Origin of the sequence: Streptomyces sp. NPDC002896, assembly GCF_040295225.1 — a bacterium.
In the GTDB taxonomy this organism is placed as follows: Bacteria; Actinomycetota; Actinomycetes; order Streptomycetales; family Streptomycetaceae; genus Streptomyces.
In genome coordinates this window covers 56,329-287,014 of the sequence record NZ_JBEOVA010000008.1, presented here as the reverse complement: position 1 = coordinate 287,014, position 230,686 = coordinate 56,329, and the positions used below count along the sequence as shown (strand labels likewise).

Below are 230,686 nucleotides of genomic sequence, written 5' to 3'. Positions count from 1 at the left end.
TCCTTGCGCCGCAGCCCCAGCGCCAGGGCCTCATGCCGGGCGGCAAGGGCGGCGCGCTTGCGTTCGGCGGTGGTGGCCGCCTCCCGGGCCGCGGTGAGCGCGGCCTCCGCGTCGGCGAGCGCCCGCCGGGCGGCCTCGTGCTGTTCGGCGAGGGCCGCGTCGCCCTCGTCGAGCCCGTCGACCTCGGCCTTGAGCTGCTCGTACTCCTCCTGGGCTGCGACCGCGCGCTCCTGGGCCCCGTCGCGGGCCGCGGCCAGCCGGTCGATCTCGGCCTGGGCGGCTGCGGCGCGCGAACGGGCCGCGTTGACCTGGCCGTTCAGCCGGGCGAGCCCCTCACGACGGTCGGCGATGGACCGCGCCACGTCCTTGAGGCGGCGCTCCTCGACGGCCAACTCCCGCTCGAGCTCCGCCCGGTGGGCGACCGTGTCCTCGAGCGCCCGCTCGGCCGCCTCCAGCGCGGCCTCGAGCTCGGCCTCCTGCTCACGGATCCGGGCGGCCTCGCGCTCCATGTCCTCTGGGTCCCTGCCGCGGCGCTCCTCGGCGGGCACGGATGTGGCGCTCTTGACCCGGGCGTCGGCCAGCGAGATCGTGCCCCGCACCCGCTCGGCCAGCTGCGACAGCTCGTACCAGGTCTGCTGGGCCCGCTGCAGACGCGGCGTCAGGCGGCGTACCTCGTCCTCGAGCTGGGCCTCCCGGGCGAGCGCAGCCTTCAGCTCGGCCTCGGCGGCGTCCTTGCGTTCCTTGAGAGCCGCCTCGTCGGCGACCTCTGCCTGGAGCGCGGTGCGCAGGCGCCCGAGATCGTCGGCAAGCAGCCGCAGCCGGGCGTCGCGGAGATCGGCCTGGATGACGGCGGCCCGGCGGGCGACGGCGGCCTGGCGTCCGAGCGGCTTGAGCTGGCGGCGCAGTTCGTCGGTGAGGTCCTGGACGCGGGCGAGGTTGGCCTTCATCGCGTCCAGTTTCCGCAGCGCCTTCTCCTTGCGCTTGCGGTGCTTGAGGACGCCGGCCGCCTCCTCGATGAAGGCGCGGCGGCCCATCGGGTCGGCGTGCAGGACGGAGTCGAGCTGGCCCTGCCCGACGATGACGTGCATCTCCCGGCCGATGCCGGAGTCGGACAGCAGTTCCTGGATATCGAGCAGCCGGCAGGTGTCGCCGTTGATCTGGTACTCGCTGCCGCCGTTGCGGAACATGATCCGCGTGATGGTGACCTCGGCGTACTCGATGGGCAGTGCGCCGTCGGAGTTGTCGATGGTCAGGGACACCTCGGCACGGCCGAGCGGGGGCCGCCCTGTGGTGCCGGCGAAGATGACGTCCTCCATCTTGCCGCCGCGCAGCGACTTGGCGCCCTGCTCGCCCATGACCCAGCTGAGCGCGTCCACGACATTGGACTTGCCCGATCCGTTGGGGCCGACGACACAGGTGATGCCGGGCTCAAATCGCAGCGTGGTCGCTGAGGCGAAGGATTTGAACCCGCGGAGGGTCAGAGCCTTGAGGTGCACGCCGCTGGACTCTACCTCTCTCCTGTCTCCCGCCACCGCCCCTGCATCAGGACGCTTCGCCCGGCGCCCCGGTGCGGCAACGCCGGATGCGGGGAACTGCTCAGCAGATCACCCTCCGCGATCGCACCGTCTCACTCCATGAACTTGCATGAACTTGCGGTTTCATCGATGAAGGTGCAGGGCACATCAGACGTTAAGAAAGCCGTCGGGTGTGCGGGGGACATCTGTACGAACAGTACGAAGGGACGCCGAAGCGTCCCTTGAGGTTTTGCAAGCGGTTGACACGGACAGCCTGACCAGCTTGTTTCATCAGGTGTGGTCAGGTGAGCGCAGGCTCCGCCTGGGGTACGTCGATGCTGTCCAGGAGATCGTCGCCGTGGTGGTGAGAAGCGGCAGCCGCAAGCGCGTCATTCTCTGCCTGGATCCTTACGAGCTCGGACTCCAGGTCCTGGACGCGCTGCTGAAGCCGTCGCATCTCGGCGAGAAGTCGCGGGTCAGAGCCGCCGACGTAACCGAGAAGCGCCTTTGCCATGATGGATGGTCCTCCACACTGAGTGACCGACCGAAGCGGTGTGGGTCGATGGGTCGTGAGGGATTCGCACCCGCGGTGCTTGACACTTTTCAGTTCAGTGCTGCCGTTCTTACATGCCAAACAGCTGAGGTGCGCGGGGCTTCCAGCGTCTCACCAAAAAGTTTGACGGTCAACACGATCACGCCCGTATCGGCGGGCAGCCCGGGGGCATGCGGCCGTAGAACATGCGGCGCAGCCTCACTGCGGGGCCCTGAGGGCGTGCAGATCATCCTTGCCTGCGGAGCTTTCCATCGCAAGCGATTCTTGGCAACCACCAGGTCATTTCCCCGGGCGCGGGCGCCGGGAGCATGACACGCGACGCCGGTCCGGGGTTCCGCCTCAGCGCACGGCGAAGCTGTCGTAGCCGCCGCGCGGGGTGTCCCAGATCTCAGTGACCCCGTCGACCCTCCCGGGTGTGTCGCCGTTCCTCAGCCAATCGAGGAGTTGCTCGCAGTCGGCCCGGCAGCCCTCGGCGACGACCTGGACCCGTCCATCGCCCAGATTGAGAGCAAAACCACTCAGGCCGCCGATCTCCAGAGCCTTGGCCCGCGTGAACCAGCGGAAACCCACTCCCTGTACTCGTCCGCGTACCCATGCGGTGAGCCGGACATGTTCGTTCATGGGTGCACGCTAACCGGGCAATTGCTCAGGAGGCACTTCGCCCTCTCGCGTCATGGGGTAGCGTCCCGACCCGTTGGACCTCACCCGTTCGGGTGATCACGTTGACCGCGAGGACGAGGAAGGCCAAGGCATGGGACGCCACCGACGCTCCGCCGCCGGCCGTGCCGCCACGGGCCGCGCCGCAGCGGGCACGAGTCTTTACGCGGACGCATACGCCGACACCGCAGCCAACCCCGCGGTCAACCGCTCCGGCGGACGGTCGCACCGCCGCAGGAAGCGGGGCGCGACCCCTGTCCGTACAGGGCTGTTGGGCGTCTCCGCGGCCGTCGCCGTGGGCGCTGTCGCGGTGGCCTCCGGCGTACTGCCCGGCGGCGACAACTACCGGCTGGGCGGGGGCGGCTCCGACAAGGTGGAGGCCGCGGAATCCCCGTCGGAGCTGGAGCCGCAGGGCGGCGGGAGCGTGAGCGCCGACGACCGCGAGACGGGCAACACGGGCCGCGGCACCGAGCGTTCCGCGTCGCCGTCCGCGTCACCGTCGAGGTCGTCGGCCAAGCCCTCGGCGACACCGTCCGAGAAGCCGTCGGCCGAGAAGACCAGCTCGGGCGGCTCGGGCACGACGCCGACCGCGAGCCCGTCGCGTACCGCGAGCGCCGGGACCCAGCAGCCTTCCTCCGGTTCCGGCGAGCAGTCCGCCGAGAGCGCCGCCGAGGCCCAGGTGCTGACGCTGGTCAACAAGGAGCGGGCCGAGGCCGGCTGCAGTCCGGTGCGCGCGGACAGTGGACTGGCCGCGCTCGCTGAGGATTTCAGCGAAGACATGGCCCAGCGGGGATTCTTCTCGCACACGGATCCCGACGGCGACACCCCCTGGGACCGCGCCGAGGCGGTCGGCATCTCCGACCTGGGCGGCGAGAACATAGCCCGCGGCCAGGCCAACGCCCAGTCCGTGATGGACGCCTGGATGAACAGCCCCGGCCACCGGGCCAACATCCTCAACTGCGAGTACAAGACGATGGGTGTCGGCACCGTCTTCGGGTCGGACGGCCCGTGGTGGACCCAGGACTTCGGCTTCTGACTTCTTCGCTAACTTTTCGATAGCGCACCCCTCTGGCCAGCGCTGTGCGAGAGTATGGTGGCTTCATGGAACCCATCGCGCAGGCCGAGTGCGCCCTGGACGGCCGGGACCTGGCGTTCGACGTGTTCTCCAGGCAGTGCCCCTCGCGCGGCACGCTCGAACACGTCACCGGTCGCTGGGGAGCACTCACCCTCGGTGCCCTGCATGAGGGCAGCTTCCGCTTCAACGAGCTGCGCCGCCGTGTGGACGGCGTCAGCGAGAAGATGCTCTCGCAGACGCTGCACGCGCTGGAGCGGGACGGCCTGGTGCACCGAGAGGCGCAGCCCACCAACCCGCCACGCGTGGACTACGAGCTGACGCCCCTGGGCCGGGAGGTGGCCGAGCGCCTGATGGCTCTCATCCACTTCGTCGAGGGCCGGATGGACGAGGTGCTCGGGGCGCGCGCGTCGTACGACGCCAAGCACGGCACCGGCAACGGAGGCGCGTAGCAGCTACGGGAGACGCCGCCTGGTCACCGGAAGGCGCTGGCAGCGCGGGCAGAAGTAGCTGGAGCGGTTCATCCAGGGGCGCCGGCGCATGACGGTGCCGCAGCGTCGGCACGGCTCGCCCTCCCGTCCGTATGCGTCCAGGGACCGGTCGAAGTAGCCGGACTCGCCGTTCACATTGACGTAGAGGCTGTCGAAGCTCGTACCTCCGACGGCCAGTGCGGCGCTCATGACATCCCGGACATGGCCGAGGAGCTCGGCGGTACGGGGGCGGGTGAAGGTCGCGGTGGGGCGGTCGTAGTGGAGTCTGGCCCGCCACAGCGCCTCGTCCGCGTAGATGTTGCCGACGCCGCTGATCAGTGACTGGTCCAGGAGGGCGCGCTTGATCGTCGTACGGCGGCGGCGCAGCGCGATGTGGAACGCGGCCTCGTCGAAATCGGGGTCCAGCGGGTCGCGCGCGATGTGTGCGATGACGTCCGGGAGACCGGCGGGGGTGTTCTCGTGCAGCGAGAGCCCACCGAACGTGCGCTGATCGACGAACCTCAGTTCGGTGCCGAGGTCGTCCTCGAACCGGATCCGGATCCGCAGATGCTTCTCGTCCGGGGCCTCCGACGGCTGGACGAGCAGCTGTCCGCTCATGCCGAGATGGGCGAGTACGGAGGTGTTCGTGTCGCCGAGCGGCAGCCACAGGTACTTGCCGCGGCGGCTCGGGGTGCCCATGCGGTGGCCCTTGAGGCGATTCGTGAAGTCGTCCGGGCCGCCTATGTGACGTCGTACGGCTCGGGGGTGCAGGACCTCGGCGTCGGCGATGGTGCGGTGGGCCGTCCAGCGGGCGAGTCCCCGCCGTACGACCTCTACTTCGGGCAACTCTGGCACGGGTCTCCTCCGGAGGGGCTTGCCGACGACTGGGGTGCCGGCCCACGCCTCGGCAGCGTACCTCTGCGCCTGCGGCGCACGGGTCTGGGCGCCGCGCGGCGACAGGCCGCGCGGCGCTTACCGTCAAGTCAGGCCGACGTCCGGGCCGACGAAACGTCGGGAGCCCCGTCAGAGCCGGCGGCCGCCGCCTCCGTCTTCGCCCGCTCGTCCGCCGCCGCGCGAATCGCGCGCCACGCGGACTCCGCGGCCTGCTGCTCCGCTTCCTTCTTGCTGCGGCCGGTGCCGGTGCCGTACGAGACGCCTCCGACGCGGGCGGCAGCAGTGAAGGTCTTCTCGTGATCGGGGCCGGTCTCCGTGACCAGGTACTCGGGTACGCCGAGGCCTTCGGTCGCGGTGAGCTCCTGGAGACTGGTCTTCCAGTCCAGGCCGGCTCCGAGGTTCGAGGACTTCTCGATCAGCGGGTCGAAGAGGCGGTGCACCAGCTCCGCCGCCACGTCCAGGCCCTGATCGAGATAGACCGCGCCGATCACCGCTTCCAGCGTGTCGGCGAGGATCGAGGCCTTGTCCCGGCCGCCCGTGCCTTCCTCGCCCCGGCCGAGCCGGATGAAGGCACCGAGATCGAGCCCGCGGCCCACCTCCGCCAGCGCACGAGAGTTGACCACCGCGGCCCGCAACTTGGCCAGCTGGCCTTCGGGCAGGTCGGGGTGGGTGCGGTACAGCGTGTCCGTGACGACGAGGCCGAGCACTGAGTCCCCGAGGAACTCGAGCCGCTCGTTCGTCGGCAGACCGCCGTTCTCGTATGCGTAGGAACGGTGGGTCAGCGCGCGCACCAGAAGGGCGGACTCGAGCTTGTACCCGAGCCGCCCTTCCAGAAGCGTGTGGGACGAGGCCGTGTTGTCCGCCGGGCCACCCACGCCAGCGCGGGGACCGTTCTTCCTGGCGTCAGACATCGCGCCTCTCACCAGCCGCTCAGACCTCGAGGACCTGGCGCTTGTTGTAGGTGCCGCAAGCGGGGCACGCGATGTGCTGCTGCTTGGGCTCGTGGCAGCGCTCGCACGCAACCAGGGTGGGGACCGCAGCCTTCCACTGCGACCGGCGGTGGCGCGTGTTGCTGCGCGACATCTTCCGCTTCGGAACAGCCACGGCTACTTCTCCTGCTTCTCGTCGACGCCCGCTTCGGCGCCGCTCATCTCGTCCTTCTCGCCGTCCTGAATGGTCTCGGCGAGTCCCTGCAGTGCCGCCCAACGGATGTCGACGGCGTCGTGGTGGTGGTCCGGGTCGTCCGCCAGCCGCGCTCCGCACTGGGAGCACAGACCCGGGCAGTCTTCCTGGCACACCGGCTGCATCGGCAGTGCGAGCACCACCGCATCGCGCAGCACGGGCTCGAGGTCGAACAGGCCGTCCTCGAGAAAGAGCCTGTCCTCGTCGTCCTCGGCGTCGTCGCCCGGTTCCGCGATCACGCGGCCCCGGTCGTCGGCGTCAGGGTACGAGAACATCTCCTGGAAGTCCGCGTCGAGCTCCAGCCCGAGCGGCTCCAGACACCTTACGCACTCCCCCTCGGCGCGCGCACGGGCGGTCCCTGTGACGAGGACCCCTTCCATGACCGACTCCAGCCGGAGTTCGAGCTCCATCGGAGCGCCTTCCGGCACTCCGATGACGTCCTGGAGACCGAAGTCCTTGGGAGCGTCGACGGTGCGGGTCAGGCGCTGGAGCGCACCAGGACGCCGACCCAGCTCGTGCGTGTCGAACACGAGGGGGTTGCGGTGGTCGAGGCGGGCGTTCAGGGCCGTTCCTGCTTTCGATCGTCGAAGGTCGGGGGAGAGCCGCTCTGTCACGGCCTCACCGGGATGAGGACTGACCTATGAGCAGCCTGAATTGCGGGCGGTCTGCGAAGTCAGCGCAGCGGTTGCCCGGCCGAAGAGCCAGGATACTGGACCTTTCGCTTTCGGCCCAATCCGCGGCGGATGCGCTGGCCGCGCCGGGCTGCGCCGTACGACGTGCACCGCTGTGCAGGGTGCCTGCCCACAACGGAAACGGCGTGGGCTAGCGCCCCTGTTCGTACTGGCGCAGCTGCTCCGCGCTGATCATGCTCGTGTCGAAGAGGCTGGTCTCGTCGAGTGCGGCCGACCCGCCCTGCGGCCGACCGTAGCCGTACCCCTGCTCGTCGCCCTGTCCCGGGTCGTAGGCCTGCTGCGGCTGCTGCCCGCTCTGGTCGTAGCCCTGCTGGTAGCCGTACGGATCCTGCTGCCCGTAGGACTGCTGGTACGCGTACGGATCGGCCTGCTGGTACCCGGTCCCGTACGAGTCCTGCTGGTACGCGTACGCCTCCTGCTGCCCGTAGGGCTGCTGGGCCGGGATGTGGGTGTCGGCCGCCGGCCCGGTGGCCGCCGGGGCGGACCGGGGCTGCGACGGGAACGGGTCCGGCTCGGCCGGGTCTGCCAGCTGCGCGAGGTCCGCCAGGTACTCGGCGTCGCTGGTGTGCTGGTGCGCCATGCCGTCCGGGCCGAGCGCGCCCAGCTCGTCGGTGGCGATCCGGCCGTGGAGCGTCTGCCGGCCGCGGCCGACGGCCTCCAGGGTCTTGGCGAGCACCGCCTCGAAGGCGCCCAGCTTCACGTCGACGTACTGGTCGGCGGTGCGGCGCAGGGTCTCGGGGTCGTGGCTGCGCTCGGGGGCGTCCTCGTCCTCGTAGCCCTGCTCGTCGACGCCCGGTCCGGTGCCCAGCAGCTTCTCGCGGCCGCGGCCGACGGAGCCGAGGGTCTTGGTGAGGACGACCTCGAAGTTGGCGAGCTTGGAGTCGACGTAGTCGTCGGCCTCGGCGCGGATCTCCTCGGCCTCCTTGCGGGCCTCGTCGAGGATGCGCTCCGCCTCGCTCTGCGAGCGGCGGGCGATCTCCGTGTCGGAGACCAGCGAGCCCCGCTCGGCGTGCGCGGTCTCGATGATCCGCTCGGCCTCCTGGCGGGCCTGCTCGACCATCTGCTCGCGGTCGCCGATGAGCTCCTGCGCCTGGGCGAGGGAGCCGGGCAGCGCCTGGCGCACTTCCTCGAGCATCGAGAGCAGCTCGGCGCGGTTGATCACGCACGAGGCCGACATGGGCATGGAGCGGGCGCTGCCGACCGCCGCGACGATCTCATCGAGCTTCTTCTGCACGTCCACCGGGCTCGCCACTCTCTACAGCTGTGTTGAAGACGGACAAGGTGACTGTACGGGCAGTCCCCCGCGGCCCGACACCGGGTGACGGACTGTCAGGGGTTCAGTCCTGGCCGAGGCGCTTCTTGAGGGCCTCCAGGACGACCGGCGGCACCAGGTGGGACACGTCGCCGCCCCAGGTCGCGACCTCCTTGACGAGGGAGGAGGAGAGGAAGCTGTAGGTGGGGTTGGTCGGGACGAACAGCGTCTCGACGCCGGTGAGGCCGTTGTTCATCTGGGCCATCTGCAGCTCGTAGTCGAAGTCGCTGACGGCGCGCAGGCCCTTGACGATGGCCGGGATGTCGCGTTGCTTGCAGAAGTCGACGAGGAGGCCGTGGAAGGACTCGACCTCCACGTTGCCGTACTCGGCGGTGACCTCGCGGATCAGCTCGATCCGCTCCTCGATGGTGAACAGGCCCTGCTTGGACTGATTGATCATCACCGCGACGTGCACCACGTCGTAGAGCTTGGAGGCTCGGGCGATGATGTCGAGGTGTCCGTTGGTGATGGGGTCGAACGACCCCGGACAGACGGCGCGGCGCAACTGAAGTCCCTCGCTCTCCGGTCCGGTCATGGTGCGTCTTCGCACGTAGAGGCGGCGCGACCGTACCAAAAGGTCCCCTCGCCGTAACGACGGGCCCTGATCGCTTCGAAACCGTCCGGCCACCTGAATTCGCCGCCCCTGGTGCTTCGCTCCACGGTGACGACGGCGTCGTCGGCGAGCCAGCCCCCGGTGCGGAGTGTGAGCAGAATCTCGCGAAGATCGTCGTCCGAGACGGCGTACGGGGGGTCGAGAAAGACCAGGTCGTAGGGGTCGGCCGGGGCCGGGCCCGCAATGATCTGGGCGGCTTTTCCGATACGTACGTCTGCTCCCGGAAGTCCCAGAGTGCGCACGTTCTCGCGGACGGTGCGGGCGGCCCGGCCGTCGGCCTCGACGAGGAGGGCGTGAGCGGCACCGCGGGACAGCGCCTCGAGACCGACAGCGCCCGACCCGGCGTACAGATCGGCTATCCGGACGCCGTCGAGCGGGCCCAGGAGGGACTCCCAGGTGGAGAAGAGGCCCTCGCGCGCGCGGTCGGATGTGGGGCGGGTGCCGTTGCCCGGCGGTACGGCGAGGCGGCGTCCGCCGGCCCGGCCGCCGATCACGCGGGTCATCTCTGTCCTTGTCGGAGTACGTGCGCGTTGGTCACGCCTTCAGTTTCCCAGCCCCCGTCCCCCATTCTGTCAGCCCGTGCCCGCGTACGGTTCTCTCATCCCTTGTCCAGATACTGCTCGCGCTCCTCGTCGAGCAGCGCGTCCAGGGCCGTGCGCAGGCCGGGGAGGTGCTCGAGCTCCGGGTCCCGGGTGACGACGGCTGCCGCCTCCTCGCGGGCCTCGGCGATGATCTCCTCGTCGTCGATGACGGTGAGCATCCGCAGGGACGAGCGGACGCCCGACTGAGCCTGGCCGAGGACGTCGCCCTCGCGGCGCTGCTCCAGGTCGATACGGGAAAGCTCGAAGCCGTCCAGCGTGGCCGCGACGGCGCCCAGCCGGGCCCTGGCCGCGCTGGCCTCGGGCATCTCGGAGACCAGCAGGCACAGGCCCGGGGCCGAGCCGCGGCCGACGCGGCCGCGCAGCTGGTGGAGCTGGGAGACGCCGAAGCGGTCCGCGTCCATGATCACCATGACCGTGGCGTTCGGGACGTTCACGCCGACCTCGATGACCGTCGTCGCGACCAGGACGTCCGCCTCGCCGGCGGCGAAGCGGCGCATCACGGCGTCCTTGTCGTCGGGCTGCATGCGGCCGTGCAGGATCTCCACCTTGAGGCCCTTCAGGGGGCCTTGGGCGAGCTGCTCGGCGACGTCCAGGACGGCGAGCGGCGGGCGTTTCTCCGCCTCGTCCTCGGGCGACTTCTTCTTGCCCTTGGCCTCCGGCTCCTCGTCTCCGATGCGCGGACACACGACGTACGCCTGGTGGCCCTGGCCCACCTCCTCGCGCACGCGCTCCCAGGCGCGCGCCAGGAAGTGCGGTTTGTCCTGGGCCGGTACGACATGGCTGGCGATCGGTGAGCGTCCGGCGGGAAGCTGGTCGAGGACCGAGGTCTCCAGGTCGCCGAAGACCGTCATCGCGACCGTGCGCGGGATGGGTGTGGCGGTCATGACGAGGAGGTGCGGGGGCTGCTTGCCCCTGCCGCGCAGGGCGTCGCGCTGCTCCACGCCGAAGCGGTGCTGCTCGTCGACCACGACCAGGCCGAGGTCGTGGAACTGCACCTTGTCCTCGATCAGGGCATGCGTGCCGATGACGATCCCGGCATCGCCGGTGACCAGGTCGAGCAGCGCCTGGCGGCGGGCCGCGGCGCCCATGGAACCGGTGAGCAGGACGACCTTGGTGGCCTGCTCGGCGCCGCCCAGCATCCCGCCCTCGGCGAGCTCGCCCATCATCTCGGTGATCGACCGGTGGTGCTGCTGGGCCAGGACCTCCGTGGGCGCGAGCATCGCGGCCTGGCCGCCCGCGTCGACGACGGCGAGCATCGCGCGCAGCGCCACCATCGTCTTGCCGGAACCGACCTCGCCCTGCAGGAGACGGTGCATCGGGTGCTCGGTGGCCAGGTCGTCGAAGATCTCCTTGGAGACCTTCTGCTGGCCCTCGGTGAGCGTGAAGGGCAGCCGGGCGTCGAAGGCGGTGAGCAGGCCGTCCGGCTTGGGCTTGCGGGCCACGGCGGGGAGCTGGGTGTCCGCGTACCGCCGCCGGGCCAGGGCGACCTGGAGCACGAACGCCTCGTCCCACTTCAGGCGGGCGCGGGCGTCCTCGATGTCCGCCTTGGTGGACGGCCGGTGGATCTTCAGGAGGGCTTCGGGGAGCGGGACGAGACCGCGACCCTCACGCAGGGCGGGCGGCAGCGGATCGACGGCCTCCTGGGCGCTGGGCAGGACCGTGTCCACCGACTTGGCGATCTTCCAGGACTCCAGCTTCGCCGTGGCCGGGTAGATCGGGATGAGCGCTCCGGCCCACGAGTCCACGGTCTCGTCGTCCTCACCGCCGCGCAGCAGCTGGTACGCGGGGTGGGCCAGCTGCAGCCTGCGATTGAAGACGGAGACCTTGCCCGCGAACATCGCGCGCGTGCCGGGCAGCAGGTCCTTGTGGGGCTTGTGCACACCCTTGCCGAAGAAGACCAGCTGCAGCTGGCCGCTGCCGTCGGTGATGACCACCTCGAGCCGCTGGCCGCTGCCGCCTCTGAACGTCAGGATCCGGGCGCTCGCGACCTGCGCGACCACCGTGACGTGCTCGTCCAGCGGGAGGTCGGCGAGGCGCGTGAGCTCACCCCGCTCCGCGTACCGCCGGGGGTAGTGGTGCAGCAGGTCGCCGACCGTGTGCAGGCCGAGGTGCTCGGCCATCACCTTCGCTGTGGCGGGGCCGATCACTTTCTTCAGGGGTTCTTCGAGCACGGGCACGAGATCCATTGCACACCACGGCACTGACAATGCCGTAGACGTACCGGGGAATCGGACCTACTCGACGCTTACTCCACTCGGCGCCTACTCGACGCCGATCAGCATCAGCGCCGACTGCCGGCCGCCGCGGTACACGACCGTGTCGACGGCCAGATAGTTCTCGCGTACGTGCTGCTCGAGGCCGTCGGCCGTCGCGTCGGGCACGTCATCGCCGAGTACCAGCGTGACCATCTCGCCTCCCGCGGCCAGCATGCGGTCGAGGACCGTTTCCGCGACGGCCGCGGCCTCGGAGCCGATGACGGCGACATCGCCGTCGATCAGCCCGAGCATGTCGCCGGCCTGGCAGATGCCGGCCATCGTCCACGACTGCCGCTCGGCGACGGCTACCTCGGCGTACCGGGTCGCCCCGGCAGCCGACGTCATCGCGACGACGTCCTCGTCGAAGCGGCGGTCCGGCTCGTGCACGGCGAGCGCGGCGATGCCCTGGACAGCGGAGCGCGTGGGGATCAGCGCGACGCGCATGCCCTCCGAGCGGACCTGCTCCGCTGCCGCCGCAGCGGTGTGGCGCAGTTCGGCGTCGTTGGGCAGCAGCACCACCTCGCGCGCGTGGGCGTGCCGGATCGCGTCGACGAGCTCCCCGCTCGCGGGCAGCTCCCCCGTACGCACCGGCACCGTCACGGCCCCGCAGTCGGCGTACAGGACCCGCAGACCCTCTCCCGGCACGACCGCTACGACGGCGCGCTGCACCCGCTCCCGGGACGGCAGCGCGGCGGAGGCCGCGGACGCCGAATGCGCGTCCTCCGCCCCGAAGTGCGTGATGCGGATCCGGTACGGCCGCCCGGCCTCGACACCCGCCTCGACGGCGGCGCCCGCGTCGTCGACGTGCACGTGCACGTTCCACAGGCCGTCGCCGCCGACGACGACGAGCGAGTCCCCGAGGGCGTCGAGCCGGGTCCGCAGCGTGGCCACGGCCGTGTCGTCGGCCTCCAGCAGGTAGATCACCTCGAACGCCGGGCCGGCCCCGTCCACCAGGCCGTCCGGACATGCCTCCGCGGCGTCCACGCGCGTGCCGGGGTCGCTCCCGTGCCTGTCTGCGGCTGAGGACACTCCGCCCACGCGCGCGTGCAGCGCGTCCGACGGCGTCGGCGGCTCCCCCGTGAAGGTCTGGACGAGCGCGCCGAGGACCGCCACGAGGCCCTGCCCGCCCGCATCCACCACGCCCGCCTGCCCGAGCACGGCCAGCTGCCCGGGGGTAGCGTCGAGCGCCGCCCGCGCTCCCTTGTAGGCGGCTCGCGCCACCGTCGCGCAGTCTCCCTCGGCCCCGTCGGCCGCGTCCGCCGCCGCGGACGCCACCGTCAGCACGGTGCCCTCGACGGGGTGCGCCACGGCCTCGTACGCGGACTCCGCCGCCCGCCGCAGCGCGAGCCGCAGACCGGAGCCGTCGGCGTGAGAGTCGTCACTCGCCGCGTTCCCCGAGGCCTGGCCGTTCACGGCACCCGCGGCGAGCACCTGGGCCATTCCGCGCAGCAGCTGCGCCATGATCGTGCCGGAGTTCCCGCGGGCCCCGATCAGCGCACCGTGGGCCATCGCGCGCATCGCCTCGGGCATGGAGGGCTGCTGCGGTTCTAGGCCCCTGAACACCGCCTCGACGGCCTGGGCGGCCGACTCGACGGTCAGATACAGGTTGGTTCCGGTGTCACCGTCCGCGACCGGATAGACATTGATCGCGTCGATCTCCTCGCGAGCCCGTCCGAGGTCCTCCAGGGCCAGACCGCACCAGGCGCGCACAGCGACAGCGTCGAACCTCTGCGGCACCTGCGGCACCTGCGGCACCTGCGCCTCCTCGTCGAGCAGCTGGACTGGGACGCAGCGTAGACCCCGGACGGCCCCCCTCCGGAAGTGGGCCGGGGCGGTGGCCGCGGGCAGGGGCCGGGGCGGAGGCCGGGCCGACCATGGTAGTTTCGTTGTACCGAGGCAGCCGTTGTATGCTGCTCAGGTTGCCCGATACGTATCGGGCTATTCCCCTGGCAACGCCATTCAGATCACTGATCCCGGCATGCCGGGTTTCCACCGTAAGTGCATCTGAAGTCTTTGGAGTGACCCGTGGCTGCCAACTGCGACGTCTGCGGCAAGGGGCCGGGCTTCGGCAACAACATCTCCCACTCGCACCGCCGTACGTCTCGTCGCTGGAACCCCAACATCCAGCGCGTGCGTGCCGTGGTCGGTCGGACGCCGAAGCGGCTCAACGTCTGCACCTCGTGCATCAAGGCCGGCAAGGTCTCGCGCTGACGTTAGTGCTAGCGCGGCCACCTAGCTGGTTGCTGCGAAGCCGGTTCCACCTCCTGGTGGGACCGGCTCTTTGCATGCCCGCGCACAGCTGCGGCACACCCCTCGCGTGTGCCACGCGTCCTGCCGTGCAGACGCCCGGCAGGACCTGACTCGCGATCGAGTCGACGTACACGCCTGGCCATGCGCACGGGGACGTCGGCTACGTCGAGCCGACGCAGCCCGCGGCGGGTGGCTTCCCACGACGCGCCGCGGCCGCTGCGGCCTGCGGCCGTCAGGCGCGCCTTGACCGGTTTTCGCCGGACCGGTGACCGCCAGCCCCGGCGAATCCCTCCATCCGCTGGGCGTGTTCCGCCGGAGGGAGACACGCTTCGCGACCGGCCCGGGCAAGCCGCGTCTGCAGCCCGCACGTCTGCAGCCCGCGCTCGCTCCAGAAGCCGGGCGTCCTCGAACTCGCGGACATCGCGGACGTGTTGGCAAGCCTCGTCCGGGCACCAGAGAGCAGGCTGGGCGACCTCCTCGGCGGCTTCGAGGCCTGAACCCGACCACGAAGGCCCTGTACCGGCCACGAGGCCTGTGCCGACTACACGGCCCTGAACCGCCACCCGTGATCCACCGGCCCGATCCCGCGCCCCAGCGCGAACCCGGCGGCGATCGCCCCGGTGACGTACTCCTTGGCCGCCGCGACCGCCTCCGGTACCGGCTGCCCCTTCGCAAGTCCGGACGCGATCGCGCTGGCGAGGGTGCAGCCCGTGCCGTGCGTGTGCCGGTTGTCGAGCCGCGGGGCGCGCAGCCAGTGCTCCTCCGAGCCGTCCGTCAGCAGATCCACCGCGTCCACCGCCTCACCGGTGAGATGACCGCCCTTGATCAGCGCCCAGCGCGGCCCGTACGCGAGAACGGCGGCCGCCGCGCGCCGCATGTCGGCCTCCGATTCGACGCGCACGCCGGTGAGTTGGGCCACTTCGTCGAGGTTCGGGGTGGCGACGGTCGCGGTCGGCAGCAGCTTCGTACGGACCGAGTCGAGCGCGGATGCGGCCAGCAGGGAGTCGCCGTGCTTGGAGATGCCGACGGGATCGACGACCACCGGGGCGTCCGTGTCCGCGAGGAGTTCGGCGACGGTCTCCACGAGTTCGGCCGACGACAGCATGCCGGTCTTGACGGCCTGGACGCCGATGTCGTCGACCACGCTGCGGTACTGGGCGCGCACGGCCGCGGCCGGCAGCTCCCAAGCGCCTTGTACGCCGAGGGAGTTCTGCGCGGTCACGGCGGTGAGCACGCTCATGCCGTGGGCACCGAGGGCGAGCATCGTCTTCAGGTCGGCCTGGATGCCCGCGCCGCCGCCGGAGTCGGAACCGGCGACGGTGAGCACGCGGGGAAGCGCCCGGGGTGGTGTGTCCATGGGCCCGACGCTACCGGCCGCCCTCGATGTCCCCGAAGTGGTCCCAGCCGCCCTTGCTGGTCCAGGGCGCCCCGTCCACCGTCACCTGGGGCATCGCTGAGGGGTTCAGCACCTCGCCGATCACCTTCCAGCGGGCGGGCAGCTTCACGTCCGGCGGGAACGTCGCCACGATGGCGTGGTCCTCGCCGCCGGTGAGCACCCACTGCAGCGGGTCGACGCCGACGGCCTGCCCGATGTCGTTCATCTGCGACGGGATGTCGAGCGCGCCGGAGCGGACGTCGATGCGCACCTTGCTGGCCTCGGCGATGTGCCCGAGGTCGGCGATCAGGCCGTCGCTGACGTCGGTCATCGCGGTGGCGCCGAGCCCGGCCGCCGCGGGGCCCGCGTGGTACGGCGGCTCGGGACGCCGGTGGGCCTCGACGAAGGCGCGGGGCGAGCGGAAGCCGCGGGACAGCACGGCGTACCCGGCAGCGGACCAGCCGAGCCAGCCGGTCACGGCGACCACGTCGCCGGGCTGAGCACCGGCGCGGGTCACCGGCTCGTGGTTGCGCATGTCGCCGAGCGCGGTGATCGCGATGGTGATGGTGTCGCCGCGTACGACGTCGCCGCCGACCACGGCGGCGCCCGCGACCTGGCATTCGTCCCGCAGCCCGTCCATCAGCTCGACCGGCCAGGCGGCCGGGAGCTCGGCGGGGACGACCAGGCCGAGCAGCAATGCGGTCGGTACGGCGCCCATAGCGGCGATGTCCGCGAGGTTCTGTGCTGCCGCCTTGCGGCCGACGTCGTACGCCGTGGACCAGTCGCGGCGGAAGTGGCGTCCCTCCAGCAGGACGTCCGTACTCGCCACCACCCTGCGGTCCGGCGCCGCCACCACCGCGGCGTCGTCACCCGGCCCGAGCCGCACAGCGGGGGTGGAGGTGAGCCGCGCGGTGAGCTCCCTGATGAGCCCGAACTCCCCCAGCTCGCCCACGGTTCCCTTCACCGTGTCTCACCTTGCCCTTTCATCCCGAAAGCCCCGTTCACTCCGAATGCCCCGTCCCTGTGTGCGGTCGCGATCCGTCACCGGCCTGGGTACCGTCGACGTGTCCGCCCACCTGCGCTGTCCGTGCACCACCTGTGTGCACGCCACAGCCTCCGCGGGTCTCCCCGCAGCGAGCAGCGACGCGATACCGTGGCGTCCCTTCTCCCCACATGATCCTCGTGGCCGCCCTGGAGGTTCCGTGGTACAGGCGTACATCCTGATCCAGACGGAGGTCGGCAAGGCCTCGACCGTCGCCGATACGATCTCCAAGATTCCGGGGGTGATCCAGGCCGAGGACGTGACCGGACCGTACGACGTGATCGTGCGTGCCCAGGCCGACACAGTCGACGACCTCGGTCGCATGGTGGTCGCGAAAGTCCAGCAAGTGGACGGCATCACCCGCACCCTGACCTGCCCCGTCGTGCACCTCTAGCCCCCGTCTACCCTTGGCCGGTGAACATCTTCCGTCACCGGCTCATCGGCCTGCCCGCTCTCGCACTGCTGATCGCCACCGCGGGCTGCTCCTCAAGCGACGACGGCGCCCGTGCCGCGGTTCCCGGTCCGGGCGCGAAGGTCACCAAGCTGTGCCGGAACCTGGACAAGGTACTGCCGTCCAAGGTGGACGGAGAGAGCCGCAACGATCCCGAGCCCGCCTCCGCGCTGACCGCAGGCTGGGGAAGTCCGGCGATCATACTGCGCTGCGGTGTCTCCCAGCCTCCGAAGATGATCGATCCGAAGGTGGCCGACGGTGGCGACCCGGACGCGGTCGGCGGCGGCGTGAACGGCGTCGACTGGCTGATGGAGAAGCAGGACGACGGGGCGTACCGCTTCACCACCGCGAACCGCCTCGCGTACGTCGAGGTCACCGTGGACAAGGAGCGGGACAGCTCGACCGTCCTCGTCGACCTGGCTCCGGCCATCAAGAAGGCGATCCCCGAAGGGATCGCCGACTAGAGGCTCCGGGAGAGCGGGCGATTCAGCGCAGCCCGGTGGACCGCCGCAGCGCCGCCTCCACCAACCGGTCCACCAGCTCCGGGTAGCTGATGCCGCTGGCCTGCCACATCTGCGGGTACATCGAGATGGGCGTGAAGCCCGGCATCGTGTTGATCTCGTTGATGACGAACTCCCCGTCCTCGGTGAGGAAGAAGTCCGCGCGGACGAGCCCCTCGCAGGAGGCCGCGTCGAACGCCTCGACCGCGAGCCGCTGCACCGTGGCGGTCTGCTCGGGCGTCAGCGGGGCGGGCACGATGCCGGGCGTGGAGTCGATGTACTTCGCCTCGAAGTCGTAGTACGCGTGCGCGTCGGGCGGCGGGATCTCGGCGGGCACGGAGGCCCGCGGGCCGTCCTCGAACTCCAGCACCCCGCACTCGATCTCGCGACCCCGCACCGCGGCCTCCACAAGGACCTTCGGGTCGTGGCGCTGGGCCTCCGCGATCGCCTCGTCGAGGCCGGAGAGGTCGTCGACCTTGGTGATGCCGATCGACGAACCCGCGCGCGCGGGCTTCACGAACAGCGGCCAGCCGTGCTCGCCGGCGAAGTCGACGATCTTCTTGCGGGCACTGGACTCGTCGCGCTCCCACTCGCGCGGCCGGATCACCACGTACGGACCGACCTTGAGCCCGAACGAGGTGAACACCCGCTTCATGTACTCCTTGTCCTGGCCGACGGCCGAGGCGAGCACGCCCGAACCCACATACGGGACGCCGGAGAGCTCGAGAAGGCCCTGGAGAGTGCCGTCCTCGCCGTACGGGCCGTGCAGCACCGGGAAGACCACGTCGACCTCGCCGAGCGCCTTGGGCACCGAACCGGGCTCGCTGTAGACGACTTCGCGGTTCGCGGGGTCCATGGGGAGCACCACGCCGCCCTCGTGCGACTCGGCGAGCTGCTCGACGCTGGGCGTGCGGCGGTCGGTGATCGCCATGCGCTCCGGTTCGTCGGCGGTGAGCGCCCAGCGGCCGTCCTGAGTGATGCCGATGGGCAGGACGTCGTACTTCGCACGGTCGATGGCGCGCAGTACGGCACCCGCGGTGACGACCGAGATGCCGTGCTCGGAGCTGCGGCCGCCGAACACGACGGCCACGCGCGGCTTGCGGGACTCCCCTCCGGGCGTGGAGGGGACCGGGCTCTGGGTGGAGTACTCGCTGCTCATATCGCGATGAGCGTACCTGTTGGTAGTCGTCGAGTCAGCGTCCGCAGACCGCTGTCGCTCAGCGTCGCCACCGCCTGGCGCAGTGCGAGGTACGGCCACCGGCAGGGCTTCATGCTGCGCGCGGCAAAGGGGTCGCCGGAGCCGCGCGCAGCACCGTGTGTCAGCGCCGCTCGGGCTTGGCGCTGCGCGACATCAGCTCCTTGAGGGCCACCATGGGCGGCTTTCCCTCGTGGACGATGCCGACCACGGTCTCCGTGATGGGCATGTCGATGCCGTGCCGGCGTGCCAGATCCAGCACCGACTCGCAGGACTTGACGCCCTCGGCGGTCTGCCTGGTGACCGCGATGGTCTCCTCCAGGGTCATGCCCTTGCCGAGGTTGGTGCCGAAGGTGTGGTTGCGGGACAGCGGCGACGAGCAGGTCGCCACCAGGTCGCCCAGGCCCGCGAGTCCGGAGAAGGTCATGGGGTCGGCGCCCATCGCGAGGCCGAGCCGGGTCGTCTCGGCGAGCCCGCGGGTGATGAGCGAGCCCTTGGCGTTGTCGCCGAGGCCCATGCCGTCTGCGATGCCGACGGCGAGTCCGATCACGTTCTTGACGGCGCCGCCGAGTTCGCAGCCGATGACGTCGGTGTTGGTGTACGGCCGGAAGTACGGCGTGTGGCAGGCGGTCTGGAGGCGCTGGGCAACCGATTCGTCGCTGCAGGCGACCACCGCGGCGGCGGGCTGGCGGGCGGCTATCTCACGGGCGAGGTTGGGCCCGGTGACGACGGCGATCCGCTCGGCGCCCACCTTCGTGACGTCCTCGATGACCTCGCTCATCCGCATCGCGGAGCCCAGTTCCACGCCCTTCATCAGGGAGACGAGGACGGTGTCGGGGGCCAGCAGGGGCGCCCATTCGGCGAGGTTGCCGCGGAGGGTCTGCGAGGGCACGGCGAGCACCGTGAAGTCGGCGCCGGCCGCGGCCTCGGCCGGGTCGGTGGTGGCCCGCAGGTTCTCGGGGAGTTCGACGCCCGGCAGATAGTCGGGGTTGGTACGCGTGGAGTTGACCGCGTCCGCGAGTTCGGGGCGGCGCCCCCACAGGGTGACGTCGCACCCGGCGTCGGCGAGCACCATGCCGAAGGCCGTGCCCCAGGAGCCGGTCCCGAAGACGGCTGCCTTGAGGGGGTTCGTCACTTGCCGTCCTCCGCATCGCCGTTACCGCTCGCGCTCGCGGCCCTGCTGTCGCCCTCGCCGGCGGATTCGCCCGTGGCCTGGCTCGGGACCTCGCCCCGTGCGGCGGCCGCGGCCCTGCGCCGCTGCGCGATCCGTACGGTGCGCGGGTCGTAGGGCGTCGCGGGGGCCTTCTCGCCGCGCAGCTCCTCGAGCTGCGCGGTGATCGCGGCCATGATGACCTCGGTGGCCTCCTTGAGGACCTCGGGGGTCATCTCCTTGTCGTAGAAGCGCGAGAGGTCCACGGGCGGTCCGGCAAGCACCTGGTGGGTCTTGCGGGGCCTCAGGTTCGGCTTCTTGGCGTACGGCGGAAGCACCAGGTTGGCGCCCCACTGGGCCACGGGGATGACCGGGCACTTCGTCTTCAGAGCGACGCGGGCGGCGCCGGTCTTGCCGGTCATCGGCCACAGGTCGGGATCGCGGGTGAGGGTGCCCTCGGGGTAGAACGCGACACACTCACCCCGCTCGACGGCGTCGATGGCGGCCCGGAAGGCGCTGAGCGCGTCCGTACTCTCGCGGTAGACGGGGATCTGTCCGGTGCCGCGCATCATGGCGCCCACGAAGCCCTTTTTGAAAAGGCCGTGCTTGGCCAGGAATCGCGGAACACGACCCGTGTTGTACTGGAAATGGGCATACGCGAACGGGTCCACATGGGAATTGTGGTTCACCGCCGTGATAAATCCGCCATCGGCCGGAATATTCTCCATTCCGCGCCAGTCCCGCTTGATCAGAACCACTAGCGGCGGTTTGCAGATTACCGCTGCCAGGCGGTACCAGAAGCCGATTCTGCGGCGGGACACTCGGACACCTTCCTCTCCGGACCTGGTCGGCCGCACAAGTGTCGCTCCAGGCCGCCGGTCTGTCGAGAACACGGTACGCCCACCCTTCCCCGCGTCCGCCGGGGCATGGCTTACGTCATATCCGCGCCGCCGTCGTCTGCACGCCGATCCGGTCCGCTTCCCTCTCCCCCGGTGCCGATCCGCCGTCCCCCTCCTGCCGGACCGGTGCACCACCCTCGACCTCGGCGCGGCCACCGCTGCACTGCAGGCCACAATGGGCCCGGAACGAAGGGACGGAACGCTGGTGCAGTGGACCCTGGTGATACCGCTGAAACCCCTGGTGCTGGCCAAGAGCAGACTCTCGGGCGCGGCCGGCGAGGGCCTGCGGCCGTCCCTCGCCCTCGCCTTCGCCCAGGACACCGTGGCGGCCGCAGCCGCCTGTCCCGCGGTACTGGATGTGGTGGTCGTCACGGACGACGGCCTCGCCGGACGGGAGCTCGCGGAGCTCGGTGCCCGCATCGTGCCGGATGCTCCCGGTGCGGGCCTCAACGCCGCCCTGGCGCACGGAGCCGCGGCGGCGCGCGCGGCCCGCGCGTGCGCCCCCGTCGCCGCTCTCAACGCGGACCTCCCCGCGCTGCGCAGCACGGAATTGGCCCGGGTCCTGGCGGCCGCCGCGCTGTTTCCCCGGGCTTTTCTCCCGGATGCGGCAGGCATCGGCACCACATTGCTGTCGGCACTACCCGGCACGGAATTGCTCCCCGCATTCGGCGGCGAATCACGTGCCCGGCACGCGGCGTCCGGGGCGGCGGAACTCGGTCTCGCCGGCGTGGACTCGGTGCGCCGGGACGTGGACACCGGCGACGATCTGCGGGCCGCCCTGGCGCTCGGCGTCGGCCCGCGCACGGCCGCGGCCGCCGCCCGGCTGCTGATCGCGGACTGAGCCGGCCCGCGGTCCCCCGCCCCAAGTCGCCTACGCTTCCCTCATGCAGGCGACCTCGTACACGTACGACCCCGAAACGCGCAGCGGCAGTGTGCTGCTGGACGACGGCACACCGGTGCCCTTCGACGCACCGGCATTCGACGCGGGCGGCCTCCGGCTGCTGCGGCCGGGCCAGCGCGTGCGGATCGAGGTGGAGGGAGAGGGCGAGGCCCGCCGCATCACACTGATCACACTGGCCACACTCTGACCAGAACAGACCGCGGGCCGGGCTCCCAGGGGGAGCTCGGCCCGGTGCGTGGTGGGTGAATACCCAGTGCCCGTCAGCGAGCAGTGGCCTTCTTGGCGGTGGTCTTGCGCGCCGTGGACTTCTTGGCCGGCGCCTTCTTGGCAGGCGCGGTCTTCTTGGCCGCCGTCTTCTTGGCGGTGGTCTTCTTCGCCGTGGTCTTCTTCGCCGCAGCCTTGGCGGGCGCGGCCTTCTTCGCGGTGGTCTTCTTCGCCGCGGCCTTGGTGGGCGCGGCCTTCTTCGCAGGCGTGACCTTCTTCGCCGTGACCTTGCGCGCCGTCGTCTTCTTGGCGGCGGCCTTCTTGGTAGCGGCCTTCTTCGCGACCGCTCCGACCTGGAGGCTGCCCTTGGGGGCCTTCTTGACCGCCACCTCGCCACCGCGGGGCAGCTTCTTGGTGCCGCTCACCAGGTCCTTGAACCCCTGACCCGCACGGAAGCGCGGAACAGAGGTCTTCTTGACCCGCACACGCTCTCCGGTCTGCGGGTTGCGGGCGTACCGGGCCGGCCGGTCGACCTTCTCGAACGAGCCGAAGCCGGTGACAGAAATCCGCTCACCGCCGACGACAGCACGGACGATGGCATCGAGTACCGCGTCGACGGCGTCGGCGGCCTGCTGACGCCCGCCGACCTTGTCGGCAATCGCTTCTACGAGCTGCGCCTTGTTCACGTCTTCCCCTTCGGAGACATCGCCGGAACGAAAGTGTTCAAGCTTTTTCGCACGTTAGGCAGATATATACCGCAAATCAAACACGAAACGGGCTAATCACCCTTGTGCCGCAACGAACTCGGCGTCGTGGAGTTGGGGCTTGATGCTCAGACGTCTTCGGGGAATCGACCCGCGTCGAGGTCCGCCGTCAATCGCTCCAGACGCCTTGCCGCATCGGCGAGATCGTGCTTGGCCGCGGCCGTAATGACCAGCAGCTTCCGGGTCAGCGCCATCCGTACGCCCTCCGGGACTTGCAGTGCGCGCACCCTTGCGTGCGCTTCCTTCAGCTGGGCCGCGACCGCCTCGTAGAGCTCGAGTTGGCTGTCGCGATCCATGCACCGATTGTGCCATCTGGGGCGAGTTGTCGCCTCCGCAGGGGGCAACTACCCTGCCGAGCCCCTTTTCCGGCACCTCCTCACAAGCACCGCCTTTCCCGTGGAAGCCGTCTCTACTCCCCTTATTCGCAGGGGGAGTTGGCACCGTCCGCAGGGCCCCGGCAGGCTCCGGAGAGCCTCGGAAACGCGCATACAGATGTACCCCCAACCGTGAACGGTCGGGGGTACATCGAGGGTGCTGCGCGGGGGCCGGAAGCGGTCCCGGCCGGGGGTGAACCGGCCGGTACGGGCCTCAGGCCCGGGTGGGCCTCACACCTGGAGCGTCTGCGGCTTGTACGAGGGACGCTTCGCCTCGTACGCCGCGATGTCGTCCTCGTTCTGCAGCGTGATGCTGATGTCGTCGAGGCCGTTCAGCAGCCGCCAGCGGGAGTTCTCATCCAGCTCGAAGGCGGCGGTGATGCCCTCGGCGCGCACCTCGCGGGCCTCGAGGTCGACGGTGATCTCCGCCGTCGGGTCCTGCTCGGTCAGCTCCCACAGGGCATCCACGATCTTCTGCTCCAGAACCACCGTGAGCAGGCCGTTCTTGAGCGAATTGCCGCGGAAGATGTCGGCGAACCGCGAGGAGATGACGGTCTTGAAGCCGTAGTTCTGCAGTGCCCAGACGGCGTGCTCGCGCGAGGATCCCGTACCGAAGTCGGGGCCCGCGACCAGCACCGTGGCGCCCTCCCGCTCGGGGCGGTTCAGCACGAACTCGGAGTCCTTGCGCCAGGCCTCGAAGAGCCCGTCCTCGAACCCGTCGCGGGTGACCTTCTTCAGCCAGTGGGCGGGGATGATCTGGTCGGTGTCGACGTTGCTGCGGCGCAGCGGGACGGCCCGGCCGGTGTGCGTGGTGAAAGCTTCCATGACAGATCAGACTCCGGCGGTGACGGGGGCGTCGGACAGGTCGGCGGGCGAAGCCAGGTGGCCCAGGACCGCGGTGGCGGCGGCGACCTGGGGCGAGACCAGGTGCGTACGGCCGCCCTTGCCCTGCCGGCCCTCGAAGTTGCGGTTGGAGGTGGACGCGGAACGCTCACCGGGCGCGAGTTGGTCGGGGTTCATGCCCAGGCACATGGAGCAGCCCGCGTGCCGCCATTCGGCGCCGGCCTCCTTGAAGACCACGTCCAGGCCCTCCTCGACGGCCTGCAGACCGACCCGCGCAGAGCCGGGCACGACCAGCATCCGTACGCCGTCGGCGACTTTGCGGCCCTCGACGATCGCGGCGGCCGCACGCAGGTCCTCGATACGGCCGTTGGTGCAGGAGCCTACGAAGACGGTGTCGACCTTGATGTCGCGCAGCGGCTGTCCGGCGGTCAACCCCATGTACTCCAGGGCCTTTTCGGCGGCCAGGCGCTCCGAAGCGTCCTCGTACGAAGCCGGGTCGGGGACGTTCGCCGACAGGGGCGCGCCCTGGCCGGGGTTGGTACCCCAGGTGACGAACGGCGACAGAGAGTTGGCGTCGATGACGACCTCGGCGTCGAAGACCGCGTCGTCGTCCGTCTTCAGCGTCTTCCAGTACTGGACGGCGGCGTCCCAGTCCTCGCCCTCAGGGGCGTGGGCGCGGCCCTTGATGTACTCGAAGGTGGTCTCGTCGGGGGCGATCATGCCCGCGCGCGCACCGGCCTCGATGGACATGTTGCAGATGGTCATCCGGGCCTCCATCGAGAGCTTCTCGATGGCGGAGCCGCGGTACTCCAGGATGTAGCCCTGGCCGCCGCCCGTACCGATCTTGGCGATGATCGCCAGGATCAGGTCCTTGGCGGTGACGCCCTCGGGCAGCTCGCCCTCGACCGTGATGGCCATGGTCTTCGGGCGGGCCAGCGGCAGCGTCTGGGTGGCCAGCACGTGCTCGACCTGCGAGGTGCCGATACCGAACGCCAGCGCACCGAAAGCGCCGTGGGTGGAGGTGTGCGAGTCACCACAGACGACGGTCGTGCCGGGCTGGGTCAGGCCCAGCTGCGGGCCGACCACGTGGACGACGCCCTGCTCGATGTCGCCGAGCGGGTGCAGCCGCACGCCGAACTCGGCGCAGTTCTTGCGCAGGGTCTCCAGCTGGGCGCGGGAGACGGGGTCCGCGATCGGCTTGTCGATGTCGAGGGTCGGGGTGTTGTGATCCTCGGTGGCGATGGTCAGGTCGAGCCTGCGCACCTGGCGACCGCTCTTGCGAAGGCCGTCGAAGGCCTGGGGGCTGGTCACCTCGTGCAGCAGGTGCAGATCGATGAAGAGGAGGTCGGGCTCGCCCTCGGCGCGCCGGACGACATGGTCGTCCCAGACCTTCTCCGCGAGTGTCCTACCCATCGCTTTCCCTCCGGTCGGCGTTGCCGCAGACCCAACTAGAGATGTGAGCGCCTCCGCCCTTACCCCTGGGGGTGCCCCCGCTCGGCGAAGAGTGGGGAGGACGTCGGCCTAAGGCCCGTCGGTCGCCGGGCCGCTGCCACTCCAGAGTCGCAAGTTCCCCGGAAAATTGAACTTGCGTTTCACAGAGTGAGACGCGAATATCGTTGCATGGACAACTCTAGCGGCGTCGGCGTTCTCGACAAGGCTGCTCTTGTTTTGAGCGCCCTGGAGTCCGGTCCGGCCACCCTCGCCGGGCTGGTCGCGGCGACAGGGCTCGCACGACCCACGGCACACCGCCTCGCCGTGGCACTGGAACACCACCGGATGGTGGCGAGGGACATGCAGGGCCGGTTCATCCTCGGCCCGCGCCTGTCCGAGCTGGCGGCGGCGGCGGGCGAGGACCGCCTGCTGGCCACGGCCGGACCCGTACTGACACATCTGCGCGACGTGACGGGCGAGAGTGCGCAGCTCTACCGCCGCCAGGGCGACATGCGCATCTGCGTCGCCGCCGCGGAGCGCCTCTCCGGCCTCAGGGACACGGTCCCGGTCGGCTCGACCCTCACGATGAAGGCCGGCTCGTCGGCCCAGATCCTGATGGCCTGGGAGGAGCCGGAGCGCCTGCACCGCGGCCTCCAGGGCGCCCGCTTCACGGCCACGGCCCTCTCGGGCGTACGCCGCAGGGGCTGGGCCCAGTCGATCGGCGAGCGCGAGCCGGGCGTGGCCTCGGTGTCGGCGCCCGTCCGCGGGCCGTCCAACCGCGTGGTCGCCGCCGTCTCGGTATCCGGACCGATCGAGCGCCTGACCCGCCACCCGGGCCGTATGCACGCCCAGGCGGTCATCGACGCGGCCGCCCGCCTCTCCGAGGCCCTGCGCCGCTCCGGCTGACCCTGCACCATCACCAGTAACACCCGTCTCACCCGCACAGATCGGCGGGCCGCCTCAGCGCCGCGGCAGCCCGCGATCACTACGCCGACCCCCACCCGCCGCCGCCAAGTCGCCCGGCCGGTAAGGGATGCAGGACAGTACGGGATGCCGAACGCCGTGAACGCCGATGGGCCCTCCGCCGAAACGGAGGGCCCATCGCCCTGTGTACCCCCGACCGGATTCGAACCGGCGCTACCGCCTTGAGAGGGCGGCGTGCTAGGCCGCTACACAACGGGGGCGAGGATCTTGCGTTTCCGCAGATCCGAGCTGGTCTACCTGGACTCGAACCAAGACTAACTGAACCAGAATCAGTCGTGCTGCCAATTACACCATAGACCAATGTGGTTTAGACCAGTTTGTACCCCCGACCGGATTCGAACCGGCGCTACCGCCTTGAGAGGGCGGCGTGCTAGGCCGCTACACAACGGGGGCCTTGGCGATCCCACCCGACGTGTCGCCGGGTGTTGTCACCGCTGGATCAACGGGAGCTACCCGATTGATCATGCGGGATGGATCAGTACCCCCGACCGGATTCGAACCGGCGCTACTGCCTTGAGAGGGCAGCGTGCTAGGCCGCTACACAACGGGGGCTTTGCAGGCGTCTCTACGGAGACGGGCACTGCGAGCTGGGGTACCAGGACTCGAACCTAGACTAACTGAACCAGAATCAGTCGTGCTGCCAATTACACCATACCCCACCAAAATTCAACCCCCGACAGGGGGTTCATTCGGTGTGCGCTTCCCGTCCGGCCTCTCGGCCCGCTCGGGCGGCGCAGGAAGAACATTACCCGAAGGTGGACGGCGCTCCAAAACGGGTATCGGCCAGCAGTGCGGGAAGCTCCGCCAGGCTTGTGATCCGGTGCACGCCGGTCGGCGTCGGCAGGTCGACGCCGGTCCGGTCGAGCCAGATACCGAGCAGTCCGGCGTCGCGGGCGCCGCGGGCGTCGATCTCCGGCTGATCCCCGACGTAGGCGATCTCCGCGGGTTCCAGCGCGAGTGCCGCGCATCCTGCATGGAACGCCTCAGCGGCCGGTTTGGAGACGCCGAGCTCCACGGCGCAGAGCATGGCCTCGAAGCGGTCGCGTACGCCGAGGACGCGCAGTTTGCGTTCCTGGTGCATGGCGGCGGAGTTGGACAGTACGGCGTGTCGGTAGCGGCCGGCGAGCGCGTCCAGGGTGGGCAGGGTGTCCGGGAAGAGCGACCAGGCGGCCTCGTAGTGGCCCAGGTAGCGCTCGAACCAGGCGTCGGCCTCGGCATCGTCCAGGTCCGCCGCGAAGAAGTCCCGCACACGGTCGCGGCGCTGGGTGAGGAAGTCGACCTCGCCCGCGCCGAAGCGTGCCCAGTGGCGCTCGGTGATCTCCCTCCACAGGCCGAGGGCGCGCTCCGCCGTCTCATACCGGGCCAGCGCCCCCTCGGCGAGCAGATGCGCGTGCATACCGGCGGTGTCCGCGCCCGCGTAGTCGAAGATCGTGTCGTCGATGTCCCAGAGCACGGCTTTGATCGGCATGGGACGACGGTACCGGCAACCGCGCTTCCGGCTGGGGGTTCGGGGGTCAGCCCCCGAAAAACGCAGTGTCGATGTCCCAGAGCACGGCTTTGATCGGCGTGGGACGACCGTATTCGTCCGAGCCCGCCCCTCAAGCCCGGCCGTCATGCCCGGCCGTGGGCCTCCTGGGAGCGTCGGGACAGCGAGTCGATGACCACGGCGATGAGCAGGACGCCGCCCGTGATCATGAACTGGACCGCGGCCGGGACGCCCATGAGTGCCATGGCCGAGGCGATCGACTGGATGACCAGCATGCCGAGCAGGGCGGACCAGGTCGTGCCGCGTCCGCCGAACAGGCTGGTGCCGCCGATGACGGCCGCCGCGATGGCGTTCATGAGCAGGATGCCGGAGCCGGAGGTCTGGCTCGCCGAGGTGATCCGGGATGCCAGGAACAAGCCGCCGATCGCGGCCATCGTCCCCGACACCATGAACACCGAGATCCGTACGGCCACGACGCTGATGCCGGCGCGGCGGGCCGCCTCGACGCCGCCGCCCAGCGCGAACACCTGCCGCCCGTACCGCGTCCGGCGCAGGAGGTAGTCCAGGCCGATGACGACGAGGAGGAAGATCAGGAGAGCGAGCGGCAGGCCCTGGAACTGGTTGAGGACGTAGGCCGCGGCGAGGGTGATCACCGCGATGACGCCGGTGCGGAAGCCGAGGTGGCCGAGCGAGCGGGACTCCATTCCGCTGGCCTTGCGGCGCCGGCTGTCGCGGTAGGAGGCGAGGAAGAACCAGGCCGTGCCCAGCACCGCCAGACCGTACGCGACGGCCGGGTCGGCGAAGTAGTAGCTGGTCAGCTTGGCCACCAGGCCCTGGTCGTCGATGCTGATGGTGCCGCTCTCGCCCAGGACGTAGAGCATCAGCCCGTTCCAGCCCAGCAGGCCCGCGAGGGTGACGACGAACGAGGGCACGCCGACCTTGGCGAAGAAGAACCCGTGGACGACTCCGGCCATCGTGCCGGCGAGCACCGCGAGGATGACGGCGAGCCACTCGGGGACGCCGCGGTGGACGTTGAGTACGGCGAACAGGGCCGCCGCGAGACCGCTGACCGAGCCGACCGACAGGTCGATCTCCCCGATCAGCAGCACGAACACGATGCCGACCGCGATCAGGCCGGTGCCGACGATGTCCACGCTGAGGTTGGACAGGTTGCGGGGTGAGAGGAAGTTCTCGTTGAGGCTCTGGAAGATGATCCAGATCAGGACGAGTCCGAGCACGACGGGGAGCGAACCGAGTTCTCCGTCGCGGAGCCTGCGCCGGAAGTCGCCGACGACCCGCCCGACGTCCTGTCGGCGAACGAGCGGTCGCCGGCCCGCAGCGGCGGGCTTCGGGGCCTCGGTGCCGTCGGCCGTCCTGCCCGGCTCGGCGCTCCGGAAGGTTTCTCTCCGCATCACAGCCACGCCTCCCCCGTGCGCACCGTACGGGCCTTCCCGGCGTTGTCCGTGGCGCCGGTGATCGAGGAGATGACCTGTTCCTGGGACGTGGTGTTGACGTCGAAGAAGCCGTTGTTGCGGCCGAGGCGCAGCACCGCGACCCGGTCGGCGACGGCCTTGACGTCGCCCATGTTGTGGCTGATGAGCAGGACGCCGAGGCCGCGGTCGCGCAGCTGGTCGATGAGGTCGAGGACCTGCGATGTCTGCTCGATGCCCAGGGCCGCGGTGGGCTCGTCGAGCAGCAGGAGCTTGGGTACGCCGAGCAGTGAGCGGGAGATCGCGACGGCCTGACGCTGGCCTCCGGAGAGCGAGGCGACGGGCAGGCGCAGGTTCGGGATCCGGATCGACAGGGTGTGCAGCAGTTCGCTGGCGCGGCGCTCCATCTCCACCTCGTCGAGGACTCCGACGCGGTGGATCTCGCGGCCGAGGAAGAGGTTGCCGACCACGTCGAGGTTGTCGCAGAGCGCGAGGTCCTGGTACACGGTCGCGATGCCGAGTTCCTGGGCGTCGTGCGGGCGCCTGACCTGGACGATCCCGCCCTGCCACTCGATGACGCCCTTGTCGGCGGGGCTGACACCCGCGATGACCTTGACGAGGGTCGACTTGCCCGCGCCGTTGTCGCCCACCAGGGCGATGACCTCACCGCCATGGATCTCCAGCTCGACGTCGCTGAGCGCATGGATGGCGCCGAAGCGCTTGGAGACGCCGCGCAACGCCAGCAGGGGTGGAGCCGGCACGGAAACCATCTCCTTCTTCGGGGTCCGGCCCCGCGGCGGCCGGCCCTGTCAGGTCAGTCCGGCCTTGTCGCAGGCAGCCTTGAACTTCGGGGTGCAGATCTGGTCGATCGTGTAGACGCCGTCCTTGACCACGGTGTCCTTGATGTTGTCGACGGTCAGCGAGATCGGGGTGAGCAGGACGGCCGGGACCGCCTGCGCGGTGGGGCTGCTGACCGTGTGCTGGGCGATGCCGTCGAGGCTTTCGCCGCGGGACAGTGCGACGGCCATCTCGGCGCCGGCGGCGGCCTCGGGCCCGAACGGCTTGTAGACGCTCATGTACTGGTCTCCGCTGACGATGCGCTGTACGCCCCCGAGTTCCGCGTCCTGGCCGGTGACCGGCGGCAGCGGGGTGATCTTGTTGGCCTTGAGGGCGGATACGACGCCGGCGGCGAGACCGTCGTTGGCGGAGTAGACGCCGTCGATGTTGCCCGCACCGAGGCTGGAGATGGCCCCGGCCATGTTGGTGTGGGCGTGCTCCGACGTCCACCCGGGGGTGTCGTACATCTTGGCGATCTTCACCTTGTCCCGGAGCACGGACAGCGCGCCCCTCTTGAAGGCGGCCGCGTTGGGGTCGGTCGGGTCGCCGTTCATCATGACGATCTGGCCGCCGTTCGCCTTGTCGCCCATCGCGTCGAGGAGCCCCCGGCCCTGGAGTCGGCCGACCTCCTCGCCGTCGAAGGAGACGTATCCCGAGATCGGGCCCTCGGCGAGGCGGTCGTAGGCGACCACCCGGATGTTCGCGTCGTCCGCCTTCTGCACGGCGGGGTGCAGCGCCTTGGCGTCGACGGCGGCGAGGACGATCACGTCGACATCCTTGATGATCATGGAGTCGACCTGCTGCTGCTGGGCGGCCACGTCGCCCTTGGCGTTGGCGTGCTCCACCGTGCACTCGGCGCAGAGTTCCTTGATCTTCTTCTCGAGCAGCGGCCTGTCGTCCATCTCCCAGCGGGCGGTGGTGGCGTCCGGCAGCAGCAGCCCTATCTTCAGGCCGTCGTCCGCCCCGTCGGCGGAGTCGCCATTGCCCTCTCCGCAGGCGGCAAGGGCCACGGCCATCGACAGCGCGGCGACGGCGGCGGCGGCTTCCCGCACGTAGGTCTTCATCGAAAGAGACCTCCCAGTGTCCTTGGGAGACGGCCCGGTCAGGGTCCTCGGGACGGTCGCACGCCGAGGGGTTCCGCAGCCGGTCCGCCATCCGCGCACGGGTTCGCGCCCGTCGCCAGAACGATCTCGCTCCACACCTGCTTGCCGCCGCTGACCGGTACCGATCCCCAACATGCGGACATGGCCTCGACGAGGAGCAGCCCGCGGCCGCCGGTCGACTCCCAGTCCACGATCACCGGCTTGGCCGGCGCGCGCGGAGACGTGTCGCTCACGGCGACCCGAAGCCGGTCCCCGGCGAGCGTGAGGTCGAGGCGCACCGCGCCGTGGGTGTGCACCAGCGCGTTGGTGACCAGCTCGGAGACGACGAGCAGCACCACGTCGGCCTCCTCGGCGAGGTTCCAGGACCGCATGGTGCGGGCGGTGAACCGGCGCGCGTGCATGACGGCGTCGGGCAGCCGCCATACGGTCCAGCCGACCCGGATCGGGCGTACCTTCAGGCCGTCGTAGCGCATCAGCAGCAGCGCCACGTCGTCCTCCCGCCGGCTGCGGTCGCCGAGGAGCTCGTCGGCCACGCGCCCGGCATCGGACGGATCGGTGGTGGAGAGGACCTCGTGCAAGCGGAGCAGGCCCTCGTCCAGCGGCAGGCTCGAGGACTCGACCAGGCCGTCCGTCGCCATGACGAGGAGCGTGCCCGGGGTCAGTCCGGCCATGGTCATGGGGTACTCGGCGTCGGCGAGCACGCCCAGCGGCAGTCCGCCCTCGACGGTCATCTCCTCGGTGCTGCCGTCCGGGTTGCGCAGCAGCGGTGGCAGATGGCCCGCCCGGACGAACCAGGCGTTGCCCTCCTCGATGTCCAGGTCGACGTAGCAGCAGGTGGCGAAAAGATCGGTCTCCATGCCGACGAGCAGCCGGTTGGCGTGCGAGACGACGACGTCGGGCGGGTGGCCCTCCACGGCGTAGGCCCTGATCGCCGTACGGATCTGGCCCATGATCGTCGCGGCGGCGGCGCTGTGTCCCTGCACGTCCCCGATGACCAGCGCCACATGGCGGTCGGAGAGCGAGATGACGTCGTACCAGTCGCCGCCCACCTGCAGCCCTCGCCTGGCGGGCAGATAGCGGGCGACGGCGACCCCGCCGGGCAGGTCCGGGAGTCTGCGCGGCAGCAGGCTGCGCTGGAGCGTCGTGGCGAGCTCCTGCTCGGCGTCGTATGTCTGCGCGCGCATCAGGGCCTGTCCGACCAGCCCCGCGGTCGCGGTGAGCAGGGACCGTTCCTCGGGGACGAACTCGTGCGGCTCGTCCCAGCCGACGAGGCAGACGCCCGCCACCCGGCCCTCGGCCAGGAGCGGCAGTACGGCGAGCCCGCCGGGGCCGACGCCCGCGAGGCCCGGTTCGAGCTCGATGCCCGCGGGCCAGAGGCTGGTACGGCCGTCGCGCAGTGCGCTCTGCAGCGTGGGCAGGGCGTGCAGCGGTGCGTCGGGCCACTCGGAGCGCCATTCGGAGCGCCAGACGTCGGGCCAGGCGCTGGGCTCCGGCGGGTCGAGGACGGTGACCACCAGTCTGTCGGCCTCGAGCCCGGCGAGTGCGACCCGGTCCGCTCCCAGCGGCTCGCGCAGGGCGATGGCCACCACGCGGCTGACGTCCCGGACGGACATCGCGTCGGCGAGTGAGGCGGCCAGCCGCTGCACCCGGGAGACCTCGTCGGTGGCGGTGCGCAGCGAGGAGGCGTCGGCGACCACGCCGAGGACCTGCTCCGGCACCCGGCCCGGCCCCCGGTCGCTGCCGGCCGGGACCCGGCAGCTCAGGCGCAGCCAGCGCAGTTCGCCGCTGGGGCGGCGGATGCGGAAGTCCAGTTCCCGGCCGCCGGCGGCCTGCCGCGGTTCGACGACCGACATGAGCGCGGGCAGGTCCTCGGGGACGGTCTGCGCGAGCAGGGTCTCCACCCTGCCGTCGAAGTCGTCGGGGGCGACGCCGACCAGCTCCAGCACGCGTGCGTCCGCATCGATACGGCCCGAGGCCGGCGCCAGGGTGAACGAGCCGATGCCCAGACGGTCCAGGGCCGGGCCCAGCAGCGGTCGTGGTGTGACGGGGGTGCCGACCGGGGGGCCGCCGGCCGGGGTGCCGCCGGGGCCGGGGCCGCCGGGGCCGGGGCCACCGGCGCTGGGGCCGCCGCGGCTGGGGCCGCCGGTGTCCGTGGTGCTCGGGCCTGCGCTGTCTGGGCTCCCGCGGCCCGGGGGCCCGTTCTCCGGACCTTCGCCACCGCGGGCTCGGCCGCCCGGGCCCTGGCCGGATGTGCCCTGTCCGCCCGGGCCCTGGCCGATCGGGCCCCGCCCGCCGCCCGGGCCCTGGCCGCTCGGTTCGGCGGCCGCTTCGAGTCCGGCGGCGACCTCTTCGGCGTACAGCTCCAGGAAGTTGCGCTGCTCGGGAGCGAAGCCGTCCGCGGTGTCGCCGACGACAAGGAGACAGCCGAGGCGCCTGCCGTTCGTCGCGAGGGGCACCACACCCAGCGACGCGCCGGTCGGAGCGGCCGGCGTCTCCGAGGTCTCCGAGCCGTTCTCCGTCTCGCGGTACCTGTCGAGTTCGGCGGCGTCCCACCACATGGGGCGGCCCGCGCGGAACGCGTCGGCGGCGGGAGAGCGACCGGACAGGGGGTAACTCTCGGGCGGCCCGTACCGGGCCGGAGTGCTCGCGTTCCGCTCGCTCCTCTCGGCGAGGTCGAGCAGCCGCAGCCTGTCGTCCTTGCCGGCCAGTGCGTAGACAGCGCTCAGCAGGACCCCGGCGAAGACCAGGACCTGGTCCTTCATGCCCGGCTGCGGCTCCGAAGGGCGTGGACTGGCCTGGACCGCCCCGGCCAGGTCCGCCCTCGGCCTGGGGAGCCCGGCACCGGCACCGCCGTCATCGCGCATGTCGTCACCCGACCTCCCCTCCACACCCAGCGCACTGGCAGGCAGAGGCCCGGAAGAAAGCAGACGGCCGTGATGCAGGCTTCGGACGGAGCCATGCCTGAATCCCGCCGCCTCGAGGCAAGGCGCCCACACCATCAGAATGGCACCAGGCGGGGCGGGCTGCGAGGGCAGGCGGGGGTGGGCTGGGCTTGGCGCCCAGCCTGGCCCCGCCTGCCCTCGCAGCCGAAGTCGCAGCCCTTCCCCCGGGGAACCGCCAACTGGTCGGCACAGTCCTTGGTTCTACGCGGTGAGCTTCTCCAAAGCCCTGTCCACGCGGGCCAGGGTCTTCTCGCGGCCCAGTACCTCGAGGGACTCGAAGAGGGGGAGGCCGACCGTGCGGCCGGTGACGGCGACGCGGACCGGGGCCTGGGCCTTGCCGAGCTTGAGGCCGTGCTCTTCGCCTGCGGCGAGGACGGCGGCCTTGAGGGCCTCCGCGTTCCAGTCGGCGGCGGCGAGCTTCTCGCGGGCCGTCTTCAGAAGCGCGTCGGAGCCCTCCTTCATCGCCTTGGTCCAGGACGCCTCGTCCTCGACCGGCTCCGGCAGGAAGAGGAAGTCCACGTTCTGGGTGATGTCCGAGAGGACGGTCAGGCGCGTCTGGGCGTGCGGGGCGATGGCCTCCCACGCCGCCTGGTCGAAGTCCTCCGGCGCCCAGGGGGCGCCCGGGGCCTTCAGCCACGGGCCGCAGGCCTCGACGAAGGCCTTCGGGTCCAGCAGCCGGATGTGGTCGGCGTTGATCGACTCGGCCTTCTTCAGGTCGAAGCGGGCCGGGTTCGGGTTCACGTCCGCGATGTCGAAGGCCGCCACCATCTCGTCCAGCGAGAAGATGTCGCGGTCGGGGGCGAGCGACCAGCCCAGCAGGGAGAGGTAGTTGAGGAGCCCCTCGGGCAGGAAGCCGCGCTCGCGGTAGAGGTTCAGGGACGACTGCGGGTCGCGCTTGGAGAGCTTCTTGTTGCCCTCGCCCATCACGTACGGCAGGTGCCCGAAGGACGGGATCTCCTTGGCGATGCCCAGCTCGATCAGCGCCTTGTAGAGGGCGACCTGCCGCGGGGTCGAGGACAGCAGGTCCTCGCCGCGCAGGACGTGGGTGATCTCCATCAGGGCGTCGTCGACCGGGTTCACCAGCGTGTAGAGGGGCGCCCCGTTGGCGCGGACGATGCCGTAGTCCGGGACGTTCTCCGGGGTGAAGGTCAGCTCGCCGCGGACCAGGTCCGTGAAGGTGATCGGCTCGTCGGGCATCCGGAAGCGGACGATCGGCTCCCGGCCCTCGGCCCGGTACGTCTCGGCCTGCTCGGCGGTCAGCACACGGCAGTGACCGTCGTAGCCGGACGGCTTTCCGGCGGCGCGGGCCGCCTCACGGCGGGTGTCCAGCTCCTCCGTCGAGCAGTAGCAGTAGTACGCGTAGCCGCCGTCGATGAGCTTCTGCGCGACGTCCTTGTAGAGGTCCATGCGCTGCGACTGGCGGTACGGCGCGTGGGGGCCGCCCACCTCGGGGCCCTCGTCCCAGTCGAGGCCGAGCCAGCGCAGGGAGTCGAGCAGCTGGTTGTAGGACTCCTCGGAGTCGCGGGCCGCGTCGGTGTCCTCGATGCGGAAGACCATGGTGCCGCCGGTGTGCCGGGCGAACGCCCAGTTGAACAGGGCGGTGCGGACCAGGCCCACATGGGGGTTACCGGTCGGCGAGGGACAGAAACGTACGCGGACGTTCGCGTTAGCCACGCTTGATCACCTTGTTGGTGAGAGTGCCGATGCCTTCGATGGTGACGGCGACCTCGTCGCCGACACCGAGGGGGCCGACCCCTGCCGGGGTGCCCGTGAGGATCACGTCGCCGGGGAGCAGCGTCATGGCCTCGGAGATGTTGACGATCAGATCCTCGATGGGGTGGATCATCTCGCTCGTACGGCCCAGCTGGCGCTGTTGGCCGTTGACCGTGCACTGGATCGTGAGGTCGGACGGGTCGAGATCCGTCTCCACCCAGGGGCCCAGCGGGCACGAGGTGTCGAAGCCCTTGGCTCGCGCCCACTGCTTCTCGCGCTTCTGGACGTCGCGGGCGGTGACGTCGTTGGCGCAGGTGTAGCCGAGGATGACGTCCTTGACGCGCTCGCGCGGGACCTCGCGGCACATCCGGCCGATGACCACGGCCAGTTCGGCCTCGTGGTGCAGGTCCTGCGAGAAGGAGGGGTAGGCGATCTCGTCGCCGGGGCCGATCACCGAGGTGGACGGCTTGAAGAAGGCGAAGGGTGCCTCCGGCACCTCGTTGCCGAGCTCCTTGGCGTGCTCCGCGTAGTTGCGGCCGAAGGCCACGACCTTGTTCGGGAGCACGGGGGGCAGCAGGCGGACCTTGCTCAGCGGGACCTTCGTGCCGGAGAGCTCGAAGTCCGCGAACGGGATGCCCTTGATGATGTCGAGGACGAGCTCGTCGGGGCTACTGCCCTCGACCGCGCCGAAGGCGACATTGCCGTCGATGGAGAATCTGGCGATGCGCACGAGTGCCTTGCGCCCCTCTTCTTCCGCTGGCTGGATCTGACGCTCCAGGCTAACGCGGCGGGGGTGCGCTCCTCGCGCCAATAGGCGCGGCCCCCTCCTGGGTGCCGTCGCTGGCCGTCTCCGGCGCCGTCGCCTACGGGCGGTGAGTGGGGCGGCCGCTGCGGGCGGACACACCGGCACGTCCCCTCACGTCCGAGGACGCCTGCGGGCCGGTGGGGGTACGAGACCTGTACCCCGCGGGGCAGGGCCGCCCCCGGGGTACTCCCCGGGAGCCCGCTACGCGGCGGAGGACCGCTCCGGGACCTCCATCAGAACGGTGCGCCGAGGATTGGCGGTCTGCGTCGGCAGCTCGACGGGGTGCTCCGGCAGCTCCGCCACGGTCGTCAGCTCGTCGGCGTCCTCGAGGTGCGCCAGCGTCGTCCGCCGCGGATTGGCTATGTTGCGGAACATCATCGTCGTCTTCATCTGTCGATCGTGACCTTGTCCAGTACGGGCGCCGGCGGCGCCGGTTGACGGATTCGCCATCCCTGTAAAGCGCCAGGTTAAACGTGCAATTCCCAACCAACGCCGGGAACACCCCTTGATGTTCATGTGAGTTTGCTCACGAGCTAGTGCGCAAATGGGTCAATTCAGGCCGTCAACTCACCCCGGAGAAACGGACATTGCGCCACGGACGGCATCATTCCGCTCCCGATCATGTCGACTGGGACAGTCCATGACGGCCGGGATCTCGTGGGCAAACGCCCGTTATGTACGGGAACTCTTTCTACGCCTCGTAACCCATCACTCACTGGAGGTGACAGGGGCCATCCCGTGACACTCGGCCCTTGTTGGAGATCCGGCACTGTGCTGAAATTCGCGGGACCGCCGCAGATTCGAACCGGCGCGCAGGGGGCGCAACGCAGCGCCGAAGCGGCGGAGGAAAGGGGAAGCAGCGCCGGTCACTCACGACCACCATGGGGATTCAGTTCCCCACGACGCCGACACCGTCCCCCCGTCACCGGAGGGACGCCTGGTCCAGAGGTTGCGACGCTAGTGCAGGGACGTTTCAAGAGGGACAGCAGCGCTGCGGCTGAGCAGGAGCCGCACGGCGGGACCGACCGCGGCTCCTCGCCCCAGCACGCCCAGAGCCCCGGCCCAGGGCAGTCCGGCGACGGTGGTGAGCGCGGAGCCCGCACCGGCGCGCCGGGCGCCAGTCTGCCCGCGGCGCAGCCCCGGGCGAAGGCACCGACCGGCCCCGGCTCGCGCCTGGCCCTGCGCAACTGGCGTATCTCCACGCGCCTCGTCGCGCTCATGACCCTCCCGGTGGTCGCCGCGACCTCGCTCGGTGCACTGCGCATCAGCCAGTCCATGGACGACATCCAGCAGCTCGACAACATGAAGCTGCTGACGGACATGACGAAGCAGGCGACCGACCTGGCGGCCGCACTCCAGGATGAGCGCGACCAGTCGGCGGGCCCGCTCAGCCACGGCGCCGCCGTCTCGGACTACGCGATCAAGGGTCCGCGGGAGACTACGGACGATCAGATCGAGGCATTCCGCGAGGGCTCCCGCGATATCGAGGACGCCGACGGCGTGGGGGCTCTCGACGGCATACGCGACCACGTCGTGCAGATCAACCGCCAGCTGGCCACGCTCAAGAGCATCCGCAAGGACGCCTACACCGACCCGACGAACTCCTCGCAGACGGTCGACGCCTACAGTCGCCTCATCGAGCAGCTGCTGTCGCTCTCCACGGACATGGCGCAGGCGACCAGCAACCCGGAGATGATCCAGCGCACCCGCGCCCTGGCCGCCTTCTCCACCGCCAAGGAGTACGCGTCCGTGCAGCGCGCCGTCATCGCCGCGGCGCTGCCGGCGACCCCCAACCAGGCGGGCAAGCTCTCCGAGACCGACAGGCGTTACGCGGCCGCCGCGGCCGACAGCGAGGACTCCGAGCTCACCGCCTTCACCAACATCTACGACAGCTACGGCGGCAACGCCGCGGAGCTGACGAAGCCCATCGACAAGGGCAACGCCACCATCACGGCCGCCGACGACTACGCCGCGGGCGCGCTACGGGAGGGCGGTCTGCGGCTGCAGGAGAAGCGCTCCTACAAGGACTGGCTCGACGCGGACTCCACCAAGATCGAACAGATGCAGAAGATCGAGCTCACCCTGCTCGACGAGATGGAGCAGAAGGCCCGTGAGCTGCGGAGCGAGTCCGAGCGCGAGGCGTATATCAGCGGTGCGCTGATCCTGCTCGTCCTCGGCATCTCGCTGGTCGGCGCCTTCGTCGTGGCGCGGTCCATGATCCGCTCGCTGCGGCGGCTGCAGGACACCGCTACCAGGGTCGCCCAGGACCGCCTGCCCGAGCTGGTCAAGCAGCTCTCGGAGTCCGACCCGCAGGACGTCGACACCTCCGTCGAGTCGGTCGGTGTGCACTCACGGGACGAGATCGGCAAGGTGGCCTCGGCCTTCGACGACGTGCACCGCGAGGCGGTCCGCCTCGCCGCCGAGCAGGCGCTGCTGCGGGGCAACGTCAACGCGATGTTCACCAACCTCTCGCGCCGCTCGCAGGGTCTGATCCAGCGTCAGCTGTCCCTCATCTCCGAGCTGGAGTCGCGCGAGGCCGACCCGGACCAGCTGTCCTCGCTGTTCAAGCTCGACCACCTCGCGACCCGTATGCGCCGTAACGGTGAGAACCTGCTCGTTCTCGCCGGTGAGGAGCCCGGCCGCCGCTGGACGCGTCCCGTTCCGCTCGTCGACGTGCTGCGCGCCGCGGCCTCCGAGGTGGAGCAGTACGAGCGCATCGAACTGGCCGCGGTGCCGGCCACCGAGGTCGCCGGACGCGTCGTCAACGACCTCGTGCACCTGCTCGCCGAGCTGCTCGAGAACGCGACGTCGTTCTCCTCGCCGCAGACCAAGGTCAAGGTCACCGGTCACGCGCTGCCCGACGGCCGCGTACTGATCGAGATCCACGACACCGGCATCGGCCTCTCCCCCGAGGACCTCGCCGCGATCAACGAGCGGCTCGCCTCGCCGCCCACCGTGGACGTCTCGGTCTCCCGCCGCATGGGTCTGTTCGTGGTCGGCCGTCTGTCGCAGCGGCACGGCATCCGCATCCAGCTGCGCCCGTCCGACTCCGGTGGTACGACCGCACTGGTCATGCTGCCCGTCGACGTCGCCCAGGGCGGCAAGAAGGCTCCGGGCAAGCCGGGTCCCGGCGGCTCCGGCGGTCCGGCGGCGGCTCAGGCCGCCGCGGGTGTCGCCGCCGCGCGCCGCGGAGTCGGCGCCGGTGCGAACGCGGGCCGGCTGGGTGCCGGTCCGGCGCCGCGCGGGCAGGTCGGGGCCGGTGCGGGTCCGCGGGCGGCGCTGCCGTCGCGTGACCCCGAGCCGGGACGTCCGGGCCCGCAGTCCGGCCCTGGAGGCGGCGGGCTGTTCGGCGGCCCGCAGGACGCCCCGTCCTCCCCCCAGCAGGGCCAGGGCAGGCCCGCCCCCGCCGGTGCCGGTGCGGGCGGGCTGCGCCAGGCTCCGCCGCACGGCGGTTCGCGGGCGGCCCAGGCACGTACGGGCGACCCCGCCGACGAGGGGCGCACGCCGCAGCTCCCGCCGCGCGGCGGCCCGCGCGCCGAGCTGCCCGGCGGCAACCCCAAGCCCCGGGTCCCGAGCGCGCCGAGCTGGAGCAACGAGACCGGTCAGCCGCCGGTGTCCCGCGCCTCGCTCGACACCCCGCGCGGCCACGAGGAGCCGGAGTCCACGGCGCCGATCCCGCGGGTGCACGGCCGTCAGGGTCCCGGCCCCGGCGCGCGCTACCCGAGCCCGGTCCCCGACGACCGCCAGGGCCCCGGCTCCACCGCAGAGTTCGCGCGGCCCGACTTCGACGCTCCGCGCTCCGACTTCGACGCTCCGCGCCCCGCCGGCCAGCCCCCTCAGGGCCCCGGCACGCATCCCGGTGCCAACCCGCCCGGCAACACGGGCCAGTTCGTCCGTGCGGACGTCTTCGGCAGCCCGAACGCGTCCGGCAACACCGGTCAGTTCCCGGCACCGGGCTACCAGACCCCGCAGCAGGCGCCTCACGACAGCGCCTCCACCGGGCAGTTCGAGCGTCCCGTCGCGGGCGGCATGCAGCCGCGCGGCGACCGGGACGGCTTCGACCCCCGCGGCGGCCAGGGCGCCCCGCGGCCGCCGGCCCCCCGTGCGGACCGCATCCCGCAGCAGCCCCAGGGCCCCGCGCGGGAGCCCGAAGCCCTGCCGCCGGCCTCCGGCCCCGGTGACGGCCGGACGCCGTTGTACGACACTCTCGAAACGAACTGGTTCCGCGGCCAGCAGGGCGGCGGCGATCAGCAAACCGACCCGCAGCAGCGGCCGCCCCAGCCGCAGGCGCCCGCTGCTCCGGCCCCGGCCCGTCCGGCCCCCGCGACCGCCTCCCAGGCGGCCCCGGGCGACCCCGCGAACGCCGCCTGGCGCAGCTCGCCGAACGACGAGCTCGTCCGGCAGGCCGAGCGGGTCCGCAAGCCCTCCGCCGGCGGTGTCACCACCTCAGGACTGCCTCGCCGGGTGCCTCGCGCGAACCTCGTCGCGGGTACGGCGCAGCAGCAACAGCACCAGACCGGTCCGCAGGTGTCGCGTGCGCCCGATGACGTACGCGGCCGGCTGACCAATCTCCGTCGGGGCATCCAGCAGGGCCGGGAGGCCGGTACCGGCCAGACCGGCAGCTTCCCCCGCCCCACTCACCAGCAGGAGCGTTAGTTGAGTCAGATGAGCCAGGCGGCACAGAACCTGAACTGGTTGATCACCAACTTCGTGGACAACACCCCCGGGGTGTCCCACACCGTCGTCGTCTCCGCCGACGGACTCCTTCTGGCGATGTCCGAAGGCTTCCCGCGCGACCGCGCCGACCAGCTGGCGGCCGTCGCCTCCGGCCTGACCTCCCTCACGGCCGGCGCCTCCCGCATCTTCGAGGGCGGCACCGTCAACCAGACGGTGGTGGAGATGGAGCGCGGTTTCCTGTTCCTCATGTCCATCTCCGACGGCTCGTCGCTGGCGTGCCTGGCGCACCCCGAGTGTGACATCGGCCTCGTCGGCTACGAGATGGCTCTGCTGGTCGACCGCGCCGGTGCCGTGCTCACGCCGGACCTCCGCGCCGAACTGCAGGGCAGTCTGCTCCACTAACACCCGGATTCAGCCCACCGCTCGGCCCCATCGAACGTACGATCAAACCCCCACGAACGTACGAACACACCGTCCGGCCGCCAAACCCGCATTCCCCCCACCGGCTCTGTCAGACGGCACGCAAACCCCTTGCTGTCACCCGGAGGATCCATGACCCCGCCCACCGCCTCTCACGACCCGTACGGAGCTCAACACGCGCCGTACGGCGACGAAGGCGACCAGCCGCTGGTCCGTCCCTATGCGATGACCGGCGGGCGGACCAGGCCGCGGTACCAGCTCGCCATCGAGGCGCTGATCAGCACCACGGCCGACCCGGCCCAGCTGATGGGGCTGCTGCCCGAGCACCAGCGGATCTGCCACCTGTGCCGCGAGGTCAAGTCGGTGGCGGAGGTGTCGGCGCTGCTGTCGATGCCGCTCGGCGTCGCCCGGATCCTGGTCGCCGACCTGGCCGAGGCCGGACTCGTCGCCATCCACCAGCCCGGCGGCGACGAGAACAACGGCGGCGCCCCGGATGTGACACTGCTCGAGAGGGTGCTCAGTGGACTTCGCAAGCTCTGACGGAGCGCGGGCGACGACCTCCGCGAAGATCGTGGTGGCGGGCGGCTTCGGCGTCGGCAAGACCACGTTCGTCGGCGCCGTGTCGGAGATCAACCCGCTGCGCACCGAGGCCATGATGACGACCGCGTCCGCGGGCATCGACGACCTCACGCACACCGGGGACAAGACGACGACCACCGTCGCCATGGACTTCGGCCGCATCACCCTGGACCAGGACCTGATCCTGTACCTGTTCGGTACGCCGGGTCAGGACCGCTTCTGGTTCATGTGGGACGACCTGGTACGCGGCGCCATCGGAGCCGTCGTGCTCGTGGACACGCGCCGCCTGGCGGACTGCTTCCCCGCGGTCGACTACTTCGAGAACAGCGGCCTGCCGTTCGTCGTCGCGCTCAACGGGTTCGACGGGCACCAGCCCTACGCCCCCGATGAAGTGCGGGAAGCGCTGCAGATCGGCCCCGACAGCCCGATCATCACGACGGACGCCCGCCACCGTGCGGACGCAAAGAGCGCGCTGATCACGCTGGTCGAGCACGCGCTCATGGCACGCTTGAAGTAGAGCGTCAAGTGGGCCCATCCATACGGCAGTTGCCGTAGTCGCCCTGGAGCCGCTTGTGTCGTTTGACACGGTCAGCCTCGGTGTTCATAACGTTTCGACAGAGAATTTCGGTGCCACCGACACGCGTCGCGGTCGCATGGTGTCACTGTGCTCATATGGGCCCCGCCTTTTGGCGGGGCTCGCTCTTTATGACCGTTTTATCTGGGGCTTACCGCCCTTGGAACTTCCGCTTCCCACTGTTTGGAAGACCACCGCCTGACGTGCTGGAATGCGGCTGAACTGCCCAGTAGACGGGCCTGAGGACACACAGCGGCACAACGTAGGTGCCGACGCCGAGAGGTTGTTGGTCGAGTGAGGCGAAGCAAGAGCAGTCCCGAGCCGTCGGCACGGGGCAACTTCACCCCGCCGCCGCGCGGAGCGGCGCCGCCCGCGTATGCATCCGGTGCCGAGCGCTCGGCGCCGGCGCCGAGCGGCAGCCGGCTCTCCCCGCGCAACTGGCGAGTGCCGACCCGGCTGAACGCGATCCTGCTCATACCCGTGCTGGTCGGCCTCGTCATGGGCGGCTTCCAGGTGAAGGGCTCGATCGACACCTGGCAGGACGCCCAGGACGCCGAGAACACCGCGCGCCTGGTGCGCGCATCGCTGACGTACTCCAACCGCCTCATCGACGAGCGCGACATCTCTGCCGAACCGATGCTGCGGGGCAAGCGCGACGACGAGGCCGTGACCAAGGCGCAGGCCGCGACCGACGAGGCCGCCGACGAGTTCGACGCCGCCGTGGAGAACATGCCGCAGCGGGACGGCCTGCTGCGCCGCCTCGCCGGATTCCGGAAGGTCGAACCCGGCCTGGAGAAGCTGCGCGCCGCCGCCTACACGAGCAAGCTCTCCGGCGCGCAGACCGAAGAGGGCTACGTCAAGATCCAGCACCCGCTGATGGAGTTCGCCAACGAACTCGGTCTGGGCACGGGCAACATCACCAGCTACGGCCGCACCGTCTACGCCATCTCGCTGGCCAAGGCCGCGGCCTCCCTCCAGCGCTCCATCGGTATGCACCTGCTGATCAAGCCGGGTCCCACCGCCACGAGCCTGGCCCAGCAGCGCGTGGCCCTCACCTCGTACGCGTACCTCGAGAACATCGCCATCGAGGAGTACACCGGCGGTGGCACCCAGTCCGACGCCGCCAAGCTGGAAGCGGCGGAGAAGCAGCTGAAGGCGGACGGCGAGAAGCAGGCCAAGGCGGCCGCCGCTGCCGCCAAGGCGAAGGGCCAGACCTACGTCCCGCCGCCGGACACCAAGACGATGATCGGGGCCCTCGCGCAGCTGTCCACCACGCAGCCCAGCGCCCGGCTTGCCCTCGCCCAGCAGGGCATCACCCCCGAGAACTGGTGGGCTGTCAACACCGCGAAGTTCGACGCGTACCGCGAGATCGAGTCGGACCTCGCCGACAAGGCCGTGAACGAGGCCTCGGGCATCGCTGACGACGCCAAGCGCGACGCGTTCATCACCGGTGCGATCGTCGTCGTCGCCCTGCTCGCCGCGTTCATCCTCGCCGGCCTCGTCGCGCGCCAGATGAGCCGCTCCATGCGCCGACTGCGCAACGCCGCCTTCGGCGTCGCCGAGCAGCGCCTGCCGATGCTGGTCGACCAGCTCTCGCGCACCGACCCGGGCCGGGTCGACACCCGCGTCGAGCCCATCCCGATCACCAGCACGGACGAGATCGGCGAGGTCGCCCGCGCCTTCGACCAGGTGCACCGCGAGGCCGTCCGGCTCGCCTCCGAGCAGGCCCTGCTGCGGGGCAACATCAACGCGATCTTCACCAACCTCTCGCGCCGCAACCAGTCGCTGATCGAGGGCCAGCTGACCCTGATCACGGACCTCGAGAACAACGAGGCCGACCCGGACCAGCTGGAGAACCTCTTCCGCCTGGACCACCTCGCGACCCGTATGCGCCGCAACGGCGAGAACCTCCTCGTCCTCGCCGGCGAGGAGCCGGGCCGCCGCTGGGACCAGCCGGTGCCGCTCGTCGACGTGCTGCGCGCCGCCTCCTCCGAGGTGGAGCAGTACGAGCGCATCGAGCTGTCCGGTGTCCCCGAGGCCGAGATCCACGGCCGCGCCGTGACCGACCTCGTGCACCTGCTGGCCGAGCTCCTCGAGAACGCCACCACGTTCTCGTCGCCGCAGACCAAGGTGCGCGTCACCGCGACGCGTCTGCCCGACGGCCGCGTGATGATCGAGATCCACGACAAGGGCATCGGCCTGACCGCCGAGGACTTCGCGGACATCAACCACAAGCTGGCCAACCCGCCGACCGTGGACGCCGCGATCTCGCAGCGCATGGGCCTGTTCGTGGTCGGCCGGCTGTCCGACCGGCACGGCATCCGGGTCCAGCTGCGCCCCTCGGGCGAGCAGGCCGGTACGACCTCGCTGGTCATGCTGCCGGACGGGATCACCCACGGTGGCGGCGGCCAGCACCACGTGGACGACTCGGAGTTCACGGTCTCGTCGATGATCCCGCGGCAGGATGCCTTCGAGCCCGCGCCGCTGCGCACGGCGGCGGAGCTCGGCTTCGACGACAGCCGCTACACCGAGGTGCCGGACGACATACGCGAGTTGGACCCCGTCGGCCGTTCGCTGATGCGCGAGGAGCGCCGCGCGGCCCTGGAGGCCCAGGCGGGGCCCCTGCCCCAGCGGGGCGCCGAGCCCCCCGTGTTCGGCAACGAGACCGGCCCGCAGCAGCCGTCGTACGACGATCCCGCCTACGACCAGCAGCACCCGTACGACGACCGTCAGGTGGCGTACGACAACCAGCAGGGCGTGTACGGCGAGCAGCCGCAGAACGCGTACGACGAGCCGTACTTCCAGGGTCCCGGCGGCTACCCGGAGCCGGCCTATGCGGAGGCCCCCCAGCCGGACCAGCAGGGCCCGGGGCAGGATTCCTTCAACGGCTTCGGCGCCCGTCCCGGCCAGGGCGACTGGCAGCAGCAGACGGGGTACCAGGGCGGGTACCGGGCCGATTACGCTCCGGAAACGGAATCTGCTCAGGCCGCTGACGGAAACCCGCAGGACCGCGTAGGCTTCGACCGTCCTGGACCGACCTCGGGCGCCGGCCACCAGCTGACCGACGCCGGCCTTCCGCGCCGCGGCTCCACCGCGAGCAGCAACGGAGGCTCCCCCACCGGCCCGCAGCAGTGGCAGCCGGAGACCGGTCAGGACAGCCTGCAGCAGCGCCAGGACCAGGATCTGCCCGCGGGCAACGGCGGCGACAACGGCGACTGGCGCTCGGCCAACGACGAGCGGTGGCAGCGCGCCGGGTCGCTCCGCAAGCCCAAGGCAGGCGGGGTCACCCCCTCAGGCCTGCCGCGGCGGGTCCCCCGGGCCAATCTGGTCGAGGGCACCGCCGAACAGACCCCGCAGGGCGGCCCCCAGGTCTCCCGCGCTCCCGAGGACGTCCGGGGCAGGCTGAGCAACCTGCGCCGGGGCGTCGAGCGGGGACGCAATGCAGGTAGTGACACGAACGGCCAGGGCTTCGGTCCTGACAGCACCTACAACCAGGAGCGTTAGTGTGAGCCCGATGAGCCAGGCGGCACAGAACCTGAACTGGTTGATCACCAACTTCGTGGACAACACCCCCGGGGTGTCCCACACCGTGGTGGTCTCCGCCGACGGACTCCTTCTGGCGATGTCCGAAGGGTTTCCGCGCGACCGCGCCGACCAGCTGGCGGCCGTCGCCTCCGGTCTGACCTCGCTGACCGCGGGCGCGTCCCGCATCTTCGAGGGCGGCAGCGTGAACCAGACGGTTGTGGAGATGGAGCGAGGATTCCTCTTCCTTATGTCCATCTCCGACGGCTCGTCGCTCGCGGTCCTTGCACACCCCGAAGCGGACATCGGCCTCATCGGGTACGAGATGGCACTTCTCGTGGACCGTGCGGGTTCGGTCCTCACGCCCGATCTGCGCGCCGAGCTCCAGGGCAGCCTTCTCAACTAACAGACAGACAGTGCGTATTCGCGTCCCGTGGCCTTAAAGTTTCGGGACGCGACCCCACCGTAACGGGTGCCCGGCGCAGTCGGAGGAGGAAAAAGTGGCAACACCCCCAGACGGTTCGTCCTCGGCCAACTGGCCTTACGGCCATGGCCAGGGCGAGGGTGACGGTTCGGCGAACCGGTACAACTTCCCCTCTGCGCCGAGCCAGCGGCGTCAGCCGTACGTCCCCCAGCAGCCGCAGCAGCCGGCTCCTGGTCCGTCGCCGTACGACCCGTACGGCCAGCCTCAGGCACCCCGCATCCAGCCCGTACAGCCCCAGCGGCGCGCCCCCGAGCCGGCGCCCGCAGGGTCGTCCAACAACCCTCTGGTGCGCCCGTACGCCATGACAGGCGGACGCACCAGGCCGCGGTACCAGCTCGCCATCGAGGCGCTGGTGCACACCACGGCGCAGCCGCACCAGATGCAGGGCCAGCTGCCCGAGCATCAGCGGATCTGCAACCTGTGCCGGGAGATCAAGTCAGTCGCTGAGATCTCGGCACTTCTCACCATCCCCCTCGGCGTTGCCCGGATCCTCGTTGCCGACCTGGCGGAGGCCGGACTTGTCGCCATCCATCAGCCCGGCGGCGACGAGAACGCCGGCGGCCAGCCTGACGTGACACTGCTCGAAAGGGTGCTCAGTGGACTTCGCAAGCTCTAGCGGCGATGTAGCCCGCTCCACTACCTCCGCGAAGATCGTGGTGGCGGGCGGCTTCGGCGTGGGCAAGACCACGTTCGTCGGCGCGGTCTCGGAGATCAACCCGCTGCGTACCGAAGCCGTGATGACCTCGGCTTCCGCGGGCATCGACGACCTGACGCACACCGGGGACAAGACCACCACCACGGTGGCCATGGACTTCGGCCGTATCACCCTGGACCAGGACCTGATCCTGTACCTGTTCGGTACGCCGGGTCAGGACCGCTTCTGGTTCATGTGGGACGACCTGGTACGCGGCGCCATCGGCGCGGTGGTCCTCGTGGACACCCGCCGCCTGGCGGACTGCTTCCCGGCCGTCGACTACTTCGAGAACAGCGGCCTGCCCTTCGTCATCGCCCTCAACGGCTTCGACGGGCACCAGCCGTACAACCCGGAGGAGGTCCGCGAGGCTCTGCAGATCGGCCCGGACACCCCGATCATCACAACGGACGCCCGCCACCGCGCAGACGCCAAGAGCGCCCTGATCACCCTGGTCGAACACGCCCTGATGGCCCGCCTGCGCTAAGCGCTCCGCTGGGAAGTGCGGTGATGAGGCTGCGGGCCGGTGGGGGCTGGTCGCGCAGTTCCCCGCGCCCCTTACGGGGGGGCTGCCCCGCCGCCGCTGCGGGCAATCGTGCCGCTGGGGCGATGGGGGTCCCCCCTGCTCGAGCGAAGCCGAGAGCTTGGGGGAGGGTGGGCGCAGCGGCACCCCGACGGCGGGCAGCCTGACTCGCTGCGGCGCCCACGACGCACGTACAGCACAACAAGGCCCGGCACCCAAATGGGTGCCGGGCCTTGACGCTTAACCAGGTGGGCCGGAGGCCTCAGTGCCAGCTGTGCGGCGCCCGGAACCCGGGCTCGCGCTCAAGCCGGCGCCACCCGGCCTTGGTCCGCCCCCGGTGGACCGAGGACGCATCGGACCGCGCGGCGGCACGGGCCATGAGGATCGCCGTGATGGCCGCGAGCTCCTCGGGCTCGGCGTGCCCCTTCTCGACGCGCAGGAGGTTGCTCTGGTCGGCAGGTGCGGCAGGTGCGGCAGGTGCGGCAGCAGGAACGGTCATGGGTTCAGTCTCCGTGAGAGAGGGTTCCGCAGGGTTACCGCGGATGATCCGCGGGGTTACTGCGGGGGGTTGCCGTGCTTGCGCGAGGGCAGGTCGGCGTGCTTGGTGCGGAGCATCGCGAGGGAGCGGATGAGCACCTCGCGGGTCTCGGCCGGGTCGATGACGTCGTCGACGAGACCACGCTCAGCGGCGTAGTAGGGGTGCATCAGCTCGGCCTTGTACTCCTTGACCATGCGCGCGCGCATCGCCTCGGGGTCGGCCGCGGCGGCGATCTGCCGGCGGAAGATGACGTTGGCGGCACCTTCGGCGCCCATCACCGCGATCTCGTTCGTCGGCCAGGCATAAGTGAGGTCCGCACCGATGGACTGGGAGTCCATGACGATGTAGGCACCTCCGTACGCCTTGCGCAGGATCAGCGAGATCCTCGGCACCGTCGCGTTGCAGTACGCGTACAGCAGCTTGGCGCCGTGCCGGATGATCCCGCCGTGCTCCTGGTCTACACCGGGGAGGAACCCCGGAACGTCCAGGAACGTGACGATCGGAATATTGAAAGCGTCACACATCTGGACAAAGCGCGCAGCTTTTTCGCTCGCCTCGATGTCCAGCACACCGGCCAGCGTCTGCGGCTGGTTGGCGACGATGCCCACCACCTGGCCGTCGAGGCGGGCGAGGGCGCAGATGATGTTGCGCGCCCACCGCTCGTGGACCTCGAGGTAGTCGCCGTCGTCGACGAGCTCCTCGATCACCTTGGCCATGTCGTACGGGCGGTTGCCGTCGGCCGGGACCAGGTCGAGCAGCACGTCGCTGCGGCGGTCGGCCGGGTCCTCGCACGGGACGTTCGGCGGGTTCTCGCGGTTGTTGGACGGCAGCAGCGACAGCAGGTACCGCACCTCGGCGATGCAGGTCTCCTCGTCGTCGTACGCGAAGTGGCAGACGCCGGAGGTCTCGGCGTGCACGTCCGCGCCACCGAGGCCGTTCTGGGTGATCTCCTCGCCCGTGACGGCCTTGACCACGTCCGGACCGGTGATGAACATCTGCGAGGTCTCGCGGACCATGAACACGAAGTCCGTGAGGGCGGGGCTGTAGGCCGCGCCGCCCGCACACGGGCCGAGCATGACCGAGATCTGCGGGATGACCCCGGAGGCCTTGGTGTTGCGCTGGAAGATGCCGCCGTAGCCCGCGAGCGCGCTGACACCCTCCTGGATGCGGGCGCCCGCGCCGTCGTTGAGCGACACCAGCGGCGCGCCAGCCGCGATGGCCATGTCCATGATCTTGTGGATCTTGGTGGCGTGGGCCTCGCCCAGCGCCCCGCCGAAGATCCGGAAGTCGTGCGCGTACACGAAGACCGTCCGGCCCTCGACCGTGCCCCAGCCGGTGATCACACCGTCGGTGTGCGGCTTCTTGGCCTCGAGGCCGAAGCCGGTCGCCCGGTGCCGGCGCAACTGCTCGACCTCACGGAACGAGCCCGGGTCGAGCAGCAGCTCGATCCGCTCACGGGCCGTCAGCTTGCCCTTGGCGTGCTGTGCCTCGGTCGCCTTGTCGCTCGGTCCGCGCAGCGCCTGCGCACGGATCGCGTGCAGCTCGGCCACGCGGCCACGGGAGTCGGTCGGCTCAGCCGTCTCAACCGTCGCGTCACTCGCCGTGCCACTGTCCGTGGCACTCGTTGTGTCACCCGGCGTCTCGTCCAAAACGGTCATGTAGCGACCTTACGAAGCCCACCAAGCAAAACGGGCCGTCGACTCCGTACAGTCTCCGACCCGTTTTCCTGGTGCCCCCGAACAGAACCAACCGTTGATGCAGCCGAACTGACTGCTCAGAGGCCCATCCCGTTGTAGGGACTACACAAAGCCGTCACCCGAGAGGCATGTCACATTTATGTGCGCCACATGCCTTCGCTGGGGTGATTCTCGGCCGCAGCCTACGCCCGTTCGTGGGCACCTCGAGCGACGCGTACGGCCGCGGTCCCGGCTCACGATCGGGGGATCAGCAGCCGCCGCAGTTGTAGTACGTGACGTCCCAGTGATTGCCCTCGTCCGCGTAGATGTTGCCGGCGCCGGACTGCCACTGGGCGGCGCCGTCACCGCGCAGGCCTATGTAGGTGAAGGTGTTCTTGATGTAGTTCCCGACGCAGGTGTACTTGCTGAAGTCGAGCTTGTAGCCGTTCCAGTGCGAGTACGTGCCGCTCGCGTGCCCGGTCTCGGTGCCGCCGGTGATGTTGAGCGCGCAGCCGCTGGCCGACTTCAGGGTCTGGGCGCCCTGTGCGGTCGCGAGGTTGAGCTGCTCGAAGGACGTACAGGTGGAGTTGTTGCGGTCCGAGCAGCCGCCGGAGGACGACCAGGTGATGCCGGACGAGCGGAACATCGAGGTCGCGGTGGCGTGACTGATCTTCGTCACGGCGAATGCGTCGGTGGCACCGGTGAGGACGCCGAAGCCGGGGGCGAAGAGGGCTCCCAGGACCAGAGCGAGCGCGCTGACGGCCGAGCGGAGTTTCATCGGGTTCCTTCCTGCTGATGACCGTTCTGATGACGTGTGCGTACTGGCGACGCGCGCGTGCCGGTGACGCGCGGCCGTACTGCTGACGTGCTTTCAGTGCGACGGATGTGCAGGCAGAGCAGAGAGATCCTGCCCGAGGTCTACGCGCGTCCGCCAGTGCTTCCCCGAAACGGCTCGGGAGGTTGCCGGAAAGGCCCGGGATCCGACGGAAATCGTCCGCACAAGAAAGTTGAAACTTGAACGGAATAGTTCTATGGTCGGTGTCATTGAAGGTTCAACAGCTTCGGCGAAAGGCCGGGGCTCGTCCCCAAAGGAGCCAGTCATGGGTCTCTTCGGCCGTAAGAACACCACCGTCACCATCGCCGCCGCGGCCGCGCCCGCGGTCGACCCGGAGCTCGCCGCTCTGACCGGCGACTACGCGATCGACCCGTCGCACAGCGCGCTGGGCTTCGTCGCCCGCCACGCCATGGTCACCAACGTCAAGGGCGCCTTCCTCGACTTCACCGGCTCCCTGCACCTGGACGGCACGGACCCGGCCCGGTCCACCGCTTCCATCGACGTCAAGATGGACAGCATCGACACGGGCTCCGCGGACCGTGACGGCCACCTGAAGAGCGCGGACTTCTTCAAGGCGGAGGAGTTCCCGACGATGACGTTCCGCTCGACCAAGGCCGAGGCCCTGGGCGGCCCCGACTACCGCATCACCGGTGACCTGACGATTCTGGGCACCACCAAGCCGCTCACCATCGACCTGGAGTTCAACGGCTCGGCGAAGGACCCGTTCGGCAACGAGCGCGTCGGCTTCGAGGGCAAGGCCGAGATCCTGCGCTCGGAGTGGGGCCTGACGTGGAACGCCGCGCTCGAGACGGGCGGCGTGCTGGTCTCCGACAAGATCAAGCTGAACTTCGACATCTCGGCGATCAAGAACGCCGAGTGACTGCCTGCCCGCCGGTCGCACCGCTCGTTCACTGCGTACAAGCACCGCAGGCGGGGCGGGACCGGAGGGAGTACGGACCCCGGGTGCCGTCGGCGTGCCCGGGGTCAGTGCCGTATCGCTCCCCCGAGCCGTCCTTCCAACACCAGCAGCAGATCGCCGAGTTCCGTGGCGAGCCCGTGGCGGCGCTCCTCGCTGAGGCCGGCCAGCAGCGTGGACTCGTAGGCGAGCTGCTCCGGCAGCAGTTCGTCGATGAGTGCCCGGCCCTCGTCGGTGAGCGTGAGGTGGCTGACCCGGCGGTCGCGTTCGTCCGGGCGGCGCCCGATGAGACCGCGCTCCTCGAGGGTGCGTACCCGCTTGGTGATCGCGGCTCCCGAGGCGAACGTCTCGCGGGCGAGCTGCTTCGGCGTCAGGGAACGGTCCACGCGGCGCAGCGTCCCCAGGATGTCGAACTCGGGACGGCTGAGGCCAGCTCGGGTCAGCGGGGCGTCCGCGGCCTGCTGGAGCAGGGCGGTACAGCGGTTGAGCCGCCCGATGAGCGCCATCGGGGCGGTGTCGAGGTCGGGCCGGACCTGCTGCCACTGCCGCAGCACCGTTGCCACGACGTCTTCCACGGTCTTTCCTTCCATTGCCGGGCCGGGTACCTGCGCTGTACGCGCCGGAACCCGGCCTGACTCTACGCCGCCGGATCCACACGCCCCGCCCGGCCCTCGCCTGCCGTGGCCGCAGGCCGGAGGCCTTACACCGGCAGTGCGCGGGTACCGGCGGCCGGCGAGTGGGCCACCCGCACGTGGACAGGGTCGAGGCGTCGGGCGAGTTCGGCCAGGAGCTGGTGGCCCTTGCGCTCGGCGGTTGCGATCTGTTCCTCGGGGAGGGCTCGCTGCCACCACTCGCCGGCCGCCGTGTCGGCCGCGTCGCGCAGCTCGAGAAGGGCACCGGCCAGGCGGTCACGGGCCCAGGCGAGTTCATGGGCGTCCAGCGCGGGGGCCTCGTCCTGGGCGACGAGCCGCGCGGCGGCCTCGTGCGCGGCGGCGGTGGACTCCAGCGCCTTCTCGGTGCGTCCGGCGGCGCGCCGGTTGGTGACCACGGCGCAGCACAGCAGTCCGATCACGACACCGACCACGGTGTCCAGCGCACGGTCGCTCAGCAACTCGCGGACCGGCTGCGGCTGGGCGAACTCCGTCATCAGCAGGGAGAGGTTGGTGACGCTGATGGCGCCGAGCCAGTACCCGCGGCTGATCGTCGCCTCCGCGCCGAACTGGAAGAACAGGGCGACCAGGACGATGGCCAGCTCTCCGGTCCGGGTGACCGGCAGCAGGGCGGCGAACACCGCGAGGCCGAGGAAGTTGCCGAGCGCGCGATGCACCGCTCGTCCCCAGCTGAGGGTCATGTTGGCCTGGAAGACGGCGGCCGCGGTGACGACGGCCCAGTACGGGCGGCCGACGCCGAGCGCCATGGAGGCCCAGCCGGCGAGGGCGCAGCCGATCGCGACCCTGACGCCGATCGGCAGCAGCGGCGAACCGGGGCCCAGGGCGTGCAGGAGCGAGTGGCGCGGCCGGTCCGGGGCGTGCCGGCGCAGCAGGGCGGTGACGGCGGCCTGCTCGGCGGCGACGCCGGCCACCTGGTCGGCCTCCGCGCCGAGCGGGAAGAGATCGGGCAGCGGCATGTTCCGCCGCAGCGCGCGGGCCCAGGCGCCGAGCTGCCGCGGGTCGGCCGTGCCGGACTCGGCGCGGGCGAGCAGCAGTTCAAGCCGGTAGCGGTCGGCAGCGCGCTCCGGTGTGGGGACGGGCACCAGCAGAACGGTGTGCCACGCGGCGTTGACGGCCGCCGCGGCGGCATGCCGGGCGCGGGCGTGGCCGGGTTCGCCCTCGGCGGTGCCGGCGAGGCGGACGGCGGCTTCCAGGGCGCGGGCGACGGCGGTCCGCTCCGGCCCCCGCGGCCGCACCAGCGCCGGGGCCATGCAGACCAGCCAGGCGAGAAGGCCCCCGGCCAGCGTGAGGTCCACGTGGAACGGGATGGCGACGAACTCCTGCGGGAAGAAGATGCAGCTGGCGCCGATGAAGGTGAAGATCAGGTTGCCGGGTGGGCCGATCCGCGCGGCGTCGCACACCACCTTGTGCACGGCGGCGAGCAGCGCGGCCACCGCCACGCGTACGGCGGTGGACTCGGTGGCCGCGGCGGTGACCAGCCCGACCCCGGTGGTGGCGGTCATCCCGAGGACCACCCAGATGAGGGTGCGCGCACGGGCCGCATACGGCAGGCCATGCGCGTACAGCACGCACATCGCTCCGGCGGCGCTGTACGCGGCCAGATCCAGCCGCCCCAGGGCGAGCAGCAGCAGATTGGGGATGCCCATCGCGACCACGGCGCTGAGCGCCGGCTTGTGCCAGATGTCGCTGCCCCGGCCCAGCCCCATCAGGCCGCGCAACGGAAGTGGACGTACCCATGAATGCGCGCCCTGTGAAATAGCCGCCTCCTCCTCAAGTCCCGCACCGACACTCCCGGTGACAGGCCAACAATTTAGCAGATGATTTACTCGTGAATCACATTGGGACGACTTCATGAGATGTGGGTCACACCTGGGCTGGGATGTCACATCCCGGCGGCCGCCGCCCTCTGAGATATGAGCGTCCAGGGAGGGGCGAATGTCCGAGAGTCGTCAGGCACGAGCGGCAAGTCCGGCGCAGACGGCGGCGGAGAGCGGCCCGCTGCACACCGCCACGCAGCTCTTCGTCGACCACCGCGAGCTGCTGTTCTCCATCGTCTACAACATGCTCGGCAGCGTCGCCGACACCGAGGACGTCCTCCAGGAGACCTGGCTTTCGCTGACCGTCCGGGGGCGCACGTCCCCGCTGGAGGAGATCGGGAACCCGCGCGCCTATCTCGTACGGATTGCGGTGAACCATGCCCTCGCCCGGCAGGCGGTCATCCGCCGCCGACGCGAGACGTACGTCGGGCCGTGGCTGCCCGAACCCCTGGTCGCCGGGGGCGGCGCCGACGCTCACGGGGAGAGCGACGACGCCGCGGACCAGGCCCTGCGCACCGAGTCCGTCTCGATGGCGATGCTGGTGGTCCTGGAGACGCTCACCCCGCTGGAACGGGCCGTGTTCGTCCTGCACGAGGTCTTCGGCTACGCCCATACCGAGATCGCCGCGATCCTCGACCGCTCCCCCTCGGCGGTACGCCAGCTCGCCCACCGCGCCCGTGAGCACGTGCACGCCCGCCGTCCGCGCTTCGAGGCGCACCCGCGGGTCCGGCAGGAGGCCACCGAGCGGTTCGTCGCGGCCGCGCTCGGGGGCGACATGGCGGCGCTCATGGAGATCCTCGCGCCGGACGTGACGCTGTGGTCCGACGGCGGGGGCAAGATGCGGTCCTCCGCGCTGCGTCCGGTGCGCGGCCGCGAGAAGGTCGCCCGCCTGCTGACCGCTTACAGCTCGCGCCGCCGCCCGGAGGGCATGGCCGTCGAGTACCGGCACGTCAACGGCGACCCGTCCGCCGTGGTGTTCGCCGGCGACTCCCCGTACGCCGTGATGGTCATGGATCTGACGCCGGAGGGGGACCAGGTGTCCGACGTCTATCTCGTCACCAATCCGGACAAGCTCTCCCGGGTCCCTAAGCAGAGGGAAGGAGGAGAGCCGTAGGAGCGTCCTTTAGAAGCCGCCTCCGAAGTCCCCGCCACCACCGCCGAAGCCGCCGTCTCCGAAGCCTCCGCCGAAGTCGCCGGCGTCGAAGTCGGCGCCCGAGACATCGCCGCCGCCGTAGCCGGCGCCCGCGCCGAAGTCTCCGTAGCCGGAGCCGTAGTCGGAGGCGTACGCGGGGCCGGCCATCAGGTTGCCCAGCAGGGTGCCGACGAGCAGGCCCGGGAGGATGCCACCGCCGAAGTAGCCGCCCGCCCAGGGGCCGTAGGCCGGGCCGGCCTCCCAGTACGGGCGGCGGCCGGTCTCGGTCTCGACGGTGCGGACCATCGGCTCCGCGCCGTCCTTCAGGCGCGCCGCGTCCGCGGCGCAGACCGGCACCTCGCGCTCGGCTCCCTCCCGCGGGGCCCACACCATCTCGGTCACCGACGGGCCGTGGCGCGGGTCGAAGAAGCACGGGGCCCGCCGCTCCGGCAGCGGGCGGCCCTCGCGGCGGGCGGCCAGCTGGGCGAGCGCGAAGCGGCCGTCCTCCAGCGCCTGGGTGACTCCGCGCACCTCTTCGGGGTGCTGGGCGCCGGCCATCAGGGACTTCGCCTTCTCGTACGCGTCGAGGGCGCGTTCGTAGTCGGCGCGCATCGCGTCGTTCGCGCCGGCCTCGGCCGGGTGGAAGTCGAGCCGGTCGAGCTCCTCGCCGAAGGCCGTGATGTCCTCGTCGACGACGACACGGAGCTTGTCGAGGGCCGCGCGCTGCTCCTCCTCGCGCCTGCGGCGGTTGCGGCGGGCCATCACGTACGCACCGGTGCCGCCCGCGACGATCGCGGCGCCGACGCCGATCAGCGCGCCGGGTGAGACGCCCTCACCGGTGTCGCCCCAGGAAGCCGGCGCCGAGCCGCCCATGTTTCGCATGGCACGGTCGACGAAGTGGTTGAGCTGGGTCGTGGCGTCCTCGCCCTGGACGCTCGTCACCAGGTTCTGGACGGCGTCGCGGGACAGGACCCGGCTGTCCGCACGGGCGTCGAACTGGTCACCGAGCCGGATAGCGTACAGGCCGGTGATGCCCGTGTCGGTACGGAGGTTCTGGAAGAGGTTCGCCGTGGAGAAGCCCTCGGGCAGCACGGCGACGAAGACGGGCTTGTCGGCGTCCTTGATCTTCTTCGCCAGATCGTCGGCGGCACCGGACGGCAGCAGGTCGGAGACGTCCGGGTCGACGTAGACGGGGTTGTCGCGCAGGGCTTCCGCGACCGTGCCGACGTCCGTGGCCGCCTGGGCGGACGGTGCCATCACGGACAGCACCGCCAGGACAGCGGCCGCAAGGACGAGTGCCGGGGCCCGGAGTCCTCGTATCAGAGCGGCCTTCATGCCTACGAAACTACCGGAAATCCGCTAAATACGGACATCGCACAGGATCCGGGCCCCCGCCGCGGAAACGCGGCGGGGCGGGACCGCGCGGCAGCCCGTGGGCGGCCCTACTCCGAGGGCTCGACCCCGGCGCGCAGCAGGCCGTACGTGTACGCGTCCTCGAGCGCCTGCCAGGACGCCGCGATGACGTTCTCGCCGACGCCGACCGTGGACCACTCGCCCTCGCCGTCGGACGTGGAGATCAGGACGCGCGTCGTGGACTGGGTGCCGTGCTTGCCCTCCAGGATGCGGACCTTGTAGTCGACGAGCTCCATCTTGGCGAGCTGCGGGTGGATCCGCTCCAGGCCCACGCGCAGGGCGCGGTCGAGGGCGTTGACCGGGCCGTTGCCCTCGGCCGTGGCGACGATGCGCTCGCCCTTGGCCCACAGCTTCACGGTGGCCTCGTTGGCGTGGGTGCCGTCGGGGCGGTCCTCGACGATGGCGCGCCAGGACTCGGTGCGGAAGTAGCGGCGGGCGCGGCCCTCGGCCTCCTCCCTCAGCAGCAGCTCGAAGGAGGCGTCGGCGGCCTCGTACGTGTAGCCCTGGAGCTCGCGCTCCTTGACCCGCTCGACGACGCGGCCCACGAGCTCGCGGTCGCCGCCCAGGTCGATGCCGAGCTCCTTGCCCTTGAGCTCGACGGAGGCGCGGCCGGCCATGTCGGAGACGAGCATCCGCATGGTGTTGCCGACCAGCTCGGGGTCGATGTGCTGGTACAGGTCCGGGTCGACCTTGATCGCGGAGGCGTGGAGCCCGGCCTTGTGGGCGAAGGCGGAGACACCGACGTACGGCTGGTGCGTGGAGGGGGTCAGGTTGACGACCTCGGCGATGGCGTGCGAGACGCGAGTCATCTCGGCGAGGGCGCCCTCGGGCAGAACCCTTTTGCCGTACTTGAGCTCCAGCGCGGCGACCACAGGGAAGAGGTTGGCGTTGCCCACGCGCTCGCCGTAGCCGTTGGCGGTGCACTGGACGTGCGTGGCGCCGGCGTCGACGGCGGCCAGGGTGTTGGCGACCGCGCATCCGGTGTCGTCCTGGGCGTGGATGCCGAGCCGGGCGCCGGTGTCGGCCAGCACGGTGGAGACCACGGCCTGTACCTGGGCGGGCAGCATGCCGCCGTTGGTGTCGCACAGTACGACGACGTCGGCGCCGGCCTCGGATGCGGCCCGGACGACGGCCTTCGCGTACTCGGGATTGGCCTTGTAGCCGTCGAAGAAGTGCTCGCAGTCGACGAAGACGCGGCGGCCCTGCTCGCGCAGGTAGGAGACGGTGTCGCGGACCATCTCGACGTTCTCGTCGAGCGTGGTGCGCAGGGCCAGCTCCACATGCCGGTCGTGCGACTTGGCGACCAGCGTGATCACCGGGGCGCCGGAGTCGAGGAGCGCCCTGACCTGGGGGTCCTCGGCCGCCTTGCCCCCTGCCCGGCGGGTCGAGCCGAACGCGACGAGCTGGGCGTTCTTGAAGCCGATCTCCTGCTGGGCGCGGGCGAAGAACTCGGTGTCCCGCGGGTTGGCCCCCGGCCAGCCGCCCTCGATGAAGCCGACGCCGAAGTTGTCCAGGTGCCGGGCGATGGCCAGCTTGTCCGCGACCGTGAGGTTGATGCCCTCGCGCTGGGCGCCGTCGCGCAGCGTCGTGTCGAAGACGTGGAAGCTGTCGTCGAGACGGGGCGCGGACGCGGGCGTGGACGGCGCCTCATCGGCGGACGCGGTGCCCTGCGGGGGCACGCTGCCCTGCGCCGGGGCGGTGCCCTGCGCTGAGGCGGTGTCCTGCCCGGGCACGGCGCCCTGCGCCGACGCGGCGGCGGACGCGGCGTACGAACTGTCGTCGGTGGCCTGACTGGTCATGGCTGACTGACTCCTGTCGGTGTGTGGCTCCGATGGGGGTCCCCCCTGCTCTGGGGGTACCTCCCAGGCCATTAAGGCGCTGGGGGAGAAGCCGAGAGCTCGGGGGATCTGGATCCACTTGCCCCCATCATCGCGCGGCGCTCGCTTCCGGCCGGGATGGGGTCCGGGAAACGAAAAAACCTCTCGCGGGTGCGAGAGGTCTGCGCGCGGGTCTGAGGCACGGTGTCCGCTGCCGCGGGGTTATGTCGCGGGGTCAGCGGTCACTGCGGACCGGCGCGCTGATGCCAATAATCATGGCGAAAGCGAGCATGGTCGGCAGTCTGCCATATGCGCTGCCGCACGGGGCCCGGGGTCTCACGATGTGGGCGCCCTCTTTGCGCGGGTTACCTGCCCACGCGGGCACAGCAGTGTGCGGCGTGCTGCATCCGGTCGATGACCCGGAGGGTGTACACGTTCGGCGGGCGGGGGCGGTAGCCGCTGGTGGTAGGGGAAGCAGCATGAGTTCACAGCCGCCGTCCGGACCGCCGCCGGGTCCGCTGCCCCCTCCGCCGGGCGCGTCAGGACCGGACCGGGGGCGTGTGCCCGAACCCGCCCCGTCCGGCGGGCCGTCCCGCCTTCTGCTTGCCCTGGTCATCGGCGGGGCGGTCGTGGTGCTGGGGATCGTGGTACTTCTGGTCGCGCTCCTGCGGGGAGGCGGCGGTGGCGGCTCCGCCGGCGAATCCGTTTCGCCTTCCCCTCGCGACTCGGCCTCCGAGGCGGCAGCGGCCCGGAACCTTGCCGACCGCGTGACCCTGACGACTGCGGACTGGGGACCCGGCTTCGTGCGGAGTGACCCGTACGAGAGCACTTCCCTGAACGAGTTGACTGTGAAGGACACGTGCGAGCTGGCCGACCGGAAGGCGCGGCCCGGCACTCTGGCGGTTCTGACTCGCACATCCGTGAACAACGATGACGGTCTGACGGCTGTCTCCGAGACACGGGCCTATGCGGATCAGCCAGCCGCCGAGAAGTTCGTCGCCGACACGCAGGACAGTCTCCACCGCTGCTCGACGCAGACCTACGGCAAAGTTCGCTGGGAGGACGTCCGCGAGGCGGTCGCTCCCGACGTGAACGGCTTCGACGAGCTGGTGTCCGAGGAAAGCAGACAGGTCACGTACGACGACGGGTCCAAGGCGGATCTGATCTATATCAGCGTGATGGGGCGGACGGGCGACACCGTGCTCAACACCTGGGTCGCAGGACCGCCCGACAGTGAATCCAAGCTCCGCAAGCTCGTCACGGACGGACTCCAGCTCATGCGCCAGCGTCTGACGTCGGCGGGCGCCACCGCCCCATACACGTCGCCCACCGCCACGTACCGGTGACCGCCGCGCCGGAAGGCACAGCGGTCACCGGCAGCAGGCGTGCGCGGCCTGTCGAACGGATCAGCCGAGCCGGTGCATCCAGCCGTGCTTGTCCTCGGCGATGCCACGCTGGATGTCCAGCAGGGCCCCGCGGAGCTTGAGGGTGACCTCGCCCGGGTCGCCCTTGTCGCCCTGAGTCCACTCGCCGCCCTTGGACTTGACCGTGCCGACCGGCGTGATGACGGCGGCGGTGCCGCAGGCGAAGACCTCGGTGAGCGTGCCGTTCGCCGTGTCCTCGCGCCACTGGTCGATGGAGACGCGGCCCTCCTCGGACTCGTAGCCGAGGTCGCGGGCGACGGAGAGGAGGGAGTCACGGGTGACGCCGGCGAGGAGGGAGCCGGTGAGCGCGGGGGTGATGATCTTGTTGCCGTACACGAAGTACAGGTTCATGCCGCCCAGTTCCTCGACCCACTTGTGCTCCACGGCGTCGAGGTAGGCGACCTGGTCGCAGCCCTTCTCGGCGGCCTCGGCCTGAGCGAGGAGGGACGCGGCGTAGTTGCCGCCGGTCTTGGCGTCGCCCATGCCCCCGGGGACGGCGCGCACGCGGTCCTCGGACAGCCAGATGGAGACGGGCTTGACGCCGCCCGGGAAGTACGCGCCGGCGGGCGAGGCGATGACGATGAAGAGGTACTCGTTGGCGGGCCGCACACCCAGGCCGACCTCGGTCGCGATCATGAACGGGCGCAGGTAGAGCGACTCCTCGCCGCCGTGCGCGGGCACCCACGCCTTGTCCTGCTGGACCAGCACGTCGCAGGCCTCGATGAACGTCTCGACGGGCAGCTCCGGCATGGCCAGCCGACGCGCGGAGGACTGGAAGCGCCGGGCGTTGGCCTCGGGGCGGAACGTGGCGACGGAGCCGTCGGGCTGGCGGTACGCCTTGAGGCCCTCGAAGATCTCCTGGGCGTAGTGCAGGGTCATGTTCGCCGGATCGATCGACAGCGGCGCGTACGGAACGAGCTGGCCGTCGTGCCAGCCCCTGCCCTCCGTCCACTTGATCGTCACCATGTGGTCGGTGAAGTAGCGGCCGAACCCGGGGTTGGCCAGGATCGCCTCGCGCTCGGCGTCGGAGAGGGGGTGGGAGGAGGGCTTGAGCTCGATCGTGGGCGTCGTCATGAGTGGTTGTCCTTCACCGTTGGTTGTGACGGACCGCGCTCACGCCTGCACTACCAGTACTAGGACGTCCGAGCTTCCCTGCACACCGCGGTCCCGCCGTCTCGATTATCTCGCGACAGGGAAGGTGGTCGTGCCGGGCGTGATTGCGGCCCAGGGGTCGATGGTGGCACCCGGAGACCGCATACGAGAAGCCGCCGGGCGCCCTGTGGCTCCGGCGGCTTCTCGAGTGTTCGAGAGATGAGTCCGCCGGATCAGCCGGCTACTCGTACGGCGAGCGCGTCGCCGATCTGGTCGGTCGTACGAGCGGCTTCGCCGCGCTCAGCGAGGTCGGCGGAGACGGCGTCCTCGATGCGGGTGGCCTCAGCCTCGTAGCCGAGGTGGCGCAGCAGGAGGGCGACAGACAGGACGGTGGCGGACGGGTCGGCCTTGCCCTGACCCGCGATGTCGGGCGCCGAGCCGTGCACGGGCTCGAACATCGACGGGAACTCGCCGGCGGGGTTGATGTTGCCCGAGGCGGCGACGCCGATGCCGCCGGAGACGGCCGCGGCGAGGTCGGTGATGATGTCGCCGAAGAGGTTGTCGGTGACGATCACGTCGAAGCGCTCGGGCTGCGTGACGAGGTAGATCGTCGCCGCGTCCACGTGCATGTACTCGGTGGTGACCTCGGGGAACTCCTCGCCCACCTTGTTGAAGATGTCCGTCCACAGGTGACCGGCGTGCACGAGCACGTTGTTCTTGTGGACGAGGGCCAGCTTCTTGCGGGGGCGCGCCTGGGCGCGGGCGTAGGCGTCGCGGACGACGCGCTCGATGCCGAAGGCGGTGTTGAGGGAGACCTCGGTGGCGACCGCGTGCGGGGTGCCCTTGCGGATGGTGCCGCCGTTGCCCGTGTACGGACCCTCGGTGCCCTCGCGGACCACGACGAAGTCGATCTCCGGCTGGCCCGCCAGCGGCGTGGCGACACCCGGAAGGAGCTTCGAGGGGCGCAGGTTGACGTGGTGGTCGAAGGCGAAGCGGAGCTTGAGCAGGAAGCCGCGCTCAAGGACGCCGGACGGGACCGAGGGGTCGCCGATCGCACCGAGCAGGATCGCGTCGTGCTGCTTCAGGGCGTCGAGGTCGGCGTCGGTGAGGGTCTCACCGGTGGCGTGGTAGCGCTTGGCGCCGAAGTCGTACTCCTTGGTCTCGAGCTTCACGTCCTGCGGAAGCACGGCGTTGAGGACCTTCAGACCCTGGGCCACGACCTCCTGGCCGATGCCGTCGCCGGGGATCACTGCGAGATTGATGCTTCGAGACATGCCGGCACCCTACTCCTCGTCCCATGTCTTGACACGTGGCGTCCAACATCCGGACGGACCGGGGGGCTTGCGGGTGTCGTTTCGCCCCCTCCGCCCCTTCCCTTCCCGTCCCCTGGGGGCTTCGCCCCCAGACCCCACTTATCGGCCTTGACGGCCTCGTCCTCAAACGCCGGACGGGCTGTGTTTACCCGGATGACTGGCCCTTGTTGGCCTCTGCTGGGAAGTTGTCCGTCATGGACACTCCCAACGTCGGCATCCCCGAGCAGCTCGCGCGGCGTATGAGCATGGCGGAGCAGCACGAGTATCTGCGGGCGAAGCTCACGCGGCGCCGGGTTCTCGCGGGGTCGATCGGTACCGCCGGGGCGGCGGGCGGGCTCGGGCTGCTGGCCGGGTGCTCGGGCACGGCGCATGACGACCGCCCCTCGGCCGTACCGCTGGCGCGGTCCGCGACGGCGACGGTGGACGGCTCGCTGGTGGCGCCGTTCGGGCGGCATCTCGCCTTCGGTGCCGATCCGAAGACGCAGATGCGGATCTCGTGGCAGGTGCCTTTCGCGGTCCGGAACCCGTACGTACGGGTGGGGTTGAGGCCGTGGGAGCTCGACCGGAAGATCGAGGCCGAGGTGCGCGATCTGCACACTCCGGCGCTCTCGTCGAAGCTGCCGGCGGTCGACCAGTACTACCTGCACGTCGCCCTGGACGGCCTCAAGCCCGGCACGACGTACTACTACGGCGTCGGCCACGACGGCTTCGACCCGGCGAGCGCCGAGCGGCTGTCGACCGTCGGCTCCTTCCGCACCGCGCCCGCGACGCCCGAGACGTTCGTGTTCACGGCCTTCGGCGACCAGGGCGTCAGCTATGACGCGCTCGCCAACGACCAGCTGATCCTGGGCCAGAACCCGTCGTTCCATCTGCACGCGGGCGACATCTGCTACGCGGACTCGACGGGGCACGGCAAGGACTCGGACACGTATGACGCGCGTGTGTGGGACCAGTTCCTCGCGCAGACGGAGTCGGTCGCGAAGTCGGTGCCGTGGATGGTGACCACCGGCAACCACGACATGGAGGCCTGGTACTCCCCCGACGGCTACGGCGGCCAGTCCGCCCGCTGGTCGCTCCCGGAGAACGGCTTCGACCCGAAGAGCGCTCCGGGCGTGTACTCCTTCGTCTACGGCAACGTCGGGGTCGTCGCCCTCGACGCGAACGACGTCTCGTACGAGATCCCCGCCAACAAGGGCTACACGGAGGGCAGGCAGACGGCCTGGCTGGACCGGCGCCTCGGGGAGCTGCGCGCGTCGTCGGCCGTGGACTTCATCGTGGTGTTCTTCCACCACTGCATGTACTCGACGTCCACGCACGCCTCGGACGGCGGGGTGCGGGATGCCTGGCTGCCGCTGTTCACGAAGCACCAGGTCGATCTGGTGATCAACGGGCACAACCATGTGTACGAGCGGACCGACGCGATCAGGAACGGCAAGGTCGGGCGGCCCGTGCCGGTCGGCGCGTCGACCGATCCGACGCGCGACGGCATCGTGTACGTCACGGCGGGCGGCGCCGGCAAGGAGCTGTACGGCTTCCCCGCAGGCGTCGAGGACAGCTACGAGGGAGCGGAGAAGGACCGCGACTCGGTCGTCACCTTCCACTGGACGAAGTCACGGGTGCCGAACCCGGACACCGTGGAGTGGTCCCGGGTGCGGTACACCGGCTTCTCGTTCCTCGCGGTGGAGGCGGAGGCGGGCACAGCCCCGAAGCTCAAGGTCTCCGCGCTCGCCGAGAGCGGCAGGCGCGTCGACTACTTCGAGGTCGTACGCAGCAAGGGTCGGTGACCGGGAAGGTCAGTGACCGGTCTCGCCGCCGTTGTCCCTGCGGTCGAGGGCCCGCTGCAGCGCGGCGGCGGCGTTCTTGCGCTCCATTTCGCTGGAACGGGTGGCGCGGCGGACTCGGCGGACAGGCGTCGCAGTGGCCATGGTGATCGACTCCTTGAGATCACACAGCTCCGGAAGCAGCGTCACAGGCTTCGCGGCTCTGGAGAGCGGGGGGATTTCGAGGTGCCGGAAAGGGCGGGGAACCAGGAGCCGCAGGGGTTGCCTGCCCGGTGCTCCGGCTCGCGACCGCCATTCGCTGGATCGAGCGAGACGTTCGGCTCCTACAAAACTACGGGAGTACGGAGCACCTGTCTCTACAATTACTCGGACTTCCTACTATCTGAGACGGCCAGGCTGGACGGGCCCCTGAACAGGCCTCTGAACAGGCCCGCCCCGCCCCGGAACAAGCGGGGCGGGGCGGGGCGGAGCTCAGGAGGGCGGTCAGCCCATGTGCGGGTAGCCGTACTCCGTCGGCGGGACCAGCGTCTCCTTGATCGCGCGGGTCAGCGTCCAGCGCATCAGGTTCTGCGGGGCGCCCGCCTTGTCGTTGGTGCCGGACGCGCGGCCGCCGCCGAAGGGCTGCTGGCCGACGACGGCGCCGGTCGACTTGTCGTTGATGTAGAAGTTGCCCGCGGCGTAGCGGAGCTTGTCCATCGTGTACGCGACGGCGGCGCGGTCCATGGCGATGACCGAACCCGTGAGCGCGTAGGCGGACACCGACTCCATCTGGGTCAGCATCTCCTCGTACTTGTCGTCCTCGTAGACGTGGACGGCGAGGAACGGGCCGAAGTACTCGGTCGTGAAGACCTCGTTCTCCGGGTCGCTGCACTCCACGACGGTCGGGCGGACGAAGTAGCCGACCGAGTCGTCGTACCTGCCGCCGGCCACGATCGTGCAGGTGTCGTCGGCCTTGGCACGGTCGATCGCCGCCTTGTTCTTGGCGAAGGCCCGCTCGTCGATGACGGCGCCGATGAAGTGGGACAGGTCGGTGACGTCGCCCATGGTGAGGCCGTCGATCTCGGCCGCGAACTCCTCCTTGAAGCCGGAGTTCCAGATGGAGGCCGGGACGTACGCGCGGGAGGTGGCCGAGCACTTCTGGCCCTGGTACTCGAAGGCGCCGCGGGTGAGCGCCGTCTTCAGGACCGCGCGGTCGGCGCTCGGGTGGGCGACGACGAAGTCCTTGCCGCCGGTCTCGCCGACGATGCGCGGGTAGGAGCGGTACTTCTCGATGTTGTTGCCCACCGTCTTCCACAGGTACTGGAAGGTCTTGGTCGAGCCGGTGAAGTGGATGCCCGCGAGGTCGCGGTGCTCCAGCGCCACCTTGGACACCTCGATGCCGTCGCCGGTGACGAGGTTGATGACGCCCTTGGGCAGGCCCGCCTCCTCGAGGAGCTGCATGAGGAGGACGGCCGCGTGGGTCTGCGTCGGGGACGGCTTCCAGACCACCACGTTGCCCATCAGGGCGGGGGCGGTGGGCAGGTTGCCCGCGATGGCCGTGAAGTTGAACGGCGTGATCGCGTAGACGAAGCCCTCCAGCGGGCGGTGGTCCAGGCGGTTCCACACGCCCGGCGAGTTGGCCGGGGGCTGCTCGGCGAGCAGGTCACGGGCGTACTTGACGTTGAAGCGCCAGAAGTCGATCAGCTCGCACGGGGTGTCGATCTCGGCCTGCTGGGCGGTCTTCGACTGGCCGAGCATCGTGGAGGCAGCCAGGGTCTCGCGCCAGGGGCCTGCCAGCAGGTCGGCGGCGCGCAGGATGATCGCGGCACGGTCGTCGAAGGACATGGCGCGCCAGGCCGGAGCGGCGGCCAGCGCGGCGTCGATCGCGTCCTGCGCGTCCGCTTGCGTGGCGTTGCGGTACGTGCCGAGGACGGACTTGTGGTTGTGCGGCTGCACGACCTGGAACGGCTCGCCGCCGCCCATCCGCTGCACGCCGCCGATGGTGCAGGGCAGGTCGATCGGGTTCTCGGCGAGCTCCTTGAGCTTCACCTCGAGCCGGGCGCGCTCGGGCGAACCGGGGGCGTAGCCGTGCACCGGCTCGTTGACGGGAGCGGGGACCTGGGTCACAGCGTCCATGAGTTCCGTTACTCCTTTTTGAGTGGTGGGTGGGATCTGCCCTGATCAGTTCTTGGTGATCATCGAGCGGACGAAGAAGAGCAGGTTGGACGGCTTCTCGGCGAGGCGCCGCATGAAGTAGCCGTACCAGTCGGTGCCGAAGGCGGTGTAGACGCGCATCCGGTGTCCCTCGGCGGCGAGCCGCAGGTGCTCGTCGCTGCGGATCCCGTACAGCATCTGGAACTCGTACTCGTCCAGCTTGCGCCCGGCGCGGCGGGCGAGCTCCTGTGCGACGGAGATGATGCGCGGGTCGTGGCTCCCGATCATCGGGTAGCCCTGGCCCTCCATCAGGATCTTCAGGACCCGGACGTACGCCTTGTCGATCTCCGCCTTGTCCTGGAACGCGACGGAGGCGGGCTCCTTGTAGGCGCCCTTCACCAGCCGGACGCGGCTGCCGGACGCGGCGAGGCGGCGGGCGTCGTCCTCGGTGCGGAACAGGTAGGACTGGATCACGCAGCCGGTGCCCTGGAAGTCCCTGCGCAGCTCCTCGTGGATGGCGAACATCGAGTCGAGGGTGGTGTGGTCCTCCGCGTCCAGGGTGACCGTGGTGCCGATCGCGGCGGCGGCCTCGACGACCGGGCGGACGTTGGCGAGAGCCAGCTCGTGGCCGCCCTCCAGCGCCTGGCCGAACATCGACAGCTTGACCGACATCTCGGCCTTGGTGCCGAGGCCGAGGTCCTTGAGGCGGTCGATCAGCTCGAGGTAGGCGTCGCGGGCGGCGGCGGCCTGCTCGCGGGTCGTGATGTCCTCGCCCACGACGTCGAGGGTGGCCTCGAGGCCCTTGGCGGCGGCGTCCTTGACGATCGGGATCACGTCGTCGACGGTCTCGCCCGCGATGAACCGGTCGACGACCTGTTTGGTGCCCGGGGCCGACGATACGAAGCGGCGCATCTTGTCGCTGCGCGAAGCGGCGAGGATCACGGGACCCAGCACGGGGCACCTCCACGGGAGTAAGAAACAGGCCGCATACCGGAGAGAGGGATGACAAACCCCAACGTTCCAGGTACGGCACGGAGAACCACCGTGAAACCTAAGGATCCCTCCGATCGTCGGCCATCGACAGCTGTCACGCATCCGTGGCCGAGATCTCAGACAGATGTCTGAAGGGCTTGCGAAATGCGGGAGAATGCCCGGGTGAAGGGCGACTACCAGGAACTGGTCGACGAGATCTCGGCGCTGCTCGGCGCCCCCGCGACGCTTGAGAACCGGGACTTCGCCCTGATCGCCTTCGGCGCCCACGACAGCGACGACGACTCGGCCATGGACCCGGTCCGGACCCGTTCGATCCTCACGCGCCGATCCACTCCGGCGGTCCGCCTCTGGTTCGAGGGGTTCGGGATCGCGCGGGCCACGGGTCCGGTGCGCATCCCGCCTGCCCCGGAGGCGGGCGTCCACCGCGGCCGCATCTGCCTTCCGGTGCGCCATCGGGGGGTCGTCCTGGGATACGTATGGCTGCTGGACGCCGAACCGGGCCCGGGCGTGGAGCAGTTGTCCGCCGCGATGGAGGTGGCGGGGCGCATCGGCGCGCTGCTCGCCGACGAGGCGCAGGCCGGGGCGGATCTGACCCGGGAGTTCCGTGCGGTGCTGACCGCCGAGCGCGGCTGGCAGCAGGACATGGCGGTGGGGGCGCTGCGTACGGCGCTGGGGGAACGGGCCGACGGCCTGCACGCGGTGGTGTGCGTGGCACCCTGGCCCTCCGCCGATCCTGCCGATGCGCCGTCGGTCCGGTCGGTGCCGGGGGCTACGGCCCTGTGCACGGTGCCGTGGGGTGCCGGGCCCCATGCTCTGAAGGCCATGGGCGAGAGCCAGTGCCTCGCCCTGCTGATGCGCCTGCGCTCCGCCGACGTGCTCACCCCCGCTCTGACGACCGCGTCCGGAATGCTGAGCAGGGTCGAGGGCGGTGCCGCGGCCGGTGTGGCCCGCGCCCGGCGCGGCCTCGGCGAGCTGGGCGCCGCCTGGCAGGAGGCGTCGGCGGCGGCCCGGGCGGCCCTGGCCGAGCCGGGGCTCGGGCCGGTCGCCGCGTGGGCGTCCATCGGCCCGTACCGGCTGCTGACCGCGCTGCCGCCGGAGGCGGTGCACGACCCCGTCGTGGGCCCCCTGCTGGAGCCCGCCCACCGCGAACTGGCCCGCACCGCCGAGGTGTTCCTGGACTGCGCGGGCCAGGCAGGCCGCGCGGCCGCCGAGCTGGGCATCCACCGGCAGACGCTCTATTACCGCCTGTCGCGGGTCGAGCAGCTCACCGGCCTCGACCTGGACGACGGCGAGGACCGGCTGCTGCTGCACATGGCGCTGAAGGCTGCGCGGCTGTAGCACAAAAGGCGCCGCCCGCCCTTCGCTTGGCCCGTTAGTGAAAATGATTGTCATCATGCTACGGTCGGCCCGTCTTTGACCGCCCTTTTACCTCCTTACCGGGAAGGGTCCACCCAAGTGCGCCTGCCAGCCCGCCTCCTCCCCGCCGCCGCCCTCGTCCCCACGGCCGCGCTGCTCACCGGATGCTTCGCCTCTTCCGGCTCCGGCCAGGCGTCAACCGACGGTGAGGGCAGCGGCCAGCGCATACGCATCGCGATGATGCTTCCGCCGCGCTCCGCCCTCTCCCCGCTCTCGGACGACGCGTTCAAGCTGTCCCGCTGGTCCACCGCGGAGACGCTGGTCACGCTCGACGAGGACGGCGACGCCGAGCCCGCCCTCGCCACCGGCTGGAAGCAGTCGGGCAAGACGTGGACCTTCACCATCCGTGACGGCGTCACCTTCCACGACGGCACGAAGCTCACCGCGCAGTCCGTCGTGCGGTCGCTGAGCGAGGCCGCCGCCGCGTCGCCCAAGCCGCGCATCCTCGACGGCGTCGAGCTGACGGTGCGGGCGAAGGGCGACACGGTCTCGGTCACGACCGCCACCGAGGACCCGCTCGTGCCGCAGCGGCTGAGCTCCCCCCAGCTGTCGATCCTGTCGGCGAAGGCGTACGCGGGGAAGACCGTCGACCCGCTCGGCACCGGCACCGGGGCCTTCGAGCTCACGGAGGTCAACGGCACGACGTCGGCGAGGCTCGACCGGTACGACGGCTACTGGGGCGGGCAGGCCAAGGCCCCTGGGATCGATGTGTCGTTCGTCCCGGACGGCACCGCGCGCGCCGCCGCCCTGCGCAGCGGCGAGGCCGACGTCGTCGAGGCCGTCCCGGTCTCGCAGGCCGCGCTCGTCGACCAGGATCTGATCACCGAGGTGCCGATGCCGCGCACCAACACCCTCTACCTCAACACGGAGAAGGGCATCTTCAGGGACGCGGGTATGAGGGCGGCCGCGCGCGAGGCGATCGACGCGGCGACGATCGTCAAGGGCGTGTACGAGGGGCGCGCGGACGTCGCCGATGGGCTGCTCGGGCCCGCGCTGCCGTGGGCGTCCGGCCTGCGCGACGGCCGGAAGGTGCAGCGGGCGGAGGCCGGCGACCCGGACGGCGCCGCGATCACCATCGGCACCTTCACCGACCGCGCCGAGCTGCCCGAGGTCGCCCAGACCCTGCAACAGCAGCTGCAGAAGGCCGGGTTCAAGGTGAAGCTGGACGTGCGCGAGTACGCGAACATCGAATCCGACGCGCTGGCGGGCGAGTTCGACGCGTTCATACTGTCGCGGGCGACGGTGCTCGACTCCGGTGACCCGGCCGCGTATCTCTACAGCGACTTCGCCTCCGACGGTTCCTTCAACATCGCGCAGCTCGCCGACGAGAACGTCGACCGGATGGTGCGGAAGGCGTCCGAGACCGAGGCGGGCGACGGCCGCCGCCGGGCGGTCGTCGAGGCGGAGGCCGCGGTGCTGGCCACGGACGCCGCCGTACCGATGCTGCACGAGCGCGTGATCCAGGGCGATGCGGCGGGTGTCGTGGGCGTCGCACACGATCCGCGCGAGCGCGAGCTGATCACCGTCGAGACATACGTCAAGTGATGGACGCGCCGAACACGGGGGCCGGGCTCGGCCCATGGAGTCGGCCCGGCGGACGTACCACCTGGTTCGGCGTGCGGGCACGGCTCGTGGCGTGGACCCGGCTGAGTACATGGGCCGCGGCGTGCAGAGGGCCGAAGGTCAGGGCCGGGCTCACCCGCGTGGTCTGCCTCGCCCTCGTGCTGGCCGCCGTGGGGCTGCTGCCCTGGTTGTCCGGCAGGGACCCGGCGCTCACGGTGCTGCGGGCCCGGTCCGCCGAGCAGGAGGCCACGGCGGAGGCGCTGGACGCGATCCGCGCGGACCTCGGGCTCGACGCGGGTCCCCTTCGCCTGCTGGGCGGTTGGGCGGCGGGGCTGTTGCGCGGCGACCTCGGCACGTCATGGGTGTCGGGTACGGACGTGCTGCCTTCCGTGGCCGCCGGGCTCCAGGTGTCGCTCGGCCTGATGGGCGCCTCGCTCGCGGTGGCGCTGCTGGTCGGGGCCTTGCTGGTGGCGCCCGTCCTGGTACGCGGCAGGGGCACGGCGGGCGCGTTCGCCGCGATGCTCGCCGCGGTGCCCGAATTCCTGCTGGCGACGCTGTCGCTGGTCGTGTGCGGGGTGTGGCTCGGCTGGCTGCCGACGTCCGGCTGGCAGGGGCCCGCGCACATGGTGCTGCCCGCCGTTGCGCTCGGGGTGCCGGCCGGCGGGCTGCTCGGGCAGCTGGTCGCGGACGCGCTGCCCGCCGTCCTCGAGGAGCGCTGGGCGGAGCTGTGGCGCGGCTCCGGCGTGAGCCGCGCCCGGGTAGCTGCGGCGGCGCTGCGGCGCGTACTGCCTCCGCTGGTCCCGCAGTTCGGGATGGTCGCCGTCGGCCTGACCGGCGGCGCGGTCGCGGTCGAGACGGTGTTCGCGGTGCCGGGCATCGGCCGTACGGCGCTCGGTGCGGCCAAGTCACAGGACCTGCCACTGCTGCAGGGCGCGGTGCTGGCGCTGCTCGTGCTGGGCCTTACGGCGGGTGCGGCGGCCGCGCTGCTGCGGCGCCGGCTGCTCGGTCCTGCGCTGCGCGACGCGGGGCTCACGCTGCCCGCGGCCCGGCCGGTGCGCGTGCACCCGCTGGTGCCGGTCCTCTTGGGAACCGTCCTCGTCACCGCCGTCGGCTGGGGACTGCTGCGCGATCCGTACACGGTGGACACGGCGGCCCGGCTGGCCGCGCCGTCCTGGGCGCATCCGCTGGGCACGGACGGTCTCGGGCGTGACGTGCTGGCGCGCCTTGGGCACGGCGCGGCCGCGACGGTCGGCACGGCGGCCGCCGTCTGCCTGGTCAGCTTTCTGCTGGCGCTGGGACTCGGCTTCCTGCCGCTGTTCACCGCGGGCGCGTCGGACATCGCCAACGCCCTGCCGCCGGTGATCACCGGCATCCTGGTCGCCGCCGTCGTCGGCCCCGGCACGGGCGGCGCCTCCCTCGCCATCGCCCTCATCTCCTGGCCGCCGCTGGCCGCGCACGCGGCGGCGCTGGTCCAGGAGGTACGCGCCTCCGCGTTCCTGACCACCCAGAAGGCGATCGGCGCGACCCCGGTGTGGATCCTGACCCGTCACGTCCTGCCCTCGGTGGCCGCTCCCGTGGCCCGCCACGCGGTCCTGCGCCTGCCCGGCATCGCTCTGGCCCTCGCGTCGCTCGGTTTCCTCGGACTCGGCGCACAGCCGCCCGCCCCGGAGTGGGGCCTGCTGCTCGACGAGTCCCGTGCCTACGTGGAGCGCGCCCCGTGGGCGGCCCTGGCCCCGGCGGCCGCGCTTGCCGTGCTCGCGGGACTGGCGGTGTCGCTGGCCGCGTACGGGGGCGCGCGGCCCGGCCGTGCGAACTCCCCGCGGCCGCGGTCAGCGGCCGTCGGCGGCACCGGAGCGCGCCGCGGCCTCACCACGCTTTCCCGAGCCCGGAAGGAGATGTCCCTTGCATCCCGCTGACCCTCTGCTGTCGGTGCGCGGCCTGCGTATCGCCTTCGGGCCGCTCGAGGCGGTACGCGGACTGTCCTTCGACGTATGGGACGGGGAAGTCCTCGCGCTCGTAGGTGAGTCGGGTGCCGGGAAGTCCCTGACCGCGCGCGCTCTGCTGGGCATGCTGCCGCGTGGGGCGACGGCGGCGGGAATCGCCCGGCTGCGCGGCGAGCCCGAGCTCATCGGCGCGGGCCGCCCGGCGTACGCACGGCTGTGGGGGCGGCGGATCGCTCTCGTCCCGCAGGACGCCCTCTCCGCGCTGTCGCCCGTCCACCCGGTGGGCGACCAACTCGCCGCCGCCGTGCGGTCCGTGCAGGGCCTGTCTCGTAGGGAGGCGCGCGCCAGGGCCGTCGCCGCACTGGAGCAGGTCGGTATCGCGGACGCGGGGCGCAGGGCGCGGGCGTATCCGCACGAGTTCTCCGGGGGCATGCGGCAGCGCGCCGTCATCGCGATGGCCATGATCAACGAACCGGAGCTCGTGGTCGCCGACGAACCCACCACCGCTCTCGACCCCGGCACCCAACGGCACGTACTCGAACTGCTGACCCGGCGGCGCGAGGAGACGGGCGCGTCCCTCGTCCTGGTCACCCACGATCTCGCGGCCGTCGAGGAGCACGCCGACCGGATGATGGTGATGTACGCGGGCAGGGCCGTCGAATCGGGCCCGGTGTCCGAGGTGTTCGCCCGGCCCCGCGCCCCGTACACGGCTGGGCTGCTCGCCTCCCTCCCACCGGACGTGCCGCTGCCGGGTGGTGGACGAGGCGGCCGGGTCGCCGGCCGCCGTCTGCCGGCGATCGCCGGAGCCCCGCCAACCCTCGCCGAACTGCCGCCCGGCTGCGCCTTCGCGCCCCGCTGCCCCCTGGCCGAACCGGCCGACGACGACCGCTGCCGCACGGAACTGCCGGAGCCGCAGCGGCTCGGGGACGGCCGACGAGAGGTGGCCTGCCACCGGTGGCGTGAACTGCCGGACCGTCCCGCCGACTTGTTCCTGGAGCATGTGTGAGCCCCGCAAACGCGCTCATTGCGGTGCGCGAACTGGTTGTCCGCTACGGCTCGTTCGTCGCCGTCGACCACGTGTCGTTCGACATCGCCGCCGGTGAGACGCTCGCCCTGGTGGGGCCGTCGGGCTGCGGCAAGTCCTCGACGGCCGCCGCCGTGCTGCAGCTGCGCCGGCCCGACGGCGGGGAGGTGTGGTTCGACGGCCGGGAGCTCACTGCCCTGGACGAGCGCGCCCTGCGGCCGCTGCGCCCGGCGATGCAGCCGGTCTTCCAGGACCCCTACGGATCCCTCAGCCCTCGCTGCCGTATCCGGGACGCCGTGGCCGAACCCCTGCGGGTCCAGGGCCGCTGGGATGCCGTGCGCGGACCTGCCCGGGTGGCCGAGCTGCTCGATCTGGTCGGGCTCGACCCGGCGTACGGCGACCGGCGGCCGCACGAGCTGTCCGGCGGCCAGTGCCAGCGCGCCGGCATCGCACGCGCGCTCGCGGGCGAGCCCCGGCTGCTCGTCCTCGATGAACCGGTCTCGGCGCTCGACCCGTCACTCCGCGCGGGCGTGCTCAACCTCCTGGCCGACCTGCAGGACCGCCTCGGCCTCGGCTACCTCTTCATCTGCCACGACATGGCCCTCGTACGGCACTTCTCCGACCGGGTGGTCGAGATGCGGGACGGGAAGATCGTGGGGTGAGGGTCGCTGTGCGGGCCGTCGGCTCTCACCCGCGCCCGCGCCTCAGGCCTCCTGTGACTTGGACGCCGCCTCGATCACGCGCCGCAGTCCCGCGGTGAGTTCGTCGGCAGTGGTCGCACTCGGGGGGTCGAAGGTCCACTGCGCGATGAGCCCCATCATGAGGGTCATGTAGAACTTGCCGAGCGTGTCCACGGTCTCGTCCGGGACGTCCTCCTCCATGCCCCCCATGAACATCGGGATGATGCCGCGCGCGCCCTCCCGCTGGGCCCGCGCCAGGTGGTCGCGCACCTCGGGCAGCCGGTCTCCCATGACCACGATCTCCATGCTGAGGTGCCACAGCGAACCGGGCTGCCGCATCGTGCTGATGACGTTCGACCAGACCTCCTGGAACCGCTCGACGGACCCCGGCTCGGTGCCGGTCGTGGCCCGCTCACCGGCGTCGAAGGCATCGGAGACCCCTTCGACCAGCGAGACGTACGCATCCGCGAGGAGCTTGTCCTTCGACCCGTAGTGGTAGCCGATCGACGCCAGGTTGGTCCCCGACTCCTTGACGATGTCGCGCGCCGTCGTGCGCACGAACCCCTTCTCCAACAGGCATCGTTTCGCGCCTTCGAGCAGATCCTCGCGGTGTCCCATGCGGGCCAGCCTATCGCCGGTACAGACAAGCGTCCTATACCTGCGTTTTATACGAGCGTTCTAGACAGCTGTTTAAGACGCGCGTACAGTCCTGCCCATGACGAACCCGACGGGCACCACCGATGCCCTCAACTCCCCTGCAGGGCGCCGCGAATGGACCGCCCTCGCCGTCCTGATGCTTCCGCTGCTGCTGGTCTCCATGGACGTCTCCGTTCTCTACTTCGCCATCCCGGCGATCAGCGCCGACCTCGAACCCAGCGGCACCCAGCAGCTGTGGATCTTCGACATCTACGGCTTCGTCCTCGCCGGACTGCTGATGACGATGGGTTCGCTCGGCGACCGCATCGGCCGGCGCAGGCTGTTACTGCTGGGCGCCGCGGCCTTCGGCGCGGCCTCACTCGTCGCCGCGTACGCCAACAGCGCGGAGACCCTGATCGCGGCCCGCGCGGTCCTCGGCATCGGCGGCGCAACCCTGATGCCGTCCACGATGGCCCTCGTCCGCACGATGTTCACCGACCCGGCCCAGCGCACGAAGGCGATCGGCATCTGGTCCGGCGTGATGACCGGGGGCATCGCGCTGGGTTCGGTGATGAGCGGCGTCCTCGTCGAGCACTTCTGGTGGGGCTCGGTCTTCCTGGTCAACCTCCCCGCGATGCTGCTCCTGCTGGTGGTCGGCCGCGTCCTGCTCCCGGAGTCCAAAAACCCCGAGCCGGGCCGCTTCGACCTGCTGAGCGTGCCGCTGTCGATGGCCGCCGTCCTGCCGGTGATCTACGGCCTCAAGGAGATCCCGTCCGAGGGCTTCGAGCCCCTCTACGTCGCCTCCCTCGCCGTGGGACTCCTCTTCACCGCCCTCTTCGTGCGCCGCCAGCGCACCGCCGCGTCGCCGATGATCTCCCCCGCGCTGTTCGGCGGGCAGGGCTTCGGCGCCTCTGTCGTCCTGAACCTCGTGGCCGCCTTCGGGATGATGGGCTCGGCGTACTTCACCACCCAGTACCTGCAGTCGGTGCTCGGCAAGAGCGCGCTGGAGGCCGCGCTGTGGGCGCTGCTTCCCTCGGTCCTGATCGGCTTCGCCGCACCCGTGGCCGCACAGCTGGTGCAGCGCGGCGTGCACCGCGCCCACGTCGTCTCGGCGGGCTTCGCGACCGCCGCGTGCGGATACGGCCTGCTCGCCTTCGCCGGCACGGACTCGATGTGGCTGGTGCTCGCCGGGGCGGGTGTCCTCGCCTGCGGGATCGTCACCGTGATGTCCCAGCTGACGGACCTGGCGCTGGGCGCCGCCCCCGTCGAGAAGGCCGGCGCCGCCTCCTCGCTCCTCGAGACCGGGCAGGAGTTCGGCGGAGCCCTGGGGATGGCCCTGCTGGGGTCCATCGGCGCCGCGGTCTACCGTCACGGCATCCCGGACGACGCGCCCGCCGCGGCGCACGAGACACTCGGCGGCGCCCTGGCCGTCGCCGGGCAGCTGCCCGGGCGGGCCGGCGACGCCCTGGTTTCCGCAGCGCGGGAGGCGTTCACCAACGGGATGCAGGCGGCGGCGGTTGCGGCGGTTGTGTTGTTGCTGGGGGCGGCTGGTCTGGCGGTGGTGGCGCTTCGGCGGGTGGGGGTGCGGGATGCGGGGGCTTCCGCTCCCGACGACGAGACGGTGCCGGTGCAGGTCACGCAAGGCGCTTGATCTCCCCACCCCGCCCCTTCCCGAAACTGGGGCTCCGCCCCAGACCTCGGTCATCAAGCGCCGGACGGGCTGAATTCTCAGCCCGTCCGGCGCGCTGATTTCCAGCCCGTCCGGCGCTTGAGGACGAGCCCGTCAGGGCGAAAAAACGGGGCCCGGTCACCGCAAGGTGACCAGGGCCCCAAAACGCTGCGCGCCAACCTCAGTGCACGAGGTTCACCGACCGCGACGACGTCGCGCCGATCTCCTCGGCCACCTCGTTGAGCACCGACTGCGACACGGTGTCGTCCACGGTGAGAACCGCCAGGGCCTCGCCCCCGACATCCGTACGGGACACCTGCATACCCGCGATGTTGATGCCCGCCTCACCGAGGATCCGTCCGACGGTGCCGACGACACCCGGGCGGTCGGTGTAGCGCAGGACGACCATGTGCTCGGCGAGCGCCAGGTCCACGTCGTACTCGCCGATCGCGACGATCTTCTGGAGGTGCTTGGGCCCGGCCAGCGTGCCGGAGACCGAGACCTCCTCGCCGCCCGAGAGGGTGCCGCGCACCGTGACCACGTTGCGGTGGTCGGGCGACTCGCTGCTCGTCGTCAGGCGGACCTCGACGCCACGCTCCTGCGCGAACAGGGGCGCGTTGACGTACGACACGGTCTCGTCGACGACGTCCTCGAACACGCCCTTCAGCGCGCTGAGCTCGAGCACCTTGACGTCGTGCTGGGTGATCTCTCCGTACACCTCGACGTCCAGGCGGGCCGCGACCTCGCCCGCGAGAGCGGTGAAGATACGGCCGAGCTTCTCGGCCAGCGGCAGACCCGGCTTCACGTCCTCGGCGATCACGCCGCCCTGGACGTTCACCGCGTCCGGCACGAGCTCACCGGCGAGCGCGAGGCGAACCGATTTGGCGACCGCGATGCCCGCCTTCTCCTGCGCCTCATCGGTCGAGGCACCGAGGTGCGGGGTGCAGACGACCTGGTCGAACTGGAACAGCGGGGAGTCCGTGCAGGGCTCCTTCGCGTACACGTCGAGGCCGGCGCCGGCGACGCGGCCCTCCTTGAGCGCCGAGTACAGCGCCTGCTCGTCGACGATGCCGCCGCGGGCGGCGTTGACGATGCGGACGGACGGCTTGACCTTGTGCAGCGCCTCGTCACCGATCAGGCCGAGCGTCTCGGGCGTCTTCGGCAGGTGGACGGTGATGAAGTCCGAGACCTCGAGCAGCTCGTCGAGGGAGAGGACCTTCACGCCCATCTGAGCGGCCCGCGCGGGCTGCACGTAGGGGTCGTACGCGACGATCTTCATGCCGAACGCGGACATGCGCTGGGCGACCAGGGCGCCGATGCGGCCGAGGCCGACGACGCCGAGGGTCTTCTCGGCCAGCTCGACGCCCGTGTACTTGGAGCGCTTCCACTCGCCGTTCTTGAGGGCGCCGTTGGCCTGCGGGATGTTGCGGGCCGTGGCGACGAGCAGGCCGCAGGCGAGCTCGGCGGCGGTGACGATGTTGGAGGTGGGGGCGTTGACGACCATCACGCCGGCCTTGGTGGCGGCGGAGACGTCTACGTTGTCGAGGCCGACGCCGGCTCGTGCGACGACCTTCAGCTTGTTCGCGGCGGCGACGGCCTCGGCGTCGACCTTCGTCGCGGAACGGATCAGGATGGCGTCGACCTCGGCGATCGCCGGGAGCAGCTCGGCTCGATCTGCTCCGTTGCAGTGCCGGATCTCGAAGTCCGGCCCCAGTGCGTCGACGGTGGCGGGCGACAGCTCTTCAGCGATGAGTACGACGGGTTTCTGAGAGGCAGTGCTCACGTGAGTCCTCACAAGTCCCAATGCGGACGGCCGTCCCGACGGCCGCAGGCGGTGGAGGGGAGCGGCGCCGGGGAGGTGCGGGTGCGTTCCCGGTGTCGCTTAGCCGCGTGGAAGACGCACGACGCTGTGGGCCTGACGCGTTTCTGTGCAGTGTAGTGGCGGTTGCCGGGCGCCGTTTTCCACCTCGGCGGAAGGATCACTCATCCGTGGGTGGACGAGTTGGATATAGCCCTGGACGGGCCGAGAAGCGGGCGAAGAAGCAGGGCCGCCCCGGTACGGAGCGGCCCTGTGCCGTGCGGGACTCAGTCCTCGTTGTCGACCCAGCTCATCAGCTTGCGCAGCTTCTTGCCGGTGGTCTCCAGGACGTGGTCCTCGTCGGCCTTCTTGTACTCGTTGTACTTCGGCAGACCGGACTCGTACTCCTTCATCCAGTTGTTGGCGAAGGTCCCGTCCTGGATCTCGCCCAGGACCTTCTTCATCTCGGCCTTGGTGGCGTCGGTGATGATGCGCGGGCCGGTGACGTAGTCGCCCCACTCGGCGGTCTCGGAGATGGACCAGCGCATCTTCTCCAGGCCGCCCTCGTACATGAGGTCCACGATCAGCTTCAGCTCGTGGAGGCACTCGAAGTACGCGATCTCCGGCTGGTAGCCCGCCTCGACCAGGGTCTCGAAGCCCGCCTTGACCAGCGCGGACGCGCCACCGCAGAGGACGGCCTGCTCACCGAACAGGTCGGTCTCGGTCTCCTCGGTGAAGGTCGTCTTGATGACGCCGGCGCGGGTGCCGCCGATGCCCTTGGCGTAGGAGAGGGCGAGCGCGAAGGCGTTGCCGGTGGCGTCCTGCTCGACGGCGGCGATGCACGGAACGCCGCGGCCCTCCTCGTACTGGCGGCGGACCAGGTGGCCCGGGCCCTTCGGGGCGACCATGCAGACGTCGACGCCGGCCGGGGGCTGGATGAAGCCGAAGCGGATGTTGAATCCGTGACCGAAGAACAGCGCGTCGCCGTCCTTCAGGTTGTCCTTGATGGACTCCTCGTAGACCTTGGCCTGGATCGGGTCCGGGACCAGGATCATGATGACGTCGGCCTCGGCGGCGGCCTCGGCAGGGGTGACGACGCGCAGGCCCTGCTCCTCGGCCTTCGCCTTGGACTTGGAGCCCTCGTGCAGGCCGACGCGGACGTCGACACCGGAGTCGCGCAGGGACAGCGCGTGGGCGTGGCCCTGGCTTCCGTAGCCGATGACCGCGACCTTGCGGCCCTGGATGATGGACAGGTCGGCGTCGTCGTCGTAGAACAGCTCGGCCACTGGGTTTCTCCTAAGTGTGCTGATGTTGCGTCCCACCGTACGGCGGGAGGGGTGAGGAAAGTTTCGGGGTCTCGGCATACGGGCGGCCGGGGCGCGCCGACCGCCCGTTTCCGGTCGTTCGTACGGGTCAGGCCGACCGGTCGAGAGCGCGCAGCGACCGGTCGGTGATCGAACGGGCGCCGCGGCCGATCGCGATCGTGCCGGACTGGACGAGCTCCTTGAGGCCGAACGGCTCCAGCATCTTCAGCATCGCCTCCAGCTTGTCACTGGAACCGGTGGCCTCGATGGTGACCGCCTCGGGCGAGACGTCCACGGTCTTGGCGCGGAACAGCTGGACGATCTCGACGATCTGCGAGCGGGTCTCGTTGTCGGCGCGGACCTTCACCAGAACGAGTTCCCGCTGAACGGCCGAACCCGGCTCCAGTTCGACGATCTTCAGGACGTTGACGAGCTTGTTGAGCTGCTTCGTGACCTGTTCGAGCGGCAGGTCCTCGACATTCACCACGATGGTGATGCGGGAGATGTCGGGGTGCTCGGTGACGCCGACCGCGAGCGAGTCGATGTTGAAGCCGCGGCGGGAGAACAGGGCGGTGATCCGGGCGAGGACACCCGGCTTGTTCTCGACCAGGACGGAGAGCGTGTGCTTGGACATTTCTCTGTGGTCTCTCTCGCTCAGTCGTCTTCGTTGTCGCCGAAGTCGGGGCGGACGTCCCGGGCGGCCATGATCTCGTCGTTGGAGGTGCCGGCGGCGACCATCGGCCAGACCATCGCGTCCTCGTGGACGATGAAGTCGACCACGACCGGGCGGTCGTTGATCGAGTTGGCCTCTTCGATGGCCTTGTCCAGGTCCTCGACGCGCTCGCAGCGGATCGCGTGGCAGCCCATCGCCTCGGACAGCTTCACGAAGTCCGGGACGCGGGTGCCCTTGGACTCCGGGTTGGCCACGCCGTCCGGGCCGCTGTGCAGCACCGTGTTGGAGTAGCGCTGGTTGTAGAACAGGGTCTGCCACTGGCGGACCATGCCGAGCGCGCCGTTGTTGATGATCGCGACCTTGATCGGGATGTTGTTGAGCGCGCAGGTGGTCAGTTCCTGATTGGTCATCTGGAAGCAGCCGTCGCCGTCGATCGCCCAGACCGTCCGGCCCGGCTGACCGGCCTTGGCGCCCATCGCGGCCGGGACCGCGTAGCCCATGGTTCCGGCACCGCCGGAGTTGAGCCAGGTCGCGGGCTTGTCGTACTCGATGAAGTGCGCGGCCCACATCTGGTGCTGGCCGACGCCCGCCGCGAAGATCGTGTCCTTCGGCGCGAGCTGCCCGATGCGCTCGATGACCTGCTGCGGGGAGAGCGAGCCGTTCTCGGGCAGGTCGTATCCGAGGGGGTAGGTCTCGCGCCAGCGGTTGAGGTCCTTCCACCAGGCGCTGTAGTCGCCGGTGTTGCCCTCGCTGTGCTCCTTCTGCACGGCCTGGACCAGGTCGGCGATGACCTCGCGGGCGTCACCGACGATCGGCACGTCGGCGGCGCGGTTCTTGCCGATCTCGGCCGGGTCGATATCGGCGTGGACGATCTTGGCGTACGGGGCGAAGCTGTCCAGCTTGCCGGTGACGCGGTCGTCGAAGCGGGCTCCGAGGGCGACGATCAGGTCGGCCTTCTGCAGCGCGGTGACGGCGGTGACCGCACCGTGCATGCCCGGCATTCCCACGTGCAGCGGGTGGCTGTCGGGGAATGCGCCGAGCGCCATCAGTGTGGTGGTGACGGGCGCTCCGGTGAGTTCTGCCAGGACCTTCAGCTCGGCGGTCGCGCGGGCCTTGATGACGCCGCCGCCGACGTAGAGGACGGGCCGCTTGGCCTGGGTGATCAGCTTGGCGGCCTCGCGGATCTGCTTGGCGTGCGGCTTGGTCACCGGGCGGTAGCCGGGCAGGTCCTGGGAGGGCGGCCAGCTGAAGGTGGTCCTGGCCTGCAGGGCGTCCTTGGCGATGTCCACGAGGACCGGTCCCGGGCGGCCGGTGGAGGCGATGTGGAAGGCCTCCGCGATGGTCTTCGGGATGTCCTCGGCCTTGGTGACCAGGAAGTTGTGCTTGGTGATCGGCATGGTGATGCCGACGATGTCCGCCTCCTGGAAGGCGTCCGTGCCGATCGCCGCGGAGGCGACCTGGCCGGTGATCGCGACCAGCGGCACCGAGTCCATGTGGGCGTCCGCGATCGGCGTGACCAGGTTGGTCGCGCCCGGGCCCGACGTGGCCATGCACACGCCGACCTTCCCGGTGGCCTGCGCATAGCCGGTGGCGGCGTGGCCGGCACCCTGCTCGTGGCGGACCAGGACGTGACGGACCTTCTTGGAGTCCATCATCGGGTCGTACGCGGGAAGGATCGCACCGCCGGGAATGCCGAATACCGTGTCGGCCCCGACCTCCTCGAGAGAACGGATGAGGGACTGCGCACCCGTCACGTGCTCGACAGGGGCGGACTGCTGCCCAGAGGAACGGGGCCGCGGCTGCGGATGGTGGGCCCCGGAGGCCTGCTCGGTCATCGGCATTCTCTTCTCGATGCTGAGGGTTTTTGCGAGGGTTGTGCAGGATGTGGCGGGTGTTAGTGCAACAAAAAACCCCTCGTGCCGGGAGGCAAGCGAGGGGAGCGCGTCGGTGCGGGCGCTGGGTGACCGGTGATCGTCCGGTGGTCCCAGCTTCAGCCGACGCGCTTTCCAAGTACGAGAATTCGGGTGCGCATGGCACTGACCCTCTCCCCGGGACGCGGCGCCTGTCAAGTAGGTGGGACAGGAGTCTCATCATGTGAACGGGGAGGTGCGCCGCCCGCGAATACGGGTTCGACCGGGCCGTGCGGCACGGAGAAGCGGCCGGCGGACAGGGCGCGGCGCAGCCGGTACTCGTCCAGAGGCCCGGAGAAGGCCTTGCCCTGCCCGTGGGTACACCCCATCGCGCGTAGAGCGACGACCTGTTCGGGCAGGTCCACACCGTCCGCGACGGACTGCAGCCCCAGGTCGGCCGCGATACGGAGCACCCCGCTGGTGATCTTGTGCAGCCGCGCGGACTCCACGACGCCGTCGACCAGACTGCGGTCCAGTTTCAGTACGTCGAGGGGGAGCCGGCGCAGTGCGGTGATCGCGGCGTACCCGCTGCCGAGGCCGTCCAGGGCGACGCGCACGCCGAGCCTGCACAGCGCGGCGAGACGGCGCTCCAGCTCGTCCAGCGAGACCCGGGGATCGCTGTCGGCGAGCTCGATGACGAGGGCGCCGGAGGCCAGCCCGTGCCGCGTGAGCAGCGCCTCGATGGAGCTGAGCGGCATGGTGCGGTCCAGCAGGCGGCGTGCGCTCATCCGGACGGTCACCGGCACGGCGAGTCCCGCCCTGCCGCGGTCGGCGGCCTGTTTGACGGCCTCCTCCAGCGTCCAGCGGCCGAGCTCGGCGGTGCGCTCGCTGTCCTCGGCGCCCCGCAGGAACTCGTCGGGCGTGAAGAGGATGCCCTGGGCGGAGCGCCAGCGGGGCTGTGCGGCGACCGATGTGATCCGGCCGGTGGCCAGGGAGACCACGGGCTGGTGGAGCAGCACGAACTCCCCGGCGTGCAGCGCGCTGCGCAGCCTGCCCGCCAGCTCCGTCCTGCGGACGACGTCGGACTGCATCTGGGGCGCGTACAGCTCGACGCGGTCCTTGCCCGCGGCCTTGGCGCGATACATGGCAAGGTCTGCGTTGCGCAGCAGCTCCCCCGCGGCGAGCCCCGGTTCGGCGAAGGCGACACCGATGGAGGCGGCGACCCGGACGTCACCGCCGTCGACGGTGTAGGGCTGGGAGAGGATCACCCTCAGCCGGTCGGCGAGCTCCAGTATGTGCTGTTCGCGGGCCGCGCGGTCGCAGGTGCCGTCGCCCACGATGAGGGCCGCGAACTCGTCACCGCCGAGGCGGGCGGCCGTGTCCCCCTTCCGTACGGCCTCCTGGAGCCGGCGGGCGGCCTGGACGAGGAGCTCGTCGCCCGCCTGGTGGCCGAGGCGGTCGTTGACGGCCTTGAAGCCGTCGAGGTCGATGAAGAGCACGGCGGTGCCGCGGTCGGAGCTGCGGCGGCCGCCGAGGGCGTGGCTGACGCGCTGGGTGAACAGGGCGCGGTTGGGCAGGTCGGTGAGCGGGTCGTGCTCGGCGTTGTGCTGCAACTGGGCCTGCAGGCGCACCCGTTCCGTCACGTCCCGGCTGTTGAGGATGAGGCCGCCGTGGTGGCGGTTGACAGTCGACTCCACGTTGAGCCAGTCGCCGGTGCCTGACTTGAAGCGGCACTCGATACGGGTCGTGGGCTCCTCGATCTGGCTGGCGGCGAGGAAGCGGCGCACCTCGTGGATGACGCGGCCGAGGTCCTCGGGGTGGATGAGCGCGGCGAGCTCGGAGCCGACCAGCTCGTCGGCCTCGCGGCCGTAGACCCCCGCGGCGGCCGGGCTGACGTACCTCAGGACGCCGTTCGGCGCGGCGATCATGATGACGTCGCTCGACCCCTGCACCAGCGAGCGGAAGTGGTTCTCCTTCTGGGCCAGTTCATGGGTCAGCCGGAGGTTGTCGAGGAGCATGATGCCCTGGCGGACCACCAGCGCGAGCACGACGGTGCAGGCCGTGAAGAGCATGACGCGGTCGACGCTGCGGCCGTTGACGAGGTTGTAGAGGATGCCGAGCGTACAGACGGTGGCGGCCAGATAGGGCGTGAGGGCCGCCAGCGAGCTCATGAGCGGGCGGGTGGCGGGATACCAGCCCGGTCCGCCGTAGGGGTGGCCGTGGCCGTTTCCGTGCTGCACGCGTGCGTGGTCGTCCTCCTCCGGCAGTCCGTGCCGGCGTCCGGCCCACGGGGCGTAGGCGAGGAGCAGGGATCCCGCGAACCAGCCGGCGTCCAGTATCTGACCGGAGCGGTAACTGTCGTGCAGCAGCGGCGAGGTGAACAGCGCGTCGCACATCACGGTCAGGGCCAGTGCTCCTATGGCGGTGTTCACCGCGGCTCGGTTCGCCGATGTGCGCCTGAAGTGCAGCGCGAGCACCATGCTGACCAGGGCGATGTCCAGAAGGGGGTACGCGAGGGTGAACGCGGCCTGTGCCACGCCCCGCCCTTCTTCGGACTGCGCGGTCTGCGCCAGCGCGAGGCTCCACGACAGCGTGAGCAGCGAGCCGCCGATCAGCCAGGCGTCCAGCACGAGGCAGACCCAGCCGGACCTGGTCACCGGGCGCTTGGCGAGCACCAGCAGCCCGACGATGGCCGGCGGCGCGAAGCACAGGAAGAACACGTCTGCGTAGCTCGGCGACGGCATCGGCCTGTTCAGGACGACCTCGTACCAACCCCAGACGCCGTTGCCGAGGGCCGACATCGCTGACGAGAGCGCGAACAGCAGCCAGGCCGGGCGGAAGCGGCTGTGGCGGCTGCGTGCGAAGCGGCAGCACGAGACCGCAGCGGCGGCAGCGGCGGCGCTCAGCCCGAAGTCGCCCATGATCACCGCGAGCAGGTCCGAACCCCAGCCGAACGCGGATCCCGCGGCGAAGCCGGCGCACAGCAGCACCAGGACGAGCTGCGGTCTGTACATCCCCCTCCGGCTGCCGGAGTCAGCCGGGCGCGGCAGCCGGCCCTCGGCCGGGAGCAGCGTCCTGAGAGCTCCGCCCAGCACGGCCACGGGGGTCGGGCGCGAGCTCACCGGGTTGCTCCGGTCGCCGCCGTTGTCCTCCGCCCCCGCCGGTCCGGATGCGGGTGGCCCCGGCGCCCGCACTGTCCGCGGCCGGAATGACCGCTGGGGCGGCGTCTGCGCGCCGGTGTGCGCCAGGCGTGTGCTCGTGGCCCCCGCCGCGTCGGATCGTTGGTCCATAGGCCGTGCATCGCCCGTCGCCCCCCTTGCAGTCCGATCTATCGTCCCCGCGCCGAACTCCGCACGGCGCTACCCCTGTCGGGGACGATACACCAGTCTCGTCACTGTGCGACATAGTGTCTCTACGCTGCGTGACTGGCTACAAGGATCTGAACACTCAGCGAAGTTGATGCACTGCGGAGGGTGTCCAAAGCGGAACTATTGGCCGGTCGTGAGCACCACGTTGTCCAACGGCTCCCCCGCCGCGAAACGGTTCAGCTGCGCGACGATGAGGCGCTTTGCGCGCGGCAGGAACGCAGACGTCGGACCACCTACATGGGGGCTGATCAGCACACCGGGCGCTGTCCACAGCGGATGGCCGGGCGGCAGCGGCTCGGGATCGGTCACATCGAGGGCGGCACTGATCCTGCCGCTCTCCACCTCCGCGAGCAGGGCTTTGGTGTCGACGACGGCCCCGCGCGCGACGTTCACGAGCAGCGCGCCGTCCTTCATGCTCGCCAGGAAGCCCGAGTTCACCAGACCCCTCGTCTCCGGCGTGAGCGGCGTCGTCAGGATCACTACGTCGGCGTGGGGCAGGAGTTGCGGCAGAGCGGAGATGGGATGCACGGGACCGCGCTCCGTATCGCGGGCGGAGCGCGCGACGCGCGCCACCCGCGCGCACTCAAACGGCACGAGCCGGTCCTCCACGGCACTGCCGATGGCTCCGTATCCCACGATGAGGACCGATTTGTCGGCCAGCGCGGGATGGAAGCCGCTCTGCCAGATCCCCGTCTGCTGTGCCCTGACGAATCCGGGTATGCCGCGGAGCGAGGCCAGGGTGAGCGCGAGCGCCAGTTCGGCCGTACTGGCCTCGTGGACCCCGCGCGCATTGCACAGCCGCACCCCTGCCGGAAGCCGCGACGCGGTAGCGAGCACGTCGTCGACGCCGGCGGTCAGCGTCTGGACGACCTGGACCCCCGGCATGGCCAGCATCGGCTGGATCTTCGCCGATGCGGGCCGCATGTACGGCACCACGTAGAAGACGCAGTCCCGCGGGTCCGCCGGGTAGTCCCGGCCGCCGTCGTCCTCACCGCCCGGTCCTCCGTCCCAGAAGCGGTAGTTGAACGTATCGGGAAGGCCTTCGATCTCCTCGGCCGGGATGGGAAGCCACACATCTGCAGTCATGGTCACGAGGCTATGCGAAGGCCCGGCGGGCACAGAGGTTAGTTTGGGGAGCCTCTCGGAGAGGCAGTGGGAGGATTCCGCAGGTGGAGCGCAGGACGATCGGCGCGGGAGCGCTCGAAGTGGGCGCGATCGGACTCGGGTGCATGCCGATGAGCTGGGCGTACACCGCTTCCCGGCAGCGCGGCGACGAGTCGCTGCGGACGGTGCACGCGGCGCTGGACCGGGGGTCGACGCTGCTCGACACCGCGGACATGTACGGCCCGTTCACCAATGAGCTGCTGATCGGCCGCGTGCTGAAGGAGCGGCGCGGGGACGCGTTCGTGTCGACCAAGTGCGGGCTTCTGGTGGGCGAGCAGCACATCGTGGCCAACGGCCGCCCCGGCTATGTGAAGCGGGCGTGCGACGCCTCGCTGCGCCGGCTGCAGACGGACACCATCGACCTGTACCAGCTGCACCGCGCCGATCCCGAGGTGCCCGTCGAGGAGACCTGGGGCGCCATGGCCGAGCTCGTCGCGGCCGGGAAGGTACGGGCGCTGGGGCTGTGCGCGGTGGGGGCCCGCGCCTCGCGGCGCATGGGGTCCCGGCTGCACGACGGAACGATCCGGCTGCTTGAGCGGGTGCAGCAGGTCTTCCCGGTGAGCGCCGTGCAGGCCGAGCTGTCGGTGTGGTCGCCCGAGGCGCTGGACGCGCTGCTGCCGTGGTGCGAGGCGCGGGGCGTGGGCTTCCTGGCCGCGATGCCCCTGGGGAACGGCTTCCTCACGGGCACGCTGACGCCCGGCGAGGGCTTCGAGCCGGACGACGTACGGGCCCGCCACCCCCGCTTCACGGCGGAGATGATGGCGGCCAACCAGCCGATCGTGGCGGGGCTGCGACGAATAGCGGAGCGGCACGGGGGCGGGGACGGGTCCTGGCCCGTCCGCGGGTCCGGACCCGCGGACGGGTATGGCGGAGCGCGCGGTGGCGGGCGCCGGGTGACCACGGCGCAGGTGGCGCTGGCCTGGGTGCTTGCGCAGGGCCGGCACGTGGTGCCGGTACCCGGCGCCAAGCACGAGCGCTGGGCCGCCGAGAACGCGGGGGCGGCCGAAGTGCAGCTCACCCCGCAGGACCTGGCGGAGATCGCCGCGCTGCCGGCGGCGCGGGGGTCGTGGGACTGACGGTGTGCCGGGGCGCGGAATCCCCGTTTCAGCCCGTCCGGCGCTTGAAGACGAGCCAGTTAGGGCGATAAGCGGGTCCGAGGGCGGCGTCCAGGGGCGGCGCCCCTGGTTACGGGAAGGGGCGGGGTGGGGGAGAACCGCTCCCCGGCCGAAAAGACGGTGCCGTCGGGAACCTTGGACGAACCTCAGCGGTGTAGACAGGGAGAGCCCCCGTGTCGATGCCCCGCCGAAGGGATCCTGATCGTGGAACGTCGAGCTGTGACCTCCGTGCTGGCCGCCGCCGCGCTCCTGCTGGCGGGCGGGTGCTCCTCCGACGGGGAGCGGTCGGAGGACGGCAGGAGTTCGTCGCCGAGCACGTCGAAGCCGGTGTCGTCGCCCTCGAACACGGCGGACGAGGACGTCCCGCCCGCGAGGGGCTCCGCGAAGGTCGTCCGCACGGTCACCGAGGACCTGAAGTCCCCGTGGGGCCTCGTCGAGCTGCCCGACGGTGACTTGCTGGTGTCCTCGCGCGACGAGGGGACGATCACCCGCGTCGACACGGACAGCGGCAAGAAGACGGAGATCGGCTCGGTGCCCGGCGTGGCCCCGGCCGGCGAGGGCGGCCTGATGGGCCTCGCCCTCTCCCCCGCCTACGCCTCGGACCACATGGTCTACGCGTACTTCACGACCGAGTCTGACAACCGCATCGCCCGCATGCTGTACGACGAGAAGAAGCCCGCGGGTGAGCAACTGGGCGCGCCCGACACCGTCTTCAAGGGCATCCCGAAGGGCTTCATCCACAACGGCGGCCGGATCGCGTTCGGGCCGGACAAGATGCTGTACGCCGGTACCGGCGAGACGGGGGACACCGGTCTCGCGCAGGACAAGGGATCGCTGGGCGGCAAGATCCTGCGCCTCACTCCGGGCGGTGAGCCCGCGCCGGGCAATCCGTTCGGCGACGACTCACCCGTGTACTCCTACGGGCACCGCAATGTGCAGGGCCTCGCCTGGGACGAGGACAAACGCCTGTGGGCGTCCGAGTTCGGGCAGAACACCTGGGACGAGCTGAACGTGATCGAGCCGGGTGGCAACTACGGCTGGCCCGAGGTGGAGGGCAAGGGCGGCGAGTCCCGCTTCCACGACCCGGTGGCCCAGTGGAGGACCGACGAGGCCTCACCGAGCGGCATCGCGTACGCGGAGGGGTCCGTCTGGATGGCCGGGCTGCGGGGCAAGCGGCTGTGGCGGATCCCTCTCGACGGCACGAAGGTGTCGGCCGATCCGCAGGCCTTCCTCGAGGGGACGTACGGCCGGCTGCGCACGGTGGTGTCTGCCGGCGGAGACAAGCTGTGGCTCGTGACGAGCGAGACGGACGGCCGGGGGACGCCGGAGGCCGGCGACGACCGGATCCTCGAGGTGGAGGTGAAGTAGGCGCCGGACGGCGGATGGCATGCCGTCAGTCCTGGTCAGGCTCGGCAGGCCCGCCCTCGTCCGGTTCCTGGGACGTCTGCGCAGGCAGTCGTACGACGACCTTGCCCGAAGTCAGGTCGATCGGGCCGCGCCCCGGATCGCCGTCCCCGGTGTCCTGCCGTGTCAGCTCCAGCCGGTTCTGCTCATCCTGGGTGTGCTTGCCCCCCGGCGCGAAGAGCTCCTCAAAGGCGTTGAACATCGGGACCTCCCCGGACCGGGACTCCGGTCCTCGCTACTCGTCGTCGGTCAGCGACCGGCCGAGGACCGCCACGGACTCATTGCCTGCCCGCCATCATCCTGCGGCGAGCCGGTCTCCGGGCTCCTCCGGAAACAGCCGGAGCCGATGCGCCACCGCCGCGGCCTCGCCGCGCCCCGAGACGCCCAGCTTGGCGAGGATGTTGGAGACATGGACGCTGGCCGTCTTCGGGGAGATGAACAGCTCCTCGGCTATCTGGCGGTTGGTGCGGCCCACGGCGACCAGTCGCAGTACGTCCCGCTCCCGGCCGGTCAGGCCGAGGGAATCGGCCGGGTCGGCAGGGACGGGTGCCGCGGCGCGGGTCAGCGTCAGGCGGGCGCGCTGGGCCAGCAGGGCCACCGACTCGGCGAGCGGGCGGGCGCCGAGGTGGTCGGCGACGGCCAGGGAGTTCCGCAGGAGTTCGGACGCTTCGGCGCGGCCGTCCTCGCCCGCTCCGCAGGCCAGGATGGCCTCCGCGAGCCGGTAGCGCACGCGTGCGAGGTCGTAGGGGCGCTCCAGCGGACGGAACGCCTCGACGGCGTCCGCCCAGAGCTCGATGACCTCGCAGCCCTCGGCGCGCTTCAACTCCGCGCGGACCCACTGGTCGTACGCGGACCACACCGGGACCCCCGTGGCGAGCGACTTGGCGGCGGTCCGGATGCGGTCCACGACTTCGGCGCGGCCCGCCTCGGCGGCCGGGAGCCCGCGCGCGTCGGCCTCGGTCGTGGCGGCCGCCAGCAGCAGCGGCCAGCCGTAGCGCTGGGTGCCGAGCGGGAAGCCCGCGGCGAGGACCCTGTCGAGCTCGGCGCGGACGTCGAGTATGCGGCCCTCACCCGCGGCGACGCCGATGGCGATGCGCGAGAGCGGCAGGGACTGCTGCGGCATGGGGTCATGCGTGCCGTAGTGCTCATGGGCGGCGGCCAGGTGGCGGGCCGACTCGGCGATCCGGCCGCGGGCCAGGGCGAGATAGGCGAACCGTGTGGCACCCATGGCCAGGGACTTGGCGCTCTGACCGGTGCGCTGGGCGCGTGTCGCGGCGTCGGCCGCCTCGTCCCATCGGCCGAGCGCGTACAGCGACTCCGAGAGGTTGCTCCACACCCACGCCTCGGAGTCCAGCACGCCGAGCTTGCGGCAGATCTCGACACCCTCCTTCAGGATGTCGACGGCCTCCCGTGAGCGGCCGACTCCTTCCAGATGGGACGGCAGGTTCACATGGCAGCGGCCGATGACTGCGGGGACGCCGAGTTCGACGACCCGCTCCTTGACCGCGTACATCTCGGCGAGCCCGGCTTCCACATCGCCCGCGTCGACCAGCAGGCCACCGCGGGTGAGCCGTGCGGTCATCTCGATGTCCCGGGCGCCGACCATGCGGGCGTACTCCACGGCGCGCTCCGCGGCCGTCAGGGCATCCGGGCCGGGCTCGTGCAGCATGGACCAGCCTGCGACGTTGGCCAGGACGTCGGCGTGCACCTCGGACGGCGGCAGCCCGCGCACGAGTTCCTGTGCGGTGGCGAGCTCCTTCCAGCCGTCACCGCGGCCCTGGTTGCGCACCAGACTGGACCGCTGCACCCAGAACCAGGCGGAACGAAGGGGGTCCCGCTCCTCCTCGAGCAGCCGCAGCGCCCGCTTGGTGATCTTCAGGGCCCGCTCCCGCTCCCCGCACAGCCGCCCCGCGACGGCGGCCTCCGCCATCAGGTCCAGATAGCGCAGCGGTGTGGTGGCGGGGTCGCAGCCGCAGGGAGGGTAGACCTCGGTGTAGTCGACGGGGCGCAGCTCCGCTCGTACGTCCTCCGGGGAGGCGTCCCACAGCTCCATCGCCCGCTCGAGGAGCCGCAGTTGCTCGGAGTACGCGTGGCGCCGGCGGGCCTCGACGGAGGCGCGCAGCACGGCGGGCAGCGCCTTCGCGGCGTCGTGCGCGTGGTACCAGTAGCTGGCGAGGCGGGTGGCGCGCTGGTCGGCCGGGACGAGCGACGGGTCGGCCTCCAGGGCCTCGGCATAGCGCCGGTTGAGGCGGGAGCGCTCACCGGGCAGCAGATCGTCGCTGACGGCCTCGCGGACGAGGGAGTGCCGGAAGCGGTAGCCGTCGCCGTCGGGCGTGGCCAGCAGGATGTTGGCGCCGACCGCGGACCGCAGCGCCTCGATCAGATCGTCCTCGGCGAGCCCCGCCACGGCCGCGAGCAGCGGATACTCGACGGTGGACCCGCCCTCGGCCGCGACGCGCGCGACCCGCTGGGCGTGCTCGGGCAGCGCCTCGACGCGGACCAGCAGCAGATCGCGGAGCGAGTCGGTGAGCCCGGGGCTGCAGCCCTCGTGCGCGGCGACGGCGAGCTCCTCGACGAAGAAGGCGTTGCCGTCGGACCGTTCGAAGATGTCGTCGACCTGGGACGGCTCGGGCTCGTGAGCGAGGATTCCGGCGATCTGGCGGCCCACCTCGTCGCGGCTGAACCGGGCCAGCTCGATGCGCCGGACGCTGCGCAGCCGGTCGAGCTCGGCGAGCAGGGGCCGCAGCGGATGGCGGCGGTGGATGTCGTCCGCACGGTAGGTGGCTATGACGACCAGGCGGCCGCTGCGCAGCGTACGGAAGAGATAGGCCAGGAGGTGGCGGGTCGAGGCGTCGGCCCAGTGCAGGTCCTCCAGGACGACCACGATCGTGCGGTCCGCGGCGAGCCGCTCGAGCAGGCGCGCGGTGAGCTCGAAGAGGCGGGCCATGCCCTCCTCGTCGTGCCGGCCGTGCAGTCGGCGCGGTGTCTCACCCAGCTCGGGGAGCAGCCGCGCCAGTTCCTCCTCCTGTCCGGCGGCCGCGGCGACCAGTTCGTCGGGCAGCTGCCTGCGCAGGGCGCGGAGCGCCGTGGAGAACGGCGCGAACGGCAGGCCGTCCGCGCCTATTTCGACACAGCCGCCGACCGCCACGACGGCATCCTCGAGGCGGGCCCTGGCGGCGAACTCCTCGATGAGCCGGGTCTTGCCGACCCCGGCCTCGCCACCGACGAGCAGCGCCTGAGGCTCCCCTTGCGGCTCGCCCTGCAGGTCGCCCGCGGTGGCGGGCGACGGAAAGGCGCCCCGGCCGGCAGCGCGGGCGAGGGCATCGTTCAGTACGCCCAGTTCGTCGGCGCGGCCGACGAACACCGGGCTGACGGACCTGGTCTCCACATTGCCGAGCATCGCACAGGGGTCTGACACCGCGGCACTCGTTATTCGTGAAGTGGCCTCCAGGGCATTCGCCTTGGCCGGAACGAGCGCAGCCGCCGGGGCGCTCGCCGCCCCCGCAGCGGCCACCCCGGCTTGTCCGGCGGCGGCCGCCCCGGCTGTGCCCTCCCAGGCGCCCCTCATGCCGTTCGGGCGAAATGCGACCGGCTCGGCCCCTGGCTCTCACCGCGGGTTCCTCCTCGGGAACCCTCATGCGTACTCACCCGCCCTTCGCCTTCGTCGCGCGCGGAGCGCCGGGCAGCGCGGCGGGCCTCACGGGCCTCGCGCACCAGCCGCCCGCGCTCGGCCTCACGGATCAGCTCGGCGTGGCGCACCTGGTGCATCTCGTACTCGAACATCTCGTACCCCTCGTGACGAGTCGGTCTGTCGGCCTCGCTCTTTGCGATGCCTCAACCCTCGTCTCCCAGGGGCCTTCGCCACATCGGGAGAGTGCCGCATCTTGCATGCACGAGGGGCCTTAGGCCGTCGTAAGGGCTGCTTAGGCAGCTGGACGACGGCCCCAAGGCCCCTCAGGGCATGCGCCTGATCCGGCCGATCAGTCATCAGGCCGATCAGGTCGATCAGGTGGTCGGCATGGCGAGGATGATGTCCGTGTACTTGGCGGCGGCCAGCAGCAGGCCGATGATGCCGAGCGAGACTCCGGCCCACGCGACAGACTTGATCCACGGGGCCTGGACCCGGTCCGGGTTGCCGAACGCGGGCCGGACCAGCACCACGACGCCGACGATCAGCGCGGCGAGCGCGAAGAGACCGGCGACCAGCGCGTTGACGTTCCAGGAGTCGGCGTAGATCTGCTTGATCTGCGTGGCGACGCTCGAACCCGAGGCCACCTCCAGCTGGCCGTACAGCGAGTCGCGTGCCTGGGCCACGGTGCCCACCCAGCTGCCGGTGAGCGAGACCAGGCCGAGCGCGGCCGACACGACGGCGGCGGCGCCCTGGCCGACACCGGTGGACGCCTTGGCTGCCGCCTCTTCGCCGGTCGGTGCGCCGTCCGCGCCCGTTTCCGGGTTTTCGTCGGCGGCGTCCACGGAGTTCTCCTCCGCTGCGGTCCCGGTGGTCTCCTCCTCGATCGTGTCGACCTCTTCCCCGGCCTTGTTTCCGGCTGCCTCAGCTGTCTTGGTTCCCATGCTCCGCACCGTACGGACGGAGTCTGAGAACTCCCTTAATGATCGTTCCGCCCCGCGTCCAGGGCGCCGTTGCAGGGCGCCCGCGGCTCAGCCCTGCCGTACGAAGTCGTCGGGCGCGACCTGCCCGTCGGCGGCGGCCGGGCGGAGCTCCGGCGGCTCGATGCTGATGCGCGGCAGGACGCGGTCGAGCGGCCGCGGCAGCCACCAGTTGGCGCCGCCGAGCATGTGCATCAGGGCAGGCACGAGCAGCGTACGGAGGACGAAGGCGTCGAGGGCGACCGCCGCGGCGAGTGCGATGCCGAACATCGCGATGACCCGGTCGCCGCTGAGCACGAAGGCGAGGAAGACCGACATCATGATCACCGCCGCGGAGTTGATCACGCGGCTGGTCTCGGCGAGCCCGACCCTCACGGCCCGCCGGTTGTCACCGGTCTCCAGCCACTCCTCGTACATCCGGCTGACCAGGAAGACCTGGTAGTCCATGGAGAGCCCGAAGAGCACCGACACCATGATCACGGGGAGGAACGGTTCGATGGGCCCGGCGCGGCCGAGGCCGAGGAACTCGCTCCCCCAGCCCCACTGGAAGATCGCGATAACGACGCCGAAGGCGGATGCGACGGCGGCCACGTTCATCGCGGCGGCCTTCAGAGGGATGCCGATCGACCGGAAGGCGAGCAGGAGCAGCAGGCAGCCGAAGCCGATGACGACGCTCACGAACAGCGGCAGTTTGCCGACGATGACGTCGGCGAAGTCGTCGTAGCTCGCCGTCACCCCGCCGACGTGCAGGTCGAGGCCGGTGCCGGTCTCCGCCCGCGGCAGTACGTCGTCGCGCAGCCGGTCGACGAGGTCGCTGGTCCGCTTCGACTGCGGCGCGGAGTCCGGGACGACGGTGAGATACGCGGTGTCATCACCGCTGTTGTAGGTGACGGGGCTCACCGAGGCGACGCCTTCGGTGGAGCGGAGTGTGCGGTCGAGGTTGTCGAGCGCGAGCCGGTCCTCGGCGTCGTCGACGCGGGTGACGAGGGCGAGCGGCCCGTTGACGCCCGGCCCGAAGCCCTCGGCGATCAGGTCGTACGCCTGCCGAGTGGTGGACGGCTCGGGGTCGTTGCCCTGGTCCGACGTGCCCAAGTGGAGGGAGAGGGTGGGCACGGCGAGCACGGTCATGACGGCGACCGCGACGGCGCCGAGCAGTTTGGGGTGGCGCTCCACGAAGGCGGACCAGCGGGCGGCGAGCCCGGTCGGTACCTCCGGCTCGGGCCCGTGTTCGGCGAGGCGCCGGCGCTCACGCCGGCTCAGTGCCCGCATGCCGATCCACGACAGCAGCGCGGGCAGCAGCGTCACGGATGCCGCGACGGTGAGGATCACGGTGAGCGACGCGGCGATGGCGACGCCGTTCAGGAAGCCGAGCCGCAGGATGAGCATGCCGAGGAGCGCGATGCACACGGTGGCGCCCGCGAAGACGACCGCGCGGCCGGTCGTCGCCACGGCCTGTGTGGCGGCTTCGTCGACGGCGAGGCCCCGCTTCAGCCCGCGCCGGTGCCGCGTGACGATGAACAGGGCGTAGTCGATGCCCACGCCGAGCCCGATGAGCAGGCCGAGCATCGGGGCGAAGTCGGCGACGGTCATGGCGTGTCCGAGCAGCACGATCGCGGCGTACGCGGTGCCGACGCTCACCAGGGCCGTGGCGATGGGCAGCAGTGAGGCGGCGAGCGAGCCGAAGGCGAGGAAGAGGACGACGGCAGCGACGGCCACACCGACCACCTCCGCGATGTGCCCGCCGCCCGACTCGGTGAGCTCTATGGCGCTGCCGCCGAGTTCCACCTGCAGGCCGTCCGCCTCGGCGTCCTTGGCCGTGTCGACGACGGCCTGGACGTCCGCCTGGTCCAGCTCGCCTGACTGCTGGTCAAAGGTGACGGAGGCGTAGGCGGTACGCCCGTCCCTGCTGATCTGCGCCGCGCCCGGCCCGGTGTAGGGGCCGGTGACGGAGGCGACGGATGGCAGGTCCGCGATCCTGTCGAGGGTGCGGGTCATCGTCTGCTCGACGTCCGCGGCACGCACGGTGCCACGGTCGGTATGCCACACGATGGTGCCGCTGTCGCCGCCGAGCCCGGGGAAGCCCTCGCTCAACAACTCGCCCGCGCGGCCGGATTCGGTGCCTTCTACGCCGTAGTCGTTGGAGTAGGCGGAACCGACGGCGGCAGCGGCGGCGACGGCCCCGCCGAGGGCGAGGAGCCACAGCAGGACGGCGGTGAGGCGCTGCCGGACACACCAACGTGCGACTGCTGCCACGGCTGTGCTCCCTGGGTCTTTCAGGATCTTTTCGGGAACAGCACGCCTTGGCCGCAACGCCCGTGACGACAGGACGCGCACGGCTCGAACGACCGGAACAGCCCGCAAAGAAACGAATGAGCAATGCGGAAAGACACTCTTCCAGTCAGTAGAGATCATTTACCTCTTTGATTGGACTTACTTACATAAAATGTGCGTCAATTCACAATCCACCGCGCCCACCCGCGCGCCACAGTCGGCTCACCGCGCCCCAGTTCCGCCACGCGTCCAGGAAGTCCTGGGGAATGTGTCCGACTTCGGCGCGCAGTTGGCGTAAGCCCGCGAAGTGGTCGCGGTACCGCTTCACCGGCTCGGTCCAGGCCTGGGCGAACGCGACGAGATCGGCCTCCAGGTCCGTGCCCTTGTGGCTGATCGCCTTCCGGGTGGTGCAGGGGCTCGGCGGCGGCATGATCAGGCCGGTCGCGATGACCGTCGTCCTGCGCGCCGCCCCACACGTCTGCGTCACCACTACGCGCACACGCCGACGTACTGCCTTCTCAGTAGCCGGGATTGTCGGCAGACGCACGACGACGCGACGGGCCCCGGCCGGAGAGCCTGTGGAAGGCATCGCCCGGCGCCGCCCCGGTCGATGACACCGAACCCGTACCCGTCCGCTGAGCAGCAGCGGACCCGTCAAGCGGCGGGCGGCCGCCTCCCACCCCCAGGCGGCCGCCCGCCGACCGACCGGGACCGCCGGAGCGGCGGCGGCCCCGACGCGCCGACACCCCGTGGGGACGGGGGCACGGCGCGGTCCCGGGCCCGGCAGCCGGATCACTTCCCCCCAGTCCGGCGCCGGGCCCGCGGACATCCCGCTCGCTCTCACCCACTTGGCTGCCCGCCGCCCATCCCCCGGCCAAGTCACCGACAGAACCTCCTCCGGTGCACGTCAGCGCGTGATCGCCAGAGATGGAAGGCAGGACACACCGATGAAGACCTCCGTACAAGCCGGGGTGGTCGGGGCGCTCGCATGCGGCACACTGCTCGCCGCGCTCGCCTTCGGCCGGCACGACGGCGGCGGCCTCGCCGACGACGCGGCGCCGCCGAAGGGGCCGTACGTCGCCCTCGGCGACTCCTACACCGCCGGCCCGAGGATCCCCGACCAGACCGGAAAACCCGCCGGCTGCGACCGCTCCGACCGCAACTACCCGGCGCTGGTCGCCGACGAGCTGGGTCTCGCGGCGGCCGACTTCCGCGACGTGAGCTGCAGCGGAGCCACCATCTCCGACCTCAGCACATCGCAGTCCACCGACGACGGGGTCAACCCTGCGCAGCTGTCCGCGCTGTCCGCTGACACGCGGCTGGTCACCATCGGGATCGGCGGGAACGACATCGGCTTCGCCTCCCTGGTCAGGGAGTGCGTCACGGCGGGGGCGATCTATCACGCGATGGGCAGCGGCAAGTACCTACCCGAAGACGCCCCCTGCAGCAGGCGGTACGTGTCCCAAGGGACCGACGAGGTTCAGGAGAGGATCACCACGGCCGGCGAGCGGCTCTCCGGAGCGCTGAGCGAAGTCAGGAACCGCGCGCCCAAGGCCCAGGTGTACGTGGTGGGATACCCGGCGATCCTGCCGTCCGAAGAGACCGACTGCGGCCGCGAGATGGGCCTCGCACCGGGCGACGTGACCTTCCTGCACGCAAGGGAACAGCAGCTCAACGCCATGCTGCGCAAGCGGGCGGAGGCCGCCGGCGCCCGATACGTCGACACGTACACCCCCTCCGAGGGCCGCGACGCCTGCTCAGCCGAGGACACCCGCTGGGTCGAGCCCCTGATCCCCCGCAGTCCCGCGGCCTCCGTCCACCCCAACGAGCGCGGCGAGCGCGGCATGGCCGACGCCGTCCTGCGCGCCCTCGACGCTCATGGCTGAGCCGCCGGCGCCGGAGGCGTGGGGCACGGGAAATTCGGTGTTCCGTGCCATCTTGTGCGTGTTAGTGTCCGCGCGCAGTCCGTCCCGGCGGCCTTTCCGCCGAGGCTCAATTCCCGGCCTGAGAAGGTGCATTGGATGAGGGTCCGACCGAGTTCCGAAGCCATCCCCTACCGCTTCCAGGACTCAAGGAGCCCTTTCACCGATGCACGACATCACTCAGGGGACCCCTCAGGGGACCTCACAGGGAATCTCGCACGACATCGCGCGTGACCCGTCGCCTGACGTTTCGGCCACCACTCGGGCCGACGAACTCACCCGGCGCCTGACGCAGGACCGCTACCCGCACAGCAACCGGTACGACGTCCGCTGGATCATCGAGAACCAGATGGGCCCGCACCCGCTCTGGCTGCTGGAGTGGCTGGCGCCCGCCCTCGGCCTGGACACTCTGGCCCCGGGTTCGCGTGTCCTCGACCTGGGCTGCGGCCGGGCGTTGACGTCCGTGTTCCTCGCCAGGGAGTACGACGTCCAGGTCACCGCCGCCGACCTGTGGATCAAGCCCGACGACAACTGGCAGCGCATCAAGCAGGCCGGTTGCGCGGACCGCGTCCTTCCGCTGCATGTCGAGGCGCACGACCTGCCCTTCGCCGAGGGCTGCTTCGACGCGATCGTGTGCATCGACGCGTACCACTACTTCGGCACCGACAACATGTACCTGCCCACGCTCACCCGGCTGCTCAGGCCGGGCGGGCGGATCGGCGTCGTCGTACCGGTGTTCCTCGAGGAGCCGGACGGCCCGGGATGGCCGGAGGGGCCGGACGGCGACGAGCCGCCGGAGCACCTGAGGCCTGCCTGGTCCTCGGATCTGTGGACCCTCCACTCACCGCAGTGGTGGCGGCGTCATTGGGCGCGCAGCGGGACCGTGGACGTCGAAGCAGCCGACCTGCAGGCCGACGGCTGGCGCGACTGGCTGCTGTGGTGCGAGGTGTGCGCCGAGGAGAGCGACGACGAGTTCACGGTGACCCAGGGCCGTCGCTGGTCGAAGATCCTCCGCGCGGACGCGGGCCGGACCTTCGGGTTCGCACGGCTGGTGGGCCGTCGCAGGAACTGACCTGAGGCAGGGCCCCTGCGGGCCCGTTGCAGGCGACCGGCTACCGGCCGCTCAGTCGAGCTGATCGCCGATCGCCATCACCAGCACCCCGGCGATCAGCCCGACGAGCGCCCGCTTCGTCCGCCCGCGCCAGCCCAGTACGGCCACGGTGGCGCAGATCACCGCACCGACCGCATACGCGAGGGCCGCGGCCGCCGGGGCTCCGCTGCTGAACCGCATCGCGGAGGCACCGGATCCGGCCAGCGTCAGTGCCGCGCCGGACGCCGTCGACGCCCGACGGGCGCGCCGCGCCTCCCGGGCCCGCTGTTCGGCCACGGTCTCCAGGACCTCGTTGTCGTCTACGGAATCGTCCGTCCCGACACCGGGTTCTTCGTCGGGCCCGGCGTCGGGGCGCTCTTCGGTCCGGAGTTCCGTCCGGTCTTCAGTCCGGAGCTCCGGCCAGTCGTCCTTCTCGCTGTCCGGCTCGTTGTCCGTGCGGGCCAGTTGGGCTGTGTTCCCGTCGAGTTCCGCCATGGCCCGGCAGCGTACCCGGTGAGTGGAACCCGGTAATCCGGGGGCTGTACAACGAAAGGGCGGCGGACGAAGGGGCGGCGCACCGATCGGTGCGCCGCCCCTTCATGCCGTACGAGACGGACCCTGCGTGGCAGAGGCTCAGCCCTCGACGCCGAGCTTCTCCAGGATCAGCTCCTTGACGCGCGCCGCGTCGGCCTGGCCGCGGGTGGCCTTCATGACCGCGCCCACCAACGCGCCCGCCGCCTGGACCTTGCCGCCGCGGATCTTGTCCGCGATTCCCGGGTTGCCGGCGATGGCATCGTCCACGGCGGTGCCGAGCGCGGAGTCGTCCGAGACGATTTTCAGGCCGCGCTTCTCGACGACCTCGTCCGGAGTGCCCTCGCCCGCGAGCACGCCCTCGATGACCTGGCGGGCCAGCTTGTCGTTGAGGGAGCCCTCCTTGACCAGGGCGGCCACGCGGGCCACCTGCTCGGGAGTGATCGGCAGTGCGCTCAGGTCGACGGCGTCCTCGTTGGCGCGGCGGGCCAGTTCGCCCATCCACCACTTGCGCGCGGAGGCTGCGTCGGCACCGGCCTCGATCGTGGTGACGATCGGGTCGATGGCACCGGCGTTGAGGATCGACTGCATGTCGTGGGCGGTGACGCCCCACTCCTCGCGCAGCCGGTTGCGGCGGACCAGCGGCAGCTCGGGCAGCACGCCGCGCAGCTCCTCGACCCACTCGCGGGACGGGGCAACCGGTACCAGGTCCGGCTCCGGGAAGTACCGGTAGTCCTCGGCCTCTTCCTTCACGCGGCCCGAGGTCGTCGACCCCGTGTCCTCGTGGAAGTGGCGGGTCTCCTGGATGATCGTGCCGCCGCCGCCGAGCACGGCCGCGTGCCGCTGGATCTCGAAGCGGGCCGCACGCTCCACGGAGCGCAGCGAGTTGACGTTCTTGGTCTCGCTGCGGGTTCCGAACTTGTCGGCACCCTTGGGCATCAGCGACAGGTTGACGTCGCAGCGCATCTGGCCCATCTCCATACGGGCCTCGGACACGCCCAGCGCCTTGATGAGCTCGCGCAGCTCGGCGACGTACGCCTTGGCGACCTCGGGAGCCCGCTCGCCCGCGCCGACGATCGGCTTGGTGACGATCTCGATGAGCGGGATGCCCGCGCGGTTGTAGTCGAGGAGGGAGTGCGAGGCGCCGTGGATACGGCCCGTCGCGCCGCCGACGTGCGTCGACTTGCCGGTGTCCTCCTCCATGTGGGCGCGCTCGATCTCCACGCGGAAGACCTCGCCGTCCTCGAGCTGGACGTCCAGATAGCCGTTGAAGGCGATCGGCTCGTCGTACTGCGAGGTCTGGAAGTTCTTCGGCATGTCCGGATAGAAGTAGTTCTTCCGGGCGAAGCGGCACCACTCGGCGATCTCGCAGTTCAGCGCGAGGCCGATCTTGATCGCGGACTCGACGCCGGTCGCGTTGACGACCGGGAGTGAGCCGGGCAGGCCGAGGCAGACCGGGCAGGTCTGCGAGTTGGGCTCGGCGCCCAGCTCGGTCGAACAGCCGCAGAACATCTTCGTCTTGGTGCCGAGTTCGACATGGACCTCGAGGCCCATGACCGGGTCGTACGACGCGAGTGCGTCCTCGTACGGGACCAGGTCGGTCGTGGTCGTGGCAGTCACGGTGAAACTTCCCTCTCAGCCCAGCAGGACGTCGTCGTCGCCCAGGCGCTTCAGCTCCCGGTAGAGGAGCGCCAGGCCGGTGACGATGGCGGCGGCGGACACGGCCGCGTCGATCAGCCGCAGCGTGTCGTTCTCGAAGCGGGCCTTCTTGGCCTGCTTCGCGACACTGATGGCGCCGAACGCGGTCGTGGCGATGGACAGGTACGTGCCGGACTTGGACTTCTTGAAGCCCTTGGCCTTCGACAGTGCACTCACAGCGACGGAGCCTCCTCGATCAGCGGGTGACCCCAGCGTTCCACGAAGGCGGCCTCGACCGCCGCACCGACCTTGTACAGGCGGTCGTCCTTCATCGCGGGGGCGATGATCTGCAGGCCGACCGGCAGGCCGTCCTCCGGCGCGAGGCCGCAGGGCAGGGACATGGCGGCGTTGCCGGCGAGGTTGACCGGGATGGTGCACAGGTCCGCCAGGTACATCGCCAGCGGGTCGTCGGCGCGCTCACCGATCGCGAAGGCGGTGGTCGGCGTCGTCGGCGAGACGATCACGTCGACCTTCTCGAAGGCCTTCTCGAAGTCCCGGCTGATCAGCGTCCGCACCTTCTGGGCGGAGCCGTAGTACGCGTCGTAGTAGCCGGAGCTGAGCGCGTACGTGCCGAGCATGATGCGGCGCTTGACCTCGTCGCCGAAGCCCGCCTCGCGGGTGAGCGAGGTGACGTCCTCGGCGGAGCGCGATCCGTCGTCGCCGGTACGCAGGCCGTAGCGCAGACCGTCGAACCGGGCGAGGTTGCTCGAACACTCGGACGGGGCGATCAGGTAGTACGCCGACAGCGCCAGATCGAAGGACGGGCAGTCCAGCTCGACGATCTCGGCGCCCAGCTCCTTGAGCAGCGACACGGACTCGTTGAAGCGCTCGACGACACCGGCCTGGTAGCCCTCGCCCGCGAACTGCTTCACGACGCCGACACGCATGCCCTCGACGGAGCCGTTGCGCGCGGCCTCGACGACCGGCGGAACCGGCGCGTCGATGGACGTCGAGTCGAGCGGGTCGTGGCCGGCGATCACCTCGTGGAGGAGGGCCGCGTCCAGCACCGTACGGGCGCAGGGGCCGCCCTGGTCGAGGGAGCTGGAGAACGCCACCATGCCGTAGCGGGACACGCCGCCGTAGGTCGGCTTGACGCCGACCGTGCCGGTGACGGCCGCGGGCTGGCGGATGGAGCCGCCGGTGTCGGTGCCGATGGCGAGCGGCGCCTGGAAGGAGGCGAGCGCGGCGGCCGAACCGCCGCCCGAGCCGCCGGGGATCTTGGTGACGTCCCACGGGTTGCCCGTCGGGCCGAACGCGCTGTTCTCGGTCGAGGACCCCATGGCGAACTCGTCCATGTTGGTCTTGCCGAGAATGACGACGTCAGCGGCCTTGAGCTTCTTCGTGAGCGTGGCGTCGTACGGCGGGATCCAGCCCTCGAGGATCTTCGAGCCCACCGTGGTCGGAATGCCCACGGTGGTGAAGATGTCCTTCAGCGCGAGTGGCACGCCGGCGAGCGGGCCGAGCTTCTCGCCGCGCTCCCGCTTCTCGTCGACGGCACGGGCCTGTGCAAGGGCGCCATCGCGGTCGACATGGAGGAAGGCGTGCACCTTCTCGTCGACGGCGTCGATCCGGGCGAGGTGGGCCTCGGTGACCTGGACGGCCGTGAGCTCGCCGGAGGCGATCTTCGCGGCCGTCTCGGCCGCGGTCAGCTTGATGATGGTGCTGTCCGTCATGGTGGTCCTAGTCCTCCCCCAGGATCTGCGGCACCTTGAAACGCTGCTGCTCCTGGGCAGGGGCACCGGAGAGCGCCTGCTCGGGGGTGAGCGAAGGACGGACCTCGTCCGCGCGCATGACGTTCGTCAGCGGCAGCGGGTGGGAGGTCGGCGGTACGTCTTGGTCGGCGACCTCGGAGACGCGGGCGACCGCGCCGATGATGTCGTCGAGCTGGCCGGCGAAGTGGTCGAGCTCTTCGCCCTTCAGCTCCAGACGCGCCAGCCGGGCGAGGTGGGCGACCTCCTCGCGCGTGATGCCAGGCATGCAGCGATCCTCTGGGTGAGTGTGTGTGGTTTGGCCTAATCCTATGGGGCGGGGAGGGGTGCCCGTGAAACGGTTTCCCGTGGCGGTGCTCCTCAGCGGCGCCCGTCCCAGGCCGGGATCTGCAGGAAGTGGTTGTCGTACAGCTCCTGCACCTCCAGCAGGCTCTCCACGGTGGCCTCGCCCAGGCGTATGCGCTGGAGATGGCGGAAGTACTCGAAGCGCTCGACGCCCGGGGTGATGACGATCAGGATGTCGGCGTCGGTCCCGGGGGCGGCGGCGAAGGCGTGCGGCATGTTCGGCGGGACGATGACGAGGTCGCCGCGCTCGGCGGTGACGATGTCGTCGCCGGAGAGGACTTCGGCGGCGCCGTCAAGCAGGTAGAACATCTCGGCGGAGCCCTTGTGCAGGTGGGGACGGGCGCCGTCGGCGCCGTCGGTGAGGGTGACGCGCACGGTGGACAGCGCCCCGCCGGACGCGCTGCTGTCGGCCAGCAGCTTGACGGCGACGGGGTCGCCACCGACCACCTCGGCCTCGGCGTCAGTCCGCTACGACCCGTTTCGCGGGTTCCTCCTGCCGACTCCGCGGATCAGCCGACCCGGCCCCGGATCATCAGATCCTGTCCGGATCAGCCGACCCGGCCCGGATCGTCCGCCGCGGCCGCGGGAAGGGCGGCTCTGGGCCGCTGCCAGCCCCTGGTGCCCCGCGCCCGCAGCCACGCCGTCGTCTCGTCGGCCGGCATCGCCGCGGCGACGAGCCACCCCTGCACGGCATCGCACCCGAGATCCCGCAGCCGCTCCCAGGTCTCGTCGTCCTCGACGCCCTCGGCGACCACGAGCAGCCCGAGGGAGTGCGCGAGATCGACGGTGCAGCGCACGATCTCGGCGTCCTCGGCGTCAACGGCAAGCCGGGCGACGAAGGACCGGTCGATCTTGAGCTCGCTCACCGGCAGCCGCCGCAGGTGCACCAGCGACGAGTACCCGGTGCCGAAGTCGTCCAGCGACATCTTCACGCCGTGCCCGGTCAGCCCGGCCAGCGTGTCGGCCGCCCGCTGCGGGTCCTCGAGGAGGACGTGCTCAGTGATCTCCAGCTGCAGGGCTCCCGCGGGGACGCCGTGCCGCGCCAGCCGCGCGGCGACCGCGCCCGCGAAGCCGGGCGTGTGGACGTCGCGCGGGGACACGTTGACGGCGACGGGCACACGCAGCCCCTGTGCCCGCCACCGCGCAACCTGCGCGAGCGCCGTCTCCAGCACGTACTCCGTGAGGTGCGGCATGAGCCCGGACGACTCGGCGATCGCGATGAACTCGTCCGGCGGCACCTTGCCGCGCTCCGGATGCACCCACCGCACGAGCGCCTCGAGCCCGGCGACCTGGCCGTCGAAGCGGACCTTCGGCTGGTAGTGCAGCTCGACCTCGGAGGCGTCCAGCGCCCGCCGCAGGTCGCCGAGCAGCCCCAGCCGGTCCGGCGTGTTCGAGTCGCGCTTGGACTCGTACACCTCGACGCCCGTGCGGTCCCGCTTCGCCTGGTACATCGCGACGTCCGCGCGCCGCAGCAGCCCCTCCGCGTCCAGCGCGTGGTCGGGGAAGACGGCGAGCCCCGCGCTGGCCTCCAGGACCAGGGTGAGCCCGTCGAGGTCGAGCGGGGAGCCGAGTGCGGCGACGAGGGCACGGGCGACGCGCGTGGCCGAGGTCGTGGAGTCGGCCACAGGCAGCAGTACGGCGAACTCGTCGCCGCCGAGCCGCGCGGCCTCGGCCCCGCGGGGGAGGGCGGTCTGCAGCCGGTCGGCGATCTGGAGGAGCAACCGGTCGCCGGCGAGATGACCGAGCGTGTCGTTCACCGAACGGAACCGGTCGAGGTCGATCAGCAGGAGAGCGGACCGGGCCCCGATCCGCTCGGCGTCGTCCAGGGCAGCCCAGGTGCGCTCAAGCAGCCACTGCCGGTTGGGCAGGCCGGTGAGCGGGTCGCGCAGTTGCTCCTCCGCCCGGGCCCGGGCGATCCACAGCGTGGAGTCGAGCGCGATGAGCGGAACGGCGAACAGGGGCAGAAGGACGGGCACGGCCATCGCGACGACGCAGATCAGCGGCGCGATGCCGAGCAGCGCGCCGGCGAGGAGGCCCTGCCGGACCAGAGCGGTGCGGGTGGCGGTCGGCAGACTCGCGGTGCGCGGCGCGTGCACGTACCAGAGGAGGACGCGGGTGACGGACAGGTATGCGGCCGCCACCAGGGCCACTTCCGGCACCGTGTAGAGGTTCCATGCCTCGGGCGGCCAGGGGTTCTCGGCCGTGGGTACGCTGCCGAACGCCGCCATGACGAGTGCGCCCGCGCCGATGCCGATGATGTCGACGGCGCCGTGCAGCGCGCCCTGCCACCAGCGGTTTCTGCGCGCGACGCCGACGAGGACGACGACTGCGAGGCTGACCATTCCGGCGGGCAGCCAGCCGTAGAGCAGCAGGACCGCCAGGGTCAGGGCCGCGCCGGAGCCCGCGCCGTTCCACCAGCGGCCCTGGCCGAACGCCACCAGATGGCCGACGACGAGGCCGGTGAGGACGGCGAGCGACCAGCCTGCGGCACCGGTCGGGAAGAGCCCGTGGCTGCCGGTGAACGCCCGGTAGAAGCCGGCGGCGAGCGCCAGCGAGGCCACAGCGACGACGGCGCCGGGCAGCAGCACCTGTACGTTGAGCCGGTTCTGAGTCCCCGCGGAGCCGCCCTGGCCGGAGCCGTGCCCGACCGTGACGTGCCCCGGACTTCGCCCGCTCTCCATCGGCTTTCCGCCCGGGCCGCCGGTGTCGGGGCCTCGTGGGGGCCGTCGGACCGACCAGTGGACGCCCGTTCGGCCGGCTCCCGGACCACGCCGTACTCGCAGGCGCGCACGCAGCCGTGAGTCCGGGGCGGCGCTATCGGTCGGTTCCATTCCCGTCCCTCTCACAGCCGGCGGTGCCCACGCCACGCGGCCCGATGCCTGTGGCCCCCCTGGGGTCGCCTCCAGCGGTTGCTGGGGGTGGAAGCCCGGGAGGCTGCCGTCGAAAACCGCGTCCGAAAACCCTTCCCCGAGCTCGCGCGAGAGCGGGGATGCGCCGACCGCAGCTGGGCACGGCAGGCGCACATCTCAACAGTAGGCCGCAGAAGGCTTCCACGGGCACCGGTCGTCGACGGTTGCCCGAATGCGACCAGGCCACCCGTATGCAACTGGTATGGGCTGAACGGGTGGCCTTGGACCGCTACTCCTCGACCGGAAGCGCGACTTCCACGGCCGCGTCCGGCCCTTGTTCCAGCAGCACTTCAAAGCCTTCCTCGTTCAGAACCGGAACCTTGACCTGCATCGCCTTGTCATATTTGGAACCGGGGTTGTCACCCACAATGACGAATGAGGTTTTCTTCGAAACCGAACCGGTCACCTTTGCACCACGGCTCTGGAGGGCCTCTTTTGCGCCATCCCGCGTGTAGTTCTGCAGAGTTCCCGTCACGACGACCGTGAGGCCTTCCAGCGGGCGCGGGCCCTGCTCCTCGCCGGCACCCTCCTCCTCCATGCGGACCCCCACCGCGCGCCACTTGCGCAGGATCTCGCGATGCCAGTCCTCTTCGAACCACTGTTTGAGCGAAGCCGCGATGGTCGGCCCCACACCCTCGACGGCGGCCAACTCCTCCTGAGACGCCTGTTCGATCCGGTCGATGGACCGGAACTCACGCGCCAGCGCCTCCGCGGCCACCGGTCCCACATGCCGGATGGACAGGCCCGTGATGATGCGCGCGAGCGGACGCTCCTTGGCGGCCGCGATGTTCTCCAGCATGGCCAGCGTGTTCTTCTTGGGCTCGCCCTTCTGGTTGGCGAAGAAGGTGACGATCTTCTCCTCGCCGGTCTTGGGGTCGCGCTTGGGCAGGCCCGTGTCCTGGTCCAGGACGTACGACTTGATGGGCAGCAGCTGCTCCACCTTCAGGTCGAAGAGGTCGCCCTCGTCATGCAGGGGCGGTTCGGACGGTTCCAGCGGCCTGGTGAGCGCGGCCGCGGCGACATAGCCGAAGTTCTCGATGTCCAGGCACTTGCGGCCGGCCAGATAGAACAGCCGTTCACGCAACTGGGCGGGGCAGGACCGTCCGTTGGGGCAGCGCAGGTCGACGTCGCCCTCCTTCATGGGCCGCAGCTCCGAACCGCACTCCGGGCATTCGGCGGGCATCTGGAACTCGCGCTCCGTGCCGTCGCGCAGGTCGACGGCCGGGCCGAGGATCTCCGGGATGACGTCACCGGCCTTGCGCAGCACCACCGTGTCGCCGATGAGCACGCCCTTGGCCTTGACCACGTCCTGGTTGTGCAGCGTCGCGAACTCGACCTCGGATCCGGCGACCACGACCGGCTCCACCACGGCGTACGGCGTCACACGTCCGGTGCGGCCGACACCCACCCGGATGTCGACCAGTTTGGTGTTGACCTCCTCCGGCGGATACTTCCAGGCGATCGCCCAGCGCGGGGCGCGCGAGGTGGAGCCGAGGCGCCCCTGCAGCGGGATCTCGTCGAGCTTGACGACGACGCCGTCGATCTCGTGCTCCACGGAGTGGCGGTTCTCGCCGTAGTAGGTGATGAACTCCCGTACGCCGTCGAGGCCGTCGACCACCTTGTTGTGCTTCGCCGTGGGCAGGCCCCACTCGCGCAGCAGGTCGTAGGCCTGGGAGAGGCGGTCGATGCTGAAGCCCTCGCGGGCGCCGATGCCGTGCACGACCATGTGCAGCGGGCGGGTGGCCGTGATGCGCGGGTCCTTCTGGCGCAGCGAACCCGCAGCGGCGTTGCGCGGGTTGGCGAAGGGCTTCTCGCCGGCCTCCACCAGGCGGGCGTTGAGCTCCTCGAACTTCTCCATGGGGAAGTACACCTCGCCCCGGATCTCCACGAGTGCCGGGATGCGGTCGCCCTTGAGCCGGTCCGGGATCTCCCCGATCGTCCGCACGTTGGGGGTGATGTCCTCGCCGGTGCGGCCGTCGCCGCGGGTCGCCGCGCGCGTGAGCCGCCCGTGCTCGTACGTCAGGTTGACCGCGAGGCCGTCGACCTTGAGCTCGCACAGGAAGTGGTAAACCGAGGTGCCGACCTCCTTGGCGACGCGGTCCGCCCAGGCGGCGAGCTCCTCCTCGTCGAAGGCGTTGTCGAGGGACAGCATGCGCTCGCGGTGCTGGACCGCCGTGAAGTCCGTTGCGTACGCCCCCGCGACCTTCTGGGTCGGCGAGTCGGGGGTGCGCAGCTCCGGGTACTCGTCCTCGAGCGCCTCCAGAGAGCGCAGCAGCTTGTCGAACTCCGCGTCGCTGATGACCGGCTGGTCCTTCACGTAGTACCGGAAGCGGTGCTCCTCGATCTGCTCAGCGAGCTGCGCGTGCTTCTCGCGCGCCTCTGCGGGCGCCGATGCGGGCTGTGCTTGCTGTTCGCCGGCCACCGTCTTGTCCTCCCGATTTCTTGTACGGCCCGTTGCTCTGCGCGTGCTGTTGTGCCGTCACGTGCTCGTACGCGCCGTCACTCAGGGTTGTCCGCGAGGGATCTCGCCGCCCGGACGCAGTGACTGAGGGCCTTGCGCGCGTACTCCGGGGATGCGCCCGCGAGTCCGCACGCCGGGGTGATCGCGACCGCCTCCCCCAGCAGCCCCGGATTCAGCCCCAGCCTGCGCCACAGCTTCCTGACCCCCATGACGCTACCGGCAGGGTCTGACAATGGGCTGTCCGTGCCCGGCACGACGCCGGCGAGGAGCCTGGTGCCGCCCTCCACGGCTTCCCCGATCGCCTCGTCGTCACGCTCGGTGAGCAGCGAGAAGTCCAGGGAGATCCCGGCCGCCCCGGCGCGGCGCAGCAGCGCGAACGGCACGTCGGGGGCGCACGAGTGCACGACGACCGGACCGTCGCCGTGCACGCCGATGATGTCCCGCAGCGTGCTCTCCACGAGCTGCCGGTCGACGGCCCGGTGGGTGCGGTAGCCGCTGGCGGTCTTCACCTGGCCGCGCAGGACGGCGATCAGCGAGGGCTCGTCGAGCTGCAGCACGAGCTGTGCACCGGGCACCCTTCGCCGTACGTCGGCGAGGTGCACCCGCAGCCCCTCGGTCAGCGACTCGGCCAGGTCCCGGCAGGCCCCGAGGTCGGACAGCGCCGCCTCGCCGTTCTTCAGCTCCAGCGCGGCCGCGAGCGTCCAGGGGCCGACGGCCTGCACCTTCAGCGGGCCCTCGTAGCCCTGTGTGAACTCCTCCAGCGCGTCCAGGTCCTCCACCAGCCAAGACCTGGCTCGCCTGGTGTCCCGCCCCGGCCGGTCCCCGATCCGCCAGCCGCTGGGCTCCACGCGCGCGTACAGCTCGACGAGCATCCCGGCGGTCCGGCCGATCATGTCCGCGCCGGGCCCCCGGGCGGGCAGCTCCGGCAGATACGGCATGCCCTCACCGCCGCCGAAGATCCCGACGACGGTCTTGGCCGCCTCGCGCGTGTCGCCGCCCGGCATGGATCCGATGCCCGTCGCGGGACCGGGGCTGAACTTGCTGTTTTCGCTCACCGGGGAAGCGTACGAAATCCCCTTGGGGCGGTCAGCGGCCCGGCCGCACCGTCAGGTCGTTGACCTCGGCGTCGCGGGGGAGGTCCATGGCCATCAGGATCGTAGTGGCGACGGACTCGGGGTCGATCCAGCGGGCCGGGTCGTACTCCTTGCCCTCCTGCTGGTGGACCTTGGCCTGCATGGGGCTGGCCGTGCGGCCCGGGTAGACCGAGGTGACGCGGACGCCGTTCGCGTGCTCCTCCTGGCGCAGCGAGTCGGCCAGGGCCTTCAGGCCGTGCTTGGAGGCGGCGTACGCGGACCAGTCGGCGTGGGCGTTCAGACCCGCACCCGAGTTCACGAACACCACGTGCCCCTGAGCGACGCGGAGTTGGGGCAGGAAGTGCCGGGTCAGCTCGGCCGGGGCGATCAGGTTGACGTTCAGCTGGCTGCGCCATGTCTTCGGGGTGAGTTCGCCGACGGGGCCGAGGTCGACGACGCCCGCGATGTGCATCAGCGAGTCGACCCGGTCGGGCAGCGTCTGGTGCGAGAACGCCCACGACAGCCTGTCCGGGTCGGCGAGGTCGCCCACGAGGGTCCGGGCGCCGGGGTAGTCGGCGGCCAGCTCCTTCGCGCGGCCGGCATCCCGCGCGAGCAGCACCAGCTCGTCCCCGCGCGCGTGGAGGCGCCGGGCGACGGCCGCGCCGATGCCGGAACCGGCCCCGGTGATCACATGTGTAGCCATGCCTCACATGCTCGCATCACTGCATACCGAGCGATTCACTGCCTGCCGAGCGGTTCACTGCCTCCCCGGTGACTCACTGCCTGCCGGGCGATTCACTGCGTGCCAGGTGATTCACTGCGTGCCCAGCGACTCTTCGAGGTAGGCCAAGGCCCCCACCGGCTCCTCCGCGAAGAACACCAGCTCGTTGAGGGGCAGCGGCAGGAAGCCCTCGTCCTCCATCCGCCGGAACTGCTCCTTGAGGCCGTCGTAGAAGCCCGCCGCGTTGAGGAGCACAACGGGCTTGGTGTGGAGCCCGTGCTTCTTGAGCTCCAGGATCTCGGTGGCCTCGTCGAGCGTCCCCGTACCACCGACCATGATCACGATCGCGTCGGCCCGCTCCAGGAGCAGCGCCTTCCTCTCGGCGAGATCCTTGGCGATCACCATCTCGTCGGCGCCCGCGCGCGTCTTGGACGACAGGAAGTCGACGGAAATGCCGACGAGCCGCCCGCCGGCCTCCTGCACACCGTCCGCGACGACCTTCATGAGCCCCACGTCGGACCCGCCCCACACCAGGGTGTGCCCTCCCTTCCCCAGCAGCTCGGCGAACTCCCGCGCGGGGCGCGTGTAGCGGTCGTCGAGGTCGGCGGCGGAGAGGAAGACACAGATATTCATGCGCCTACCGTACGGGGGAAGAACTTCCGCTCGTCAGGCGCTGTGCCTGTCATGGCCGAAGGACACACCATCACTGTCGAGCAGGGCACGGAGCACGTGCGCGTGGTGCACCGGGGCGAGGTCCTCGCGGAGAGCCGGCGCCCCGTCGTGCTGCGCGAAACCGGCTGTCCGGTGCGCTACTACCTGCCTCCGGAGGACGTCCGCACGGACCTCCTGACGCCCTCGGAGAACCACACGTACTGCCCGTTCAAGGGCACGGCGTCCTACTGGTCGGCGCCGGGTTCGCCCGATCTGGTCTGGGCGTATCCCGACCCCAAGCCGGACGTCGCCGAGATCAAGGACCACTTCTGCTTCTACGAGGTCGAGGTGGTGGGGTAGAACCGGGTGGGACCGGGGCGACCGGGAGATCTTCGGGGGGACGGCATGACGGGCATGGAGCAGAGCCACGGCGGTCAGGCCGCCCCGGGAGGCTTCGGTCCGCCGCCCCCACCGTTCGAGCCCGCGGCACCGCCTACGCCGTTCCAGCCCGCGCTGCACCACTATCAGGCCGCGCGGCCACTCTGACACGGCCCCCGGACCGGAAGCGTCAGGCGACAGCCGTCGCGCGCGTGGTCGTCGCGATCGTCGCCGAGCCCACCACTCGCGTGCCGTCGTACAGCACGATCGCCTGGCCGGGGGCGACGCCGCGTACCGGCTCATCGAAGGCGACCTGGAGCTCGTCGCCGACGAGCCCGGCGGTCACGGTCGTCTCGCCGCCGTGGGCGCGCAGCTGCGCGGTGTACGTGCCCGGGCCCGCAGGCGCGACGCCGCACCAGCGGGGCTTGATCGCGGTGAGGCCCGAGACATCGAGGGAGCCTGCCGGGCCGACCGTCACCGTGTTGTTCACGGGCGAGATGTCCAGCACATAGCGCGGCTTGCCGTCGGCCGCCGGGGTGCCGATGCGCAGGCCCTTGCGCTGGCCGATCGTGAAGCCGAACGCCCCGTCGTGCGTGCCCAGCTTGGCGCCAGCCTCGTCGACGATGTCGCCCTCGGCCTTGCCGAGCCGCTGCGCGAGGAAGCCCTGGGTGTCGCCGTCGGCGATGAAGCAGATGTCATGGCTGTCGGGCTTGCGCGCGACGGCCAGCCCGCGTCGCTCGGCCTCCGCACGGATCTCGTCCTTGGTGGTGACCGTGTCCCCCAGCGGGAACATCGCGTGCGCCAGCTGCTTGTCGTCCAGGACTCCGAGCACGTACGACTGGTCCTTGGCCATGTCGGACGCGCGGTGCAGCTCGCGGGCGCCGTCCTCGTTCACGATCACCTTGGCGTAGTGACCGGTGCAGACCGCGTCGAAGCCGAGCGCGAGCGCCTTGTCGAGCAGCGCCGCGAACTTGATCTTCTCGTTGCAGCGCAGGCACGGGTTCGGCGTGCGCCCCGCCTCGTACTCGGCGATGAAGTCCTCGACGACATCCTCACGGAACCGCTCGGCGAGGTCCCAGACGTAGAAGGGGATGCCGATGACGTCCGCGGCGCGGCGGGCGTCGCGCGAGTCCTCGATGGTGCAACAGCCCCGCGCGCCCGTGCGGAACGACTGCGGGTTCGCCGAGAGGGCGAGGTGCACTCCGGTCACGTCGTGTCCGGCCTCGGCGGCCCGGGCGGCGGCGACGGCGGAGTCCACTCCGCCGGACATGGCGGCGAGGACGCGGAGGGGGCGCTGCGGGGTCTCAGTCATAGCTCTTCAAGAGTACGGGTCCGCGGGAACCCGATCCCGCGAGTATCCGTTGACGATCACATGGGGGAAGAGAAGGGCCTGGGGAGCCGCCAGGCGGGGAAGGACACGGGGCCGAGCCTCGGGCGACGCGCGCTGTTCATCGGCGGTGCGGCGGCCGCCGTGAGCGCGGCCGGGCTCGCGCGAGACGAGCTGGGGCGCCTGTGGTGGCGTCTCCCGGGCGTTGAGAAGGACCGCAAGGAGGGGGAGGTCGACTTCCGGGGCGCGCAGTGGGTGGCGGCGTCCTCGGCGAACCGTCGGCGGGCGGACCGTCCCGACGACTACCGCATAGACCGCGTGGTCATCCATGTCGTACAGGGCAGTTACGCGACGGCACTGAGGGTGTTCCGGGATCCGGGGCACGGTGCCGCCTCGCACTACGTGGTGCGCAAGGACGGGCACATAGCCCAGATGATCCGCGAGCTGGACGTGGCGTTCCACGCGGGCAACCGGGCCTACAACGAGCGGAGCGTCGGCATAGAGCACGAGGGCTTCGTCGACCGTGCCTCGTCGTTCACGGACGCGATGTACCGCGCGTCGGCGCGGCTGACGGCCGCGATATGCACGCGGTACGACATACCGGTCGACCGGGAGCACATCATCGGGCACGTCGAGGTGCCGGGCACGGACCACACGGACCCAGGGCCGCACTGGGACTGGGACCGGTACATACGGCTGGTCAAGGAGGCTCGTACGGCGAGCGCCTGATCCCGTACGGCGGCGTGCCCGGCGCCCGCACAGCGCGCGCCCCAACCGTTTCTGCAGAGGACGCCTAGATCAGCCCTGCCGTGCGTGCGCGCTCCACCGCCGGGCCGATCGCCTGGGCCACCGCGTCGACGTCCGCCCTGGTCGACGTGTGGCCGAGGGAGAAGCGGAGGGTGCCGCGGGCCAGGTCGGGGTCGGTGCCGGTGGCGAGCAGGACGTGGCTCGGCTGGGCCACACCCGCCGTGCACGCGGACCCCGTGGAGCACTCGATGCCCTGCGCGTCGAGCAGGAGAAGCAGCGAGTCGCCCTCGCAACCGGGGAACGTGAAGTGCGCGTTGGCGGGCAGCCGGTCGACGGGGTCGCCGCCGAGAATCGCGTCCGGAACCGCCTTGCGCACCACGTCGATCAGCTCGTCGCGCAGTCCGCCGATCTCGCGGGCGAACCACTCGCGCTGCTCGGCGGCGAGCCGTCCGGCGACGGCGAACGCGGCGACGGCGGGCACGTCCAGGGTGCCCGAGCGGACGTGGCGCTCCTGGCCGCCACCGTGCAGCACCGGCACGGGGCTGTACTCGCGGCCCAGCAGCAGCGCGCCGATGCCGTACGGCCCGCCGATCTTGTGCCCGGACACGGTCATCGCCGCGAGCCCCGAGGCGCCGAAGTCGACGGGCACCTGCCCGAAGGCCTGGACGGCGTCCGCATGCACGGGCACACCGAACTCGGCGGCGACGGATGCGAGTTGACGGACCGGCATGACGGTGCCGATCTCGTTGTTGGCCCACATCACGGTGACCAGGGCGACATCGTCGGGGTTGCGCTCGATCGCCTCGCGCAGCGCCTCGGGGTGCACCCGGCCATACGTGTCCACGGGCAGGTACTCCACCGTCGCGCCCTCCTGTTCGCCGAGCCAGTGCACGGCGTCGAGGACGGCGTGGTGCTCGACGGGGCTGGCCAGGACGCGGGTACGGGCGGGGTCGGCGGCTCGGCGGGCCCAGAACAGGCCCTTCACGGCGAGGTTGTCCGCCTCGGTGCCACCGGAGGTGAAGACGACCTCGCTGGGGCGGGCGCCCAGCGCCTCGGCGAGGGCTTCGCGAGCCTCCTCGACGGTTCGGCGGGCCCGGCGGCCGGCGGCGTGCAGCGAGGAGGCGTTGCCGGTGACGGCGAGCTGGGCTGTCATCGCCTCGATCGCCTCCGGGAGCATCGGAGTGGTCGCGGCGTGGTCGAGGTAGGCCATGGTGGTTTGATTCTACGAGGCCCGCGGTCGGGCCCGTCCGGCACCGTGGGGCGCCCCCTCGGAACGACTGCGCCAGGCGGTCAGAACGACCAGGACACCGTGTTGTCCGCCGAGACGAAGGCTGCCAGGACGAGCAGGTCGGCCAGGCCGAGGCCCAGGCCGAGCAGGGCTCGGCCGCGGCGCGCGGTGCCGCGCCACAGTGCGGCGGCCGCGAGGGCGATCGCGATCGGCCCGAGGAAGAGGTTGAGGACGAGCAGGCCGACCAGACCGAGGATGAACGAGGCGACGGCCATGCCATCTGCGTCCCCGATGCCGGAGCGGCGCCGCTCCGGGCCCCGCTCATCGGACCGGCCGGACGAGCCCGCGGACGGCACGGAAGGTGTCGGACGTACGGAGGAGGCGGCGGTGAATTGCATGACTCCACTCCTGAAGGGATCTGCGGAGAATTCCTGAGGGGATGAGCGGTCAGTGGTCGTGGCGCCGCCGGGCATGCCGCTCGCGTACGGCGAAGACGGCAAGCCATACGCCGATCACGGCGGCGGCGGCCAGCGTGACGGGAAGAGGAGCGTGGGCCACAGTGCCCAGCGTGACGCCCAGCAGAAGCAGGGCTGCGACGAGGAACAGCATGGGATGCCTCTCGTGGAAGTTTCGGTGAACGCCTGTTGCTACAACTGTTCACTGACTAAGGAGTCTACCTCCCAACCGGCTTCCCAATCCCAGAGAACAGTTGTTAACTGCATGGCATGAGTCACATCCCGGCCGGTATCCGGCAGACCCAGAAGCAGAAGACCCGACAGGCCCTGCTGGACGCGGCGTTGGGACTGCTGGAGGGCCAGAGCCTGAGCAGCCTGGGCCTGCGCGAGGTCACCCGGGCCGTCGGTATCGCGCCGACCGCCTTCTACCGGCACTTCCGCAGCACCGCGGACCTCGGCGTGGCGCTGGTCGAGGAGGCTCTCGGCAGCCTGCACGAGATGATCGGCACCACGCTCGCGGCGACCGGCGACAGCGACGAACGCATCTCCCGTACCGTCGAGCTGATCGCGGGTCATGTGCGGACCCACGCCCCGCACGTCCGGTTCATCGCGCGCGAGCGACACGGCGGCGTACAGCCCGTCCGCGCCGCCATCGGCGAGCAACTGGACCGTTTCGCCGGGGAAGTGGCGGTCGAGCTCGCCAAGCACCCGGAGTCGGAGGGCTGGAGCGAGGACGACGTGCTGATGCTGGCGCGCCTGTACGTCGACCACATGGTGATGACCGCGTCCGCGTTCCTCGATGCCGAACCGGGCACTGAGGAGCGCGTGGCCAGCCTCGCCCGCCGCCAGATGCGCCTGGTGAGCCTGGGCCGCCGCCACTGGCTGGACTGACCGGCAACCCATGGACGGGCACCGGAAAAGCTGACGTCAAATGTCGGGAAATACGGGCACGACGCGGTAGCCATTGAGGCGACACCACCGAGCAACACGGAAAAAGAGGCCCGAGATGAACGCCATGCCCGACCCGCGCCCCCTGTTCGCACGCGCCGCCGAGCAGCTCGCTGCGCTGATCAAGACGGTCCGCCCCGAGCAGCTGGCGGCGCCCACGCCCTGTTCCGAGTTCGACGTGCGCACCCTGCTCTCGCACATCGTTAGTGTCACCCGCCGTATCGGCGTCGTCGGCGCGGGCGGGGACGGACTGGCCGTTCCGAGGTTCGCCGAAGGTGTGCCCGACGACGGCTGGAGCGTCGCGTACGAGGAGATGCGGGCCGGCGCGATCGCTGCGTGGGCGGACAGCGCACGGCTGGACGCACAGGTGCAGGTGCCGTGGGGCACGGTGCCCGGGCGGGCGGCGCTCTCCGGCTTCGTCTTGGAGTTGGTGACGCACACCTGGGACCTGTCCGAGGGGCTGGGGAGGCCGCTCGAACTGGACCAGGAGCTGGCCGAGTTCGCGCTCGCGTTTGCCCAGCAGGCGCTGCCTGCCGACCGCCGCGGGGAGGGTGTTCCCTTCGAGGCGGTGCTCCCCGCCCCGGAGGGTGCGGACGCCTACGGGCAGCTGGCCGCGTGGCTTGGGCGGCGGCCGCTTGCCGACCGGTAGGTTCCGGCCAGGTTGTACGTCAGGTCACTCTGAATCGTGGGCGCACCAACCCGTTCGTCCCTGCGGAGCGGATACGCACAGCGGTACGGCTGCGTGCCGCACCCGCAGGGGCGCCTCAGCTCAGCCGCGCCCGCGCCAGCTGCCGCGACTGTGCGACCAGCCGGTCCGCGCTGTCCCAGACCTCCGCGTCCTCCTCGAGGAAGCCGCCCGCGAGGTTGCGCGTACTGATGGCGACCCGCAGCGGTCCGGGCGCCGGGCGGCAGCGTACGTGCACGGTCAGCTCGACCGTCGGCACCCAGCCCTTGAGGCCCAGGTCGAAGGCGGTGGGCGGCAGGGCGTCCACGGCGAGCAGCAGCGAGAAGGGGTCGGCGTCCCGTCCGTCCGCGAGACCGAACCACGCCCGCATCTCCCCCTTGCCGGACGGCTGACCCAGCGCCCAGCCGAGCGTCGACGGATCGAGCTTGACCATCAGCCGGTCGGCGATCGGGAAGCTGCCCATCGGCGACGCCCCCTCCGGGGCGTCATCCGCGCCGAAGCACTGCTCGACGGGCGGCATCCGGGGCGGCTCGGCCGTGGTGCGCACGTCGTCGGGGAGCCCGTCGAGGTCGCCGTACGAGGCGAGCACCCGGATGCGCTCGACCTCGTTGCCCTCCTCGTCGTACTGCAGGAGCGACGCCTGCCCGGTCGACAGGGTGCGGCCGGTGCGTACGGTCTCCGTGCGGATGACGGCGGGGCCCGGGCGGGACGCCGTCAGATAGTGCGCCGAGATCGTGAACGGGTCGGTGTGCGGCAGGGCGTCCGCGAGGGCCCGGCCCAGGACGGCGAGCAGATAGCCGCCGTTGACGGCGCCCGCGATCGTCCAGCCGGCGGACAGGTCGGCCTCGTACACGCCCGGCTCGCGCGGGGTGACCGCGGTGTCCCGGTCGAACTCGCTGTCCCCGATGGTGGCCTGGGTCGTCTGCGCTGCCTGTGCTGCTGCCATGGCGGCACGGTACAACAGAAAATTACTGAGCGGTAGCTTTGAACTCTCCGGCCGCATCGTCGGGCTCCACCGCCGTGGACCGCCGGTTCCAGGCCCGGGGTGCGCGCCAGTGGTACCGCATCGCGAGGAGCCGCAGGACGAACGCCGTCACCACGGCGATTCCGCTGGTGACGGCGGACACCGCATCGAATTTGATGCACAGCGCGACCATCGTCGCGCCGACCATCGCGGGCACCGCGTACAGGTCCCGGTCCCAGCGCACCAGCGACGGCACCTCGTTCGCGATGATGTCGCGCAGCACACCCCCGCCCACGGCCGTCGCAAGCCCGAGGGCGGCCGAAGCCGTCAGCCCGAGCCCGTACTCGTACGCCTTGGTGGTGCCGGTGACGCAGAAGAGTCCGAGGCCCGCGGCGTCGAAGACGTTCACGCCGGTCTGGATCCGCTCCACCTCGGGGTGCAGGAAGAAGACGAGGGCCGCCGCGACCATCGGCATGACGAAATACCCGAGATCCGTGAAGGCGGCCGGTGGGACCGCCCCGATGATCAGGTCGCGCAGCAGCCCACCGCCCAGCGCGGTGACCTCCGCGAGCACGGCGATGCCGAAGACGTCGAAGTTCTTGCGTACGGCGAGCAGGGCGCCGGAGATGGCGAAGACGAAGATCCCGGCGAGGTCGAGCGCATGCTGGACGGAAGGGGTGAACAGATCCTGGAGCACCACACATTCTTACCTGTGCGCCGGGTGTGCCGTGACTTCGCAGGTCAGGGCGGTCCCTGGGCACCCTCGGGCCGTCTCGCCGGACGGGAGAGCGTTGCGTCGACGCGCTCCCGCCCGGCCGTGGCCGCGAGTACGACCTACTCCTTGACCGGCTTCTCCGCAGACGCTTCCGACTCGGACGGTTCAGACCCGGACGGTTCCGCCCCGGACGTCTGCTCGGCACCCGTCTCCTCGGGCTCGCCCCCGCCCACCGTCACCACCTCGATCGCCTCGGTGGCCGCCGACAGCAGCACCGTGTCCTGCGGCGCCTGGTCGTCGGCGTTCTCGGGGTGGTGGCAGGCGACCTGCTGGCCGGGCTTCAGCTCGAGCAGCGGCGGCTCCTGCGTCTTGCAGATCTCCGTCGCCTTCCAGCAGCGGGTGTGGAACCGGCAGCCGCTCGGCGGCGAGATCGGCGACGGCACGTCGCCCTTGAGCAGGATCCGCTCGCTCTTGGCCGTACGGCGCCTGGGGTCGGGGATCGGCACCGCCGACATCAGGGCCTTGGTGTACGGGTGCATGGGCGCCTTGTACAGCGAGTCCCGGTCGGCGAGCTCGACGATCTTGCCCAGGTACATCACCGCGATGCGGTCGGACACGTGCCGGACGACCGACAGGTCGTGGGCGATGATCACGTAGGTGAGGCCCAGCTCGGTCTGCAGGTCGTCGAGCAGGTTCACCACCTGCGCCTGGATCGACACGTCCAGCGCGGAGACCGGCTCGTCCGCCACGACGAGCTTGGGGTTGAGCGCGAGCGCACGGGCGATGCCGATGCGCTGGCGCTGGCCGCCGGAGAACTCGTGCGGGTAGCGGTTGTAGTGCTCTGGGTTGAGGCCCACGACCTCCAGGAGCCGCTGCACCTCCTTCTTGATGCCGCCCTCGGGCGTGACGCCCTGCAGCCGGAAGGGCGCGCCGACGATCGTGCCGATCGTGTGGCGCGGGTTCAGCGACGAGTACGGGTCCTGGAAGATCATCTGCACGTCGCGGCGCAGCGGGCGCATCCCGCTGACGCCAAGGTGCGTGATGTCCTTGCCCTCGAACTCGACCTTCCCTGCGGTCGGTTCGAGCAGCCGCGTGATCAGCCGCCCCATCGTCGACTTGCCGCAGCCGGACTCGCCCACGACGCCGAGCGTCTCGCCCGAGCGCACCTCGAAGTCGAGGCCGTCGACCGCCTTCACGGCGCCGACCTGGCGCTGCAGGAAGCCCTTGCGGATGGGGAAGTGCTTCTGCAGTCCGGTGACCTTGAGCAGGGTCTCGCCCTGGGCGGCGCCCTTGGTCAGCGTGGCGCCAGAGCTCTGCGCGGGAATGGTCACGGCCTTGTCCTCGCTCGTCACGGCCTTGTCCTCGCTCACAGCTTGGGCGCAATCTCTTCGGTCCAGATACGTTCCCGCTGCTCCTGAGTCATATGGCAGGCGGCCCAGTGCCGGCTGCCGACCTCGGCGAGCTCGGGCCGCACGGTGCGGGTCACGTTGTCCTTGGGCAAGTCGGCGTACGGGCAGCGCGGGTTGAAGGCGCAGCCCGACGGGATGTTGATCAACGAGGGCGGGGAGCCCTTGACCGGGATCAGCCGGTCGGTCTGGTCGCGGTCGAGCCGCGGCATCGAGCCGAGCAGGCCCCAGGTGTAGGGGTGCCGGGGCTCGTAGAAGACGCTCTCGGCCGGGCCGCGCTCCACGCAGCGGCCGCCGTACATCACGAGGATGTCGTCCGCGAGCTCGGCGACCACACCGAGGTCGTGGGTGATGATGATGACCGCGGAGCCGAACTCCTTCTGCAGATCGCGGATCAGGTCGAGGATCTGCGCCTGGACGGTGACGTCGAGGGCGGTCGTCGGCTCGTCCGCGATGAGCAGTTCGGGGTTGTTGACCAGCGCCATTGCGATCATCGCGCGCTGGCGCATACCGCCGGAGAACTCGTGCGGGTAGCTGTCGACCCGCTTGTCCGGCTGGGGGATGCCCACCCGGTCGAGCATCTCGATGGCGCGCCTGCGGGCGGTCTTCTTGTCCACGTCGTGGTGGACCTGGTACGCCTCCACGATCTGCTTGCCGATCGAGTAGTACGGGTGCAGGGCGGACAGCGGGTCCTGGAAGATCATGGACATCTCGCGGCCGCGCAGCTTGCGCACCTCGTCCGGGTCGGCGGACAGCAGTTCCTTGCCGTCCAGCCAGATCTCGCCGGAGAGCTGCGCCTTGCGCTTGCCGTACTGGCCGGCGGTGTGCAGGCCCATGATGCCGAGCGAGGTCACGGACTTGCCGGAGCCCGACTCGCCCACGATGCCGAGCGTCTTGCCCTTCTCCAGCTGGAAGCTGAGCCCGTCGACGGACTTGACCAGGCCGTCGTCGGTGGGGAAGTGCACCTTGAGGTCGCGTACTTCGAGGAAGGCGGTCGGGGCGGGCGAGTCCTGGACGACGGGCTCGCCGACGGCCGCTCCGCTCTTGCTGAGTTCGGTCATGCGAGCCTCACTCGGGGGTCGATCACGGCGTACAGGAGGTCCACGACGAGGTTCGCGACGGCGATCGCGAGGGCCGCGAACAGGGTCACGCCGAGGATCACCGGCAGGTCCTTGCTGCTGATGGCCTGGACCGCGGCGAGACCGAGGCCGGGCAGGTTGAACGTGGACTCGGTCAGCACGGCGCCGCCGAGCAGGACGCCGATGTCGAGACCGAAGACGGTCAGGATGGGTGTCATCGCCGAGCGCAGGGCGTGCCGGGTGATGACGGCGCGTTCGCCCAGCCCCTTGGCGCGGGCGGTGCGGATGTAGTCCTCGCCGAGCACGTCCAGCATGGTGGCGCGGGTGAGGCGGGCGTACATGGCTGCGTTGAGCAGGGCGAGCACGATCCACGGCAGCAGCAGCGTCTGGAACCAGACGCCGATGGAGTCGTCCGTGCTCAGGTTGTCCTCGATGTGCACCCAGCCCAGGCTGTGCACGAAGATGCCCATCGCGACCATGCCGGTGAAGAAGATCGGCAGGGAGACGCCGCCGAGCGCGGCGATCATCGCGGTGCGGTCCCAGATGGAGCCCCGCTTGAGGGCGGAGACCACACCGGTCGCGACACCCGCGGCCAGCCACAGGACGCAGGCTCCCGCGGCGAGGGCACCGGTGACGGGCAACGCGTCCTTGAGCGTGCTCCACACCGGCTCCTCCGTACGGAAGGAGTAGCCGAAGCAGGGCGCGGGGCAGTGGGTGACGTCGTTGCCGTTGGCGTAGTCGCGCCCCATCGGGATGGCCTTGACGAAGTCCCAGAACTGCACGAGCAGCGGCTGGTCGAGGCCCAGTTTGGTGCGGATGCCCTCGACTTGCTCGGCACCCGATGCCTTGCCGGCGAAGAGGACGGCGATGTCCTGTCCCGCCCACTTGGGCAGCATGAAGAAGACGGTGAAGGTCGCGAGCAGTACGACCAGCACCATGATGACTACGGCGATCAGGCGCCGGATGAGATAAGCAAGCACTGTGCGCGGCCCGGCGGCGGCCGGGTCCTCCTCGTGAGAGGTCCCGGCCGCCGCCCGGGGCCATCACCTGCCCTTCGGACTGGCGGGATTCGGCGGCGTGGAAACGGTGACTACGGGTGGTCGGCGACTACTTGACGACGCCCAGCGACACGTAGTCGTACCGGCCGTTGTAAGCGGCGGACGAGTAGACGTTCGTCAGACGCGGGCCGCGCCACGAGATGTTCTTCTCGTAGATGAACGGCATCCAGTCGGCGTTGTCGAGCAGGCGCTTGTCGAGCTGCTTGTACAGCTCCTCGGACTTGGCCGGGTCGGTCGTCGCGATCGCGTCGTCGAAGATCTTGTCGATCGTCTTGTCCTTGATCTGCGACTCGTTGTAGTTGCCGCTCTCGAACAGGAACCGGCTGTCGAACAGCGGCTGCGCGTAGCCCTGGCCGGTCGCGAAGTCCGGGCCCCAGCCGCTCATCGTCATGCCGTAGCCGCGCTCCTTCACGACCTTCGGCGAGCCGGTGATGCTGGAGGACTCGGCACCGTCGATCGGGTCGACCTCGATCTTGATGCCGACCTTGGCGAGCTGCTCCTGCAGGGCCTCGGCGGTGTCGACCTCACCCGGGTTGTTGTTACGGGCGCTGATCTTGGTGGAGAAGCCGTTCGGCTCGCCGCACTCCTTCAGCTCCGCCTTGGCCTTGGTGAGGTCCGGCTTGCCCTTGCGGGCGAGGACGCCGTACGGGTCGTAGTCGCTGTAGCCGGGGATCGCCTTCGGGAAGGTGGAGTTGGCGATCTCACCGCCGGCGACCGCGCCACCACGGGTCTGCTGCAGGCCCGCGAAGTCGGTGGCGTAGAAGACGGCCTTGCGGCAGTGGACGTTGTCCAGCGGCTTCGCGGTGTGGACGAGGGCCACGTAGCGCACGAACGACGTCTGGATGTTGTCGATGTCCGCCTTGTGGTCCTGGACGGCGGAGACACGGCCGGACTGGGTCATGCCCGTGCCGTTGACGTCGACGTCGTAGTCGCCTTCCATCAGCCGCTTGTCGTTCTCCTCCAGGTTGGCGGAGATCGTCACGGTGATCTTGTTCGGAAGGGCCGGGCGGATCGGGTCGGAGGCCTTGTTCCACTTGTCGTTGCGGACCAGGGTCAGGCCCTTGTTCGCCTTGTACGACTGGACCTTGTACGGGCCGGAGGAGAACGGACGCTGCGTGTACTTGGCGCCCGTGTCCTCGCTCTGCTTCACCGGGGCGCCGGTGGGCATCGCCAGGAACTGCTCGAAGTCACCGTTCGGCTTCGGCAGCTTGAAGACGACGGTCTGGTCGTCGGGCGTCTCGATCGCCTTCAGGCCCAGCTTGTCCTTGGACTTGTCCTTGTAGGGGCCCTTGTACTCGCCCTTGGGGTCGAGCGTCTGCTTGATGTACGCCGGGCCGCCGGTGATGACGTCGGTCGCCCAGATGCGCTCGATGCCGTACTTGACGTCCTTGGAGGTCAGCTTGGAGCCGTCCTCCCACGTCAGGCCGTCACGCAACTTGTACGTGTAGGTCTTGCCGTCGGCCGAGACCTCGGCCGGACCGGTGGCCAGGTCGCCGACGAGCTTGTTGGACGCGGCACCCGGCTTGGTGTCGTACGTGACCAGGGTGCGGGTGAAGAACCGCATGAAGTCCCAGGTCATGCCGTAGTACGTGCGCTGCGGGTCCAGGGAGTCGAAGTCCTGCTTGCCGATGAACTTCAGCGTCCCGCCCTTCTTGGTGGACGCGTTGACGACCTTGTTGAGCGCGGCGTTGTAGCCGGCGCCCTTCGAGTCGCTGCTGCCGCTTTCGTCGTCACCGCCGCCGCACGCCGTGGTGGTCACCAGCGCCGCGACAACGAGGGCTGCGCCAGCAGCGAGCCGTCGCTTCGGGGAACCTGTGGGCATTTTCTCGTAACCTCCGAGATTCGCGGTCCCGGGCCTGTGCCGGAGAACCATGGGAGAAGAGCCACCTGACGGTGCGGCAGGGGCGAGTCGTTGGTTATCGGGTCCCCTTGGGGTCGAGCGCGTCGCGCAGACCGTCCCCGAAGAGGTTGAAGGCGAGCACGGTGATGAAGATCGTCGCGCCGGGGAAGACCATGAACATCGGGTCGTGCTCGTAGGTCTCCAGGGCGTCGCGCAGCATGCCGCCCCACGAGGCCGTCGGCGGCCGGACACCCGCACCGAGGAAGCTGAGGGCCGCCTCCGTGAGGATGTTGGTGGGGATCATCAGCGTCGCGTAGACGGTGATGGGGGCGACGAGGTTGGGCAGCAGTTCCCGGAAGAGGATGTGCCGCCGGCCTCCCCCGAGGCTGCGCGCGGCTTCGATGTACTCGCGCTCCCTCAGGCTCAGGGTCTGGCCGCGGACGATACGGCCGACGTACGGCCAGCCGAAGAAGCCGATGACCGCGATGAGTACGGCGATCCGCACCCCCGAGCCGGTAAGGCCCAGCAGGTCGTCGGGGAGGACCGAGACCAGGGAGATGATGAAGAGCAGCTGCGGGAAGGACAGCAGCACGTCCATGGTGCGGCTGATGAGCGCGTCGATCCAGCCCCCGAAGTAGCCCGCGACGATGCCGAAGAGCGTGCCGAGCACGACCGCGACCACGGCGGCGAGGAAGGCCACGAGCAGCGAGATCCGGGCGCCGTAGACGATGCGGCTGAAGACGTCGCGGCCCTTGTTGGGCTCGACGCCGAAGAGGAAGTCGCTGCTCATTCCGCCGAGCGATCCCTGGGGCAGGTTGGTCAGCGGGTCGAGCTTGTCCTGGTGGAACTCGTTCGGCGGGTGGCCCAGCAGGCTCACGATCAACGGGGCGAAGACGGCCACCAGGACCAGCACGAGCACGGTGATACCGCCGGCGAGCGCGACCTTGTCCTGCTTCAGACGGTTCCAGGCGATCTGCTTGAGGGAGCGGCCCTCGACCTTCTTCGCCCCCGTCACGGCGGGGTCTGCGGTCGCGGGCGGGGCCGCTTCCGCGGTCGGCTCGTGCAGTGGTGCCGTCATCAGGCAGGGACCCCTCTCAACCGGCGGTGGCCGGGCCGCACTTGCCGCTGTAGCGGCGTGATCAATCCATGAGTCGTACGCAGGGGTGACTGAACCCCCCTTGGAGCGGGAGTCTTCATCGCTGTTGTGATCTGTTGCCAGACCGTACGGCGAATGGATGCCTAAACGTGATGCTGTCCTGGGGTTTCCGTTATCCGGACGTTCGTGAACGCCCCTCGGACGCGGGTCAGTTGGGCGTAAAGGGTTCACGCGCGTAGAACTGCGCCACTTTCACCACCAGACGACGTCAGAGCGGACATAACGGGTTGGTGCCGCTGTGCGAGTTGTCCACAGAGCGGAACAGGGGAATGTGTCCTCGGGATTGCCCCTGTTGGCACGTTTTCGGGCCTCCCCCAGCGCTTCAGGGCATGGGAAGTGGACACGGTGGTGCGGCGAGGCGGAACGGTTCAGTACGTGGCGTGGGGCGGCGGATATCCGTATCCCGCGGCCGGTGCCGCCGGGGCCGCATGGGCCTCGCGGTCGTAGAACGGCCGGGAGTTGGCGCGGAGCCACATCGCGACCGGGTCGTGGTCGTCGGACATCGCGACGGTCGAGACCGGCAATCCGTCCGGCACGGCCCCGATCGACTGCTGCATCATCGCCCGCACCGAGTCGACCGCCGGCAGGCTGGTGTCGTATACATCGAGACCGATCGCCAGATAGGGCGCGCCCAGGGCTGGTTGCACCCAGGCGCGGCGCAACGACCGCACCGCGGGGGTGCGGTGGGCGTTCTGCGTGAGCAGGGCGTAGAACTGCGGGATCTCGATGGCCGGTTCGCTGAGCCGGAGCGGGCCCGCGGGCTGCCGGTCGAGCCCGGTCGCGATGCGGCGCAGGTCCAGCCAGGGAATGCCGACGCCGCCGCCAGGCGCATGCGGATTGAGCCAGAGCCCAAAGTTGTCGGGGTACAGCGCGCGGGCCGCTTCGAGGCCGCTCACGACCTCGGTGGCTCGGCTCCAGCCGCTGGCCGAGAGTTCCTGTGCGGAGGTCACGCAGGGGGCGTAGTTGAACCCGCCGACCTCCATGTTCCCGTACTGGGCGTCCGGAGATCCGGCCTGACCGTGCCAGAGCAGCATCCAGACCTGGCCGGTCGCCGGGTCGGCGAGCGCACGCAGCAACGCCTCGTACGCGTCGTAACGCCCGGGCGTCACCTGCCGCAGCATGTGCTCGACCTGCCCGGCCGCAGCCGTGCCCGACGCACTCACCCTTGACCGCCCCTTCATGACGCACTCTTACGGACCCGACGGGATCGCCGGATTCGCGCACATACGCTCACCGCCGCGGCCCGACGGAGTCATTCTGCATCTTCCGGGCGCCGACGCTCGGGCCCCGGCCGGAATTCCGCCCCCGCCCCGACATGAAACCAGGTTAGGCGGCGATACTGACAGCGGCTTGACGCACCGGATGCCGCAGGTGCGGCCGGCGGAGAGCCGCTCAGTGCTCGCGGCGGTAGAAGGGGCGCACCTTCTCGCGCATCCAGTCGCCCACCGGGTCCTGGGCCACGTCCATGAGGACGAGGTTCACCGGCCAGGCCACCGGCACGCGGCCGAGGGCGCGGCCCAGCGCATCCATCGGGACATTGCGGGCGCTGCCCTCCCACTCCGAGAGTTCCACGCCGACGAAGAGCACCGGGTCGCCGCCTTCGATGCTGGCGAGGCAGCGGCGGGCGGTGAGCACGATGCCGGTGTCCGCGAACTCTTCGGAGGCCGCGGACAGGAAGTCCACCGGGTCCTCCTGCCAGTCGGGTTCGAAGAGGCGTACGCGTCCGCCGCTCGCGGGACCGTCGAGGGGTGTGCGTCCCACCCGGCACAGCTCGGCGACGGCGGGCGGCGGCAGCGGTATGCCGACCGTGCCGTCCGGGTTGACGGCCATGCCGAGGCCGGGGGGCAGTCCGCGCGCGAAGTCGACGGCGGGTGCCACGGTGTAGCTCATGTGGTCGCCGACGACCTGGCGGAACTGCTGCTCGGAGCTGAAGACGGGGACGTATGCCTGCCCCTCTATCTCCACGGTCGGCAGGTCCAGGGTGCGGCTGTCGGGGCCGCCGCCGCTCGGCAGCGGAATCCATATGGGGCTGCGGCCGAGCACCTCGACGATGCGGGCACCCGCCGAGGGGACGCCGAGGGAGGCGGCGAGCACCTCCTCCAGCTCGTTGCCGGGCCACCCGCCGTGCGGATGGGGGTGCGCGTGCGCCGGGATGTCCATGTGCCTACCACCTGCTCGGGCCTCTGTTCGCTGCGCTTCGCACCTTAACGCTGCGCGCTGGGCGAGGGCGCCCGCAGTCGTGGGGTGCGCCCCCACCCGGGAACCAGGCGGTACGCGGAAGCACCCGCCGTCGCGGGTTGTGCCCACCCTCCCCCAAGCTCTCGGCTTCTCCCCCAGTGCCTTAAGGGCCTGGGAGGTACCCCCAGAGCAGGGGGGACCCCCATCGCCCTGCGGAACGCCTGCCCACAACGGTGAAGGCGGAGCCGTCCGCCCCCCCCCAGCCCGCCGCTTCGGCGTCGGCACCGGCAGGAGAATCGCTCACCGGTCGAATTCCACCGCCCGCAGGACATCCGCCGCCGATCGGTCCAGCAGTACCGCCGACGAGCAGCCCGACGGCAGCTCGCCGCGCTCCACGGAGCGGATCAGGCGCGTCACCGCCCTGCGGTGCCGCGCGAACGCGTACCGGGAGACCCCGCGGCCACGCTCCCGCTGCCCCGCCAGTGCCGTGCCCGGCGTGACGTCGAGCAGCATCAGGTGCAGGGTGGAGCCGCGCCGCCGGGCCTCGCGCCCCAGCCACCGGCGCACCCAGGTCTGCGTGCCGCAGTCGTGCACGACGACGCTCTTGCCGGCCCGCAGCGCACGGCGCAGCCCGGCGTAGTGCGCGAGGCGGACGAGGGGACGGTAGACCGCATAGGGGAGCAGGCGGGGCACCCGCCGGGCCCAGTGGTCGCGCATGTCCTGCGAGTCGACGCGTGCGCCGGCCACCGCCCGCCGCATCAGCGTGGACTTGCCGCTGCCCGGCAGTCCGGACACGACGACGATGTCGCCCGCGGCGAAGGAGAGGCGGCGCGGCCCGCGGCCCGCCCGGTCGCGGAGATCGCGTACGACGGCCTCGGGGAGGCGGCCGCGGTTCTTCGCGACCGTGGCGGCGGGCTGCTCCGGCAGCGCCACCCCGGTCGTGGTCGCGTATGCGCTGGTCCTGTGCACCGTGATCGTCCTCCCCGTCGGTCACATCACCCTGCCCTGACGAGTGTAAAGAGAGAGTAATGCGGGACAAGCTCATTACCGGCTCGTTGCTCCCGGAACAATCCTGTTGCTCCCCTGGGACAGTGCCCCGGAGGGCGTGCAATGATGGGCGCGCCAACTGCATACCGGCCGCTTGAATCCGCGCGGGAGAGCTCTCAGCCGTCCAGGTCCTGGTAGATCCAGGCAGGTCGTGGCTGGGGCGCCGAAGGAGCAAGTCCCTCCCTTGAATCTCTCAGGCCCCGATACCGCGCGGGCGAGGCACATCTGAAAAGCGGGCCGTCACAGCCGGGCAGTCGGGTTACTGCCCAGGCGAATGGCGGCTCCACCCACGGTGCAAGCCGCGGGCCCCGGGCTCGTGGCGAACCTCTCAGGTTCCGATGACAGATGGGGAGGATCGACTCGACCTCGCCTGTCATGCCCTGGGAGCACCCCCCTATGAGCAATGCCCTCCGCAAGACCGCCCTCGATGCGCTGCACCGCGCGCTCGGCGCGACCATGACCGACTTCGCGGGCTGGGACATGCCGCTGCGGTACGGCAGCGAGCGCGACGAGCACAACGCCGTACGCACCGGGGCCGGCCTCTTCGACCTCTCGCACATGGGCGAGATCACCGTCACCGGGCCGGACGCCGCGAACCTGCTGGACTACGCGCTGGTCGGCAACATCGGCGCCGTGGCGGTCGGCCGCGCCCGCTACACCATGATCTGCCAGGAGGACGGCGGCATCCTCGACGACCTGATCGTGTACCGGCTCGCCGAGCAGGAGTACATGATCGTCGCGAACGCCTCCAACGCGCAGGTGGTGCTGGACGCCGTCACGGCCCGCGCGGCCGGTTTCGACGCGATCGTGCGCGACGACCGTGACGCGTACGCGCTGATCGCCGTCCAGGGGCCCGAGTCCCCCGGCATCCTCAAGTCGTTGACCGACGCCGACCTGGACGGGCTGAAGTACTACGCCGGTCTGCCCGGCACCGTCGCCGGTGTCCCCGCGCTGATCGCCCGTACCGGCTACACCGGCGAGGACGGCTTCGAGCTGTTCGTGGCGCCCGAGCACGCGGAGAAGCTGTGGCAGGCGCTCACCGAGGCGGGCGCACCGGCCGGTCTCGTCCCGTGCGGGTTGTCGTGCCGCGACACGCTCCGCCTGGAGGCGGGCATGCCGCTGTACGGGCACGAGCTGTCCACCGCGCTGACCCCGTTCGACGCCGGTCTGGGGCGAGTGGTCAAGTTCGACAAGACCTCCAACAACGGTGACTTCGTGGGGCGTGTCGCCCTGCTCGAGGCCGCCGAGCGGGCCGAGAAGAACCCGCCGCGCATGCTCGTCGGGCTGATCGCCGAGGGCCGCCGCGTGCCGCGCGCCGGCTACCAGGTCGTCGCCGAGGGCAAGGCGATCGGCGAGGTCACCTCCGGCGCCCCCTCTCCCACGCTCGGCAAGCCGCTCGCCATCGCATACGTCGACGCCGCACACGCCGCGCCCGGCACCCCCGGCGTCGGCGTGGACATCCGCGGCAGCCACGAGCCGTACGAGGTCGTGGCGCTGCCGTTCTACAAGCGCCAGAAGTGACGCCGTGCCCGACGGTCCTCTGGGGCTCGTCGGGGCCGGATCGGATCGCACACAGAACCCTCCCCCAAGCTCTCGGCTTCTCCCCAGTGCCTTAAGGGCCTGGGGGGTACCCCCAGAGCAGGGGTACCCGCGACACCACCACTCCCCCGCATACAGGAGAATTCAGGTCATGAGCAACCCCCAGCAGCTGCGCTACAGCAAAGAGCACGAGTGGGTGTCGGCCGCCGAGGACGGCGTCGCGACGGTCGGCATCACGGAGTACGCGGCGAACGCGCTCGGCGATGTCGTCTACGCCCAGCTCCCGGAGGTCGGCGACACGGTGACCGCGGGCGAGGCCTGCGGCGAGCTGGAGTCGACGAAGTCGGTCAGCGACCTGTACGCGCCCGTCTCCGGTGAGGTCACCGAGGCCAACGAGGACGTCGTCAACGACCCGTCGCTGGTGAACTCGGCCCCCTTCGAGGGTGGCTGGCTGTTCAAGGTACGCATCTCGGAGGAGCCGGCCGACCTGCTCTCCGCCGACGAGTACGCCGACTTCTCCGGTAACTGAACCAGGCGACCGGCCGTACCGACCGACGCACCGAAATGACCGCCGCACCGAACGGGACCTCGATGTCGCTTCTCAACTCCTCCCTTCACGAGCTCGACCCGGATGTCGCCGCCGCCGTCGACGCCGAGCTCCACCGCCAGCAGTCCACCCTCGAGATGATCGCCTCGGAGAACTTCGCTCCGGTGGCCGTCATGGAGGCGCAGGGCTCGGTACTGACCAACAAGTACGCCGAGGGCTACCCCGGCCGGCGCTACTACGGCGGCTGCGAGCACGTGGACGTCGTCGAGCAGATCGCCATCGACCGGATCAAGGCGCTGTTCGGAGCCGAGGCCGCCAACGTGCAGCCGCACTCGGGTGCGCAGGCGAACGCGGCGGCGATGTTCGCGCTGCTGAAGCCGGGCGACACGATCATGGGTCTGAACCTGGCACACGGCGGCCACCTGACCCACGGCATGAAGATCAACTTCTCCGGCAAGCTGTACAACGTGGTCGCGTACCACGTGGACGACAACGGCGTCGTGGACATGGCCGAGGTCGAGCGCCTCGCCAAGGAGTCCAAGCCGAAGCTGATCGTGGCGGGCTGGTCGGCGTACCCGCGTCAGCTGGACTTCGCGGCGTTCCGCCGGATCGCGGACGAGGTCGGTGCGTACCTGATGGTCGACATGGCGCACTTCGCCGGTCTGGTCGCGGCCGGGCTGCACCCCAACCCGGTCCCGCACGCCCATGTCGTGACCACGACCACCCACAAGACGCTGGGCGGCCCGCGCGGCGGTGTGATCCTTTCCACGCAGGAGCTCGCCAAGAAGATCAACTCGGCGGTCTTCCCCGGCCAGCAGGGCGGTCCGCTGGAGCACGTCATCGCGGCGAAGGCGGTCTCCTTCAAGGTCGCGGCGAGCGACGAGTTCAAGGAGCGCCAGCAGCGCACCCTCGAGGGCTCGAAGATCATCGCCGAGCGCCTCGTGCAGCCCGACGTCACCGAGGCCGGCGTCTCCGTCCTCTCCGGCGGCACGGACGTCCACCTGGTCCTGGTCGACCTGCGCAACAGCGAACTCGACGGGCAGCAGGCCGAGGACCGCCTCCACGAGGTCGGCATCACGGTCAACCGGAACGCCGTTCCGAACGACCCGCGCCCGCCGATGGTGACGTCCGGCCTGCGGATCGGCACCCCGGCCCTGGCCACCCGCGGATTCCAGGCCGACGACTTCCGCGAGGTCGCGGATATCATCGCGGAGGCGCTGAAGCCGTCGTACGACGCCGAAGCCCTGAAGGCCCGGGTCGCCGCCCTCACCGCGAAGTACCCGCTCTACGCCGCCCTCGGCAAGTAGCCACACCGGCTCGTAGCCACAGGCCCCACGGGGCACCGCGCACACTGGAACAAACCGGAATCCGGCAACGGATGCACTGCGCGCGGTGCCCCGCCCCATGTTTTTTCACAGCAGTACCCCAAGGAGTTCCCCGTGGCCATCTCGGTCTTCGACCTGTTCTCGATCGGCATCGGCCCGTCGAGCTCGCACACCGTCGGGCCGATGCGGGCGGCCCGCATGTTCGCCCGCAGGCTGCGGAACGAGGAGCTGCTCACGCAGACGGCCTCCATACGCGCCGAGCTGTACGGCTCCCTGGGCGCGACCGGCCACGGCCACGGCACCCCGAAGGCCGTCCTCCTCGGCCTCGAGGGCGAGTCCCCGCGCACCGTCGACGTGGAGACCGCCGACGAGCGCGTCGAGAAGATCAGGTCGGCTGGGCGGATCAGCCTGCTCGGGACGCACGAGATCGCCTTCGACTTCGACGAGCACCTGGTCCTGCACCGCCGCAAGGCGCTCCCGTACCACGCCAACGGCATGACGCTCCGGTCGTACGACGCCGAGGGCGGGGCGCTGCTGGAGAAGACGTACTACTCGGTGGGCGGCGGCTTCGTCGTCGACGAGGACGCGGTGGGCGCCGACCGCATCAAGCTCGACGACACCGTGCTGAAGTACCCCTTCCGCACGGGCGACGAGCTGCTGCGCCTCACCCGCGAGACGGGCCTGTCGATCTCGTCGCTGATGCTGGAGAACGAGAAGGCCTGGCGCACCGAGGACGAGATCCGCGAGGGCCTGCTGGAGATCTGGCGGGTCATGCAGTCTTGCGTGGCGCGCGGCATGTCCCGCGAGGGCATCCTGCCCGGCGGCCTGAAGGTCCGCCGTCGCGCCGCGAACTCCGCGCGCCAGCTGCGCGCCGAGGGCGACCCGCTGGCGCGCGCGATGGAGTGGATCACTCTGTACGCGATGGCGGTGAACGAGGAGAACGCCGCGGGCGGCCGTGTCGTCACCGCGCCCACGAACGGCGCAGCGGGCATCATCCCCGCGGTCCTGCACTACTACATGAACTTCGTGCCCGGCGCCGACGAGGACGGCATCGTCCGCTTCCTGCTGGCCGCCGGCGCGGTCGGCATGCTGTTCAAGGAGAACGCCTCCATCTCCGGCGCGGAGGTCGGCTGCCAGGGCGAGGTCGGCTCGGCCTGCTCGATGGCCGCCGGCGCACTGGCCGAGGTCCTGGGCGGCTCCCCGGAGCAGGTCGAGAACGCCGCCGAGATCGGCATGGAGCACAACCTCGGCCTCACCTGCGACCCGGTCGGCGGCCTCGTCCAGATCCCGTGCATCGAACGCAACGGCATGGCGGCGGTCAAGGCAGTCACCGCCGCGCGGATGGCGATGCGCGGCGACGGCAGCCACAAGGTGTCCCTCGACAAGGTCATCAAGACCATGAAGGAGACCGGCGCCGACATGTCCGTCAAGTACAAGGAGACGGCGCGGGGCGGGCTCGCGGTCAACATCATCGAGTGCTGAGCGAAACGCGCCTCACGTACTCGGTCTGCTGCCGCGGCCGCCGCGCACCGGCCCCCGTGCGTATGTGCGCCGTCAGGCGCGGAACTCCGCCGACCGCTCCGGCGACGCCTCGGCCAGCGCCTTCGTGACCTCCTCGGCGCCGGCCGCGAGGCCGTACACCGGGGTGCCGGGCTGCTGGCGCCAGGAGTCGTCGAGGCCGCCGGTGTCCACGGTGTCGAAGCCGAGCTCGTCGAGGAGGCCGCGTACGACCCGCTTGGCGGCCTCGTCGTCGCCGGCGACCGGCAGGGCGATGCGTGCCGGGTCGCCCTTGGGCTTCGGCTTGTCGAGGAGGTCGTGGGCGTACGTGCCGTTGAATGCCTTGATGACGGGGTGGCCGATCTGCCGCTCGGTCCAGCGGCTCTCGGTGAGGCCCTCGTCCTCGATGGCGGCGATCCTGCCGTCCCGCTGCTGGGGGTAGTAGTTGCCGGTGTCGATCACGGCGACGCCGTCCGCGGCCCCGTCGAGCAGCCCGGACGGCAGGTCGGGCACGGCCTTCACGGGGACGGTGATCACGACGACCTGGGCGCCGCGTGCCGCGTCCCCGACCGTGACGGGCGTCGCCCCGGTCTCCTCGGCCAGCGCGGTCAGGGTGTGCGGACCGCGCGAGTTCGCGACGGACACGTCGTGCCCGAGAGCGGTCAGGCGCCGGGTGAGGTTGCCGCCGATGTTGCCGGCGCCGATGATGCCGATCTTCATGACTTGCCCTGCCTTCTCCGGAGGCGGTGCTGACGGGGGCGCAAACCTCCGGGACAACCGGGATATTCCGGGCGTTGCGGCTCTCGGGTGACATGGCACTTCCATGCCGGCGTATGCACCGCTCCCGTACGGCGAAAGGGCCCGGCGCCCCGCCTCTCGGCAGGGGCGCCGGGCCCTTGGGCCACGGCCGATGCTCAGGCGCTCTTGTTGAGAGAAGCCCAGAACTCGTCGAACGACAGCAGCTTGTCCTTGTTGGTGTCCTTGGCGGCTATCACGGCCTCCGCCACAGGCACGGTGACGTGGAAGTCACCCAGCTGCGCCATGACGCTGCTGTACTCGGCGGCCGTGATGAAGCCGTCGCCGTCCACGTCGAACCGCTCGAATGCCCTGCGTGCTTCCTCGATGTCCGCCACCGGATCCGCCCCTTCTTGGTACCTACTGACGTCGGTCAGATTAGCGGCATGGGGAAGGACAGTGGTCAACGGCCCAGCTGCGCCCGGAGCGCGGCGATCACCCAGGCGAACTCCTCGACGTGAGCGCGCCGGTACTCGCGGCCGTTCACGATGGCCGTCAGCTCGCGGTAGCGCAGCCTCGCGTACCAGAGCGCCCGCGCCGTCGCGGCGGAGGCACCCGAGGCCGACTGCGTCCTGCTGACCGGCGGCGCCGTGCACACCATGGCCCCGACCGGCGCCGTGCGCCGGACGGCGTCCACCTGCTCGGGCGTGGGGTCGTCCGGCATGTCGGCGACGGTGTTGCGCAGTCGTTCGCGGATGGCGGGGTCGGCGGTGTCGAGGCCGGCGAACGCCTCCTCGACGAAGTCCTCGATTATGCGCTTGCGTTCGGCGGCCGAGAGCCGCGCCAGCTCGGGGGTCTGGGGGTATCCCCCAGAAGACACAGCACGAGTGTCATCTCCTCTGCGGTGGAGCCGCGTTGTGCGACGGTCGACAGCACGGCCCTGGTCACCCGCAGCGTGCGGATCTGCGCGTCGAGCGCTGCCACATGAGTGGCGGCGACCTCCGCGAGGGTCTGCTCGCCCGCCGCCACCCTGCGCACGTCGTCGAGGCCGAGGCCCAGCTCGCGCAGGGTGCGGATCAGTTCGAGGCAGGCGAGGGACCCGGCGTCGTAGAGCCGGTAGCCGCCGCCCGAGCGGGTCACGGGCGGCAGGACTCCCTCGTCCGACCAGTAGCGGATGGTGCGCACCGAAAGGCCGGTGCGACGGGAGAGCTGCCCGATGGTGAACAACCCGGTGCCGTCGTCGATCATGCTTCCGAGTCTGGGCCTTCCAGTGGGTGGAGACTCAAGCCGCGGACCCGGCATCCCGTCAGCGGAAGACGCCCGTGTGCCCCAGCGAGTACCGGCCCGGCTGAGGGTAGACGGCCAGGCCGTGCGGGCCGCCGCCGACGCGGATGCGGGCGATCTGCTGGCCGGTGCGCGTGTCGATGGCGTACACCTCGGAGTTGTACCGTCCCGACAGCCACAGCACGTTGCCGTCCGCCGAGACGCCACCCATGTCGGGGCTGCCGCCGTCCGGCAGCCTCCACTTCTTGGTCAGCGCGTTCTTGGCGAAGTCGAAGACGGAGATGGTGCCTTCGCCGCGGTTGGAGATGTACATCTCCTTCGAGTCGCGGCTGACGTACAGGCCGTGGGTGCCCTTGCCGGTGGGCATCAGCTTCGGCTCGGTGAACTTGTCTCCGTCGAGCACCCACATACCGTCGGCCATCATGTCGGCGATGTAGAAGGTCTTGCCGTCCGGGGAGAGTTTCACGTCCTGCGGCATGGCCCCCGAGAAGGGCAGCTTCTGCTGGCCGATGACCTTCATCTTCGCGGTGTCGACCTTGAGCAGCTCGCCGGAGAACTCGCAGGAGACGATGAAGTACCGGCCGTCGAGCGAGAAGTCGGCGTGGTTGACGCCGTAGCAGCTGACGGGCACGGACTTGACTCGTTTCATGGTGTGCGGGTCGCGGAAGACGAGCTCGCGGTCGAGCGAGGCCATGACGACGGCGTACTTCCCGTCCGGCGTGAAGTAGAGGTTGTACGGGTCGTGCACCTCCACGGGATCGCCCGCCTCGCCGGTCTTCGGGTCGATGGGCGTGAGCGTGTGGCCGCGGTTGTTGTTGACCCACAGCGTCTTCATGTCCCAGGAGGGCACCACGTGCTGGGGCTGGATGCCGACCGGAATCGTCTTGATCACTTTGTACGTCTTCGGGTCGATGATCGACACCGTGTTCGACTCGGTGTTGGGGACGTAGACGCGGGATGGGAAGTCCTTGACGACCGGCGAGAGTTTGCCGGGGCGGTCGGCCGCGTACACGTCCTTCGGATCGAGTACGGGCGGCATGCCCGCAAGCCCCTGGACCGCCTGCGGCGTGGCGGGCACCTGGACGGGCGACCTGGTGGGACTGGCGGACGGAGTGACTGCGCCCTTCGTGCCGAGATCCTGGTCCGCCGGGCCGGACGACGGGGCGCCGCAGCCCGCGAGAGCGGCCAGCAGGGCGCTGGCGAGAGTGACGCCGGCGCGCTTGGTGAGGGTCAGGTGCAGGGGCATCAGGTCAGCAGCTCCGTGGTGGTCACCGCGCGCAGTCCGCGGCGAGCGAGAAGGTCGAGGAGGGCGGGCAGCGCGGCAACCGTGTCCGCGTACCCGAAGTGCAGGCTCACCACCGACCCGGGACGCACCAGTCCGCCGACGGTGCGGACGACGGCCTCGGGCCCGGGCGAGGTGTAGTCGAGCGAGTCGACGTCGTACGACAGGACGTGCGGGTAGCCCGCGCTGCGGGCGAGGCGTTCGACGAGCGGGGAGGCCTCCTTCGCCTGGGACGGCCGGAAGAAGCTGCCGATGGAACCGGTCAGCCGGTGCAGCCGGTCCGCACAGCCGTTGATCTCCGCGGCCGCCTCGGCTTCGGACATGGCGTTGACGGCACGGTGGTTGAGGGTGTGGTTGCCGATCTCGTGGCCGCCGTCGAGGACGCGGCGGGCGAGGTCCGGATGCTCGTCGAGCCAGCTGCCGACGGCGAGGACGGTGATCCGGGCGTGCGCCCGCTCGGCCGTCTCGAGCAGCGCCACGGCGGTGGCGGGGTCGCCCTGGCCGTGGAAGGTGAGCGCCACCTCCGGGCGTCCGCGGGGGCTGTGGGTGATCTGGGCGGGCAGGCCGGGGAAGCGGCGAGGGCCGGGGGCGGCGGAGTGTTCGGTAGGGGCCGGACGTGCTGAGGACTGCCCCGGACGGAGTTCCGCGGAACGCGCCGGGCCGCTCGTGGAACATCCGGCGGCGAGCGTGCCCGCGACGGCGAGCCCGGCGCCCGTACGCAGGGCCGAGCGACGGTCGGCAGTGGTCACTCGACCCATTTAAGGGTGACTTGCCAGGCTGGATCCAGATTGACCCGCTTCCGGGCGGTGCGGGTCGCGACTCACACCCTTCGACGGCTGAAAAGATCTTGCAGAATGGCTGATTCCAGTCACGTTCAGCCGATATTTACCAGGTGGGTGGCCGGGATCACCGAAGATTCATCCGGGATTTCATCCATATTGAGCACATATGCCCGAATGGGGACTTTGGATCAACTACCGTTGTCTGACATAGTCAGAACCACGACCTCCATTGACCCGGGCCGGTCGTTCAACAGCCGCCGTGGAGCACACCCCTCCGCATCCACGGCACTCCACAGAAGCCCCCAGCCGCCGCACAACGACGAACGGGGGCTTCTGTGCGTCAGCACGTACGGGCGCAGGTGATGAGAACGGCGTCGTCAGACGCGCATCTCGAACCACGTCGTCTTGCCGCGCGGCAGCAGATCCACACCCCAGCGGTCCGAGAGCCTGTCGACCAGGAAGAGGCCGCGGCCGCTGATGTCGAGCTCGTGAACGGGCATCAGACAGGGCAGCCCGCGCGAGGGGTCGCGCACCTCGACGCGGATCCAGCCGCGGCGGCGCTGCATGCCCAGCCCGAAGATGCGGGCACCCGTGTGGCGCACGGCGTTGCCGACGAGTTCCGAGACGAGAAGCACGACATCCTCGGTCAGCCTCGGAGAGAGTCCCCAGTGACGGAGCGTCACGACCTGGGCGAGGCGGCGCGCGATGGCCGCGGACTCCGGGCGTGACGGCAGCGAAACCTCGGCCTCCGCCGGATTGCCGTACAAGTCCAGCGCCCTGAGCGCCTGTTCGTCCTCCACCGCTGGTGACCAGCGCGCCGCTGTCGCACCGGCCAGCCGCCGCGGCTGCTCGAAACCCTCCAGCCCCGCTGCCATGCCCCCATCATGGCCGCCCGGAGCGCTCCGCGGAGGGGTTCCGCAGGAATACGTGACCTGGAGTTCTGCACTCCGAGTGGTCGGGTTGGCATATGCCCGCGGCAGTGAAGACCACGCAGAACCCCGCCTGGCCTGCGATGACTTCTCGCTCACGAATGATCGCGGAACGCTGCGACCGGGCATTCCTTAAGGCTTTTTTAAGGCACCCGCAGTCCGCCCATCGAGGTACCCGGCCTGGGCCGGCGCACTGACGCCGGCCCACCGGATCGCGCAGCCGGAACCAACAGGGCGATTCAACTTCCCGTAATCGCAGGCGAGTTCACCGCAGTAAGATCACAGGAACTTCGCCTTGCCCGGCCCTTCCTCGACGAAGCTGCGCATGCCGCGCTCGCGGTCCTCGGTGGCGAACAGGCCCGAGAACCAGTTGCGTTCGATCGCGAGGCCCGTGTCGATGTCCGTCTCCAGGCCGGCGTCGACGGACTCCTTGGCGGCGCGCAGCGCGAGAGCCGGCCCCTGGACCAGTTTGGCCGCCCAGGCGCGCGCGTGCTCGTAGACCTCGGCGGCCGGGACGATGCGGTCCACCAGGCCGATCGAGAGGGCCTCGTCGGCCGTCACCATGCGGCCCGTGAAGATGAGGTCCTTGGCCTTGGAGGGGCCGATCAGCCGGGGCAGTCGCTGGGTGCCGCCCGCGCCCGGGATCAGGCCGAGGAGGATCTCCGGCTGGCCGAGCTTGGCGTTGTCCGCGGCGATCCGGTAGTCGGCGCACAGCGCCAGCTCGCAGCCGCCGCCCAGTGCATAGCCGGTGACGGCGGCGACGACGGGCTTGGGGATGCGGGCCACGGCGGTGAAGGAGTCCTGCAGGGCCCGGGAGCGTACGACCATCGCCGTATGGTCCATGGCCTGCATCTCCTTGATGTCCGCGCCCGCCGCGAACACCTTCTCGCCGCCGTAGAGGATCACGGCGCGCACGTCGTCGCGGCGTGTGGCCTCCTCGGCCAGCTCACGGAGCCGGTCCTGGACGGCGATGTCCAGTGCGTTCATCGGCGGGCGGTCGAGGCGGATGGTGCCGATGCCTTCGGCGACTTCGAGATGCACAGTCATGCAGAGCAGGTTAACGGGCACTAACGACAACGGGCCCGGTGCGATCAGTCACATGTCGCACCAGGCCCGCGGGTCGGAAGGGGTCTACGACGTCCACTTCTCCCAGGACATGTTCCAGCCGTTGAGCCCGTTGGCCGGGTCGACGGTCCGGTCGTTGGAGTTCTTGACGACCACCACGTCGCCGATCAGCGAGTGGTTGAAGAACCAGGCGGCCGGCACGCTCTTGTCGTAGCCGCCGCGCACGTCGCGCAGACCCACGCAGCCGTGGCTGGCGTTGTAGTTGCCGAAGGCGCCGCCGCCCCAGTAGTTGCCGTGGATGAAGGTGCCGGAGTCGGTCAGGCGCATGGCGTGCGGGACGTCCTTGATGTCGTACTCGCCGCCGTAGCCGACGGTCTCGCCGTTCATGCGGGTCACCGTGAGCTTCTGGCTGATGACCATCTGGCCGTTCCAGGTGTCGTAGCCGGGCTTGCCGGTGGTGACCGGGATGGTCTTGATGACCTTGCCGTCCTGCATGACCTTCATCGTGTGCTTCTTGGCGTCGACAACCGAGACCTGGTTGCGGCCGATGGTGAAGGACACGGTCTTGGCCTGCTTGCCGTAGACGCCGGGCCGTCCCTCGACGCCGTCGAGGTTGAGCTTCACGGTGACCTTGGTGCCCGCCTTCCAGTACTTCTCCGGGCGGAAGTCCAGGCGGTCGTTGCCGAACCAGTGGCCCTCGACGGGCACGGACGGCTCGGTCTTGATCTGTATCGCCTTCTCGACGTCCCCGGGGTTGGTGATCCCGCGTGTGAAGCGGATCGAGAAGGGCATGCCGACGCCGACCTTCGAGCCGTCCTCGGGCGTGAAGTAGCCGATGAAGGTGTTCTTCGGAACGAGGGTGGTGAAGGTGGCGTCCTTGGCGGACTGGCGGCCCTCGGAGTCCTCCGCCACCGCGTGGACCTTGTACTTGGTCGCGGAGGCGAGGTGCTGCGCGGGCTTCCACTTGGCGCCGCCGTCCGTGATGTCTCCCTCGACCGGGTTGCCCTTGGAGTCCTCGACCTTGACCTCGGTGAGCTTGCCCTTGTCCGCGGTGACCTTGAGGGCGCCGGTCGTGGCGACGCCGTCCGCGCCGTCCTTGGGGGATATCTCCACGACGGCCTGCGAGGGCGCGGTCGCCTCGGCCGCCTTGTCCGATCCCTTGCCGTCCTTGTCACCGCTGCCGGAGTTCGCGCCGCCACCCCCGCCGCACGCCGTGACGAGCATCAGCAACGCCCCCAGCAGCAGGGCGAGAAGACTCGTGCCACCCGGTCGGCCCGTGCGGGCCCGACGCCTCGTGACACTCCCTCGCCCCGCCCCGCCGCTTCGCCCCGGGCACAGCCGCGCCCCAACCGGCGCCCCCGATATCGGTCGCCCGTTCAAGATGTGTTCTCCCCTCACACGGCCTGGTCAGGCCCGCCCCCCGCGCGTCACTGCGCGCACATCGCAAATTAACCACACGGCTGACGACCACGACTCCTAGCGATTGTCACCGTTCAGTTCCAACTTCAATCATGGTGAGCCCTGGTGGCGCTGGTGGCGGGCCGGCCGGCCGCGGAGGGGATCGTCAGTTCGCGGAGCCCGCCTTCCACTCGTCCCAGTCCATGTTCCAGCCGTTGAGGCCGTTGTCGGGGGCGACTTCCTTGTCGGCGGAGTTGACCACTTCGATGACGTCGCCGATGAGACTCCGGTCGAAGAACCAGGCGGCCGGTGTGTCCTGCTTGCCGCCCCTCACGTCGCGCAGCCCGATGCATCCATGGGTGACGTTCGCGACCCCGAATGCCCTGGAAATCCAGTAGTTGCCGTGCAGGAACGTGCCGGAGGTGGTGAGGCGCATCGCGTGCGGGACGTCCGGAACGTCGTACTCACCGCCGAAACCGACCGTCTGGCTGTTCATCCGGGTCGTCTCGAGCATCTCGGAGACCACCATCTTCCCGTTGTACGTGGTGGTCTTGGGTGCGCCCGCGGTGATGGGCATGGTGGCGATGAGCTCGCCGTCGCGGCGCACCTGCATGGTGTGCGCGGCGACGTCCACCAGGCTGACCTGGCTGCGGCCGATGGTGAACGAGAAGGTCTTCTTCTGCAGGCCGTAGACCCCCGGCTCCGCCTCCACGTCGCGCAGGCGCAGTTCGACGGTGACCTTGGTGCCGGGCCTCCAGTAGTTCTGCGGGCGGAAGTCCAGGCGGGTGTTGCCGAACCAGTGCGGGGCGATCTCCACGGCCGGTTCCGACCGGACGCGCACGGCGCGTTCGACGGCCGCGCGGTTCTCGATCTCGCGGTTGAACTCCAGCGAGACGATCATGCCGGTGCCCACGGTGGAACGGTTCTCCGGGGTGACGTAGCCGATGAACCGCTCCTCGGGGACGAGCGTCGTGAACGTGGTGTGCCGGGCGGAGCGGCGGCCCTTGCTGTCCAGTGCCACCGCGTCGACGGTGTACTTGGCGGCCAGCTCCAGCTTCTCGCCGTCCGTCCGCCAGCTCATGCCGTCCTGGGAGATGCGGCCTTTCACCGGGTACTCCTGGGCGTCCTGGAACCTGACGACCTTCACGGACTCGAGCCGTCCGTCGGGCACCGACACCTTGATGGGTGCGTCGACGCGCACGCCCTTGCTGCCGTCGGCCGGTGAGATACGGATGGTGTCCTCGAGGGACGACGGCTTGCCGGCGACCCCGTCCGAGGTGCATCCGGCAGCTGCGGCCAGCAGGCAGGCCCATGTCAGTACGGCAGCCAGTGCGGCGCCTGAGCGTCTGTTGCGCACCACTTTGTGAACTTTCTCGATCATGCCCATCCCAACGACCGTCCCCCTCCTGGGGAAACCGGTTTTCGCCCTCCTGGGGAAACGTGAGTGCGAGCCACGCGGTGGGCAGAACACTGGGGAGGACGACGCGTGGGGAGCCGCGGTCGGGACGCCTGGGCTCCGTCGCGCCTCGTCTCACCGAGCCGCGGGAGGCTGACAGGTGTCGAGTGCAGCCGAGCAGGAGGCAGTTCAGGAGGGCAGGCGCACGGGCAACGGGACGCCCGAGCGCCCCGCCGCCGTGCTGAACGGCCGGCGCAGCAAACCGGCGTTGCCGGCCGTTCCGGCATGGCCCGGGGCACCGACCCCGCTCGGAGCGCGCTTCCGGGTCGGCCCCGACGGGGTGGCGGGCACCAACTTCGCGCTCTGGGCGGGCGGGGCCGAGGCGGTCGAGCTGTGCCTCTTCGACGACGAGGGCCGCGAGACGCGCTGCCCGCTTACCGAACTGACGCACGAGATCTGGCACGGCTTCGTGCCGGGCGTGATGCCCGGGCAGCGGTACGGCTACCGCGTGCACGGCCGCTGGGACCCGTGGACGGGTGCCCGCTGGAACCCCGCCAAGCTGCTTCTCGACCCGTACGCGCGCGCGGTGGACGGCGACTTCAGGATGCCGACGGAGGTGTACGGGCATGTGCGGGACTGGCCGCAGCAGGAGGTGGCCGACACCGTACGGGACGAGCGGGACTCCGCGCCGTTCGTCCCCAAGGGCGTGGTCGTCCACGACGACGACCCCGACGACGAGTGGGTCGACGACCGCCGTCCGAAGACGCCCTGGGCGGACTCGGTCATCTACGAGCTGCACGTCCGCGGCTTCACGAAGCTGCACCCGGACATACCGGAGGAGCTGCGCGGCACGTACGCCGGCCTCGCCCACCCGGCCGCGATCGACCATCTCGTACGCCTCGGGGTGACCGCGGTCGAGCTGCTGCCCGTGCACCAGTTCGCGCACGAGGACCATCTGCTGAGCAGGGGCCTGCGCAACCACTGGGGCTACAACTCCATCGGCTACTTCGCGCCGCACGCGGCGTACGCGGCCGGCGGCACCACCGGACAGCAGGTCGGCGAGTTCCGGCGGATGGTTCGGGCGCTGCACACGGCCGGGATCGAGGTCATCCTCGACGTGGTCTACAACCACACCGCGGAGGCGGGCGAGCTGGGTCCGACACTGTCCCTGAAGGGCATCGACAACCGCGGCTACTACCGCCTCCAGCCGGACGCACGGCGGTACGCCGACTACACCGGCTGCGGGAACACCCTGCACGTGGTCCAGCCGCAGGTGCTGCGACTCATCACGGACTCGCTGCGCTACTGGGTGACCGAGATGGGCGTCGACGGCTTCCGCTTCGACCTCGCGGCGGCCCTGGCGCGCGCCATGCACGACGTCGACATGCTGTCGCCGTTCCTCGCGGTGATCGCGCAGGACCCGGTGCTGCGGCGCGTGAAACTCATCGCCGAGCCGTGGGACGTCGGCTCCGGCGGCTACCAGGTGGGCTCCTTTCCACCGCTGTGGACCGAGTGGAACGACCGCTACCGGGGCGCGGTGCGCGACTTCTGGAGGGGCGCACTGCCGGACGTACGCGACCTCGGCTACCGCCTGTCGGGCTCGAGCGACCTGTACGCCTGGGGCGGCCGCCGCCCGTACGCCTCCGTCAACTTCGTCACCGCCCATGACGGCTTCACGCTGCGCGATCTCGTGTCGTACGAGCGCAAGCACAACGAGGCCAACGGCGAGGGGAACCGGGACGGTTCGAACGACAACCGGGCCTGGAACTGCGGCGCGGAGGGCGAGACGGACGACGAGCGCACCAACGCCCTGCGCCGCCGCCAGCTGCGCAACCTGCTCACCACGCTGCTGCTCTCCACGGGCGTGCCCATGCTGGTCGCGGGCGACGAGATGGGCCGTACGCAGCGCGGCAACAACAACGCGTACTGCCAGGACAACGAGATCAGCTGGGTCGACTGGTCGCATCTGGAGGACCCCGGCTGGCGGGCCTTGTTCGATATGACGTCCCGTCTGATCGCGCTGCGGCACGCGCATCCGGTGCTGCGGCGGCGGGCCTTCTTCTCCGGCCGCCCGCATTCGGCGGACGGCCTGCGCGACCTGGCGTGGTTCACGGCGCGCGGCACGGAGATGACGGAGCGGGACTGGTACGCGCCGGCCGCGACACTGGGGATGTACCTGTCGGGGCGCGACATTCCCGGGCGGGACGAGCGGGGGGCGCCGGTCGTGGACGACAGCTTCCTCGCGGTGCTGCACGCCGGGGACCGGCCGGTGAGTTTCGTGCTGCCGGGAGGGCCTTGGGCTGAGCGGTACGAGGTGGTGGTCGACACGTCGCGGGAGGAGCAGGCGGGGTCCCCACGGGTGGTTCACCCCGCGGGGGTGGAGGTTACGGTGCCGGCTCGGGCGGTGCTGTTGCTGAGGGTTGTGCCGGTGGGGTGAGGAAGATTCAGCCCCTCCGGCGATTGGGAGCGGGTCTGGGGGCAGAGCCTCCAGTTTCGGGAAGGGGCGGGATCGGGGAACGCCCCCGCAGGGCCCCCACCCACCCACATCCAGCCGTAGGACCAACGGACTACGCCAGTCCAGCCAAAACTCGGTGGGCACTGTCAGTGGCGAACCGTAGGCTCGCCAACGATGTCCACTTCACCCGCGCCCACCTCGTCCGCCGTGCGATCACTCCTGCGCCTGTGGCCGTACGTACGCCCCGTACGAGCCCGCTGGTTCAGCGCAGCGGCGGTCGCCGTCGTGGCGTCGTGCCTGTCGCTCGTCTTCCCCGTCGTGCTGAAGTGGATCGTGGACGGACCCGTCGCCGACCGCGATCCGGGTGGGGTGTGGCTCGGCGCGGGCCTGCTGCTGGGGCTCGGCGTCGCCGAGGCCCTGCTGTTCGGGTTGCGCCGGTGGCTGGTGGCGAGGCCGCTCGCGGGCGTCGAGGCGGCGATGCGGGCCGGTCTGTACAGGCATCTGCAGCGGCTCCCGGTGGCGTTCCACGACCGCTGGGCCTCGGGGCAGTTGCTGTCCCGAGGCACGACCGACCTCATGGTCGTACGGATGTTCCTGGCCTTCCCGTTGACGTTCCTGCTGGTCAACGGCGTGACCGTCCTGGCGGGTTTCGGACTCCTCATCGCGCAGGACTGGACGCTGGGGCTCGTCCTGCTCGTGCCCGCCGTACCGCTCATGGCGCTCTGCTACCGCTTCGAGGCGAAGTACGCGACCGCCGCGCGCACCGCGCAGGACCAGGTGGGCGACCTGACCACCGTCGTCGAGGAGTCGGTGCTCGGCATCCGGATCATCAAAGGGTTCGGGCGGCATCGCAGCCAGGCACGGGCTTTCCGCGAGCTCTCGCGCACACTGCGAGGCACCGAACTCACCAAGGCGCAGCTCCTCGCCGGGCTCCTGTGCCTGATCACCGTGCTGCCGGAGACGGCTCTGGGCACCGCGCTCGTCCTCGGCACCGTGCAGGTCGCCGACGGTGAGCTGTCGGCGGGCACGATGGTGGCCTTCCTGTCCACCGCCCTCGCGCTGCGCTGGCCCATCGAGTCGATCGGCTTCCTGCTCGCCATGAGCCAGGAGGCGGCGACCGCGACGCGGCGGTATTTCGAGGTCATGGACGCGGTGGAGGAGGGGCCCGGTGCGGTCGGCGGTTCGGCCTCCGGCGGGGATGCGGCTGCGGCCGATGCCGGGGAACGCAACGGCGGTGGCGGTGGCGGTCACAGTGGCGGTGGCGACGGTGGAATGCGCTTCGACGGGGTCGAGTTCCGGTACCCGGACGCCCCGGAGGGGTCTGACGCCGTCCTCGAGCGGATCGATCTGCACGTCCGCCCCGGCGAGACCATGGCCCTCGTCGGCGCCACGGGCAGCGGCAAGACGACCCTGACGGCGCTCGTGCCGCGCCTGCACGAGACCACCGGTGGGCGTATCACCCTGGACGGGCGGGACATCACCGCCATGGGGCGTGAGGAGCTGCGGACCCTGGTGTCCGTGGCCTTCGAGGAGCCGACGCTGTTCTCGGCGTCGGTGGCGGAGAACGTCCTCATGGGCGCGGACGGCACAGGTGCCGACGGGCGGGCCGGGCGCGAGCGCCTCGACCGGGCGCTCGGTATCGCCCAGGCCGGATTCGTGCAGCGGCTCCCGGAGGGGGCCGCCACCCAGGTGGGCGAACAGGGCCTCAGCCTCTCCGGTGGTCAGCGGCAGCGGCTGGCGCTGGCCCGGGCCGTCGTGGGCGAGCCCCGCTTCCTCGTACTCGACGATCCGCTGTCCGCCCTCGACGTGCACACGGAGGCGCTGGTGGAGGGGGCGCTGCGGGAGGTGCTCGCCGAGAGCACCGCTCTCGTCGTGGCTCACCGGCCGTCGACCGTGCTGCTCGCCGACCGCGTGGCGCTGCTGTCGGGCGGGCGGATCGCCGCGGTGGGTACGCATCAGGAGCTGCTGCGGACGAACGCCGAGTATCGGCACCTGATGTCCGGCGAGGACCGGCGCGGTCAGGACGCGCGCGGCCAGGATCAGCACAACCAGGACGGGCACGGCGAGCCAGGTCACCACCAGCGAGAACACGGCGTACAGGGCGAGAAGGGGAACGACGCACCATGACCACCACCGCCGCAGCTCAGACACCGCCGACCGCCCCCGAACCCGCCGACGAGCCCCAACTCCCTCCCAAAGGCGACCCGTTCGACCAGGACGACCTGCCCACGCCCAGGGGCGCGACCGGCGCCCTGCTGCGCTCGCTGCTCGCGCCCCGCCGACGCACCGTCTGGCTGGTCGCCCTCTGCCTGCTCCTGCAGCAGGCCGCCGTGCAGGCGGGCCCGCTGCTCGTCGCGTACGCCATCGACACCGCGGTGCCCGCGTTCCGGGCGCACGACTACGGGCCGCTGATCGCCGTCGCCGTCGGCTATCTGCTGGCGTCGGCCTGCTCCGGCGTCTTCCTGTACGCGTTCGTACGGGTGTCCGCCCTCGTCAACCAGGACGTGCTCCTCGATCTGCGCGGCCGCATCTTCCGCCATGCGCAGGCCCTGAGCGTGGACTTCCACGACCGCTACACCTCCGGCCGCCTCATCTCCCGTGCGACCACGGATGTGGAGTCCCTGCGCGAGCTGCTCGCCGAGGGGCTGCAGGAGCTCATCAACGTCATCCTCGCCTCCGTCTACATCACCGCGATGCTGCTCTGGCTGGACCTCGGCATCGGCAGCGTGGCCGCACTGTCGTTCGTGCCGCTGTACGTGCTGATCCAGCTGTACCGGCGCCGCGCGGGCCGCGTGTACGGGGAGCGGTCGACGGCGATCGCCGCCGTGATCGTGAAGTTCGCGGAGACCATGAACGGCATCCGCCCGGTACGCGCCTTCCGCCGGGAGCGGGCCAACGACGAGCACTTCGCGGTCCTCAACCACCGCCACGAGCGCGCCAACGGGGACGCCCTGCTGGAGATGGCGCGCTATGTCATCGGCTCCCGGCTGGTGGCGAACACGGCCGTGGCCGGCATGGTGCTGTGGGGTGCCTACCGCGTCGCGGCCGGGTCCCTGGAGCTCGGCGTGCTGGCCGCGGCCGTCCTGTTCGTGCGGCGGCTGTACGACCCGATCGACCGGCTCGCGATGTTCCTCAACTCGTATGAGTCCGCGGCCGCTTCGCTGCGCAAGATCGCGGGTCTGCTGCACCAGGCGCCGTCCGTACCGGAGCCCGAGTCGCCGCGCCCGCTGCCGCCGCTGGCGGGTGACCGCCCCGGGCGCGAGGTCGTCTTCGAGCGCGTGTCCTTCCGTTACCGCACCGGCGGCGAGGTGCTGCCCCGCTTCGATCTGACCATCCCCGCCGGACAGACCGTCGCCGTCGTCGGCTCCACGGGCGCGGGCAAGTCGACGCTCGCCAAACTGCTGGCCCGCTTCTACGACCCCTCGGCGGGCCAGGTCCTTCTCGACGGCGTCGACCTGCGCGACCTCTCCACTCCAGAACTGCGGCGCGGTGTGGTGATGGTGACCCAGGAGGCGTTCCTGTTCTCCGGCACGGTCGCGGAGAACATCGCCATCGGCCGCCCCGACACCACCCGCGAGGAGATCGAACAGGCAGCCAAGGCCATCGGCGCGCACGACTTCATCAGCGCCCTGCCCGACGGTTACGACACGGACGTACGCAAGAGGGGCGGCCGTATCTCGGCCGGTCAGCGCCAGTTGGTGTCCTTCGCCCGCGCCCTGCTCGCCGACCCGGCCGTGCTGATCCTGGACGAGGCGACCAGCTCCCTGGACATCCCCGGCGAGCGGGCCGTGCAGCGCGCGATGCACACGGTGCTCAGCGGCCGTACGGCGGTCGTGATCGCGCACCGCCTGTCGACGGTGGAGATCGCCGACCGGGTGCTGGTCATGGAGCACGGCCGCATCGTGGAGGACGGCACTCCGGCCGAACTCATCGCGGGTGAAGGCCGGTTCGCGGATCTGCACCGGGCGTGGCGCACAAGTCTCGTGTAGGGGCAGGCCCGTGCGTGGCGGGAGCGGACGAAGGGCCGGGTGGATGAAGGGCGGGTCCTGATGATCGATGCGTACGAGGATCCTGGGAGGGCGGACTGTCGCAGCGGCGGCCGGTACCTGTGGTGGCTGGTCACCAGGCAGCCCGGCAGGTCCGCCGCCGGCGCGCTGCTGGGCAGCGTCTGGCTGGTGATCATGGCGCTCACGCCGTACGTGCTGTCGCGCGCGGTCGACGACGGTCTCGAGCCGGGGAACCTGGCCGCGCTGGCCGGCTGGACCGGGGTCCTGCTCGGCCTCGGGACGTTCAACGCCTGGGTGAGCATCATGCGGCACCGCACGATGACCAGGGTCCGGATGGACGCCAACTTCCGCACGGTCAAGGTCGTGATCGGGCAGGCGGTCCGGCTGGGCGCCGCGCTGCCGCGTCAAGTCAAGGCGGGCGAGGTGGTCACGATCGGCGTCAGCGACGTGTGGACGATCAGCCAGTGCCTGACCATCGTCGGCCCCGGCGTCGGCTCCTTCGCCGCCTATGTCGTGGTGGCCGTGCTCCTGATGTCGATCTCGCTGCCGCTCTCCGCGGTGGTGCTGCTCGGCGTACCGGTGATCGGCCTTCTGGTGCGGCCGCTCATGGGGCGACTGCAGGGCGCGGAGACGAGATACCGCGAGCGGCAGGGCAGGCTGACGGCCCGTATCGGCGACCTCGCGGAGGGCCTGCGCGTCCTCAACGGCCTCGGGGGCAAGGGGCTGTACGCCGCCAGCTTCCGGGGCGACTCGCGGCGGCTGCTGGTCGAGGGGTACCGGGTCGGCGCGGTGACCAGCTGGCTCCAGGCGCTGGGTGTCGGCCTGCCGATGCTGTTCCTCGCCGTCGTGACCTGGCTGGCGGCGCGGATGGCCGCGCAGGGTGCCATCACGGTGGGCGAGTTGGTGTCGGTGTACGGCTACGTCGCGGTCCTCGTGGTGCCGGCGGCGTTCTTCATCGAGTGTGCGTACCAGGTCAGCCGGGGCCTGGTGGCGGCCCGGCGGGTCGTACGTTTCCTGGCGCTGGAACCTTCGGAGCGGCTCGAGCCGCTGGGGCGGCCCGATGCCCCCGAGCGACTCGAGCCTCTGCTGGACGCGCCCGCGTCCTCGTCCGTGCTGCGCGATCCGGAGTCCGGTGTCGAGGTCGCGCCGGGCGGACTGACCGCGCTCGCCGGCGCGCGGCCCACGGACTCCGCGGCCGTCGTCGACCGCCTCGGCCGGTACACCGAATCGGCGGCCACCTGGGGCGGCGTGCGCCTCGACCGGATCGCCCTGCCGCAGGTCCGCGAACGGATCCTGGTCGCGGACCACGAGGCCGACTTGTTCGCCGGCCCGCTGCGCGACCTGGTCTGCGGACGCTGGGCACCGGACGGAAAGGACGACGCGGCCATCGCCCGCGCCGTGCACGCGGCCGTGGCGGACGACATCGTCCGCGGCCTGCCGGACGGGTTCGACTCGCTCATCGACGCGCAGGGCCGCAATCTCTCCGGCGGCCAGCGGCAGCGCGTACGCCTGGTCCGGGCGCTGCTGGCCGATCCCGAGGTACTGCTGGCGGTCGAGCCCACCTCGGCGCTCGACGCGCACACCGAGGCCGCCGTCGCGACCCGGCTGCGCGCCGTGCGCTCCGGCCGCACGACGCTCGTCACCACCACATCGCCGCTGGTGCTGGACCAGGCGGACACCGTGTACTACCTGGTCGACGGCAAGGTGGCCGCGGTCGGCGGCCACCGTGAACTCCTGGAGGCCGAGCCCGGATACCGCGCGCTCGTGGCCCGCGACACGGACGCAGAGGAGGCCGTTCGATGACGCCACGGAAGCAGGCCCAGGAGGCGCTGCGGAAGCAGGCCCAGGAGTCACCGCCGAAACAGGCCCAGGAGTCACCGCACGAGTCGGCCCGGAGGCCGACGAGGACGTCGGCGAAACTCCCCATCGCCGAACCGTCCGACGTACGCCGGGCGGGGGGACGGCTGATCCGCGCGGACCGACGCGCCTTCGCCACCGTGCTCGTCCTCAACGCGCTGGCCGCCGGCGCCGGTCTCGTCGGTCCCTGGCTGGTCGGCCGCATCATCGACGAGGTCCGGTCCGGTGACGGTGTGAGCATGGTGGACCGGCTGGCGCTCGCCATCCTGGTGTGCACGCTGGCGCAGCTGCTGCTGGCGCGCTACGCCCGGTACGTGGGCCACCGGTTCGGGGAGCGGACGCTGGCACGCGTGCGTGAGGAGTTCGTGGACCGGGCACTGGCGCTGCCCGCCTCGGCCGTCGAGCGGGCGGGCACCGGTGATCTGACGGCCCGTGGCACCGCCGACGTCACGGCGGTGGGCACCACCTTGCGCGATACGGCTCCCAGGCTGCTCATCCAATCCGTCCAGGCGCTGTTCCTCCTCGGCGCTGTCTTCGCCGTCGACCCGCTGCTCGGCGGCTGCGGAGTGCTCTGTCTGCTCGGCATCTGTTTCGCGCTGCGCTGGTATCTGCGGCGGGCGCGCGCCGCCTATCTCGCCGAGGGTGCCGCGACGTCCGAGGTCGCCGAGATCCTCGGGGCCACCGCCTCGGGAGCGCGCGCGGTCGAGGCCTTCGGACTGCAGCGGCGTCGCGTCACCGCGAGCCGGGACGCGCTCGAGACGTCGCGTCGCACACGGATGCACACGCTGTACCTGCGCACCGTGTTCTTCCCGGTCGTCGAGGTCTCGTACACGGTCCCCGTGGTCGCGGTGCTGCTGGTGGGCGGTGTGCTGCATGCGAGAGGCGTGTTGAGCCTGGGCGCCGTGGTCACCGCGGCGCTGTATCTGCGGCAGCTGCCCGAGCCGCTCGACGCGATCCTGATGGGGGTCGAGCAGCTGCAGAGCAGCAGCGCTTCCTTCGCCCGCGTCGAAGGGCTGGCCCGGGCACCGAAGGCCTCATCGGCCGGTTCCACGGCCCCGGCCGCCCCGGTGGACGACCGGATCGACGTGACGGGTGTGCACTACGCCTATCCCGGCGGGGGCGAGGTGCTGCGCGGGGTCGATCTGACGGTGCGGCCCGGCGAGCGGCTGGCGGTCGTCGGGCCGTCCGGCGCGGGCAAGACCACGCTGAGCAGGCTCCTCGCGGGCATCGACGCGCCGGGCACCGGCACGGTGACGGTGGGAGGCGTACCGATCGCGGATCTGGACCCCGAGCAGCTGCGACGGCAGGTCGTCCTCGTCACGCAGGAGCACCACGTGTTCCTCGGCACGGTCCGCGACAACCTGCTGATCGCCGAGCCGTCGGCCACCGACGCAGAGCTGTGGGCGGCCCTCGCCGCCGTCGGTGCCGACTGGGCGGACGAGCTGCCGGACGGCCTGGACACGGAGCTGGGGCACGACGGGTACCGGACCGACGGCTCGGCGGCCCAGCAACTCGCCCTCGCGCGTGTCGTGCTGGCCGATCCGCACACGCTGATCCTCGACGAGGCCACGGCGCTCCTCGACCCGGCGACCGCACGCCACACGGAGCGTGCGCTGGCCGCCGTCCTCGAGGGGCGGACGGTCATCGCGATCGCGCACCGCCTGCACACGGCGCACGACGCCGACCGGGTGGCCGTGATGGAGGACGGCCGCCTGACCGAACTCGGTACGCACGAGGGCCTCGTGTCGGCCGACGGGGCGTACGCGGCGCTGTGGCGCACCTGGCACGGTGAGCCGGCGGCTGCCCGCGACTGAATCCGGTCTCGCCGTCACCGTCCTCGAACGAACCCGCGCTGCCTCCCACCGCACGGGCCGTACAGCGGACGTGACCGCCCGGGCAACGAAACATTTCCAGCCAACCTTTTGACGCGCTCCTGACAGGGACCTGGCTCTCCTGCCACTCTTCCCTCGGCCGACGCACAGCACATCCACAAGTTACGCGCGTCGACCGGGCGTTACGGGCCATCAGCACCGCACACGCCCGCACGCACCGCCCGCACCACCGTGCACCGCGCCACACCCCGCACCACACCGGCACCCGCACAGCTCGACACCCGTACCCGCACGCACCCGTACAGGTTCCGCCTTTGTCCTGCCCGGACGGCCACCCACCGTCCGGTCTCCCCTGGCCGCGCGACCCGCGGCCACGCAGAAGGAGTCAGTGTTGAGACGAACCTCTCACGGATCCGCGTCGTCCCATGGATCCACGTCCCACAGACGCACCTCCCACACCCCTCGCACGACCCGGCGCCGCGCCGCGGCCACCGGCGCGCTCGTAGCCGTTGCGGCCCTGCTCGCCGTCGCCGTCCAGACGGGGGCGGCGACAGCGGACGTCCCCCAGCAGGCACCCGCCGCCGGCAAGCCGGACAAGGGCGCACTGCCCGCCAAGCTCTCCCCGTCACAGCGCGCCGAGCTGATACGCGAGGCCAACACCACCAAGGCGGACACCGCTGACGAACTGGGCCTCGGTGCCAAGGAGAAGCTGGTCGTCCGCGATGTCGTCAAGGACCGCGACGGCACGGTCCACACCCGCTACGAGCGCACCTACGACGGACTCCCCGTCCTGGGCGGCGACCTGGTGGTCGACACGACGGCCTCCGGCAAGACCGAAGGCGTCACGCGGGCCGTGAAGACCCAGCTCAAGGGCGTGGACACCACCGCCGACGTGAAGCCGGCGACCGCCGAGAAACAGGCGCTGCGCGCCGCGGCGGCCGAAGGGTCCAAGAAGACCGAGGCCGACCGCGCCCCCCGCAAGGTGGTGTGGATGGCCGACGGCAAGCCGACCCTCGCGTACGAGACGGTGGTCGGCGGGCTGCAGCACGACGGCACCCCGAACGAGCTGCACGTCGTCACCGACGCCTCCACGGGCGAGAAGCTCTACGAGTGGCAGGGCATCGAGACCGGCACGGGCAACACCCAGTACAGCGGCACCGTCACCCTCGGCACCGCGCAGTCCGGCTCGACGTACAACCTGACCGACACGGCCCGCGGCAGCCACAAGACGTACAACCTCAACCGCGGCACGTCCGGCACCGGCACCCTCTTCTCGGGCTCGGACGACGTGTGGGGCAACGGGGCCGCGTCGAACCTGGAGACGGCGGGCGCCGACGCCCACTACGGCGCGGCGCTGACCTGGGACTACTACAAGAACGTGCAGGGCCGCACCGGTATCCGCGGTGACGGCGTCGGGGCGTACTCACGGGTCCACTACAGCAGCGGGTACGTCAACGCCTTCTGGTCCGACAGCTGCTTCTGCATGACGTACGGCGACGGCGAGGGCAACGCCAAGCCGCTGACGTCGATCGACGTCGCCGCGCACGAGATGACGCACGGCGTCACGTCGAACACGGCGGGCCTCAACTACAGCGGCGAGTCCGGCGGCCTGAACGAGGCGACATCGGACATCATGGCCGCCGCGGTCGAGTTCTACGCGGGTAACTCGTCGGACCTCGGCGACTACATGGTCGGCGAGAAGATCGACATCAACGGCGACGGCACCCCGCTGCGCTACATGGACCAGCCCAGCAAGGACGGCTCGTCGAAGGACGCCTGGTACTCGGGCATCGGGTCGATCGACGTGCACTACTCGTCGGGCCCCGCGAACCACTTCTTCTACCTGCTGAGCGAGGGCAGCGGCACCAAGACGGTCAACGGAGTCTCGTACAACTCCCCCACGTCCGACGGCCTTCCGGTCACCGGCATCGGCCGCGACAAGGCCGCGCTGATCTGGTTCAAGGCGCTGACGACGAAGTTCACGTCGACGACGAACTACGCGAGCGCCCGCACCGGGACCCTCGCGGTCGCCGGTGAGCTGTACGGCACGTCCAGCGCCGAGTACAAGGCGGTGCAGGACGCGTGGGCCGGGGTCAACGTCGGTACGCGATCCGGCGGCAGCACGGGTACGTCGTTCGAGAACACCGCCGACGTGTCGATCCCGGACAACGGCGCTGCTGTCACCTCGTCGGTCACCGTCACCGGCCGCACCGGCAACGCGCCGACCAACCTCCAGGTCGGCGTCGACATCGTGCACACCTGGCGCGGCGACCTGGTCGTCGACCTGGTGGCCCCCGACGGCTCGACGTACCGCCTGAAGAGCTTCAGCTCCTCGGACTCGGCGGACAACGTCAGCACGACGTACACGGTCGACGCGTCCTCCGAAGTAGCCAACGGCACCTGGCAGTTGAAGGTCCAGGACCAGGCGGCGCAGGACACCGGGTACATCAACAGCTGGAAGCTGACGTTCCCGTAGATCGCGGGCCGTAGCCCGTGAGCCCGGGCCGCCCGGGCCCGTTCGGCGGCGTCCCGCGGGAGGAGCCCCCTCCCGAGCCGGAAACCCCCGGGGCGCCGCCGTCCCAACGTCCCCCAAGAATTCACATGGCCTGGAATCCGCGGCGTGCAGTCCGGGGATCAGTTGACGATGAGCACGCCCAGCATCGCCGTCCAGCAGAGCGCCACCAGTACCGGCAGGAGCATCATGATGAGCCCTGTCGGCGACGTCCTGAGCCAGTCGTTACCGTCCTCGGCCACCTCACGGCCCACGATCCGCTGCCCGCCGTGCCACGCCATGTACTCCTCGAGCTCCATGGCGGCCCGCTTGCGGGCGTCGAGATAGCGGCGGCCGAAGCGCAGCATCTGCGAAAAGGCGACGGAGGAGGCGAGCCCGATGATCGTGATGATCACAGCGAGGCTGTGCGCCGTGGACTCCATGGACCCGGACGCCGACGTGTCCTGGCTGACGGAGAACCCGAGCGCCGCGGCCAGACCGGCCGTGATGTAGAAGAAGTTGTTCAGCTTGTGCCAGTTGGTCGTGTCCTCGTGCTTGTAGAGGTCGATGGCGACCGCGTACTGCGCCTGGAGCATCGCCTCCCGCGGCTTGCGCCATACCCACACCATCCGCTGCTTGCCGTCGGGCGGCGTCAGCCGTGTCAGTTCCTCGAAGCCGAGCTTGCGGTGGAAGAGCGTCGATGCCGCGTTGTACGGCTCGGTGACGACCGCGGCGATCACCGGGGTGTCCTGCCACTGCTCGAGAACGTGGTGGTAGAGCCGGGAGGCGACTCCCGTGCGCGCGGAGGAGCGCGAAACACAGATCTGTTTGATGACGAGGAAGGCGCCCAGCGTGGTCTTGATGCGGTGGTTGAGCCATTCGTCCGGTTCGATGCGCTGGTCGCTGTAGGCCAGCAGAAAGCCGAGCACCTCGGTGCCCTTGACCGCGACCCAGAAGTGTTCGGCGGTGGTGAGCCTGGCCCGGTAGTGCTCCAGCCTGTAGTCCGAAACGAGGAAGCCCTCGCGCCCCGCGCGCTCCGGGTCCGTGGCGTTGAGCCTCCGGGAGTCCGCCAACGCCAGGATGTCCGGTAAGTGAGCCTCGCCGGCTCGCACGATCTCGATCGCCTCGACCCGCTCCGTGCCCATGAGCTCCCCGTGGGTGATCTCGCACTTCGTTTGACGCACTCAACTTACCGCCCCTATAGGGCAGTTCGGGATTTCAGCGCCGGCGCCTCGCGGGGTGGGGTGGACCCCGGCCTACGCTGTACCCATGGCCTTCACCTACGAGGACGTGGGAGCGACCCGTGAGGGCAGGTGCCCGAACGGGTTCCACCCCCTGAGGGTGCGGACCCGGGTCGGCGAGGGCGTGGGCGTGTTTCGTACAGCGGCGCGGGCGGTCCTGTCATGGCAGATGCACCGGGCCGTCGGCGTCAGCATCGACGCGGCCGCGGAGGCCGCGAGGCCCGGCGTGGACGTGACGGTCGGCCTGGGGCGGATCAAGGCGCCGTGCCGCGTGGTCTGGACGGTCGAGGAGGATGACCGCGCGGGCTTCGCGTACGGGACGCTGCCCGGACATCCCGAGTGCGGCGAGGAGTCGTTCGTCGTGGAACGGACGGACGACGGCACGGTCTGGCTGACGGTGACGGTGTTCAGCCGCCCGGCGAAGCGGTGGGTGCGGGCGGGAGGCCCGCTGATCCGGGTCCTCCAGCGCGCCTACGCCCGGCGGTGTGGTGCGGTGGTGCGCCGCATCTGCGGTTCCGGGTAGTCGGAAGAGGGTCACTCGGCCGTCAGGGAGTCGCCGCCACGGGCACCGCGGCTGAGTACTGGACCGTGCCGAAGGCGGAGACCTTGGCCAGCGCCCACCAGTCGCCGCTGCCGCCGGTCCGGCGGTGGTGAGCGACGGCGTAGTGGAGTTCCGTCACGGCTCCCGGGGACACGGTGAATCCCTGGACTCGGGGCGTGATCGCGACGGCGTCGCCGGGAGCGCCCCACGTGCCGTACGGGCTGATGATGCGGGCCTCGCCGCGGACCTCGCTCAGCGCGTGGCCGGTCAGGCGCAGGACGAGGCGGTCCGGGGAGGGGTGTGAGAGGTCGATGTCGAAGGGGGCGACAGGGGTGCTTCCGCCGACGGTGACGGGCAGCGCGTCCTCCAGCACCTGGCCGATGCCGTCGAGGATCTGGGCCGTCAGGAAGTACGTGCCCGGGGCGGCCTCCTTCTCCGGGCGAACGGTGACATCGAATTCCGCGAACTCGCCGGGGGCCACGTCGTATCGGAGTGGCGCGTGCGCTGCCACGGTGATGCCGTCGGGGATGCCGAGCCGGACGCTGCCGCTGGCGGGGAGGGCGGAGGTGGCGACCGTGATGCGGACGGATTGCTCGCGGATACCGGTACCGGTATCGAGGCCCTCACGGCTCTCGAGGCGGATGCTGACGGGCAGATAACCCATGGGGGCCGGGCCTGTGTTGTGCAGCCAGTAGCGGGTGAAGACCGGCTGGACGGGTTCGTGGGCCGGGCCGATGCCATCGGGGTCCGAGGTCGGCCGGTGCGGCCGGGACATGCCCGGGCGGGCCGCGATCGTCGCGACGTCCGCCGCCGTCAGGCCGATGCTGAGCGAACCGTCCTCGCCGGCCGTCAGCGGTCGCACCGTGCGCTGTTCCAGGAGGTCCGTGGCCTCGCCGGACGTGAATCCGCCGTACAGGCGGACCCGCGCCGTCACCGGTCGGCCCTCGGACTCGTACAGGCGCATGACCAGGCCGTCGGTGGCGGGGTCGGTGTCGCCCGGGAGGCCGGAGGCCATGGGGTTGCCGCGCGGTTTGAGTGCGGAGAGCACGACGTTCGCCGGTTCGACGGTCAGGAGCGAGGTGCGGGGTGGGAGTTCTCCTTCGGAGGGGGTGGTGGGCAGGGCGAGCAGGGGATGGTTCGCCTCGCGCCCGGCGCGTACGAAGCCGGCCTGGCGCCAGTCGCCGGGGCCCGCGACGAGGCTGTAGTGGAAGTCGTGCGTCCAGTGCTGGAGGGCGAAGCTGCTGCCGTCGGGTGCGGTGCGGCGCGGGCCGTCGAGCCAGACGCCGCTGGGCCAGTCGGTGCAGGCACGCATCAGGGAGAGGTAGAGGGTGCCGTCCGCGGTGGCCACGGAACCGGGCGTTCCGTGGTTGATCAGGGCGGCCGAGTAGTCGTCGGCGGGCTCGGCCGTGGTGGGCAGACCGTCGGGTACGGGGATGTCGACGACCGCGTCGGAGAGGTCGGCGGTGAGGGTGCCGGGGTCGCGCACGATGAGAACCGGCAGGTCGCGCGTGCCGCGCAGGTCGGCACCGGGGACCCAGGCTTCGCGGCGGGTGCGGGCGGCGGGCACGAAGACGCGGCCGTGGGCGGCGAGCGCCGCCCGGTAGGCGACTTCGTCCGCTCCGGTGGCGGCCAGGACGCGTTCCGCGAAGGCGTTGTCAGTGCCGGGTGCCACTCTGATGTCGGGGAGGTTGGAGTCCGCGTCGAGCGAGCCGTGGCGCGGGCCGTCCGGGCGTGTGCAGGTGGCGGTCACACCCTGGGCGACGAGAGCGGCGAGGAGGGGGCGGACATCGTGGTCTTCGGGGGCGATCACTTCGGCGACGCCGATGGCGTGCGACAGCGTTCCGGTGGGGGCGGGGCCGGCGGCCGGATCTGCGGCTGGGTGCGGAGACGTGTTCGCGTCTTGGTGCAGGGCTGGGTGCGCGGCCGGATGCAGAGCGATACGGGCCGTCGTGGAGAGCCCGGCCCAGGTGTGTGCGGGATTGTCCAGCGTCCACAGGTGCTCGGCGGTGTCGGCCTCGGGGAAGCCGAAAGGCCGCCCGATCGCGGCGAATCCGACCTCGGAGACCGGCAGGGTGCCAGGCAGGTCGAGATCGAAGCGGACCCGCAGAAGCCGGTCCTCGCCGATGGAGCCGTCCACGCGCGTACGGAAGTCGATGCGGGAGCTGCCGCGGAGGAGGGTGGCCGTCTGAGTGAACCGCAAGGTGTCCAGGCGTACTTCAGTGGTGATCCGCGCGCCGATGGCGGAGTGCTCGACGCGTACGGAGGTGGCGGGCCGGGTGCCGGTCCCCGTGCCGAGCCCCTTGGGGAGCAGATGCCAGGGCCCCTCGCCCCAGACGGGGTGGGTCGTGTACTCGTCCTGCACGGTCAGTTCGGCGCCGAGGCCGCCCGGGCGGAGGAGTTCGCGGCCGGTGCGCAGATCGGTGATGCGGTTCAGGGCACCGCCGCGGGTGGGGTCGGCCTCGATCCGGAAGCTCTCGTTCTCGATGGCCGTGGCCTCGGGCACGAGGGCCCAGTCGGCGGCGGCCGGTCCGGATTCCGTGGCCGGTCCGGATTCGGTGTCCGGTCCGGATTCGGTGTCCGGTCCGGATTCGGTGGACGCCTCGGGCTCGACGAGCTGATAGACGCGGTGGCCGAGCGAGGGGACGCCCCGGGCGAGGAAGGAGAGAGCGGAGCCGTCGGCGACCGAGGGGACGGGCCGCCCGGCCTCGTCCCGGACCTCGGCACCTGCCGCATGGTCCACGGTGACCAGGCCGTCCCGTTCCCAGGAGAGGGCGTTCGCGACCAGCAGGGGTCGCCCCGGCGTGTGCGTAACGCGCGTGTCGGTGCGGGCGGCGAGCTGTTCCAGCGCGTCCGTCCGCACCCGGTCGCCGAGTTCGTACGCCTCGCGCCAGTTGTCGGCCAGGTCGAGATAGACCTGGTCGGACTCGGTGCCGGTGACGGCGTCGTGGTGCGCCCCGTAGGCGAGGAGGCGCCAGGCCTTGTCGAGTGCCTCGCTGGGGAAGCGCTCGCCGAAGAGGCTTGCGAGGGCGGCGAGCCGTTCCCCGTCCAGTACGGCTGTCTCGGCGGCCCGCTGCGCCTGCTTGGTGTCGATGTACGAGACGTCCTTGCCGGTGAACACGGGGTTCATGTCCCGGGTCTGGGGCGCGATCTTCGGCCCGGCCTTCGGCGTGATCACCCCCGTCGTACGCGAAGGGGACGGAGACGGGGACAGGAAAGGCGCCGCCCCCGCCTCACGGCGCACAGCCGCGAAGAAGTCCCGCGGCAGCCCCATCGTGAAGCGCGGCCAGACATAGCGCTTGGCCCACTCCCGGTGGATCTCGGTGCACCAGCGGGACGGCACGTTGTGGTCGTGGCCCACTGGCAGCATCACATTGCGGGTGGCGGCGACCTTCTTCAACTGGGCGTACTGCTCGTACGCGGCCGCCATCGCGGCGTCGAGCGAGTCGGTCCGGTGGATGGCCCAGCCGGCGGTGTAGTGCGCTCCCATGTAGTGGGTGAGGACGCCGCGGCCGCTGGGCGCGATCCACTCGAACTCGCTGGGGAACTGCATGCGGGCGATGTCCCCCGCGTGCCCGATCGGCCCGGAGTTGTGGAAGGGGCCGCGCGCCCAGGCGCTGGAGTCGAGTCCGGCGTCGGCCATGATCCCGGGGTGCGCGGGGTCATGACCGAAGACGTCGAGGAGCCAGCCGGAGCGCGGATCACCGCCGAGCACATCGCGCTGGTAGCCGATGCCGTAGACGGTGTTGCGGATCGTCGACTCGGGGTGGGTGAGATTGGTGTTGGGCTCGTTGTAGCTGCCGCCGACCAGTTCGATCCGGTCGTCGCGCAGGAAGCGGCGCAGGTCGGCCCGGTCGCGTGGGAAGGCGTCCCAGTGCGGCTTGAGATAGTCGATCTCCGCGAGCACGAAGCGGTAGTCGTCGTCGTGCCGCGCCGAGTCCAGATGGGCTCGAACGAGGTCGAAGGCGCTGCGCACATGGGGCGGGCGGAGCCGGTCCACCCAGGGCAGATCGGGCAGTTCGTGGCGGACTTCGGTGAAGCCCGCCTGGGTGTTCCACCAGACCGGGTCGTAGTGGAAGTGGGAGACCATCCACATGGTCCAGCCGGTGTCCTCAGCCGTGACGGCGGCCTCGGCGGTGCAGCGGTCGGCTCCGGAGCCGTCGGCGCGTTCCGCGATCGCGGTGACCCGGTGCACCGATCCGGCGGCGGCCGGGGCCGAGAAGACGACCCCGACCTCGGCGACGGCCTCCCGCCTCGGACCGGGTGCGGCAATCAGCTCGGGCTGCGGTGTGCTGACCGTCGGTCCCTCGACCCAGACCCGTACGGGACCGGTCCCGCCCTGCAGGGTGACGCGTACGACCTGGCGGGAGGACTGCTGCGTACCGACGAAGAGATCGGTCGACCGGACGTCGCTGATCCGCATGCTGGCGTGGGCCTTTCGGTGGCTGTACGGGCTGATCGAAGGCGGCTGGTCACCGGTCGTACGTCATGGGCGGTGTGCCCTGCGGCTGGTGCGTCCGGCGGGGGTGTGTGGGGTGCGTCCGGCGGGGGTGCGTCCGGGCGGCGGGCTACAGCAGAGCGCGGGCCAGTTCGACGGCACCCTCGACGGGCGGCACCCGCAGCGGGTGCAGTCGAGTGCCGGGGAGTTCCCGGCCGAGCGCGTCATCGAGTGCACTGTAGAGGGCGGCCTGGTTCAGGATGACTCCGCCGGCCACGACGACGTCGTCCACGGCGGCCCCGCGGTCGGCGAGCCGTGTCACGAGCGCGGCCAGCGCCCGCCCTCCCGCGGCGATCACGTCGTGGGCGAGGCCTGAGCCGGCTGCGGCGGCGCTGAAAACGGCGTCGGCGTGCCGGCCCCAGTCCGCCGACACGTCGGCCGCGGACTCCAGCGCCGCGCCGATCGCCGGGACTTCGACCACCCCGAAGGCCGCGAGCAGTCCGCGGGCGAGTGGATCGGGAGGATCGCCCCGGTCGTGCGCGGCGCAGACGGCACGTGCCGCCTCGCGCACGAGCCCGGCCGAGCTGCCCTCGTCGCCGAGGACGGCGCCCCAGCCCCCGACCTGGACCAGCGTCCCGTCGGCGAGGTGCCCGACGGCGACCGAGCCGGTCCCCGCCACCAGACCGACGCCCTGCTTGAGACCGAGGGCGGGGACGAGGAGTTCGGCGTCGTTGGCGATGCGCCGCGGCACGTCGAGATGGGCGCCGAGCGCCTGTTGGAGGAGAGCGCCCTGACGCGGGGATTCGCAGCCGTGCGCGCCGACGGCGACGGATGCGGGTCTGGCGTCTGCGGGCAGGGCCTCCCGGAGGAGCCCGGCGAGCCACTGTGCGGCCTCACCGGGATCGTGCGGCCGCCAGCCGCTGCTCGGGCGGACGGTGTCGACGACGACATCCGTGCCCGAGCAGGCGCGGAGATGGGTCTTCGTACCACCCACGTCGATGCCGACGACGAGTGGGACGAGTGGTGCGGGGCCGCCCTGCATGGACCCGGTGGAGTCCTGCGCGGATGGTGTGGAGTCCTGCACGGAGCCTCTTTCGCCTTGTTCGCATCGCAGCAGCCGCGTAACGACGTGCTGCGCACGGCGGGCGAACCGTGACAGGGTCAACTGTTCTACGGACGAGGATGGTCGGTCGGGAGGCCCCGGGACGGACCTCGGTGAGCGCGGCGGGCGTACGCCACGGGTTCGTTAGGAAATTAACTAACGAAGTAGGCTGCGTCAAGGGACCGCAGAAAGCCGATAGGGCCTCATCGCCGGCCGGCCAGAACAGCGTCGTCGACAACCAGCCACAGGGACCACACATGATCTTCAGCGCCAGAGGCGACAGAAACGCTGCCGCAGGCAGCAGACACGCCACAGGCGACAGGCAGGCCACAGATGACAGGCACGCCACAGGCGAGAAGCGTGCCCCGGACGACGGAAGCGACCACCGCCACCGAGGCGCAGCCGGCGGGCGCGGTGCGGGCGCGAACCGCGACAACGGCATCCCGGCTGCCCGCACCCCGTCGCTGACCGACAGCGCCAGAGCCGTCTTCGCCGTGCTGGCCGAGTCCGGCGAGGCCACCCGCCCGCGGCTCGCCGAGCTCGCCCGTCTGTCGAAGCCCACCGTCTCGGCCGCCATGACCGAGCTGGAGGCCGCCGGTCTCGCGGCCCGTTCGGGCACCGCGCACGGCAACACCGGCCGTTCCGCCGCCGTCTACGGCCTCGGCCCCGCCGCGGGAACGGTGCTCGCCATCGACCTGGGCTCCACTCACACCGAGGTACGGGGCTGCGCGCTGGACGGCACCGTCCTCGCCGTCCGGACCACCGACGACGGCATTGGACCGGCCGACGCCGTACGGTCCGTCCTCGATCAGCTGGCCGGCACGGGCGCCGGCACGGGCCGGCTCCGCGCCGCCGTCGTCGCAGTCCCCGACGTCGCCGCCGCCCCCGCCGCCCCCGCCGCCCCCGCCGCCGGCAGCGAGGGCGCGGACTCCGGCCCGGGCCCCGGCCCCCGCCCCGCAACCCCCCGTATCGCCGCCGCTTTCGACGCTCTCGGGCTGCCCGAGGGCGTACCGGTCCATGTGGAGAACAACGTCAACTGCGCCGCGCTCGCCGAGTTGCACGAAGGTGCCGCGCGCGGCCGCAACAGCTTCGGCTATCTGCAGGTCGGCTACGGCATCGGCCTGGGCATCGTGATCGGCGGCCAGGTGCTGCGCGGCGCGAACGGTGCCGCCGGCGAGGTGGCCCGGCTGCCCTACCCGTGGGCCGACGGACAGCGTGCGCACCCCGAGGCCCTGGAGGAGTACGTCGGCGCCCGCTCGCTGCTGTGCCGGGCCGAGGCGTCCTGGCAGGCGGACGACGGACATCGCCCTGAGTCGGCCGAGCGGCTCTTCGCGCTCGCCGCGGCCGGCCACCCCACCGCGCGCCGTATGGTCGACGGCCACGCCGCGGAAGTCGGCCGGCTGGCCGCGGCCGTGACCGCCGTACTCGATCCGGGCCTGATCGTGCTCGGTGGCGGAATCGGCGCGAACCCGCAGCTCCTGCCCGGTGCCCGGGCGGAGCTGGACCGCCTCAGCTGGCCCACCGAGGTGGTGTCCAGTGTGCTCGGCAGCAGCGGCACGGTGGTGGGCGCCACCCGCCTCGCCGTGGCCCACGGAGTCCGGGCGGTGACCGACGGCGCCCCGGCCTGACCTCGGCCCGGCCTGGTCCGCGACCCATGGCCCCCCGCCCTGAACCCAGCCCCACCACGCCCGCCCGCCCCCCGCGCACCACGCCCCACGGCCACGGCCACGGCGCTGCACGCCCCCAGCCCGCGCCTCGGCCGGCGGCCGTAGCCCGTACCTCCCCGACGCCCTGGTCCTTTGCGGAAGCCGCGAGTCCGAACCGTGACCCTCGGCACTATGACAGGACATTGACGCCGCCCCGCCCCATCTGTCAGGGTCCCGGGCAAGCGCTTACCACAACCGGCGGGACTCCGGTTCGGGTGAGGTGTCCCGTACGAGGGCGTGCTCGTACCCCCGCTGCGAGGCAGCGAGTGAACCGGGACCTTCAACCCACTCAAGCGGTGCGGCCGGGCGAGGCCGCGGCCCGCGGAAGCGCTCAATCGCAGGGATAGGAAACCGGGACCTGCTACTACCAGCGGCCGGCGCCGTCGCCGTGCTCGGTCCGCTACGACGAAAAGGGATCGAAGATGATCAGTCTGGGTGTGCGGCGCTCACGCCGACTCGGCCGTGGCGGCATACGCCGCGTGGTTCCCCTCGCTGCCGTGGCCACGGCAGGTGCCCTGCTGCTCTCCGCCTGCGGGGGGTCGGGGTCCGACTCGGGCGGGAACGCCAAGTCGCTGACGTTCTGGATTTCCACGGTCCCGGGGCAGGATGCGGGCTGGAAGAAGCTGGTGGCGCAGTACAAGAAGGAAGCCGGCGTCAAGGTCAAGCTCGTCAACATCCCCTACGACGGATACTCGACGAAGCTGCACAACGCCGCGCAGGCGAACTCTCTGCCCGACGTGGCGGCCGTGCCGGCGCTGGACCCGATCTGGTCGAGCAAGCTGATCGACCTCAGCTCCATCGCCAACAACAAGAGCAACAACATCAACGCCAACTTCCTCGCCAAGGACTCGTCCGGGAAGGTGCTGTCCATCCCCTCGGACGTCACCGCGTCCGGCCTGTTCATCAACAAGACGCTGTTCAAGAAGGCCGGCGTCTCCTTCCCGACCTCGCCCCAGAAGACCTGGACCTGGAAGGACTTCATCAAGGCGGCGGACAAGGTCCGGGAGAAGACCGGCGCCAAGTACTCCCTGACGTTCGACCAGTCGCCGTCCCGGCTCCGCGCCATGGTGTACGAGCTCGGCGGGAAGTACGTCCACGCGGACTCCTCCGGCAAGTTCTCGGTGGACGCCGCGACCAAGAAGGCCGTGAAGTACTTCGTCGGACTGAACGACGACAAGACCATGCCGAAGTCGGTGTGGACCAGCGGCGCCGACCCGTCGGCCATGTTCCAGAGCGGTGACGTGGTCGCCTACTGGTCCGGCGTGTGGCAGGTTCCCGCCTTCGCGGACAGCATCAAGAAGTTCGACTGGGCGAGCGTCCCGACCCCCGCCGAGCCGGTCCAGGCCAGTGACGTCAACAGCGGCGGCATGACGGTGGGCTTCAACAACAACAGCGCCGGGGCCACCGCCGCGAAGAAGTTCCTGTCCTGGCTGTACGAGCCGGACCACTACCGCGAGCTGTGTGAGGCGTCCGGGTTCCTGCCCGTCGAGAGCGGTCTGAACCCGGAGTACCCCTTCAAGTCCGAGGCGGCGCAGGCGGCGTTCAAGCTGTACAACGAGGAGATCCCGCTGTACGCCCCGATCTCCGGCTACTTCAACACCGCGCAGACGAACTGGGTGCTGAAGGGCAAGAGCCTCACCGAGGACCCGACCAAGACGGAGCTCGGCAAGGCGATCAACGGCCAGCAGTCGGCCGACGAGGCCCTGGAGAACATCGTGGCCGGCTACAACCAGCAGGTCGGCGGCGGATCATAGGCCACAGGGCCGGGCGGCGGGGTCGAGACACCGCCGCCCGGCCCTGGGCGCCCACGTGATGCCGGGCTCATGGCGTGAGCCCACCGCAATCCATTCCACCAGCACGGAGTCAGGAAGATGACAAAACGCGCCTCGGACGTGTCCGCGAGCCCGCCCAGGAGACGCAGTAAGTACACCCTTGCGCCGCTCGTGCTCATCGCGGCCAATGTCGTGCTCTTCTCGCTGTTCTTCGTCTGGCCGGCGGTGATCGGGCTCGTCTACTCCTTCACGAACTACACGGGCGTAGGGGCGTTCCAGTTCGTCGGACTGGACAACTACCAGAACCTGTTCGGGGACTCCACCTTCTACGACGCGCTGGCCCGGACGCTGCTGTACACCGTGCTCGTCGTTCCGCTGAACTTCGTGCTCTCGCTGCTCGTCGCCAACCTGGTGGTAAGCAAGCAGGCCAAGGGCGCGTCGGTCGCCCGTGTCATCTTCTTCGTCCCGTGGCTCATCTCGCCCATCGTCGTGGGTGTCCTGTGGCGGTGGCTGTTCGGTGAGAACTTCGGACTGATCAACTACGTCATCGAGAAGCTCGGCGGGAATGCGATCGCGTGGCAGTCGAACGCGGACCTGTCGCTGGGCGTGGTGGTGATGGCGGGCGCCTGGTGGGGAACGGCCTTCTCGATGCTGTTGTTCATCGCGGCGATCAAGAACGTGCCCACCTCGTACTACGAGGCGGCCTCGCTCGACGGCGCGGGCCCCTGGCGCCAGTTCATCAGCATCACACTGCCGAGCATCGCGCCCACCTCCTTCATCGTCATCCTGCTCAACACGATCAACGCGATGAAGGAATACCCGCTCTTCCTCGCCCTCAACAACGGCGGACCGGGAACGTCGAACAACCTGCTCGTCCAGTACATCTACCAAACCGGCTTCAAAACGGGCCAGATCGGCTACGCGAGCGCCGCGTCGTTCGTGCTCATGCTCATCCTGATGGCCGTCGCGATCATCCAGCTGATCGTCAACCGGCGGATGGAGAACCGATGACAACCACAGACACGCCGCGTCCGGTCAAAGCCGATTCCGTACGGGCCCTTTCCAAGAGGCGGCCCCGCAGCGGGGGCGGCGGTGGGCTTCGGCGCGCGGTACCCGCGACGACACTGCTGTGGATCCTGGCGGCCCTCTACGGGCTGCCGGTGCTGTGGTTCGTCCTCAGCTCCTTCAAACCGGCGGGAGACCTGTTCTCCCTTCCGCTGACGGTGCTTCCGCACGACCCCACCCTGTCGGGCTATAAGGCAGCGTGGGACAGCGCCAATTTCTCCCAGTACTTCATCAACACGACCATCGTGTGCGTGATCACGACGATCCTCACGGTGGGAGCCAGCTGCTGCACCGGGTACGCGCTGGCCAAGTACGACAACAAGTGGCTCAAGGTCTTCTTCATCTGCATCCTGGCCACCACGATGCTGCCGTCCGAGGTCATGCTCGCCCCGGAGTTCCTGGTGGTCCGCGACCTCGGCCTCTACAACTCGTTCGGCGGCATCATCCTCCCGGCCGTGCTCACCGCGACCGGATGCTTCATGTTCCGTCAGTTCTTCCTGACGGTCCCCGACGAGCTCATCGAGGCCGCCCGTATCGACGGCGCGCGTGAACTGTCGATCTTCCTGAGGATCATGGTGCCGATCTCCCGGCCCATCATGCTGACGCTCGCCATCCTGTCGTTCCAGTGGCGCTGGAACGACTACATCTGGCCGCTGCTGATGCTCAACGACCCCGACAAGTTCACCGTGCAGATCGGTATCCAGAGCCTCGTCGGGGCGCAGAACATCAACTGGTCGGTGCTGCTCGGGGGATCGGTCATCTCCATGATCCCGCTGATCGCCGTCTTCTTGGTGTTCCAGCGTTACGTCATGAGCGCCGACATCAACGCCGGACTGAAGGACTGACCTTGCCCACCCCGCTCGACCCCGAGTTCGTCCGCGCGGTGGCCCGCGCCGCCGACCGGCTGGCCGCCCCGCTGGCGGCCGACCCCGACGAGGAACCCGCCGGAGCGCCCCACCGCGCTCTGGCACGCCGGGTGAAGACTCTGGTCGCGGCGTACCGGTCCCCGGACTCGGCACTGCACGGCAGCAGTCAGGCCATCGCCGCCGCGATGACCCACCTCCGCGCCCTCCGGGCCGCGCAGACACCCACCGGCCTCTTCGCCGGCGGCGACAACGTGCAGTCACCGCCGGACTCCGCGTTCACCGTCAACGACGTGTGCGACGCGCACGTCCTCGCCGCCGGCGCGGGGCCGGAACTGCGCGACGTCACGGCCTCGCTCGCCGAGATCGCCGGTGCCGCCTCCGGCAGTCTCCTGACCGGTGGGGTGCACACCCCGAACCACCGCTGGGAGCTGTGCGCGGCGCTGGCCCGGCTGCACCGGTCGTTCCCCGACGACCGGCTGCTCGACCGCATCGAGGAGTGGCTCTCCGAGGGCGTCGACATCGACGCGGAGGGCCTGTACTCGGAACGGAGCGCCAACTACGCGGCCCACGTGTCCAACCCTTCACTGCTGCTGCTGGCCGGCGTCCTCGGCCGCGCCGACCTGCTGCACGCCGTCGAACGCAATCTCGCCACCACCCTGGACCTCATCAGGCCGGACGGCACGGTGGAGACCGTCCACTCGCGACGGCAGGACCAGAACCACCCGTTCCCGCTGGCGCCCTATCTGCCGCACTACCGGCTGCTCGCGATCCGCACCGGCCGGGGCGACTTCAGCCGGGCGGCGCGGCTGGCGGCCACCGGCGGCATCGACGACCCCGACCTGCTCGCCGAGACCCTCCTCACCCCGGACCTGTGCCGGGCCCTGCCGACACCGGCTGCGGAGACACTTCCGCGCGACCGGTACATCACCACCGCGCGCCTCGCCGCACGCGCCTCGGCCGGCGCGCACACGGTGGTGTACGGCGGCTCCGACGTGCCCGAGCACCGGCGCATCCGCTCGGGCCTCGCCTGCAATCCCACCTTCCTGCGCCTGTTCGCCGGAGACGCCGTCCTCGACGCGGTCCGCCTCTCACGGGGGTTCTTCGACCTGGGCCCGTTCCGCGCCGCCGGCATGCAACAGCCCGCCGACAACCGGTACCGGCTCACCGAAACCCTCACGGCCGCCTACTACCAGCCGCTCCCGCCGGACCGGCGACGGGACGACGGCGCCTACCGTATGGCGGACGAAGGACGCTTCTCGGCCGCGATGGCCTTCCCGGACCGGCCTCGGGACGAGGTCTCACACACGACCCGCGTCGAGGTGGACCTGAGGGAAGACGGTGCCGACCTGCGGATCGACATCAGCGGACCACGGGTGCCCTGGGCGCTCGAACTGACCTTCCGGCCGGGTGGCGTGCCAGAGGGCGCCGTACCGATCGGCGACGGACGCTGGTGCCTGACGACCGGGCCGATGACCTACCGGGTCGGCGACGACGAGATCCGGGTCGAGGCCGGCGTCGAGGCAGGCGAACTGCTCGCCGAGCCGGACCGGAGCGACGTACTACGGTACGACCCGGGTCAGGACTACACCGTGGTGGGCGGCACCGACGCGACGACCGGGAACCGCGTCTACATCGGTGGACACGGCCCGCACACACTGACCGTCGCACTGCACGCCCGCCGGCCCGCACCTGTCGTGTGACCCCGACGACCCACGCCATGGCCACCTCCGGCATGAAGGGCTGATCCACCCGTGCACCTCCTCCACCAGCGCGGCCCGCTGCACGACCTGCCGGACACTCCGGAGGCGTACGACGCCGTCCTCGCCGACGTCGTCGAGCAGGCCCTGGTCCGGCTCACGCCGGAGGGCAACCTCGAACACCCCGACTGCGTGGACGACATCGGCGACACCTCCCTCGGCGTCTCCTCGCTGCTGGCGCTGGCGTGGCGGCGCACGGGGGACGACCGGCTCCCCGAAGCGGTTTCGCGCAGCGTGGACTTCCATCTGCGGGAACGGGTCTTCCGCACGGACAACCCCGGCTACCCGAACCTGCGCCGACGCAACTCCGTTGAGCCGTACGCCCGTTACGTCCTCGGCGACGGCGAGCACCCCATCGGCGACTGGCCCAGCACGGTGTGGGCGCTGCTGCAGGCGGTGAACCTGCTGGACGTCGGCCGGGGCCTGCTGTCCGACGAGCAATCGACGGCACTCACGGACCTGGCGTCCGGCTACTGGCGGTGGCTCACCGAGGTCACCTTCTTCAATCCGCAGGACGCCACCAACCAGGCCATCGGCTGTGTGGTCGGCGGCCTGATGCTCGCCCGGCACCTCCCCCGCGAGGAGGCGGAGGGCGCCTACGGGACGGCCATGCGCCTGTACACGGAGGAGATCCGCTCCCGCCGGCTGCCCGACCGCGGCGCGCTGCTGCCCGCCGAGCACGGGGGCGCGTACGACAACAACTATGGCCCGATCTCCCTGTCCTTCCTGGCCCAGGCCCACCGGGTCAGCGGCGAGGCGGTGTTCGCCGACGACGGAGACGAGATCGCCCGCTACATCGACGCACGGCTGTCGTCCTGCGGCTACGACGTCGGCGGGCCGCGCTACAGCGAGCAGCACTCCGGTTTCGAGGCGGTCCTGGGTATGCGGCTCTTCAGCCGCCGTATCCGCGCCGACCTCGGCCGCTACCGCGGTGACACCCGGTGGGGCTACCACGCCGCGGGTCCGGACGGGGCCTTGGACGGCCATTTCGCGTTCATGCTGGTCTGGCAGATCCAGGACACGACGCGCTGGTACCGGGCGCCGCGCACCTCGCCCGTCCGCCATCAGCTGCGCAACGCACGCGTCTCCGTCTCCTTCGACAACGCGCTGACGCCGTCACTGGTCGAGGCCGCCGGCACACTTCTGCTGCCCGCCGCCGCCGACCGCCAGCACGGCATCGGACCGGCCGTACGGCTGTCCGGCGGGCGCACCTTCCTGCTGACGCGGCCGATGGGCGAGGTGCGGACACGCGACGCCGCCGCCCCCGGCCTGACGGCGAAGCTGGTCACCAAGCCGGTGGTCAGCGCCGCGCAGGTCCTCGTCCACACGCAGTCGTTGTACGTGACCGACGGGACGTCGCTGTGGCTGACGGTCGCCCTGGACCTGGACCCGTCGGAGGGCGAGCCGTTCCTGCTAGCCGGTCTGCCGTACGCGAAGGAGACCGACGGCCGGCTGGCGAAACTGGTGGAGGTGGAGGGCCTCGACCTCGCCGAGCGGGCGGCACGGCTGGCCACCGACGGCAGCCTCCACGCGGGCGGCCTGGCCGTCACCGGCGCCGCCCGGATCGCCGTCACCACACCCGCCTGGCCGGAGGGGGACAGCTCCGCGTACTTCAACTCCCCCGACACGATCGGCCTGACCCAGGAGCAGGCCGCGTTCCGGCTGGCTGCCGACCCGCGCGGCTACGGCAACCCGGACGCCGGCTGGCGCCACACCGTAGCGACCACCGCTCTCGAGGCGGAGCCCGCGCCGGGCGCCCCGGCCGGGCTGACCGTCTTCGCGATCCGCTACGGGCCCGCCCACGCCGACGAGCCGTTCACTCCGGTCTTCGAGCGCACCGACGCGGGTCTGCTCGTCACGACCGAGGCGTTCTCCGCGGTGATCGGCCCGCCCGAGGGGGATGCCACGGGCGAGCCGGTGCTGGAGCTGCGCCGGCCGGACTGAGTCCCCGGCCGGCCCAGGCAAGCCGTCACCGCATGAGAACCCCGGCCACCTCCCCGGTCGCCTCCGAGGGCACCGCCACCAGGCCGAGCTCGGCGGGCGAGCCCAGCAGGCGGTGGGAGGGAAGGATCCGCACGGTGTACCCGTAGGGCCCCGTACGGTCCAGGGAGAGCGGCCCCTCGTAGACCCAGCGGCCCTCAAGGTCAGGGCCGCCCGCGGGTTTCAGCGGGACCACGGACGCATCGGCGATGCGGTCCTCGGAGTCGACGCGGCCCGCGACGACCTGCACCTCGACATCGTCCGGCTGCAGATCCCCGAGGCGGACCCGGACCCGCACACCAAGCGTCGACCCGAGCTCCGCGGTCGCCGTGACGGCCGAGACCTCGACGTGGTCCACGGCGACCTGCCCCCACGCGCCGCGCACCCGGGACTTCCAGACGGCGAGCTCCCGCGCCGACTCCGGGTCCATCGAACGGTGGGCGCGGGCGGCCGGTGCGTACAGCCGCTCCACGTACTCCCGGACCATGCGCCCGGCCAGGACCTTGGGGCCGAGCTGGGTCAGCGTCTGGCGGACCATGTCGATCCAGCGGTCCGGCAGGCCCTCCGGGCCGCGCTCGTAGAAGCGGGGCGTGACCCGCTGCTCCAGCAGGTCGTAGAGCGCGCCCGCCTCGAGGTCGTCGCGCCGGTCGGCGTCCAGCCCCGAGCCGTCCGCGGTGGGGATGGCCCAGCCGAAATCGGGCTTGAACCACTCGTCCCACCAGCCGTCGAGGACGGACAGGTTCAGACAGCCGTTCAGAGCCGCCTTCATGCCGGAGGTGCCGCAGGCCTCCAGCGGGCGCAACGGGTTGTTGAGCCAGACGTCACAGCCCGGGTAGAGCTTCGTCGCCATCGCCATCCCGTAGTCGGGCAGGAAGACGATGCGATGGCGCACGCGCGGATCGTCGGTGAAGCGCACAAGTTCCTGGATGAGCCGCTTGCCGCCGTCGTCCGCTGGGTGCGCCTTGCCCGCGATCACGATCTGGATGGGGCGCTCCGGGTGCAGCAGGAGCTCCATCAGCCGGTCGCGGTCGCGCAGCATCAGCGTCAGGCGCTTGTACGAGGGGACGCGGCGCGCGAAGCCGATCGTCAGCACGTCCGGGTCGAGGACGCTGTCGATCCAGCCCAGCTCGGCCGCGCCTGCGCCGCGCTGCCGCCAGGACGTGTACAGCCGCTTGCGGACCTCGGTGACGAGCTGCTCGCGCAGGACGCGGCGCAGGTCCCAGATGTCCTGGTCGGGGATGTCGGCGACGGTGTCCCAGCGCTCCGCGCCGCCCACCGCGAGCGCCTCCTCGGCACGCCGGTCGCCGGTCTGCCGGGCACCGAGCCGGAAGACCTCCGGGGCGACCCAGGTCGGGGCGTGGACGCCGTTGGTGACGGAGGTGATGGGGACCTCTTCGGGATCGAAGCCCGGCCACAGCCCGGCGAACATCCCGCGGCTGACGCGGCCGTGCAACAGCGAGACGCCGTTCGCGCGCTGGCCGAGCCTGAGGCCCATGACGGCCATGTTGAAGAGGTTCGGCTCGCCGCCGGGGTAGGTCTCCATGCCGAGCCGCAGGATCCGCTCGACGTCGATGCCGGGCAGCTCCGCGTGGGGCCCGAAGTGGCGGGCCACGAGTTCCCTGTCGAACCGGTCGATGCCGGCGGGGACAGGCGTGTGCGTGGTGAAGACGGTCCCGGCGCGCACGGCCTCGAGGGCGGAGTCGAAGTCCAGGCCGGGGCCGTCCAGCCCCTGCCCGGCGAGCTCATGGATGCGCTCGAGGCCGAGGAATCCGGCGTGCCCCTCGTTGGTGTGGAACACCTCGGGTTCCGGGTGCCCGGTCAGCCGGCAGTACGTCCGGACGGCCCGCACACCTCCTATACCGAGGAGCATCTCCTGCAGCAGCCGGTGCTCGCTGCCGCCGCCGTACAGCCGGTCGGTCACGTCGCGCTCGCCGAGGTCGTTCTCCTCGACGTCGGAGTCGAGCATCAGCAGCGGTACGCGGCCGACCTGGGCCAGCCAGATGTGCGCCCGCAGCGACTTCCCGCCGGGCAGCGCGATCTCGACCTGGCTGGGGGTGCCGTCCTCCTCGCGCAGCAGGCTGACCGGCAGCTCGTTCGGGTCGAGGACCGGATAGTGCTCCTGCTGCCAGCCGTCGCGCGACAGTGTCTGCCGGAAGTATCCGTGCCGGTAGAGGAGCCCGACCCCGATCAGCGGTACGCCGAGGTCGCTGGCCGCTTTCAGATGGTCGCCCGCGAGGATGCCGAGCCCTCCCGAGTACTGCGGCAGCGCGGCGGTGATGCCGAACTCGGGTGAGAAGTAGGCGATGGCGGCGGGCAGTTCGGCGGACTGCTGCTGGTACCAGCGGTCGCCGGTCACATAGTCCTGCAGATCGGCGGCGACGGTGCCGAGCCGCTGCAGGAACTGCTGGTCCCGGGCGAGCTCGCTCAGGCGGTCGGACGGCACACTGCCCAGCAGCCGCACCGGGTCGCCCTGCGAGTCGGCCCATCTCCCCGGGTCGACGGACTCGAAAAGATCACGGGTCTCCGCATGCCACGACCAGCGCAGATTCCGCGCGAGATCGCTCAGCGGACGGAGAGGTTCGGGGAGTACGGGACGTACGGTAAATCGACGGATGGCCTTCACGTGGCTCCTCTTTGGCGCCGGAACGGCGCCGCTCTTGCGGAGGTGGTTGATCACCGTCGGGGTGCCTCAGTGATTACGGTACGGGGCCCTCAAGGGATGTCACGTGACTTCGACAGTAGCGGCGCGGCAGCCCCGTAACCACGGCGCACAGTGTGTCCGCCGGTGCACGGGGTGTGGCCGGCGCTCTCCCCCGCGCATGACAGCCCCCGTCCCGCACATGTGTCCGGAAATCGCCGCAACCTCCGCACCCTTCACGAGCCCGCCACGGACGATATGGCCGATTCCGCCCCCTCCGGTGGTCTTGTAGCGCTTCACACCGCACGAGAGGCTGCCAAGTGGCGTCGGCGGGGGGATCGACAGGTCAGCACCAGCGGCTGAACTCTGCCCGACGCATGTCGAGTTGAGGAGGGGAACTCACGACATGGCACTGACGCGTACACAGCGTCTGCGCTGGGCGGGGGCTCTCACCGCGGTCACCACGGCCGCGGTGCTTTCGGCCGCCACCCTGCCGGCGCATGCGGCCCCTGCGGAGGGGCGCGTTCTGGGGGCCGGGTCACCCGGTTCCGTCAGCGGCAGCTACATCGTGACACTCAAGGGGGGAACGAAGGCCCCGTCGGACGCCGGCAAGGCCATCCCATCGAAGTACGGGGCGAAAATCAGCCACACCTACAGCACGGCACTCAACGGGTACGCGGTGCGGGCGGACGCCACGGAGGCCCGGCGCCTGGCGGCCGACCCGAAGGTCGCCTCGGTCGTCCAGGACGCGAAGGTGACCGCCGACCACAACCAGAAGAACCCGCCGTCCTGGGGCCTCGACCGGATCGACCAGGACGACCTGCCGCTCGACAAGTCCTACACCTGGCCGGAGTCCGCGGGGCAGGGGGTGACGGTGTACGTCATCGACACCGGCATCCGCACCACCCACGAGGACTTCGGTGGCCGGGCGAGCAGCGGCTGGGACTTCGTCGACGACGACGCCGTCGCCCAGGACGGCAACGGCCACGGCACCCATGTGGCGGGCACCGCCGTCGGCACGAAGTACGGCGTGGCGAAGAAGGCGAACGTCGTCGCCGTGCGCGTCCTCGACGACGCAGGCGGCGGCACGTTGGCGCAGGTCATCGCCGGGATCGACTGGGTGACGAAGCACGCCCACAAGCCGGCGGTCGCCAATATGAGCCTGGGCGGTCCCGCCAGCCCCCAGCTGGACGCGGCGGTGCGCAACTCGGTCGCGTCCGGCGTGACGTACACGGTCGCCGCCGGGAACGAAGGGCTCCCGGCGTCCCTCGACTCGCCCGCCCGGGTCCAGGAGGCCATCACGGTCGGCGCGACCGACGAGAAGGACGCCCGGGCGAGCTTCTCTAACTGGGGAGCGCGACTGGACCTGTTCGCCCCCGGTGTGGACATCACATCGGCGTCGTACGCTGACGACACGGGCAGGGCGACCTTCTCCGGTACGTCCATGGCGGCGCCGCACGCTGCGGGCGCTGCCGCGCTCTATCTGGCCGACCACGCCTGGGCGTCTCCGGCCGACGTGAGCAAGGCTCTCGTCGACCGGGCCGTGTCGGGCAGGGTCACCGGCGCGCTGCCCGGTTCGCCCAACAAGCTTCTCCAGGTCAACAACCCGTAGCAGCTGGGGGTACCTCCCAGGCCCTCAAGGCACTGGGGGAGGAAAAGCCCTCGAGAAAGGCGTGTTCATGGCACCGGCCCCGTCTCCGCGGCGGGGCCGGTGTTGTGTGCGCATCTACGCGCGAGTAGTTAACACTCCACCGGATTGCCCACCCGAGGACGAGGGGAAGGCTCATCCGGTACACACAGAAACCTCTCGGACACCTCGCCGTCCGTTCCTCGTGCTAGACCCGATTCACACCCTCGTATCGGCCCACCCCCCTCCTGACACCAAAACAGTCGGAGCGCCATCGGCGCCCCTCCGAATGAGTGAACGCGGACAGGAGCGGCCATGCCCGCAACGCGCCAGTCGTCGACACCACAGATACAAAGGGCAAAGGGCATATCGCCCACATCCCTCCATACAGACCCCCCAGGTGATCCCATGATCGGCCGCATCCCCGTCCTGGATGTCCGCCCCCTCGTCGACTGCGGTCGCAGGCCCGCGAAGGCGGTGGCGGGCGAGGCGTTCCAGATCACCGCGACCGTCTTCCGCGAGGGCCATGACGCGGTGGCGGCCAATGTCGTGCTGCGCGATCCGGAGGGCCGGAGCGGCCCGTGGACTCCGATGCGCGAGCTGGCCCCCGGCACCGACCGCTGGGGCGCGACAGTCAAGCCGGACACCGAGGGCCACTGGACCTACGCGGTGGAGGCTTGGAGCGATCCGATCAGCACCTGGCGACACCACGCACGGATCAAGATCCCCGCGGGCCAGGACACGGAGCTCGTCCTCGAGGAGGGCGCGCAGCTGTACGAGCGAGCGGCCAAGGGAGTGCCCAAGGCCGACGGCGGCCGCGAGGCCGTGCTGGCCGCGGTGGACGCGCTGCGCGACACCGGACGCCCGGCCGCATCCCGGCTGGCCGCGGCCCTGACACCCGACCTGGACGCGGTGCTCTCCCAGTACCCCCTGCGCGAGCTGCTGACGTCATCGGAGCCGCTGCCGCTGCAGGTGGAGCGGCCGAGGGCCCTGTTCGGCTCCTGGTACGAGTTCTTCCCGCGCTCGGAGGGCGCCGTCGTAGAGGAAGGGAAGCCGCCGATCACCGGCACCTTCCGGACCGCCGCCGAGCGGCTGCCCGCGATCGCGGCGATGGGCTTCGACGTGGTGTACCTGCCGCCCATTCACCCCATCGGCACAACGTTCCGCAAGGGACCCAACAACACCCTGTCGGCGGGTCCCGACGACGTGGGTGTGCCCTGGGCGATCGGCTCCCCCGAGGGCGGGCACGACGCGATCCACCCGGACCTGGGCACCATCGAGGACTTCGACGCCTTCGTGCGTACTGCCGCGGAGCTGCGCCTCGAGATCGCTCTCGACTTCGCGCTGCAGTGCTCGCCCGACCACCCGTGGGTCCAGAAGCACCCCGAGTGGTTCCACCACCGTCCCGACGGCACCATCGCGTACGCCGAGAACCCGCCGAAGAAGTACCAGGACATCTACCCGATCGCCTTCGACCGGGACATGAAGGGCCTGGTCGCGGAGACCGTGCGGGTGCTGCGGCACTGGATGGACCACGGGGTGCGGATCTTCCGTGTGGACAACCCGCACACCAAGCCGGTGGTGTTCTGGGAGAAGGTCATCGGGGAGATCAACCGGACCGACCCCGATGTGATCTTCCTGGCCGAGGCGTTCACCCGTCCGGCGATGATGCACACGCTCGCGGCGATCGGCTTCCAGCAGTCGTACACGTACTTCACCTGGCGCAACAGCAAGGAGGAGCTCACCGACTACCTCACCGAGCTGTCCGGGGACGCCGCCGCCTATATGCGGCCCAACTTCTTCGTGAACACACCCGACATCCTCCACGCCTACCTGCAGAAGGGCGGGCGGCCCGCCTTCGAGGTGCGGGCCGTGCTGGCCGCCACGCTCTCGCCGACCTGGGGGATCTACAGCGGCTACGAACTGTGCGAGAACGTCCCGCTGCGCGAGGGCAGCGAGGAGTACCTGAACTCCGAGAAGTACGAGCTGCGCCCGCGCGCCTGGAAGACCGCGGAGCGCACGGGGAACAGCATCGCGCCCCTCATCACCACGCTCAACCGCATCCGGCGCCTCAATCCGGCCCTGCAACAGGTGCGTGACCTGCATTTTCACCACGCGGACCAGGACGCGGTCATCGCGTACTCGAAGCGCAGCGGTTCGAACACGATTCTGGTGGTCGCCAACCTGGACCCGCACCACACCCAGGAGGCGACGATCTCGTTGGACATGCCGCTGCTAGGACTGGACTGGCACGACACCGTTCCGGTGCGCGACGAGCTCACCGGGACGACCTACCACTGGGGCAGGGCGAACTACGTGCGCCTGGAGCCGGGTCGAGCGCCCGCGCACGTCTTCACCGTCCTGCGACCGTCCTCACCGATCGGAGGGTCACCCACAACATGATCGTCAACGAACCCGTCCCGGACACCTTCGAGGACACACCCGCCCAGGAGCGGGACCCCGATTGGTTCAAGCGAGCCGTCTTCTACGAGGTACTGGTCCGCTCGTTCCAGGACAGCAACGGCGACGGCGTCGGAGATCTGAGGGGCATCACCGCCAAGCTCGACTATCTGCAGTGGCTCGGCGTGGACTGCCTATGGCTGCCGCCCTTCTTCAAGTCGCCGCTGCGTGACGGCGGCTACGACGTCTCCGACTACACGGCCGTCCTGCCCGAGTTCGGCGACCTCGCCGACTTCGTCGAGTTCGTGGACGCCGCACACCAGCGTGGCATGCGGGTGATCATCGACTTCGTCATGAACCACACCAGCGACCAGCACCCGTGGTTCCAGGAGTCCCGCGCCCACCCCGACGGCCCCTACGGCGACTACTACGTCTGGGCCGACGACGACAAGCAGTACCAGGACGCGCGGATCATCTTCGTCGACACGGAGGCATCCAACTGGACCTTCGACCCGGTCCGCAAGCAGTACTTCTTCCACCGCTTCTTCTCCCACCAGCCGGACCTGAACTACGAGAACCCGGCCGTCCAGGAGGAGATCCTCGCCGCGCTGCGCTTCTGGCTGGACCTCGGCATCGACGGCTTCCGGCTCGACGCGGTGCCGTATCTGTACGCGGAGGAGGGCACCAACTGCGAGAACCTGCCTGCGACGCACGAGTTCCTCAAGCGGGTCCGCAAGGAGATCGACGCCCACTACCCGGACACGGTCCTGCTGGCCGAGGCCAACCAGTGGCCCGAGGACGTCGTCGACTACTTCGGCGACTACGCGGCCGGCGGCGACGAGTGCCACATGGCGTTCCACTTCCCGGTGATGCCGCGCATCTTCATGGCCGTCCGCAGGGAGTCGCGCTACCCGGTCTCGGAGATCCTGGCCAAGACGCCGGCGATCCCCACGAAGTGTCAGTGGGGCATCTTCCTGCGCAACCACGACGAGCTCACGCTCGAGATGGTCACGGACGAAGAGCGCGACTACATGTACGCGGAGTACGCCAAGGACCCGCGGATGCGCGCCAACATCGGCATCCGCCGCCGACTGGCGCCCCTGCTGGACAACGACCGCAACCAGATCGAGCTGTTCACGGCCCTGCTGCTGTCGCTGCCCGGTTCGCCGATCCTCTACTACGGCGACGAGATCGGGATGGGCGACAACATCTGGCTCGGCGACCGCGACGCGGTGCGCACACCGATGCAGTGGACGCCCGACCGCAACGCGGGCTTCTCGTCCTGCGACCCCGGCCGGCTCTCCCTGCCGACGATCATGGACCCGGTCTACGGGTACCAGGTCACGAACGTCGAGGCGTCGATGTCGTCCCCGTCCTCGCTGCTGCACTGGACGCGCCGGATGATCGAGATCCGCAAGCAGAACATGGCGTTCGGGCTCGGCTCGTTCACGGAGCTGCCCTCGTCGAACCCTGCCGTGCTGGCCTTCCTGCGCGAGTACAAGGACGATCTCGTCCTCTGCGTGAACAACTTCTCGCGCTTCGCGCAGCCGACGGAGCTCGATCTGCAGGCGTTCGACGGCCGGCATCCGGTGGAGCTGATCGGCGGGGTGCGGTTCCCGGCCATCGGTGAGCTGCCGTATCTGCTGACCCTCGCGGGGCACGGCTTCTACTGGTTCCGGCTGAGGAAGGAAGGCGTCTCGTAGTTCCGGGCGGCGGGGCGGTTTCCGCCGTCCCGCCCTGGGAACTGTGACCATCACCGAGTCCGTACGGCGCCGCGCCGGTCGACTCCGTCGTACCGGTCGAGTCCGTACGGACCATCCTCACCCGACACGTCCCGCACAGCCGCACAGCATTTGCCGCATTCCGGGACACTTGACGCGCATTTCTGTGGGTGCCCGGGGAAAGGACGCGACGCCATGTCGGAAGCCGCCACCCGCAGGGGTACGACGTCCATCGCGCCTCCCGACCTGCTGGCGTCCCTCGATCCCCTGTTGCGTGAGTGGCTGCCGCGGCAGCGGTGGTTCGCCGGCAAGGGAAGGCCCGTCACCGGCTTCACGCTGGTCTCCGCGACCGAACTGCTGGAGCCGCCCGTGGCGTCCCCCGGCGTCATCCACCTCCTCGTCCAGGCGGAGCAGCACCATCAGCCCATACAGACCGCCGGCACACCGGGACACAGCAGCGCACCGCACACCGACTGCTACCAGCTGCTGATCGGCGTCCGACAGGCGCTGCCCCCGCATCTCGCGCCCGCACTGATCGGGCACGTGGCGCACGGCCCGCTGGCCGGGCAGACCGTGTACGAGGGGTTGCACGATCCGCATATCGCGGAGCTGCTGATCGAGCGGCTGCGGCTGCCGGGGCGGCTCGGTGAGCTGCGGTTCGGGCGCGACACCGGCGTGGACATCCCGTTCGGCCTGGTGCCGCGCGCGCTGGGCGCGGAGCAGTCCAACACGTCGCTCGTGTACGGAGATACGTTCATCCTGAAACTGTTCCGTCGTGTGGTGCCGGGGGTGAACCCCGACCTGGAGCTGCCGCGGGCGCTGGCCCGGCAAGGCTGTGGGCGGGTGCCCGCGCCGGTCGCCTGGTTCGAGTCGCACGAGCAGGGCCCGGCGGCCGAACCGCTCGTACTGGGTGTGCTGCAGCCCTATCTCAAGGGATCCGCGGACGGCTGGGAGCTGGCCCTGCGCATGCTCGCCAAGGGCGAGGACTTCAGCGCCGAGGCGCGGGCCCTCGGCCGTGCGACCGCCGAGGTGCACCTCGCGCTCGCCCGTGCGCTGCCCACCGCGACGCTGGGCCGTACCCAGGTGGAACAGATCGCCGGGGGGATGGCCGAACGCCTCGAAGCGACCGCCCAGGCAGTGCCTGCCCTGCGCCCGTACGCTCCCGGGCTGCGCTCCGCCTTCGACGCGCTGGCCCAGTTGGGCGCCGAGGGCCGCACGTGGACCGCCCAGCGGGTCCACGGCGATCTGCACCTGGGGCAGTGTCTGCGCTCACCGGCCGGGGAGTGGTCGCTCATCGACTTCGAGGGTGAGCCGGCACGTCCGCTCGCCGAGCGCCGGATGCCGCAGCCCCCGGTGCGGGACGTCGCCGGCATGCTCCGCTCCTTCGACTACGCCGCGCGCTCCCACCAGCCGTGGGCGCCCGAGTGGGCCGACACCTGCCGGGCCGCCTACTGCAGGGGGTACGCGGAGGTGTCGGGCAGCGACCCGCGCACCGAGCCGGTGATACTGCGCGCCTACGAGACGGACAAGGCGGTGTACGAGGTGCTCTACGAGGCCCGGCACCGGCCCGACTGGCTGCCGGTGCCGCTGGCCGCGGTCCGCCGGCTCGCCGCCCCCGCCCCCGCCCACGACCCAGGCCCCGGCCGCTGACCCCGGCCCGCCGACACACACGACCGCCGACGACCGCCCACAACTCCCGCGACCTACACGATGCCCTCCGAGGAGGCCTCCCCCGTGACCCGCCCACCGTCCCGCAAGCCGTCCGAAGAGTCCGATACTCCGGCCGCGCCGCCGGCACCGCCCGCGCCGCGATCAGCGGAACCGATCTCCGAGGCCACCGCGGGTTCCGGCGCCGGTGCCGCCGCGAAGGAGACGAAGAAGACGTCGGCCAAACCGGCCGGCGGCTCCGCGAAGAGCACGCCGCCGAAGAGTGCGTCGAGCACGTCCGGCAAGAGGTCCGCTGCGGGGGAGGCGAAGGCGGAGCCGCGGCAGGCAGGTCGGGGAGCGGCGGGTTCGGGGAAGGCGGGCCCGGGCGGGGGTGCCTCGGAGAGGGCGGTGCCGGGCGGGGCGGCATCGCAGAAGACCAGCACGAGCGAGACGGGTACCAGCGAGACGGCGACGGGCAAGGCAGTGACGCGCCAGGCAGTGACCGACAAGGCGGCTTCGGAGAAGACAGTGACTGGGAAGGCCGCTTCAGGCAAGGAACGCAAGGAACGTCCCGAGACCGCTCTCAGCGAGACGGCCCGGGAGTCGGCCGCCAGCAGTGCGGCGGCCCGGGCGTCGGCCGCGTCCGGGACAGCGGCCCCCGCCACGGCCGCTTCCGACGTAACGGCCCCGGGGAGGGCGGCGGCGGGCGACGCGACCGGCGGGACAGCCACCTCCCCCGGGGCGGTTCGGGCGACATCCGCCTCGGGCGGGGCGGCACGCGCGGCAGCCGCTCCTGGTGCGACGGGCCGGGCGACGGGCGCCTCCAGCGCAGCAGCCAGGGCGACACCCGCCTCGGGCAAGACGGCCCCGGACAGGACCACGACGGGCACGGCGGCCGCCGGGAACCCCGCATCCGGTGGGGCGTCCCCCGCGGCGGGCGGTTCCGGCGGACCCCACAACCCCGGCCAAGGGACCCACGCGACACCCCCCTCGCGCGACGCAGCCGAGGAGAGGGCCGCATCGGGCAAGGCGGCCCCCGGGGCACGCGCCTCGGGTAACGCGTCCGGCGGGGACGCGGATGCGGCCCGTGAGAATGCCGATGCCGGGAAGGGCTCGTCCGGCAACGGGACCGGCGAGAGGAACTCCCCTCCCGGCCGCCCCGGCGGCCGGCCCGCCGACCCCGTGCCGTACGACGACCGGGAGCGGCTGCTCAGCGGCACGCACCACGTCCCGCACTCGGTGCTCGGCGCCCACCCGGTGCGCGCCGGCGTCGTGTTCCGTGCGCTGCGGCCGTACGCGCAGTCGGTCGCCGTCATCGCCAAGGGGCTGCGGGCCGAGTTGCACGACGACGGGGACGGCTTCTTCTCCGGAGTTCTGCCTCTGCGGGACATTCCCGACTACAAGCTGCTGGTGACGTACGAGGGCTCGGAGGTCGAGACCCAGGACCCGTACCGCTTCCTGCCCGCGATCGGTGAGCTCGATCTGCATCTGGTCAGCGAGGGCCGGCACGAACAGCTGTGGAACGCGCTGGGTGCGCAGCCGATGGTGCACCAGGGCGTGACCGGCACCCGCTTCACGGTGTGGGCACCGAACGCTCGCGGTGTGCGGGTGGTCGGAAACTTCAACTACTGGGACGGCACCGGGTACGCGATGCGGTCGCTGGGCTCGTCCGGCATCTGGGAGCTGTTCGTGCCGTCGCTCGGCGAGGGCGAGCTGTACAAGTTCGAGATCACCCGCCCGGACGGGTCGAAGACGATGCGCGCGGACCCGGTGGCCCGCCGCACGGAGGTGCCGCCCGCCAACGCCTCGGTGATCGACGAGTCGCACCACGTCTGGCGGGACGACGAGTGGGTGGCGAAGCGCGGCGCCCGTCCGGTGCACGAGTCGCCGTTCTCCGTCTACGAGGTGCATCTGCCGTCCTGGCGGCCGGGGCTCACGTACCGCCAGCTGGCCGAGCAACTCCCCGCGTACGTCAACGACCTGGGGTTCACGCACGTCGAGCTGATGCCCGTCGCCGAGCATCCCTTCGGCGGCTCCTGGGGCTACCAGGTCACCGGGTTCTACGCCCCGACGGCCCGCATGGGCACCCCCGACGACTTCAAGTACCTGATCGACGCGCTGCACCGGGCGGGCATCGGCGTGCTCATGGACTGGGTGCCGGCGCACTTCCCGCGCGACGACTGGGCGCTGGCCGAGTTCGACGGCCGTCCGCTGTACGAGCACCCGGACCCTCAGCGGGCCGCGCACCCCGACTGGGGCACGCTGGAGTTCGACTACGGCCGCAACGAGGTCCGCAACTTCCTGGTCGCGAACGCGGTGTACTGGTGCGAGGAGTTCCACATCGACGGACTGCGCGTGGACGCCGTCGCCTCGATGCTCTACCTCGACTACTCGCGCGAGTACGGCCAGTGGACCCCGAACGTGTACGGCGGCCGGGAGAACCTGGACGCGGTGGCGTTCCTGCAGGAGATGAACGCGACGGTGTACCGGCGGGTGCCGGGCGTCGTCACCATCGCCGAGGAGTCCACGGCCTGGGACGGTGTCACGCGCGCCACGCACCACGTCGGCCCGGGCGGCTTCGGCGGTCTCGGCTTCGGCCTGAAGTGGAACATGGGCTGGATGCACGACTCGCTGGGTTACGTGTCCCACGAGCCCGTGCACCGCAAGTACCACCACCACGAGATGACGTTCTCGATGGTGTACGCCTACAGCGAGAACTACGTGCTGCCGATCTCGCACGACGAGGTGGTCCACGGCAAGGGCTCGCTGGTGTCGAAGATGCCGGGCGACTGGTGGCAGCAGCGCGCCACCCACCGTGCGTATCTGGGCTTCATGTGGGCCCACCCCGGCAAGCAACTCCTTTTCATGGGGCAGGAGTTCGCACAGGGCGCCGAATGGTCGGAGAGCCACGGCCCGGACTGGTGGCTGCTCGACCCGGCGTACTCGGCGGAGTCCGACCACCGTGGCGTACGAGACCTCGTGCGCGATCTCAACGCCGTGTACGTGCGCGAACCCGCCCTGTGGGAACGGGACACGGAACCGGCCGGGTTCGCCTGGATCGAGGGCAACGCGTCGGAGGACAACGTCTTCGCGTTCCTGCGCCATGACGCGCAGGGCTCCCCTCTTCTGGCCGTGTCCAACTTCTCGCCGGTGGTGCGCCACGAGTACCGGCTGGGGGTTCCCGACGACATTCCCGCGTGGCATGAGGTCCTCAACACGGATGCCGCGCGGTACGGGGGCAGTGATGTGCGGAATCCGGATCCGGTCAAGCCGGAGCCGCAGGGGGCCCATGGGCGCCCTGCGAGCATCCGGCTGACTCTGCCGCCGCTCGCCACGGTGTGGCTGCGGCCGGCGTAGGTTTTTCGCCCCCGCCGCCCTTACCCGTCCCGTCCCCCGGGGGGCTTTCGCCCCCCGGACCCCCCTCATCGGCCTTGACGGCCTCGTCCTCAAACGCCGGACGGGCTTAGTGGCCCCAGCGCCTCCGGAAGCGGGGCGCTGTGGATCACGCCCAAGGCCTGGGTCGCCCTCGTCAGTGCCACGTACAGATCGCTCGTGCCGTAGCGCGACGGTTCGACGACCAGGACCGTGTCGAACTCCAGGCCCTTCGACTGGCGCGGATCGAGCACCACCACCGGGTGGGTCAGGTCCGGTTCGGCTCCGGCCGTGATGCCGGGCAGGTGCGCGGCTAGTTCGCGGTGCAGGTCGCGAGGGGCGATGACGGCGAGGCGGCCCTCGGTGGGGGTCGTCTCGGCGACGGCTTTCGCGACCGTGGCGGCGAGTTCGGCCCGGGTGGTGGCGCGTGCCCAGGGGCGGTTGCCCGTCGAGCGCACGGAGCTCGGCGGTTCGAAGTCGGGGTGCTCGGCGCGGAGCACGGCGGCCGCCAGGTCCATGATCTCGGCGGGCGTGCGGTAGTTGACGCCGAGCCGGTTGTGCTCCCAGCGGTCCTCGACATACGGGTCGAGGATCTTCTCCCAGGAGCCGACGCCCGCCTCCTCCGCCGTCTGTGCCGGGTCGCCGACCAGCGTCATCGAGCGCGTCGGGCAGCGGCGCATCAGCAGCCGCCACGCCATCGGCGACAGCTCCTGCGCCTCGTCGACGATGATGTGGCCGAACGCCCAGGTGCGGTCGGCGGCGGCCCGCTCGGCTGCGCTCCGGTGGTCGGCCTCCTCGTGCCGCTCGGCCATCCGCTCGGCGTCGATGATGTCGTGCGCGGACAGAACCTCGGAGTCCTCGTCGTCCTTGTCCTCGAACTCGTACGTCCGCGAGGCGTACGAGACGTCCAGCACGCCCTGCGCGAAGGCGATCTGCTCGCGCCGCTCCCGATCCGCCGCGGCGCGCGCCATCCGTTCGTCCTCGCCGAGGAGTTCGGCGGCCTCGTCGAGGAGGGGTACGTCGGCCGGGGTCCACGCGCGCGTGACGGTCCGCCGGATCGCCGCCGCGTCTTCGTCGGACAGATGCGTGGGGTCGGACAGGAAGTCGGCGACGAGCCGCTGCGGGGTCAGCCGCGGCCACAGCTCGTCGATGGCCGACCACATCTCGGGGTTCTCGGCGAGCTCGTCGCGGATCTGCGTGATGTCGCTGGCGTCGAGAAGGTTCGTGCCGTCGTAGGGGTCGGTGCCGATGCGCTCGGCGACCATGTCCGTGAGGGTGTTGAGGATGTGGCCCTCGAAGTGCTCGCGCGCCACGTTGTGCGGCAGACCGGCCGCGCGCGTGCGGTCGCGTGCCACCCGCACCAGGTCGTCGTCGAGCAGCAGCACCTCCCGGTCGTGCTCGATGGCGAGCACCGGGTCTGGCAGGGCCTGCCGGTCCCGTACGACGGCCGCGAGGACGTCCGCCATCTCCGCGCGGCCCTTGACCGCGGCCGCCTCCGGAGTGTCCGTGCCGGTGGCCCGTACGCCGGGGTACAGCTCGCCCATCGTCGCGAGCAGCACACCCGTCTCACCGAGCGACGGCAGGACCTCGCCGATGTAGCCGAGGAACGCCGGGTTGGGGCCGACGATCAGCACGGCCCGCTTGGCCAGCAGCTCGCGGTGCTCGTAGAGGAGATACGCGGCGCGGTGCAGCGCCACCGCCGTCTTGCCCGTGCCGGGGCCGCCCTCGACGACGAGGACGCCGCGGTGCGGGGCGCGGATGATGCGGTCCTGCTCGGCCTGGATGGTCTGCACGATGTCGCCCATGCGGCCGGTGCGCGCCGAGTTCAGGGCGGCAAGGAGCACCGCGTCACCGGTCGGGTCCTCGTGGCCGGTGCGGGTCTCGTCGTCGAGATCGAGAATCTCGTCGTGCAGTTCGATGACCGTCCGGCCGTTCATGGTGATGTGCCGGCGGCGGCGCAGGCCCATCGGCGTATGGCCCGTGGCCAGATAAAAGGGGCGGGCGACGGGAGCGCGCCAGTCGATGAGAACCGGGGTGCGCTCGGTATTGTCCTCGCGGATTCCAACGCGTCCGATGTGGTGGCTCGTTCCCTCGGTGAGGTCGATACGGCCGAAGCAGAGCGAACCGTCCACCGCGTTGAGCGCGGCGAGCAGACCGGAGCGTTCGGCGACCAGCACATCCCGTTCCAGCCGTGCCTGCAGACCGTTGCCGACCGGGGCCAGCGCGCCCGCCAGTTCGGCCTCGGTGCCGCCGCGCAGCGCGTCCACGCGCGCGTACAGTCCGTCGATGAATTCCTGCTCGCGCTGCAATTCCTCGTCTGTGAATGGCGTGTTTGACAATTCCACTCCCGCCCGGATATACTGCCATCAGTGAACTTCTCCGTGACTCAATCGCCGTAAAGTCACGAAGGATTGAATATACGTAAAGAAATCCCCCGACGCAATTGCGTCGGGGGATTTCTCTGTTCGGCCCGCTACGGTCCGCCCGGCTCAGAGCACGTCGGCCAGCTCCTCCAGCAGCCTCCTCTTCGGGCGAGCGCCCACCATCGACTTCACGGGCTCGCCGTCGCGGAACAGCATGAGCGTCGGCATCGACAGCACGCCGTACGCGATCGTCGTCTGCGGATTCGCGTCCACGTCCAGCTGCACGACCTTCAGCCGATCGCTCTCCTCGCGAGCGATGTCGCTCAGCACCGGCGCGAGTTGCCGGCACGGGCCGCACCAGTCCGCAGTGAACTCGACCAGGACCGGAACGCCCGACCCCGCCACCTCCGACTCGAAGTCCGCGTCGGTCACCTCAGCCACGCCTGCCGCCTTGATCACTCCGTCACCCTCCCAGCTCGCAGTGCGGCTCCGGACCATCCGGAGCCCCCGCCTCGGCTGCCAGCTCGTCCCGCGCCCGCTCGGCCCGCTCCAGTTGCACACGCACCCCGTCCCGTACCGCCGCCAGCTCGCCGATCAGTGCGTCCAGCTCGGCGAGCTTGCGCCGGTAGACGGCGAGCGATGCCGGGCACGAGTCGCCGGCCGGGTGCCCGGCCCGCAGACACTCCACGAACGGCCTGGTCTCCTCCAGGTCGAACCCGAAGTCCTGCAGGGTCCTGATCTGCTGGAGCAGCCGCAGATCCCGCTCGTCGTACGTGCGGTACCCGTTGCTGCCCCGCCGCGCGGGCAGCAGCCCCCGCGACTCGTAGTACCGCAGTGCCCGCGTGGTCGTCCCGGCCCGGGCTGCCAGTTCGCCGATTCGCATGCCGCGACCGTAGTCCTTGACGCCGACGTCAAGGCAACGGATGACATAGGCACGAGCACGCTGGGCATCGGGAACCCGTCGGTCGTACGGATTCCGTTCAGCTGACATGCAAGCGCCGGACGGGCTGGAAGAAAATCCAGCCCGTCCGGCGCTTGAGGACGATCCCGAAGGGCGATCCGGGGATCTGGGGGCGGAGCCCCAGCAGGGTGCCGAGGCGGTGCTACGCCTTGACCGGCTCCTGCGCCTCGCCCCGCGGCGAGGGCACCTCGTCGGCAGCCCCGGCGGCAGCCGCCTCGTCCAGCAGCGTCCGCTCGTCGAACGGCAGCTCCCCCGCCAGCACCTGACCGACCCGCTCCTTGTCGATCTCCTTGGTCCAGGTGCCGATCAGCACCGTGGCGACCGCGTTGCCCGCGAAGTTCGTCAGGGCGCGCGCCTCGCTCATGAAGCGGTCGATGCCGACGATCAGGCCGACGCCGTCCACCAGCGCGGGCTTGTGCGACTGCAGACCACCGGCCAGCGTGGCCAGTCCGGCGCCGGTGACGCCCGCCGCGCCCTTCGACGCGATGAGGAGGAAGAGCAGGAGCGGGATCTGCTCGCCGATCGACATCGGGGTGCCCATGGCGTCGGCGATGAAGAGCGAGGCCATGGTCATGTAGATCATGGTGCCGTCGAGGTTGAAGGAGTAGCCGGTCGGGACGGTGATGCCGACCACCGGCTTGCTGACGCCCAGGTGCTCCATCTTCGCGATGAGCCGCGGGAGCGCGGACTCGGAGGAGGAGGTGGACAGGATCAGCAGGAACTCACGGCCCAGGTACTTGAAGAGCGTGAGGATGTTGAGGCCCGCGACGGCGCGAAGCAGGGCGGCGAGCACGATGAAGACGAAGAGGAAGCAGGTGACGTAGAAGCCGAGCATGAGCACGGCGAGGCTCTTGAGGGCGTCCACGCCGGCCGAGCCGACGACGGCGGCGATCGCGCCGAAGGCACCGATGGGGGCGGCCCACATCACCATGGCGAGGATGCGGAAGACGAGCCGCTGGATGTGCTCGACACCGCGCAGGACCGGCTCGCCGACGGAGCCCATCGACTGGAGCGCGAACCCGGCGAGCACCGCGATGAGGAGGGTCTGCAGGACCTGGCCCTCGGTGAAGGCGGAGACGATGGTGGTCGGGATGATCGAGAGTACGAAATCGACCGGCGGCAGCGCCTCGGAGTCGACCTGGTCATGCCCGGCGCTCTTGATCGCGTCGGTGAGGTGCAGGCCCGTGCCGGGCTCCAGGATGTTGCCGACGACCAGGCCGATGCCGAGCGCGACGAGCGACATGACGAGGAAGTAGCCGAGCGCGATACCGCCGACCGCGCCCACCTTGGCGGCCTTCCGTACCGAGCCGATGCCCAGCACGATCGTGCAGAAGATGATCGGCGAGATCATCATCTTGATCAGGTTCACGAAGCCGGTGCCGATCGGCTTCAGCTCGACCGCCAAGTCGGGGGCGATCAGGCCCACGGCGATGCCGATCGCCACCGCGATGATCACCGCGATGTACAGATAGTGGGTACGGTCCCGCTTGGCGGCGGGTGTCACCTGTGCTGCGGACACGGGTGTGCCTCCTTGAACGACATCATCGGCGTGCGCGGGTACGGCATTACGTGCGGTACTCGGCTCGATACGCGCAGTCCGTGCGGCTCACGTCCTGGCCGGATTCAATGGGGTGACTATCCCCCAGGCTGTGAGCGCGGTCACCCTTGCGTTCATTTAGTTCACGCTTATTAACCGAGGCAGACTGGCTCCATGCGCCTCCCCCGCCTGCCCCGCCTGCCCCGCCTGCCCCGCAGCCTGGCCGGCCAGCTCTTCGCCATGCAGGTCGTGCTGGTCGCCGTCGTCGTGGCCGGCAGCGCGCTGTTCACGTACATCAGTGACGGACGCCAGGCCGAGGAGGCCGCACGACGCCAGGCGGGCGCGGCGGCACTCGCGGTCGCGGTGGCGCCGACGGTGCGGGACGCGGTGGACGACGAGAATCCGTCGAAGGTCCTCCAGCCGTACGCGACGGAGGTGCAGCACAGCACCGGCGTCGACTTCGTCACGATCATGGACACGCACGGCATCCGCTGGACACACCCCGACAAGCAGGAGATAGGGCAGCACTTTCTCGGCCATATCGAGCCGGCGTTGCACGGGGAGACCTTCTACGAGACCTTCACGGGCACCCTGGGCGCGTCGGTGCGCGTGGTGACGCCGATCCGCAGCGACGGGAGGATCGTCGGGCTGGTCAGCGCGGGCATCACCGTCGACGAGATCAGCGCCCGGGTGCGCAGCCAGCTGGCCGCGCTGTTCGGTGTCGCGGTGGGCACCCTCGTCATGGGCGGCATCGGCACGTATGTGGTCAACGCCCGGCTGCGGCGGCACACCCATGGCATGAACGCGACCGAGCTCAGCCGTATGCACGCCTACCACGAGGCCGCCCTGCACGCCGTCCGCGAGGGGCTGCTGATGCTGGACGGGCAGCGGCGGATCGCGCTGATCAACGACGGCGGGCGGGAGCTGCTCGGCGTGTCCGCCGATGACGACGTGATCGGCAGGAACGTCGCCGAGCTCGGCCTGCCCGCACCCCTGACCGGCGCGCTACTGGCCACCGAGCCGCGCGTGGACGAGGTGCATCTGACCGCGGACCGGGTCGTCGTCGTCAACACCTCGCCGGTCTCCGGCGGCGAACGCCGCGGTACGGTCGTGACGCTCCGCGACCACACCGAGCTGCAGGCAGTGATGGGCGAGCTGGACTCCGAGCGGGGCTTCACGCAGGCCCTGCGCTCCCAGGCGCACGAGGCGGCGAACCGGCTGCACACCGTGGTGTCGCTCATCGAACTGGGCCGGGCCGACGAAGCCGTCGAGTTCGCCACGGCCGAGCTGGAGCTGGCGCAGGCGCTGACCGACCAGGTGGTCGCCGCGGTCGGCGAGCCGGTGCTGGCGGCGCTGCTGCTCGGCAAGGCAGCCCAGGCGAACGAGCGGGGCGTGGAGCTTCTCGTCTCCGACGACAGCCGCATCGACGACGGCCTCCTGCCGGAGTCCCTGCCGGCCCGCGACCTGGTCACGATCCTCGGCAACCTGATCGACAACGCCGTCGACGCGGCCCAGGGCTCCCTGCACGCGTGCGTGACCGTCACGGCGCGCGCGGGCGACGACGGCCTGATCCTGCGCGTGTCGGACACCGGCCCCGGCGTGGACCCGGCCCACGCCGAGGCCGTTTTCCAGCGCGGCTGGTCCACGAAGCCCGCGGGCCCGGGCGGCCGTGGCCTGGGCCTGGCCCTGGTACGGCAGATGGTGCTACGAAACGGGGGCACGCTGACGGTGACGGAATCGACGGAGGGCGGCGCAGAATTCACGGCGAGCCTGCCGCTGACCACCGTCGTGGGCAGCCGCTCAACCGTTGTGGGCGTTCGTTCAGCCGTTGTGCCCACGATTCCGGCTCCCTCGGGTGAGACGGAAACCGACTCGAGGGAAGCCGCAAACGGCTCCGGTCCCGGAGGCAAAGAGTGAGCACTCCGCAGGAGGAGATCCGCGTACTGGTCGTCGAGGACGACCCCGTCGCCGCAGACGCCCACCGCCTCTACGTGGACCGAGTCCCCGGCTTCACCGTGGCCGGAGTCGTCCACAGCGCCGCCGAGGCCCGCCGCGCCCTCGACCGCATGCAGGTCGATCTGCTCCTCCTCGACCTGCACCTGCCGGACGGCCACGGTCTGCAGCTCGCACGCACGCTGCGCGCGGCAGGCCACCACACCGACGTGATCGCGGTGACATCGGCCCGGGACCTCACGGTGGTCCGCGAGGGGGTCTCGCTCGGCGTCGTGCAGTACGTCCTGAAGCCGTTCACGTTCGCGACGCTGCGCGACCGGCTCGTACGGTACGCGGAGTTCCGTACGACGGCTGGCGAGGCCACCGGCCAGGACGAGGTGGACCGGGCCCTGGCCACCCTTCGGGCCCCCGGCCCTGCCTCCCTCCCCAAGGGCCTGAGCGGCCCGACCCTGGAACGCGTCACCCGCACCCTGCGCGACTCCCCCGACGGCCTGACGGCCACGGCGGCGGCCGAGTCCGTGGGCATCTCCCGGATCACAGCGCGCCGTTACCTGGAGCACCTGGTCACGACGGGGCGGGCCGCGCGGAGCCCTCAGTACGGGCAGGTGGGGCGCCCGGAGTTGCAGTATCGGTGGGTGCCGGGGCAGTGAACAGGATCAGCCCAGTCGGCTGACGAGGCGTCAATGCGGCCTTTACCTCCGACGTAATCGACCGTCCCGGCCGGGACCCGGCAGGATCAAGGCGTCCGAACAGGACTCCGGACTCCAACGGAACCGCAGGCAGGGAGCGCCCCATGACCGCGTATGCCATCGGCCACTTGCGTCCCACCGGGATGAACGAGGACATCCTGACCTACATGGAGAGGATCCAGTCGACCATGGACCCCTTCGGTGGCCGCTTCCTCGTGCACGGCGCCCCGACCCTCGAGGTCAAGGAGGGGTCATGGCCGGGTGCCATCGTCATCATCGAGTTCCCGGACATGGACAGCGCCCGCGGCTGGTACGCGTCCCCCGCGTATCAGGAGATCCTGCCCCTGCGTACCAGGCACATCGAGGGTGAGGTCATCCTCGTCGACGGGGTCGGCTCGGGCTACGACGCGTCCGCGACGGCGGCACGGCTCAGGGCGGCGTCCTGAGCCGCCTGGTGAGCCGGTGAGACCCACTCGACGCTAGAAGACCGACTCCGCCTCGTCCATGCGGTCCTTCGGGACCGTCTTCAGCTCGGTGACGGCCTCGGCGAGCGGCACCATGGCGATGTCCGTGCCGCGCAGCGCCGTCATGTGGCCGAAGCCGCCGTGGTGCGCAGCCTCCACGGCGTGCCAGCCGAAGCGGGTGGCGAGGACCCTGTCGTACGCGGTGGGGACGCCGCCACGCTGGACGTGGCCGAGGATGACCGGCTTGGCCTCCTTGCCGAGGCGCCTCTCCAGCTCGAACGCGAGGGCGGTGCCGATGCCCTGGAAGCGCTCGTGCCCGAACTTGTCGATCGCGCCCTTGCCGTAGTCCATCGTGCCCTCGGCCGGGTGGGCGCCCTCGGCGACACAGATCACGGCGAACTTCTTGCCGCGCGCGAAGCGTTCCTCGACCATCTTGACCAGGTCGGCCGGGTCGAAGGGACGCTCGGGCAGGCAGATACCGTGCGCGCCGCCCGCCATGCCGGACTCCAGCGCGATCCAGCCGGCGTGGCGGCCCATGACCTCGACGACCATGACGCGCTGGTGCGACTCGGCGGTGGTCTTGAGGCGGTCTATCGCCTCGGTGGCAACGCCGACCGCGGTGTCGAAGCCGAACGTGCGGTCCGTGGAGGAGATGTCGTTGTCGATGGTCTTCGGCACGCCGACCACGGGCAGACCCGCGTCCGAGAGCATCCGGGCGGCGGTCAGGGTGCCTTCGCCGCCGATCGGGATGAGCGCGTCGATGCCGAACTCGCGGGCCATGTCGCGGGCGTTCTCGCAGGCCTCGCGGAGCCGGTCGCGCTCCAGGCGGGAGGAGCCGAGGATCGTGCCGCCGCGGGCCAGGATGCCGCTGACCGCGTTGAGGTCGAGGTTGCGGTAGCGCCCGTCCAGCAGGCCCGCGTAGCCGTCCACGAAGCCGATGACCTCGTCTCCGTGGTGCGTGACGGCGCGGTGCACGACCGACCGGATCACTGCGTTCAGCCCCGGGCAGTCGCCGCCTGCGGTGAGAACTCCGATACGCATCGTGCTGTGTCTCCTGCTCGCCGGTGATACTTGTGAGCCATTCCGATTGTTTCACGGCCCCAGGCGCTTCGCGTCTTCCGCCAACTGGACCCCGCATCGGCCCCCAGGACCCGGTCCGGGGAGCCGTTTCCCGCCCCCACCAGGCCCTTCTCCCGGCGGGCGCTCTACCCACGCCCAAGGGTATTGTCAAGAGGGCGGCGCCCACGACAGTGGGTATTTTCTGTCTGACTGGTCACGATCCGAGCGCGTCGCTCCGATGTGCACCATGAGTACGTCCGCGGCGGCCACCCTCAGACAGCGCCGAACACGACAAACGACGACAGCGACGAAACGGAGAGCACACGTGACGCGCAGCGTGTACGTGACCGGGATCGACCGGGGCGACGGGCGCCAGGTCGTCGAGCTGGGGGTCATGGAGCTCCTGACCCGCCAGGTCGACCGGGTCGGCGTGTTCCGGCCCCTCGTCCACGACGGCCCGGACCGTCTCTTCGAACTGCTCCGCTCCCGCTACCGCCTGGCGCAGGATCCGGCGACCGTCTACGGCCTCTCGTACGAGGACGCCTCGGTGATCCAGGCCGAGCAGGGCACCGACGAGCTGGTCTCCCGGCTCGTCGACCGGTTCCACCGGGTCGCCCGGGACTACGAGGTCGTCCTCGTCCTCGGCACCGACTTCGCCGACACCCAGCTGCCCGACGAGCTCTCCCTGAACGCGCGCCTGGCCAACGAGTTCGGCGCGTCCGTGCTGCCGGTCGTGGGCGGCAGGAAGCAGGCCGCGGAGGCGGTGCTCGCCGAGATCCGCAACGCCCATCGCGCGTACGAGGGCCTGGGCTGCGACGTCATCGCCATGATCGCCAACCGTGTGGTGCCGGAGGACCGCGAGGCCATCCAGCAAGGCGTGGACACGCGTCTGCCGGTGCCGTGTTACGTCCTGCCGGACGATGCCGCCCTGTCCGCCCCGACGGTCGCGCAGATCACGCACTCGCTGGGCGGCAAGGTGCTGCTCGGCGACAGCGCGGGCCTGTCCCGCGACGCGCTCGACTTCGTCTTCGGCGGCGCCATGCTGCCGAGTTTCCTGCCCGCGCTGACCCCCGGCTGCATGGTCGTGACCCCCGGCGACCGCGCCGACCTCGTCGTGGGCGCGCTCGCCTCGCACAGCGCCGGTACGCCGCCGATCGCGGGTGTGCTGCTGACCCTGGGCGAGGTGCCCACGCCCGAGATCCTGACCCTCGCCGACCGCCTGGCACCCGGCACGCCGGTGGTCTCGGTAGCGGGCAACAGCTTCCCCACCGCGTCGGAACTGTTCTCGCTGGAGGGCAAGTTGAACGCCGCCACGCCCCGCAAGGCGGAGACGGCACTCGGCCTCTTCGAGCGGTACGTGGACACGAGCGACCTGGTCAAGCGGGTCTCGGCGCCCAGTACCACCCGCGTCACGCCGATGATGTTCGAGCACAAGCTGCTGGAGCGAGCCCGCTCGGACCGGCGCCGGGTCGTGCTGCCGGAGGGTACGGAGGAGCGCGTCCTGCACGCCGCCGAGGTGCTTCTGCGCCGCGGTGTGTGCGACCTGACGCTGCTCGGCCCCGACGAGCAGATCCGCAAGAAGGCCGCCGACCTCGGCATCGACCTCTCCGGCGCGCAGATCCTCGACCCGCAGACCTCCGAGCTGCGCGACCAGTTCGCCGCCGAGTACGCGGCGCTGCGCGCCCACAAGGGCGTCACCGTCGAGCTCGCGACCGACGTCGTGGCGGACGTGAACTACTTCGGCACGCTGATGGTCCAGCAGGGCCTGGCCGACGGCATGGTGTCGGGCTCGGTGCACTCCACGGCCGCGACCATCCGCCCCGCCTTCGAGATCATCAAGACGAAGGCGGACGCCTCCATCGTCTCCTCGGTCTTCTTCATGTGCCTCGCCGACAAGGTCCTCGTCTACGGCGACTGCGCCGTGAACCCGGACCCGAACGCCGAGCAGCTCGCCGACATCGCGATCCAGTCGGCCACCACCGCCGCCCAGTTCGGCGTGGAGCCGCGGATCGCGATGCTGTCGTACTCGACCGGAACGTCGGGCTCGGGCGCGGACGTCGACAAGGTGCGCGAGGCCACCGAGCTGGTGCGCTCCCGCCGCCCGGACCTGCTGATCGAGGGCCCGATCCAGTACGACGCGGCGGTCGAGCCGACCGTGGCCGCCACCAAGCTGCCTGGTTCGGAGGTCGCGGGCCAGGCCAGCGTGCTGATCTTCCCGGACCTGAACACCGGCAACAACACCTACAAGGCCGTGCAGCGCTCGGCCGGCGCGATCGCCGTCGGCCCGGTGCTGCAGGGCCTGCGCAAGCCCGTGAACGACCTGTCCCGGGGGGCACTCGTCCAGGACATCGTCAACACGGTCGCCATCACGGCGATCCAGGCCCAGGGCCCCGCCGCCAAGGCATGAACCGGCAAGGCACGTCCCACCGCAGCGACAGCACCCCCTCCTCCGTACAAGAAAGCGCCTCATACGTGTCCGACAACCGCGCGGCGACTCGCGTACTCGTCCTCAACTCCGGCTCCTCGTCGGTGAAGTACCAGCTCCTCGACATGAGCGACAGCTCACGGCTCGCCGTGGGCCTCGTCGAACGGATCGGCGAGGAGACCTCGCGCCTGGTGCACACCCCGCTCACCGACGGCGGCGAGAAGCGCGAGCGCACCGCCCCGATCGCCGACCACGAGGCCGCGCTCAAGGCGGTCGCCGAGGAGCTGGCGGCGGACGGGCTCGGCCTGGACTCCCCCGAGCTGGCCGTGATCGGTCACCGCGTGGTGCACGGCGGCAAGCACTTCACCGAGCCGACCGTCATCGACGACGCGGTGCTCGCCGAGATCGAGCGGCTGATCCCGGTGGCCCCGCTGCACAACCCGGCGAACCTCACCGGCATCCGCACCGCCCAGGCCCTGCGCCCGGATCTGCCGCAGGTCGCGGTCTTCGACACCGCCTTCCACACGACGATGCCGGAGTCCGCATCGCGCTACGCGATCGACGTGAAGACCGCCGACGAGCACCGCATCCGCCGCTACGGCTTCCACGGCACGTCGCACGCGTACGTCTCCCGCGAGACCGCGAAGCTGCTTGGCAAGGACCCGTCCGAGGTCAACGTGATCGTGCTGCACCTGGGCAACGGCGCGTCGGCGTCCGCGGTGCGCGGCGGGCGGTGCGTGGACACCTCCATGGGCCTTACGCCTTTGGAGGGGCTCGTGATGGGTACGCGCTCCGGTGACCTGGACCCGGCCGTCATCTTCCATCTGATGCGCGTCGGCGGGATGTCGGCCGACGAGATCGACGCACTGCTGAACAAGAAGAGCGGCCTGATCGGGCTGTGCGGCGACAACGACATGCGCGAGATCCGCCGCCGTATCGACGAGGGCGACGAGCAGGCGCGGCTCGCGTTCGACATCTACATCCACCGGCTGAAGAAGTACATCGGCGCCTACTACGCGGTACTGGGCAGGGTGGACGCGGTGGCGTTCACCGCGGGCGTGGGCGAGAACGCGGCCCCGGTGCGGGAGGCCGCCGTCGCGGGCCTGGAGGAGCTGGGCCTGGCGGTCGACGGCGAGCTGAATGCCGTCCGGGCGGACGGGCCGCGCCTGATCTCGCCCGAGTACGCGCGCGTGGCGGTCGCCGTCGTACCGACCGACGAGGAACTGGAGATCGCACGCCAGAGCTACGCACTTGTCGCACCAGCGAGGACCGATGATGGCAACGCCTGAGCGCACATTCGCCCATTTGTATCTTCCGCCAGACGGAATATTCCGAAGCGAAACAAACCGATAGGATCGCCCCATGCGCCGTTCGAAAATCGTCTGCACGCTGGGCCCCGCCGTCGATTCCCACGACAAACTTGTCGCGCTGATCGAAGCCGGCATGAACGTGGCCCGCTTCAACTTCAGCCATGGCTCGCACGACGAGCACCAGGGGCGGTACGACCGCGTCCGGGCCGCCGCCAAGGAGACCGGGAAGGCCGTCGGCGTCCTCGCCGACCTCCAGGGCCCCAAGATCCGCCTGGAGACCTTCGCCGAGGGTCCCGTCGAGCTGGTGCGCGGTGACGAGTTCACCATCACCATCGAGGACGTCCCGGGCGACAAGTCGATCTGCGGCACGACCTACAAGGGGCTGCCCGGCGACGTCTCCAAGGGCGACCCGATCCTGATCAACGACGGCAACGTCGAACTGAAGGTCGTCGAGGTCGAGGGCGCCCGCGTCAGGACTGTCGTCATCGAGGGCGGCGTCATCTCCGACCACAAGGGCATCAACCTGCCCGGCGCCCACGTGAACGTCCCGGCGCTGTCCGAGAAGGACATCGAGGACCTCCGCTTCGCGCTGCGCATGGGCTGCGACATGGTCGCGCTCTCCTTCGTCCGGGACGCCAACGACGTCAAGGACGTGCACCGGGTGATGGACGAGGAGGGCCGCCGGGTCCCCGTCATCGCCAAGGTGGAGAAGCCGCAGGCGGTCGAGAACATGGAGGACGTCGTGATGGCGTTCGACAGCGTGATGGTCGCCCGCGGCGACCTGGCCGTCGAGTACCCGCTCGAGAAGGTCCCCATGGTGCAGAAGCGCCTGATCGAGCTGTGCCGCCGCAACGCCAAGCCGGTGATCGTCGCGACCCAGATGATGGAGTCGATGATCACCAACTCCCGCCCCACGCGCGCCGAGGCGTCCGACGTGGCCAACGCGATCCTGGACGGCACGGACGCGGTCATGTTGTCGGCCGAGTCGTCGGTCGGCGCGTTCCCCATCGAGACCGTGAAGACGATGTCGAAGATCGTCGTCGCGGCCGAGCAGGAGCTGCTGTCCAAGGGCCTGCAGCCGCTGGTGCCCGGCAAGAAGCCTCGTACGCAGGGCGGTTCGGTCGCCCGTGCCGCCTGCGAGATCGCGGACTTCCTGGGCGGCAAGGCGCTGGTCGCCTTCAGCAAGTCCGGTGACACCGCCCGCCGGCTGTCGCGCTACCGCGCCTCCCAGCCGATCATGGCCTTCACCACGGAGGAGTCCACCCGCAACCAGCTCGCGCTGAGCTGGGGCGTGGAGTCGTTCGTCGTCCCGCACGTGGACAACACCGACGCGATGGTCGACCTCGTCGACGCCGAGCTGCTCAAGCTCCAGCGCTACAACGAGGGCGACATCATGGTCATCACCGCCGGCTCGCCCCCCGGCGTCCCCGGCACCACCAACATGGTCCGGGTGCACCACCTGGGCAGCGGCGCACGGGACTGATCCCACACCGCAACGAGCTGAGGGCGCCCCCTGTGGCAGGGGGCGCCCTCAGCTGTGTGCGGCTCCCGGACGGGTCCGATACGACCGCGGCTGCGGCAGTGCCCGGTCAGTTCAGGTCGGTCGTGTACTGGTGCAGTCCCGGTACGTGCAGGGTGCCGCCGAACTGGCCGGCCTGCACGACCTTCACCTTGGTGAAGTAGATCAGCGGGATGTTCAGCGGCGGCGGGTTCTCCGGGCTGAACGTGACCGGCACCAGGCCGAACAGGTTGCCGGAGATGCTCTCCGTGTACATGACCGTCTTGCCGTCGCGGATCGTGGACGTCGAGCCCTCGGCCGCCTGCACGTGGTAGGTCTTGCCGGCCTGGTCGTCCTTGACCGTCTGGTGCAGGTCGCCGATGTCCGTGCCGTCGGAGATGACGTACTTGAGGACCTCCTTGACCGTGCCGTTGGCGGTCTTCACCTTGACGACGCCCTGGTAGTCGGCGCCCTTGAGCAGCAGCGAGCTGGCGTCGAGGTACCAGGGGTCGTCGGGCAGGGCCACGGTCTTCTCGACGCCGCCCTCGTCGTCGGTGGCGGCCGGGCAGTCATCCGCGTCCGTGGTGCTCGCGGACGGGCTGGGGGTCGCGGTGGCCGCGTCGGTGACCTTGTCCGCGGTGTCCCCCGCCGCCTTGGTCGCCGCGTCGGTCGAGTCCTTGACGGTGTCCTCGACCGTCTTGGTGACCTTGTCGGCGGTGTCCTTGACGGTGTCGGACGCGTCGTCGCCGGACGTGTCCTTGCTCGCGCTCGCCGACGCGGACGGCGTGGGCGTCGCACTCGTCGAAGAGCCGCTGCCGCCCGTGAAGACGTCCGTGATCGCGTCGCCGATGCTGCCCAGCAGGTTGTCGCCGCTCTCGGACGCCGAGGGGGCCGGCGTCACGGTGGACGTACCGCTGCCCGACGACTTCTCCGGCGTGCCCGTGGAGGACGCCGACGGCGACGGCTCGGCCTTGTCGTCGGAACCTGAATCCGGCGAAGAGGTCGTGTCCTTGGACGGCGACGCCTCGGACTTGTCGCCGGACTCGGTGGCGCTCTCCGACGCGGAGGCGGAGGGCGACGGCGTCGCCGACGCGTCCTTGCCGTCCGCGGAGTCGTCCAGAGCCTCGACGCAGTCCTGGTACTCGTCGACCGTCAGGTTCTTCGTCGACGGCTGGTCCTGGGCGCGGGCGAGCGTCGGCGTGAACCCCATCCCCATGAGGACCGCCGTGGGCATCGCGGCCACGGCCAAGGCCTTGCCGGCCGGCATGTGGAACCTGGTGAACAGCGGCTTCTTGGGTGCCGCGTGGCGCGGCCCGGTTCTCACACGGGACTCGTCCACATCAGTCCCGTGGGTCACCTCGTCAGCCGGCACTGTGCCTCCCGTTCGCCCCGTTGGCCGGGATCGTTCCTGACAGGTCGTTCTCCCCCAGTGCCTTAGGGGCCTGGGAGGGACCCCCATTGCTCACCCCGTCCACGGCCGTGCCCGTCCCGGCGTCGGCCTCGGGCGGCGCAGCCGGCGCCCAGGCGACGGCCATCGCACCGCCGATGAGCGCGAACAGGAAGCCGATCACGAAGCCGCCGAGGTTGGACACCGGGATCGACACCAGCGCCAGCAGAATCGCCGCGACACCCGCGAAGACCCGGACGTGCTTCTGGAACCACAGGCTTATGCCGAGCACGATCAGCAGCACACCGATGATCAGGGACCCCGCGCCCGCTGTGGTGGCCATCGCCAGCGTCAGATGACCGAGCTGGAGGTTCGCGTACGGGAAGTAGGCGATCGGAAATCCACCGAACAGGATGAACAGGCCGGCCCAGAACGGTCGATCGCCACGCCAGGCGCGGAACCGCAGCCGCCAGTCGGTGAATCGGCCGCGCGTAGCCGGAGTCTCGGCGCTCATGGAAAACAGCTCCCTGGAACGGCGTTGCTGTGGGAAGTGAAGGCTGGATTAAGGGGTGTTGCCGCGCGTGAGGGCAGGCTCGAGCGGACGGGCGGGACAGCCGCAGGCTCCCCCGCCCGTCACCGGAGTGCCTAGTAGCACTCCTTGACGCCCGTGGACAGCGACATCTTCAGACCGCTGAGCTTGAAGGTTCCGGCGGTGGTGGCCCACGCCGTCTGCTTCACGTTCTTCAGCACGACCGAGTCGGCCTGCTGGGCGAAGCCGAACGGGTTCGCCTGGTCTCCCTTGGAGATGCCCGGACCCTTGTCGGCGTCCCCTGCGGCCACACCGATGTCGATGTTCTTGAACGTGGCGTCGGCCTGGAGGTCGGCCACGTCGATGTACAGGTTCTGCGCCTTGACCGGCGTGCCGCCGTCACCGGCCGTCAGCTTCAGGCTGACGGAACCGAGGAACGGCACGTCCGGGGTGACCACGGACTGGCACATGTTCGTGATCGTCGCGGTCTTGAAGCCGGACACCGCGACCGGGTGCGCCGTCTTCTCGCCCTTGAGGGTGTAACCCTCGTCAATGGCTCCGTACTGCGAGAAGCCCTCGCCGACGAGCTGGTCCGTCGTCACCTTGAACGACTGGCCAGAGACGCTGAACGACGCTGCGAGCGCGCCCTGCGCCAGTCCGACACCTATGCACGCGGTGGCGGCCACGCTGGGCACCATCACCACCGCGAACCGCTTCCATCTGGTCCCGCCACGCACCTGGGACTCCATATTTCCTCCTTCTCGGACGTACATCTCCGGTCGTGCTACAGGGCCCGACCTGGGATGGGAGAAGTGCTACGTCCTCGGGAAGGAGAGCGCCGCTTCGAGGCGCTGACGGCACCCGAATCACCGGCGATCACCCCCGAGCGACAACCACTGGTCGCGCCTGACTCATCACGCACAACCTCATGGACAGGCTCCGCCTCACGACGGAGACCCCCCTGTCCTCGGCCGGCGCTCCTGTCCGCCGGCCCACTCGGTGGGGACCCAGAAAACCCTTTGCCCGATTGGCTGTCGGGCACAAGGCAATGGACCGAGCGTGGCTGATCGTGGTGCATTCTCGGCGCCGACACAAGGGGGTTCGTTACTCACTAGTAACGGCGGTATAACCGAACCAGTACCGGCGGGTATCGAATGGCAACGGAGGGTGCCACCTCAGGCGTTAACACTTCGGTGGATCATCGGGCAGAACCGGACAGAAATCCGGCCCCGACTTACTTGGAGTAACAGCGGCCGCGTTTACCAAGATTTGGTAAAACGCGGCCGCACTAATCCCCCTCAGCAAATCTTTCACTCGGGCATCACAAGCCCCAGCGCTAACGAAGGGTCAGAACAACGCCCGCGCCAGCGCCCTGCGGGCCGTCGCCACGCGCGGATCATCGGAACCGACCACCTCGAAGAGCTCGAGGAGCCGCACCCGCACCGTGTCCCTGTCGTCACCCGCCGTGCGCTGCACCGTCTCGATGAGTCGGCCGAAGGCGTCCTCGACATGGCCGCCCACCAGATCCAGGTCGGCGGCGACGATCTGCGCCGCAACGTCGCCGGGCTTGTCGGCCGCTTCCTTGCGCACCTGCTGCGGGTCCACGTCCTGCACCCGCTTCAGCAGTTCGGCCTGGGCCAGGCCCAGCTTCGCCTCCGTGTTGCCGGGGTCGTCGGCGAGGACGTTCTTGTACGCCTGGACGGCACCGCCCAGGTCGCCCGCGTCCAGCGCCTGCACCGCGGCCTCGAGCAACGCGTCGTACGGGCCCGCCGGCACCTGGGGGACCACTGCCTCCTCGCCCTGCGCGTCCAGGTCGACCGTCAGGCCCGTCAGACCGAAGCGCTCCTCGGAGACCTGGATCAACTGGTCCAGGGTCTGGCGGATCTGCGCCTCGGGGGCCGCACCCTGGAAGAGCGGCAGCGCCTGGCCGGCCACCACCGCGAAGACCGCCGGGATGCCCTGGATCCCGAACTGCTGCATAAGCATCTGGTTGGCGTCGACGTCGACCTTGGCCAGGACGAAGCGCCCGTTGTACTCCAGCGCCAGCCGCTCGAGGAGAGGACCGAGCTGCTTGCACGGCTGGCACCACTCGGCCCAGAAGTCGATGACGACCGGGACCTCGGTGGAGCGCTGCAGGACGTCGAGCTCGAAACCCGCCTCGTCGACATCGATGACGAGGCTGGCGGGGGACACGGCTCCGCCCCCGCCCTGCCGGGCCGCTTCGGCGCGCGCCTGCTCCGCCTTCGCCTTGGCCTCCTGGGCCGCCTTCACCGCGGCGAGGTCGACGACGCCGCTCATGGACATGTTCCTAGGCTGCATGGCTACATCCTCCCCCTTTCGCGCGCGACTGTGAAAAGCGTTGGTGTTCTGCACTGCGCCGGGTCCCCACCAGGCGCGGGTGGTTGTCACTCTTTCGATGCGAGATGCCCTGCGAGCGCCCCCGCCACACATTTCGCTACGGGTCGTAGCGTAACTGTGCGGCGGGGCGCCGGGGCGGTGTTGCGGGGCTCTTGTCCGGTGATCTGCCTCACTGGGCCAAGGGCACAGGCGCGGCGGGTATGGTCGCCCGCATGCCGAGCCGTATGCCCTCCGCACCCCGTACGGGCCGCCCGCGCAGCGCCGCGGCGGATGCCGCGATCCTGGAGGCGACGCGGGCCGCGCTGGTCGAACTCGGCTGGTCCAAGCTCACGTTGGGCGATGTGGCGAGCCGGGCGGGCGTCGCGAAGACGACGCTGTACCGGCGCTGGGCCGGCAAGAACGAGCTCGTCGTGGACGCGGTGGCGGTCCTCTTCGACGAGCTCGAACTCCCGGACCGCGGCAGCCTGGCTGCCGACATCGAGGGCGTGGTGCTCCAGTTCGCGGCGATCCTGGACCGCCCTGAGGCGAAGACCGCGCTCATGGCGGTAGTGGCGGAGTCAACTCGCGACGAGCCGCTGCGCGAACGCATCCGCACGTCCATCGTGGAGCGCCAGAAGCGGCTCGTACTGGAGGGCCGCAGCCGCGCCCAGGCACGAGGCGAACTCCCCTTGGAGAAGGACCCCACAGCCGCCCGCACGGCAGACCTCATCTTCGACGTGGTCGCGGGGGCGGTGGTCCACCGCGCCCTGGTGAGCGCACAGCCGGTGGACGAGGAGTGGGCGGCCAGGTTCACGCGCCTGCTGGTCGGGGGTTTGGCAGCCGACTGAGCACGCCGCACACCGTTGTGGGCAGGCGTTCCGCAGGGCCGGGGGCACCTCCCAGCGGTAGCTGGGGGAGGGTGGGCACAGCCCACGACGGCGGGAATCGCTAAAACCCGGGCGGCTCCGTGTACACCCCCCACTCGTCCCGGAGGGCGTCGCAGATCTCCCCGAGCGTGGCTTCGGCGCGCACCGCCCCCAACATGGGCTCGATCATGTTCGCCCCATCCCGCGCGGCCGCGAGCATCGCCTCGATGGCCGCACGCACGCGGGCGCCATCGCGCTCCCCCTTGCGCTCCGCAAGGACGCGAACCTGCTCCCGCTCCACCTCATGACTGACCCGCAGAATCTCCAGATCCCCGGTCACAGACCCCTGGTGGACGTTGACGCCGACGACCTTCTTGTCCCCCTTCTCCAGCGCCTGCTGGTACCGGAACGCCGACTCCGCGATCTCCCCGGTGAACCAGCCGTCCTCGATGCCGCGCAGGATCCCGGAGGTGACAGGACCGATGGGGTGCTGCCCGTCGGGGTGCGCCAGCCGCCCCCGCTCCTTGATCTGCTCGAAGATCCGCTCGGCATCCGCCTCGATACGGTCGGTGAGCTGCTCGACGTACCACGAACCGCCCAGCGGATCGGCCACGTTGGCGACCCCGGTCTCCTCCATCAGCACCTGCTGCGTGCGCAGCGCGATCTCCGCCGCCTGCTCGCTCGGCAGGGCGAGGGTCTCGTCGAGGGCGTTGGTGTGCAGCGAGTTGGTGCCGCCGAGGACCGCCGCGAGCGCCTCGACGGCCGTGCGTACGACGTTGTTGTACGGCTGCTGGGCGGTCAGCGAGACGCCCGCGGTCTGCGTGTGGAACCGCAGCCACTGCGCCTTCTCCGTTCTCGCGCCGTACACCTCCTTCATCCAGCGCGCCCAGATGCGGCGTGCCGCGCGGAACTTGGCGATCTCCTCGAAGAAGTCGACGTGCGCGTCGAAGAAGAACGACAGCCCCGGCGCGAAGGTGTCCACGTCCAGACCCCGGCTGAGCCCCAGCTCGACATACCCGAAGCCGTCCGCGAGCGTGTACGCCAGCTCCTGCGCGGCCGTCGCGCCCGCCTCCCGGATGTGGTAGCCGGAGACGGAGAGCGGCTTGTACGCGGGGATGTTCCGCGCGCAGTACTCCATCAGGTCGCCGATCAGACGCAGATGGGGCTCGGGCTGGAAGAGCCACTCCTTCTGCGCGATGTACTCCTTGAAGATGTCCGTCTGGAGCGTGCCGTTGAGGACGGAGATGTCGACGCCCTGGCGTTCCGCGGCAACGAGGTACATGCAGAAGACGGGCACCGCCGGCCCGCTGATCGTCATCGACGTCGTCACGTCGCCCAGCGGGATGCCCGTGAACAGGACCTCCATGTCCGCCGCCGAGTCGATCGCCACGCCGCAGTGGCCGACCTCGCCGAGGGACCGCGAGTCGTCCGAGTCGCGGCCCATGAGGGTCGGCATGTCGAAGGCGACCGAGAGTCCGCCGCCGCCGTTCGACAGGATCATCTTGTAGCGCTCGTTGGTCTGCTCGGCGTTGCCGAAGCCTGCGAACTGGCGGATGGTCCAGGTGCGGCCGCGGTAGCCGGTCGCATACAGGCCGCGCGTGAACGGGTATTCGCCGGGCCAGCCGATCCGCTCGAACCCTTCGTACGTATCCCCGGGCCGAGGCCCGTAGACCGGCTCGACGGGATCCCCGGAGAGCGTCGAGAAGTCGGCTTCGCGCTTACGCGCAGCGTCGTAGCGGGCCTGCCAGCGGCGGCGGCCGTCCTCGATGGCGTCAGCGTCCATACTTCGAAGTTACTAGGACGTCCAAGTAAATGTCGACGGACCGGCTCCCACCAGTCCGGCACCGAACCCATCGCTGCAGGTCAGGACCGCAATGCCACAAGATGTGCGGCGCGTACGTCAGCCGTCTGGCCCTGCACCACCAGGAAGAGGCCCTCGCGCGCCAGCCGCTGGGCCGGACTGCTCAGCGCGAAGGCACGGCCACCACCCGCGACGATCGCCGCGGTGGTGGCGGCACGCATCAGGTCGTACGCGCGGGTCTTGAGCCGCAGCCGGTCGGGGATGCGCTCGCCGGCCGGGACCTCGTCCACGAGCGCGTAGGCGTCCCGGTGCGTGATCTCCAGGCGGTCGCGCAGGACACCGGCCGTCTCCTTCGCCTCGGGGTCGCCGTGTGCGTCCAGCAGATCCAGCGCGGCGCGTGCGACGCCGAAGACCGCCGGGTTGGTGTTGGTGTTCTTCGGGCGGTCGGCAGTGGCCCACTCCTCGTGCGGGAGGCGCTGCACGACCGCCTCGTCGGGCAGTACGAGGCCGTCCAGGACCAGGCCCACCGTGCGCGTACCGGTCAGGGCCGCCAGCTGGAGGGGTGCGGTGGGCGTCAGGCCGGGCTGCTCGCGGGGCTCGGCAGCGGCGAAGACCACCTCGCCGTGCTCGGTGGCCCCGCCCAGCAGGAACAGGTCGTTGAGCCCCCAGCCCGTGTACCAGGGCACCCGCCCGTCGAAGCGCCAGCCCGCGCGCTCCCGGGTGACCCGCACCGGCCGGTCGGGAAACGCCCGCAGATGCGAGAAGGCGATCCCGGCGAGCAGTGCCCCCTCGGCGAGCGGGCGCAGCCAGCGCTCGCGCGCGGCCTCCTCGCCGGTCCGCAGAAGCTGCACGGGCGTGTGGTGCTGGGCCTGCACGAAGAACGTCGAGCAGCAGGCCCCCGCCAGGATCTCCGCGATCTCCCGGGCGACGGCGGCCGGGGCGTCCGCACCGCCGTACTGCTCGGGGGCGCCGACACCAAGCACGCCGGACGCCTTCACCGCGGCGATCGTCTCGGGCGTCACGCCCTCGCGGTCGGCCGCCTCGGCGGCCGGGGCGAGCACATCGGCGGCGAGCCGGTGTGCGGCGCCGATCAGCGGGTGATCGTCGGATGCGGCCATGCGACCCGTTATACGGCGTTGTCCGGTTATACGGCGTTGTCCGGCCGGTCAGGCCTTGGCGACCGCCGCGCCGTCCTCGGCGACCTTGGCCTCGAGCTCACGGGAGATCTTGCGCTCCACGAAGAAGGCGGCGGTCGGGATGGTGCCCGCGAGGAGCACCCACAGCTGCTTGCCGACCGGCCACTTGGCCTTGGACCCGAGGTCGAAGGCGAAGACGAGATAGACCACGTACAGCCAGCCGTGCGCGATGCCCACGACCTTGGTGAAGTCCGCGGCACCATCCATCCCGAGGCCGTACTTGCCGATGCAGCCGAGGGTGAGCAGGACCAGCAGGACGCCGGTGACGTAGGCCATGACGCGGTAGCGGGTCAGCACGCTTCGATTCATGGACACGAGCGTAACGGGGCGCATGGGGCGATCTTGCGGCGCCCTACTCCTCGAAGTCGTGTGCCGCGACCCGCAGCGGCCGCAGCATGGCGAAGATCTCGCCGCACTCCTCCGCGTCGTACGTGCCGAGTCCGAAGTCCATCGCCATCAGGTCCCGCGTGGCCTTCTCGACGACCTCGCGGCCCTTGTCCGTGATGGAGGCGAGCGTGCCGCGGCCGTCGTTCGGGTTGGGCCGCTTGTCGACGAGGCCGGACCTCACGAGGCGGTCCACGGTGTTGGTGACCGAGGTCGGGTGGACCATCAGGCGCTCACCGATCTTCGACATCGGCAGCTCGCCGGACTTCGAGAACGTGAGCAGTACAAGCGCCTCGTAGCGCGCGAAGGTCAGGCCGTACGGCTTGACGACCGCGTCGACCTCGGCCAGCAGGATCTGGTGAGCGCGCATGATCGAGGTGATCGCGGCCATGGACGGGACATTGCCCCAGCGCTGCTGCCAGTGTTCGTCGGCGCGGGCGATGGGATCGAAGGCAAGGCTGAGCGGCTTCGGCACGTACTTGACCTTACCGGCCGGTCATAACCCGGTCAGCCCTGTCTCGCGCTTCGGTCCGGACGCCCCGTGGCGGGGCCGCACCGCACAAAGCCCCGGCCCGCGCGGGCCGGGGCTTTCGAGGAGCCGGGTCGGTGTCACGCAGAAAGGTGCCGCTCCACCGTCTCGACCTTCGAGGTGAGGCCGTCCGTCACGCCGGGACGGATGTCGGCCTTCAGTACGAGCGAGACGCGCGGTGCGCGCGCCTCGACCGCGGCGACGGCGCGTTTGACGACGTCCATGACCTCGTCCCACTCGCCCTCGATGGAGGTGAACATGGCGTCGGTGCGGTTCGGGAGCCCGGACTCGCGGACGACGCGCACGGCGTCGGCGACGTACTCCCCCACGTCCTCGCCGACCCCGAGCGGGGTCACGGAGAAGGCGACGATCATGTGTTGAGGATCCCTTCCTTGCGGGCGCGGGTGGCGATGACGGCGTCCTCGGCCGCCCGCTTCAGCTTGCGCTCGGCGAAGAAGCCGCCGGTCGGCAGGATCGAGAGGACGAAGTAGAGGGCAGCCGTCCCGATGCCCCACTTGGTGCGGTTCCAGGCGTCCAGCCAGAAGATCACGTACAGGATGAACAGCACGCCGTGGATCATGCCCATCACCGGGACGGCGTTGAAGTCCGTGGTCCGCTTCAGCACCGAGCAGACGAGCAGCAGCAGAAATGAGACGGCCTCCGGGGCGGAGACCAGTCGGAGGCGGCGGAGTGCGGATGCGGTCTTGATGTCCACGGAGGTCACCTTCGGTGGGATACGACGGGGGGCGTGATCGCCCGGGCACGATGCCTTGACGTTGATCTTGTGAACAGAAGCACAAGCGGGCCCATTGTGGCATCCGGCAGGTACTAGGGGTCTCATCAGGGTCCGATCATCCCGTGGGGCCTGTCGGCGCCCGGCTTTGTGCCGCTACGGTCCCTTCCGTGGCAACGTTCCGACTCCAGGGCAGCAAGGTGCTCGCCGTCGACATGTCCGGCGACGCCGTCAAGGCGAAGAACGGCTCGATGGTCGCCTACGACGGCCAGATGGCGTTCAAGAAGATGAGCGGCGGCGGCGAGGGCATTCGCGGCATGGTGACCCGTCGCCTGACCGGTGAGCAGATGACCGTGATGGAGGTGAAGGGCCACGGCACCTGCTGGTTCGCCGACCGCGCCTCCGAGATCAACCTCGTCAGCCTGCAGGGCGACAAGCTCTACGTCGAGTCCAGCAATCTCCTGTGCACCGACGCGGGCCTGCGCACCGGCACCTCGTTCACCGGGCTGCGCGGCGCGTCCCAGGGCAACGGCCTGTTCACGACCACGGTCGAGGGCCACGGCCAGGCCGCGCTCATGTCCGACGGCCCGGCGGTGGTGCTGCGCGTGAGCCCGCAGTACCCGCTCTCCGTCGACCCCGGCGCGTACATCGCGCACCAGGGGAACGTACGCCAGAGCTTCCAGTCGGGCGTGACCTTCCGCACCTTCATGGGCGAGGGCGGCGGCGAGGCCTTCCAGATCCGCTTCGAGGGCGATGGGCTGGTCTACGTACAGCCCAGTGAGCGCAACACGATCGGAGGGGACGTCTGAGATGCCCTTCCGTGAGATCAACTCCAAGATGGTCGAGGCGACGATCGCGCCCGGCCAGCGGATGTTCAGCCAGCGCGGCGCCATGCTCGCCTACAAGGGCGACGTCTCCTTCACTCCGAACATCCAGGGAGGACAGGGCGGCCTGATGTCGATGATCGGCAGGCGTGTCGCGAACGAGGCCACTCCGCTGATGACGGTCGAGGGCAGCGGGACCGTGCTGTTCGGCCACGGCGGCCACCACATCCAGGTGATCAGTCTGACCGGCGACACCCTGTACGTGGAGGCGGACCGGCTGCTCGCCTTCGACGGAACGCTGCAGCAGGGCACGATGTTCATGGGCTCCCAGGGCGGGGTCATGGGCATGGTCCGCGGCCAGGTGACGGGCCAGGGCCTGTTCACCACGACACTCAAGGGCCACGGCTCGGTCGCCGTCATGGCGCACGGCGGGGTCATCGAGGTGCCGATCACACCGCAGCGCCCGGTCCACGTGGACCCGCAGGCATACGTGGCCCACCACGGCGACGTACGCAACAAGCTGTCCACGGCGCTCGGCTGGCGCGACATGGTGGGGCGCGGCTCCGGGGAGGCGTTCCAGCTGGAGCTCTCCGGCAGCGGCGCGGTGTACGTACAGGCCTCGGAGGAGAAGCTGTGAGCGCTTACGGGGCCCCGGGCCCGGTGATCCACGACCCGATGACGCTGCCGGCCGACGACAACGTCAACGCGTACACCTTCTGCGTGGAGCTCAAGGGCACCCAGTGGTTCCTGCAGAAGGGCAAGATGATCGCCTACTACGGGTCGATCGAGTTCAACGGCGTCGGGCACGGCCGCCTGGACCGTCTCGTCCGTACGGCCTTCCACTCGCCGCTGCACGCGGGCGAGTGGGTCGTCGCCGAGGGCCAGGGCAAGATGCTGCTCGCGGACCGGGCCTTCGACGTCAACTCGTACGACCTGGACGAGGGCAACCTGACCATTCGCTCAGGCAACCTCCTCGCTTTTCAGCCAAGTCTCTCGCTGAAGCAGTCGATCGTTCCCGGCTTTCTGACACTGATCGGAACGGGCAAGTTCGTGGCCGCATCGAACGGCCCCGTGGTGTTCATGGAGCCCCCCATCCGGGTCGACCCGCAGGCACTCGTCGGCTGGGCGGACTGCCCGTCGCCGTGCCACCACTACGACCACGGGTACATGACAGGCCTCATGGGCGGTCTACGTGCGATGACAGGGGTCGGCGGGGCGTCCGGCGAGGAGCACCAGTTCGAGTTCGTCGGGGCGGGTACGGTCCTGCTGCAGTCGACGGAGGCCCTCATGGCCGAGCAGGCGACGGGCGCCGTCCCGCACGAGGCGGGTGTGCCCGGCGGTCATGGGGTATCCGGTCACCAGGGACAGCACGGTCAGCAGGCAGGCGCACCGCGCCTTCCCGGACAGCTGGGGGATCTCCAGCGGCGCTTCGGCCTGTGAGCGGTAGTCTGCGGAGTGTGACATCGAACGCGTGCGCGCTGTCACACCCCCCACACTCGTTTACCTTTCAACTTCTTTAGGTAGAATCGACTCATGGAGACCGAGACGGCCACGCGCTGGCTGACGGATGCGGAGCAGTGCGCCTGGCGCACTCACCTGGAAGTCAACAGGCTGTTGATGTACCAGCTGGAGCGGGACCTGCAGCCGTTCGGCCTGACGATGAACGACTACGAGATTCTCGTCAATCTGTCGGAGGCCGAGGGCCACCGCATGCGGATGAGCGACCTGGCCGCCGCGACCCTCCAGTCCAAGAGCCGCCTCTCGCACCAGATCACGCGCATGGAGAACGCCCAGCTCGTGCGCCGCGAGAACTGCGAGTCGGACCGCCGCGGGCTGTATGCCGTGCTGACCGAGCAGGGGATGGAGACCATGCGGCGGGTTGCGCCGCACCATGTGTCGTCGGTGCGGCGGCACTTCATCGAGCTGCTCTCGCCCGAGGCGCTCGAGGAGCTCCATAAATCGCTCAGGCCGGTGGCGGAGCATCTGCGGGCGCAGCGGGGGAAGCCGTAGGGTGCCGTGCGTCGTGGGCACAACGCGGTAGGCGCCTCCCAACTAGTCGGCGGGAAGCCGGAGTTCGAAGTGCGCGCCCCCACCAGGGGCGCTTCGGACCGTCAGGGTTCCGCCGTGGCGTAGCGCCACATCCCTCGCGATCGCCAGGCCCAGTCCCGCCCCTCCGTCGTCCCGGGCTCGGGCGTCGTCGAGGCGTACGAACCGTTCGAAGATCCGGTCCCGTTCCCCCTCCGGCACGCCGTCTCCGTCGTCGGCGACCTCGAGCACGGCATGGGACCCCCGGGCCCGCACGGAGACGGTGACACGCGAGCGGGCGTGCCGTTGCGCGTTGTCCAGCAGGTTCCCCAGTACGCGGGCCAACTGCCCGCGCGACCCGGCCACCTCCACCTGCTCCAGGTCCGTCGCCACAGGGACGCGGTCGGCCGTCCGCTGGGAGAGCTCCTCGCGTACCAGCGCCGCCAGGTCCAGCCGGGTTCCGCCGGGCCGCTCCCCCGCGTCAAGGCGCGCGAGCAGCAGCAGGTCGGCGGCGAGCTGCTGCAGGCGTACGGTGTCCGCGACCGCTCCGTCGACGTCCAGCAGCCCGGGGTGGGCGGCGCCCACTTCGAGCTGGGTCCGAAGGCTGGCGATGGGGCTGCGCAGCTCGTGCGAGGCGTCCGCCACGAACCGGCGCTGGCGCTCCACGGAGGCCTCGAGCGCGGCGAGCGTCTCATTGGTGGTCCGCGCCAGGCGGGCGATCTCGTCGTGCGTATCCGGCTGCGGCACGCGCCTCGCGAGGTCCTCGGACGCCGTGATGGCGGCCATCTCGCGGCGTATGTCCTCCACGGGCCGCAGGGCGCGCCTGGTCACCAGCCACGTCACGGCGGCGACGACGGCGAGCAGCAGCGGGAAGCCGACGAACATGGCGGTCAACGCGGTGCGGACGGCGCTCTGCTCGGCGGAGAGGGGCGCGCCCGCGTAGACCGTGAGGGTGCCTTGTCCGTCCACCTCCACCTGGACCGCGGCGAACCGGTAGTCCTCGGTCTCGCCGTCGACCGTCGCCGAGCCCTCGGTGAAGGCGGCCTCCTCGGAGATCTCGCCCGCTTCGAGGGAGTCCTCGTCGCGCTCCTCCTCGTCATCGTCCGACGCCGGCACCGCCTCGGGCCGCACGGCGCCGTGGCCCGTACCGCTGATGCGCTCCAGGTCCTCGCTGACGGCGCGCAGCCGCCCGCGCTCGTCGAAGACCTGCACCGGGTCGTCGCCCTCCAGGTCCAGCCGGTCGAACGGCGTGTGACCCGCCAGATCGGCGGCCACCCTGCGCGCGGCCGACTCGGCCTGGCCGCCCGCCTGACCCGTCAGATTCGCGCGCAGCGCGAGGACGACGGCGGCGCCCGCGGCGACCAGTGCGACGGCGACGACGAGCGTCGCACCGAGCGTGGCTCTCGACCGTACGGACCCCAGGAGCCGCCTCACTGCGCGGCCTCCAGCCGGTATCCGGCGCCGCGCACGGTTCTGATGAGCCGGGCGCCCAGCTTGCGCCGCAGCGCGCTCACGTACACCTCGACGATGTTCGGATCGCCCTCGTACGCGAAGTCCCAGACGTGCTCGAGGATCTCCGCCTTGGACACGACCTCGCCGGCGCGCACCACCAGATGCTCCAGCACGGCGAACTCCTTTGCCGTGAGCGGGACTTCGTCCTCACCACGGAGCACCCGGCGGGCCGCGGTGTCGACCCGGAGCTCCCCCACCCGGTGCACGGGCGAGCCGCCCGCCCGGCCGCGCCTGCGCAGCAGCGCCTTGATACGGGCGACCAGCACGACGTACGAGAACGGCTTGGTGAGGTAGTCGTCGGCGCCCGTGTCGAGCCCCTCGGCCTCGTCGTACTCGCCGTCCTTCGCGGTGAGCATCAGGATCGGTACGTCGTGCCCGGCGGCGCGCAGGGCCGCGCACACCCGGTAGCCGTTCATACCGGGCAGCATGATGTCGAGCACGACGAGGTCGTACGCGCCCTCGCCGGCCCGGTGCAGTCCCTCGAGCCCGTCGTGGACGACGTCCACGGCGTATCCCTCGGCGGTCAGGCCCTTGGCGAGCGACAGGGCCAGCCGCCGCTCGTCCTCGACAATCAGCAGCCTCATGCGCACAGCCTCGCAAAGGGAACCTGAAGGCTTCTTCAGGTTCCTTCAGGGTGGCTTCAGCATCGCTCCGCCAGATTGGTCCTCGTCGCAACGAACGTTGCGAAGCCGTACGACTACGGGAGGAACCATCATGAAGCGCACCATCGTCATCGCCTGCGCCGCCGCGGCCCTCATCACCGGCGGGACCGTGACGGCCTTCGCGATCACGGGCGACGACGAGGCGCCGGCTCGCGAGTCGAGCGTGCAGATCAAGGACGACGGGCGGGACGACGCCGCGGAGGACGCCACCCAGGCGAAGGCCGCGCGGGTGACGGCCGCCGAGGCCATCGCCGCGGCGCTCGCGCACACGCCGGGGACGGCGGTCTCGGCCGACCTCGAGGACGAGCACCGGAGCCTGGTCTGGGACGTCGACGTCCTCACCAAGGGCGGCGAATGGCGCAGCGTCCAGGTCGACCCGGGTACGGCCAAGGTCCTCGGCTCGCATGTCGAGCACGAGGACGACGATGACGCCGCGCGTATTCGGGCGGCGTTGAACGGGGCGTCCGTGTCGGCGGCGGAGGCCGCGGAGGCCCTTGCCGGGCGGGGGGTCGTGACGTCCGTCGACGTGGACGACGACGGTACGGCTCGCGGCTGGGAGGTGGAGACGACCGCCTCCGACGGCGAGCGGGACTGGAACGTGGACCTGCGGTCCGGCGCGGTGACGGCTGACCGTCCGGACGACGACCGCGACGACGACTGAGCCGTCGCCCCGGCCTTGGCCTGCGCCCACGGGGAGCTGCGCTGAGGCCGTACGCGAGGGCACCCGCCGTCGTGGGTTGTGTCCACCCTCCCCCTGCTCTCGGCTTCGCTCGAGCAGGGGGACCGCCATCGCCTGGGGGTACCTCCCAGGCCCTTAAGGCACTGGGGGAGGAACGATTGCCCACAACGGTGATGGCCTGGGGCGCCACCCTGCCCGCCGCAACGGGCGAACCACCCACCGGGCGAAGGGCCGGCGTGGCGCCAGGAACCCGCCAGAAGCCGTCAGGACTCCGTAAGCCCCGCCACAAGTTCGTCCGCGGCCGCGTACGGGTCGAGCTCTCCCGCCACGATCCGCTCCGCCAGGGCGCTCAGGCGCCGGTCGCCGTGCAGGTCGCCGATCCGTTCCCGCAGCGTCGTGACCGCGATCGTCTCGACCTCCCCCGCCGCCCGGGCCAGCCGCCGTTCGGCGAGGACGCCCCGCTCCTCCATCCAGGCCCGGTGCTTCTCCAGCGCCTCGACGACCTCGTCGACGCCCTCCGCGCGCGCCGCCACCGTCTTCACGATCGGCGGCCGCCAGTCCCCCGGCGCGCGCGACTCCCCGAGCCCCAGCATGTGGTTCAGCTCGCGGGCGGTCGCGTCGGCCCCGTCCCGGTCGGCCTTGTTGACCACGTACACGTCGCCGATCTCGAGGATTCCGGCCTTCGCGGCCTGGATCCCGTCGCCCATCCCGGGCGCGAGCAGCACCACCGACGTGTCGGCCTGCGAGGCGATCTCGACCTCGGACTGGCCGACCCCCACCGTCTCCACGAGGACGACGTCGCACCCGGCGGCGTCGAGCACCCGGATCGCCTGCGGTGCGGCCCACGCGAGCCCGCCCAGATGGCCGCGCGTGGCCATGGACCTGATGTAGACGCCGGGATCCGATGCGTGCTCGGACATCCGCACCCGGTCCCCGAGCAGCGCACCGCCGGAGAACGGGGACGACGGGTCGACGGCCAGCACGCCGACCCGCTTCCCGGCCTTGCGGTACGCGGTCACGAGCGCGGACGTGGACGTCGACTTACCGACACCCGGCGACCCGGTGAGCCCCACGACGTACGCATGCCCCGTCAGCGGCGCCAGCGCCTCCATGACCTCCCGCAGCTGCGGGGACGCCCCCTCCACCAGGGAGATCAGCCGGGCCACGGCCCGCGGCCGCCCTTCCCTGGCCTGGGCCACCAGCGAGGCGACGTCCTGCATCACAGCTCCGTTCCGGGTCGTACCGACGAGACGTGTTCGTACAGGGGGACCAGCCCCGGTGAAAGAAAGGGGGTCAGCCCTTGGACACCCGCACGATCAGTGCGTCCCCCTGCCCGCCGCCACCGCACAGCGCGGCCGCACCCACGCCGCCACCGCGCCGCTTCAGTTCGAGCGCGAGGTGGAGCACGAGACGGGCGCCGGACATCCCGATCGGGTGACCCAGGGCGATCGCGCCGCCGTTGACGTTCACCTTTTCGGTAGACACCCCGAGGTCCTTCATTGACTGCACCGCGACGGCGGCGAAGGCCTCGTTGATCTCGATCAGGTCGAGGTCCTCGACCTCGAGCCCCTCCTTCTTCAGCGCGTGCTGAATGGCGTTGGAGGGCTGCGACTGCAGCGAGTTGTCAGGACCCGCCACGTTGCCGTGGGCGCCGATCTCGGCGAGCCACTCCAGGCCCAGCTCCTCGGCCCTGGCCTTGCTCATCACCACGACCGCGGCCGCACCGTCGGAGATCTGCGAGGCCGAACCGGCCGTGATCGTGCCGTCCTTGGTGAACGCCGGGCGCAGCTTGGCCAGCGACTCGACGGTCGTCTCGCCGCGGATGCCCTCGTCCTTGCTGAAGACGACGGGCTCGCCCCTGCGCTGCGGGATCTCCACGGGCGTGATCTCGGCCTCGAAGACGCCGTTCTTCTGCGCGGCGGCCGCACGCTGGTGCGACAGAGCCGAGAACTCGTCCTGCTCCGGGCGGGCGATGCCCAGCCGGGTGTTGTGCTTCTCCGTGGACTCGCCCATCGCGATGCCCTCGAAGGCGTCGGTCAGGCCGTCGTACGCCATCGCGTCGAGCATCTCGATCGCGCCGTACTTGAAGCCCTCGCGGGACTTCGGCAGCAGATGCGGGGCGTTGGTCATGGACTCCTGACCACCCGCGACGATCACGTCGAACTCACCCGCACGAATGAGCTGGTCGGCGAGCGCGATGGCGTCGAGCCCGGAGAGACAGACCTTGTTGATCGTGAGCGCCGGGACGTTCATGGGGATGCCGGCCTTGACCGCGGCCTGGCGCGCCGGGATCTGCCCCGCCCCGGCCTGCAGCACCTGGCCCATGATCACGTACTGCACCTGGTCGCCGCCGATGCCGGCGCGGTCCAGCGCGGCCTTGATTGCGAAGCCGCCGAGGTCCGCACCCGAGAAGGACTTCAGCGAGCCGAGGAGCCGCCCCATGGGCGTCCGCGCGCCCGCAACGATCACTGAGGTGGTACCGGTCGTTCCAGACATGAGACAGATCCCCTTCCGGCCGCAATGCCGAGGAGTGAACGAGGGTTTACTTGAATGTACTGACCGGTACCCACCCCGTCATCCGGCAGACGGTGTGATCGCGCGCACGTTGCGTAACCAACGCTGGAGCGCTGCACTGAATCCATGCTGACGCGAATCGACCACATCGGGATCGCCTGTTTCGACCTCGACAAGACTGTTGAGTTCTACCGTGCCACGTACGGCTTCGAGGTGTTCCACTCGGAGGTCAACGAGGAGCAGGGCGTACGGGAGGCCATGCTCAAGATCAACGAGACCTCCGACGGCGGCGCCTCGTACCTCCAGCTGCTCGAGCCCACCCGCGAGGACTCGACGGTCGCCAAGTGGCTGGCCAAGAACGGTGAGGGCGTGCACCACATCGCCTTCGGCACCGCGGACGTCGACTCGGACGCCGCCGACATCAAGGACAAGGGCGTGCGCGTCCTCTACGACGAGCCCCGCCGCGGCTCGATGGGCTCCCGCATCACGTTCCTGCACCCGAAGGACTGCCACGGAGTCCTCACGGAGCTGGTCACCTCCGCGGCCGCTGAGTCGTCCGGGCACTGACGTCCGTACTGCCTGTCCGACGGAGGCCGACCCCCGGACCCCGGCCGGGCTGCTGTTCCCGGGGCCAACCCCCGGACCCCCGCCCGTAAAAAAGCAGCTCGGCCCGGCCAAGCGGATGAGCTGGCCGGGTAGGGTTGGAGCGGCTCCCCGCTCGCCGGGGGGTCGCAGGCCGGGGTCCAGGTTTCGGGGGACGAGCGTCGGGGCAGCAGCCCATGCTCCGCCGTTGATCTGACACCATTCCCCGGGGGCCCCGTTCGGCGGATGGACGGTGCTCGTGTGGAGAGACTTGCGACCAGGGGACGGATGGGACCGCGCAGTGCGGGGCTACGAAAGCCAGGAGAGCGGGCGACGGCCTGAGGCCGATCATCTCTCTCGGTTCGAGGCCGAGATGGAGCGGCTGAAGACCGAGCGTGAGAAGGCCGTCCAGCACGCCGAGGATCTCGGCTACCAGGTGGAGGTGTTGCGCGCCAAGCTCCACGAGGCGCGCCGGAACCTGGCGTCCCGCCCTGCCTACGACGCCGCCGACATCGGCTACCAGGCCGAACAGCTTCTGCGTAACGCCCAGGTCCAGGCCGACCAGCTGCGTGCGGAGGCCGAGACCGCGCTGCGCGAGGCCCGAGCCCAGAACCAGCGCATCCTCCAGGAGCACGCCGAGCAGGCGGCCCGCCTCCAGGCCGAGCTGCACTCCGAGGCCGTGTCCCGCCGCCAGCAGCTCGACCAGGAGCTCGCCGAGCGCCGTGCCACGGTCGAGTCGCACGTCAACGAGAACGTGGCCTGGGCCGAGCAGCTGCGCGCCCGTACCGAGCAGCAGGCCCGCCGGCTGCTCGACGAGTCGCGCGCCGAGGCCGAGCAGGCGCTCGCCGCCGCCCGCGCCGAGGCCCAGCGGCTCACCGAAGAGGCACGTCAGCGGCTGGGTAATGAGGCGGACACCGCCCGTGCCGAAGCGGAAGCGATCCTGCGCCGCGCCCGCACCGACGCCGAGCGGCTCCTCAACGCGGCGTCCACCCAGGCCCAGGAGGCCACCGACCACGCGGAGCAGCTGCGCAGCTCCTCCGCGACCGAGTCCGAGTCGGCGCGCCGCCAGGCGTCCGAGCTGAGCCGCGCCGCCGAGCAGCGCATGGCCGAGGCCGAGACCGCGCTGCGCGAGGCCCGCGCCGAGGCGGAGAAGGTCCTCGCGGAGGCGAAGGACGCCGCGGCAAAGGCGCTCACGAACGCCGAGTCGACGAACGAGCAGCGCACCCGCACCGCCAAGGAGCAGGTCGCCCGCCTGGTGAGCGAGGCCACCAAGGACGCCGAGACCACCAAGGCCGAGGCCGAGCAGGTCGTCGCGGACGCCAAGGCCGAGGCCGAGGAGTTGATCGCCAAGGCCGCCGAGAAGGCCCGTTCGATCACGGCCGAGGAGACCGCGTCGCAGCTGTCCAAGGCCGCGCGCACCGCCGAGGACGTACTGAACAAGGCGTCCGAGGACGCCAAGGCGACCACGAAGGCCGCGACCGAGGAGGCCGAGCGGATCCGCCGCGAGGCGGAGACCGAGGCGGACCGGCTGCGCGCCGAGGCGCACGACATCGCCGAAGAGCTCAAGGGCGCCGCGAAGGACGACACCAAGGAGTACCGTGCCAAGACGGTCGAGCTGCAGGAGGAGGCGCGCCGGCTGCGCGGCGAGGCCGAGCAGCTGCGGGCCGAGGCGGTCGCCGAGGGCGAGCGGATCCGCAGCGAGGCGCGGCGCGAGGCCATCCAGCAGATCGAGGAGGCCGCGAAGAGCGCCGAGGAGCTGCTGGCCAAGGCGAAGGCCGACGCCGACGAGCTGCGCAGCACGGCGACGGCCGACAGCGAGCGGGTGCGTACCGAGGCCATCGAGCGCGCCACCGGCTTGCGCCGGCAGGCCGAGGAGACCCTGGAGCGCACCCGCGCCGAGGCCGATCGGCACCGCGCGGAGGCCGCCGAGCAGGCCGAGGCCACCACGGCCGAGGCGGAGCGGGCCGCGGGGGCCCTGCGCGAGGAGGCCGAGCGCGCCGTCGAGGCCCGGCGGGCCGAGGCCGCCGGCGAGCTGACCCGGCTGCACACGGAGGCCGAGGAGCGGATCGCCGCGGCCGAACAGGCGCTCAGCGACGCACGCGCGGAGGCCGAGCGCATCCGCCGCGAGGCCGCGGAGGAGACGGACCGGCTGCGCACCGAGTCCGCCGAGCGCATCCGTACGCTCCAGGCGCAGGCCGAGGCGGAGGCCGAGCGGCTGCGTGACGAGGCCGCCGCGGACGCCTCGCAGTCACGCGCCGAGGGCGAGGCCGTGGCGGTACGGCTGCGCAGCGAGGCCGCTGCCGAGGCCGAGCGGCTGAAGACGGAGGCCCAGGAGACGGCCGACCGCGTGCGCGCGGAGGCCGCTGCCGCCGCCGAGCGCGTCGGCGCGGAGGCCGCCGAGGCGCTGGCCGCCGCCCAGGAGGAGGCCGCCCGTCGCCGCCGCGAGGCCGAGGAGACCCTCGGCTCGGCCCGCCAGGAGGCCGACCAGGAGCGCGAGCGGGCCCGCGAGCAGAGCGAGGAGCTGCTGGCCTCCGCGCGCGCCCGTATCGAGGAGGCGCAGGCCGAGGCGGTCCGGCTGGTCGAGGAGGCCGACCGGCGCGCGACCGAGATGGTCGCGAACGCCGAGCAGACCGCCCAGCAGGTGCGCGACTCCGTGGCCGGGCTGCACGAGCAGGCCCAGGAGGAGGTCTCGGGCCTGCGCAGCGCCGCCGAGCACGCTGCGGAGCGCACCCGTTCGGAAGCGCAGGAGGAGGCGGACCGGGTCCGCTCCGACGCCTACGCCGAGCGGGAGCGGGCCGCCGAGGACGCTGCCCGGCTGCGGCGCGAGGTCGCGGAAGAGACGGAGGCCGCGAAGTCCCTGGCCGAGCACACCGTCTCGGAGGCCATCGCCGAGTCGGAGCGGCTGCGGTCCGAGGCCGCCGAGCACGCGCAGCGCGTCCGTACGGAGGCGTCCGACTCCATCGCGTCCGCAGAGCAGGACGCGGCGCGTGCGAGGGCCGAGGCCCGCGAGGACGCCAACCGCATCCGGTCCGACGCGGCGACCCAGGCCGACACGCTGATCGGCGAGGCCGTCAGCGAGGCGGAGCGGCTGGCCACCGAGACGGCCGCGGAGGCCGAGCGGGTCCGCGCGGAGTCCGTCGCCAAGGCCGAGAAGCTCATCTCCGACGCGTCCGGCGAAGCCGAGCGGCTGCGCGCCGAGGCCGCCGAGACCGTCGGGTCCGCGCAAGCGCACGCCGAGCGGATGCGCAGCGAGGCGGAACGCCTCAAGGCCGAGGCCGAGGCGGAGGCCGAGCGCCTCACGTCCGGGGCCCGCGAGGAGGCCGAGCGCACCCTCGACGAGGCGCGGCAGGACGCCAACAAGCGGCGCTCCGAGGCGGCCGCGCAGGTCGACAAGCTCATCACGGAGTCCACGGCAGAGGCCGAGAAGCTGACCGCCGAGGCCGCCGAGAAGGCCCACAAGGCCACCGCGGACGCCGAGGCGCAGGCCGACACCATGGTCGGCGCCGCCCGCAACGAGGCCGAGCGGCTGGTCACCGAGGCCACCATCGAGGGCAACACGCTGGTGGAGCAGGCCCGTACGGACGCCGACGAGCTGCTCGTGGGCGCGCGCCGGGACGCGGTCGCCATCCGGGAGCGCGCCGAGGAGCTGCGCGACCGCATCACCACGGAGATCGAGGAGCTGCACGAGCGCGCACGGCGCGAGTCCGCGGAGGCGATGAAGTCCGCCGGCGAGCGGTGCGACGCCCTGGTGAAGGCCGCCGAGGACCAGCTGGCCGAGGCGGAAGCGAAGGCCAAGGACCTGGTGGCGGAGGCCAACTCCGAGGCGAGCAAGGTGCGCATCGCCGCGGTCAAGAAGGCCGAGGCCCTGCTCAAGGAGGCCGAGCAGAAGAAGGCCGGGCTGGGGCGCGAGGCCGAGCGCATCAGGAGCGAAGCCGAGGCCGAGGCCACGCGCATGGTCGAGGAGGGCAAGCGCGAACTGGAGGTGCTGGTCCGCCGCCGCGAGGACATCAACGCCGAGATCTCCCGTGTCCAGGACGTGCTCGAGGCGTTGGAGTCCTTCGAGGCGCCGTCGGGCGCCAGGCCCGCGGCGAACGGCGGTCCGGGCGCCGCCGGCGTCAAGGCTGGCGCAACGGTCGGGGCGCCACGATCGGGTGGTAAGCCGTCGGAGGACTAGCCAGAACGGCCCCTTCCATGCTTTGTAGGGAGCTTCGGTGCTCTTGCTCGCAAGTGCTCCGGCCGTTAGCCACTCAAAAGGGGTGTCATTCTCCAGATCAAACGGGCATCTGCTCGATGACACGCCGTTTGGGCCCCTAGGATTCTCCCTATCACCTCACCGGTCTCATTCGACAGGAACCCCATGAGCGACACTTCCCCCTACGGCTTCGAGCTTGTGCGGCGTGGATACGACCGCGCTCAGGTGGACGAACGCATTTCCAAGCTCGTCTCCGACCGTGACAGTGCTCTGGCGCGTATCACGGCACTGGAAAAGCGCATCGAGGAGCTCCACCTCGAGACGCAGAACGCCCAGGCCCAGGTGAACGACGCCGAGCCGTCGTACGCAGGTCTCGGCGCGCGCGTCGAGAAGATCCTGCGCCTCGCCGAGGAAGAGGCGAAGGACCTGCGCGAGGAGGCCCGGCGCGCGGCAGAGCAGCACCGCGAGCTCGCCGAGTCGGCGGCCCAGCAGGTGCGTAACGACGCAGAATCGTTCGCTGCCGACCGCAAGGCCAAGGCCGAGGACGAGGGCGTTCGGATCGTCGAGAAGGCCAAGGGCGAGGCCTCCACGCTGCGCGCCGAGGCGCAGAAGGACGCGCAGTCCAAGCGCGAGGAGGCGGACGCCCTCTTCGAGGAGACCCGTGCGAAGGCCGCGCAGGCCGCTGCCGACTTCGAGACGAACCTGGCGAAGCGCCGCGAGCAGTCCGAGCGCGACCTCGCGTCGCGTCAGGCCAAGGCCGAGAAGCGGCTCGCGGAGATCGAGCACCGCGCGGAGCAGCTGCGGCTCGAGGCCGAGAAGCTGCGGACGGACGCGGAGCGCCGCGCGCGGCAGACCGTCGAGACGGCGCAGCGCCAGGCCGAGGACATCGTCGCCGACGCCAACGCCAAGGCGGACCGGATCCGGTCGGAATCGGAGCGCGAGCTGGCGGCCCTCACGAACCGCCGCGACTCCATCAACGCGCAGCTGACCAACGTCCGCGAGATGCTCGCGACGCTGACGGGCGCCGCGGTGGCCGCGGCCGGCACGCCGACGGAGGACGAGCCGATCTCGCGGGGCGTCCCGGCCCAGCAGACCCGCTGACGCTGATCGGGTACGTGCCCCGCACCGCGGTCCGCGGTGCGGGGCACGTTCGCGTCCAGCCCCCGGTACGGGGCAACCAGGGGCGCCCTAAAACAGGCGCCCCAAAGGCCGGCGCCATAGCGTGGTCGCATGATCGAGCTCGCCGGACTCACCAAGCGCTACGGCGAAAAGCTGGCCGTCAACAACCTCACCTTCACCGTCGCCCCAGGCATGATCACCGGCTTTCTCGGGCCGAACGGCGCCGGCAAGTCCACCACCATGCGCATGGTGCTCGGACTCGACCGCCCCACCGCGGGCGACGTCCGCATCGACGGCATCCACTACGACCAGCTCAAGGACCCGCTGAAGTACATCGGCGCCCTGCTCGACGCGAAGGCCGTGCACGGCGGCCGCAGCGCCTACAACCATCTGCTCTGCCTCGCACAGAGCAACGGCATTCCCAGCAAGCGGGTGCGCGAGGTCCTCGACACGGTGGGACTCACGGCCGTCGCCAGAAAGAAGGCCAAGGGGTTCTCGATGGGCATGGGGCAGCGGCTCGGCATCGCCGCCGCGCTCCTCGGCGACCCGCCGATCCTGATGTTCGACGAGCCGGTCAACGGCCTGGACCCCGAGGGCATCCACTGGATCCGGAACCTCATGAAATCCCTAGCGGCCCAGGGCCGTACCGTCTTCGTCTCCTCGCACCTCATGAGCGAAATGGCGCTCACCGCCGACCACCTGGTCGTCATCGGCCAGGGCCGGCTCCTCGCCGACACCTCCATGGCCGACTTCATCCAGCAGAACTCCCGCTCGTACGTACGGCTCCGCTCCCCCCAGCGCGAGCAGCTGCTCGACGCGCTGAGCCGGGCCGGGATCAGCGCCGTCGAGGTCGGCAACGGCGCCCTCGAGGTGGACGGCGGCAAACCGGAGCTGCTCGGTGAACTGGCCGCCCGGCACGGGATCGTCCTCCACGAACTCAGCCCCCAGCAGGCCTCGCTCGAGGCGGCGTTCATGCGGCTCACCGCCGAGTCCGTGGAGTACCACGCGCACGCGGACACGGGCGCTACGAGGCCGTCGCCGCCGGAGCAGGAGCCCGGTTGGGGTGCCGGATGGCACCAGCGGAAGGAGCGTTGACCATGGCCGCGATCCAGGTCGTCAGGTCGGAGTGGACCAAGATCCGGTCGGTGTCGTCCACGGTGTGGACCCTCGGTCTCGCCGCTGTCGTCACGATCGCTCTCGGGACGCTCATCAGCATCCTGTCCAGGCGCGAGTTCGACAGTCTGGGAGCCCGGGAACAGCTCTCCTTCGACCCCACCTTCGTCAGCTTCGCCGGGATGAGCCTCGGTCAGCTGGCAATGATCGTCTTCGGCGTCCTCGTCGTCTCCAACGAGTACAGCACCGGCATGATCCGCACCTCGCTCGCCGCCGTCCCCCAGCGCGGCACCTTCCTCTTCGGCAAGATCGCCGTCGCCACGCTCCTCGCCTTCGTCGTCGGCCTCGCCACCAGCTTCGTCGCCTTCTTCCTGGGCCAGGCGATGCTCGGCACGCACGCGGCGTCGATCAGTGACCCGGACGTCCTGCGGGCGGTCATCGGCGGCGGCCTATACATGACGCTCATCGCGATGTTCTCGATGGGAGTCGCGGCGATGCTGCGGGGCCCGATGCTGTCGCTCGGCATCCTGATGCCGTTCTTCTTTCTGATCTCCAACATCCTGGGCAATGTGTCGGCGACGGAGAAGGTCGGCCGCTATCTGCCGGACCAGGCGGGCAGCAAGATCATGCAGGTGGTCACGCCGTTCGGTGACGACACCCCGTACGGGCCCTGGGGCGGGCTCGTAATCATGGTGCTGTGGGTGGTGGCGGCCCTGGTCGGCGGGTATGTGGTGATCAAGAAGCGCGACGCCTGACCAACTCTCCGCCCCCGGCGGCCTTTCCCCCTGTCACACGAGTGGAACCGTCAGCGCCCCGTTAAGCTCCTAACCCTTACGGGGGCGCGCGCCCCGACGTCGTGAACCTCTCGATGGGTGCGGAGAATGATCGAGGCAGTCGGCCTGACGAAGCGCTATGGCGACAAGACGGCCGTGTACAACCTTTCCTTCCAGGTGCGGCCGGGTTCCGTCACCGGCTTCCTCGGCCCCAACGGCTCGGGCAAGTCGACGACCATGCGGATGATCCTCGGCCTCGACCAGCCCACGTCGGGCCAGGTCACGATCGGCGGCTATCCGTACCGCAGGCTGCCGAACGCGCCGCGCCAGGTCGGCGCGCTGCTCGACGCCAAGGCCGTGCACGGCGGCCGGAGCGCCCGCAACCACCTGCTCTGCCTCGCCCAGCTGTCGGGTATCCCGGCCCGGCGAGTCGACGAGGTGCTGGGCGTCGTCGGTCTGCAGGAGGTCGCCAGGAAGCGGTCGAAGGGCTTCTCGCTCGGGATGGGGCAGCGCCTCGGCATCGCGGCCGCGCTGCTCGGCGACCCGCAGGTGCTGCTCTTCGACGAACCCGTCAATGGTCTGGACCCCGAAGGCATCCTCTGGGTCCGCAATCTGATGAAGTCCCTGGCCGCCGAAGGACGTACGGTCTTCGTCTCCTCGCACCTGATGAGCGAAATGGCGCTCACCGCCGACCACTTGATCGTGATCGGCCGCGGACAGCTCCTCGCCGACATGAGCATCAAGGACTTCATCTCGCACAACTCCGCCGACTTCGCGCGCGTGCGGACGCCCGGCACCGAGCCGCAGCAGCGCGAAAAGCTGACGGCCGCGCTGACCGAGGCGGGCGGTCAGGTGCTGCCCGAGCAGGACGGCGCGCTGCGCGTGACGGGTCTGCCGCTGCCGCGCATCAGCGACCTGGCGCACGACGCGGACGTACGCCTGTGGGAGCTGTCCCCGCACCAGGCGTCGCTGGAAGAGGCGTACATGCGGATGACGCAGGGCGCCGTCGACTACCGCTCGACGATCGACCAGCGGGCCAGCCTGCAGCAGCAGCTGCCGCCCGGCGCCATGCCCCCGCCGCAGGCGATGCCGGTGCCGGGGCAGGGCCAGCCCGGCTGGTATGCACCCCCGCCACCCCAGCAGGGCGGTCAGCCCTTCGCCATGCCGCAGGCGGCGGCCGGTGCGCCCTACGCCTCCGGGCAGCCCGGCGGGCCGTACGCCGCTGGGCCGTACCCTCCCCCGAGCACTCCGACAAGCTCCGTGCAGGGGGGATCCCCGCCGCAGCAGCCGCCGGCACCCGCGGCCCCCGCCACCCCCGACACGACCCAGCGCAACAGCGAGGACCTCCGATGACGACGCCGCACCCGCAGCAGGCGAACCAGCAGGCGTACGCTCCCGCCCCGCAGGCACCGCACGGCGCCCCGGCCGCCAACTGGCAGGGCGCACCGGGCGGTTCGTACACCTCGCCGATCCCCGTCACGCGCACGCATCTCGGCCATGCGATCGGCTCCGAGTGGACGAAGATCAAGTCCGTGCGCTCCACGATGTGGACGCTGGGCGTCTTCCTGTGCCTCGTCATCGGGATCGGGCTGCTCGTCGCCGCCCAGACCAACGACGCCGACTACGTGAACGTGCCGTTCACCCTGCCTGCCTTCTTCGGACTGGTGCTGGGCCAGATCTGCCTGATCACGCTCGGCGTGCTGGTGATCTCCTCCGAGTACGGCACGGGCATGATCCGTACCACCTTCACGGCGTCGCCGCAGCGCCACCGGGTGCTGACCGCGAAGGTGCTGATCTACTTCGCGGTGGCCTTCGTCACGTCCGCGGTCGCCATCGGGCTGGTGGGTCTGGCGACGTCGGCCATGCACAGCGGGCCGGAGGCCACGGGCACGGAGTGGGTTGGCACCGTCTTCAAGGGGGCCCTTTACGTGTCGCTGCTGGGCGTTCTGGCGCTCGCGGTCGGCTCGATGCTGCGCCACTCCGCGGGTGCGATCACCGCGATGCTGGGCCTCGTCCTGGTGCCCGCGATCCTGCCGGCGTTCCTCATGATCTCCGAGAGCACCCGCAAGATCGGCGAGACGATGCTCGACTACAACGCCCCCAACTCGCTGGCCAAGATCTTCCAGCTCGACAGCGAGGGCGGTCACGGCTCCCCGCAGCTGTGGCTGCTCGTCGGCCTGACGGCGGCCGCGCTCGCGGGCGCCTTCGCGCTGCTGGAGAAGCGCGACGTGTGACGGACGCCTCAGGGCATGCCCTGGCGCCGGTGTCAGAACCGGGGCGCGTTACGGGACCGCTGCACCCGCGTGGTGCGGCGGTCCTTCGCGTTCCAGCAGGCCTTGTGCCAGTGGCGCCGGTCGTCCACGCCCGCGTAGTCGGGCCAGGCCACGACGTGCGGCATGCCGGAGGCGATCTCCTGGTCGCAGCCGGGGCACCGGTACGTCTTCCCGGCCGCGCTCGCGCCGGCGACGTGGCGCACGCACCACTCCTCGCCCTGCCAGCTCTCCGTGGACTGGAAGCCGCCGTAGCGGCCGCGGTCCTCGTCCTCGCCGCTGCCGCCGGACCCTCCGCCCCGACGGGACGACGCATGGTTTCGACGCGGGGACACGGGCACACCTCACGGGCTATACAGGGAACACGGGCCGTGTCCAGCCTACGCGTCACGCCCATGGGTAGGCGCATGCCACCAACTACCCCAAAACCCCTTACATTCCGCCGACAATCGGCCAATCTCCATGGACGCCCGTGCCTTTGGCACGTGTCATACGTTGTTGCCGGTAAGGGGGATCGCCGCGTCGGCGCCAAGGAGGCATGAGTGCGATGCGCGTAGGAAGCTTTGTCCTGGCCGCCCAGTTCCCGGGCCAGGGTCAGGGAGAGGCCCTGCACCGAGCGGTTCGGACGGCGGAGGTGGCCGACGAGGCCGGCCTGGACTCGGTGTGGATCGCCGAGCACCACTTCGTGCCGTACGGGACGTGCCCCTCGGCGGTGACGCTCGCCGCCCTGCTGCTCGGCCGCACCCGTCGCATCCGCGTCGGCACGGCCGTGAGCGTGCTGCCCACGGCGCATCCGGTGGCCCTCGGCGAACAGGCCGCGCTGCTGCACGTGACATCGGGCGGCCGGTTCTCGCTGGGCGTGGGCCGCGGCGGCCCCTGGGTCGACCTGGAGGTCTTCGGCGGGGGCCTGGAGGCGTACGAGAAGGGGTTCCCTGAGTCCCTCGATCTGCTGCTGCGGTGGCTGAGCGAGCCGCGCGTCGGGGGCACGGGCGAGCGGTTCCCCTTCCGTGAAGTCCCCGTCGTACCAAGGCCGGACGAGGCGATGACCGGTCCTCCGCGGCCCGAGGTGCTCGTCGCCTGCACCTCCCCGGCGAGCGTCCGGCTCGCCGCCGAGCGCGGCCTGCCGATGCTCCTCGGCATGCACTGCGGCGACGAAGAAAAGGCCGAGATGGTCACCCTGTGGCGCTCGGCGGCGCGTGATGCCGGCCTCAGTCCGGAGGAGATCTCCGCGGCGGCCCATGTCTCCGCCGGGGTCGTCCAGATCGCGGACCGCCGAGTGGAGGCGGAGGAGGCGCTGTCGAAAGCGATGCCGGGCTGGCTGCGGCAGGGCCTCGCCGCGCATGTCACGGTGGACGGCCGCGTACGCGGCATGCGGGACCCCTTCGCGTACACGGAGCTGCTCTGCGGGCTGCACCCCGTGGGCACGCCGCGGCAGTGCGCCGACAGCCTCGCGGCGACCGCGGAGCGCACCGGCATCACGCGCTTCGCCCTGCTCGTGGAGGGCACGGGCGATCTCGCGGCGACGGAGGAGAACGTACGGAGGCTGGGCGCGGAGGTGCTGCCGCAGCTGGGATGACGCCGGAGGTCCGGGGCGGGCACTCGATCCGGAGGCCGTGGGCGCATTCACGCCGCCCTTGCGGTGTCCGAGTCTCAGAAAAATGCCGCATTCCGCACCATGGCTGGAGACCGGGCGCTCACTTGCCGGTGCGCCTTGACGGGGAGCTGCCGCTCCGGCACTGCTTACACCTCCCGCGTACGGAGCGGCAGCGAGAAGCTTTAGCAGTCCCGCAGTTCGGGAGACTGGTTCAGCAACTGGGCCCGCACCGAGGTGAATCGGGCCAGCCTCTCGTCCACCTCGGGATCCAGCGGGAACACCGCCACACGGTGGCAGTTCTGGAACGCCAGGCGGACACCGAAGTGCCGCTGCAGTGCGCCGCGTATCGCGTCGCTCGCGAGCGCGCGCAGAAGCTGCCCACGTGCCTGCTCGTCCGGCGGAGGCGTCTGGTTGTCGGCGAACGCACCGCCGTCGACCTTCAGCTGGGCCACCAGGGAGCTGATCATCTCCCATGCGTAGGGCAGGGAGGTCCGGACGCAGTCGACGAAGGCAGCTTCGTCGACCTCGCCTCGCTCGGCCTGTTCAAGTAGGGCCGGTGAGACGTCGAGCGACATGGGTTCTCCTCTCGGACCCCCGGGAAGCGGGGGCTGACGGACAGGGCAGGAGTCCGCGATATCGAACACGCTGCGTGCGCGCCCGGCGACCTCCTGCTTCCACGGTAAACATCGGATCCTGACCGCACCAGGAGAATGCGCGTACAACCAGCCACCGGAGAACAGGGTGAAAAGGGGCGACCGGGAGAGTCCTGGTCGGGGGCCGTAGCGCGCGAAAGGGACGAGAATCGCGTGGACCGCGCCGCGTCGAGTAGCGTTGCCGACCATGCGTCTCGTCATTGCCCGCTGCTCCGTGGACTACGCGGGCCGGCTCACCGCCCATCTCCCGTCCGCTCCCCGCCTCATCCTCGTGAAGGCGGACGGCAGCGTTTCGATCCATGCGGACGACCGGGCCTACAAACCCCTCAACTGGATGTCGCCGCCCTGCACCCTGAAGGAGGGCTCCGGGGACGACATGGGCATCTGGACCGTCGTGAACAAGGGCGGCGAGAAGCTCATCATCACGATGGAGGAGATACTCCACGACTCCTCGCACGAACTGGGCGTGGACCCCGGCCTGATCAAGGACGGCGTGGAGGCGCACCTGCAGGAGCTGCTCGCCGACCGCATCGAGACCCTCGGCGAGGGCTACACGCTCATCCGCCGCGAGTACCCGACGGCCATCGGCCCGGTCGACATCCTGTGCCGGGACGCCGACGGCGGCACGGTCGCGGTGGAGATCAAGCGGCGCGGCGAGATCGACGGTGTGGAACAGCTCACCCGCTATCTCGAGCTCCTCAACCGGGATCCGCATCTCGCACCGGTCAAGGGCGTCTTCGCGGCCCAGGAGATCAAGCCGCAGGCGCGTGTGCTGGCCACCGACCGCGGCATCGGCTGCACCATCCTCGACTACGACGCACTGCGCGGCATCGAGGACGACAAGCTGCGCCTGTTCTGATCCACGCTGGTACGCGGAAGGGGACCGGATCCGTTCGGGAACCGGCCCCCTTGTCGTACGTCTGTCTACGTCGTTGTGCGTGGTCGTACCGCCGCGTTCGCCGTCTTCCGCGCGTCAGATGACCGACGATGCGCCGGTCGTCCCCGACTCGCTCCCGCTTGGCGACGCCGGCTCGCTGGTGTCCGCCGGGCTGCTCTCCATCGGACTGCTCGGGGCCGGGCCGCTGGCCGAGTCCGAGGTGTCCGGCGTCGAGGGCTCGTCCGAAGGCGTCGGGTCCTCGGTGGGCGTCGTCGGATCCTCCGAAGGCGTCGGGTCGTCGGATGGCGTCGTCGGGTCGTCCGAAGGCGTCGTCGGGTCGTCCGAAGGCTCCTTGGTCGGCGACTTCGAGGGCGACTTCGACGGGGACTTGGTCGGGTCGTCCGGGTCCTTGGAGCCCGTGGCGTCGTCCGACGGCTTCGCGCTCGCGCTCGGCGTCGGATCGTCCTCCGTGCCGATGATGCCGTCCTCGCCGGGGTCGGCCGGACGGTTCGTCGAGTCGGTGTCGCCCTTGTCCCCTTGGTCCGCCTTGTCGGCGCCGATGCCGCCGCCGTCCGCGCCCTCGCTCACCGAGGGGTTCACGCCGACCTTCTCCGAGGGTCCCTCGTTGTTGTTGGACGTGGCGCCGAGCGTCACCACGGTGC

Annotated in this window: 191 protein-coding genes, 5 tRNA genes, 1 pseudogene and 1 riboswitch (2 of these 198 running past the window's edge); of the genes and pseudogenes, 77 read left to right on the top strand and 120 right to left on the bottom strand. The window is 70.6% G+C overall.

Annotation, left to right across the window (positions count from 1 at the left end):
* From ABT009_RS17190 to ABT009_RS17180, 3 genes are all read right to left on the bottom strand, one after another.
* Window positions 1-1,496: the 5' end (the start) of a chromosome segregation SMC family protein gene (locus ABT009_RS17190; RefSeq protein WP_351294655.1), read on the bottom strand. The gene continues 2,338 nt to the left of window position 1, outside the view; only the first 1,496 of its 3,834 coding nucleotides appear in the window; its start codon is at window positions 1,494-1,496; the stop codon falls past the left edge of the window.
* Between the two features lie 319 nt (window positions 1,497-1,815).
* Entirely contained in the window at window positions 1,816-2,028 is a 213-nt protein-coding gene (locus tag ABT009_RS17185; RefSeq protein WP_351294652.1) for a hypothetical protein, read from the bottom strand.
* Window positions 2,029-2,406: 378 nt separating this feature from the next.
* Window positions 2,407-2,688, bottom strand: a complete 282-nt coding sequence (locus ABT009_RS17180) for an acylphosphatase (RefSeq protein WP_351294649.1) — start codon at window positions 2,686-2,688, stop codon at window positions 2,407-2,409.
* Between the two features lie 130 nt (window positions 2,689-2,818).
* On the opposite strand from ABT009_RS17180, the gene ABT009_RS17175 reads away from it, so the two are divergent.
* Together ABT009_RS17175 and ABT009_RS17170 are read left to right on the top strand one after the other, a co-directional pair.
* Window positions 2,819-3,760 carry a CAP domain-containing protein gene (locus ABT009_RS17175; RefSeq protein ID WP_351294646.1) on the top strand — a complete coding sequence of 314 codons (942 nt, stop codon included), beginning with the start codon at window positions 2,819-2,821 and terminating at the stop codon, window positions 3,758-3,760.
* A gap of 65 nt (window positions 3,761-3,825) precedes the next feature.
* A complete protein-coding gene (locus ABT009_RS17170; protein ID WP_351294644.1) occupies window positions 3,826-4,248 on the top strand; it encodes a winged helix-turn-helix transcriptional regulator in 423 nt (140 codons plus the stop codon).
* Window positions 4,249-4,251: 3 nt separating this feature from the next.
* Here ABT009_RS17170 and mutM read toward each other — a convergent pair whose 3' ends face one another.
* The 9 genes from mutM to ABT009_RS17125 all read right to left on the bottom strand — a co-directional run bounded on the left by mutM (window position 4,252) and on the right by ABT009_RS17125 (window position 13,562).
* Entirely contained in the window at window positions 4,252-5,121 is an 870-nt protein-coding gene (gene mutM / locus ABT009_RS17165) for a bifunctional DNA-formamidopyrimidine glycosylase/DNA-(apurinic or apyrimidinic site) lyase (RefSeq protein WP_351294641.1), read from the bottom strand.
* Window positions 5,122-5,249: 128 nt separating this feature from the next.
* A complete protein-coding gene (gene rnc / locus ABT009_RS17160) occupies window positions 5,250-6,071 on the bottom strand; it encodes a ribonuclease III (protein WP_351294638.1) in 822 nt (273 codons plus the stop codon).
* Window positions 6,072-6,090: 19 nt separating this feature from the next.
* Complete coding sequence (gene rpmF, locus ABT009_RS17155; protein ID WP_028802425.1) at window positions 6,091-6,264, bottom strand: 50S ribosomal protein L32; 174 nt, start codon at window positions 6,262-6,264, stop codon at window positions 6,091-6,093.
* 2 nt (window positions 6,265-6,266) lie between these two features.
* Window positions 6,267-6,956 carry a YceD family protein gene (locus ABT009_RS17150; RefSeq protein WP_351294635.1) on the bottom strand — a complete coding sequence of 230 codons (690 nt, stop codon included), beginning with the start codon at window positions 6,954-6,956 and terminating at the stop codon, window positions 6,267-6,269.
* A gap of 208 nt (window positions 6,957-7,164) precedes the next feature.
* Window positions 7,165-8,274 carry a cell division initiation protein gene (locus ABT009_RS17145; protein ID WP_351294632.1) on the bottom strand — a complete coding sequence of 370 codons (1,110 nt, stop codon included), beginning with the start codon at window positions 8,272-8,274 and terminating at the stop codon, window positions 7,165-7,167.
* Window positions 8,275-8,371: 97 nt separating this feature from the next.
* Entirely contained in the window at window positions 8,372-8,851 is a 480-nt protein-coding gene (gene coaD / locus ABT009_RS17140; RefSeq protein ID WP_351295029.1) for a pantetheine-phosphate adenylyltransferase, read from the bottom strand.
* A gap of 26 nt (window positions 8,852-8,877) precedes the next feature.
* Window positions 8,878-9,462, bottom strand: a complete 585-nt coding sequence (gene rsmD / locus ABT009_RS17135; RefSeq protein ID WP_351294629.1) for a 16S rRNA (guanine(966)-N(2))-methyltransferase RsmD — start codon at window positions 9,460-9,462, stop codon at window positions 8,878-8,880.
* A gap of 95 nt (window positions 9,463-9,557) precedes the next feature.
* Window positions 9,558-11,747, bottom strand: a complete 2,190-nt coding sequence (gene recG / locus ABT009_RS17130; protein WP_351294626.1) for an ATP-dependent DNA helicase RecG — start codon at window positions 11,745-11,747, stop codon at window positions 9,558-9,560.
* A gap of 75 nt (window positions 11,748-11,822) precedes the next feature.
* Entirely contained in the window at window positions 11,823-13,562 is a 1,740-nt protein-coding gene (locus ABT009_RS17125) for a DAK2 domain-containing protein (protein ID WP_351295027.1), read from the bottom strand.
* A 279-nt stretch (window positions 13,563-13,841) separates the two neighbouring features.
* Between ABT009_RS17125 and rpmB the strand changes: the two genes are divergently transcribed.
* On the top strand, window positions 13,842-14,027 hold the full coding sequence (gene rpmB, locus ABT009_RS17120; RefSeq protein ID WP_003957616.1) for a 50S ribosomal protein L28: 186 nt from the start codon (window positions 13,842-13,844) through the stop codon (window positions 14,025-14,027).
* 580 nt (window positions 14,028-14,607) lie between these two features.
* Here rpmB and thiD read toward each other — a convergent pair.
* Window positions 14,608-15,423, bottom strand: coding sequence for a bifunctional hydroxymethylpyrimidine kinase/phosphomethylpyrimidine kinase (gene thiD / locus ABT009_RS17115; RefSeq protein ID WP_351294623.1), 816 nt, complete (start codon window positions 15,421-15,423; stop codon window positions 14,608-14,610).
* 10 nt (window positions 15,424-15,433) lie between these two features.
* Entirely contained in the window at window positions 15,434-16,405 is a 972-nt protein-coding gene (locus ABT009_RS17110) for a thiamine-phosphate kinase (protein WP_351294621.1), read from the bottom strand.
* A gap of 238 nt (window positions 16,406-16,643) precedes the next feature.
* On the opposite strand from ABT009_RS17110, the gene ABT009_RS17105 reads away from it, so the two are divergent.
* Window positions 16,644-16,877: an Lrp/AsnC family transcriptional regulator gene (locus ABT009_RS17105; RefSeq protein WP_019068732.1), complete on the top strand. Its 234-nt coding sequence runs from the start codon at window positions 16,644-16,646 to the stop codon at window positions 16,875-16,877.
* Window positions 16,878-16,897: 20 nt separating this feature from the next.
* On the top strand, window positions 16,898-17,398 hold the full coding sequence (locus ABT009_RS17100) for a DUF3515 domain-containing protein (RefSeq protein ID WP_351294618.1): 501 nt from the start codon (window positions 16,898-16,900) through the stop codon (window positions 17,396-17,398).
* Window positions 17,399-17,420: 22 nt separating this feature from the next.
* Here the strand turns inward: ABT009_RS17100 and ABT009_RS17095 are convergent, their stop codons facing one another.
* From ABT009_RS17095 to ABT009_RS17085, 3 genes are all read right to left on the bottom strand, one after another.
* On the bottom strand, window positions 17,421-18,593 hold the full coding sequence (locus ABT009_RS17095) for a D-alanine--D-alanine ligase family protein (RefSeq protein ID WP_351294615.1): 1,173 nt from the start codon (window positions 18,591-18,593) through the stop codon (window positions 17,421-17,423).
* A 160-nt stretch (window positions 18,594-18,753) separates the two neighbouring features.
* On the bottom strand, window positions 18,754-19,764 hold the full coding sequence (locus ABT009_RS17090) for an NAD(P)H-dependent glycerol-3-phosphate dehydrogenase (protein ID WP_351294613.1): 1,011 nt from the start codon (window positions 19,762-19,764) through the stop codon (window positions 18,754-18,756).
* The gene (locus tag ABT009_RS17085; protein ID WP_351294610.1) at window positions 19,761-20,600 is read right to left on the bottom strand and encodes a lysophospholipid acyltransferase family protein; all 840 of its coding nucleotides are present in this window, start codon (window positions 20,598-20,600) and stop codon (window positions 19,761-19,763) included. Before ABT009_RS17085 ends, ABT009_RS17090 begins: the two co-directional genes overlap by 4 nt.
* Window positions 20,601-20,883: 283 nt before the next feature.
* On the opposite strand from ABT009_RS17085, the gene cofC reads away from it, so the two are divergent.
* The gene (gene cofC / locus ABT009_RS17080) at window positions 20,884-21,519 is read left to right on the top strand and encodes a 2-phospho-L-lactate guanylyltransferase (RefSeq protein WP_351294607.1); all 636 of its coding nucleotides are present in this window, start codon (window positions 20,884-20,886) and stop codon (window positions 21,517-21,519) included.
* Between the two features lie 43 nt (window positions 21,520-21,562).
* Window positions 21,563-21,766, top strand: a complete 204-nt coding sequence (locus ABT009_RS17075; RefSeq protein WP_351294604.1) for a hypothetical protein — start codon at window positions 21,563-21,565, stop codon at window positions 21,764-21,766.
* Window positions 21,767-21,839: 73 nt separating this feature from the next.
* On the opposite strand, the gene ABT009_RS17070 is transcribed toward ABT009_RS17075, so the two are convergent.
* The 4 genes from ABT009_RS17070 to leuC all read right to left on the bottom strand — a co-directional run bounded on the left by ABT009_RS17070 (window position 21,840) and on the right by leuC (window position 25,177).
* Window positions 21,840-22,469 carry an HU family DNA-binding protein gene (locus ABT009_RS17070; RefSeq protein WP_351294601.1) on the bottom strand — a complete coding sequence of 210 codons (630 nt, stop codon included), beginning with the start codon at window positions 22,467-22,469 and terminating at the stop codon, window positions 21,840-21,842.
* A 146-nt stretch (window positions 22,470-22,615) separates the two neighbouring features.
* On the bottom strand, window positions 22,616-22,843 hold the full coding sequence (locus ABT009_RS17065; RefSeq protein ID WP_067274608.1) for an SCO5555 family protein: 228 nt from the start codon (window positions 22,841-22,843) through the stop codon (window positions 22,616-22,618).
* Between the two features lie 309 nt (window positions 22,844-23,152).
* Entirely contained in the window at window positions 23,153-23,746 is a 594-nt protein-coding gene (gene leuD / locus ABT009_RS17060; RefSeq protein ID WP_351294598.1) for a 3-isopropylmalate dehydratase small subunit, read from the bottom strand.
* 6 nt (window positions 23,747-23,752) lie between these two features.
* Window positions 23,753-25,177, bottom strand: a complete 1,425-nt coding sequence (leuC, locus tag ABT009_RS17055; RefSeq protein WP_351294595.1) for a 3-isopropylmalate dehydratase large subunit — start codon at window positions 25,175-25,177, stop codon at window positions 23,753-23,755.
* A 207-nt stretch (window positions 25,178-25,384) separates the two neighbouring features.
* On the opposite strand from leuC, the gene ndgR reads away from it, so the two are divergent.
* Window positions 25,385-26,101, top strand: a complete 717-nt coding sequence (gene ndgR / locus ABT009_RS17050) for an IclR family transcriptional regulator NdgR (protein ID WP_147988306.1) — start codon at window positions 25,385-25,387, stop codon at window positions 26,099-26,101.
* Between the two features lie 205 nt (window positions 26,102-26,306).
* Here ndgR and ABT009_RS17045 read toward each other — a convergent pair.
* From ABT009_RS17045 to ABT009_RS16985, 13 genes are all read right to left on the bottom strand, one after another.
* Window positions 26,307-26,379: transfer RNA gene (locus ABT009_RS17045), tRNA-Glu, on the bottom strand.
* 28 nt (window positions 26,380-26,407) lie between these two features.
* Window positions 26,408-26,479 (bottom strand) — tRNA-Gln (locus tag ABT009_RS17040).
* Window positions 26,480-26,499: 20 nt separating this feature from the next.
* Window positions 26,500-26,572: transfer RNA gene (locus ABT009_RS17035), tRNA-Glu, on the bottom strand.
* Between the two features lie 86 nt (window positions 26,573-26,658).
* Window positions 26,659-26,731, bottom strand: a tRNA-Glu gene (locus ABT009_RS17030).
* A gap of 35 nt (window positions 26,732-26,766) precedes the next feature.
* Window positions 26,767-26,838, bottom strand: a tRNA-Gln gene (locus ABT009_RS17025).
* A gap of 86 nt (window positions 26,839-26,924) precedes the next feature.
* Window positions 26,925-27,647, bottom strand: a complete 723-nt coding sequence (locus ABT009_RS17020) for an HAD family hydrolase (protein WP_351294591.1) — start codon at window positions 27,645-27,647, stop codon at window positions 26,925-26,927.
* Between the two features lie 143 nt (window positions 27,648-27,790).
* The gene (locus ABT009_RS17015) at window positions 27,791-29,077 is read right to left on the bottom strand and encodes a sugar ABC transporter permease (protein ID WP_351294588.1); all 1,287 of its coding nucleotides are present in this window, start codon (window positions 29,075-29,077) and stop codon (window positions 27,791-27,793) included.
* On the bottom strand, window positions 29,077-29,865 hold the full coding sequence (locus ABT009_RS17010) for an ATP-binding cassette domain-containing protein (protein ID WP_351294585.1): 789 nt from the start codon (window positions 29,863-29,865) through the stop codon (window positions 29,077-29,079). Before ABT009_RS17010 ends, ABT009_RS17015 begins: the two co-directional genes overlap by 1 nt.
* Window positions 29,866-29,904: 39 nt before the next feature.
* Complete coding sequence (locus ABT009_RS17005) at window positions 29,905-30,996, bottom strand: sugar ABC transporter substrate-binding protein (protein WP_351294582.1); 1,092 nt, start codon at window positions 30,994-30,996, stop codon at window positions 29,905-29,907.
* A 38-nt stretch (window positions 30,997-31,034) separates the two neighbouring features.
* Entirely contained in the window at window positions 31,035-33,899 is a 2,865-nt protein-coding gene (locus ABT009_RS17000) for a SpoIIE family protein phosphatase (RefSeq protein ID WP_351294579.1), read from the bottom strand.
* Window positions 33,900-34,178: 279 nt separating this feature from the next.
* Window positions 34,179-35,651, bottom strand: a complete 1,473-nt coding sequence (gene gltX, locus ABT009_RS16995; protein ID WP_351294577.1) for a glutamate--tRNA ligase — start codon at window positions 35,649-35,651, stop codon at window positions 34,179-34,181.
* Window positions 35,644-36,420, bottom strand: coding sequence for a fumarylacetoacetate hydrolase family protein (locus tag ABT009_RS16990; protein ID WP_351294574.1), 777 nt, complete (start codon window positions 36,418-36,420; stop codon window positions 35,644-35,646). Before ABT009_RS16990 ends, gltX begins: the two co-directional genes overlap by 8 nt.
* Before the next feature lie 276 nt (window positions 36,421-36,696).
* A complete protein-coding gene (locus ABT009_RS16985) occupies window positions 36,697-36,885 on the bottom strand; it encodes a hypothetical protein (RefSeq protein ID WP_351294571.1) in 189 nt (62 codons plus the stop codon).
* Window positions 36,886-37,455: 570 nt separating this feature from the next.
* Here ABT009_RS16985 and ABT009_RS16980 point away from each other — a divergent pair.
* The 8 genes from ABT009_RS16980 (at window position 37,456) to ABT009_RS16945 (ending at window position 47,929) form a co-directional block, all read left to right on the top strand.
* Window positions 37,456-41,151: a sensor histidine kinase gene (locus tag ABT009_RS16980; RefSeq protein WP_351294568.1), complete on the top strand. Its 3,696-nt coding sequence runs from the start codon at window positions 37,456-37,458 to the stop codon at window positions 41,149-41,151.
* Window positions 41,152-41,160: 9 nt separating this feature from the next.
* Window positions 41,161-41,574 carry a roadblock/LC7 domain-containing protein gene (locus ABT009_RS16975; RefSeq protein WP_067284344.1) on the top strand — a complete coding sequence of 138 codons (414 nt, stop codon included), beginning with the start codon at window positions 41,161-41,163 and terminating at the stop codon, window positions 41,572-41,574.
* Window positions 41,575-41,724: 150 nt separating this feature from the next.
* The gene (locus ABT009_RS16970; RefSeq protein WP_067284345.1) at window positions 41,725-42,132 is read left to right on the top strand and encodes a DUF742 domain-containing protein; all 408 of its coding nucleotides are present in this window, start codon (window positions 41,725-41,727) and stop codon (window positions 42,130-42,132) included.
* Window positions 42,113-42,688, top strand: a complete 576-nt coding sequence (locus ABT009_RS16965; protein ID WP_351294565.1) for a GTP-binding protein — start codon at window positions 42,113-42,115, stop codon at window positions 42,686-42,688. Before ABT009_RS16970 ends, ABT009_RS16965 begins: the two co-directional genes overlap by 20 nt.
* A 351-nt stretch (window positions 42,689-43,039) precedes the next feature.
* The gene (locus ABT009_RS16960; protein WP_351294563.1) at window positions 43,040-46,249 is read left to right on the top strand and encodes a sensor histidine kinase; all 3,210 of its coding nucleotides are present in this window, start codon (window positions 43,040-43,042) and stop codon (window positions 46,247-46,249) included.
* A 10-nt stretch (window positions 46,250-46,259) separates the two neighbouring features.
* On the top strand, window positions 46,260-46,673 hold the full coding sequence (locus ABT009_RS16955) for a roadblock/LC7 domain-containing protein (RefSeq protein WP_190151225.1): 414 nt from the start codon (window positions 46,260-46,262) through the stop codon (window positions 46,671-46,673).
* A gap of 94 nt (window positions 46,674-46,767) precedes the next feature.
* Complete coding sequence (locus ABT009_RS16950) at window positions 46,768-47,367, top strand: DUF742 domain-containing protein (protein WP_351294560.1); 600 nt, start codon at window positions 46,768-46,770, stop codon at window positions 47,365-47,367.
* A complete protein-coding gene (locus ABT009_RS16945; protein WP_351294557.1) occupies window positions 47,348-47,929 on the top strand; it encodes a GTP-binding protein in 582 nt (193 codons plus the stop codon). The genes ABT009_RS16950 and ABT009_RS16945 overlap by 20 nt, the downstream gene beginning before the upstream one ends.
* 298 nt (window positions 47,930-48,227) lie before the next feature.
* Here the strand turns inward: ABT009_RS16945 and ABT009_RS16940 are convergent, their stop codons facing one another.
* The 3 genes from ABT009_RS16940 to ABT009_RS16930 form a co-directional block, all read right to left on the bottom strand.
* Window positions 48,228-48,464 carry an acyl-CoA carboxylase subunit epsilon gene (locus tag ABT009_RS16940; protein ID WP_351294554.1) on the bottom strand — a complete coding sequence of 79 codons (237 nt, stop codon included), beginning with the start codon at window positions 48,462-48,464 and terminating at the stop codon, window positions 48,228-48,230.
* A 56-nt stretch (window positions 48,465-48,520) separates the two neighbouring features.
* Window positions 48,521-50,161, bottom strand: a complete 1,641-nt coding sequence (locus ABT009_RS16935; RefSeq protein WP_351294551.1) for an acyl-CoA carboxylase subunit beta — start codon at window positions 50,159-50,161, stop codon at window positions 48,521-48,523.
* A 286-nt stretch (window positions 50,162-50,447) separates the two neighbouring features.
* The gene (locus tag ABT009_RS16930) at window positions 50,448-50,957 is read right to left on the bottom strand and encodes a hypothetical protein (protein ID WP_351294548.1); all 510 of its coding nucleotides are present in this window, start codon (window positions 50,955-50,957) and stop codon (window positions 50,448-50,450) included.
* Between the two features lie 322 nt (window positions 50,958-51,279).
* On the opposite strand from ABT009_RS16930, the gene ABT009_RS16925 reads away from it, so the two are divergent.
* A complete protein-coding gene (locus tag ABT009_RS16925; RefSeq protein WP_351294545.1) occupies window positions 51,280-51,894 on the top strand; it encodes a YceI family protein in 615 nt (204 codons plus the stop codon).
* Between the two features lie 104 nt (window positions 51,895-51,998).
* On the opposite strand, the gene ABT009_RS16920 is transcribed toward ABT009_RS16925, so the two are convergent.
* Together ABT009_RS16920 and ABT009_RS16915 are read right to left on the bottom strand one after the other, a co-directional pair.
* The gene (locus ABT009_RS16920) at window positions 51,999-52,520 is read right to left on the bottom strand and encodes a MarR family winged helix-turn-helix transcriptional regulator (protein ID WP_351294542.1); all 522 of its coding nucleotides are present in this window, start codon (window positions 52,518-52,520) and stop codon (window positions 51,999-52,001) included.
* 110 nt (window positions 52,521-52,630) lie between these two features.
* Window positions 52,631-54,307 (bottom strand): FUSC family protein, encoded by a 1,677-nt coding sequence (locus ABT009_RS16915; protein ID WP_502989899.1) that lies wholly within the window; start codon window positions 54,305-54,307, stop codon window positions 52,631-52,633.
* A 229-nt stretch (window positions 54,308-54,536) separates the two neighbouring features.
* Between ABT009_RS16915 and sigJ the strand changes: the two genes are divergently transcribed.
* The gene (gene sigJ / locus ABT009_RS16910) at window positions 54,537-55,532 is read left to right on the top strand and encodes an RNA polymerase sigma factor SigJ (protein ID WP_351294536.1); all 996 of its coding nucleotides are present in this window, start codon (window positions 54,537-54,539) and stop codon (window positions 55,530-55,532) included.
* 9 nt (window positions 55,533-55,541) lie between these two features.
* Here sigJ and ABT009_RS16905 read toward each other — a convergent pair whose 3' ends face one another.
* A complete protein-coding gene (locus ABT009_RS16905) occupies window positions 55,542-56,885 on the bottom strand; it encodes a hypothetical protein (protein WP_351294533.1) in 1,344 nt (447 codons plus the stop codon).
* 107 nt (window positions 56,886-56,992) lie between these two features.
* Entirely contained in the window at window positions 56,993-58,762 is a 1,770-nt protein-coding gene (gene cimA, locus ABT009_RS16900) for a citramalate synthase (protein WP_351294530.1), read from the bottom strand.
* Window positions 58,763-59,340: 578 nt separating this feature from the next.
* Between cimA and ABT009_RS16895 the strand changes: the two genes are divergently transcribed.
* Window positions 59,341-60,126, top strand: a complete 786-nt coding sequence (locus ABT009_RS16895) for a hypothetical protein (RefSeq protein WP_351294527.1) — start codon at window positions 59,341-59,343, stop codon at window positions 60,124-60,126.
* A gap of 60 nt (window positions 60,127-60,186) precedes the next feature.
* Here ABT009_RS16895 and ABT009_RS16890 read toward each other — a convergent pair whose 3' ends face one another.
* Both ABT009_RS16890 and ABT009_RS16885 read right to left on the bottom strand, forming a co-directional pair.
* Window positions 60,187-61,278, bottom strand: a complete 1,092-nt coding sequence (locus tag ABT009_RS16890) for a branched-chain amino acid aminotransferase (RefSeq protein WP_351294524.1) — start codon at window positions 61,276-61,278, stop codon at window positions 60,187-60,189.
* Window positions 61,279-61,529: 251 nt separating this feature from the next.
* A complete protein-coding gene (locus tag ABT009_RS16885; RefSeq protein ID WP_351294521.1) occupies window positions 61,530-62,570 on the bottom strand; it encodes a 3-isopropylmalate dehydrogenase in 1,041 nt (346 codons plus the stop codon).
* 233 nt (window positions 62,571-62,803) lie between these two features.
* On the opposite strand from ABT009_RS16885, the gene ABT009_RS16880 reads away from it, so the two are divergent.
* A complete protein-coding gene (locus ABT009_RS16880) occupies window positions 62,804-64,393 on the top strand; it encodes a purple acid phosphatase family protein (RefSeq protein WP_351294518.1) in 1,590 nt (529 codons plus the stop codon).
* Window positions 64,394-64,402: 9 nt separating this feature from the next.
* Here the strand turns inward: ABT009_RS16880 and ABT009_RS16875 are convergent, their stop codons facing one another.
* The 3 genes from ABT009_RS16875 to ABT009_RS16865 all read right to left on the bottom strand — a co-directional run bounded on the left by ABT009_RS16875 (window position 64,403) and on the right by ABT009_RS16865 (window position 67,477).
* Entirely contained in the window at window positions 64,403-64,534 is a 132-nt protein-coding gene (locus ABT009_RS16875) for a hypothetical protein (protein ID WP_351294515.1), read from the bottom strand.
* A 339-nt stretch (window positions 64,535-64,873) separates the two neighbouring features.
* On the bottom strand, window positions 64,874-66,505 hold the full coding sequence (gene pruA, locus ABT009_RS16870) for an L-glutamate gamma-semialdehyde dehydrogenase (RefSeq protein ID WP_351294512.1): 1,632 nt from the start codon (window positions 66,503-66,505) through the stop codon (window positions 64,874-64,876).
* A 45-nt stretch (window positions 66,506-66,550) separates the two neighbouring features.
* Window positions 66,551-67,477, bottom strand: a complete 927-nt coding sequence (locus ABT009_RS16865) for a proline dehydrogenase family protein (RefSeq protein ID WP_351294509.1) — start codon at window positions 67,475-67,477, stop codon at window positions 66,551-66,553.
* 183 nt (window positions 67,478-67,660) lie between these two features.
* Between ABT009_RS16865 and ABT009_RS16860 the strand changes: the two genes are divergently transcribed.
* The 5 genes from ABT009_RS16860 (at window position 67,661) to ABT009_RS16840 (ending at window position 74,124) form a co-directional block, all read left to right on the top strand.
* Window positions 67,661-68,854 (top strand): PucR family transcriptional regulator, encoded by a 1,194-nt coding sequence (locus tag ABT009_RS16860; protein WP_351294506.1) that lies wholly within the window; start codon window positions 67,661-67,663, stop codon window positions 68,852-68,854.
* Window positions 68,855-68,971: 117 nt separating this feature from the next.
* A complete protein-coding gene (locus ABT009_RS16855) occupies window positions 68,972-70,477 on the top strand; it encodes an ABC transporter substrate-binding protein (RefSeq protein ID WP_351294504.1) in 1,506 nt (501 codons plus the stop codon).
* Entirely contained in the window at window positions 70,477-72,411 is a 1,935-nt protein-coding gene (locus ABT009_RS16850) for an ABC transporter permease subunit (protein WP_351294501.1), read from the top strand. The genes ABT009_RS16855 and ABT009_RS16850 overlap by 1 nt, the downstream gene beginning before the upstream one ends.
* Window positions 72,398-73,444 (top strand): ABC transporter ATP-binding protein, encoded by a 1,047-nt coding sequence (locus ABT009_RS16845; RefSeq protein ID WP_351294498.1) that lies wholly within the window; start codon window positions 72,398-72,400, stop codon window positions 73,442-73,444. The genes ABT009_RS16850 and ABT009_RS16845 overlap by 14 nt, the downstream gene beginning before the upstream one ends.
* On the top strand, window positions 73,441-74,124 hold the full coding sequence (locus tag ABT009_RS16840) for an ATP-binding cassette domain-containing protein (RefSeq protein WP_351294496.1): 684 nt from the start codon (window positions 73,441-73,443) through the stop codon (window positions 74,122-74,124). Before ABT009_RS16845 ends, ABT009_RS16840 begins: the two co-directional genes overlap by 4 nt.
* 42 nt (window positions 74,125-74,166) lie before the next feature.
* On the opposite strand, the gene ABT009_RS16835 is transcribed toward ABT009_RS16840, so the two are convergent.
* A complete protein-coding gene (locus ABT009_RS16835) occupies window positions 74,167-74,760 on the bottom strand; it encodes a TetR/AcrR family transcriptional regulator (protein ID WP_351294493.1) in 594 nt (197 codons plus the stop codon).
* Window positions 74,761-74,857: 97 nt separating this feature from the next.
* Between ABT009_RS16835 and ABT009_RS16830 the strand changes: the two genes are divergently transcribed.
* A complete protein-coding gene (locus ABT009_RS16830) occupies window positions 74,858-76,429 on the top strand; it encodes an MFS transporter (protein WP_351294490.1) in 1,572 nt (523 codons plus the stop codon).
* Window positions 76,430-76,628: 199 nt separating this feature from the next.
* Here ABT009_RS16830 and serA read toward each other — a convergent pair whose 3' ends face one another.
* From serA to ABT009_RS16800, 6 genes are all read right to left on the bottom strand, one after another.
* A complete protein-coding gene (gene serA, locus ABT009_RS16825; RefSeq protein WP_351294487.1) occupies window positions 76,629-78,230 on the bottom strand; it encodes a phosphoglycerate dehydrogenase in 1,602 nt (533 codons plus the stop codon).
* Window positions 78,231-78,532: 302 nt separating this feature from the next.
* Window positions 78,533-79,609 (bottom strand): ketol-acid reductoisomerase, encoded by a 1,077-nt coding sequence (ilvC, locus tag ABT009_RS16820; RefSeq protein ID WP_502989891.1) that lies wholly within the window; start codon window positions 79,607-79,609, stop codon window positions 78,533-78,535.
* 49 nt (window positions 79,610-79,658) lie between these two features.
* Complete coding sequence (ilvN, locus tag ABT009_RS16815) at window positions 79,659-80,183, bottom strand: acetolactate synthase small subunit (RefSeq protein WP_351294481.1); 525 nt, start codon at window positions 80,181-80,183, stop codon at window positions 79,659-79,661.
* 20 nt (window positions 80,184-80,203) lie between these two features.
* Window positions 80,204-82,057 carry an acetolactate synthase large subunit gene (locus ABT009_RS16810; protein WP_351294478.1) on the bottom strand — a complete coding sequence of 618 codons (1,854 nt, stop codon included), beginning with the start codon at window positions 82,055-82,057 and terminating at the stop codon, window positions 80,204-80,206.
* Window positions 82,058-82,287: 230 nt separating this feature from the next.
* Window positions 82,288-85,194, bottom strand: coding sequence for a putative bifunctional diguanylate cyclase/phosphodiesterase (locus ABT009_RS16805; protein ID WP_502989890.1), 2,907 nt, complete (start codon window positions 85,192-85,194; stop codon window positions 82,288-82,290).
* A gap of 366 nt (window positions 85,195-85,560) precedes the next feature.
* A complete protein-coding gene (locus tag ABT009_RS16800) occupies window positions 85,561-86,526 on the bottom strand; it encodes a 2-hydroxyacid dehydrogenase (RefSeq protein ID WP_351294475.1) in 966 nt (321 codons plus the stop codon).
* A gap of 83 nt (window positions 86,527-86,609) precedes the next feature.
* Here ABT009_RS16800 and ABT009_RS16795 point away from each other — a divergent pair, with 83 nt between their 5' ends.
* Both ABT009_RS16795 and ABT009_RS16790 read left to right on the top strand, forming a co-directional pair.
* A complete protein-coding gene (locus ABT009_RS16795; RefSeq protein WP_351294472.1) occupies window positions 86,610-87,680 on the top strand; it encodes an aldo/keto reductase in 1,071 nt (356 codons plus the stop codon).
* 237 nt (window positions 87,681-87,917) lie between these two features.
* Complete coding sequence (locus ABT009_RS16790) at window positions 87,918-89,087, top strand: PQQ-dependent sugar dehydrogenase (protein ID WP_351295022.1); 1,170 nt, start codon at window positions 87,918-87,920, stop codon at window positions 89,085-89,087.
* A gap of 25 nt (window positions 89,088-89,112) precedes the next feature.
* Here ABT009_RS16790 and ABT009_RS16785 read toward each other — a convergent pair whose 3' ends face one another.
* The 6 genes from ABT009_RS16785 to ABT009_RS16760 form a co-directional block, all read right to left on the bottom strand.
* Window positions 89,113-89,325 carry a DUF6191 domain-containing protein gene (locus ABT009_RS16785; RefSeq protein WP_351294469.1) on the bottom strand — a complete coding sequence of 71 codons (213 nt, stop codon included), beginning with the start codon at window positions 89,323-89,325 and terminating at the stop codon, window positions 89,113-89,115.
* A 93-nt stretch (window positions 89,326-89,418) separates the two neighbouring features.
* Window positions 89,419-92,523 carry a helix-turn-helix transcriptional regulator gene (locus ABT009_RS16780; protein ID WP_351295019.1) on the bottom strand — a complete coding sequence of 1,035 codons (3,105 nt, stop codon included), beginning with the start codon at window positions 92,521-92,523 and terminating at the stop codon, window positions 89,419-89,421.
* Between the two features lie 164 nt (window positions 92,524-92,687).
* Window positions 92,688-92,906 (bottom strand): hypothetical protein, encoded by a 219-nt coding sequence (locus tag ABT009_RS16775; RefSeq protein ID WP_351294466.1) that lies wholly within the window; start codon window positions 92,904-92,906, stop codon window positions 92,688-92,690.
* 222 nt (window positions 92,907-93,128) lie between these two features.
* Complete coding sequence (locus ABT009_RS16770; RefSeq protein WP_351294463.1) at window positions 93,129-93,695, bottom strand: hypothetical protein; 567 nt, start codon at window positions 93,693-93,695, stop codon at window positions 93,129-93,131.
* Between the two features lie 87 nt (window positions 93,696-93,782).
* Window positions 93,783-95,984: an MMPL family transporter gene (locus ABT009_RS16765; protein WP_351294461.1), complete on the bottom strand. Its 2,202-nt coding sequence runs from the start codon at window positions 95,982-95,984 to the stop codon at window positions 93,783-93,785.
* Window positions 95,985-96,186: 202 nt separating this feature from the next.
* Window positions 96,187-96,501, bottom strand: coding sequence for a hypothetical protein (locus ABT009_RS16760; protein ID WP_351294458.1), 315 nt, complete (start codon window positions 96,499-96,501; stop codon window positions 96,187-96,189).
* A gap of 448 nt (window positions 96,502-96,949) precedes the next feature.
* On the opposite strand from ABT009_RS16760, the gene ABT009_RS16755 reads away from it, so the two are divergent.
* Both ABT009_RS16755 and ABT009_RS16750 read left to right on the top strand, forming a co-directional pair.
* Entirely contained in the window at window positions 96,950-97,888 is a 939-nt protein-coding gene (locus ABT009_RS16755) for an SGNH/GDSL hydrolase family protein (RefSeq protein ID WP_351294455.1), read from the top strand.
* A gap of 202 nt (window positions 97,889-98,090) precedes the next feature.
* Window positions 98,091-98,996 (top strand): SAM-dependent methyltransferase, encoded by a 906-nt coding sequence (locus ABT009_RS16750; protein ID WP_351294452.1) that lies wholly within the window; start codon window positions 98,091-98,093, stop codon window positions 98,994-98,996.
* 51 nt (window positions 98,997-99,047) lie between these two features.
* Here ABT009_RS16750 and ABT009_RS16745 read toward each other — a convergent pair whose 3' ends face one another.
* The 11 genes from ABT009_RS16745 to ABT009_RS16695 form a co-directional block, all read right to left on the bottom strand.
* The gene (locus ABT009_RS16745; protein ID WP_351294449.1) at window positions 99,048-99,509 is read right to left on the bottom strand and encodes a hypothetical protein; all 462 of its coding nucleotides are present in this window, start codon (window positions 99,507-99,509) and stop codon (window positions 99,048-99,050) included.
* 138 nt (window positions 99,510-99,647) lie between these two features.
* Window positions 99,648-101,165 carry an Asp-tRNA(Asn)/Glu-tRNA(Gln) amidotransferase subunit GatB gene (gene gatB / locus ABT009_RS16740; RefSeq protein ID WP_351294446.1) on the bottom strand — a complete coding sequence of 506 codons (1,518 nt, stop codon included), beginning with the start codon at window positions 101,163-101,165 and terminating at the stop codon, window positions 99,648-99,650.
* A 15-nt stretch (window positions 101,166-101,180) separates the two neighbouring features.
* The gene (locus ABT009_RS16735; protein ID WP_351294443.1) at window positions 101,181-101,420 is read right to left on the bottom strand and encodes a hypothetical protein; all 240 of its coding nucleotides are present in this window, start codon (window positions 101,418-101,420) and stop codon (window positions 101,181-101,183) included.
* Window positions 101,417-102,916, bottom strand: coding sequence for an Asp-tRNA(Asn)/Glu-tRNA(Gln) amidotransferase subunit GatA (gene gatA / locus ABT009_RS16730; protein WP_351294440.1), 1,500 nt, complete (start codon window positions 102,914-102,916; stop codon window positions 101,417-101,419). The genes ABT009_RS16735 and gatA overlap by 4 nt, the downstream gene beginning before the upstream one ends.
* 7 nt (window positions 102,917-102,923) lie before the next feature.
* A complete protein-coding gene (gatC, locus tag ABT009_RS16725; protein WP_015036350.1) occupies window positions 102,924-103,220 on the bottom strand; it encodes an Asp-tRNA(Asn)/Glu-tRNA(Gln) amidotransferase subunit GatC in 297 nt (98 codons plus the stop codon).
* Window positions 103,221-103,312: 92 nt separating this feature from the next.
* Window positions 103,313-103,744, bottom strand: coding sequence for a cupin domain-containing protein (locus ABT009_RS16720; protein ID WP_351294437.1), 432 nt, complete (start codon window positions 103,742-103,744; stop codon window positions 103,313-103,315).
* 101 nt (window positions 103,745-103,845) lie between these two features.
* A complete protein-coding gene (locus tag ABT009_RS16715; protein WP_351294434.1) occupies window positions 103,846-106,128 on the bottom strand; it encodes a putative bifunctional diguanylate cyclase/phosphodiesterase in 2,283 nt (760 codons plus the stop codon).
* Between the two features lie 307 nt (window positions 106,129-106,435).
* A complete protein-coding gene (ligA, locus tag ABT009_RS16710) occupies window positions 106,436-108,628 on the bottom strand; it encodes an NAD-dependent DNA ligase LigA (RefSeq protein WP_351294432.1) in 2,193 nt (730 codons plus the stop codon).
* Between the two features lie 77 nt (window positions 108,629-108,705).
* The gene (locus ABT009_RS16705; protein ID WP_351294429.1) at window positions 108,706-109,722 is read right to left on the bottom strand and encodes a methionine synthase; all 1,017 of its coding nucleotides are present in this window, start codon (window positions 109,720-109,722) and stop codon (window positions 108,706-108,708) included.
* Between the two features lie 31 nt (window positions 109,723-109,753).
* Window positions 109,754-110,443: an SDR family oxidoreductase gene (locus tag ABT009_RS16700; protein WP_351294426.1), complete on the bottom strand. Its 690-nt coding sequence runs from the start codon at window positions 110,441-110,443 to the stop codon at window positions 109,754-109,756.
* 111 nt (window positions 110,444-110,554) lie between these two features.
* A complete protein-coding gene (locus tag ABT009_RS16695) occupies window positions 110,555-111,094 on the bottom strand; it encodes an LOG family protein (RefSeq protein ID WP_351294423.1) in 540 nt (179 codons plus the stop codon).
* Window positions 111,095-111,145: 51 nt separating this feature from the next.
* Between ABT009_RS16695 and ABT009_RS16690 the strand changes: the two genes are divergently transcribed.
* The gene (locus tag ABT009_RS16690; RefSeq protein ID WP_351294420.1) at window positions 111,146-111,472 is read left to right on the top strand and encodes a DUF427 domain-containing protein; all 327 of its coding nucleotides are present in this window, start codon (window positions 111,146-111,148) and stop codon (window positions 111,470-111,472) included.
* Window positions 111,473-111,680: 208 nt separating this feature from the next.
* Here the strand turns inward: ABT009_RS16690 and mnmA are convergent, their stop codons facing one another.
* On the bottom strand, window positions 111,681-112,802 hold the full coding sequence (gene mnmA / locus ABT009_RS16685) for a tRNA 2-thiouridine(34) synthase MnmA (protein WP_351294417.1): 1,122 nt from the start codon (window positions 112,800-112,802) through the stop codon (window positions 111,681-111,683).
* A gap of 60 nt (window positions 112,803-112,862) precedes the next feature.
* On the opposite strand from mnmA, the gene ABT009_RS16680 reads away from it, so the two are divergent.
* Window positions 112,863-113,546 (top strand): N-acetylmuramoyl-L-alanine amidase, encoded by a 684-nt coding sequence (locus ABT009_RS16680; protein WP_351294415.1) that lies wholly within the window; start codon window positions 112,863-112,865, stop codon window positions 113,544-113,546.
* A gap of 64 nt (window positions 113,547-113,610) precedes the next feature.
* Here the strand turns inward: ABT009_RS16680 and ABT009_RS16675 are convergent, their stop codons facing one another.
* The 3 genes from ABT009_RS16675 to ABT009_RS16665 all read right to left on the bottom strand — a co-directional run bounded on the left by ABT009_RS16675 (window position 113,611) and on the right by ABT009_RS16665 (window position 115,401).
* Entirely contained in the window at window positions 113,611-114,774 is a 1,164-nt protein-coding gene (locus ABT009_RS16675; protein WP_351294412.1) for a cysteine desulfurase family protein, read from the bottom strand.
* 80 nt (window positions 114,775-114,854) lie between these two features.
* Window positions 114,855-115,190, bottom strand: a complete 336-nt coding sequence (locus ABT009_RS16670; protein WP_351294410.1) for a DUF4190 domain-containing protein — start codon at window positions 115,188-115,190, stop codon at window positions 114,855-114,857.
* 49 nt (window positions 115,191-115,239) lie between these two features.
* A complete protein-coding gene (locus ABT009_RS16665; protein ID WP_351294407.1) occupies window positions 115,240-115,401 on the bottom strand; it encodes a hypothetical protein in 162 nt (53 codons plus the stop codon).
* Between the two features lie 116 nt (window positions 115,402-115,517).
* Between ABT009_RS16665 and ABT009_RS16660 the strand changes: the two genes are divergently transcribed.
* Together ABT009_RS16660 and ABT009_RS16655 are read left to right on the top strand one after the other, a co-directional pair.
* Entirely contained in the window at window positions 115,518-116,138 is a 621-nt protein-coding gene (locus ABT009_RS16660) for a TetR family transcriptional regulator (protein WP_351294404.1), read from the top strand.
* A 115-nt stretch (window positions 116,139-116,253) separates the two neighbouring features.
* Window positions 116,254-116,844, top strand: coding sequence for a TIGR03086 family metal-binding protein (locus tag ABT009_RS16655; RefSeq protein WP_351294401.1), 591 nt, complete (start codon window positions 116,254-116,256; stop codon window positions 116,842-116,844).
* A gap of 115 nt (window positions 116,845-116,959) precedes the next feature.
* Here the strand turns inward: ABT009_RS16655 and ABT009_RS16650 are convergent, their stop codons facing one another.
* From ABT009_RS16650 to ABT009_RS16605, 10 genes are all read right to left on the bottom strand, one after another.
* Window positions 116,960-117,826: a thioesterase family protein gene (locus tag ABT009_RS16650; protein ID WP_351294399.1), complete on the bottom strand. Its 867-nt coding sequence runs from the start codon at window positions 117,824-117,826 to the stop codon at window positions 116,960-116,962.
* 22 nt (window positions 117,827-117,848) lie between these two features.
* Window positions 117,849-118,541, bottom strand: a complete 693-nt coding sequence (locus tag ABT009_RS16645) for a trimeric intracellular cation channel family protein (protein ID WP_351294396.1) — start codon at window positions 118,539-118,541, stop codon at window positions 117,849-117,851.
* Window positions 118,542-118,678: 137 nt separating this feature from the next.
* Window positions 118,679-119,890 (bottom strand): ABC transporter ATP-binding protein, encoded by a 1,212-nt coding sequence (locus ABT009_RS16640; protein ID WP_502989898.1) that lies wholly within the window; start codon window positions 119,888-119,890, stop codon window positions 118,679-118,681.
* 35 nt (window positions 119,891-119,925) lie between these two features.
* Window positions 119,926-121,026, bottom strand: a complete 1,101-nt coding sequence (locus ABT009_RS16635; RefSeq protein WP_351294391.1) for an ABC transporter ATP-binding protein — start codon at window positions 121,024-121,026, stop codon at window positions 119,926-119,928.
* The gene (locus ABT009_RS16630) at window positions 121,023-122,024 is read right to left on the bottom strand and encodes an ABC transporter permease (RefSeq protein ID WP_351294388.1); all 1,002 of its coding nucleotides are present in this window, start codon (window positions 122,022-122,024) and stop codon (window positions 121,023-121,025) included. The genes ABT009_RS16635 and ABT009_RS16630 overlap by 4 nt, the downstream gene beginning before the upstream one ends.
* A 127-nt stretch (window positions 122,025-122,151) precedes the next feature.
* Window positions 122,152-123,924 (bottom strand): ABC transporter substrate-binding protein, encoded by a 1,773-nt coding sequence (locus ABT009_RS16625; protein WP_351294385.1) that lies wholly within the window; start codon window positions 123,922-123,924, stop codon window positions 122,152-122,154.
* Between the two features lie 94 nt (window positions 123,925-124,018).
* On the bottom strand, window positions 124,019-125,020 hold the full coding sequence (locus ABT009_RS16620; protein WP_351294383.1) for an ABC transporter permease: 1,002 nt from the start codon (window positions 125,018-125,020) through the stop codon (window positions 124,019-124,021).
* 446 nt (window positions 125,021-125,466) lie between these two features.
* Complete coding sequence (locus ABT009_RS16615; RefSeq protein WP_351294381.1) at window positions 125,467-126,261, bottom strand: enhanced serine sensitivity protein SseB C-terminal domain-containing protein; 795 nt, start codon at window positions 126,259-126,261, stop codon at window positions 125,467-125,469.
* 229 nt (window positions 126,262-126,490) lie between these two features.
* Window positions 126,491-127,258 (bottom strand): enhanced serine sensitivity protein SseB, encoded by a 768-nt coding sequence (locus tag ABT009_RS16610; RefSeq protein WP_351294379.1) that lies wholly within the window; start codon window positions 127,256-127,258, stop codon window positions 126,491-126,493.
* A 318-nt stretch (window positions 127,259-127,576) separates the two neighbouring features.
* Complete coding sequence (locus ABT009_RS16605) at window positions 127,577-128,251, bottom strand: AAA family ATPase (protein WP_351295016.1); 675 nt, start codon at window positions 128,249-128,251, stop codon at window positions 127,577-127,579.
* Between the two features lie 167 nt (window positions 128,252-128,418).
* A riboswitch (glycine riboswitch) is annotated at window positions 128,419-128,542 on the top strand.
* Window positions 128,543-128,719: 177 nt separating this feature from the next.
* Here ABT009_RS16605 and gcvT point away from each other — a divergent pair.
* From gcvT to ABT009_RS16585, 4 genes are all read left to right on the top strand, one after another.
* Window positions 128,720-129,844, top strand: coding sequence for a glycine cleavage system aminomethyltransferase GcvT (gene gcvT, locus ABT009_RS16600; protein WP_351294376.1), 1,125 nt, complete (start codon window positions 128,720-128,722; stop codon window positions 129,842-129,844).
* 169 nt (window positions 129,845-130,013) lie between these two features.
* Entirely contained in the window at window positions 130,014-130,391 is a 378-nt protein-coding gene (gene gcvH, locus ABT009_RS16595) for a glycine cleavage system protein GcvH (RefSeq protein WP_351294374.1), read from the top strand.
* A 62-nt stretch (window positions 130,392-130,453) separates the two neighbouring features.
* Entirely contained in the window at window positions 130,454-131,716 is a 1,263-nt protein-coding gene (glyA, locus tag ABT009_RS16590) for a serine hydroxymethyltransferase (protein WP_351295014.1), read from the top strand.
* A gap of 132 nt (window positions 131,717-131,848) precedes the next feature.
* Complete coding sequence (locus tag ABT009_RS16585) at window positions 131,849-133,216, top strand: L-serine ammonia-lyase (protein WP_351294372.1); 1,368 nt, start codon at window positions 131,849-131,851, stop codon at window positions 133,214-133,216.
* Window positions 133,217-133,288: 72 nt separating this feature from the next.
* Here the strand turns inward: ABT009_RS16585 and ABT009_RS16580 are convergent, their stop codons facing one another.
* The 9 genes and pseudogenes from ABT009_RS16580 to ABT009_RS16540 all read right to left on the bottom strand — a co-directional run bounded on the left by ABT009_RS16580 (window position 133,289) and on the right by ABT009_RS16540 (window position 142,087).
* Window positions 133,289-133,951, bottom strand: a complete 663-nt coding sequence (locus tag ABT009_RS16580; protein ID WP_502989889.1) for an NADPH-dependent F420 reductase — start codon at window positions 133,949-133,951, stop codon at window positions 133,289-133,291.
* A 194-nt stretch (window positions 133,952-134,145) separates the two neighbouring features.
* A complete protein-coding gene (locus tag ABT009_RS16575) occupies window positions 134,146-134,364 on the bottom strand; it encodes an EF-hand domain-containing protein (protein WP_351294368.1) in 219 nt (72 codons plus the stop codon).
* A 65-nt stretch (window positions 134,365-134,429) separates the two neighbouring features.
* Window positions 134,430-135,214, bottom strand: a pseudogene (locus ABT009_RS16570) (helix-turn-helix domain-containing protein).
* A gap of 58 nt (window positions 135,215-135,272) precedes the next feature.
* On the bottom strand, window positions 135,273-136,496 hold the full coding sequence (locus ABT009_RS16565) for a YncE family protein (protein ID WP_351294365.1): 1,224 nt from the start codon (window positions 136,494-136,496) through the stop codon (window positions 135,273-135,275).
* Entirely contained in the window at window positions 136,496-137,290 is a 795-nt protein-coding gene (locus tag ABT009_RS16560; protein ID WP_351294362.1) for a polysaccharide deacetylase family protein, read from the bottom strand. The genes ABT009_RS16565 and ABT009_RS16560 overlap by 1 nt, the downstream gene beginning before the upstream one ends.
* A gap of 401 nt (window positions 137,291-137,691) precedes the next feature.
* The gene (locus tag ABT009_RS16555; protein WP_351295011.1) at window positions 137,692-138,294 is read right to left on the bottom strand and encodes an ATP-binding protein; all 603 of its coding nucleotides are present in this window, start codon (window positions 138,292-138,294) and stop codon (window positions 137,692-137,694) included.
* A 228-nt stretch (window positions 138,295-138,522) separates the two neighbouring features.
* On the bottom strand, window positions 138,523-139,290 hold the full coding sequence (locus ABT009_RS16550; protein WP_351294360.1) for an enoyl-CoA hydratase/isomerase family protein: 768 nt from the start codon (window positions 139,288-139,290) through the stop codon (window positions 138,523-138,525).
* An 84-nt stretch (window positions 139,291-139,374) separates the two neighbouring features.
* Window positions 139,375-140,688 (bottom strand): L,D-transpeptidase, encoded by a 1,314-nt coding sequence (locus ABT009_RS16545; RefSeq protein WP_502989888.1) that lies wholly within the window; start codon window positions 140,686-140,688, stop codon window positions 139,375-139,377.
* A gap of 184 nt (window positions 140,689-140,872) precedes the next feature.
* A complete protein-coding gene (locus ABT009_RS16540; protein WP_351294354.1) occupies window positions 140,873-142,087 on the bottom strand; it encodes a L,D-transpeptidase in 1,215 nt (404 codons plus the stop codon).
* Window positions 142,088-142,262: 175 nt separating this feature from the next.
* Here ABT009_RS16540 and glgX point away from each other — a divergent pair, with 175 nt between their 5' ends.
* From glgX to ABT009_RS16510, 6 genes are all read left to right on the top strand, one after another.
* Window positions 142,263-144,539, top strand: coding sequence for a glycogen debranching protein GlgX (gene glgX / locus ABT009_RS16535; protein ID WP_351294351.1), 2,277 nt, complete (start codon window positions 142,263-142,265; stop codon window positions 144,537-144,539).
* Between the two features lie 192 nt (window positions 144,540-144,731).
* Complete coding sequence (locus tag ABT009_RS16530; RefSeq protein WP_351294348.1) at window positions 144,732-146,684, top strand: ABC transporter ATP-binding protein; 1,953 nt, start codon at window positions 144,732-144,734, stop codon at window positions 146,682-146,684.
* The gene (locus tag ABT009_RS16525; RefSeq protein WP_351294345.1) at window positions 146,681-148,546 is read left to right on the top strand and encodes an ABC transporter ATP-binding protein; all 1,866 of its coding nucleotides are present in this window, start codon (window positions 146,681-146,683) and stop codon (window positions 148,544-148,546) included. The genes ABT009_RS16530 and ABT009_RS16525 overlap by 4 nt, the downstream gene beginning before the upstream one ends.
* Before the next feature lie 60 nt (window positions 148,547-148,606).
* Entirely contained in the window at window positions 148,607-150,367 is a 1,761-nt protein-coding gene (locus ABT009_RS16520) for an ABC transporter transmembrane domain-containing protein (protein ID WP_351295008.1), read from the top strand.
* Complete coding sequence (locus tag ABT009_RS16515; protein WP_351294342.1) at window positions 150,364-152,235, top strand: ABC transporter ATP-binding protein; 1,872 nt, start codon at window positions 150,364-150,366, stop codon at window positions 152,233-152,235. The genes ABT009_RS16520 and ABT009_RS16515 overlap by 4 nt, the downstream gene beginning before the upstream one ends.
* 406 nt (window positions 152,236-152,641) lie before the next feature.
* Window positions 152,642-154,729, top strand: coding sequence for a M4 family metallopeptidase (locus ABT009_RS16510; protein WP_502989887.1), 2,088 nt, complete (start codon window positions 152,642-152,644; stop codon window positions 154,727-154,729).
* Window positions 154,730-154,887: 158 nt separating this feature from the next.
* On the opposite strand, the gene ABT009_RS16505 is transcribed toward ABT009_RS16510, so the two are convergent.
* A complete protein-coding gene (locus ABT009_RS16505) occupies window positions 154,888-155,928 on the bottom strand; it encodes a GNAT family N-acetyltransferase (RefSeq protein WP_351294336.1) in 1,041 nt (346 codons plus the stop codon).
* Window positions 155,929-156,013: 85 nt separating this feature from the next.
* Between ABT009_RS16505 and ABT009_RS16500 the strand changes: the two genes are divergently transcribed.
* Window positions 156,014-156,508: a DUF1990 domain-containing protein gene (locus ABT009_RS16500; RefSeq protein WP_351294333.1), complete on the top strand. Its 495-nt coding sequence runs from the start codon at window positions 156,014-156,016 to the stop codon at window positions 156,506-156,508.
* 22 nt (window positions 156,509-156,530) lie between these two features.
* On the opposite strand, the gene ABT009_RS16495 is transcribed toward ABT009_RS16500, so the two are convergent.
* Both ABT009_RS16495 and ABT009_RS16490 read right to left on the bottom strand, forming a co-directional pair.
* Window positions 156,531-160,946: a glycoside hydrolase family 38 N-terminal domain-containing protein gene (locus ABT009_RS16495; RefSeq protein ID WP_351294330.1), complete on the bottom strand. Its 4,416-nt coding sequence runs from the start codon at window positions 160,944-160,946 to the stop codon at window positions 156,531-156,533.
* 145 nt (window positions 160,947-161,091) lie between these two features.
* Window positions 161,092-162,003 (bottom strand): BadF/BadG/BcrA/BcrD ATPase family protein, encoded by a 912-nt coding sequence (locus ABT009_RS16490; protein WP_351295006.1) that lies wholly within the window; start codon window positions 162,001-162,003, stop codon window positions 161,092-161,094.
* 317 nt (window positions 162,004-162,320) lie between these two features.
* Between ABT009_RS16490 and ABT009_RS16485 the strand changes: the two genes are divergently transcribed.
* The 6 genes from ABT009_RS16485 to ABT009_RS16460 all read left to right on the top strand — a co-directional run bounded on the left by ABT009_RS16485 (window position 162,321) and on the right by ABT009_RS16460 (window position 171,173).
* Entirely contained in the window at window positions 162,321-163,691 is a 1,371-nt protein-coding gene (locus ABT009_RS16485) for an ROK family transcriptional regulator (RefSeq protein WP_351294327.1), read from the top strand.
* Window positions 163,692-164,191: 500 nt separating this feature from the next.
* On the top strand, window positions 164,192-165,523 hold the full coding sequence (locus ABT009_RS16480; protein WP_351294324.1) for an ABC transporter substrate-binding protein: 1,332 nt from the start codon (window positions 164,192-164,194) through the stop codon (window positions 165,521-165,523).
* A 117-nt stretch (window positions 165,524-165,640) separates the two neighbouring features.
* Window positions 165,641-166,552, top strand: a complete 912-nt coding sequence (locus tag ABT009_RS16475) for a carbohydrate ABC transporter permease (protein ID WP_351294321.1) — start codon at window positions 165,641-165,643, stop codon at window positions 166,550-166,552.
* Window positions 166,549-167,451, top strand: coding sequence for a carbohydrate ABC transporter permease (locus ABT009_RS16470; protein WP_351294318.1), 903 nt, complete (start codon window positions 166,549-166,551; stop codon window positions 167,449-167,451). The genes ABT009_RS16475 and ABT009_RS16470 overlap by 4 nt, the downstream gene beginning before the upstream one ends.
* A 2-nt stretch (window positions 167,452-167,453) precedes the next feature.
* A complete protein-coding gene (locus ABT009_RS16465; protein ID WP_351294316.1) occupies window positions 167,454-169,172 on the top strand; it encodes a hypothetical protein in 1,719 nt (572 codons plus the stop codon).
* Window positions 169,173-169,223: 51 nt separating this feature from the next.
* A complete protein-coding gene (locus tag ABT009_RS16460; protein ID WP_351294313.1) occupies window positions 169,224-171,173 on the top strand; it encodes a hypothetical protein in 1,950 nt (649 codons plus the stop codon).
* A 25-nt stretch (window positions 171,174-171,198) separates the two neighbouring features.
* On the opposite strand, the gene glgP is transcribed toward ABT009_RS16460, so the two are convergent.
* On the bottom strand, window positions 171,199-173,832 hold the full coding sequence (gene glgP, locus ABT009_RS16455) for an alpha-glucan family phosphorylase (RefSeq protein ID WP_351294311.1): 2,634 nt from the start codon (window positions 173,830-173,832) through the stop codon (window positions 171,199-171,201).
* A gap of 421 nt (window positions 173,833-174,253) precedes the next feature.
* Between glgP and ABT009_RS16450 the strand changes: the two genes are divergently transcribed.
* From ABT009_RS16450 to ABT009_RS16435, 4 genes are all read left to right on the top strand, one after another.
* Window positions 174,254-175,459: a S8 family peptidase gene (locus tag ABT009_RS16450; RefSeq protein WP_351294308.1), complete on the top strand. Its 1,206-nt coding sequence runs from the start codon at window positions 174,254-174,256 to the stop codon at window positions 175,457-175,459.
* 423 nt (window positions 175,460-175,882) lie between these two features.
* On the top strand, window positions 175,883-177,877 hold the full coding sequence (locus ABT009_RS16445) for an alpha-1,4-glucan--maltose-1-phosphate maltosyltransferase (RefSeq protein ID WP_351294305.1): 1,995 nt from the start codon (window positions 175,883-175,885) through the stop codon (window positions 177,875-177,877).
* Window positions 177,874-179,577, top strand: coding sequence for a maltose alpha-D-glucosyltransferase (gene treS, locus ABT009_RS16440; protein WP_351294302.1), 1,704 nt, complete (start codon window positions 177,874-177,876; stop codon window positions 179,575-179,577). Before ABT009_RS16445 ends, treS begins: the two co-directional genes overlap by 4 nt.
* Before the next feature lie 213 nt (window positions 179,578-179,790).
* Complete coding sequence (locus ABT009_RS16435) at window positions 179,791-181,245, top strand: maltokinase N-terminal cap-like domain-containing protein (protein ID WP_351294300.1); 1,455 nt, start codon at window positions 179,791-179,793, stop codon at window positions 181,243-181,245.
* Between the two features lie 53 nt (window positions 181,246-181,298).
* Here ABT009_RS16435 and ABT009_RS16430 read toward each other — a convergent pair whose 3' ends face one another.
* Window positions 181,299-181,751 carry a hypothetical protein gene (locus ABT009_RS16430; RefSeq protein ID WP_351294297.1) on the bottom strand — a complete coding sequence of 151 codons (453 nt, stop codon included), beginning with the start codon at window positions 181,749-181,751 and terminating at the stop codon, window positions 181,299-181,301.
* Window positions 181,752-181,770: 19 nt separating this feature from the next.
* Here ABT009_RS16430 and glgB point away from each other — a divergent pair, with 19 nt between their 5' ends.
* A complete protein-coding gene (glgB, locus tag ABT009_RS16425; RefSeq protein WP_351294294.1) occupies window positions 181,771-184,599 on the top strand; it encodes a 1,4-alpha-glucan branching enzyme in 2,829 nt (942 codons plus the stop codon).
* A gap of 89 nt (window positions 184,600-184,688) precedes the next feature.
* On the opposite strand, the gene ABT009_RS16420 is transcribed toward glgB, so the two are convergent.
* The 4 genes from ABT009_RS16420 to ABT009_RS16405 all read right to left on the bottom strand — a co-directional run bounded on the left by ABT009_RS16420 (window position 184,689) and on the right by ABT009_RS16405 (window position 189,457).
* Window positions 184,689-186,971 carry a HelD family protein gene (locus ABT009_RS16420; protein WP_502989897.1) on the bottom strand — a complete coding sequence of 761 codons (2,283 nt, stop codon included), beginning with the start codon at window positions 186,969-186,971 and terminating at the stop codon, window positions 184,689-184,691.
* Between the two features lie 132 nt (window positions 186,972-187,103).
* Complete coding sequence (trxA, locus tag ABT009_RS16415) at window positions 187,104-187,436, bottom strand: thioredoxin (RefSeq protein WP_351294288.1); 333 nt, start codon at window positions 187,434-187,436, stop codon at window positions 187,104-187,106.
* A gap of 4 nt (window positions 187,437-187,440) precedes the next feature.
* Complete coding sequence (locus ABT009_RS16410; RefSeq protein ID WP_351294286.1) at window positions 187,441-187,860, bottom strand: MerR family transcriptional regulator; 420 nt, start codon at window positions 187,858-187,860, stop codon at window positions 187,441-187,443.
* A gap of 220 nt (window positions 187,861-188,080) precedes the next feature.
* Window positions 188,081-189,457 (bottom strand): cation:dicarboxylate symporter family transporter, encoded by a 1,377-nt coding sequence (locus ABT009_RS16405; protein ID WP_351294283.1) that lies wholly within the window; start codon window positions 189,455-189,457, stop codon window positions 188,081-188,083.
* A 192-nt stretch (window positions 189,458-189,649) separates the two neighbouring features.
* Here ABT009_RS16405 and ABT009_RS16400 point away from each other — a divergent pair, with 192 nt between their 5' ends.
* The 3 genes from ABT009_RS16400 to ABT009_RS16390 all read left to right on the top strand — a co-directional run bounded on the left by ABT009_RS16400 (window position 189,650) and on the right by ABT009_RS16390 (window position 192,563).
* On the top strand, window positions 189,650-191,392 hold the full coding sequence (locus ABT009_RS16400) for a sensor histidine kinase (protein ID WP_351294280.1): 1,743 nt from the start codon (window positions 189,650-189,652) through the stop codon (window positions 191,390-191,392).
* Entirely contained in the window at window positions 191,389-192,078 is a 690-nt protein-coding gene (locus tag ABT009_RS16395; protein ID WP_351294277.1) for a response regulator, read from the top strand. Before ABT009_RS16400 ends, ABT009_RS16395 begins: the two co-directional genes overlap by 4 nt.
* Window positions 192,079-192,221: 143 nt before the next feature.
* Window positions 192,222-192,563 carry a DUF1330 domain-containing protein gene (locus ABT009_RS16390; RefSeq protein ID WP_351294275.1) on the top strand — a complete coding sequence of 114 codons (342 nt, stop codon included), beginning with the start codon at window positions 192,222-192,224 and terminating at the stop codon, window positions 192,561-192,563.
* Window positions 192,564-192,596: 33 nt separating this feature from the next.
* Here the strand turns inward: ABT009_RS16390 and ABT009_RS16385 are convergent, their stop codons facing one another.
* Window positions 192,597-193,622, bottom strand: a complete 1,026-nt coding sequence (locus tag ABT009_RS16385) for an ATP-dependent 6-phosphofructokinase (RefSeq protein ID WP_351294272.1) — start codon at window positions 193,620-193,622, stop codon at window positions 192,597-192,599.
* 343 nt (window positions 193,623-193,965) lie between these two features.
* On the opposite strand from ABT009_RS16385, the gene pta reads away from it, so the two are divergent.
* From pta to pyk, 3 genes are all read left to right on the top strand, one after another.
* Complete coding sequence (gene pta / locus ABT009_RS16380) at window positions 193,966-196,047, top strand: phosphate acetyltransferase (RefSeq protein ID WP_351294270.1); 2,082 nt, start codon at window positions 193,966-193,968, stop codon at window positions 196,045-196,047.
* Window positions 196,048-196,112: 65 nt separating this feature from the next.
* Window positions 196,113-197,354, top strand: coding sequence for an acetate kinase (locus ABT009_RS16375; RefSeq protein ID WP_351294267.1), 1,242 nt, complete (start codon window positions 196,113-196,115; stop codon window positions 197,352-197,354).
* Between the two features lie 73 nt (window positions 197,355-197,427).
* Complete coding sequence (gene pyk / locus ABT009_RS16370; RefSeq protein ID WP_351294265.1) at window positions 197,428-198,858, top strand: pyruvate kinase; 1,431 nt, start codon at window positions 197,428-197,430, stop codon at window positions 198,856-198,858.
* Window positions 198,859-198,964: 106 nt separating this feature from the next.
* On the opposite strand, the gene ABT009_RS16365 is transcribed toward pyk, so the two are convergent.
* From ABT009_RS16365 to ABT009_RS16350, 4 genes are all read right to left on the bottom strand, one after another.
* The gene (locus ABT009_RS16365) at window positions 198,965-200,245 is read right to left on the bottom strand and encodes a hypothetical protein (protein ID WP_351294262.1); all 1,281 of its coding nucleotides are present in this window, start codon (window positions 200,243-200,245) and stop codon (window positions 198,965-198,967) included.
* Window positions 200,235-200,774: a DUF6114 domain-containing protein gene (locus ABT009_RS16360; RefSeq protein WP_351294259.1), complete on the bottom strand. Its 540-nt coding sequence runs from the start codon at window positions 200,772-200,774 to the stop codon at window positions 200,235-200,237. The genes ABT009_RS16365 and ABT009_RS16360 overlap by 11 nt, the downstream gene beginning before the upstream one ends.
* A 131-nt stretch (window positions 200,775-200,905) precedes the next feature.
* The gene (locus ABT009_RS16355) at window positions 200,906-201,538 is read right to left on the bottom strand and encodes a DUF6230 family protein (RefSeq protein ID WP_351294256.1); all 633 of its coding nucleotides are present in this window, start codon (window positions 201,536-201,538) and stop codon (window positions 200,906-200,908) included.
* A gap of 598 nt (window positions 201,539-202,136) precedes the next feature.
* Window positions 202,137-203,108 carry a tetratricopeptide repeat protein gene (locus ABT009_RS16350; RefSeq protein ID WP_351294254.1) on the bottom strand — a complete coding sequence of 324 codons (972 nt, stop codon included), beginning with the start codon at window positions 203,106-203,108 and terminating at the stop codon, window positions 202,137-202,139.
* 251 nt (window positions 203,109-203,359) lie between these two features.
* On the opposite strand from ABT009_RS16350, the gene ABT009_RS16345 reads away from it, so the two are divergent.
* Window positions 203,360-203,974, top strand: coding sequence for a TetR/AcrR family transcriptional regulator (locus ABT009_RS16345; protein ID WP_351294251.1), 615 nt, complete (start codon window positions 203,360-203,362; stop codon window positions 203,972-203,974).
* Window positions 203,975-204,074: 100 nt separating this feature from the next.
* Here ABT009_RS16345 and icmA read toward each other — a convergent pair whose 3' ends face one another.
* The 6 genes from icmA to ABT009_RS16315 all read right to left on the bottom strand — a co-directional run bounded on the left by icmA (window position 204,075) and on the right by ABT009_RS16315 (window position 208,617).
* The gene (icmA, locus tag ABT009_RS16340) at window positions 204,075-205,775 is read right to left on the bottom strand and encodes a coenzyme B12-dependent isobutyryl-CoA mutase large subunit (RefSeq protein ID WP_351294248.1); all 1,701 of its coding nucleotides are present in this window, start codon (window positions 205,773-205,775) and stop codon (window positions 204,075-204,077) included.
* Between the two features lie 80 nt (window positions 205,776-205,855).
* Complete coding sequence (locus ABT009_RS16335; protein ID WP_351294245.1) at window positions 205,856-206,911, bottom strand: acyl-CoA dehydrogenase family protein; 1,056 nt, start codon at window positions 206,909-206,911, stop codon at window positions 205,856-205,858.
* A 48-nt stretch (window positions 206,912-206,959) separates the two neighbouring features.
* Entirely contained in the window at window positions 206,960-207,298 is a 339-nt protein-coding gene (locus ABT009_RS16330) for a DUF3817 domain-containing protein (RefSeq protein ID WP_351294242.1), read from the bottom strand.
* 43 nt (window positions 207,299-207,341) lie between these two features.
* Complete coding sequence (locus ABT009_RS16325) at window positions 207,342-207,848, bottom strand: MarR family winged helix-turn-helix transcriptional regulator (RefSeq protein WP_351294239.1); 507 nt, start codon at window positions 207,846-207,848, stop codon at window positions 207,342-207,344.
* A 134-nt stretch (window positions 207,849-207,982) separates the two neighbouring features.
* The gene (locus ABT009_RS16320; RefSeq protein WP_030672233.1) at window positions 207,983-208,276 is read right to left on the bottom strand and encodes an MTH1187 family thiamine-binding protein; all 294 of its coding nucleotides are present in this window, start codon (window positions 208,274-208,276) and stop codon (window positions 207,983-207,985) included.
* Window positions 208,273-208,617: a DUF3817 domain-containing protein gene (locus tag ABT009_RS16315; protein ID WP_351294236.1), complete on the bottom strand. Its 345-nt coding sequence runs from the start codon at window positions 208,615-208,617 to the stop codon at window positions 208,273-208,275. The genes ABT009_RS16320 and ABT009_RS16315 overlap by 4 nt, the downstream gene beginning before the upstream one ends.
* Before the next feature lie 188 nt (window positions 208,618-208,805).
* Here ABT009_RS16315 and ABT009_RS16310 point away from each other — a divergent pair, with 188 nt between their 5' ends.
* The 4 genes from ABT009_RS16310 (at window position 208,806) to ABT009_RS16295 (ending at window position 211,469) form a co-directional block, all read left to right on the top strand.
* The gene (locus ABT009_RS16310; protein WP_351294233.1) at window positions 208,806-209,444 is read left to right on the top strand and encodes an AIM24 family protein; all 639 of its coding nucleotides are present in this window, start codon (window positions 208,806-208,808) and stop codon (window positions 209,442-209,444) included.
* A gap of 1 nt (window position 209,445) precedes the next feature.
* The gene (locus ABT009_RS16305; RefSeq protein ID WP_351294230.1) at window positions 209,446-210,096 is read left to right on the top strand and encodes an AIM24 family protein; all 651 of its coding nucleotides are present in this window, start codon (window positions 209,446-209,448) and stop codon (window positions 210,094-210,096) included.
* Window positions 210,093-210,899, top strand: a complete 807-nt coding sequence (locus ABT009_RS16300; protein WP_351294227.1) for an AIM24 family protein — start codon at window positions 210,093-210,095, stop codon at window positions 210,897-210,899. The genes ABT009_RS16305 and ABT009_RS16300 overlap by 4 nt, the downstream gene beginning before the upstream one ends.
* A gap of 93 nt (window positions 210,900-210,992) precedes the next feature.
* Window positions 210,993-211,469, top strand: coding sequence for a MarR family winged helix-turn-helix transcriptional regulator (locus ABT009_RS16295; RefSeq protein ID WP_351294224.1), 477 nt, complete (start codon window positions 210,993-210,995; stop codon window positions 211,467-211,469).
* Window positions 211,470-211,511: 42 nt separating this feature from the next.
* On the opposite strand, the gene ABT009_RS16290 is transcribed toward ABT009_RS16295, so the two are convergent.
* A complete protein-coding gene (locus ABT009_RS16290) occupies window positions 211,512-212,918 on the bottom strand; it encodes a sensor histidine kinase (RefSeq protein ID WP_351294221.1) in 1,407 nt (468 codons plus the stop codon).
* Window positions 212,915-213,580 (bottom strand): response regulator transcription factor, encoded by a 666-nt coding sequence (locus ABT009_RS16285; RefSeq protein ID WP_351294218.1) that lies wholly within the window; start codon window positions 213,578-213,580, stop codon window positions 212,915-212,917. The genes ABT009_RS16290 and ABT009_RS16285 overlap by 4 nt, the downstream gene beginning before the upstream one ends.
* Before the next feature lie 130 nt (window positions 213,581-213,710).
* Between ABT009_RS16285 and ABT009_RS16280 the strand changes: the two genes are divergently transcribed.
* A complete protein-coding gene (locus ABT009_RS16280) occupies window positions 213,711-214,319 on the top strand; it encodes a PepSY domain-containing protein (RefSeq protein ID WP_351294215.1) in 609 nt (202 codons plus the stop codon).
* Between the two features lie 281 nt (window positions 214,320-214,600).
* Here ABT009_RS16280 and meaB read toward each other — a convergent pair whose 3' ends face one another.
* Together meaB and ABT009_RS16270 are read right to left on the bottom strand one after the other, a co-directional pair.
* Entirely contained in the window at window positions 214,601-215,557 is a 957-nt protein-coding gene (gene meaB / locus ABT009_RS16275; RefSeq protein WP_351294212.1) for a methylmalonyl Co-A mutase-associated GTPase MeaB, read from the bottom strand.
* Between the two features lie 73 nt (window positions 215,558-215,630).
* Window positions 215,631-216,833: an acetyl-CoA C-acetyltransferase gene (locus tag ABT009_RS16270; protein ID WP_351294209.1), complete on the bottom strand. Its 1,203-nt coding sequence runs from the start codon at window positions 216,831-216,833 to the stop codon at window positions 215,631-215,633.
* Between the two features lie 144 nt (window positions 216,834-216,977).
* On the opposite strand from ABT009_RS16270, the gene mce reads away from it, so the two are divergent.
* The 7 genes from mce (at window position 216,978) to ABT009_RS16235 (ending at window position 226,864) form a co-directional block, all read left to right on the top strand.
* On the top strand, window positions 216,978-217,418 hold the full coding sequence (gene mce / locus ABT009_RS16265) for a methylmalonyl-CoA epimerase (protein WP_351294206.1): 441 nt from the start codon (window positions 216,978-216,980) through the stop codon (window positions 217,416-217,418).
* Window positions 217,419-217,734: 316 nt separating this feature from the next.
* The gene (gene scy, locus ABT009_RS16260) at window positions 217,735-221,607 is read left to right on the top strand and encodes a polarized growth protein Scy (protein ID WP_351294203.1); all 3,873 of its coding nucleotides are present in this window, start codon (window positions 217,735-217,737) and stop codon (window positions 221,605-221,607) included.
* A gap of 183 nt (window positions 221,608-221,790) precedes the next feature.
* On the top strand, window positions 221,791-222,726 hold the full coding sequence (locus tag ABT009_RS16255; protein WP_351294201.1) for a coiled-coil domain-containing protein: 936 nt from the start codon (window positions 221,791-221,793) through the stop codon (window positions 222,724-222,726).
* Between the two features lie 129 nt (window positions 222,727-222,855).
* Window positions 222,856-223,839, top strand: coding sequence for an ABC transporter ATP-binding protein (locus tag ABT009_RS16250; protein ID WP_351294198.1), 984 nt, complete (start codon window positions 222,856-222,858; stop codon window positions 223,837-223,839).
* A gap of 2 nt (window positions 223,840-223,841) precedes the next feature.
* The gene (locus ABT009_RS16245; protein ID WP_351294195.1) at window positions 223,842-224,612 is read left to right on the top strand and encodes an ABC transporter permease; all 771 of its coding nucleotides are present in this window, start codon (window positions 223,842-223,844) and stop codon (window positions 224,610-224,612) included.
* 126 nt (window positions 224,613-224,738) lie between these two features.
* Window positions 224,739-225,983: an ABC transporter ATP-binding protein gene (locus ABT009_RS16240; RefSeq protein WP_351294192.1), complete on the top strand. Its 1,245-nt coding sequence runs from the start codon at window positions 224,739-224,741 to the stop codon at window positions 225,981-225,983.
* Window positions 225,980-226,864, top strand: coding sequence for an ABC transporter permease (locus ABT009_RS16235; RefSeq protein ID WP_351294189.1), 885 nt, complete (start codon window positions 225,980-225,982; stop codon window positions 226,862-226,864). The genes ABT009_RS16240 and ABT009_RS16235 overlap by 4 nt, the downstream gene beginning before the upstream one ends.
* Window positions 226,865-226,896: 32 nt before the next feature.
* Here ABT009_RS16235 and ABT009_RS16230 read toward each other — a convergent pair whose 3' ends face one another.
* Window positions 226,897-227,235 carry an Rv1322 family protein gene (locus ABT009_RS16230; RefSeq protein WP_351294186.1) on the bottom strand — a complete coding sequence of 113 codons (339 nt, stop codon included), beginning with the start codon at window positions 227,233-227,235 and terminating at the stop codon, window positions 226,897-226,899.
* A gap of 212 nt (window positions 227,236-227,447) precedes the next feature.
* Between ABT009_RS16230 and ABT009_RS16225 the strand changes: the two genes are divergently transcribed.
* The gene (locus ABT009_RS16225; protein WP_351294183.1) at window positions 227,448-228,476 is read left to right on the top strand and encodes an LLM class flavin-dependent oxidoreductase; all 1,029 of its coding nucleotides are present in this window, start codon (window positions 227,448-227,450) and stop codon (window positions 228,474-228,476) included.
* Window positions 228,477-228,676: 200 nt separating this feature from the next.
* Here the strand turns inward: ABT009_RS16225 and ABT009_RS16220 are convergent, their stop codons facing one another.
* Window positions 228,677-229,069: an SCO5389 family protein gene (locus ABT009_RS16220; protein WP_351294180.1), complete on the bottom strand. Its 393-nt coding sequence runs from the start codon at window positions 229,067-229,069 to the stop codon at window positions 228,677-228,679.
* A gap of 265 nt (window positions 229,070-229,334) precedes the next feature.
* Here ABT009_RS16220 and nucS point away from each other — a divergent pair, with 265 nt between their 5' ends.
* Complete coding sequence (nucS, locus tag ABT009_RS16215) at window positions 229,335-230,006, top strand: endonuclease NucS (protein ID WP_351294177.1); 672 nt, start codon at window positions 229,335-229,337, stop codon at window positions 230,004-230,006.
* 114 nt (window positions 230,007-230,120) lie between these two features.
* On the opposite strand, the gene ABT009_RS16210 is transcribed toward nucS, so the two are convergent.
* Window positions 230,121-230,686, bottom strand: partial view of an ATP-binding protein gene (locus tag ABT009_RS16210; RefSeq protein ID WP_351295003.1) — the 3' end only. It continues 1,984 nt past the right edge of the window; the window shows 566 of its 2,550 coding nt (coding positions 1,985-2,550); its start codon lies beyond the right edge, outside the window; the stop codon is at window positions 230,121-230,123.

Coding starts and splice junctions, on each gene's coding strand:
- ABT009_RS16225 (WP_351294183.1), top strand. CDS start 227,448: ATGCGCGTAGGAAGCTTTGTCCTGGCCGCCCAGTTCCCGGGCCAGGGT.
- ilvN (WP_351294481.1), bottom strand. CDS start 80,183: ATGTCCAAGCACACGCTCTCCGTCCTGGTCGAGAACAAGCCGGGTGTC.
- ABT009_RS16295 (WP_351294224.1), top strand. CDS start 210,993: ATGGAGACCGAGACGGCCACGCGCTGGCTGACGGATGCGGAGCAGTGC.
- ABT009_RS16410 (WP_351294286.1), bottom strand. CDS start 187,860: ATGCGAATCGGCGAACTGGCAGCCCGGGCCGGGACGACCACGCGGGCA.
- ABT009_RS16860 (WP_351294506.1), top strand. CDS start 67,661: ATGCGGGAGAATGCCCGGGTGAAGGGCGACTACCAGGAACTGGTCGAC.
- ABT009_RS16835 (WP_351294493.1), bottom strand. CDS start 74,760: ATGGGACACCGCGAGGATCTGCTCGAAGGCGCGAAACGATGCCTGTTG.
- ABT009_RS16565 (WP_351294365.1), bottom strand. CDS start 136,496: ATGCCCCTGCACCTGACCCTCACCAAGCGCGCCGGCGTCACTCTCGCC.
- ABT009_RS16810 (WP_351294478.1), bottom strand. CDS start 82,057: ATGACCGAGCAGGCCTCCGGGGCCCACCATCCGCAGCCGCGGCCCCGT.
- ABT009_RS16560 (WP_351294362.1), bottom strand. CDS start 137,290: ATGGGTCGAGTGACCACTGCCGACCGTCGCTCGGCCCTGCGTACGGGC.
- ABT009_RS16715 (WP_351294434.1), bottom strand. CDS start 106,128: ATGGAACCGACCGATAGCGCCGCCCCGGACTCACGGCTGCGTGCGCGC.
- leuD (WP_351294598.1), bottom strand. CDS start 23,746: ATGGAAGCTTTCACCACGCACACCGGCCGGGCCGTCCCGCTGCGCCGC.
- ABT009_RS16675 (WP_351294412.1), bottom strand. CDS start 114,774: ATGGCCTACCTCGACCACGCCGCGACCACTCCGATGCTCCCGGAGGCG.
- ABT009_RS16625 (WP_351294385.1), bottom strand. CDS start 123,924: ATGCCCACAGGTTCCCCGAAGCGACGGCTCGCTGCTGGCGCAGCCCTC.
- ABT009_RS16875 (WP_351294515.1), bottom strand. CDS start 64,534: ATGGCCACTGCGACGCCTGTCCGCCGAGTCCGCCGCGCCACCCGTTCC.
- ABT009_RS16580 (WP_502989889.1), bottom strand. CDS start 133,951: ATGAAGATCGGCATCATCGGCGCCGGCAACATCGGCGGCAACCTCACC.
- recG (WP_351294626.1), bottom strand. CDS start 11,747: ATGGATCTCGTGCCCGTGCTCGAAGAACCCCTGAAGAAAGTGATCGGC.
- gcvT (WP_351294376.1), top strand. CDS start 128,720: ATGAGCAATGCCCTCCGCAAGACCGCCCTCGATGCGCTGCACCGCGCG.
- gatC (WP_015036350.1), bottom strand. CDS start 103,220: ATGCCTGGCATCACGCGCGAGGAGGTCGCCCACCTCGCCCGGCTGGCG.
- ABT009_RS16890 (WP_351294524.1), bottom strand. CDS start 61,278: ATGACGACGCCCACGATCGAGCTCAAGCCCTCCTCCCACCCCCTCTCC.
- ABT009_RS16445 (WP_351294305.1), top strand. CDS start 175,883: ATGATCGGCCGCATCCCCGTCCTGGATGTCCGCCCCCTCGTCGACTGC.
- ABT009_RS16745 (WP_351294449.1), bottom strand. CDS start 99,509: ATGGCGGAACTCGACGGGAACACAGCCCAACTGGCCCGCACGGACAAC.
- ABT009_RS16905 (WP_351294533.1), bottom strand. CDS start 56,885: ATGAAGGCCGCTCTGATACGAGGACTCCGGGCCCCGGCACTCGTCCTT.
- ABT009_RS16635 (WP_351294391.1), bottom strand. CDS start 121,026: ATGACCGAACTCAGCAAGAGCGGAGCGGCCGTCGGCGAGCCCGTCGTC.
- cimA (WP_351294530.1), bottom strand. CDS start 58,762: ATGACCAGTCAGGCCACCGACGACAGTTCGTACGCCGCGTCCGCCGCC.
- ABT009_RS16495 (WP_351294330.1), bottom strand. CDS start 160,946: ATGCGGATCAGCGACGTCCGGTCGACCGATCTCTTCGTCGGTACGCAG.
- icmA (WP_351294248.1), bottom strand. CDS start 205,775: ATGGACGCTGACGCCATCGAGGACGGCCGCCGCCGCTGGCAGGCCCGC.
- ABT009_RS16620 (WP_351294383.1), bottom strand. CDS start 125,020: ATGACGGCACCACTGCACGAGCCGACCGCGGAAGCGGCCCCGCCCGCG.
- rsmD (WP_351294629.1), bottom strand. CDS start 9,462: ATGACCCGCGTGATCGGCGGCCGGGCCGGCGGACGCCGCCTCGCCGTA.
- ABT009_RS17180 (WP_351294649.1), bottom strand. CDS start 2,688: ATGAACGAACATGTCCGGCTCACCGCATGGGTACGCGGACGAGTACAG.
- ABT009_RS16700 (WP_351294426.1), bottom strand. CDS start 110,443: ATGGCTACACATGTGATCACCGGGGCCGGTTCCGGCATCGGCGCGGCC.
- ABT009_RS16750 (WP_351294452.1), top strand. CDS start 98,091: ATGCACGACATCACTCAGGGGACCCCTCAGGGGACCTCACAGGGAATC.
- ABT009_RS16490 (WP_351295006.1), bottom strand. CDS start 162,003: ATGCAGGGCGGCCCCGCACCACTCGTCCCACTCGTCGTCGGCATCGAC.
- ABT009_RS16470 (WP_351294318.1), top strand. CDS start 166,549: ATGACAACCACAGACACGCCGCGTCCGGTCAAAGCCGATTCCGTACGG.
- ABT009_RS16695 (WP_351294423.1), bottom strand. CDS start 111,094: ATGAATATCTGTGTCTTCCTCTCCGCCGCCGACCTCGACGACCGCTAC.
- ABT009_RS16880 (WP_351294518.1), top strand. CDS start 62,804: ATGGACACTCCCAACGTCGGCATCCCCGAGCAGCTCGCGCGGCGTATG.
- ABT009_RS16655 (WP_351294401.1), top strand. CDS start 116,254: ATGAACGCCATGCCCGACCCGCGCCCCCTGTTCGCACGCGCCGCCGAG.
- ABT009_RS16985 (WP_351294571.1), bottom strand. CDS start 36,885: ATGAAGACGACGATGATGTTCCGCAACATAGCCAATCCGCGGCGGACG.
- pyk (WP_351294265.1), top strand. CDS start 197,428: ATGCGCCGTTCGAAAATCGTCTGCACGCTGGGCCCCGCCGTCGATTCC.
- ABT009_RS16500 (WP_351294333.1), top strand. CDS start 156,014: ATGGCCTTCACCTACGAGGACGTGGGAGCGACCCGTGAGGGCAGGTGC.
- ABT009_RS16830 (WP_351294490.1), top strand. CDS start 74,858: ATGACGAACCCGACGGGCACCACCGATGCCCTCAACTCCCCTGCAGGG.
- glyA (WP_351295014.1), top strand. CDS start 130,454: ATGTCGCTTCTCAACTCCTCCCTTCACGAGCTCGACCCGGATGTCGCC.
- ABT009_RS16235 (WP_351294189.1), top strand. CDS start 225,980: ATGACGACGCCGCACCCGCAGCAGGCGAACCAGCAGGCGTACGCTCCC.
- ABT009_RS17015 (WP_351294588.1), bottom strand. CDS start 29,077: ATGCGGAGAGAAACCTTCCGGAGCGCCGAGCCGGGCAGGACGGCCGAC.
- ABT009_RS16780 (WP_351295019.1), bottom strand. CDS start 92,523: ATGCTCGGCAATGTGGAGACCAGGTCCGTCAGCCCGGTGTTCGTCGGC.
- ABT009_RS16515 (WP_351294342.1), top strand. CDS start 150,364: ATGACGCCACGGAAGCAGGCCCAGGAGGCGCTGCGGAAGCAGGCCCAG.
- ABT009_RS16755 (WP_351294455.1), top strand. CDS start 96,950: ATGAAGACCTCCGTACAAGCCGGGGTGGTCGGGGCGCTCGCATGCGGC.
- ABT009_RS16435 (WP_351294300.1), top strand. CDS start 179,791: ATGTCGGAAGCCGCCACCCGCAGGGGTACGACGTCCATCGCGCCTCCC.
- ABT009_RS16800 (WP_351294475.1), bottom strand. CDS start 86,526: ATGACTGCAGATGTGTGGCTTCCCATCCCGGCCGAGGAGATCGAAGGC.
- mce (WP_351294206.1), top strand. CDS start 216,978: ATGCTGACGCGAATCGACCACATCGGGATCGCCTGTTTCGACCTCGAC.
- ABT009_RS16400 (WP_351294280.1), top strand. CDS start 189,650: ATGCGCCTCCCCCGCCTGCCCCGCCTGCCCCGCCTGCCCCGCAGCCTG.
- ABT009_RS16660 (WP_351294404.1), top strand. CDS start 115,518: ATGAGTCACATCCCGGCCGGTATCCGGCAGACCCAGAAGCAGAAGACC.
- ABT009_RS16530 (WP_351294348.1), top strand. CDS start 144,732: ATGTCCACTTCACCCGCGCCCACCTCGTCCGCCGTGCGATCACTCCTG.
- ABT009_RS16390 (WP_351294275.1), top strand. CDS start 192,222: ATGACCGCGTATGCCATCGGCCACTTGCGTCCCACCGGGATGAACGAG.
- ABT009_RS17000 (WP_351294579.1), bottom strand. CDS start 33,899: ATGCGCGATGACGGCGGTGCCGGTGCCGGGCTCCCCAGGCCGAGGGCG.
- ABT009_RS16970 (WP_067284345.1), top strand. CDS start 41,725: ATGACCCCGCCCACCGCCTCTCACGACCCGTACGGAGCTCAACACGCG.
- ABT009_RS16520 (WP_351295008.1), top strand. CDS start 148,607: ATGATCGATGCGTACGAGGATCCTGGGAGGGCGGACTGTCGCAGCGGC.
- ABT009_RS17095 (WP_351294615.1), bottom strand. CDS start 18,593: ATGAGCAGCGAGTACTCCACCCAGAGCCCGGTCCCCTCCACGCCCGGA.
- treS (WP_351294302.1), top strand. CDS start 177,874: ATGATCGTCAACGAACCCGTCCCGGACACCTTCGAGGACACACCCGCC.
- ABT009_RS16245 (WP_351294195.1), top strand. CDS start 223,842: ATGGCCGCGATCCAGGTCGTCAGGTCGGAGTGGACCAAGATCCGGTCG.
- ABT009_RS16255 (WP_351294201.1), top strand. CDS start 221,791: ATGAGCGACACTTCCCCCTACGGCTTCGAGCTTGTGCGGCGTGGATAC.
- mnmA (WP_351294417.1), bottom strand. CDS start 112,802: ATGACTGAGACCCCGCAGCGCCCCCTCCGCGTCCTCGCCGCCATGTCC.
- ABT009_RS16335 (WP_351294245.1), bottom strand. CDS start 206,911: ATGGCCGCATCCGACGATCACCCGCTGATCGGCGCCGCACACCGGCTC.
- ABT009_RS16690 (WP_351294420.1), top strand. CDS start 111,146: ATGGCCGAAGGACACACCATCACTGTCGAGCAGGGCACGGAGCACGTG.
- ABT009_RS16665 (WP_351294407.1), bottom strand. CDS start 115,401: ATGCTGTTCCTCGTCGCAGCCCTGCTTCTGCTGGGCGTCACGCTGGGC.
- ABT009_RS16550 (WP_351294360.1), bottom strand. CDS start 139,290: ATGACTGTGCATCTCGAAGTCGCCGAAGGCATCGGCACCATCCGCCTC.
- ndgR (WP_147988306.1), top strand. CDS start 25,385: ATGGACAACTCTAGCGGCGTCGGCGTTCTCGACAAGGCTGCTCTTGTT.
- ABT009_RS16775 (WP_351294466.1), bottom strand. CDS start 92,906: ATGTTCGAGTACGAGATGCACCAGGTGCGCCACGCCGAGCTGATCCGT.
- gcvH (WP_351294374.1), top strand. CDS start 130,014: ATGAGCAACCCCCAGCAGCTGCGCTACAGCAAAGAGCACGAGTGGGTG.
- ABT009_RS16280 (WP_351294215.1), top strand. CDS start 213,711: ATGAAGCGCACCATCGTCATCGCCTGCGCCGCCGCGGCCCTCATCACC.
- ABT009_RS16450 (WP_351294308.1), top strand. CDS start 174,254: ATGGCACTGACGCGTACACAGCGTCTGCGCTGGGCGGGGGCTCTCACC.
- ABT009_RS16955 (WP_190151225.1), top strand. CDS start 46,260: ATGAGCCAGGCGGCACAGAACCTGAACTGGTTGATCACCAACTTCGTG.
- ABT009_RS16670 (WP_351294410.1), bottom strand. CDS start 115,190: ATGCAATTCACCGCCGCCTCCTCCGTACGTCCGACACCTTCCGTGCCG.
- ABT009_RS17175 (WP_351294646.1), top strand. CDS start 2,819: ATGGGACGCCACCGACGCTCCGCCGCCGGCCGTGCCGCCACGGGCCGC.
- ABT009_RS16480 (WP_351294324.1), top strand. CDS start 164,192: ATGATCAGTCTGGGTGTGCGGCGCTCACGCCGACTCGGCCGTGGCGGC.
- ABT009_RS17075 (WP_351294604.1), top strand. CDS start 21,563: ATGCAGGCGACCTCGTACACGTACGACCCCGAAACGCGCAGCGGCAGT.
- ABT009_RS17005 (WP_351294582.1), bottom strand. CDS start 30,996: ATGAAGACCTACGTGCGGGAAGCCGCCGCCGCCGTCGCCGCGCTGTCG.
- ABT009_RS16610 (WP_351294379.1), bottom strand. CDS start 127,258: ATGGACATCCCGGCGCACGCGCACCCCCATCCGCACGGCGGGTGGCCC.
- ABT009_RS16915 (WP_502989899.1), bottom strand. CDS start 54,307: ATGGGGCTGGGCCGGGGCAGCGACATCTGGCACAAGCCGGCGCTCAGC.
- ABT009_RS16350 (WP_351294254.1), bottom strand. CDS start 203,108: ATGCAGCCTAGGAACATGTCCATGAGCGGCGTCGTCGACCTCGCCGCG.
- pruA (WP_351294512.1), bottom strand. CDS start 66,505: ATGGACGCTGTGACCCAGGTCCCCGCTCCCGTCAACGAGCCGGTGCAC.
- nucS (WP_351294177.1), top strand. CDS start 229,335: ATGCGTCTCGTCATTGCCCGCTGCTCCGTGGACTACGCGGGCCGGCTC.
- ABT009_RS16485 (WP_351294327.1), top strand. CDS start 162,321: ATGATCTTCAGCGCCAGAGGCGACAGAAACGCTGCCGCAGGCAGCAGA.
- ABT009_RS16650 (WP_351294399.1), bottom strand. CDS start 117,826: ATGGCAGCAGCACAGGCAGCGCAGACGACCCAGGCCACCATCGGGGAC.
- ABT009_RS16925 (WP_351294545.1), top strand. CDS start 51,280: ATGGGTCTCTTCGGCCGTAAGAACACCACCGTCACCATCGCCGCCGCG.
- rnc (WP_351294638.1), bottom strand. CDS start 6,071: ATGTCTGACGCCAGGAAGAACGGTCCCCGCGCTGGCGTGGGTGGCCCG.
- ABT009_RS16270 (WP_351294209.1), bottom strand. CDS start 216,833: ATGTCTGGAACGACCGGTACCACCTCAGTGATCGTTGCGGGCGCGCGG.
- ABT009_RS16475 (WP_351294321.1), top strand. CDS start 165,641: ATGACAAAACGCGCCTCGGACGTGTCCGCGAGCCCGCCCAGGAGACGC.
- ABT009_RS16285 (WP_351294218.1), bottom strand. CDS start 213,580: ATGAGGCTGCTGATTGTCGAGGACGAGCGGCGGCTGGCCCTGTCGCTC.
- meaB (WP_351294212.1), bottom strand. CDS start 215,557: ATGCAGGACGTCGCCTCGCTGGTGGCCCAGGCCAGGGAAGGGCGGCCG.
- sigJ (WP_351294536.1), top strand. CDS start 54,537: ATGTCCGAGAGTCGTCAGGCACGAGCGGCAAGTCCGGCGCAGACGGCG.
- ABT009_RS16345 (WP_351294251.1), top strand. CDS start 203,360: ATGCCGAGCCGTATGCCCTCCGCACCCCGTACGGGCCGCCCGCGCAGC.
- ABT009_RS17010 (WP_351294585.1), bottom strand. CDS start 29,865: ATGGTTTCCGTGCCGGCTCCACCCCTGCTGGCGTTGCGCGGCGTCTCC.
- ABT009_RS16250 (WP_351294198.1), top strand. CDS start 222,856: ATGATCGAGCTCGCCGGACTCACCAAGCGCTACGGCGAAAAGCTGGCC.
- ABT009_RS16320 (WP_030672233.1), bottom strand. CDS start 208,276: ATGATCGTCGCCTTCTCCGTGACCCCGCTCGGGGTCGGCGAGGACGTG.
- ABT009_RS16385 (WP_351294272.1), bottom strand. CDS start 193,622: ATGCGTATCGGAGTTCTCACCGCAGGCGGCGACTGCCCGGGGCTGAAC.
- ABT009_RS16920 (WP_351294542.1), bottom strand. CDS start 52,520: ATGGAAGGAAAGACCGTGGAAGACGTCGTGGCAACGGTGCTGCGGCAG.
- ABT009_RS16885 (WP_351294521.1), bottom strand. CDS start 62,570: ATGTCTCGAAGCATCAATCTCGCAGTGATCCCCGGCGACGGCATCGGC.
- ABT009_RS17170 (WP_351294644.1), top strand. CDS start 3,826: ATGGAACCCATCGCGCAGGCCGAGTGCGCCCTGGACGGCCGGGACCTG.
- leuC (WP_351294595.1), bottom strand. CDS start 25,177: ATGGGTAGGACACTCGCGGAGAAGGTCTGGGACGACCATGTCGTCCGG.
- ABT009_RS16305 (WP_351294230.1), top strand. CDS start 209,446: ATGCCCTTCCGTGAGATCAACTCCAAGATGGTCGAGGCGACGATCGCG.
- ABT009_RS16360 (WP_351294259.1), bottom strand. CDS start 200,774: ATGAGCGCCGAGACTCCGGCTACGCGCGGCCGATTCACCGACTGGCGG.
- ABT009_RS16240 (WP_351294192.1), top strand. CDS start 224,739: ATGATCGAGGCAGTCGGCCTGACGAAGCGCTATGGCGACAAGACGGCC.
- ABT009_RS16680 (WP_351294415.1), top strand. CDS start 112,863: ATGGGGGAAGAGAAGGGCCTGGGGAGCCGCCAGGCGGGGAAGGACACG.
- ABT009_RS17065 (WP_067274608.1), bottom strand. CDS start 22,843: ATGGATCGCGACAGCCAACTCGAGCTCTACGAGGCGGTCGCGGCCCAG.
- ABT009_RS17185 (WP_351294652.1), bottom strand. CDS start 2,028: ATGGCAAAGGCGCTTCTCGGTTACGTCGGCGGCTCTGACCCGCGACTT.
- ABT009_RS16850 (WP_351294501.1), top strand. CDS start 70,477: ATGGACGCGCCGAACACGGGGGCCGGGCTCGGCCCATGGAGTCGGCCC.
- ABT009_RS16355 (WP_351294256.1), bottom strand. CDS start 201,538: ATGGAGTCCCAGGTGCGTGGCGGGACCAGATGGAAGCGGTTCGCGGTG.
- ABT009_RS16785 (WP_351294469.1), bottom strand. CDS start 89,325: ATGTTCAACGCCTTTGAGGAGCTCTTCGCGCCGGGGGGCAAGCACACC.
- ABT009_RS16935 (WP_351294551.1), bottom strand. CDS start 50,161: ATGACCGTTTTGGACGAGACGCCGGGTGACACAACGAGTGCCACGGAC.
- ABT009_RS16540 (WP_351294354.1), bottom strand. CDS start 142,087: ATGATCGAGAAAGTTCACAAAGTGGTGCGCAACAGACGCTCAGGCGCC.
- thiD (WP_351294623.1), bottom strand. CDS start 15,423: ATGGACACACCACCCCGGGCGCTTCCCCGCGTGCTCACCGTCGCCGGT.
- ABT009_RS16930 (WP_351294548.1), bottom strand. CDS start 50,957: ATGAAACTCCGCTCGGCCGTCAGCGCGCTCGCTCTGGTCCTGGGAGCC.
- ABT009_RS16330 (WP_351294242.1), bottom strand. CDS start 207,298: ATGAATCGAAGCGTGCTGACCCGCTACCGCGTCATGGCCTACGTCACC.
- ABT009_RS16770 (WP_351294463.1), bottom strand. CDS start 93,695: ATGGGAACCAAGACAGCTGAGGCAGCCGGAAACAAGGCCGGGGAAGAG.
- gatA (WP_351294440.1), bottom strand. CDS start 102,916: ATGACGGACAGCACCATCATCAAGCTGACCGCGGCCGAGACGGCCGCG.
- ABT009_RS16975 (WP_067284344.1), top strand. CDS start 41,161: ATGAGCCAGGCGGCACAGAACCTGAACTGGTTGATCACCAACTTCGTG.
- ABT009_RS16220 (WP_351294180.1), bottom strand. CDS start 229,069: ATGTCGCTCGACGTCTCACCGGCCCTACTTGAACAGGCCGAGCGAGGC.
- ABT009_RS17020 (WP_351294591.1), bottom strand. CDS start 27,647: ATGCCGATCAAAGCCGTGCTCTGGGACATCGACGACACGATCTTCGAC.
- ABT009_RS16525 (WP_351294345.1), top strand. CDS start 146,681: ATGACCACCACCGCCGCAGCTCAGACACCGCCGACCGCCCCCGAACCC.
- ABT009_RS16940 (WP_351294554.1), bottom strand. CDS start 48,464: ATGACCGTTCCTGCTGCCGCACCTGCCGCACCTGCCGCACCTGCCGAC.
- ilvC (WP_502989891.1), bottom strand. CDS start 79,609: ATGCCGAGACCCCGAAACTTTCCTCACCCCTCCCGCCGTACGGTGGGA.